The 230686-nt window shown below is 61.7% G+C and carries 215 protein-coding genes, 3 tRNA genes and 2 riboswitches (2 of these 220 running past the window's edge); of the genes, 131 read left to right on the forward strand and 87 right to left on the reverse strand.

Annotation, left to right across the window (positions count from 1 at the left end; all coding sequences use genetic code 11):
• The 6 genes from I6E60_RS11520 to I6E60_RS11545 form a co-directional block, all read left to right on the forward strand.
• Window positions 1-742 carry the 3' portion of a ribonucleotide-diphosphate reductase subunit beta gene (locus I6E60_RS11520; protein WP_197107705.1) on the forward strand. It extends 257 nt beyond the left edge of the window, so only the last 742 of its 999 coding nucleotides appear in the window; its start codon lies off the left edge, out of view; the stop codon is at window positions 740-742.
• Window positions 739-1218, forward strand: a complete 480-nt coding sequence (locus tag I6E60_RS11525; RefSeq protein WP_197180442.1) for a GNAT family N-acetyltransferase — start codon at window positions 739-741, stop codon at window positions 1216-1218. The genes I6E60_RS11520 and I6E60_RS11525 overlap by 4 nt, the downstream gene beginning before the upstream one ends.
• A 75-nt stretch (window positions 1219-1293) precedes the next feature.
• Window positions 1294-1821, forward strand: coding sequence for a hypothetical protein (locus I6E60_RS11530; RefSeq protein WP_307784301.1), 528 nt, complete (start codon window positions 1294-1296; stop codon window positions 1819-1821).
• A 217-nt stretch (window positions 1822-2038) separates the two neighbouring features.
• Window positions 2039-2935, forward strand: a complete 897-nt coding sequence (locus I6E60_RS11535) for an ABC transporter substrate-binding protein (RefSeq protein ID WP_197125754.1) — start codon at window positions 2039-2041, stop codon at window positions 2933-2935.
• Window positions 2936-2944: 9 nt separating this feature from the next.
• Complete coding sequence (locus tag I6E60_RS11540) at window positions 2945-3970, forward strand: amino acid ABC transporter permease (protein ID WP_197180444.1); 1026 nt, start codon at window positions 2945-2947, stop codon at window positions 3968-3970.
• A gap of 26 nt (window positions 3971-3996) precedes the next feature.
• The gene (locus I6E60_RS11545; protein ID WP_197180789.1) at window positions 3997-4749 is read left to right on the forward strand and encodes an amino acid ABC transporter ATP-binding protein; all 753 of its coding nucleotides are present in this window, start codon (window positions 3997-3999) and stop codon (window positions 4747-4749) included.
• A 36-nt stretch (window positions 4750-4785) separates the two neighbouring features.
• On the opposite strand, the gene I6E60_RS11550 is transcribed toward I6E60_RS11545, so the two are convergent.
• The 4 genes from I6E60_RS11550 to hrpA all read right to left on the reverse strand — a co-directional run bounded on the left by I6E60_RS11550 (window position 4786) and on the right by hrpA (window position 11607).
• The gene (locus I6E60_RS11550) at window positions 4786-5541 is read right to left on the reverse strand and encodes a 3-hydroxyacyl-CoA dehydrogenase (protein WP_197180446.1); all 756 of its coding nucleotides are present in this window, start codon (window positions 5539-5541) and stop codon (window positions 4786-4788) included.
• The gene (locus I6E60_RS11555; protein WP_197125748.1) at window positions 5542-6696 is read right to left on the reverse strand and encodes a thiolase family protein; all 1155 of its coding nucleotides are present in this window, start codon (window positions 6694-6696) and stop codon (window positions 5542-5544) included.
• A gap of 38 nt (window positions 6697-6734) precedes the next feature.
• Window positions 6735-7589, reverse strand: coding sequence for a CoA ester lyase (locus tag I6E60_RS11560; RefSeq protein ID WP_197125746.1), 855 nt, complete (start codon window positions 7587-7589; stop codon window positions 6735-6737).
• A 97-nt stretch (window positions 7590-7686) separates the two neighbouring features.
• Window positions 7687-11607 carry an ATP-dependent RNA helicase HrpA gene (gene hrpA, locus I6E60_RS11565; protein WP_197180448.1) on the reverse strand — a complete coding sequence of 1307 codons (3921 nt, stop codon included), beginning with the start codon at window positions 11605-11607 and terminating at the stop codon, window positions 7687-7689.
• Between the two features lie 144 nt (window positions 11608-11751).
• Here hrpA and I6E60_RS11570 point away from each other — a divergent pair, with 144 nt between their 5' ends.
• Window positions 11752-12429, forward strand: coding sequence for a hypothetical protein (locus I6E60_RS11570; protein ID WP_197180450.1), 678 nt, complete (start codon window positions 11752-11754; stop codon window positions 12427-12429).
• Between the two features lie 4 nt (window positions 12430-12433).
• Window positions 12434-12721 carry a transcriptional regulator gene (locus tag I6E60_RS11575; protein WP_197125741.1) on the forward strand — a complete coding sequence of 96 codons (288 nt, stop codon included), beginning with the start codon at window positions 12434-12436 and terminating at the stop codon, window positions 12719-12721.
• Between the two features lie 9 nt (window positions 12722-12730).
• On the opposite strand, the gene I6E60_RS11580 is transcribed toward I6E60_RS11575, so the two are convergent.
• Window positions 12731-13318 carry an antibiotic biosynthesis monooxygenase gene (locus I6E60_RS11580; RefSeq protein ID WP_197180452.1) on the reverse strand — a complete coding sequence of 196 codons (588 nt, stop codon included), beginning with the start codon at window positions 13316-13318 and terminating at the stop codon, window positions 12731-12733.
• A gap of 407 nt (window positions 13319-13725) precedes the next feature.
• Between I6E60_RS11580 and I6E60_RS11585 the strand changes: the two genes are divergently transcribed.
• The 3 genes from I6E60_RS11585 to I6E60_RS11595 all read left to right on the forward strand — a co-directional run bounded on the left by I6E60_RS11585 (window position 13726) and on the right by I6E60_RS11595 (window position 18284).
• On the forward strand, window positions 13726-15495 hold the full coding sequence (locus I6E60_RS11585) for an ABC transporter family substrate-binding protein (RefSeq protein WP_197180454.1): 1770 nt from the start codon (window positions 13726-13728) through the stop codon (window positions 15493-15495).
• 150 nt (window positions 15496-15645) lie between these two features.
• Complete coding sequence (locus tag I6E60_RS11590; RefSeq protein ID WP_374189219.1) at window positions 15646-17163, forward strand: ABC transporter permease; 1518 nt, start codon at window positions 15646-15648, stop codon at window positions 17161-17163.
• 2 nt (window positions 17164-17165) lie between these two features.
• On the forward strand, window positions 17166-18284 hold the full coding sequence (locus I6E60_RS11595; protein WP_197180458.1) for an ABC transporter permease: 1119 nt from the start codon (window positions 17166-17168) through the stop codon (window positions 18282-18284).
• Between the two features lie 11 nt (window positions 18285-18295).
• Here I6E60_RS11595 and I6E60_RS11600 read toward each other — a convergent pair whose 3' ends face one another.
• Entirely contained in the window at window positions 18296-18904 is a 609-nt protein-coding gene (locus I6E60_RS11600; RefSeq protein WP_197125808.1) for a PH domain-containing protein, read from the reverse strand.
• Window positions 18905-18957: 53 nt separating this feature from the next.
• On the opposite strand from I6E60_RS11600, the gene I6E60_RS11605 reads away from it, so the two are divergent.
• On the forward strand, window positions 18958-20631 hold the full coding sequence (locus I6E60_RS11605) for an ABC transporter ATP-binding protein (RefSeq protein WP_197125807.1): 1674 nt from the start codon (window positions 18958-18960) through the stop codon (window positions 20629-20631).
• 81 nt (window positions 20632-20712) lie between these two features.
• On the opposite strand, the gene I6E60_RS11610 is transcribed toward I6E60_RS11605, so the two are convergent.
• Both I6E60_RS11610 and I6E60_RS11615 read right to left on the reverse strand, forming a co-directional pair.
• Entirely contained in the window at window positions 20713-22308 is a 1596-nt protein-coding gene (locus tag I6E60_RS11610; protein ID WP_197180460.1) for a chitinase, read from the reverse strand.
• The gene (locus I6E60_RS11615; protein ID WP_197125805.1) at window positions 22305-24617 is read right to left on the reverse strand and encodes a glycosyltransferase family 2 protein; all 2313 of its coding nucleotides are present in this window, start codon (window positions 24615-24617) and stop codon (window positions 22305-22307) included. The genes I6E60_RS11610 and I6E60_RS11615 overlap by 4 nt, the downstream gene beginning before the upstream one ends.
• 196 nt (window positions 24618-24813) lie before the next feature.
• Between I6E60_RS11615 and I6E60_RS11620 the strand changes: the two genes are divergently transcribed.
• The 9 genes from I6E60_RS11620 (at window position 24814) to I6E60_RS11660 (ending at window position 34086) form a co-directional block, all read left to right on the forward strand.
• Entirely contained in the window at window positions 24814-26118 is a 1305-nt protein-coding gene (locus tag I6E60_RS11620; RefSeq protein ID WP_197125804.1) for an NAD(P)/FAD-dependent oxidoreductase, read from the forward strand.
• On the forward strand, window positions 26115-27074 hold the full coding sequence (locus I6E60_RS11625; protein WP_197125803.1) for a bile acid:sodium symporter family protein: 960 nt from the start codon (window positions 26115-26117) through the stop codon (window positions 27072-27074). The genes I6E60_RS11620 and I6E60_RS11625 overlap by 4 nt, the downstream gene beginning before the upstream one ends.
• Window positions 27071-28087, forward strand: coding sequence for an SDR family oxidoreductase (locus I6E60_RS11630; RefSeq protein ID WP_197180462.1), 1017 nt, complete (start codon window positions 27071-27073; stop codon window positions 28085-28087). The genes I6E60_RS11625 and I6E60_RS11630 overlap by 4 nt, the downstream gene beginning before the upstream one ends.
• Before the next feature lie 207 nt (window positions 28088-28294).
• Window positions 28295-28966 (forward strand): GntR family transcriptional regulator, encoded by a 672-nt coding sequence (locus tag I6E60_RS11635; protein ID WP_197125727.1) that lies wholly within the window; start codon window positions 28295-28297, stop codon window positions 28964-28966.
• An 11-nt stretch (window positions 28967-28977) separates the two neighbouring features.
• Window positions 28978-30471, forward strand: coding sequence for an MmgE/PrpD family protein (locus I6E60_RS11640; protein ID WP_197125725.1), 1494 nt, complete (start codon window positions 28978-28980; stop codon window positions 30469-30471).
• Window positions 30471-31376: a methylisocitrate lyase gene (prpB, locus tag I6E60_RS11645; RefSeq protein ID WP_197125723.1), complete on the forward strand. Its 906-nt coding sequence runs from the start codon at window positions 30471-30473 to the stop codon at window positions 31374-31376. The genes I6E60_RS11640 and prpB overlap by 1 nt, the downstream gene beginning before the upstream one ends.
• 57 nt (window positions 31377-31433) lie before the next feature.
• Window positions 31434-32576 (forward strand): bifunctional 2-methylcitrate synthase/citrate synthase, encoded by a 1143-nt coding sequence (locus I6E60_RS11650; protein WP_197125721.1) that lies wholly within the window; start codon window positions 31434-31436, stop codon window positions 32574-32576.
• Between the two features lie 72 nt (window positions 32577-32648).
• Window positions 32649-33479 carry an aldo/keto reductase gene (locus I6E60_RS11655; protein WP_197180464.1) on the forward strand — a complete coding sequence of 277 codons (831 nt, stop codon included), beginning with the start codon at window positions 32649-32651 and terminating at the stop codon, window positions 33477-33479.
• Between the two features lie 163 nt (window positions 33480-33642).
• On the forward strand, window positions 33643-34086 hold the full coding sequence (locus I6E60_RS11660) for a hypothetical protein (RefSeq protein WP_197125793.1): 444 nt from the start codon (window positions 33643-33645) through the stop codon (window positions 34084-34086).
• On the opposite strand, the gene I6E60_RS11665 is transcribed toward I6E60_RS11660, so the two are convergent.
• On the reverse strand, window positions 34083-34355 hold the full coding sequence (locus I6E60_RS11665; protein ID WP_197180466.1) for a hypothetical protein: 273 nt from the start codon (window positions 34353-34355) through the stop codon (window positions 34083-34085). The two genes, I6E60_RS11660 and I6E60_RS11665, sit on opposite strands and share 4 nt — an antisense overlap.
• A gap of 198 nt (window positions 34356-34553) precedes the next feature.
• Here I6E60_RS11665 and I6E60_RS11670 point away from each other — a divergent pair, with 198 nt between their 5' ends.
• Together I6E60_RS11670 and I6E60_RS11675 are read left to right on the forward strand one after the other, a co-directional pair.
• The gene (locus I6E60_RS11670) at window positions 34554-36020 is read left to right on the forward strand and encodes an RHS repeat-associated core domain-containing protein (RefSeq protein WP_197180468.1); all 1467 of its coding nucleotides are present in this window, start codon (window positions 34554-34556) and stop codon (window positions 36018-36020) included.
• A 73-nt stretch (window positions 36021-36093) separates the two neighbouring features.
• On the forward strand, window positions 36094-36387 hold the full coding sequence (locus I6E60_RS11675; RefSeq protein WP_197125682.1) for a hypothetical protein: 294 nt from the start codon (window positions 36094-36096) through the stop codon (window positions 36385-36387).
• A gap of 59 nt (window positions 36388-36446) precedes the next feature.
• Here the strand turns inward: I6E60_RS11675 and I6E60_RS11680 are convergent, their stop codons facing one another.
• On the reverse strand, window positions 36447-37217 hold the full coding sequence (locus I6E60_RS11680; RefSeq protein ID WP_197180471.1) for an MBL fold metallo-hydrolase: 771 nt from the start codon (window positions 37215-37217) through the stop codon (window positions 36447-36449).
• 11 nt (window positions 37218-37228) lie between these two features.
• On the opposite strand from I6E60_RS11680, the gene I6E60_RS11685 reads away from it, so the two are divergent.
• The gene (locus I6E60_RS11685; RefSeq protein ID WP_197180473.1) at window positions 37229-39100 is read left to right on the forward strand and encodes a thioredoxin domain-containing protein; all 1872 of its coding nucleotides are present in this window, start codon (window positions 37229-37231) and stop codon (window positions 39098-39100) included.
• Here I6E60_RS11685 and I6E60_RS11690 read toward each other — a convergent pair.
• From I6E60_RS11690 to I6E60_RS11700, 3 genes are all read right to left on the reverse strand, one after another.
• Entirely contained in the window at window positions 39097-39354 is a 258-nt protein-coding gene (locus tag I6E60_RS11690) for a type II toxin-antitoxin system RelE/ParE family toxin (RefSeq protein WP_197180475.1), read from the reverse strand. The genes I6E60_RS11685 and I6E60_RS11690 overlap by 4 nt on opposite strands.
• Window positions 39354-39599, reverse strand: coding sequence for a type II toxin-antitoxin system Phd/YefM family antitoxin (locus I6E60_RS11695; protein WP_197125785.1), 246 nt, complete (start codon window positions 39597-39599; stop codon window positions 39354-39356). The genes I6E60_RS11690 and I6E60_RS11695 overlap by 1 nt, the downstream gene beginning before the upstream one ends.
• A 101-nt stretch (window positions 39600-39700) precedes the next feature.
• On the reverse strand, window positions 39701-40045 hold the full coding sequence (locus tag I6E60_RS11700) for an HNH endonuclease (protein WP_197180477.1): 345 nt from the start codon (window positions 40043-40045) through the stop codon (window positions 39701-39703).
• Window positions 40046-40183: 138 nt separating this feature from the next.
• On the opposite strand from I6E60_RS11700, the gene I6E60_RS11705 reads away from it, so the two are divergent.
• Window positions 40184-40666: a DUF1003 domain-containing protein gene (locus I6E60_RS11705; protein ID WP_197180479.1), complete on the forward strand. Its 483-nt coding sequence runs from the start codon at window positions 40184-40186 to the stop codon at window positions 40664-40666.
• Window positions 40667-40702: 36 nt separating this feature from the next.
• On the opposite strand, the gene I6E60_RS11710 is transcribed toward I6E60_RS11705, so the two are convergent.
• The 4 genes from I6E60_RS11710 to I6E60_RS11725 all read right to left on the reverse strand — a co-directional run bounded on the left by I6E60_RS11710 (window position 40703) and on the right by I6E60_RS11725 (window position 44917).
• The gene (locus I6E60_RS11710) at window positions 40703-41290 is read right to left on the reverse strand and encodes a CoA-binding protein (RefSeq protein ID WP_197180481.1); all 588 of its coding nucleotides are present in this window, start codon (window positions 41288-41290) and stop codon (window positions 40703-40705) included.
• A 2-nt stretch (window positions 41291-41292) separates the two neighbouring features.
• Window positions 41293-42597: an O-acetylhomoserine aminocarboxypropyltransferase/cysteine synthase family protein gene (locus I6E60_RS11715; protein WP_197125747.1), complete on the reverse strand. Its 1305-nt coding sequence runs from the start codon at window positions 42595-42597 to the stop codon at window positions 41293-41295.
• A 71-nt stretch (window positions 42598-42668) separates the two neighbouring features.
• A complete protein-coding gene (locus I6E60_RS11720) occupies window positions 42669-44345 on the reverse strand; it encodes a dolichyl-phosphate-mannose--protein mannosyltransferase (RefSeq protein WP_197180483.1) in 1677 nt (558 codons plus the stop codon).
• Entirely contained in the window at window positions 44342-44917 is a 576-nt protein-coding gene (locus tag I6E60_RS11725) for a TetR/AcrR family transcriptional regulator (RefSeq protein WP_197125742.1), read from the reverse strand. The genes I6E60_RS11720 and I6E60_RS11725 overlap by 4 nt, the downstream gene beginning before the upstream one ends.
• 140 nt (window positions 44918-45057) lie before the next feature.
• On the opposite strand from I6E60_RS11725, the gene I6E60_RS11730 reads away from it, so the two are divergent.
• Window positions 45058-47616 carry an MMPL family transporter gene (locus I6E60_RS11730; RefSeq protein WP_197180485.1) on the forward strand — a complete coding sequence of 853 codons (2559 nt, stop codon included), beginning with the start codon at window positions 45058-45060 and terminating at the stop codon, window positions 47614-47616.
• A 38-nt stretch (window positions 47617-47654) separates the two neighbouring features.
• Here I6E60_RS11730 and I6E60_RS11735 read toward each other — a convergent pair whose 3' ends face one another.
• Entirely contained in the window at window positions 47655-48524 is an 870-nt protein-coding gene (locus I6E60_RS11735) for a DMT family transporter (RefSeq protein ID WP_197126382.1), read from the reverse strand.
• 133 nt (window positions 48525-48657) lie between these two features.
• Between I6E60_RS11735 and rsmI the strand changes: the two genes are divergently transcribed.
• Window positions 48658-49470, forward strand: coding sequence for a 16S rRNA (cytidine(1402)-2'-O)-methyltransferase (rsmI, locus tag I6E60_RS11740; protein WP_197125730.1), 813 nt, complete (start codon window positions 48658-48660; stop codon window positions 49468-49470).
• 65 nt (window positions 49471-49535) lie between these two features.
• Here rsmI and I6E60_RS11745 read toward each other — a convergent pair whose 3' ends face one another.
• The 4 genes from I6E60_RS11745 to I6E60_RS11760 all read right to left on the reverse strand — a co-directional run bounded on the left by I6E60_RS11745 (window position 49536) and on the right by I6E60_RS11760 (window position 53908).
• Window positions 49536-49985 (reverse strand): SRPBCC family protein, encoded by a 450-nt coding sequence (locus I6E60_RS11745; protein WP_197125728.1) that lies wholly within the window; start codon window positions 49983-49985, stop codon window positions 49536-49538.
• 79 nt (window positions 49986-50064) lie between these two features.
• On the reverse strand, window positions 50065-52107 hold the full coding sequence (locus tag I6E60_RS11750; protein ID WP_197180487.1) for a fructose-specific PTS transporter subunit EIIC: 2043 nt from the start codon (window positions 52105-52107) through the stop codon (window positions 50065-50067).
• Window positions 52108-52145: 38 nt separating this feature from the next.
• Window positions 52146-53123, reverse strand: coding sequence for a 1-phosphofructokinase family hexose kinase (locus tag I6E60_RS11755; RefSeq protein ID WP_197180489.1), 978 nt, complete (start codon window positions 53121-53123; stop codon window positions 52146-52148).
• Window positions 53120-53908: a DeoR/GlpR family DNA-binding transcription regulator gene (locus I6E60_RS11760; protein WP_197180491.1), complete on the reverse strand. Its 789-nt coding sequence runs from the start codon at window positions 53906-53908 to the stop codon at window positions 53120-53122. The genes I6E60_RS11755 and I6E60_RS11760 overlap by 4 nt, the downstream gene beginning before the upstream one ends.
• Window positions 53909-54120: 212 nt before the next feature.
• On the opposite strand from I6E60_RS11760, the gene metG reads away from it, so the two are divergent.
• From metG to I6E60_RS11790, 6 genes are all read left to right on the forward strand, one after another.
• Complete coding sequence (gene metG, locus I6E60_RS11765; protein ID WP_197125720.1) at window positions 54121-55701, forward strand: methionine--tRNA ligase; 1581 nt, start codon at window positions 54121-54123, stop codon at window positions 55699-55701.
• A complete protein-coding gene (locus I6E60_RS11770; RefSeq protein ID WP_197180493.1) occupies window positions 55698-56621 on the forward strand; it encodes a TatD family hydrolase in 924 nt (307 codons plus the stop codon). The genes metG and I6E60_RS11770 overlap by 4 nt, the downstream gene beginning before the upstream one ends.
• Entirely contained in the window at window positions 56618-57448 is an 831-nt protein-coding gene (gene rsmA, locus I6E60_RS11775) for a 16S rRNA (adenine(1518)-N(6)/adenine(1519)-N(6))-dimethyltransferase RsmA (RefSeq protein WP_197180495.1), read from the forward strand. The genes I6E60_RS11770 and rsmA overlap by 4 nt, the downstream gene beginning before the upstream one ends.
• A 43-nt stretch (window positions 57449-57491) precedes the next feature.
• Window positions 57492-57719, forward strand: coding sequence for a 4-diphosphocytidyl-2C-methyl-D-erythritol kinase (locus I6E60_RS11780; RefSeq protein WP_197125715.1), 228 nt, complete (start codon window positions 57492-57494; stop codon window positions 57717-57719).
• Between the two features lie 97 nt (window positions 57720-57816).
• Window positions 57817-58755: a 4-(cytidine 5'-diphospho)-2-C-methyl-D-erythritol kinase gene (locus I6E60_RS11785; protein WP_197180497.1), complete on the forward strand. Its 939-nt coding sequence runs from the start codon at window positions 57817-57819 to the stop codon at window positions 58753-58755.
• A 19-nt stretch (window positions 58756-58774) separates the two neighbouring features.
• Window positions 58775-60607: an ABC-F family ATP-binding cassette domain-containing protein gene (locus I6E60_RS11790; protein ID WP_197125711.1), complete on the forward strand. Its 1833-nt coding sequence runs from the start codon at window positions 58775-58777 to the stop codon at window positions 60605-60607.
• Here the strand turns inward: I6E60_RS11790 and I6E60_RS11795 are convergent.
• Together I6E60_RS11795 and I6E60_RS11800 are read right to left on the reverse strand one after the other, a co-directional pair.
• The gene (locus I6E60_RS11795) at window positions 60604-61752 is read right to left on the reverse strand and encodes a cell wall metabolism sensor histidine kinase WalK (protein ID WP_197125709.1); all 1149 of its coding nucleotides are present in this window, start codon (window positions 61750-61752) and stop codon (window positions 60604-60606) included. The genes I6E60_RS11790 and I6E60_RS11795 overlap by 4 nt on opposite strands.
• A complete protein-coding gene (locus I6E60_RS11800) occupies window positions 61749-62447 on the reverse strand; it encodes a response regulator transcription factor (protein ID WP_197125707.1) in 699 nt (232 codons plus the stop codon). The genes I6E60_RS11795 and I6E60_RS11800 overlap by 4 nt, the downstream gene beginning before the upstream one ends.
• 162 nt (window positions 62448-62609) lie before the next feature.
• On the opposite strand from I6E60_RS11800, the gene I6E60_RS11805 reads away from it, so the two are divergent.
• Together I6E60_RS11805 and I6E60_RS11810 are read left to right on the forward strand one after the other, a co-directional pair.
• Window positions 62610-63053 carry a DM13 domain-containing protein gene (locus I6E60_RS11805; protein WP_197125705.1) on the forward strand — a complete coding sequence of 148 codons (444 nt, stop codon included), beginning with the start codon at window positions 62610-62612 and terminating at the stop codon, window positions 63051-63053.
• The gene (locus I6E60_RS11810) at window positions 63050-63553 is read left to right on the forward strand and encodes a DoxX family protein (protein WP_197180499.1); all 504 of its coding nucleotides are present in this window, start codon (window positions 63050-63052) and stop codon (window positions 63551-63553) included. Before I6E60_RS11805 ends, I6E60_RS11810 begins: the two co-directional genes overlap by 4 nt.
• 103 nt (window positions 63554-63656) lie before the next feature.
• Here I6E60_RS11810 and I6E60_RS11815 read toward each other — a convergent pair whose 3' ends face one another.
• Entirely contained in the window at window positions 63657-64742 is a 1086-nt protein-coding gene (locus I6E60_RS11815; protein WP_197125609.1) for a YeiH family protein, read from the reverse strand.
• Entirely contained in the window at window positions 64735-65226 is a 492-nt protein-coding gene (locus tag I6E60_RS11820; RefSeq protein WP_197107535.1) for a MarR family winged helix-turn-helix transcriptional regulator, read from the reverse strand. Before I6E60_RS11820 ends, I6E60_RS11815 begins: the two co-directional genes overlap by 8 nt.
• Before the next feature lie 149 nt (window positions 65227-65375).
• Here I6E60_RS11820 and I6E60_RS11825 point away from each other — a divergent pair.
• The 5 genes from I6E60_RS11825 to I6E60_RS11845 all read left to right on the forward strand — a co-directional run bounded on the left by I6E60_RS11825 (window position 65376) and on the right by I6E60_RS11845 (window position 70411).
• Window positions 65376-65447: transfer RNA gene (locus I6E60_RS11825), tRNA-Gln, on the forward strand.
• A 309-nt stretch (window positions 65448-65756) separates the two neighbouring features.
• On the forward strand, window positions 65757-66092 hold the full coding sequence (locus tag I6E60_RS11830) for a hypothetical protein (RefSeq protein WP_197180501.1): 336 nt from the start codon (window positions 65757-65759) through the stop codon (window positions 66090-66092).
• A gap of 95 nt (window positions 66093-66187) precedes the next feature.
• Window positions 66188-67624, forward strand: a complete 1437-nt coding sequence (gene glmU / locus I6E60_RS11835) for a bifunctional UDP-N-acetylglucosamine diphosphorylase/glucosamine-1-phosphate N-acetyltransferase GlmU (protein ID WP_197125697.1) — start codon at window positions 66188-66190, stop codon at window positions 67622-67624.
• Window positions 67625-67664: 40 nt separating this feature from the next.
• Window positions 67665-68642 (forward strand): ribose-phosphate diphosphokinase, encoded by a 978-nt coding sequence (locus tag I6E60_RS11840; RefSeq protein WP_197125695.1) that lies wholly within the window; start codon window positions 67665-67667, stop codon window positions 68640-68642.
• A gap of 65 nt (window positions 68643-68707) precedes the next feature.
• Complete coding sequence (locus I6E60_RS11845; protein WP_197125693.1) at window positions 68708-70411, forward strand: long-chain-fatty-acid--CoA ligase; 1704 nt, start codon at window positions 68708-68710, stop codon at window positions 70409-70411.
• On the opposite strand, the gene I6E60_RS11850 is transcribed toward I6E60_RS11845, so the two are convergent.
• Both I6E60_RS11850 and gndA read right to left on the reverse strand, forming a co-directional pair.
• The gene (locus tag I6E60_RS11850; protein WP_197125691.1) at window positions 70408-70779 is read right to left on the reverse strand and encodes a hypothetical protein; all 372 of its coding nucleotides are present in this window, start codon (window positions 70777-70779) and stop codon (window positions 70408-70410) included. The genes I6E60_RS11845 and I6E60_RS11850 overlap by 4 nt on opposite strands.
• A gap of 95 nt (window positions 70780-70874) precedes the next feature.
• Window positions 70875-72332 carry an NADP-dependent phosphogluconate dehydrogenase gene (gene gndA / locus I6E60_RS11855; protein WP_197180790.1) on the reverse strand — a complete coding sequence of 486 codons (1458 nt, stop codon included), beginning with the start codon at window positions 72330-72332 and terminating at the stop codon, window positions 70875-70877.
• Between the two features lie 197 nt (window positions 72333-72529).
• Between gndA and I6E60_RS11860 the strand changes: the two genes are divergently transcribed.
• Window positions 72530-72847 (forward strand): putative quinol monooxygenase, encoded by a 318-nt coding sequence (locus I6E60_RS11860; RefSeq protein ID WP_197125689.1) that lies wholly within the window; start codon window positions 72530-72532, stop codon window positions 72845-72847.
• Window positions 72848-72863: 16 nt separating this feature from the next.
• Here the strand turns inward: I6E60_RS11860 and I6E60_RS11865 are convergent, their stop codons facing one another.
• Window positions 72864-73289, reverse strand: coding sequence for a pyridoxamine 5'-phosphate oxidase family protein (locus I6E60_RS11865; RefSeq protein ID WP_197125687.1), 426 nt, complete (start codon window positions 73287-73289; stop codon window positions 72864-72866).
• 212 nt (window positions 73290-73501) lie between these two features.
• Here I6E60_RS11865 and I6E60_RS11870 point away from each other — a divergent pair, with 212 nt between their 5' ends.
• The 4 genes from I6E60_RS11870 to I6E60_RS11885 are packed head-to-tail and all read left to right on the forward strand — an operon-like array spanning window position 73502 to window position 77338.
• Window positions 73502-74023, forward strand: coding sequence for a gluconokinase (locus I6E60_RS11870; RefSeq protein ID WP_197180503.1), 522 nt, complete (start codon window positions 73502-73504; stop codon window positions 74021-74023).
• Window positions 74024-74045: 22 nt separating this feature from the next.
• Window positions 74046-75455 carry a GntP family permease gene (locus I6E60_RS11875; protein WP_197125683.1) on the forward strand — a complete coding sequence of 470 codons (1410 nt, stop codon included), beginning with the start codon at window positions 74046-74048 and terminating at the stop codon, window positions 75453-75455.
• 9 nt (window positions 75456-75464) lie between these two features.
• Window positions 75465-76238, forward strand: a complete 774-nt coding sequence (locus I6E60_RS11880) for an SDR family oxidoreductase (RefSeq protein WP_307784465.1) — start codon at window positions 75465-75467, stop codon at window positions 76236-76238.
• 56 nt (window positions 76239-76294) lie between these two features.
• Window positions 76295-77338, forward strand: coding sequence for an L-idonate 5-dehydrogenase (locus I6E60_RS11885; protein WP_197180505.1), 1044 nt, complete (start codon window positions 76295-76297; stop codon window positions 77336-77338).
• Here I6E60_RS11885 and I6E60_RS11890 read toward each other — a convergent pair.
• Complete coding sequence (locus I6E60_RS11890) at window positions 77335-78051, reverse strand: FadR/GntR family transcriptional regulator (RefSeq protein ID WP_197180507.1); 717 nt, start codon at window positions 78049-78051, stop codon at window positions 77335-77337. The genes I6E60_RS11885 and I6E60_RS11890 overlap by 4 nt on opposite strands.
• Before the next feature lie 299 nt (window positions 78052-78350).
• Here I6E60_RS11890 and I6E60_RS11895 point away from each other — a divergent pair, with 299 nt between their 5' ends.
• The 3 genes from I6E60_RS11895 (at window position 78351) to mfd (ending at window position 83406) form a co-directional block, all read left to right on the forward strand.
• A complete protein-coding gene (locus I6E60_RS11895; RefSeq protein ID WP_197125677.1) occupies window positions 78351-78974 on the forward strand; it encodes a 50S ribosomal protein L25/general stress protein Ctc in 624 nt (207 codons plus the stop codon).
• 26 nt (window positions 78975-79000) lie between these two features.
• Window positions 79001-79582, forward strand: coding sequence for an aminoacyl-tRNA hydrolase (gene pth, locus I6E60_RS11900; RefSeq protein WP_197180509.1), 582 nt, complete (start codon window positions 79001-79003; stop codon window positions 79580-79582).
• A 131-nt stretch (window positions 79583-79713) separates the two neighbouring features.
• Window positions 79714-83406 (forward strand): transcription-repair coupling factor, encoded by a 3693-nt coding sequence (gene mfd / locus I6E60_RS11905; RefSeq protein WP_197180511.1) that lies wholly within the window; start codon window positions 79714-79716, stop codon window positions 83404-83406.
• Window positions 83407-83409: 3 nt separating this feature from the next.
• Here the strand turns inward: mfd and I6E60_RS11910 are convergent, their stop codons facing one another.
• The 3 genes from I6E60_RS11910 to I6E60_RS11920 form a co-directional block, all read right to left on the reverse strand.
• Window positions 83410-84369, reverse strand: coding sequence for a CPBP family intramembrane glutamic endopeptidase (locus I6E60_RS11910; RefSeq protein ID WP_197180513.1), 960 nt, complete (start codon window positions 84367-84369; stop codon window positions 83410-83412).
• Between the two features lie 69 nt (window positions 84370-84438).
• Window positions 84439-85089: a thermonuclease family protein gene (locus I6E60_RS14680; protein ID WP_197180515.1), complete on the reverse strand. Its 651-nt coding sequence runs from the start codon at window positions 85087-85089 to the stop codon at window positions 84439-84441.
• Window positions 85090-85155: 66 nt separating this feature from the next.
• Window positions 85156-85971, reverse strand: a complete 816-nt coding sequence (locus tag I6E60_RS11920) for an SGNH/GDSL hydrolase family protein (RefSeq protein WP_307841833.1) — start codon at window positions 85969-85971, stop codon at window positions 85156-85158.
• 99 nt (window positions 85972-86070) lie between these two features.
• On the opposite strand from I6E60_RS11920, the gene I6E60_RS11925 reads away from it, so the two are divergent.
• From I6E60_RS11925 to I6E60_RS11970, 10 genes are all read left to right on the forward strand, one after another.
• Complete coding sequence (locus I6E60_RS11925) at window positions 86071-86748, forward strand: YabN family protein (RefSeq protein ID WP_197180517.1); 678 nt, start codon at window positions 86071-86073, stop codon at window positions 86746-86748.
• A gap of 270 nt (window positions 86749-87018) precedes the next feature.
• Window positions 87019-87618, forward strand: coding sequence for a TetR/AcrR family transcriptional regulator (locus I6E60_RS11930; protein WP_197180520.1), 600 nt, complete (start codon window positions 87019-87021; stop codon window positions 87616-87618).
• A 36-nt stretch (window positions 87619-87654) separates the two neighbouring features.
• On the forward strand, window positions 87655-88944 hold the full coding sequence (gene hisS / locus I6E60_RS11935) for a histidine--tRNA ligase (RefSeq protein ID WP_197180522.1): 1290 nt from the start codon (window positions 87655-87657) through the stop codon (window positions 88942-88944).
• Window positions 88945-88971: 27 nt separating this feature from the next.
• A complete protein-coding gene (locus I6E60_RS14685; protein ID WP_307841834.1) occupies window positions 88972-89928 on the forward strand; it encodes a CPBP family intramembrane glutamic endopeptidase in 957 nt (318 codons plus the stop codon).
• A gap of 60 nt (window positions 89929-89988) precedes the next feature.
• The gene (gene eno, locus I6E60_RS11945) at window positions 89989-91269 is read left to right on the forward strand and encodes a phosphopyruvate hydratase (RefSeq protein ID WP_197125666.1); all 1281 of its coding nucleotides are present in this window, start codon (window positions 89989-89991) and stop codon (window positions 91267-91269) included.
• Between the two features lie 30 nt (window positions 91270-91299).
• A complete protein-coding gene (locus I6E60_RS11950; RefSeq protein ID WP_231601521.1) occupies window positions 91300-91806 on the forward strand; it encodes a septum formation initiator family protein in 507 nt (168 codons plus the stop codon).
• Window positions 91803-92393: a DUF501 domain-containing protein gene (locus tag I6E60_RS11955; protein WP_231601522.1), complete on the forward strand. Its 591-nt coding sequence runs from the start codon at window positions 91803-91805 to the stop codon at window positions 92391-92393. The genes I6E60_RS11950 and I6E60_RS11955 overlap by 4 nt, the downstream gene beginning before the upstream one ends.
• Window positions 92390-93637, forward strand: a complete 1248-nt coding sequence (locus I6E60_RS11960; protein ID WP_197125663.1) for a S8 family serine peptidase — start codon at window positions 92390-92392, stop codon at window positions 93635-93637. The genes I6E60_RS11955 and I6E60_RS11960 overlap by 4 nt, the downstream gene beginning before the upstream one ends.
• A gap of 38 nt (window positions 93638-93675) precedes the next feature.
• Window positions 93676-94992, forward strand: coding sequence for an NAD(P)/FAD-dependent oxidoreductase (locus I6E60_RS11965; RefSeq protein ID WP_197125661.1), 1317 nt, complete (start codon window positions 93676-93678; stop codon window positions 94990-94992).
• Window positions 94993-95027: 35 nt separating this feature from the next.
• Window positions 95028-95101, forward strand: a tRNA-Leu gene (locus tag I6E60_RS11970).
• Window positions 95102-95164: 63 nt separating this feature from the next.
• Here the strand turns inward: I6E60_RS11970 and I6E60_RS11975 are convergent.
• Window positions 95165-95587 (reverse strand): arsenate reductase ArsC, encoded by a 423-nt coding sequence (locus tag I6E60_RS11975; protein ID WP_197180524.1) that lies wholly within the window; start codon window positions 95585-95587, stop codon window positions 95165-95167.
• A gap of 63 nt (window positions 95588-95650) precedes the next feature.
• Window positions 95651-96622 (reverse strand): metalloregulator ArsR/SmtB family transcription factor, encoded by a 972-nt coding sequence (locus I6E60_RS11980; protein WP_197180526.1) that lies wholly within the window; start codon window positions 96620-96622, stop codon window positions 95651-95653.
• A gap of 66 nt (window positions 96623-96688) precedes the next feature.
• Between I6E60_RS11980 and I6E60_RS11985 the strand changes: the two genes are divergently transcribed.
• Both I6E60_RS11985 and I6E60_RS11990 read left to right on the forward strand, forming a co-directional pair.
• The gene (locus I6E60_RS11985; protein WP_231601523.1) at window positions 96689-97375 is read left to right on the forward strand and encodes an MIP/aquaporin family protein; all 687 of its coding nucleotides are present in this window, start codon (window positions 96689-96691) and stop codon (window positions 97373-97375) included.
• A 42-nt stretch (window positions 97376-97417) separates the two neighbouring features.
• Entirely contained in the window at window positions 97418-97645 is a 228-nt protein-coding gene (locus I6E60_RS11990) for a hypothetical protein (protein ID WP_197125653.1), read from the forward strand.
• Here I6E60_RS11990 and I6E60_RS11995 read toward each other — a convergent pair.
• A complete protein-coding gene (locus I6E60_RS11995) occupies window positions 97642-97944 on the reverse strand; it encodes a putative quinol monooxygenase (RefSeq protein ID WP_197180530.1) in 303 nt (100 codons plus the stop codon). The genes I6E60_RS11990 and I6E60_RS11995 overlap by 4 nt on opposite strands.
• Window positions 97945-98156: 212 nt before the next feature.
• Here I6E60_RS11995 and I6E60_RS12000 point away from each other — a divergent pair, with 212 nt between their 5' ends.
• From I6E60_RS12000 to I6E60_RS12020, 5 genes are all read left to right on the forward strand, one after another.
• Complete coding sequence (locus I6E60_RS12000) at window positions 98157-99383, forward strand: amino acid deaminase/aldolase (RefSeq protein ID WP_197180533.1); 1227 nt, start codon at window positions 98157-98159, stop codon at window positions 99381-99383.
• Window positions 99380-100747: a D-arabinono-1,4-lactone oxidase gene (locus I6E60_RS12005; RefSeq protein ID WP_374189220.1), complete on the forward strand. Its 1368-nt coding sequence runs from the start codon at window positions 99380-99382 to the stop codon at window positions 100745-100747. Before I6E60_RS12000 ends, I6E60_RS12005 begins: the two co-directional genes overlap by 4 nt.
• Before the next feature lie 62 nt (window positions 100748-100809).
• Window positions 100810-101952, forward strand: coding sequence for an FAD-dependent monooxygenase (locus I6E60_RS12010; protein ID WP_197180535.1), 1143 nt, complete (start codon window positions 100810-100812; stop codon window positions 101950-101952).
• Between the two features lie 92 nt (window positions 101953-102044).
• On the forward strand, window positions 102045-102611 hold the full coding sequence (locus I6E60_RS12015; protein WP_197107474.1) for a LemA family protein: 567 nt from the start codon (window positions 102045-102047) through the stop codon (window positions 102609-102611).
• A 38-nt stretch (window positions 102612-102649) separates the two neighbouring features.
• A complete protein-coding gene (locus I6E60_RS12020) occupies window positions 102650-103534 on the forward strand; it encodes a M48 family metalloprotease (RefSeq protein ID WP_197180537.1) in 885 nt (294 codons plus the stop codon).
• On the opposite strand, the gene I6E60_RS12025 is transcribed toward I6E60_RS12020, so the two are convergent.
• Window positions 103531-104763: a winged helix-turn-helix domain-containing protein gene (locus I6E60_RS12025; RefSeq protein ID WP_197180539.1), complete on the reverse strand. Its 1233-nt coding sequence runs from the start codon at window positions 104761-104763 to the stop codon at window positions 103531-103533. The genes I6E60_RS12020 and I6E60_RS12025 overlap by 4 nt on opposite strands.
• A gap of 205 nt (window positions 104764-104968) precedes the next feature.
• Here I6E60_RS12025 and I6E60_RS12030 point away from each other — a divergent pair, with 205 nt between their 5' ends.
• From I6E60_RS12030 to ilvA, 6 genes are all read left to right on the forward strand, one after another.
• Entirely contained in the window at window positions 104969-106081 is a 1113-nt protein-coding gene (locus I6E60_RS12030) for an ABC transporter substrate-binding protein (RefSeq protein WP_197180541.1), read from the forward strand.
• Between the two features lie 25 nt (window positions 106082-106106).
• Window positions 106107-107048, forward strand: coding sequence for an ABC transporter permease subunit (locus I6E60_RS12035; protein ID WP_197180543.1), 942 nt, complete (start codon window positions 106107-106109; stop codon window positions 107046-107048).
• Window positions 107045-107866, forward strand: a complete 822-nt coding sequence (locus tag I6E60_RS12040; RefSeq protein WP_307841835.1) for an ABC transporter permease subunit — start codon at window positions 107045-107047, stop codon at window positions 107864-107866. Before I6E60_RS12035 ends, I6E60_RS12040 begins: the two co-directional genes overlap by 4 nt.
• A complete protein-coding gene (locus I6E60_RS12045) occupies window positions 107863-108951 on the forward strand; it encodes an ABC transporter ATP-binding protein (protein WP_197125642.1) in 1089 nt (362 codons plus the stop codon). Before I6E60_RS12040 ends, I6E60_RS12045 begins: the two co-directional genes overlap by 4 nt.
• Window positions 108952-109014: 63 nt before the next feature.
• Complete coding sequence (locus I6E60_RS12050) at window positions 109015-110181, forward strand: AI-2E family transporter (protein ID WP_307784460.1); 1167 nt, start codon at window positions 109015-109017, stop codon at window positions 110179-110181.
• A complete protein-coding gene (gene ilvA, locus I6E60_RS12055) occupies window positions 110171-111409 on the forward strand; it encodes a threonine ammonia-lyase (protein ID WP_374189222.1) in 1239 nt (412 codons plus the stop codon). The genes I6E60_RS12050 and ilvA overlap by 11 nt, the downstream gene beginning before the upstream one ends.
• Window positions 111410-111464: 55 nt before the next feature.
• On the opposite strand, the gene greA is transcribed toward ilvA, so the two are convergent.
• A complete protein-coding gene (greA, locus tag I6E60_RS12060; RefSeq protein WP_197125640.1) occupies window positions 111465-111956 on the reverse strand; it encodes a transcription elongation factor GreA in 492 nt (163 codons plus the stop codon).
• 67 nt (window positions 111957-112023) lie between these two features.
• The gene (locus I6E60_RS12065) at window positions 112024-112479 is read right to left on the reverse strand and encodes a DUF4307 domain-containing protein (protein WP_307784459.1); all 456 of its coding nucleotides are present in this window, start codon (window positions 112477-112479) and stop codon (window positions 112024-112026) included.
• A 96-nt stretch (window positions 112480-112575) separates the two neighbouring features.
• Between I6E60_RS12065 and I6E60_RS12070 the strand changes: the two genes are divergently transcribed.
• On the forward strand, window positions 112576-112920 hold the full coding sequence (locus I6E60_RS12070; RefSeq protein ID WP_197125638.1) for a hypothetical protein: 345 nt from the start codon (window positions 112576-112578) through the stop codon (window positions 112918-112920).
• Here the strand turns inward: I6E60_RS12070 and I6E60_RS12075 are convergent.
• Window positions 112901-113650, reverse strand: a complete 750-nt coding sequence (locus I6E60_RS12075; RefSeq protein ID WP_197125636.1) for a hemolysin III family protein — start codon at window positions 113648-113650, stop codon at window positions 112901-112903. The two genes, I6E60_RS12070 and I6E60_RS12075, sit on opposite strands and share 20 nt — an antisense overlap.
• A 63-nt stretch (window positions 113651-113713) precedes the next feature.
• Here I6E60_RS12075 and I6E60_RS12080 point away from each other — a divergent pair, with 63 nt between their 5' ends.
• From I6E60_RS12080 to I6E60_RS12090, 3 genes are all read left to right on the forward strand, one after another.
• On the forward strand, window positions 113714-114499 hold the full coding sequence (locus I6E60_RS12080) for an isoprenyl transferase (protein ID WP_197125634.1): 786 nt from the start codon (window positions 113714-113716) through the stop codon (window positions 114497-114499).
• A gap of 176 nt (window positions 114500-114675) precedes the next feature.
• Window positions 114676-116049: a PhoH family protein gene (locus I6E60_RS12085; protein ID WP_374189223.1), complete on the forward strand. Its 1374-nt coding sequence runs from the start codon at window positions 114676-114678 to the stop codon at window positions 116047-116049.
• 107 nt (window positions 116050-116156) lie between these two features.
• Window positions 116157-116924 (forward strand): fumarate hydratase, encoded by a 768-nt coding sequence (locus I6E60_RS12090; RefSeq protein ID WP_197180545.1) that lies wholly within the window; start codon window positions 116157-116159, stop codon window positions 116922-116924.
• Here the strand turns inward: I6E60_RS12090 and I6E60_RS12095 are convergent.
• From I6E60_RS12095 to xseA, 5 genes are read right to left on the reverse strand one after another with little or no spacing between them, the layout of a single operon-like run.
• Window positions 116921-118318, reverse strand: a complete 1398-nt coding sequence (locus I6E60_RS12095; protein ID WP_197125629.1) for a class II fumarate hydratase — start codon at window positions 118316-118318, stop codon at window positions 116921-116923. The two genes, I6E60_RS12090 and I6E60_RS12095, sit on opposite strands and share 4 nt — an antisense overlap.
• Window positions 118319-118371: 53 nt before the next feature.
• Window positions 118372-119013 carry a carbonic anhydrase gene (locus tag I6E60_RS12100; RefSeq protein WP_197180547.1) on the reverse strand — a complete coding sequence of 214 codons (642 nt, stop codon included), beginning with the start codon at window positions 119011-119013 and terminating at the stop codon, window positions 118372-118374.
• Entirely contained in the window at window positions 119010-119657 is a 648-nt protein-coding gene (locus I6E60_RS12105) for a DUF4245 domain-containing protein (protein ID WP_197125625.1), read from the reverse strand. The genes I6E60_RS12100 and I6E60_RS12105 overlap by 4 nt, the downstream gene beginning before the upstream one ends.
• Window positions 119657-119905 (reverse strand): exodeoxyribonuclease VII small subunit, encoded by a 249-nt coding sequence (locus I6E60_RS12110; protein ID WP_197180549.1) that lies wholly within the window; start codon window positions 119903-119905, stop codon window positions 119657-119659. Before I6E60_RS12110 ends, I6E60_RS12105 begins: the two co-directional genes overlap by 1 nt.
• Before the next feature lie 19 nt (window positions 119906-119924).
• Window positions 119925-121145 (reverse strand): exodeoxyribonuclease VII large subunit, encoded by a 1221-nt coding sequence (gene xseA, locus I6E60_RS12115; protein ID WP_197180551.1) that lies wholly within the window; start codon window positions 121143-121145, stop codon window positions 119925-119927.
• 135 nt (window positions 121146-121280) lie between these two features.
• Here xseA and I6E60_RS12120 point away from each other — a divergent pair, with 135 nt between their 5' ends.
• Together I6E60_RS12120 and I6E60_RS12125 are read left to right on the forward strand one after the other, a co-directional pair.
• Complete coding sequence (locus tag I6E60_RS12120; protein WP_197158055.1) at window positions 121281-122327, forward strand: 4-hydroxy-3-methylbut-2-enyl diphosphate reductase; 1047 nt, start codon at window positions 121281-121283, stop codon at window positions 122325-122327.
• Window positions 122328-122332: 5 nt separating this feature from the next.
• Entirely contained in the window at window positions 122333-122920 is a 588-nt protein-coding gene (locus I6E60_RS12125; protein WP_197180553.1) for a DUF6264 family protein, read from the forward strand.
• Between the two features lie 67 nt (window positions 122921-122987).
• Here I6E60_RS12125 and fbaA read toward each other — a convergent pair whose 3' ends face one another.
• On the reverse strand, window positions 122988-124013 hold the full coding sequence (fbaA, locus tag I6E60_RS12130; protein ID WP_197157733.1) for a class II fructose-bisphosphate aldolase: 1026 nt from the start codon (window positions 124011-124013) through the stop codon (window positions 122988-122990).
• Window positions 124014-124236: 223 nt separating this feature from the next.
• On the opposite strand from fbaA, the gene glpX reads away from it, so the two are divergent.
• Window positions 124237-125226: a class II fructose-bisphosphatase gene (glpX, locus tag I6E60_RS12135; RefSeq protein ID WP_197125616.1), complete on the forward strand. Its 990-nt coding sequence runs from the start codon at window positions 124237-124239 to the stop codon at window positions 125224-125226.
• A 52-nt stretch (window positions 125227-125278) separates the two neighbouring features.
• On the opposite strand, the gene rmuC is transcribed toward glpX, so the two are convergent.
• A complete protein-coding gene (rmuC, locus tag I6E60_RS12140; protein ID WP_307841837.1) occupies window positions 125279-126673 on the reverse strand; it encodes a DNA recombination protein RmuC in 1395 nt (464 codons plus the stop codon).
• Here rmuC and I6E60_RS12145 point away from each other — a divergent pair.
• From I6E60_RS12145 to ychF, 3 genes are all read left to right on the forward strand, one after another.
• Window positions 126672-127592 carry a LysR family transcriptional regulator gene (locus I6E60_RS12145; protein WP_197180555.1) on the forward strand — a complete coding sequence of 307 codons (921 nt, stop codon included), beginning with the start codon at window positions 126672-126674 and terminating at the stop codon, window positions 127590-127592. The genes rmuC and I6E60_RS12145 overlap by 2 nt on opposite strands.
• Window positions 127593-127701: 109 nt before the next feature.
• Window positions 127702-129198 (forward strand): CoA-acylating methylmalonate-semialdehyde dehydrogenase, encoded by a 1497-nt coding sequence (locus I6E60_RS12150; RefSeq protein ID WP_197180557.1) that lies wholly within the window; start codon window positions 127702-127704, stop codon window positions 129196-129198.
• Window positions 129199-129271: 73 nt separating this feature from the next.
• Window positions 129272-130348, forward strand: coding sequence for a redox-regulated ATPase YchF (ychF, locus tag I6E60_RS12155; RefSeq protein WP_197180559.1), 1077 nt, complete (start codon window positions 129272-129274; stop codon window positions 130346-130348).
• Window positions 130349-130360: 12 nt separating this feature from the next.
• Here ychF and I6E60_RS12160 read toward each other — a convergent pair whose 3' ends face one another.
• Window positions 130361-131200 (reverse strand): hypothetical protein, encoded by an 840-nt coding sequence (locus I6E60_RS12160; protein ID WP_197180561.1) that lies wholly within the window; start codon window positions 131198-131200, stop codon window positions 130361-130363.
• 469 nt (window positions 131201-131669) lie between these two features.
• Between I6E60_RS12160 and I6E60_RS12165 the strand changes: the two genes are divergently transcribed.
• Window positions 131670-132416, forward strand: coding sequence for a hypothetical protein (locus tag I6E60_RS12165; protein ID WP_197180563.1), 747 nt, complete (start codon window positions 131670-131672; stop codon window positions 132414-132416).
• 354 nt (window positions 132417-132770) lie between these two features.
• Window positions 132771-133988 carry a PD-(D/E)XK nuclease family protein gene (locus tag I6E60_RS12170; protein ID WP_197180565.1) on the forward strand — a complete coding sequence of 406 codons (1218 nt, stop codon included), beginning with the start codon at window positions 132771-132773 and terminating at the stop codon, window positions 133986-133988.
• 145 nt (window positions 133989-134133) lie between these two features.
• Here I6E60_RS12170 and I6E60_RS12175 read toward each other — a convergent pair whose 3' ends face one another.
• Window positions 134134-135081 carry a class II glutamine amidotransferase gene (locus I6E60_RS12175; RefSeq protein ID WP_197180567.1) on the reverse strand — a complete coding sequence of 316 codons (948 nt, stop codon included), beginning with the start codon at window positions 135079-135081 and terminating at the stop codon, window positions 134134-134136.
• A 209-nt stretch (window positions 135082-135290) separates the two neighbouring features.
• Here I6E60_RS12175 and I6E60_RS12180 point away from each other — a divergent pair, with 209 nt between their 5' ends.
• The 3 genes from I6E60_RS12180 to I6E60_RS12190 all read left to right on the forward strand — a co-directional run bounded on the left by I6E60_RS12180 (window position 135291) and on the right by I6E60_RS12190 (window position 137796).
• Window positions 135291-135878 (forward strand): GNAT family N-acetyltransferase, encoded by a 588-nt coding sequence (locus tag I6E60_RS12180; protein WP_197180569.1) that lies wholly within the window; start codon window positions 135291-135293, stop codon window positions 135876-135878.
• Window positions 135879-136042: 164 nt separating this feature from the next.
• Entirely contained in the window at window positions 136043-136717 is a 675-nt protein-coding gene (locus I6E60_RS12185; RefSeq protein WP_197180571.1) for an SDR family oxidoreductase, read from the forward strand.
• A gap of 56 nt (window positions 136718-136773) precedes the next feature.
• Window positions 136774-137796, forward strand: a complete 1023-nt coding sequence (locus I6E60_RS12190) for a hypothetical protein (protein ID WP_197180573.1) — start codon at window positions 136774-136776, stop codon at window positions 137794-137796.
• Between the two features lie 98 nt (window positions 137797-137894).
• On the opposite strand, the gene I6E60_RS12195 is transcribed toward I6E60_RS12190, so the two are convergent.
• Complete coding sequence (locus tag I6E60_RS12195; protein WP_197180575.1) at window positions 137895-138479, reverse strand: nitroreductase family protein; 585 nt, start codon at window positions 138477-138479, stop codon at window positions 137895-137897.
• A gap of 182 nt (window positions 138480-138661) precedes the next feature.
• Here I6E60_RS12195 and I6E60_RS12200 point away from each other — a divergent pair, with 182 nt between their 5' ends.
• From I6E60_RS12200 to I6E60_RS12210, 3 genes are all read left to right on the forward strand, one after another.
• Window positions 138662-139021, forward strand: coding sequence for a zinc ribbon domain-containing protein YjdM (locus tag I6E60_RS12200; protein WP_197125598.1), 360 nt, complete (start codon window positions 138662-138664; stop codon window positions 139019-139021).
• Window positions 139022-139141: 120 nt separating this feature from the next.
• Window positions 139142-139630 (forward strand): heme-binding protein, encoded by a 489-nt coding sequence (locus I6E60_RS12205; RefSeq protein WP_197125594.1) that lies wholly within the window; start codon window positions 139142-139144, stop codon window positions 139628-139630.
• A 68-nt stretch (window positions 139631-139698) separates the two neighbouring features.
• The gene (locus I6E60_RS12210) at window positions 139699-140688 is read left to right on the forward strand and encodes a Ppx/GppA phosphatase family protein (RefSeq protein ID WP_197180577.1); all 990 of its coding nucleotides are present in this window, start codon (window positions 139699-139701) and stop codon (window positions 140686-140688) included.
• A gap of 30 nt (window positions 140689-140718) precedes the next feature.
• Here I6E60_RS12210 and I6E60_RS12215 read toward each other — a convergent pair whose 3' ends face one another.
• Entirely contained in the window at window positions 140719-142062 is a 1344-nt protein-coding gene (locus tag I6E60_RS12215) for an MFS transporter (protein WP_231601528.1), read from the reverse strand.
• Window positions 142053-142162, reverse strand: a riboswitch (TPP riboswitch). (Overlaps the previous gene by 10 nt.)
• Window positions 142163-142324: 162 nt before the next feature.
• On the opposite strand from I6E60_RS12215, the gene I6E60_RS12220 reads away from it, so the two are divergent.
• The 4 genes from I6E60_RS12220 (at window position 142325) to I6E60_RS12235 (ending at window position 146161) form a co-directional block, all read left to right on the forward strand.
• Window positions 142325-143461: an iron-containing redox enzyme family protein gene (locus tag I6E60_RS12220; RefSeq protein WP_197180579.1), complete on the forward strand. Its 1137-nt coding sequence runs from the start codon at window positions 142325-142327 to the stop codon at window positions 143459-143461.
• Complete coding sequence (locus I6E60_RS12225) at window positions 143458-143685, forward strand: CDGSH iron-sulfur domain-containing protein (RefSeq protein WP_197180581.1); 228 nt, start codon at window positions 143458-143460, stop codon at window positions 143683-143685. Before I6E60_RS12220 ends, I6E60_RS12225 begins: the two co-directional genes overlap by 4 nt.
• Before the next feature lie 25 nt (window positions 143686-143710).
• Window positions 143711-144100, forward strand: a complete 390-nt coding sequence (locus tag I6E60_RS12230; RefSeq protein WP_197125584.1) for a PPOX class F420-dependent oxidoreductase — start codon at window positions 143711-143713, stop codon at window positions 144098-144100.
• Between the two features lie 315 nt (window positions 144101-144415).
• Window positions 144416-146161, forward strand: coding sequence for a VWA domain-containing protein (locus I6E60_RS12235; protein ID WP_197180583.1), 1746 nt, complete (start codon window positions 144416-144418; stop codon window positions 146159-146161).
• A 90-nt stretch (window positions 146162-146251) separates the two neighbouring features.
• Here the strand turns inward: I6E60_RS12235 and ctlX are convergent, their stop codons facing one another.
• Both ctlX and I6E60_RS12245 read right to left on the reverse strand, forming a co-directional pair.
• The gene (gene ctlX / locus I6E60_RS12240) at window positions 146252-147244 is read right to left on the reverse strand and encodes a citrulline utilization hydrolase CtlX (RefSeq protein WP_197125580.1); all 993 of its coding nucleotides are present in this window, start codon (window positions 147242-147244) and stop codon (window positions 146252-146254) included.
• Between the two features lie 7 nt (window positions 147245-147251).
• The gene (locus I6E60_RS12245; RefSeq protein ID WP_197180585.1) at window positions 147252-148283 is read right to left on the reverse strand and encodes an ornithine cyclodeaminase; all 1032 of its coding nucleotides are present in this window, start codon (window positions 148281-148283) and stop codon (window positions 147252-147254) included.
• Window positions 148284-148414: 131 nt separating this feature from the next.
• On the opposite strand from I6E60_RS12245, the gene I6E60_RS12250 reads away from it, so the two are divergent.
• The 5 genes from I6E60_RS12250 (at window position 148415) to I6E60_RS12270 (ending at window position 155634) form a co-directional block, all read left to right on the forward strand.
• Window positions 148415-148846 (forward strand): Lrp/AsnC family transcriptional regulator, encoded by a 432-nt coding sequence (locus I6E60_RS12250; RefSeq protein WP_197107398.1) that lies wholly within the window; start codon window positions 148415-148417, stop codon window positions 148844-148846.
• Window positions 148847-148900: 54 nt separating this feature from the next.
• A riboswitch (glycine riboswitch) is annotated at window positions 148901-149022 on the forward strand.
• A 138-nt stretch (window positions 149023-149160) separates the two neighbouring features.
• Window positions 149161-150318 carry a glycine cleavage system aminomethyltransferase GcvT gene (gcvT, locus tag I6E60_RS12255; protein WP_197180587.1) on the forward strand — a complete coding sequence of 386 codons (1158 nt, stop codon included), beginning with the start codon at window positions 149161-149163 and terminating at the stop codon, window positions 150316-150318.
• Between the two features lie 2 nt (window positions 150319-150320).
• Window positions 150321-150692: a glycine cleavage system protein GcvH gene (gcvH, locus tag I6E60_RS12260; RefSeq protein WP_197180589.1), complete on the forward strand. Its 372-nt coding sequence runs from the start codon at window positions 150321-150323 to the stop codon at window positions 150690-150692.
• The gene (gene gcvP / locus I6E60_RS12265) at window positions 150692-153619 is read left to right on the forward strand and encodes an aminomethyl-transferring glycine dehydrogenase (RefSeq protein ID WP_197180591.1); all 2928 of its coding nucleotides are present in this window, start codon (window positions 150692-150694) and stop codon (window positions 153617-153619) included. The genes gcvH and gcvP overlap by 1 nt, the downstream gene beginning before the upstream one ends.
• Window positions 153620-153948: 329 nt before the next feature.
• The gene (locus I6E60_RS12270) at window positions 153949-155634 is read left to right on the forward strand and encodes a VWA domain-containing protein (RefSeq protein ID WP_197180593.1); all 1686 of its coding nucleotides are present in this window, start codon (window positions 153949-153951) and stop codon (window positions 155632-155634) included.
• A 101-nt stretch (window positions 155635-155735) separates the two neighbouring features.
• Here the strand turns inward: I6E60_RS12270 and I6E60_RS12275 are convergent, their stop codons facing one another.
• Genes I6E60_RS12275 through I6E60_RS12290 form a run of 4 tightly spaced genes read right to left on the reverse strand, consistent with a single transcriptional unit; the run spans window position 155736 to window position 157885 of the window.
• The gene (locus I6E60_RS12275; protein ID WP_197125569.1) at window positions 155736-156158 is read right to left on the reverse strand and encodes a VOC family protein; all 423 of its coding nucleotides are present in this window, start codon (window positions 156156-156158) and stop codon (window positions 155736-155738) included.
• 19 nt (window positions 156159-156177) lie between these two features.
• Entirely contained in the window at window positions 156178-156654 is a 477-nt protein-coding gene (locus tag I6E60_RS12280) for a GyrI-like domain-containing protein (RefSeq protein WP_197180595.1), read from the reverse strand.
• Window positions 156655-156704: 50 nt separating this feature from the next.
• Window positions 156705-157487 carry a CPBP family intramembrane glutamic endopeptidase gene (locus tag I6E60_RS12285; RefSeq protein WP_197180597.1) on the reverse strand — a complete coding sequence of 261 codons (783 nt, stop codon included), beginning with the start codon at window positions 157485-157487 and terminating at the stop codon, window positions 156705-156707.
• A complete protein-coding gene (locus tag I6E60_RS12290) occupies window positions 157484-157885 on the reverse strand; it encodes a thiol-disulfide oxidoreductase DCC family protein (protein WP_197180599.1) in 402 nt (133 codons plus the stop codon). Before I6E60_RS12290 ends, I6E60_RS12285 begins: the two co-directional genes overlap by 4 nt.
• A 264-nt stretch (window positions 157886-158149) precedes the next feature.
• On the opposite strand from I6E60_RS12290, the gene I6E60_RS12295 reads away from it, so the two are divergent.
• From I6E60_RS12295 to I6E60_RS12325, 7 genes are all read left to right on the forward strand, one after another.
• Window positions 158150-159742 (forward strand): ABC transporter substrate-binding protein, encoded by a 1593-nt coding sequence (locus I6E60_RS12295; RefSeq protein ID WP_231601532.1) that lies wholly within the window; start codon window positions 158150-158152, stop codon window positions 159740-159742.
• Between the two features lie 139 nt (window positions 159743-159881).
• Window positions 159882-160811: an ABC transporter permease gene (locus I6E60_RS12300; RefSeq protein ID WP_197125564.1), complete on the forward strand. Its 930-nt coding sequence runs from the start codon at window positions 159882-159884 to the stop codon at window positions 160809-160811.
• Window positions 160801-161760 (forward strand): ABC transporter permease, encoded by a 960-nt coding sequence (locus I6E60_RS12305; protein ID WP_197125563.1) that lies wholly within the window; start codon window positions 160801-160803, stop codon window positions 161758-161760. Before I6E60_RS12300 ends, I6E60_RS12305 begins: the two co-directional genes overlap by 11 nt.
• Window positions 161757-163508 (forward strand): ABC transporter ATP-binding protein, encoded by a 1752-nt coding sequence (locus tag I6E60_RS12310; RefSeq protein ID WP_197125561.1) that lies wholly within the window; start codon window positions 161757-161759, stop codon window positions 163506-163508. Before I6E60_RS12305 ends, I6E60_RS12310 begins: the two co-directional genes overlap by 4 nt.
• A gap of 108 nt (window positions 163509-163616) precedes the next feature.
• Window positions 163617-165419: an ABC transporter family substrate-binding protein gene (locus I6E60_RS12315; RefSeq protein ID WP_307841839.1), complete on the forward strand. Its 1803-nt coding sequence runs from the start codon at window positions 163617-163619 to the stop codon at window positions 165417-165419.
• Window positions 165420-165622: 203 nt separating this feature from the next.
• Window positions 165623-167530 (forward strand): translational GTPase TypA, encoded by a 1908-nt coding sequence (gene typA, locus I6E60_RS12320; RefSeq protein ID WP_197125559.1) that lies wholly within the window; start codon window positions 165623-165625, stop codon window positions 167528-167530.
• Between the two features lie 137 nt (window positions 167531-167667).
• A complete protein-coding gene (locus tag I6E60_RS12325) occupies window positions 167668-168141 on the forward strand; it encodes a hypothetical protein (RefSeq protein ID WP_197126355.1) in 474 nt (157 codons plus the stop codon).
• Between the two features lie 30 nt (window positions 168142-168171).
• Here I6E60_RS12325 and efeB read toward each other — a convergent pair whose 3' ends face one another.
• The 3 genes from efeB to efeU form a co-directional block, all read right to left on the reverse strand.
• Window positions 168172-169443: an iron uptake transporter deferrochelatase/peroxidase subunit gene (gene efeB, locus I6E60_RS12330; RefSeq protein ID WP_197180601.1), complete on the reverse strand. Its 1272-nt coding sequence runs from the start codon at window positions 169441-169443 to the stop codon at window positions 168172-168174.
• Window positions 169444-169511: 68 nt separating this feature from the next.
• Complete coding sequence (gene efeO, locus I6E60_RS12335) at window positions 169512-170684, reverse strand: iron uptake system protein EfeO (protein ID WP_197180603.1); 1173 nt, start codon at window positions 170682-170684, stop codon at window positions 169512-169514.
• On the reverse strand, window positions 170684-171541 hold the full coding sequence (gene efeU, locus I6E60_RS12340) for an iron uptake transporter permease EfeU (RefSeq protein ID WP_197180605.1): 858 nt from the start codon (window positions 171539-171541) through the stop codon (window positions 170684-170686). Before efeU ends, efeO begins: the two co-directional genes overlap by 1 nt.
• A 115-nt stretch (window positions 171542-171656) precedes the next feature.
• Between efeU and I6E60_RS12345 the strand changes: the two genes are divergently transcribed.
• The 4 genes from I6E60_RS12345 to I6E60_RS12360 all read left to right on the forward strand — a co-directional run bounded on the left by I6E60_RS12345 (window position 171657) and on the right by I6E60_RS12360 (window position 175662).
• Window positions 171657-172829: a PIG-L family deacetylase gene (locus I6E60_RS12345; protein WP_197180607.1), complete on the forward strand. Its 1173-nt coding sequence runs from the start codon at window positions 171657-171659 to the stop codon at window positions 172827-172829.
• Window positions 172826-173161: a ferredoxin gene (gene fdxA, locus I6E60_RS12350; RefSeq protein ID WP_197107380.1), complete on the forward strand. Its 336-nt coding sequence runs from the start codon at window positions 172826-172828 to the stop codon at window positions 173159-173161. Before I6E60_RS12345 ends, fdxA begins: the two co-directional genes overlap by 4 nt.
• Window positions 173161-174267: a succinyldiaminopimelate transaminase gene (dapC, locus tag I6E60_RS12355; protein WP_197180609.1), complete on the forward strand. Its 1107-nt coding sequence runs from the start codon at window positions 173161-173163 to the stop codon at window positions 174265-174267. Before fdxA ends, dapC begins: the two co-directional genes overlap by 1 nt.
• 99 nt (window positions 174268-174366) lie before the next feature.
• A complete protein-coding gene (locus tag I6E60_RS12360; RefSeq protein WP_197125549.1) occupies window positions 174367-175662 on the forward strand; it encodes a citrate synthase in 1296 nt (431 codons plus the stop codon).
• A 145-nt stretch (window positions 175663-175807) separates the two neighbouring features.
• On the opposite strand, the gene I6E60_RS12365 is transcribed toward I6E60_RS12360, so the two are convergent.
• Complete coding sequence (locus I6E60_RS12365; RefSeq protein WP_197125544.1) at window positions 175808-177121, reverse strand: hypothetical protein; 1314 nt, start codon at window positions 177119-177121, stop codon at window positions 175808-175810.
• Window positions 177122-177153: 32 nt separating this feature from the next.
• Window positions 177154-178095, reverse strand: coding sequence for a 2,3,4,5-tetrahydropyridine-2,6-dicarboxylate N-succinyltransferase (gene dapD, locus I6E60_RS12370; protein ID WP_197180611.1), 942 nt, complete (start codon window positions 178093-178095; stop codon window positions 177154-177156).
• 26 nt (window positions 178096-178121) lie between these two features.
• On the opposite strand from dapD, the gene dapE reads away from it, so the two are divergent.
• From dapE to I6E60_RS12385, 3 genes are all read left to right on the forward strand, one after another.
• A complete protein-coding gene (dapE, locus tag I6E60_RS12375) occupies window positions 178122-179219 on the forward strand; it encodes a succinyl-diaminopimelate desuccinylase (RefSeq protein ID WP_197180612.1) in 1098 nt (365 codons plus the stop codon).
• On the forward strand, window positions 179201-180448 hold the full coding sequence (locus I6E60_RS12380) for a hypothetical protein (RefSeq protein ID WP_307841841.1): 1248 nt from the start codon (window positions 179201-179203) through the stop codon (window positions 180446-180448). The genes dapE and I6E60_RS12380 overlap by 19 nt, the downstream gene beginning before the upstream one ends.
• A gap of 94 nt (window positions 180449-180542) precedes the next feature.
• Window positions 180543-180716, forward strand: coding sequence for a DUF3117 domain-containing protein (locus I6E60_RS12385; RefSeq protein ID WP_197107374.1), 174 nt, complete (start codon window positions 180543-180545; stop codon window positions 180714-180716).
• 138 nt (window positions 180717-180854) lie between these two features.
• Here I6E60_RS12385 and uvrA read toward each other — a convergent pair whose 3' ends face one another.
• Window positions 180855-183329: an excinuclease ABC subunit UvrA gene (gene uvrA / locus I6E60_RS12390; protein WP_197180614.1), complete on the reverse strand. Its 2475-nt coding sequence runs from the start codon at window positions 183327-183329 to the stop codon at window positions 180855-180857.
• Window positions 183330-183467: 138 nt separating this feature from the next.
• Window positions 183468-184100, reverse strand: a complete 633-nt coding sequence (locus I6E60_RS12395) for an O-methyltransferase (protein ID WP_197180615.1) — start codon at window positions 184098-184100, stop codon at window positions 183468-183470.
• A 63-nt stretch (window positions 184101-184163) separates the two neighbouring features.
• On the opposite strand from I6E60_RS12395, the gene I6E60_RS12400 reads away from it, so the two are divergent.
• Entirely contained in the window at window positions 184164-184559 is a 396-nt protein-coding gene (locus I6E60_RS12400; protein WP_197107371.1) for a sec-independent translocase, read from the forward strand.
• A 29-nt stretch (window positions 184560-184588) separates the two neighbouring features.
• Here the strand turns inward: I6E60_RS12400 and I6E60_RS12405 are convergent, their stop codons facing one another.
• Window positions 184589-186151 carry a succinic semialdehyde dehydrogenase gene (locus tag I6E60_RS12405; protein WP_197125534.1) on the reverse strand — a complete coding sequence of 521 codons (1563 nt, stop codon included), beginning with the start codon at window positions 186149-186151 and terminating at the stop codon, window positions 184589-184591.
• Window positions 186152-186211: 60 nt separating this feature from the next.
• On the opposite strand from I6E60_RS12405, the gene I6E60_RS12410 reads away from it, so the two are divergent.
• On the forward strand, window positions 186212-187609 hold the full coding sequence (locus tag I6E60_RS12410; RefSeq protein ID WP_197157815.1) for an MFS transporter: 1398 nt from the start codon (window positions 186212-186214) through the stop codon (window positions 187607-187609).
• Window positions 187606-189096: a pyridoxal-dependent decarboxylase gene (locus I6E60_RS12415; protein ID WP_197180617.1), complete on the forward strand. Its 1491-nt coding sequence runs from the start codon at window positions 187606-187608 to the stop codon at window positions 189094-189096. The genes I6E60_RS12410 and I6E60_RS12415 overlap by 4 nt, the downstream gene beginning before the upstream one ends.
• Window positions 189097-189115: 19 nt before the next feature.
• Here the strand turns inward: I6E60_RS12415 and I6E60_RS12420 are convergent, their stop codons facing one another.
• The gene (locus tag I6E60_RS12420; protein WP_197180618.1) at window positions 189116-189553 is read right to left on the reverse strand and encodes a GNAT family N-acetyltransferase; all 438 of its coding nucleotides are present in this window, start codon (window positions 189551-189553) and stop codon (window positions 189116-189118) included.
• Window positions 189554-189587: 34 nt separating this feature from the next.
• Complete coding sequence (locus I6E60_RS12425) at window positions 189588-190502, reverse strand: LysR family transcriptional regulator (protein WP_197180620.1); 915 nt, start codon at window positions 190500-190502, stop codon at window positions 189588-189590.
• A 72-nt stretch (window positions 190503-190574) separates the two neighbouring features.
• Between I6E60_RS12425 and I6E60_RS14570 the strand changes: the two genes are divergently transcribed.
• Window positions 190575-190697: a hypothetical protein gene (locus I6E60_RS14570; RefSeq protein WP_255529165.1), complete on the forward strand. Its 123-nt coding sequence runs from the start codon at window positions 190575-190577 to the stop codon at window positions 190695-190697.
• Between the two features lie 84 nt (window positions 190698-190781).
• Here the strand turns inward: I6E60_RS14570 and I6E60_RS12430 are convergent, their stop codons facing one another.
• From I6E60_RS12430 to I6E60_RS12450, 5 genes are all read right to left on the reverse strand, one after another.
• Window positions 190782-190994, reverse strand: coding sequence for a helix-turn-helix transcriptional regulator (locus tag I6E60_RS12430; RefSeq protein ID WP_197180621.1), 213 nt, complete (start codon window positions 190992-190994; stop codon window positions 190782-190784).
• Window positions 190994-191476 carry a DUF2975 domain-containing protein gene (locus I6E60_RS12435; protein ID WP_197180622.1) on the reverse strand — a complete coding sequence of 161 codons (483 nt, stop codon included), beginning with the start codon at window positions 191474-191476 and terminating at the stop codon, window positions 190994-190996. The genes I6E60_RS12430 and I6E60_RS12435 overlap by 1 nt, the downstream gene beginning before the upstream one ends.
• A 98-nt stretch (window positions 191477-191574) precedes the next feature.
• Window positions 191575-192696 (reverse strand): P-loop NTPase, encoded by a 1122-nt coding sequence (locus I6E60_RS12440; protein WP_197180624.1) that lies wholly within the window; start codon window positions 192694-192696, stop codon window positions 191575-191577.
• Window positions 192686-193177 carry a DUF1003 domain-containing protein gene (locus I6E60_RS12445; RefSeq protein WP_197126352.1) on the reverse strand — a complete coding sequence of 164 codons (492 nt, stop codon included), beginning with the start codon at window positions 193175-193177 and terminating at the stop codon, window positions 192686-192688. Before I6E60_RS12445 ends, I6E60_RS12440 begins: the two co-directional genes overlap by 11 nt.
• A gap of 28 nt (window positions 193178-193205) precedes the next feature.
• On the reverse strand, window positions 193206-194537 hold the full coding sequence (locus I6E60_RS12450; RefSeq protein WP_197125517.1) for a magnesium transporter MgtE N-terminal domain-containing protein: 1332 nt from the start codon (window positions 194535-194537) through the stop codon (window positions 193206-193208).
• A 36-nt stretch (window positions 194538-194573) separates the two neighbouring features.
• On the opposite strand from I6E60_RS12450, the gene I6E60_RS12455 reads away from it, so the two are divergent.
• Window positions 194574-195206: a general stress protein gene (locus tag I6E60_RS12455; RefSeq protein ID WP_197180625.1), complete on the forward strand. Its 633-nt coding sequence runs from the start codon at window positions 194574-194576 to the stop codon at window positions 195204-195206.
• A gap of 70 nt (window positions 195207-195276) precedes the next feature.
• Here I6E60_RS12455 and I6E60_RS12460 read toward each other — a convergent pair whose 3' ends face one another.
• Window positions 195277-196755 carry an aminopeptidase P family protein gene (locus tag I6E60_RS12460; RefSeq protein WP_197180627.1) on the reverse strand — a complete coding sequence of 493 codons (1479 nt, stop codon included), beginning with the start codon at window positions 196753-196755 and terminating at the stop codon, window positions 195277-195279.
• A gap of 96 nt (window positions 196756-196851) precedes the next feature.
• Entirely contained in the window at window positions 196852-197865 is a 1014-nt protein-coding gene (locus I6E60_RS12465) for an endonuclease/exonuclease/phosphatase family protein (RefSeq protein WP_197180628.1), read from the reverse strand.
• A gap of 33 nt (window positions 197866-197898) precedes the next feature.
• Between I6E60_RS12465 and I6E60_RS12470 the strand changes: the two genes are divergently transcribed.
• From I6E60_RS12470 to I6E60_RS12480, 3 genes are read left to right on the forward strand one after another with little or no spacing between them, the layout of a single operon-like run.
• Entirely contained in the window at window positions 197899-198765 is an 867-nt protein-coding gene (locus tag I6E60_RS12470; protein ID WP_197180630.1) for a PHP domain-containing protein, read from the forward strand.
• Window positions 198766-198822: 57 nt separating this feature from the next.
• Entirely contained in the window at window positions 198823-199995 is a 1173-nt protein-coding gene (locus I6E60_RS12475) for a MalY/PatB family protein (RefSeq protein WP_197180632.1), read from the forward strand.
• 59 nt (window positions 199996-200054) lie between these two features.
• Window positions 200055-201008, forward strand: coding sequence for an L-lactate dehydrogenase (locus I6E60_RS12480; protein WP_197125505.1), 954 nt, complete (start codon window positions 200055-200057; stop codon window positions 201006-201008).
• Here the strand turns inward: I6E60_RS12480 and I6E60_RS12485 are convergent.
• Window positions 200997-201650 carry a hypothetical protein gene (locus I6E60_RS12485; protein ID WP_197180633.1) on the reverse strand — a complete coding sequence of 218 codons (654 nt, stop codon included), beginning with the start codon at window positions 201648-201650 and terminating at the stop codon, window positions 200997-200999. The genes I6E60_RS12480 and I6E60_RS12485 overlap by 12 nt on opposite strands.
• A gap of 278 nt (window positions 201651-201928) precedes the next feature.
• Window positions 201929-203440 carry a DEAD/DEAH box helicase gene (locus tag I6E60_RS12490; RefSeq protein WP_197180635.1) on the reverse strand — a complete coding sequence of 504 codons (1512 nt, stop codon included), beginning with the start codon at window positions 203438-203440 and terminating at the stop codon, window positions 201929-201931.
• Between the two features lie 175 nt (window positions 203441-203615).
• Here I6E60_RS12490 and I6E60_RS12495 point away from each other — a divergent pair, with 175 nt between their 5' ends.
• Window positions 203616-204332: a ferritin-like fold-containing protein gene (locus I6E60_RS12495; RefSeq protein ID WP_197125502.1), complete on the forward strand. Its 717-nt coding sequence runs from the start codon at window positions 203616-203618 to the stop codon at window positions 204330-204332.
• Window positions 204333-204346: 14 nt separating this feature from the next.
• Here I6E60_RS12495 and I6E60_RS12500 read toward each other — a convergent pair whose 3' ends face one another.
• Window positions 204347-204637: a hypothetical protein gene (locus I6E60_RS12500; protein ID WP_197125501.1), complete on the reverse strand. Its 291-nt coding sequence runs from the start codon at window positions 204635-204637 to the stop codon at window positions 204347-204349.
• A 2-nt stretch (window positions 204638-204639) separates the two neighbouring features.
• Window positions 204640-204864: a DUF3107 domain-containing protein gene (locus tag I6E60_RS12505; RefSeq protein WP_129073342.1), complete on the reverse strand. Its 225-nt coding sequence runs from the start codon at window positions 204862-204864 to the stop codon at window positions 204640-204642.
• Window positions 204865-204938: 74 nt separating this feature from the next.
• On the opposite strand from I6E60_RS12505, the gene I6E60_RS12510 reads away from it, so the two are divergent.
• Window positions 204939-208040, forward strand: a complete 3102-nt coding sequence (locus tag I6E60_RS12510; RefSeq protein ID WP_197180636.1) for an ATP-dependent DNA helicase — start codon at window positions 204939-204941, stop codon at window positions 208038-208040.
• Window positions 208037-211303, forward strand: a complete 3267-nt coding sequence (locus I6E60_RS12515) for an ATP-dependent DNA helicase (RefSeq protein WP_197180638.1) — start codon at window positions 208037-208039, stop codon at window positions 211301-211303. Before I6E60_RS12510 ends, I6E60_RS12515 begins: the two co-directional genes overlap by 4 nt.
• A 60-nt stretch (window positions 211304-211363) precedes the next feature.
• Here the strand turns inward: I6E60_RS12515 and I6E60_RS12520 are convergent, their stop codons facing one another.
• Window positions 211364-212218 (reverse strand): LysR family transcriptional regulator, encoded by an 855-nt coding sequence (locus I6E60_RS12520; RefSeq protein WP_197125496.1) that lies wholly within the window; start codon window positions 212216-212218, stop codon window positions 211364-211366.
• 87 nt (window positions 212219-212305) lie between these two features.
• Here I6E60_RS12520 and I6E60_RS12525 point away from each other — a divergent pair, with 87 nt between their 5' ends.
• Window positions 212306-213757 carry an MFS transporter gene (locus tag I6E60_RS12525; protein ID WP_197157868.1) on the forward strand — a complete coding sequence of 484 codons (1452 nt, stop codon included), beginning with the start codon at window positions 212306-212308 and terminating at the stop codon, window positions 213755-213757.
• A 26-nt stretch (window positions 213758-213783) separates the two neighbouring features.
• On the opposite strand, the gene I6E60_RS12530 is transcribed toward I6E60_RS12525, so the two are convergent.
• Window positions 213784-214785 carry a phosphotransferase gene (locus I6E60_RS12530; RefSeq protein WP_197125492.1) on the reverse strand — a complete coding sequence of 334 codons (1002 nt, stop codon included), beginning with the start codon at window positions 214783-214785 and terminating at the stop codon, window positions 213784-213786.
• A gap of 67 nt (window positions 214786-214852) precedes the next feature.
• Between I6E60_RS12530 and nudC the strand changes: the two genes are divergently transcribed.
• Window positions 214853-215779, forward strand: a complete 927-nt coding sequence (nudC, locus tag I6E60_RS12535; RefSeq protein ID WP_197125490.1) for an NAD(+) diphosphatase — start codon at window positions 214853-214855, stop codon at window positions 215777-215779.
• Complete coding sequence (locus I6E60_RS14690; protein WP_197180639.1) at window positions 215776-217470, forward strand: ATP-dependent helicase; 1695 nt, start codon at window positions 215776-215778, stop codon at window positions 217468-217470. Before nudC ends, I6E60_RS14690 begins: the two co-directional genes overlap by 4 nt.
• Here I6E60_RS14690 and I6E60_RS12545 read toward each other — a convergent pair.
• Both I6E60_RS12545 and I6E60_RS12550 read right to left on the reverse strand, forming a co-directional pair.
• A complete protein-coding gene (locus tag I6E60_RS12545) occupies window positions 217388-218278 on the reverse strand; it encodes a hypothetical protein (RefSeq protein ID WP_197180641.1) in 891 nt (296 codons plus the stop codon). The two genes, I6E60_RS14690 and I6E60_RS12545, sit on opposite strands and share 83 nt — an antisense overlap.
• A 127-nt stretch (window positions 218279-218405) precedes the next feature.
• A complete protein-coding gene (locus tag I6E60_RS12550) occupies window positions 218406-219749 on the reverse strand; it encodes a zinc-dependent metalloprotease (protein ID WP_197125484.1) in 1344 nt (447 codons plus the stop codon).
• 108 nt (window positions 219750-219857) lie between these two features.
• Between I6E60_RS12550 and I6E60_RS12555 the strand changes: the two genes are divergently transcribed.
• The 4 genes from I6E60_RS12555 to I6E60_RS12570 all read left to right on the forward strand — a co-directional run bounded on the left by I6E60_RS12555 (window position 219858) and on the right by I6E60_RS12570 (window position 225374).
• A complete protein-coding gene (locus I6E60_RS12555; RefSeq protein WP_197180642.1) occupies window positions 219858-220970 on the forward strand; it encodes a S16 family serine protease in 1113 nt (370 codons plus the stop codon).
• Window positions 220971-221181: 211 nt separating this feature from the next.
• The gene (locus tag I6E60_RS12560; RefSeq protein WP_197180644.1) at window positions 221182-224061 is read left to right on the forward strand and encodes a UPF0182 family protein; all 2880 of its coding nucleotides are present in this window, start codon (window positions 221182-221184) and stop codon (window positions 224059-224061) included.
• An 89-nt stretch (window positions 224062-224150) separates the two neighbouring features.
• Window positions 224151-224227, forward strand: a tRNA-Met gene (locus I6E60_RS12565).
• A gap of 196 nt (window positions 224228-224423) precedes the next feature.
• The gene (locus I6E60_RS12570) at window positions 224424-225374 is read left to right on the forward strand and encodes an SDR family NAD(P)-dependent oxidoreductase (protein ID WP_197180645.1); all 951 of its coding nucleotides are present in this window, start codon (window positions 224424-224426) and stop codon (window positions 225372-225374) included.
• Window positions 225375-225393: 19 nt separating this feature from the next.
• On the opposite strand, the gene I6E60_RS12575 is transcribed toward I6E60_RS12570, so the two are convergent.
• The 3 genes from I6E60_RS12575 to I6E60_RS12585 all read right to left on the reverse strand — a co-directional run bounded on the left by I6E60_RS12575 (window position 225394) and on the right by I6E60_RS12585 (window position 229765).
• Entirely contained in the window at window positions 225394-227280 is a 1887-nt protein-coding gene (locus I6E60_RS12575) for a threonine/serine exporter ThrE family protein (RefSeq protein ID WP_197180647.1), read from the reverse strand.
• Between the two features lie 122 nt (window positions 227281-227402).
• Window positions 227403-229028, reverse strand: a complete 1626-nt coding sequence (locus tag I6E60_RS14695; RefSeq protein WP_197180649.1) for an LPXTG cell wall anchor domain-containing protein — start codon at window positions 229026-229028, stop codon at window positions 227403-227405.
• Between the two features lie 113 nt (window positions 229029-229141).
• Window positions 229142-229765 carry a TetR/AcrR family transcriptional regulator gene (locus I6E60_RS12585; protein ID WP_197180650.1) on the reverse strand — a complete coding sequence of 208 codons (624 nt, stop codon included), beginning with the start codon at window positions 229763-229765 and terminating at the stop codon, window positions 229142-229144.
• A 104-nt stretch (window positions 229766-229869) separates the two neighbouring features.
• On the opposite strand from I6E60_RS12585, the gene I6E60_RS12590 reads away from it, so the two are divergent.
• Entirely contained in the window at window positions 229870-230262 is a 393-nt protein-coding gene (locus I6E60_RS12590) for a VOC family protein (RefSeq protein WP_197180652.1), read from the forward strand.
• Between the two features lie 52 nt (window positions 230263-230314).
• On the opposite strand, the gene I6E60_RS12595 is transcribed toward I6E60_RS12590, so the two are convergent.
• Window positions 230315-230650, reverse strand: coding sequence for a hypothetical protein (locus tag I6E60_RS12595; protein WP_197180653.1), 336 nt, complete (start codon window positions 230648-230650; stop codon window positions 230315-230317).
• A 15-nt stretch (window positions 230651-230665) separates the two neighbouring features.
• Window positions 230666-230686, reverse strand: partial view of a hypothetical protein gene (locus tag I6E60_RS12600; RefSeq protein WP_197125465.1) — the final stretch only. Its footprint extends 246 nt past the window's final position; 21 of the gene's 267 nt are visible here — the last part of the coding sequence; the start codon falls outside the window, past its right edge — the gene reads right to left on this strand; the stop codon is at window positions 230666-230668.

A 230686-nucleotide genomic window follows, 5' to 3' on the forward strand; every position in this document is an offset into this window, starting at 1 on the left:
TGCCGCAGAATGCTCGCTGTACCTCGCGAAGCAGATGTGGGAAGAAGCTAACCACTGCATGAGCTTCGAGTACGTTCTCGAAACCTTCCCCATCGACCGTGAAGCGGCCTACAACTCTCACGTTGATGTGCCGTCGATGGCGCGCAAGGAAGAGTTTGAGATGAAGTACATCCGTCGCATGACGGAGCAAACTCTCGACATCAACACCATCGAGGGCAAGCAGGACTTCATCCGTAACCTCGTTGCCTACAACGTGGTACTCGAAGGCATCTGGTTCTACTCGGGCTTCATGGTTGCTTTGTCGTTCCGCCAGCGCAACCTGCTGCGCAACTTCGGTTCGCTCATGGACTGGGTTGTTCGCGACGAGAGCCTGCACCTCAAGTTTGGTATCAACCTGATTCTCACGGTGCTCGAAGAGAACCCCGAGATTCAGACCGAAGAGTTCGCTGACGAAATTCGCCAGATGATCTTGGACGCTGTGGAGATGGAAGAGGCCTACAACCACGACCTGCTCCCCGGCGGCATCCTCGGACTCAACGCCAACTACATCAACCAGTACGTCAAGTACCTGGCTGACCGTCGTTTGGAAGAGCTCGGATTCGAGGCGCACTACAAGGTCTCGAACCCGGCCAAGTGGATGGCGACAGCCAACGACACTCTTGAGCTCGTGAACTTCTTTGAGTCGACCAACACCTCGTACGAGGCCAACGCGTCGGCAACCACCAAAGCTAAAGTCGAGTGAGCCTGACCGTTGCGCGGGTCGGTTGGTTAGACCCGCGAGCGGTCGAGCAGCGAGCGGCGATGGATGAAGAGACGGGCGCGATCTATGCCGGCCGTCAGGCCGATCTTGACGATGCCGGACGCACCGCAGTGAGAGCTGCGTTGACGGTCTCGCCCGATGACATCAGCCACACGCTGTTGGTGCTCGACGGAGACACAGTGATTGGGCATGCGGCCCTTCGTCCCTTTGATCAATCGCTTGAAGTGAAAAAGGTCTTCGTCGACTCTAGTCACCGTGGCAAAGGCGCAGCGCGTCTGCTGATGCTCGAGCTAGAAGCAGTTGCTCGCGAAGCGAATGCACGCTCACTGATTCTGCAGACGGGCAACTTGCAGACGCCCGCAATGGCGCTCTACGAGAGCCTTGGTTATGAACGCATCGATGTGTTCGGCGGCTACGCAGCGATCCCTTTCAGCGTCTGTTATGAGAAGTCTTTATAGTCCGTTCAGCTTCGCCGTCTAAGCTGCACCGGATGGGGGATACCCCTCATCGACCTAACCCGGAACAATTGCACTGTGAGTATTTTTCGGCGGCGCCCGCGCCTTAACTTGGGCAAGTTTAAGGCGCCCGAGCCTGTCGAAGAGGCACCCATCGAACGGGTCGTCGAAGAGGGTGTGCTGATCGCGCGTAATGCCGTGCGCATGGCCGTCAAAAACCGCATTATTGTGGATGCCGCCCGTGACCACCTCGACTACGACGACGGTGCGTTAGCTGGCTTGGTGCACGTCGAATTCGACCACCTCGCCGAGCAGACGGAACCCCTGCTTCGTGGTTCGCACACTGATCGCAACCGCGCCGTGCAGGCGGGGCTCGCTGAGGGGCTGCGCCAAGCATCCATGAATGGCGAACTCATTTCGGCCATCATCGATGAGGCGCGCGAACTAGCGTGGAGCGAGATTGGCACGGCGATCATCGCGAAGCTGCGCGATTCGTATATTCCGACCGCTGATCCGCAGTATCTGAAAGACCGCGATACGCGACTGCGTGAGCTGCGCACCATCAACTTGGCCGAGCTCGAAGCTGCGGCGCAGGGCGAGTACTAAGCCCCGCATTCGTGCTCCGGGGTTGCCGCTGAGCCGTGTATCCGCTGAATATTCGTCACTGCTCTCTTGGCGCCGCAACTACACGGCGCAAGTGAGCGTAATATTGCGCGCACCCGGGGGTAGGCTTCCAGCGTCGATGATTCAGCGGCGCACCCGTCAGGGGCGACGCCTTATCGCCGGCACCAGCTTTCATCGGGATAAAGAAAAAGGTTGCACCATGAAAATCACCTACGCGCTGCCAGCATTGGCCGTCGTCACCGTTCTCGCACTGTCGGGATGTGTTGATAACAGCACCGACACCGACACCGGTACCACCGGCGGCAGCACTGTTGAGGTCGGCATTGACGAAGCAGCTGTTGCCCTCTTGCCCGACGACATCAAAGAGGCCGGCGTTCTCGTAATCGGTATCGACCCGACCTACGCCCCCAACGAGTACAAGGATGACGCGGGTAACCCCATCGGATGGGAAGTTGACCTCGGCGACGCCATGGCTGCCAAGCTCGGTCTCGACACCCAGTACCAGCCCTCCAGCTTCGACAAGATCATCCCCAGCGTCACCGGCGGCAGCTACGACATCGGGCTTTCCTCCTTCACCGACAACGAAGAGCGCGAGAAGGTCGTCGACTTCGTCAACTACTACGAGGCTGGAATCCAGTGGGCCCAGCTCATCGGCGTCGACGTTGACCCCGCCAACGCCTGTGGCCTGACCGTTGCAGTGCAGACCGCAACGTACGAAGAGACTGATGAGCTTCCCGCCAAGTCGCAGGAGTGCACGGATGCTGGCAACGAGCCCATCGACATCCTCAAGTTCGACACTCAAGACGAAGCGACTAACGCTCTCGCTCTGGGCCGTGCGGACGCGATGAGCGCTGACTCGCCCATCACGCAGTACGCGGTGAGCCAGGTTGACGACAAGATCGAACTCGCGGGCGACTCGTTCGACACCGCGCCGTACGGCATCGCCGTGCAGAAGGATTCAGAGCTCTCCGCGGCCCTTCAGGCTGCACTTCAGTCGATGATCGATGACGGAACCTACAAGACGATCCTCGAAGACTGGGGCGTCTTCAGCGGTGCTGTCTCGTCGATCTCCATCAACGCGGCGACCACCAGCTAGGTATTGGCTGTGTCAGACTCTGGCCGTTCGGCGACACCGTTAAGCGTGTCGCCGAACGGCGCTGACCAAGCGGAGGCAATCAAAGCGATTCGCCTTCGCCACCCGTGGCGAAATGTTGTCGCGGTCATCCTTGTCGCGATGCTCATTCTCTTCGTCGTCGATGCGTCGCAGCGCGAGGCCTATGGCTGGGAGAACTTCGGCAAATACATCTTCGATAAGCGCATCTCTCAGGCCGCCGGTTACACCATTCTGTTGACGGTCTACTCGATGATCATCGCGATCATCCTTGGTGTGACTCTCGCAGTGATGCGGCTTTCTGACAACCCTGTCGTCAAGGGCATTGCGTGGTTGTACCTCTGGGTTTTCCGTGGAACTCCTGTCTACGTGCAGCTCGTGTTCTGGGGTCTTTTCGCCACGATCTACTCAACGATCGACGTGGGCATCCCCTTCACGGAGCCGTGGCTCTCCCTGGAAACCAACGACCTCATCAGCGTGTTTTGGCTTGCCGTGATTGGTCTCGCGCTCAACGAGTCCGCCTACATGGCCGAGATCGTGCGCGCCGGAATCCTCTCGGTCGACAAGGGGCAAGACGAGGCGGCAACCGCCCTCGGAATGTCGTGGATGCAAACCATGACGCGGGTCGTCATCCCGCAGGCCATGCGCATCATCATTCCTCCCACCGGCAACGAAGTCATTTCGATGCTCAAAACGACCTCGCTGGTCACCGCCATTCCGTTCAGCCTGGAGCTCTACGGTCGCTCGCGCGACATCTCCGTGGTGATCTTCGACCCGATCCCGCTGCTGCTCGTTGCTTCTGCTTGGTACCTGCTGTTCACCTCGATTCTGATGGTGGGCCAGTACTTCCTCGAGAAGCGCTTCTCGCGCGGTGTTGGTCAAGCGCGCCCCGAAAAGGCGGGCACCGAGACCGGAGCGATCACGCTGAAGACTGGTGTCATTCAGACGCCGGGCGCGGCATCCAACACTGAAATCGCACCCGATGAGAGTACCGATCCGACAGGAAAGGAGCACCAATGACGAACGCAGCTGTAAGCAACGTCCCCATGGTGCACGCCGACCGTGTGTCGAAGAGCTTTGGCTCTAACGAAGTGCTGAAAAGCATCTCGCTGTCGGTGCCGCAGGGCGAAGTGATGTGCCTAGTGGGGCCAAGTGGCTCAGGCAAGTCAACATTTCTGCGCTGCATCAACCACCTTGAACGAGTGGATGCTGGGCGGCTCAGCGTCGACGGCGTCCTGGTCGGGTATGAAGAACGTGGAGACAAGCTGTATGAGCTCAAGCCGCGCGAAGCTGCTCGCCAGCGCCGCGATATCGGCATGGTGTTTCAGCGGTTCAATCTGTTCCCCCACATGACTGCTCTCGAAAACATCATTGAGGCGCCCATCCGCGTCAACAAGGTGAAGAAGGAAGCAGCCATTGCGCACGGAAGGGAACTGCTCGCGCAGGTTGGTCTCGCTGAGAAAGAGGATGCCTACCCGGCACACCTCTCCGGTGGCCAGCAGCAGCGAGTGGCAATCGCCCGCGCGCTCGCCATGGAGCCCAAACTCATGCTGTTCGATGAGCCGACCTCCGCGCTCGACCCCGAATTGGTCGGCGAAGTGCTCGACGTTATGAAGGGTCTCGCCGATTCCGGCATGACCATGATTGTTGTCACGCACGAAATGGGCTTTGCCCGCGAAGTAGCCGATCAGCTTGTGTTCATGGATGGCGGCGTCGTGGTGGAGTCGGGCGATCCCGACGAAGTGCTCGGCAACCCGCAGCACCAACGCACGAAAGCGTTCCTCTCGAAGGTTCTCTAGTTCTGTAACCGCCGGTCAATCCGGGTGCCTCCGCTGCTAACGCGGTTGCATCCGGATTGCACCGTCGAGACGAATAACCTCGCCGTTGAGCATCGGGTTCTCGACAATGTGCTGCACGAGCGCGGCATACTCGTCGGGCCGCCCGAGCCGTGACGGATGAGGCACTTGCGCGCCGAGCGAATCCTGCGCCTCTTGCGGCAGGCCTGCCATCATCGGCGTCTCGAAGATGCCGGGTGCAATGGTCATGACGCGCACGAGCGACACCGCGAATTCGCGGGCCAGCGGCAGGGTCATTCCGGCAACGCCAGCCTTGGAGGCGGCGTAAGCGGGTTGACCAATCTGGCCGTCGAAGGCGGCGACGGATGCCGTATTCACGATCACGCCACGTTCGCCGTCAAGCGGTTCGGTTTCGACCATCGCGGCCGCCGCCAGGCGGATGACGTTGAATGTTCCCGTGAGGTTGATGCCGATCACTGTTTCAAAAGTCTCGAGCGGCAACACTCCCTTGCGGCCGAGCGTCTTGCCCGGAGTGGCGACGCCGGCGCAGTTCACGACGATGCGCAGCGGTCCCGTCGAGGAGGCGAGGCCGACGGCAGCCTGAACATCCACCTCTGAGCGCACATCGGTCGGCGCGAACTGGAAGCCATATTCGGCGGCGATCTCGATTCCACGGGAGCTGGGGAGGTCGGCGATGGTGACCTTCGCCCCCTGCGCGGCGAGAGCGCGGGCGGTAGCAAGACCGAGTCCGCTTGCGCCACCGGTGATGAGTGCTGCGGCATCCTGAATCTTCAATTAGAGCCTTTCGATGAGGGTTGCGTTGGCCATGCCGCCGCCTTCGCACATGACCTGGAGGCCATAGCGACCGCCGGTGCTGTCGAGCTGGTTGACGAGGGTGGTGAGCAGGCGCGTACCCGAGGAACCGAGCGCGTGACCGAGGGCAATGGCACCGCCACGCGGGTTCACAATCGTGGGGTCGACGGGGAACTCTTGCAGCCAGGCGAGCGCGACCGAGGCGAACGCTTCGTTGACTTCGATGCTGTCGAGCTGATCGAGACGGATGCCGCTGCGCTCCAACACGCGGTGGGTTGCGGGGATGATCCCGGTCAGCATTTCAATCGGGTCGGAGCCGACAACCGCAAAGGAGTGGAACCGTGCGAGTGGCCGGAGCCCCAAAGCGGCAGCGCGCTCTTCGCTCATGATGAGCACCGCCGAAGCGCCGTCGGTGAGCGGTGAAGAGTTGCCCGCGGTGACCCGCCACTGAATCTCGGGAAAACGGGCGGCAATCTCGGCATCGTAGAAGGCCGGACCGAGGCCGGAGAGACCTTCTGCCGTAGTGCCGGGTCGAATCGTTTCATCGTGGTTGAACTCGCCAATGGGCAGAATTTCGTTGCTGAAATCGGCGGCGGAAGCACGCGCGTGGGAGAGCGCGGCGAAAACATCGAGGTCGTCGCGGTCAAGCCCCCAGCGTGCCGCAATGAGTTCGGCGGAGATGCCCTGATTCACGAGGCCTGCGGGGTAACGGTCGTTGAGCAACGAACTCGTGGTGCCGTAGCCGAGAGTAGCTTGGCCGATGGGGTGGGAACTCATCAGTTCGATTCCGCACGCGATGACGACGTCATTCACGCCAGCCATAATCGACTGCGCAGCAAAGTGAGCGGCCTGCTGGCTCGAGCCACACTGACGATCGATTGTGGTGCCCGGTACCGTCTCGGGAAGCCCCGCTGCGAGCACTGCATTGCGGGCGATGTTGACCGCCTGCATACCGGATTGGGTGACACACCCCGCCATCACATCATCGATGGTGGTGGGGTCGAGATCATGGCGGTCGACGAGGCTGCGCAACACAACAGCGAGAAGATCCACCGGATGCTCGCCAGAGAGCGCTCCGCCCGGTTTTCCCCGGCCCGAAGGCGTACGAATTGCGTCAACAATGACTGCCGTTGTCATGGTTCAAGACTAACGGCGAGTGCGCTTAAGTACTACGGTTAGGCCGGTTCGACACCGAACGCGCGAGCGAGCTTGTCGATCTTCTGTGCGCGGCCAAGGCGGGGCAGGTCGCTGCCGTCGCGGATGACGCGGCCGCGAGCCTCGAAGTCTTCCAAGAATTCGCGAGCCCACGCGACATCCGAACGAGTAGGGCTGATGACTTCGTTGATGATCGGCAGCTGCTCGATGTCGAGACACAGCTTGCCTGTCATACCGAGGGAGACGGCCATGCTGCCCTGTTCGCGAAGAACGGGGTGGCTCGTGCCGACGGTCGGGCCGTCGATGGGGCCGGGCAGGTTGCCGACGCGGCTGGCGATAACTAGGCGCGAGCGAGGGTAGGCCATGGCGAGGTCGTCGGCGCTGGCACCGGTGTCGCGACGGTAGTCGCCACTGCCAAAGGCAAGACGGTAGGCGCCGCGGGCGCGGGCGATCGAGACAGCTTCTTCGATGCCGAGGGCCGACTCGACGAGGGCGATCACGGGCGTGATTCCCTTGAGGCGGTCGAAGGTTTCAGAGACATGAGCCGCTGCTTCGGCCTTAGCCAGCATGACCCCGCGTAGTCCGGGAAGTCCGGCGAGGGCATCCACATCGTCTGACCAGAAATCAGAAGTGCGGTCGTTGATGCGAACCCAGCCACTGCCACCGTTGCTCAACCATTCGACAACGGAATCGCGAGCGATGGACTTGAGGCGAGGGTCTACGGCATCCTCCACGTCGAGGATGATCTGGTCGGCGCGTGAACGCTCAGCGGCGTCGAAGTCTTCGGGGCGAGTTGCTGCCACCAGAAGCCACGAACGCGCGATCTCGGCGGAAACATCGTGGGTGGTCGGGTGATCGGTGGTGCTTTCGGACACGCGTGAACTGCTTTCTTTCAGAAGAGAGGCCGGTTATCGTGCTTCTCGCAGCCTCCAGAGTAACTTGTGGGGGTGATGGGCCGCTGAATAAAAGGGTTTAGGAAGCGAGCACTTTGGCGATGCGCTGCAGGCTCACCGATTCGGCGGTTCCCAAGTGTTGCGCAAAGAGGCTCAACCGCAGTTCTTCGAGCATCCACCGGGCACGCACGATCTGCGGTTCGGGATGCTTTTCTAACGGCAGAGTGCCGCCCGCGTCCTTGTAGCGACGGGTCGCTAATTCGACTTCGGACATCCACCCGCGGTCGCGGCCGGGGTTCTCGGTGAGTTTCGCCACCCGATGCTCGATGCCCTTGAGGTAGACCGGGAGGCGTCGCAATTGAGTGAGCCCTGTCGCCGAAACAAAGCCGGGGAAGACGAGCGCATCGAGCTGTTCGCGCGCATCCCCGAGCGGTGCAATCAGATGCATACTTGTCGCGGCACGGATCGCCTTATCGGCCAGTCGAACCCCCGACACAATGGATGCCACGAGCGAGACGGTCGTAAACAGCGAGTCGACCAGCCCTGCCGAAATTTCGTTCCGCAGCGCCTCGAATTCGCTCTGCGAGAAGATGTCGCGATCGACCATCACGGAGTCAACGCACGCGCGCAAACAATCGTCGAAGAGCGCATTCGTGGAGCGATACGGGCTCTGGGCGAGCACCAGCTTTTCAGTGCCCGTGAGATGTTCGTTGATGTAGCCGAGGGGCGAGGGAATCGCCAACAGCAGCAGGCGACGCACACCGCCCTGGTGCGCGATGGCCTGATCGTAGGGCGTCGACATGAGGCGGAGGGAGACCGAGTCGCCGTCGTCTACGAGTGCAGGGTAAGCGCGGATGGTGTTGCCGCCGTGCTGGGTGTCGCGCGATCGATCGAGCTCTCCGAAGTCCCAGGTTGTGATTCCGGAGCGTTCGAGGGTGTCTGCCGGGCGCTCCGGAGACCGCTGAGCGGCGCCTTCCACGGCCCGGGCAACACTCTCCCGGGCGACCGGCTTGAGGCTCGCTTGCAGGCTGCGCAGCGACTTGTTGGCACCGACTTTTTTGCCACGCTCGTTGATCACCGCGAAGGTGACCTTCAAATGGGCGGGCACGCGGTCGAGTTCGAAGTCGGATGCCGCGACCTTCACATAGGTCAGTCGCGTGATTTCTTTGGCCAGATATTCGGTCACGCCTGGGCCCTCGTCGAGGGCGGCGGCGGCGGGGTCGTCTGGAGCGTTTTCGAGCAAGCGGCGAGCCCAGTCAGCGGCGGGGACGACGTTGCGGCGAATAGGCTTCGGCAGGGCCTTGATGAGCGCGGTCACGAGTTCGTCGCGCAGGCCGGGCACTTGCCAGTCGAAGCCTTCGGGGCGAAGTCCGGCGAGTAAGGGCAGCGGCACAGCGACGGTAACACCGTCATCGTCCGTGCCGGGCTCGAAGCGGTAGCTCAGGCTCAGCGTTTGATCGCCGCGCACCCAGGTGGTCGGGAAGGCGGTCTCGTCGACTTCGGCGTCATCCGCGTTCTCAAGGAGATCGTCGGTGGAGAGGGTGAGCAGGTCGGGGGAGTCGTGACGAGCTTTCTTCCACCAGCCCTCGAAGTCGCGCACCGAGGCGACGGTCGGTGGAACGCGTTTGTCGTAGAACTCGAAAATGGTTTCGTCGTCGTGCAAGATATCGCGGCGACGGCTGCGCTCTTCGAGTTGCTCAAGGTCGCGGCGGAGCGCTCGGTTCGAGGCGTCGAAGCCCCACACGCGCTTGTCGCGTTTCGTCAGGTCGTCTTCGCCCTCAACAAGGGCATGGCGAATGAAGAGTTCGCGGGCGGCGGGCAAATCTACGCGCGAGAACTGGATGCGACGGCGAGCGGCCAGGGTGACGCCATAGAGCGTCACGCGCTCGAACGCGACGGCCGCGCCCTGCTTCTTCTCCCAGTGCGGTTCTGAATAGCTGCGCTTCACGAGATCGCCGGCAAGCTTCTCAGCCCACACCGGATCGATTGACGCATTCATCCGTGCGAAAAGCCTGCTCGTTTCTACGAGCTCAGCGCTCATGATCGCGTTCGGCTGCTTCTTGGCCAGAGCCGAGCCGGGGAAGATGACAAACCGAGTCTGACGGGCGCCGATGTAGTCGCGTTTCGCGACATCCTTGAGCCCAATGTGGCTAAGCAAGCCAGCCAGCAGCGAGCGATGGATGCCATCGGGGTTCGAGTGTGCGTCACCGATCACGAGACCGAGCGGCTTGGCCATGCGGCTCAACTGGCGGTAGACATCGTGCCATTCGCGCACGCGCAAATAGTTGAGATATTCGTTTTTGCACATACGTCGAAACTGGTTGCCCGAGAGTTCTTTCTGTTTCTCTTCGAGGTAGTTCCAGAGGTTGAGCATGGTGAGGAAGTCACTTGTGGGGTCAATGAAGCGCGCGTGCTGCTGGTCGGCTTGCGGGCGCTTGTCCAGTGGGCGTTCTCGGGGATCTTGGATGCTGAGACCGGCAACGATCGCCATAACCTCGCGCGTGGTGCTGTGCTGCTTCGATTCGAGCACCATGCGCGCGAGGCGAGGGTCGATGGGCAGCTGGGTGAGTTGCTTGCCGATGCGGGTGATGCGCGGGGCGGCATCTTTCGGACCGGCGGCCTTGTGCCCGGCTTTTGTCTGGCCGACCATCGCATTTTCGACAGCACCGAGCTCGGTCAGCAGCTCAAGGCCGTCTTTGATGCCGCGAGAATCTGGCGGCTGCAAGAACGGGAACTCGGCGATATTTCCGAGCCCAAGCGAGATCATCTGCAGGATGACTGCCGCGAGGTTGGTGCGCAGAATCTCGGGTTCCATGAACTCGGGCCGAGCGTTGAAGTCTTCTTCGGAGTAGAGGCGGATCGCAATTCCGTCACTCGTTCGTCCAGAACGGCCCGAGCGCTGGTTGGCGCTGGCCTGGCTGATCGCTTCGATCGGCAGGCGCTGAATTTTGGCGCGCGTGCTGTACCGGCTGATACGCGCGGTTCCGGCATCGATGACGTAGCGGATGCCGGGCACGGTGAGGCTGGTTTCGGCAACGTTGGTGGCGAGCACAATGCGGCGTCGAGTGCCGGGCGTGCGGCGCGACTCGAACACGCGGTGCTGCTCGGCGGAGCTCAGCCGCCCATAGAGGGGGAGCACTTCGGTGCCCTCGGAGAGCTTGCCGGCGCTGATGCGTCCGCGGATGGATTCTTCGGCATCCCGAATCTCAGTCTCGCCGGAGAGGAAGACGAGCACGTCGCCGTCGCTCTCGCGAGAGAGCTCGTCGAGGGCGTCGTTGATGCCTTCGAGGTAATCGCGGTCGGCGCGGTTGGCGGCAGCTTCTTCGGCATCCTCGGATTCGAGGTCGTCGCCAACGTTTTCCTCGGCAACGAGCGGGCGATACCTAATCTCCACGGGGAAGGTGCGTCCCGACACCTCAATGATGGGGGCGCCATCGAAGTGCTTCGAGAAGCTCTCGGGGTCGATCGTGGCACTCGTGATGATGATGCTGAGATCGGGGCGGCGGGCCCGCAGCTGCTTGAGGTAGCCGAGCAAGAAGTCGACGGTGAGGCTGCGTTCGTGGGCCTCGTCGATGATGATCGCGTCGTACTTCTTGAGGTCGCGGTCGCGGTGAATCTCATTCAGCAAGATGCCGTCGGTCATGAGCTTCACGCGCGTGTTTTTTCCCACACGATCGGTGAACCGCACTTGGTAACCCACGAGGTCGCCGAGTTCGCTGCCCAATTCTTCGGCGATGCGCTCCGCAACGGTGCGCGCGGCAATTCGTCGCGGCTGCGTGTGCCCAATGGATGTCTTGCCCAGTTCCAGCAAAATCTTGGGCAGCTGGGTGGTTTTTCCGCTACCCGTCGCTCCCGCGATGATCACGACCTGGTGGTCACGGATGGCGGCCAAAATGTCATTTTTGCGCTGGCTGACGGGCAGCTCGGGCGGGTACGTCACGACGACGTCAGCGGGCAGGGCAGCTGCGGTGCTGGCGGAGTGAACGTCGGAGGCAGACATAGCCCTTCAGCTTACGCGGTGTGCCTTGGGCAGCAGGAATCGGTGCAGACTTATTGCGTTGACAAAGTACTTTGTGTTACAAAGTAGATAGCGAAACGAGACACCGAACCGGGGCTTCTTGGTCGCAACACAAAGGAGTTCACTATGGCGAACAATGACGGCGCTCCGATTTCTGTAGACGTGGCTGGTGTCGACCACGATGAGTCGGCGCTCTCACCGGAGCAGATGCTCAAGCTGGTCGACGACCAACAAAGTGTGATGGTGCGCCAACAGCTTTCGCCTATTCCGTGGATGCTGGGCGTGTGGGGAATCGCGTGGCTCATCGGTTTCGGATTGCTGTGGGCAGCGGCGCAGAGCGGCAGCTCATGGATCTCGGTGCCCTTGGTTCCCGCTAGCGTCGCGTTCGCTGTGCTCATCGGCGGCGCCATCGTGATTTCAACGATTCTCGGCATCCGGATTAGCACAGGAGTGCAGGGCAACTCCACGTTTGCGGGCACCGTTTACGGACTCTCATGGCTGGTGGCAAGCACTGGATTCAGCACCGTTGGCGCTGGGCTCATTCAGAACGGGTTATCCCCAGAGCTTGCTTCCCTCTATTTTCCCGCGGTGTTCGGAATCATGGCGGGAATGATCTATTTCTTGGGCGCCGCCCTCTGGCAAGAAAAAAGCCAACTGGTGTTGGGTAGCATCTTGCTGGTGGCTGGGGCGATCTCTCCCTTCTTCGGCGCACCGACCAACAATGTGGTGATGGCACTCGTCGGGGGCGGAAGCATGCTGATCGCCGCCATCGTGTTCGCGCTCCACCTTCGCAGAATGGCCTAAGACAATGGATGAACTCGATCCCGTCATCCATGCCTCAGCCCGACTGCGCATTACTGCAGCTCTCGCCACCCTCGCCGCGGGCGATCGCCTCGCATTCCCGCGGCTGCAGCAGCTGCTCGAAATGACGCCGGGCAATCTCTCAACGCACCTGCGAAAACTCGAAGATGCGGGTTATGTCGAAGTCACGAAAGCCCACCAGGGTCGTAGCCCCGTCACCTATCTCAACTTGACGGCGCGGGGGCGTTCAGCGTTCGAGGTCTACACCGCGAGTCTCAAAAAACTGCTGGGGTAGGGCGCTCGCTTAGCTAGTCGGCGACAGCCAGCGTCGCAGCATCCGGGTCACGCCGGGCAGCAACACGTAGGTCATGACCGGGGTGAGGCACAGGGTAGTGAGGAGTACCCGCAACACGATCGGCAGCTCGTCCCAGCCAGGAACCAGCAGTGTCACGAGCACCGTGAAAAGGAGGTTGAGGGGAAAGAAGCCCAGCCAAATAGTCACGGCCTGCTTCCAGCGCGGTGGTGCGGCAGGGGCCGCCGCAGCGAGACCCGCATGCTCAACAGTGACCTCGGTTGGTTCATCGAACCAACCTTCGATGCCGGTGCGGCGTTCGCTGCGGTGCTGGCTCATAAACCCGCTGCCGCTCTGCAGCCACCACGCACGTTCGGGGGATTGTTCCCAGTGCAAGAGTGCTGCGTCATCCGCGAATCGGTAGAGCATGTGCCACGTGGTGCTGTCGGTGCCGGCGCGTACCCAGCCGGAGCCGAGAAAGCCGGGGTAGGTCGTGGCGAGGTTGATGCCGGTTTGCATCCAGGCTGTGGCTTGCGCGATGCGGGCGGGGTCAACGGTGCGTTCGATCGAGATCGTGATTGGGGCGTTTTCGGGCGGCATCAGCGCACTCCTTATCTGTTGTCCAGCGGCAACAGTGACGGCCGGTGTGGGCTTCGCTGGGTTCAAGTCTAAGTTGGATGCCGCGAGCCGACACTGCCCTGATGTGTAAATTTCTTGTGTCACAGCTTTCGATCGCCACTGCGGCGATTTCTTGCGTCGAGGTTCTGCTGCAACTTTGCGGGCACCCCCGTGGACGCCACAAATGCTGTGCCCTCTCACCCTCCGCTCATCCGCGCATCACCCCCGCTGTGGGGTAGACACATATATCCACGCAGGATTGTGTCGTTCTTGTTGCGAATTGTGCGAATCGTCAGATTCTATTGCCCTGACGTTCAGCAATACGGTGTAATGGCCGCCATGGGATTGGTCTACACCGTCCCTTCGACCACCTTTCTACTGGAGGAAAGATGAAGAAGAAGCGCGTCTCAGCTGCCATAGCTGTGCTCGCGGCTGGAGCCCTCGCCCTAACAGGGTGTACTCCGCCGTATGAATCAGAAGTTATTGCCGACACCGAAATCACGGTGGCGTGGAATGACCTGATCGACAACTTCAACGGAAGCAGCGCAGCGGGCAACAACACCGCTAACGCCGTTGTCTTGTACATGATGAACTCGTCGTTCCTGTACTACAACAGCGAACCTGCTCTCGTGCGTAACACCGACTTCGGTTCGTTCGAGAAGACGAGCGACGACCCGCTGACGGTCAAGTACACGCTCAACGACAACGTCACCTGGTCCGATGGAACCCCCATCGACTCCGCTGACTTGCTGCTCGCGTGGACCACCATCTTCGCCGGTGTTGAGGATGCTGAGGGCGCTCCGCTCTTCACCCACGCCAACCCGCGTGGTGACCTCGCTTCGGCTCTGCCGGAGATCGATGACAAGAGCATCACGATCGTGTACGACAAGGCCTACGTTGACTGGGAGATCCAGTACGACCTCGGTGTTGCCGCTCACGGTGTCGTGTCGCTTGCTTACCCCGAGATCACTGATCCTGAGGAAGCAAAGGAAATGTTCGTCGAGGCAGTTCAGAACGACGACGTTGACTGGCTCACCCCGGTCGCTAAGGCCTGGAACGACGCCTACCAGGCGCCGAGCACTCCAGACAACCCCCTCGTCGCTCTCTCGAGCGGTGCTTACGTTCTCGACGAACTCGTAGAGAACGAGTACGTTGCGCTCAAGGCCAACGAGCTCTACACCTGGGGCCCGTCACCCAAGTACGAACGCATCATTGTTCGTCAGATCGAGGACTCGACCGCTCAGGTTCAGGCCATCGAGAACGGTGACGTTCAGATCGCAGCCGGCCAGCCGACTCCCGACGTGCTTGAGCTCGTCAAGGGACTCGACAACGCCGACTACGTGACCGCGGATGAGGCTACTTACGAGCACGTTGACCTCACGTTCAACAACGGTGGTCCCTTCGACCCCGCCACCTACGGCGGAGACGAAGACACGGCAAAGGCAGTTCGCCAGGCATTCCTGAAGGTCATTCCTCGTCAGGAGATCCTCGACAAGCTGATCAGCCCGCTCAACCCGAACGCCACTCTGCGTGACTCGGTGCTCCAGATTCCTGGTGCTCCCGGCTATGACGAGATCGCTTCGACCAACGGTTCGGCTGACTACGCCGAGGTCGACATCGAAGGCGCTAAGCAGCTGCTTGCTGACGCCGGAGTAACTACTCCCGTTGAGGTCAAGTTCTGGTACCCCGAGGGCAACGTTCGTCGTGCATCCGAATTCGAATTCATCCAGCAGTCGGCGGCTCTTGCCGGCTTCACGGTCGTTGACGACTCGGAGCCCACTTGGGCCTTCACCGACAAGGAAGCCCTGCCGATCAACCCTCACGACGCGGTCATCTTCGCATGGCAGTCGACGAGCCTCGCGCTCACCGGTTCTGACCAGTACCTCGGTACTGGCCAGCCCAGTAACTTCGGTGGATACTCCAACACCGAGGTAGACGGACTCCTCAAGGACCTCGAGACCGAGCTGGACCCCGCAGTCCAGACCGAGATCCAGGTTGAGGTTGAGAAGCGGGTCTGGGAAGACGCCTACGGCGTCACCATCTTCCAGTTCCCCGGAATCACCGTCTGGAACAACTCAGTAACGAACGTGGACCCGAGTCCGCTGTCGCCGACCTACTTCTGGAACTTCTGGGAGTGGGCACCGACCGACTCCGAGTAATTCCTCGGTAGCGCTCACGAGTGGGTCGGGCTTCACGCCCGGCCCACTTGTGAGTCCGTCGTCATGCCGCTCGTCGGCACTGTTTTTGTTCTGTTCTGCACGCCCCCGAAATGAGGATCTCCGGTGCTGACCTTTGTCGCCAGGCGCCTTGTGGCCACTCTTTTAGTTCTGCTTGTGGCCTCATTCATCGTCTATGTACTAACCGCCAATTCCGGTGATCCGCTTCGAGAACTTCGGGGCAGTCGAGATCCCAGCGCTCAAGACCAAATTGCGTACTTGAGTGGGCTGCTCAATCTCGATCAGCCTCCCGTGCTTCGTTACTTCTCCTGGCTCGGAGGAGTCGGGGCCTGCTTCATCGGTCAGTGCGACCTCGGCATCTCGGTCGCCCGCGGCCAGCAGCCCGTGATCGAAGCCATCGGTGGAGCGCTCGGCTCCACGCTTCAACTGGTGCTCGCCGCCACGATCCTCGCGATCGTCATCGGTGTCGCCATCGGAATGACCACCGCGCTTCGCCAGTACAGCGGTTACGACTACGTCGTCACGTTCCTCACCTTCGTCTTCTACTCGCTGCCCATCTTCTGGGTCGCGGTACTCCTCAAAGAGTTCGGCGCCATTCAGTTCAACTCGTTCCTCGGCGACCCCGTCATACCGTGGTGGTCGATACTCATCATTGGGCTTGTGATGGGTTTCATAGCCTCGTCCGTCGTTGGCGGCGAGCTGCGAACGCGCGTCATCTCCTTCGTCAGCGTCGGCGGCGGTATTGCTGCGTTGCTCATCCTTCTCGATGTCACGCGCTGGTTTGAAAGCCCCTCGATCGGCTTCGTCGGAATCGCGCTGATGTCCATCGCGACAGGCGCGGTGGTGCTCTTCACCTCCACCGGCTTCCACAACCGGCGGGCCCTGCTCGCGGTCGGAATCATCGTGGTGCTGACCGTCATCCTGAGCTGGCCGTTCCAGTTCCTCTTCTACTACGTCAACAGCCCGTGGACTGTGCTGCTCGTCCTCGCCATCATGGTGGGGCTCGGCCTCCTCGTCGGCTTCTTCGTCGGGGGCGATGGCAAGGCCGTCGTAGCTCGCACCACGGCCATCGTCGGTGGCTTGGGAATCATCCCGCTCGTGCTCGACCAGATGTTCATCCGCTGGGATGAGTACGTTGCACGTATCCCGCTCAGCAACGGCGTGATCGCCACGATCGGTGCCTCGACTCCCGCCATCCGCCGCGTGGATGACACCTGGCTGAACATGCTCGACTCGCTGACCCACATGCTGTTGCCCACGATCGCGCTCATGATCATCTCGCTGGCGGCCTACACGCGCTACGCTCGCGCCAGCCTGCTCGACGTCATGAACCAGGACTACGTGCGCACTGCTCGCGCCAAGGGACTCGGCGAACGCACCGTGGTGATGCGTCACGCCTTCCGCAACGCCATGATCCCGATCGCGACCATCATCGCGCTCGACTTCGGGGCGGTGATCGGTGGTGCCGTGATCACGGAAAGAGTCTTCGCCTGGCAGGCGATGGGCTCCCTCTTTAACGAGGGACTTCAGCACATCGACGTGAACCTGGTGATGGGCTTCTTCCTTGTCACGGGCATCCTCGCCGTTATCTTCAACGTTATTGCCGACCTCTTGTACTCGGCCCTTGACCCCAGAATTCGGGTGAGCTGATCATGACCGACAAGAAGCCCGTAGTCGACGAACAGTCGGTGGGCCAAGAACTCAGCATTGAACAGCGCGCCACGGTAGGTCTCAGCCAGGGCGCGATCGTGCGCCGCCGCTTCCTGCAGCACCGCGGTGCTGTTGTCTCCGTGTTCGTGTTGCTCTTCCTTGTGCTGCTCGCGTTCACCTCGGTGGGCACCGTGATCGGCGGCACCGGAAAACTCACACCAGACCCCACCGGTAGTCGCCTCATCGTCGACGGTTTCCGCATCCCCGGATGGTGGGGGTTCACGTGGTGGGAACGCTACGACATCGTGCTCCCCGGCGGTGCGCCGACCTTTACGTGGTGGCCGTTCAGCTTCGGTGAGCACCCCTTCGGGCAAGACAACACCGGTAAGGATGTCTTCGCTCGCGTGATGCGCGGCATGCAGCAATCGCTCAACGTTGTCTTCATCGTGGGAATCATCTCGACCGTTATCGGCGTCGTTCTCGGCGCTCTCGCCGGCTACTACCGTGGCTGGGTCGACCAGCTCATCATGCGTATCACCGACGTGATCATCATCGTGCCGCTGCTGATCCTCGGTGCCGTTCTCGGCCAGACGATTGGTGGCGACGCGTTCCTGTTGGCCGTCATGATCGGGCTCATCGCGTGGACCGGAATGGCGCGACTCGTGCGCGCCGAGTTCCTCAGCCTGCGCGAGCGTGAGTTCGTGGATGCTGCCCGAGTGGCTGGTGCCAGCGACTTCCGCATCATCTTCCGCCACATCCTGCCCAACACTGTTGGAGTAATCGTCGTCAGCGCGACGTTGCTGATGAGCGCCGTCATTCTGCTCGAGACCTCGCTGAGCTTCCTCGGCTTCGGCATCACGGCTCCGGATATCTCCCTCGGCCAAATCATCAGCGAATACAACGAAGCGTTCAAGACGCGTCCGTGGCTGTTCTGGTGGCCGGGACTCTTCATCGTGATTATTGCGCTCTGCATCAACTTCATCGGTGATGGTTTGCGCGATGCGTTCGACCCGCGCCAGAAGCGTGTGCCTCGTCAGCGCGGGCTCGGTTCCGAGATCGGCAACTTCTTCAAGGCCTACATCCCCGGCACACGTCCCGGCGACGGAACCGTAAACAAGTGAGAACGAGTGAGCTAGCCGAGCGTCGAGACGAAGACCAAAGCCGTCAGCGCAACGAGAGCCGCGATAGTGCGCCAGTGCCACGTGACTCGCAGCTTCGTGAACTCGCTCGTGGCGGCATCCAGATGCCCATCGTCGCGCAGTTGCTCCCAATGGGTGCGGATGACATGGGCCGCTTGACCGGAATCAGAGGTGATCAGGTCGCCGGGTCGCACCGTGCCAGCCAGGTAACTCGACTCGGGCAGGTTCGCGCCGTCTTGACGCACGGCCGAGAAGACCGAATGGCGACCAGGTGCGGGCGCAGCCCACGCTGTAACGGTGCCGTGCGGAGTCTCGAGAGTGAGCGCATATTTGGTGTCGATGCGACGGATTTCTGGCCACGCGACCTCGATAGTGCGCAAGACGTTGCGCACGCTGACGCCGGCGGCAGTCACGTAAACGTTGGGGCGCCAGAACATTGCCCACGTGAGCAGCGAGAGGAGCCCAAAGATGGGCGCCACTTGCAGGGCATCCAGCCAGCGACCTTGAATAGCCGTGATGACAAGGCCCGCCGCGAAGGCAGCAATGACGATGATCGAAAGTACGCGCCCGAATCGCGAGTGCAGGGTGAAGTTTGGCGACACGGAACTATGTTCCCACGAGCACACCGCATCCAGGGCGAAAGGCGACACTCCTGATGACTGAGACGGCTATGACTGAGACAACAACGAAGACTCCCGCAATTGAGGTCACGAACCTCGGTGTCGACTTCTGGGTTGAAGGCGAGTGGGTTACCGCTGCAAAGAACGTGAGTTATTCGCTGCAGGGTGGCGAAGTTCTCGCCATCGTGGGCGAATCCGGATCGGGCAAGAGCACGAGCGCCATGGGGCTGCTCGGGCTGCTCCCCGAGAACGGGCGTATTTCGGGCAGCGTGAAGTTGGCTGGCGAAGAGTTGGTCGGCGCATCGCTGCACCGCCTGCGCCAGTTGCGCGGTGCCGGCATCGCGGTGATCTTCCAAGAGCCCATGACAGCGCTCAACCCGGTGTACACGATCGGGTTCCAGATCGTTGAGGCGCTTCAAGTGCACAACGCCGGCATGCTGCGGGTGGATGCTAAGAAGCGCGCGCTCGAACTGCTCGCGATGGTCGAACTGCCCGACCCGCAAAAAGCATTCGATTCTTACCCACACCAGCTGTCTGGCGGCCAACGTCAGCGGGCGATGATCGCCCAGTCCATCTCGTGCGATCCGCGCGTGCTCATAGCCGACGAGCCAACCACGGCGCTCGATGTGACCGTGCAGGCCGAAATTCTGGAACTGTTGCACCACTTGCGCTCCAAGCTCGATAGCGCGATCATCCTCATCACTCACGACATGGGCGTTGTCGCAGACCTCGCCGACCGCGTGATGGTGATGAAAGATGGCGAAGTCGTGGAGACGGGAACAGCAGAAGCGCTGTTCGAGAAGGCGACGCATCCGTACACCCAAGCGTTGCTCGCCGCGGTTCCTCACCTCGGCGAAGCGGGGGAGGCGTCTGCTTCGAAGGATGACCGCGAGGTTGTACTCACCATGTCAGGTGTCGCGATTGAGTATCCGAAGCGTGGGCGAGTGCCTGCCTTCCGTGCCGCCGACGACATCAACCTCACCATTCGTCAGGGCGAAGTTCTCGGTCTCGTGGGCGAATCCGGTTCGGGCAAGACCACGATTGGTCGTGCCGTTGTCGGTCTACTTCCCGCGGTCGAGGGTACCCTCGACATTGTTGGCACGAACATGGTCGGCATCAACAAGAACGACCTGCGCGCGGTTCGCCGCGACATCGGCATTGTGTTTCAAGACCCCGGGTCGTCGCTGAACCCGCGGATGCCGATCGGCGAGAGCATTGGGGAGCCGCTTCGCCTCGGTGGCGGTTTCAGCCGCAAAGACGAAGAAGCTCGCGTGAGTCTGCTTCTCGACCGGGTGCAACTCTCGTCCCACATGCGTAACCGCTACCCGCACGAACTGTCGGGTGGACAACGCCAACGCGTCGGCATCGCTCGCGCTCTGGCGCTGAGCCCCAAGCTGCTCGTGGCCGATGAGCCAACGTCGGCGCTCGACGTGTCGGTGCAGGCGAAAGTGCTCGAGCTCTTCCAGGAACTGCAGAAGGAGCTCGGCTTCGCGTGCTTGTTCGTGACCCACGACCTCGCTGTGATCGACATCCTTGCCGACCGCATCGCGGTCATGCACCGCGGCAAGATTGTGGAGCAGGGCACGCGTGACCAAGTGTTGCGAAGCCCGAAGGATCCCTACACACAGCGACTTATTGCTGCCGTGCCGTTGCCTGATCCTGAAGAACAGCGTCGCCGTCGCGCCGAGCGCGAAGGTCTTACCTTCTAGCTAAACGAATACTCAGCAGACGGCGGGAACCCGATTCCCGCCGCCTGCCTCCCGTGACCAACCGGGCATAGAACGGGAAACCTAACGTTCTGTGCTGGCTGGAGCTAGTGTCGTCGACTCGTCAGTAACGCTGCTGTCGGCGATTGCTTTGACTTCGTCGGAGGTAAGAGGAGTCCAGGGTGAGCCATCTGGATCTGACGAGAACGCGGCAGGGCTGTCGCCCTGGGTCCACCACTTGGCTTCGTAGGGGACTCCGTCGAAGAGAACGCGATCCTTTTCCTCGTACACTGACGTGCCATCCCAGTCCGGGTAGGTGCCGTCGGGCACTGTCGGAACCTCGACAGGGGTTTCTCCCTCAAGAACCGGGCCGACGAGCGTCCATGGCGTCTCCCACGAGTTGAGCACTGGGTTATCGGGAACATCTCCGCGAGTCCACCACTTGGCTTGATACACGTTGCGGTGCAGCACGACTTTGGTGCCCGCGAGGTAGCTGGCGTCTTCTTCCCAAATTGCGTAGGGGCTGGTTGCCGGGTCATCGGCGAGGTCCGCTGGATCAGACGGTTCTTGAGTAGTGATGGTCTTGGCCGAGCTGGCGAGCTGGCCTTCGAACCCGTCGGCGAGGACATCCGCGAAGAACAAGTCGCCCTGATCCACACCACTGCATGCATCGGAAACACGAGTGACATCGGCATAGTTGGGGCCACAGGTTGTGTCGCGGTTGAGCGACCACATCGACATGCGCCCAAGTCCTTGCTCTGTCGCGAAATCGTTGAGGGTCGTGGCGTCGTCCATCGTGAAGACTTCGTCTTCGTTGTCGTTCTGGCCGATCATCGGGGTCGCACCGAGCTTCGTCCAGAGAGTGGCATCCGTCAATTCGATTCCCGCTTGGTCGTAGAGGATGCCGAGCTGGCGGTGGGTTTCCTCGAGGGCGCGAATGGAGGCGTCCCCGCTGGTTTCGTCGTCGGTCAAGCTCTGACCGAAGTTCATCGTCATGATGTTGACGCCAGAGACGTCTACGCCGGCATCCAACATTTGCGTGATCGCTGTGGTGCCATCTTCGGTGAGGCCGAAGGTGGCCGCGGGCAACGTGAGCCACACGGCGAGGTCGTCGCCAGCAGCGCGGCGCGACTGCTGCAAGTCAGCAATGGCAGCGGCGCGACGTTCACCGGCAGCGGTATCGCTAAGGTTCTCGCCCTCGATGTCGAGGTCGATCGTGGTGGAGGCGTAGCGGTCAATCACCGAGCTGTAGGCCTCGACGAGACTGTCATGATCGGTGCAGGATGTCGCGAGCTCGTCGTTCAGCAGTCCACCGAACGATACCCCGACATCCCCACCCTGCTGTTGCAAGCGTGCGATGCGGCGGTCGAGGTCGAGCGAGACTGCTGCCTCATCCATTGTGTAAGCGGTGCCCCAGGTGGGAGTACAGCCGTCGTCGGTTGCGGCGACGATGAACGACAGCATGACCTCTTTGCCACTGTCTGAGGTCGCCGATTCGAACTCGTAGCTTGGCGTTGCCGTGACATCCACGTAGGCGGCGAACCACGGGTCGGGGGCTGGTGCCGCTTGGGTCGATGCCCACGCTTGGTAAGCGAACAGGCCGCCGCTAGCAACGGCAACAGCCACAATCACTGCAATAACGAGCCGCCAGAAGGAAAGACGACGGGTAGCTGAACTCATGATCGAACCTCTCTGGTTTCGTCAACGGGCGGGAGCATTTCGGCGAAGACAATCGAGTCGCGCACCTTGCGGTGCGATCCGCTGTCATCCCCGTAGTAGAGGATCGCGCGCCAGTCGAGCGTGGTCGATTCTGGCTCGGTCTCCGCCTTCTGCTTCGTGGGTTTGCGTTCGACGAACAGAGGACTGGTGACGCCAATCCAGATGTCGACGATCGCATTCCAGATGCCGATGTAGGAGACGAGAGCGAGGCCAGCGAGGATCATGTTGAACGCGGCGAAAGCGGCGTTGCCCCAGTTGCCGGCATTGAGGTCTCGCCAGAAGGTGAAGGCAGAGAACCCAATGATGATCAGCGGTGCAATCACATATAGCAGCGGGGTTGCCGTGCGGTTGCGCACCTTGGGGGTGCGGGCGAACGGAATCTTCTTGCTCGTGATGGCCTGCTCGAGCGACTTCAGCACGCCGGCCAAGTTCACCGGAAGAAGGATCAGGTTGAAGCCGTAGATGCGGAAAATATCGCTGAACTTGTAACCGCTGTAGCGCAGGTCACTTCCCATTGCCAAGAAGTACGGAACCGCCGCAAGCAGAACCACCGGGCTCAGCAGTCGGCTGTCGTAGGGGTAGGCGAGGAGGAAGACGAGGCCGAAGCTGGCCCACGTGATCGACGTCATGTAGTTCACGCGCAGGAAGAACTCGGTCCACGGCACCGTTTCGCCGCGGGCCCGACGCTCACGCATCTGGCGCATGAGCTTCGGCATGATCAACAAGCCACCGTTGGCCCAACGACGACGCTGAACAACCAGCGATCCGAAGTCGGGTGGGGTGGCGCTGTAGCTCAAGCGCTCGGGGTAATTGACGAGCGTCCACCCATGGGTGCCGAGGTCGATGCTCGACTCGGTATCTTCGATAACAGTGCGGTCTTGAACATACCGTTTGACGGTAAAGCCGCCCTCGGTTTCGGTCTCGACAATGTCATCCAGAGCAGCCTTGCGGATGACGGCGTTAGCGCCAACCCAGAAGGTGGCGCCGTAGTACGACTTGCCCTGGTGCAGGATGTGCTGCAGGTCGGTCGTCGCCCCAGCGAGGCGTTCGATGCGCGTGCTCGCACCGCGGAACGAGGAGTAGGGAGTCTGCGTCACCGCAACGCGCGCGTTGTCTTTTTGCTCGAGAAGGTAGACGAGACGCAGGCAATAGTCGCGCAGCAGCAGCGAGTCGGCGTCGAGCGTGAGGAGGTATTCCGAATCAGGAATAGAGAGGTCACCGGCTCCGGCGTGGGTTACGGGCCGCAGCACCGTTCCATCGGGAGTTTCTTCGGGGCGGTAGTTGCCACCCATCAGACCGATGTAGGCGTTGAGGTTCATTGCCTTGTTTGCTTCGTGAGAAACAGACGCGTAGAGCTTGCGCTCGAAGGTAGACAGTTCAGCATCGAAGGTGCGCGCGAGGCGACGGTAGAGCTCATGCAAGCGTGTTGCTGGCGGAACCATGTTCTCGTCGAGAGCGGCGCCCAACGCATCGGCGGTCAGCTGAAGTTCTCCCGCTAAGCCCTGAAGAACCTGTGTGACGAAGAACTCGTCGACGTGGTCAATGCGCTGTTCGTTGTCGGCTTTGTTCTCCAGCCACGCGGCGGCCCACTGGTACTGACCGGCGAGGTCTGCGAGCTCGGTGATGCCCATCGGGCGTTGTTGGCGCAGTCGTGATTCGAAGACCGACAGAGCATCAGTGAAACGTGCGCGAGGCGCTGCGAGCTCGCGCTGGATCTCTTCGGTGAGCTGGCGTGACTTTGACAGCTGGGCTGCGGCATCCGGATCATCGGGAAAGGGTGGGTCATCGAGCAGGAGCACGACGCGAAGGCTCGGGTACTCCTGGAGGCATGCCGACCAGAGGGTGGCACGAACAACGTCGGGCTCTTCGCTGTAGCTCGGCACGAGCACGGTGATGGAACCCTGATTGTCGGCAAAGTGACGGTCGAGTTCAGCCCGCGGCACACGAGCGTGTGCGCGAAAGCGTTGGAAGGCGCCATGACGGGCGATCAAGTACATGAGCGCTGAGAAGGTCAGGAAGGTCACCACAATGACGTAGGAGATGGCCTCCATTGTGAAACGGAAGCTTTCGGTGCCGTTGTTGATGAACTGACGAGCGATTGTGTAGATGACATAGGTCAGCCAAAACACAACCGTGGCGACAATAGCGAGGCGAGCGAGCGCGATTTTTCGGTCGCTCGGCGCGGGATGGACAGTGGGCAGCGGTTCGAGGCGCGACTCAGCGCCCCACTGGCGACGCCGAGAAGGCGCAACCGTGGGATTTTTGGGCATAGTGGTTAGGTCCCTTTGCGCAAGATCGGCGAGTTTCGGGTATTCACCGTCGGGTATCTTGCACACCCAGTATTAGCACTGGGTTTAGTGTGTGCAACAAAAAGCGTACGCCTCGACTAAATGGTCTACTCGCCAAAAGCCGTCTAGTAAGCTGCGGAAACGCTTTGAATATCGTTGTTCATCCCGGGAGGAACGAATGCCTCGCACCATCGCCATCATCGGCGCTGGTCCTTCGGGACTCGCCGCTGCCCGGGCTCTCGATAAGGCAGGCATCCACTACGTCGGTTTCGAGTCGGCAGACGACGTCGGTGGTCTCTGGAATATCGACAATCCGCGAAGCACGATGTACGAGTCTGCGCACCTCATTTCCTCGCGCACGACGACCGAGTTTCACGAACTACCCATGCAGACCACGGCCGATTATCCGAGCCATCGCGAACTCAAAAAGTACTTTCGGGCCTACAGCGATCGCTTCGATCTGGGCAAGAAGTTCCTGTTCAACACCACCGTGGAACGCCTTGAACCGACCGAAGATGGTGGCTGGGACGTCACGAGCACTACCGCGGGGCACGAGCCGCGAACGCAACGCTTCGACGGTGTGGTGCTTGCGAACGGCACGCTAGCGCACCCCAGCATCCCGCAGTTTGAAGGCGAATTTGCTGGTGAGATCATTCATTCGAGCGAGTACAAAAAAGCCACGATGTTCGCAGGCAAACGTGTGCTCGTAGTGGGTGCGGGCAATAGCGGGTGTGACATCGCCGTGGATGCCGTGCATCATGCCGACAGCATCGACCTGAGTGTGCGCCGGGGCTACTACTTTGTTCCGCGCTACCTGTTCGGCAAACCAGCGGACACCCTCAATCAGGGTCGCCCGCTGCCAGCCCGCCTCAAGCAATTCATCGACAAGCGAGTGTTGCGCGCGTTCACGGGCGACCCGGTGAACTTTGGTTTCCCGAAGCCTGACTACCGAATCTACGAATCACATCCGATCGTGAACACTCTCGTGCTCGGTCACCTCGGTCAAGGCGATCTGCGTGTGGTGCCTGCTCCCGAACGTTTCGACGGCAACACCGTGCACTTTAGCGATGGCACCGAGGCAGACTACGACCTCATCGTGTTGGCTACCGGTTACACGCTCGCGTACCCCTTTGTGGGGCGGGAGCACCTTAATTGGTCTTCCGACGCGCCCGAGCTGTATTTGAATATTTTCCCGCCCAGCTTTAACGGTCTCTACGTGATGGGGATGATCGAAGCGAGCGGTATCGGCTGGCAGGGAAGATACGAACAGGCGGAGCTCTTGGCGGCGTATCTGGCAGCTCAAGACACCGCTCCGCGCGCCGCCGCCCACTTTCGAGAGACCGCCGAAGAACCGTGGCCCGACCTCACCGGTGGCTACAAATATTTGGCGCTTGAGCGCATGTCGTACTACGTCAATAAAGATGCCTACCGGCGCACCATTCGACGCTTGCTTGAGACGCTCACCCGGAAGGTCAATTCATGACGATCGATGATGCGCAACTCAACTTCAGCCCGGGTTCACTCATCGCGCTCAGCATTGTGCTCGGCCTCATCATGTTCGGAATCGCACTCGATACGAGCCTCGAAGACTTTCGGGCAGTTCTGAAAGCACCCCGCGCGTTCGCCATCTCGCTCGTTGCTCAACTTGTGCTGCTGCCTGCGGTCACCTTCGGCCTCACCCTGCTGTTGCAGGTCGGCCCGTCGATCGCCCTCGGGATGATTTTGGTTGCGTGTTGTCCGCCGGGAAACATTTCCCAAGTGCTCACCTATCGGGCGCGGGGCAACGTTGCTCTCTCGGTCTCGATGACGGCGGTCACCAACGTGATCTACATCGTCATGCTTCCCGTGAACTTGTCGCTGTGGGGCGGCTGGCACCCCACCGCATCCACGATTCTGGAAAGCGTCAGCATCAATGGCTGGCAGATGCTGCTCGAAATTGTGCTCATCATCGGGCTGCCGTTCGCCGTGGGATTCGCCATCAAACACCGCTGGCCCGCCTTCGCCAAAAAGGTGCAACCCACCGTGAAGTGGATCAGTCTGCTCGCGCTTCTCGGCTTCATCATCGCGGCGCTCGCCGGAAACTTTCAGTTCTTCATCGCCTATGTAGGGGTCGTGCTGTTGGCGGTGTTCCTGCACGATGCGGTCGCGCTCGGTCTCGGCTACGCCAGTGCGCGACTCGGTGGGCTCGCGCTCTACGAAGCCAAAGCAGTCACGTTCGAAGTCGGAATCCGCAACGCCGGTCTCGGCCTTGGTTTAGTCTTCGCCTTCTTTGGGGGACTAGGCGGAATGGCCGTTGTTGCGGGATGGTGGGGCATCTGGGACATCATCGCCGGACTCGCACTCGCGACCTGGTGGGGACGCCGTAAGGCTCGGGGCGTTAATGACGGCTCGGGGCCGATCTCCGGCAGCCCAGCAAACGAAGCGGAGGCACACGCATGAGTCGAGTTCTTGTGACGGGTGGCACCGGATTCTTGGGGACCTCCGTGGTGGCAGGGTTGGCTGCATCCGACGCCATTGAGTGTGTGGTGAGCGCTGATATTCGCGCCCCCAGCCCGGGCGTGCGGTTGCCCGGTGTGCTCTACGAACGCGTCGATGTGACGGATGCTCCTGATCTGCCTGCACTGCTGCGACGCCATGAGATCGACACGGTCGTTCATCTCGCCTCCATCGTTAACCCGGGCAAGAGCACCACGGTCACTCAAGAATTTGCGGTTGACGTCGAGGGGTCGCGCGCCGTGCTTGACGCCTGTATCGAGGCCGGGATCTCGCGCATCGTGGTCTCGTCTAGCGGGGCCGCCTATGGGTACCACCCCGAAAACGCGGAGTGGATTACCGAGGGTGATCCGATGCGAGGCAACGACGACTTTCCGTATAGCCGCCACAAGCGCCTGGTCGAAGAGATGCTGGCCGAAGCGCGCGAATCGGCACCACAACTCACTCAGACGGTGTTCCGCATTGGCACGATTTTGGGGCCTGCAGTGGAGAACCAGATCACCGCGCTCTGGGACGGGAAGCGAGTATTGAAGCTCACGGGCTCCGACAGTCCCTTTGTGTTCATCTGGGTGGATGACGTTGTAGAGGCCATGGTTCGTGCTGCGAGTGGCGGTCCGGCCGGCATCTTCAACGTTGCCGGTGACGGCAAGATGACCGTTGGGGAGATCGCAGCAGCGCTCGGCAAGAAGTTGATTGTGTTGCCGCCGTGGCTCTTCGCTGCGCTGTTGTGGGCGGCTCATGGGTTGCGCCTGACGCCTCACGGGCCTGCTCAGGTGAAGTTTTTGCGCTACCGGCCGGTGCTCGACAACGCGGCGCTCAAGAAAACGTTTGGCTTTACGCCAAGCAAAACCAGCCGTGAAGCTTTCGCCGCTTATCTCGAGACTCGCGCGCTGGCCAATAGCCCCGTCTCTACACCACGGTTTCGCTTTGCCCCACAACACGATCGCGGCGCATCTTGATGGGCGCGTGACGCCGCGGCGGAAAGCTCTTGGTCGCTCGGCGGGACGTCGGCAACCGAGCGATTGGGATCGTTGCGCCGCGAGAACGGCACTAGCGCTCAAGTCTGTATGCAGATAGATGGATATTTACTTTGATTTCTGGAAAATACTGCTTATACTGAAGTTTCTGTATACAGAACTTTGTCTAGTGCGATGGAGAGGATGCGCATGTCAACACCGCTACGAGCTAGCGAGCGCGCATATCAGACCCTGCGCGACGACATCGTAGGCTGGAAGCTCTCACCCGGTGTGGTTTTGGGCGAAGTGGAGCAGTCGACTCGACTTGGGGTGTCTCGTACACCGCTGCGAGAAGCTCTTTCGCGGCTGATGGCTGACGGATTAGTGGCAAGCCAGACCGGGCGGGGACTAGTCGTCACCGATATCTCCGTCGAAAATATTCGCGAACTTTTTGCCGTGCGTGAAGCCCTCGAAGTGAAAGCTGTGAGGCTCGCCGCTGAGCGCCACAGCGGAACGATTTTCGCCGACCTTGAACGTGAGTTCGAGGCAGTGCCAGGACTTCTTTCGCTCGACAGTAACGACCGCAGCGCTTACTTCGATCTCGTGCGTCGTTTCGACGCTGCAGTCGATGAAGCAGGGGAAAACATTTATCTCACTGGCGCACTCAGCTCTCTCCGCACTCATCTTGCACGCGTGCGTCGCCTAGCGCAGTCCAACCCGCAACGCCTAGCGGACGCTGCCCGGGAACACCTCCTTATCGTGCGCGCGATCGTGATGCGCGATGCCGAACTTGCCGCGCACGCCACTCATGTTCACCTCCATCACGCGCTCACGAGCGCGTTAGCTATGGCCGCAAATTCTCCGCTGCGCGCCGCCAATTGAAAGGCTCTACCGTGAAAAACCATGCCCTCCGCGTCTACCGCAGCGATGAAAATTTGGCTCGCGAAGACCAACTCGCGCACAAGATTGCCGAAATCGCGTCGGAACAACTCGAACCCACCGACGCCGTGACCGACATGGTCATCAATCGAGTCATCGACAACGCTGCCGTTGCCACCGCTTCCCTCAACCGTGCGCCGGTAGTGTCCGCTCGCGCGCAGGCTGAACGCCACCCCACGGAGCCGGGTTCCACTGTGTTCGGTTCCAACCTTCGTGTCAGCCCGGAGTGGGCAGCCTGGGCTAACGGCGTTGCCGTGCGCGAGCTCGACTACCACGACACCTTCTTGGCCGCCGAGTACTCGCACCCCGGCGACAACATCCCGCCGATCTTGGCGGTTGCTCAGCACACGGGTCGCACCGGCGCTGACCTGCTTCGCGGCATCGTCACCGGGTACGAGATTCAGATCGACCTCGTGAAGGCGATTTGCCTGCACAAGCACAAGATTGACCACGTGGCCCACCTCGGCCCGAGCGCCGCCGCCGGCATCGGAACCCTCCTCGGGCTCGACACCGAAACAATCTTCCAGGCCGTTGGCCAAGCTCTCCACACGACCACCGCTACGCGCCAGTCGCGCAAGGGCGAGATCTCCACGTGGAAGGCACACGCTCCCGCTTTCGCCGGCAAGATGGCCGTCGAAGCCGTCGACCGTGCCATGCGCGGCCAGACCAGCCCCACCCCGATTTATGAAGGCGAAGATGGCGTAATTGCGTGGATGCTCGACGGTCCAGACGCACACTACGAGGTTCCGCTGCCTGAGCTGGGGGAGGCCCGCACCGCGATCCTCGACTCCTACACAAAGGAGCACTCGGCTGAGTACCAGGCACAGGCGTGGATCGACCTCGCCCGCAAGTTGGGGCGCGAGCATCCTGAACTGGTCGAAGAGAACATCAACCGCATCGTGCTGCACACGAGCCACCACACGCACTATGTGATCGGCTCGGGCGCGAACGACCCGCAAAAGTACGACCCCAACGCGAGCCGCGAAACGCTCGACCACTCCATCCCGTATATCTTCACGGTCGCGCTGCAGGACCAGGCGTGGCACCACGTCAACAGCTACGCCCCCGAGCGTGCCAACCGCGCAGACACGGTCGCATTGTGGAAGCGTGTGACCACCGAAGAGGACGCCGAGTGGACGCGTCGCTACCACTCGATCGACCCCGCCGAGAAGGCATTCGGCGGTCGCGTCGAGATCGAAATGACTGACGGAAGCCGCATCGTTGAAGAGATCGCCGTCGCTGACGCGCATCCGCTCGGTGCTCGACCCTTCGCCCGTGAGCAGTACATCAACAAGTTCCGCACCCTCGCGGATGGTGTGCTCGCGAGCGACGAAATCGAACGCTTCTTGGACGTCGCCCAGCGCCTGCCGCAACTCGCGGCATCCGAACTTGGTGAGTTGACCGTCCGCGGCAACTTCCCCGCTATCACTGCCAAAGGAATCTTCTAATGTTGTACGCCCAAACCGATCCAGCAACCAAGCGTGCCCAGTTTCGCGAGCGCCTCGCAAGCGGCGAGCTGCTGCGGGTACCCGGCGCGTTCAACCCGCTGAGCGCTCGCCTTATCCAAGACAAGGGCTTCGACGGCGTCTACATTTCGGGCGCCGTCATCAGCGCCGACTTGGCCCTGCCCGACATTGGGCTGACGACTCTCACCGAGGTGGCCGGCCGTTCGCAACAGATCGCGCGGATGACCGACCTGCCGTCGCTCGTTGACGCCGACACCGGCTTCGGCGAGCCCATGAACGTCGCGCGCACCGTGCAGACTCTCGAAGATGCGGGCGTCTCCGGGCTCCACATCGAAGATCAGGTAAACCCGAAGCGCTGTGGACACCTCGATGGCAAAGCGGTTGTCGATACTGACACCGCCCTCAAGCGCATCCGCGCCGCAGTCTCGGCCCGTCGTGACCCGAACCTGCTCATCATGGCCCGCACCGACATCCGCGCCGTCGATGGTTTAGACGTTGCGATGGACCGCGCCAAGCAGCTCGTGGATGCCGGGGCTGACGCTATTTTCCCCGAGGCCATGAAGGACCTCAGCGAGTTTGAGGCGATGCGTAACGCCGTGGACGTTCCGATCCTCGCAAACATGACAGAGTTTGGTAAGAGCGAACTTTTCACGACAACCCAATTGGGCAATATTGGCGTAAACATTGTTATTTACCCCGTAACCCTGTTGCGTAGTGCCATGGGTGCTGCGGAGCGCACTCTCGATGCAATCAACGCCGACGGCACTCAGCAGTCTGTTGTCGGCGAAATGCAGACGAGGGCTCGCCTGTATGAACTGCTCGATTACGAAAGCTACAACTCTTTCGATTCATCAGTGTTCAACTTCACCCTCGACAACCACTTCTGACAAACGCGCACATCAACGCACACAATTTCGACTCGACAGACACCTCCGAGGAGCACCATGACTGAAACACCCACAGCCCCCGCAAGCGAGATCCGCAAAGGGCTAGCCGGCGTTATTGCCGATACAACCGCCATTTCGAAGGTTAACCCTGAGACTAACTCCTTGCTCTATCGCGGCTATCCCGTGCAGGAACTGGCCGAGAAGTGCACCTTTGAAGAGGTGGCTTATCTGCTGTGGCACGGTGAACTGCCCACCGGCGAGCAGCTCGAAGAGTTCCAGCGCGTCGAGCGGGCGCAGCGTCACCTCGACGCTCACACCAAGCGTGTGATTGACGAGCTGCCGCTCAGCGCGCATCCGATGGATGTCGTACGCACCGCCGTCAGCGTGATCGGCGCGATGGATGACACCCTCACCGACCCCGCCAGCATGATCGACGCAGATCTCAACTTTGAGCGCTCGCTGACTCTCTTTGCGAAGCTGCCCGCGATCATCGCGTACGACCAGCGCCGTCGCCGTGATCAGGAACTTGTTGAGCCGCGCGATGACCTCAGCTATTCGGCCAACTTCTTGCACATGACCTTCGGCGAGGTTCCTGACCTCGTTGTCGTGAACGCGTTCGACGTCTCGATGATTCTGTATGCCGAGCACTCCTTCAACGCGTCGACCTTCACCGCTCGCGTTGTCACCAGCACGATGAGCGATCTCTACAGCGCGGTCACGGCAGCAATTGGTGCACTCAAGGGTCAGTTGCACGGTGGAGCGAACGAAGCTGTCATGCACGTCTTCGACGAGATCGGCACTGCAGCGAATGCTGAAGCCTGGCTCGAGACGGCGCTCGCCGAGAAGCGCAAGATCATGGGCTTTGGCCACCGGGTCTACAAGAACGGTGACTCGCGGGTTCCCACCATGAAGGCGGCGCTCGAAACTCTGATCGCCGAGTATCGCCGCCCCGACATGATGGAACTCTACGAGGCACTCGAAACGGCCATGACGAGCCGCAAGAACATCAAGCCGAACCTCGACTACCCGAGCGGCCCCGCGTACAACCTCATCGGCTTCGACACAGACATGTTCACGCCGCTGTTCGTTGCTGCGCGAATCACCGGCTGGACCGCTCACATCATGGAGCAGGCTGCTTCGAACGCCCTCATCCGCCCCCTCGCGGCGTACTCGGGTGTTGACGAGCGCCACATCAGCTAGAAGGTTTGCCCGTTCGCTGGGAGCGTGATCTGCGAGGGTGGAATCGTCAGTTGTGAGTGGCAGGATGGGGACATGACTGTTCCCCAGATTGAACTCAACGACGGCAATTCCATCCCGCAGCTCGGGTTCGGAGTCTTCAAAGTTGACCCCGCAGAAACCGAGCGCATCGTCACTGACGCGCTTGAGGTTGGCTACCGCCACCTCGACACCGCCATGATTTACGGCAACGAGCAGGGTGTCGGCAACGCCATCAAAGCCTCGGGCATCCCGCGTGAAGAAATCTTCATCACGACGAAGCTGTGGAACAGCGACCACGGCACCGACTCTGCTCGCGACGCCATGGATCTCAGCCTTGAAAAGCTGGGTCTCGACTACGTCGATCTGTATCTCATCCACTGGCCTCGCCCCGACCTCGACCGTTACCTTGAGACCTGGCTCACCATGGAAGAGCTCAAGGTTGCGGGCAAGACGCGTTCGATTGGTGTCAGCAACTTCCACCGCCCGCACCTCGAGAAGATTCTTGCGGGAAGCGAAACGGTGCCCGCAGTAAACCAGATCGAGCTTCACCCCGCGTTTGCTCAGCGCGAGCTGCGCGCCTATGGTGCCGAGCTTGGCATCCACACTGAGGCCTGGGGCCCGCTTGGGCAGGGCAAGTACGACCTGTTCAGCGAGCCGGCGTTGCAGACCGCTGCCGCAGCCCACGAGGTTTCGCCTGCTCAAGTTGCGATCCGTTGGCACCTGCAGAGCGGCATCATCGTGTTCCCCAAGTCGAACTCGCGCGAGCGTATGGCCGAGAACTTCGATGTCTTTGGTTTCGAGCTTTCTGCGGATGAGATGGCATCGATTGATGCGATCGATCGCGATCAGCGTGTGGGCACGAACCCCGACGAGGCTACTTTCTAGGAAAGCTTCGCGCTTCGTATCGAGGCCGGCATCCGCACTCCTTTCGGTGAGCGGATGCCGGCCTCTGTCGTGGGGCCGCTGGTACGCTTGAGCTTCACAGAGTGTTGCTCGGGTCGATTGACGTGCGCGCAACACCACAAATTGAGCGGCGAGGACCAGAGTCATGACAAACCCCGGTCTCTATCAGAGCCCCACCGAAGGCTGGGCGTTCATTCCGTTTCTGGGTGCCGTTGCCACTTTTGGAATTGCCGTAATCGCTGTCCTGTATTGGCTTGCGGGGCCTGGCCGCAAATTCCGGCTCCGAGCGCTTGCGCTCACCGTGCTGGCGATTGCCGCCGGAACGGCCAGCGCGCTTGGCTTGATCGCAACCGCAGCCAGTTTCGAGGAACGCGATATTGCCGCTTTCGCGGACTACACGACTGCCGTGCAGGAATGGGCGGCGGAAGAATACGGTGTCACTCTCACCGACGATGACGTGCTCGATATGAGCCAGGGACGGCCGGCCGTGGTCGATCGTTACGGCTCCGACTGGCGGGTACTGCTCGAGGTTTCAGCGGTGAATGGCGACGTGGAGTTTCACGAAACTCGTGAGATCCCTAGTCCTTAATTCTCGATTGTGACGGCAACTCCCGGCGGCGTCTCCACGAGCAACCCCGTGCCCGCGAACGCAGCCTCGAGGTCGGCGCGGGTTTCGGTGAAGTGTTCCCACCCTTCGGTGTGAAGGCCGACCACGTGGCTAACGCCCAAGATGCGGGCGGCTTCTGCGGCATCCGCTGATGTCAAAGTGAGAGGACCGTTGACGGCGGAGATGCGGGCAGCACCTGCGAAGAGCACGGCGATGCTGATGTCGGGGAAGCGGTCGGCGATCTGCTGCACGAGCGGCAGGGAGGTGTTGGCGCCACTGACATAGATGGTGGGTTCGCCCTCGGCAGCAGCCTGGGAAGTATTACCCGTGATGAGGCTGGTGCGGGTACTGGTTTCAGTTGGACTTTCCCGGATTCAACGGTGGTGTCGGATTCTGTGGTGCGGTCGCAGTCGGGCCGGATCATTCAGAACAGTTTGTCGGATTCGTGGGTGGCTGATCCGCGTACGGAAACCTCTACCTACACCTTCGATGGTGCCGGTCGTCTAACTGAGGCGGTCATCCCGAGTCATGTGCTGTCGTATGGTTTCGGCGACACCACGTGTGGTGCGGGTGCGAGTGATCTTGCCGGTCGTAACGGTAACCGCACGTCGTTCTCGGATGTGAAGGATGCCGGCACTCCGATCACAACGGACTACTGCTACGACGGGTCTGACCGGCTGTTGTCGACGGCTGTGGCGGGTGCTCCGGCGGGGGCGAACACTCTGCTGTCAACAAATCTGGGTGCGGCAACTTTGACGTATGACGCTCATGGCAACACGACGAGGTTGGCTGATCAGCAACTGTTTTATGACGCCGCTGATCGGCATATGAAGACGGTGTTGGATGACGGGACCGAGATCAAATATCTGCGGGATGCGACGGGGCGGATTGTTCAACGCAGCTCCACAGCACCCGGTGCGGCGGAGGCGGAGGTTATCCGTTACACGTTCACTGCTGGTGGCATGTTCGGTGTGTTGGATGCTGCCGGTGTGCTGGTTGAGGAGACCCTGTCGTTGCCGGGCGGGGTGAGCGTGTCACTGCCGGCGGCCGCGGATGCGAAGTGGTCGTACCCGAACCTGCACGGGGACTCGATCATCCTCACCGACCATGTTGGTATTCGGGTTGGTGTGCGGGCGGCGTTTGATCCGTTCGGGCAACCCATCGACCCGGTCACCGGCGATATCGGAACGGAGGTTGCGGATGACGCGGTCACTGACACTTCACCGGGCGATGCTGATTACGCGTTCGTTGGCCAGCATCGGAAGTTGTATGAGCATCAGGGGTCGATCGCGACGATCGAGATGGGCGCCAGACAGTATGTTGCCGGGCTCGGCAGGTTCCTGGAAGTGGACCCTGTTGAGGGTGGGGTGACGAATGCTTATGACTATCCGGCTGACCCGATCAACAAGCTGGACCTCAGTGGCGAGATGACTGCGGATAGGGCGGAGCGTTACGGAACTAAAGCTCGAGTAATGTTCCAAGCCAATCGACCTCTTCCTCCGTGTACGACTTCGCGATCTTCGGTTTGTGGTCACTTCATTGCCGCACCCCGCCCTGTTCCAGTGTCAGCGGCTCAAAACGATAAGAACTGGGCAAATTTTGGTCTTGGGTTATCCGCGGTAGCAGTAGCCACTGGGGTGGTCTCGCTTGCGCTCGCGGCGACAGGGGTTGGTCTTCCAGTCGCTGCTGTTTTGTACGCAGTGTCTTCGGCCGCAAATTACGCGGCTGTTGCGATTGACTGTGTCCGCGGGAAGACTGGCATGTGTATATTTGGTCTGGCAACAGTGGGTATGGGCTTCGGCCTCGGAGCAGCGGTGCGATCTGCGCCTGTGGGGTTGCGTCAAAGCTTGACAATCGGAGGGATATTCGATGTGCCAATCGGAACGGTCACATCGTTCCAATACCTTCAAGAGTAGGGGGGCAGTTTTGTCTACTAGTGGTCGAGTTGAGTTGTGGCCGGGCTGTTCTGCTCGCCGCTTACATCAGACGATGCGCTCGATCGTGATTTGGAGCGTCGTCTTGATGGCAGTTTCGCTAGCGTTGGTCGTGGCGGGAACTCAAGGCTTTGATTTATTGCTGTACATCGGGCTCGCGAGTTTCGGACTCGGTGCTTTCGCTGCGCTTTGGGTCCAGCTATTGGGATATAACCGAGTGGAAGCAAGAGAAATTGTCGAAACCAGTAAGGGCTATAACACCATCAGTAGCCGTCGATACGAGTTGCCGCTTGTCGACGACCAGACAGGCATTGTGCTGAGAGCGGCTCGTAAATCGCCAGTGGGCTAAGCGTTGCTAGAGCATCGTCAATAGCAACTTCGCATGAAGTATCGCGCCGACGGAGTTCTCTACGCTTCCGAGGCCAAACGCCCAATCCCCACCGCAACCCCCGGCGGCGTCTCCACGAGCAACCCCGTCCCTGCGAATGCAGCCTCGAGGTCGGCACGGGTTTCGGTGAAGTGTTCCCACCCTTCGGTGTGGAGGCCGACCACGTGGTCGACGCCCAAGATGCGGGCGGCTTGCGCGGCATCCGCTGACGTCAAAGTGAGAGGACCGTTGACCGCGGAGATGCGGGCAGCACCCGCGAACAGCACGGCGATACTGATGTCAGGGAAGCGGCCAGCGATTTGCTGCACCAGCGGCAGGGAAGCGTTATCGCCGCTGACGTAGATGGTGGGTTCGCCCTCGGCCTGCAACACGAAACCGGTGACCGGGCCGACGCGCGCTTCCGCACCGGGAGGGCCATGCAGGGCCGGCACTGCGGTGACGGTCACGGCGCCGACTTCGCGGGATTCCCAGGAGTCGAGACCGACAACACCGCCGCCGAAGAGGTCAGAGCCCGCCTTCATGGTGCTGATCGTCAGCACGCCCGTGGCGAGAAGTTCGAGTCCCTCGTAGTCGAGGTTGTCTTGGTGTTCGTGATGCGACAGCAACACCAGATCGACAGCGCCAACATCCGCTCGGCTCAGTGCTGGACCCGCCGTCTTGGTGAGCGGCACACCGCCCTCGTCGGGGTAGAGCTGTGGGGCATCGAAGGTGGGATCAGTCACGATGCGCAATCCCGCATATTCGAGCAACGCGGTGGGGCCGCCAATGTAGGTCACGGTCAACTTCGACATACTCTGAGACTATGCCCAATCGTCTGGAAACTGCTGCGAGCCCGTACCTGAGATCACACGCCACCAATCCGGTGGACTGGTGGGAGTGGTCTGCCGAAGCTTTTGCCGAAGCGGAACGCCGAGATGTGCCCGTGCTCGTCTCCATCGGCTACTCCACCTGTCACTGGTGTCACGTGATGGCGCGCGAATCTTTCAGCGACCCCGTGCTGGCCGCCTACCTCAACGAGAACTTTGTGGCGATCAAAGTCGACCGCGAAGAGCACGCCGAAGTGGACTCAACCTATTTGGCGGCGGCATCCGCCTTCACGCCCAACCTGGGCTGGCCCCTCAACGTGTTCGTCACGCCCGCGGGGCGCGCCTTCTTCGCTGGCACCTACTGGCCGCCGACCGCTGTCGGGCAGCATCCGGCATTTCGACAAGTGCTCGAATCGGTGACGGACGCGTGGACGGCGCGACGTGAGCAAGCGGAGACGAGCGGGGCCGCGATTGCCCAGGCGCTCGCCCAGAGCCGCGGTGTGGAGAGCGAACTCGTCACCGACTTTGCTGACGTGATCGATGCTCTTGCTGCCGCCGAAGATCTCGAGCATGGCGGATTCGGCGACGCCCCCAAATTTCCGGTCACGCCGGTGCTGCGATTCCTTCTCGATCGCGGTGCCCGCTCCGCCGAACACTCGCCCGAGGCAGCCGGTCTCGCCGACCGCACGCTGAAGGCAATGGCGGCATCCGCCCTGCGCGACCCGGTCGATGGCGGCTTCTTCCGCTATTCGACCCAGGCCGACTGGACCGACCCGCACTACGAACGCATGCTCTACGACAACGCCCAACTGCTTGCCGCCTACGCGCTCGCCGACTCCGCCGAGATCGCCACCGGCGTCGCCGAGTTCTTGCGCGACCGGTTGCTGCTGCCCTCGGGCGCCTTCGCATCAGGTCTCGACTCCGAGAGCACCGTCGACGGCAAACGCGTCGAAGGCTTCTACTATTCGCTGGATGCCGCGAGCCGCGCCCGCGTCGAAGCCCCGCCCCGCGACGACAAAATCCTCACCGGCTGGAACGGCCTCGCCATCGAAGCTCTCGCCTTGGCTGGCGCTCGTTTCGGCAACGCCGAGTGGATCGCGCTGGCTCGCGGTGCCGCTGACTTCCTGCTGACTGAGCATGTGCGGGGTGTGGGGGCGGGGGAGCGGCTCGTGCGCACCTCTATTGACGGCATCCTCTCCGACGCGGCTGCAACCCTCGAAGACAGCGGAATGCTCGCCCAGGGCCTGCTCGAACTCTCGATCGCGACCGGCGAGGTTCGCTACGCAATCGCCGCCCGCGACCTCATCGAGGGAGCGCTCGCCGCCGGAGCCGCAGGCTCGGGAAGCTCGCCCTTCGGCCTCCCCGGCGGCAGCGACTCCGTGCTCGCCGCGCAGGGCCTGTCGACCGAAGCCGACATCAGCGACGGAGCCCACCCCAGCGGCCTCAGCGCTATGGCCGCCGCCGCGCACACCCTCTTCGCGCTCAGCGGCGACGCCCAGTACCGGGATGCCGCCGAGGCGTCCATGAAACTGGTCGGCCAACTCGCAGCCCAGCAGCCCATTTCGTTCGGAACCGCCCTCACCCTCATGTCGGAGCTCGGTGCGCCGCTTCGCCAGCTCGTCGTCGTCACCGGGGATGGGGTGACCGGCGAACTCACGAGTCTGGCCCGCACGCTGCACCGCGCTGGCGGCATTGGTGTCGCGGCCTCGCAGGCTCAGGCCGACGCGTTTGCGGCATCCGGTTTCGAGCTGTTTGCTGCCCGCACCGCGACGGACGGCCAGCCGACGGCGTACCTCTGCGAAGAATTCGTGTGCCGGCTGCCACTCACGGATGCGGCTGCGTTGGAGGCACTGCTCGGCGCGAACTAGCGCTCGTAGACGTCGCGCCGATGCCCGAGGGTGACGACAACGACGAGCAGCACCTCATCCTGAATTGTGTAGACGATGCGGTAGTCGCCAATGCGCACGCAAAAGCCGGGGCGCCCCTGAAGCGCCTTGGCGCCGGGAGGTCTCGGGTCGTGGCTGAGAAGCGCTATTGCGCCGCGAATTCTGTCGCGATGCTGATGATCAACTCGTGTGAGGGCGCGCGCCGCGGCGGGCGTCACCTCGATGCGATAGGCCACTACCAGCCCAGATCGGCCTTGACCTGATCCCAGGGAACATTCGGGCCCTCGTCGGCCATCGCCTCGTCGAAAGCGGCAACGTCTTCAGCATCTTCTAGCGCGTCCATCATGCGCTCATACTGCTCGGGGCTCACGACAACGGCCGCGCGCTGTCCGCGTCGCTCGATGAACACAGCTTCGCGCTCAGAGGTAGCGATGACCTCGGAGAAGTTCTTGCGGGCATCCGCGATGCTGGTGGTCGACATGGCTCAATTGTACGTTTTGATGTTTCAAATGTACATCTCTCGTGCGGGGGGCGGCTAGTAATACCGCGCCGGGAGCCCGCTGGGGCAGTAGCGCCGCCGAGCTACAGAATCCCGAGCGCCTGCCGCACGTGCACATATTGCGTGAGGAAGGCGCGCTCGTCGAGGCTTTTACGGCGCATCCACGACGTCACTTCGCTGTTGCTTTTGCTCGCGTTGCAGGAGCCGCACGCGGGAACAACGTTGCCGACGGTATAGCTGCCGCCACGGGAGATGGGTTGAACGCAGTCTTTCTGCAGGGTGGAATCAGCAGCGGTGCAGTACGCGCAGCCGCCCCACTCGCGTTTGAGCGATTCCCACTGCTCAGCGGTGAGATCGTTGTCGGCAGCGTCGACCCGGCGTTTGCGGCGTCGTGCAGCACGCGCCCGTCGAGTCTGAGCCACAGCCATACCGCTAAGTTACTGCACGTCTGCAGGTCTGCACGTCTGCACGTCTGCAGCGCTACACCGCGTCGCCGCTCGCGCGACCGGTCATCACAACCGTCGCGGCGAGTGACGTCAGGACATCACCGATCTAGGCTGTGCTGCATGAAGATCTTGAGCGCGCGAAAAGCACCCCGCAACTGGCACCGAGCCCACAACGATTCGCTCACCACCGGTCAACGAGCCGCTGATCGACTGCGCAACTCGATGGGCAGTTGGGCGTTCGTCATCAGCTTTATGGCATTCATGCTGATTTGGGCGGCGGTCAATTCCCTCACGGCGGCAACGTGGGACCCGTATCCCTACATTCTGCTCAACCTGTTCTTGAGCATGTTGGCGGGCCTTCAAGGCGCGATTCTGCTCATTGCCGCGAAGCGACAGGACAGCATCTCAGCCGCGCTCGCCCAACACGACTACGACGTGGATGCCGCGGCGAAAGCCGACATCGAAGAAGTGTTCGCGCTCAACCAACAGCAGTCGATTGTGATCGCGGAGCTGCACGAAATTCTGAAACGCCTCGATGAGGATCGCGCGGCGTGGATCAGCGTGCGCGAGAAGCTCGGCGGAGATTCGACTCCATCGGCCTAGCGTGCTGCGCCCGGCCGGACCTGCTCCAGCGTCGGACTAGCGCCCCGCGCGACGGGACGAGATAACCCCGGTGTCGAAACCCATGAGGTTGAGGCCGCCGTTGAACCGGGCGTGTTCGACCTTGAGGCAGCGGTCCATGACGATGGTGAGCCCCTGCGATTCGGCGTAGACGGCAGCTTCTTCATTCCAAATTCCGAGCTGCACCCACACGGTCGGATTCTGGCCATGCAGTGCTCCGATCGCGAGTATGTCCTCGATGACGGCGGGGATGTCGCTGGCTTTGCGAAACACGTCGACGATGTCGGGCACTTCGGGCAGCGACGCAAGGTCGGGGTATGCCTTCTGGCCCAGAATCGTGTCGGCGTTGGGGTTCACGAAATACACCCGGTAGTCGGTGGACTGCAGCAGGTAGGTGCCCACGAAAGAACTCGATCGCGAGGGATTGGGGGAGGCCCCCACAATCGCAATTGACTTCGCACCGCGCAGGATCGCGGCACGTTTTTTGGCATCCGGTCCCACCCACGTGCGCTGCGACTTGAGCAGCTTGGCGAGCGGGGAGCTGGCGGGCAGATCACAGGTGAGCCCGTTGCTGAGCTGGGTGGTCTGCACTTCTTCTGACGACATCCTTAGCCCTTCACTGCGGTGGTCAATGCCTGATCGAGATCGGCGATGATGTCTTCGGGGTCTTCGATTCCGACGCTGATGCGCACAACGCCGGGCAATACGCCGCCGTCGATGAGTTGCTGCTCGGTGAGCTGCGCATGCGTCGTTGATGCGGGATGAATCACGAGCGTTTTTGCATCACCAATGTTGGCAAGGTGGCTGGCCAGCTCAACGCTCTCGATGAACTTCTGGCCGACGGCCCGGCTGTTCTGCGTTCCCGCGCCGCGAACCTCGAAAGAGAACACCGAACCGGCACCCTTGGGCAAATATTTCTGCGCACGCTCGAAATGCGGATGCCCCGGCAGGCCAGCCCAGTACACGGTTTCGATGCGCGGGTCGGCCTCGAGCCACTCGGCAACGATGCGCGCGTTGTCGACGTGAGCTTGCATCCGGAAAGGGAGGGTCTCAACGCCGGTCGCGAGTAACCAGGCCGAGTGCGGAGCAAGGGCGGGCCCAATGTCGCGCAACTGCTCAGCGCGCAGTCGGGTGAGGAAGGCGTATTCCCCAAAGTTACCGCTCCAGTTGAGGCCGCCATAGCTGGGAACAGGCTCATCGAAGAGGGGAAAGTGCTCGTTGGCCCAGTCGAAGCGGCCGCTCTCGACGACGACACCGCCGAGAGTGGTGCCCGCGCCGCCAAGAAACTTGGTGGCCGAGTGAGTCACAATATCGGCGCCCCACTCGATCGGGCGGCTCAAATACGGGGTCGCGACCGTCGAATCGATCACGAGAGGAATGTTGTGGGCATGAGCGACCTCGGCAAGGCCCTCAATGTCGGCGATCTCGCCGGAGGGGTTCGCGATGGTCTCCGCAAAGATCAGCTTCGTCTTTGGGGTGATCGCCGCCGCATAGTCGGCAGGGTCGGAAGAGCGCACAAAGGTGGTCTCGACCCCGAAACGGCGCAGCGTGACATCCAATTGCGTAATCGAACCGCCATAGAGATTGGCACTCGAGACAATGTGATCGCCAGCACCTGCAAGAGCCGCAAAGGTGATGAATTGCGCGCTCAGTCCACTGCCGGTGGCCACGGCGCCGAGGCCGCCCTCGAGCGAAGCGACGCGCTCTTCAAAACTTGCGACCGTCGGATTGGCCAGCCGGGAATAGATGTTGCCGTACTTTTGCAGAGCGAAGCGGGCTGCGGCATCCGCGGTGTCGTCAAAGACGTAGGCACTGGTCTGATAGATCGGCAGAGCGCGAGCGCCCGTCGCCGCATCAGGGATGTTGCCCGCGTGAATTGCACGCGTGCGGAAACCATAGTCGCGATCAGCCATGGCTTCAGGCTACAGAAACGGATGCCGCCAGCGGTCTTTCGGCGTAACAGAACGCCACGAAAGTGGTCGGTCTAGATCCACGTCGGCAGCCACCAGCGCAGCCGCAGCAGGTCGTAGTCGATGGTTTGGCCGGTCCAGAGCGGCCAGAAGAACACGCTGACCGCGATGGCGACGACGACAAAGACGGCCACGACGCCGAGCCCGCTCGTGCGTCGATAGCGATCGTCGTCGGGTCTGCCGATGATCACCCCGAGCGCCGCCACAAGCGCCAGTATCAGGTACGGCTCGAACACGATTGTGTAGAACTGGAACACGGTGCGGTTCAGGTAGAGCAGCCACGGCAGGTAGCCGGCGGCGACGCCCATCAGAATGAAGCCGGTCTGCCACTGGCGGTAGCGCACCAGTCGGTACACGAGGTACAGCATGGCCGCGGTCGCAGCCCACCAGATAATGGGGTTGGCGATTCCAGAGATAGAGGCACCACAGGCATCCGCGAGACAGCCGTCGTCGCCGCGGGATAGGTTTTCGTAGAACATGCTCGTGGGCCGGATAAGCAGTAGCCAGGTCAGCGGGTTTGCCTGATACGGATGTGGTCGGCTTTCGCCCACGTGATAGCTGTAGACGCTCGATTGAAAGTGCCACAGGCTTTGCAGGTCGAGAGGCACCCAGCTGAGAGCGCCGGTCCAGGCGTTGCCGTCACTTTCGGCCCAGTTGCGGTCGTAGCCGTTGTCACCGATGAACCAGCCCGTCCACGTGCTGAGGTACACCAGTAGCGCAATCGGCACGGTCAGGAGGAAGCTGACGGGGGCTTGCTTGAAGAGGGTGCCGGAGCCCCAGAAGATGATGCCGGCCTGGCGGCGAGCGAGGGCATCCACCACCAGGCTGTAGACGGCGAAAGCGGCCAAGAAGTAAAGGCCGTTCCATTTAACGGCGGCGGCAAGCCCGAAGGCGACGGCGGCGAGGATGAGCCACGGGCGCCACCACAACGCAGGCCCCCATTCGGTGCTCTTGCCGCGGAGCCCGCGGCGACTAATCCACACTGCCAGCCGCGTGGCCGATTGCTCGCGATCGAGCAGCATGGCGCCGACCCCGAGCAGGGCAAAAATCATCACAAAGTTGTCGAGCAACGCGACCCGGCTCATGACAATCGCGTTGCCATCGATCGCCATCAGAAGCCCGGCGAGAGTCGCCAGCAGGGTGGAGCCAAACAGTTTCTTGGCGATCAGCATGAGCACCATGACCGCGAGAATGCCGACGATGGCGGTCGCAATACGCCACCCGAATGGATCTTCGCCTCCGCCCGGCAGCATGCCCAACCCGATCAGCCACTTGCCGAGCGGCGGATGCACCACAAACGACGGGTCGTTCAGAAAGATGTTGACCTTGCCGCTGTTGAACAGGGCATCCGCTTCGGCTGGCCACTGTGCCTCGTAGCCGAGGTTCACGAGCGTCCACGAATCTTTCACATAAAAGGTCTCGTCAAATACCAACGACGACGGATGCCCGAGGCCCACCAGTCGCGTGAATGCCGCGATCAGCACCACAATCGCCGGCCCAGCCCAGCCGAGCCAGCGCCGGGTCAGTGGACTTCGCGCCGCCCACCAGTGATCGAGCCTCGAGCCCTCGTCGGCGGCATAGTGGCGGCCAGAGGCCTCCGAAACTGAGGCAGCATCGGTATTTTCCAGCGCCCTCGCCGACGACTCGTCCGACAGGATGTCGTCGAAGTCGCGCGGGTTCGTCTGGCTCACTCGGCAATCGTACTCAGCGCGGAGCGATCGTGGGGTGCAGTGAAGGTCTGCCAGATCCAGTCGGCGGCGGTGCTGGCGGAGGGGCGCGGAGTCATGGCGAGCCACACCTCGATGATTCCGAAGGTGGCGCCGGTGACGCTGGCGCTCGCGATGTCGAGGCCGAGTCCTTCAGGGGCTGCGGGGTCGTGGTCGATGATTCCTTGGCGCACAAAGAGGTTGAGGCGGGCGCGCAAGCGGGCGGCAACGAGGGCTGAACCGCGGGGACCGAGGGCGCTTGTGTACACGGCGGCGTTGGCGTCGACGTGAGAGAGATAGCTGAGCAGTGCGGGCGGCGGAGTGGGGCTGAGGGGGTCGAGGTCGGCCAGCTGAACCCCGGCGTCATCGGCGGCAGCTTCGATCGCGAAGGCGAGCAGTGTCTCTTTATCGGAGTAGTGCTGGTAGAAGCTGCTGCGGTTTACGCCCGCACGTTCCACGATCTGGTTGACGGTAACTTCGTCAAAGGGGTGCTCTTGAGTGAGGGCAAAGAGGGCGTGTTGCAGGCTTTGCCGGGTTCGTTCGACGCGAGCATCCATCCGTCGATCATGGCAGAGATACCCCGCAAAGGGGTGAGTTTTCCGACAAGTGTTGGAAAACTCAGGCTAGGAGACTTAGGCTGGTGTCTGGCCCGAAGACGTGCTCGTTTTTGTGTTCCCGACGAGAGGTTTTCTTCAGCATGGCTGAACTCCTGTACCGCCTTGGCCGCCTATCGGCTCGCCGCGCTTGGCTCTTCATCATCAGCTGGCTCGCCGTTCTCGGTCTCGCTGGCGCTGCCTTCGCGGTTTTCGGCGGCACTCTGTCGTCGACCATGACTATTCCCGGCACGGAAACTGAACGTGTTGCCGACGAACTCACCGAGCAACTCGGCGACGTTGGTGGCATTTCCGCCACGGTCGTCTTTGGTTCAGAAGATGGCAGCGCCTTCTCCGCCGAACAACAGGGCGACATCACGGATGCCCTCGCCGAGCTCACTTCGCAGAACAATGTCAGCGACGTTATCGACCCCTTCGAGACCAATGCCCAGCGCGACGATCAAGCGCAAGAAATCATGGACGGTCGCGAGCAGATCGACGCCGGCAAGCAGCAGCTAGTGGATGGCCAGGCTCAGTTGGATGCCGCAGCCACCGAACTCGAAGCCGGTCAAACTCAACTCGATGCTGCGATTGAGCAGGCTCAAGCCGCGGGCTTCTATGAGGCATCCGTCGATCAATTCGATGCCCAGCAAGCACAGATCGATGCCGGGTTGGCTGAGATCGACACCCAGCAGGCCACGATTGACGAGAACACTGCGCTGCTGGCCGAACAAGAGGAGCAACTCGGCTTCGGCGAGCGTCTCATGGATGCCGCATCCGAGATCAGCCTCGTCTCTACCGACGGTGCGACGGCTCTCGGACTCATCACCTTCGACAGCGAACTCCTCGACATTCCCGGAGACACGAAGACAGCGATTGCGGATGAGCTCGACGCGATCGACATTGACGGAGTGACGGTCGATTATTCGTCATCCATCACTACGTCGACCGATGGTCTGTTGGGCGTCGGTGAGCTTATCGGTGTTCTGTTGGCCGGCATCGTCTTGCTCGTGTTGTTCCGTTCGTTCTTGCCCGCAACGCTGCCGATCGTCTCCTCGATCATCGGTGTCGGAGTGGGTGTCGCGGGTTCGCTTGCGTTCTCCGGAGTCGTCGATATGACCTCGGTTACGCCGATCCTGGGCGTCATGCTCGGCCTTGCGGTCGGCATCGACTACACCCTGTTCATTGTGCAGCGCCACCGTCGTCAACTCGCGGCAGGAATGGACCTGCACGAGTCGATCGGGCTCGCCAACGGCACCTCCGGCAACGCGGTGTTGTTTGCCGGGTCGACAGTTCTTGTCGCCCTGCTCGCGCTCAATGTGAGCGGTATCCCATTCCTAGGCGTTATGGGCACCGTGGGCGCGGTCTGCGTTTTCATCTCTGTGCTGATCGCTGTGAGCCTCACACCAGCCCTGCTGGCATTGCTGGGCAAGCGAGTTCTTTCTCGCAAGGCCCGAGCCAATATTGGTCATGAGTCGCATACGCTCCCGCCCGCCCGCGCCATGCGCACGAGTCGCGCTGTGGTCATGCTGATCGTGGCGACGCTCGGTCTGTTGATCGTGGCCATCCCGGCGCTTTCGATGCGCCTAGGGCTCCCAGATGGTTCGTCAGAGCCCGCCGATTCGACGCAGTACCGCACCTACACGACGATCGCCGAAGAATTCGGAGCGGGCCAAAACGGTACCCTCCTGGTGACCGCCACTCTTCCCGCCCCCGTGGCGGAAGAGGATGAGCTTGAGACTCAAGCGGATCTCGCTGACCAGTTGTTGGCGGTTGACGGTGTTGTGGCTGTCGCCCCGATCGGCGTCTCGGATAGTTCGGACTACTTCGCGTTCCAAGTCATCCCTGTCGATGGGCCCTCGAGTGAATCGACGGGTGCTCTCGTTCACGAACTGCGCGACAGCTCGCCACTCGCGGGCAACATCGAGCTCGGTGTGGCTGGCTCGGCCAGCGGAAACATCGACATCTCCGAGAAACTGGCTGATGTGCTGCCGCTCTACCTCGCGGTTGTTATTGGGCTGTCGCTGATCATCCTGATTCTGGTGTTCCGTTCGCTGCTCGTGCCGGTGATCGCGACCGCGGGTTACGTGCTGTCGTTGTTGGCGGCGTTCGGTGCAATGGTCGCCGTGTACCAGTGGGGTTGGCTGGGGGCGCTCTTCGGCGTGACCGACCCTGGCCCGCTGCTGAACTTTGCCCCGATCATCATCATGGGTGTGCTGTTCGGCCTCGCCATGGACTACCAACTGTTCCTCGTCTCGGGAATGCGCGAAGCGTACATCCACGGTGTGCCGGCTAAGGCTGCCGTCATGAGCGGTCTCCGCAGTGGTCGTGCCGTCGTCACCGCCGCGGCGATCATCATGATTGCCGTCTTCGGAGGCTTCGTCTTCTCGCACCTGGCGATCGTTCGCCCGCTTGGCTTCGGTCTCGCCGTCGGTGTGCTCTTTGACGCCTTTGTCGTGCGGATGATGTTGGTTCCGGCCCTGATGCACCTGTTCGGCAAGTCGGTGTGGTGGTTGCCTCGCTGGCTTGACCGCATCCTGCCCAGTGTGGACGTCGAGGGCTCAGCCCTCGAGCGTAGCCATCCGATGCACGCTGCTGATCCGCATGACACCAGCGATGGTGCAGCGCCTGCTGCCGCAGCGCCCGAATCATCGGAGCGCTAAGAACTCACGATCGCTCCCGCTGCCCGGGGAGGCTTCCGCTACAGCGGGGTCTCTTCGGGCAGTAGTGCGTTCGGGCCCGCCCCGGGCGCACCCGGCACGCGGGATGCCGCCCGAACTGCCCCGATGGAGGCCGCGATCACGAGGGCGATTCCCGCTCCCTGCACGAGGGTGATGCTTTGCCCGAGCACGAAGAAGCCAGCCCCGGTCGCGATAGCGGGAGCCAGTGCCATGAGCACCGAGAATGCGGCAGCAGAGATGCGCCGCAACGCGATGAGTTCGAGGGCGTAGGGGATCGCTGACGAACAGATGGCGACCGCGAGGCCGCGCACCAGAATCGATGGTTCCAGCAGAGTGCTTCCGGCCTGCGAGATGCCGAAGGGGAGGCTGATGATCGCGCCGATTGCCATGGCGATCGCGAGGCCATCCAAGCCGGCAAAGACTTGACCGGTTTTGCGGGACGCCAAAATGTAGCCCGCCCATGACACGGCGGCGGCGAGCGCGAAGGCAACGCCGACGGGGTCGAGGGCGCCGACGCTGCCAAGGCTGAGTAGGGCGACCCCGGCGAAGGCGAGTACCGCCCACAGCCAGGCGCTGGCCCGGCGGGCAACGATGACGGAAAGTACGAGGGGGCCGAGAACCTCAATCGTGACGGTCGCGCCGAGGTCAACGCGCGAGAGTGCTTCGTAGAACAGCAGGTTCATGCCGCCAAGCGAAATGCCGAATATCAAGGCCATGAGCCAGGCACGCTTCGAGATGGCGCGCAGGTTGGGGCGGGCAATCGCCAGCAGAATCGCGGCCGAGAAAACGAGGCGCAGCGACACCATTCCGGCGGGGCCGACTTCGGGGAATAGCAGCACCGCTACCGAAGCGCCGACATCCTGAAAGATCAGGCCCAACACCACGAGCATGACAGCACCCAGCGGTGTTCCCCTCAAGGGCGGACGAGTCGACATAGTGCAACCCTACGACCTCAGTAGGGGTGATCTGCGCGCGAAAGAGAGCCGAATTCTGCGCTCGCAGTGCGGGTGGGAGAATGGCCGAGTGATCATTCTTGCGGCGACTCCCATCGGCAACCTTGGCGACGCGTCTCAGCGCCTCATCGAGGCCCTCACGAACGCTGAGGTGATCGCGAGCGAAGACACCCGCACGACCATCCATCTCATGCGCGCTCTCGGCATCGACAACCGGCCGCGGCTCATCCCGCTGCACGAACACAACGAGTCAGAAAAGGCCGCCGAGATCGTTGAGTTGGCTCGCGACGCCGATGTTCTCGTTCTCAGTGATGCGGGGATGCCCGCCATTAGTGATCCCGGATTCCCTCTCGTTTCAGCCGCTGCCGCTGCCGGAGTCACCGTCACTGCTCTGCCCGGACCGAGTGCAGTCCTCACCGCCCTCGCTGTCTCGGGCCTGCCGACCGACCGCTTCAGCTTCGAAGGATTTCTGCCGCGCAAGGGCCGCGTCGCCTACTTTCGCACCCTCGCTCGCGAAGAGCGCACGATGGTGTTTTTCGAGAGCCCCAACCGTTTGCCCGCGGCGCTCGCCGACCTCGCCACCGCCCTCGGCGATGACCGTCGCGCGGTAGTCTGCCGCGAGCTCACGAAAATGTATGAAGAGGTTGCTCGGGGCACCGCCGCCGAGCTCGCGGCCAAGTTCAAAGACGGAGCTCGGGGCGAAATCTGTCTCGTTGTCGAGGGTGCGCCGCCCGCGACCTCCGATCTCCCCACCGCAGTCACTTACGTGCTCGCGCTGGTCGCCGATGGTGCCCGCCTGAAAGACGCGGCAACTGAAGTGGCCGAGCAAACCGGGCTCAGCAAGCGCGAACTCTACGAAGCGGCCTTGCGCTCCAAGCCGTAACCTCGCGGATCGATCCGACGACCAACCCACCGCTGAAGCGAAGGATCGTTGTCACCGTGAGCGGTTTAGGCCGCTGACTCGCACGCAACCATCAATTCGTGGTGGTCTTGAGTGAGCGCCTTCTTTGTTGCTCCGAGGAAGATCAATCCGACCACGCTCATGAGACGTGCCCCGAAGGTGAGCGGTGTCATCGTGAAGCGGTAGTCCATCCGAGTTCCACCGTGACTCGGCGTGAATAGGTACACGCTCTGGTAGTGCATGCCGTGCGACTGCGCATCGACGGTGTACGACACATCCTGCTCACACGCGGTCACCCACATCACTTCGGTGGCTTCTTTTCCCGCAAACACGCGGGTCTCACGCCACTTTGTGCCGACAGCGAGCTGCGCAGGGCCCTCGAGTACTTCGAGGGAAAGGATGCCGCTGACTCGGGAGGGTGTGTTGTCGAGATCAGTGAAAATCTCGAAGACGCGTTCCGTCGGCGCCTCAATATGCACGCTTTCGGTGATCTTCATTGAATCTCCCTCATTCGACGCCTCGACGTGTAGCTCTCGGCGAACGAGCGGCAGCGTTGCGTAGATGAAGCCTACGACGTTATGCCGCGACGGGCACCTGCGCATCCGCGTCAGTGACAGTGCTGCTCTTGCGCACGAAGCGCTTGAGGGCGACGACGATGAGGGCGGTAACGACGGTTCCAGCGGCAATCGCGAGCAGGAACATTGGGAACGGGTTGATGGCGAAGAACACGAAAACACCACCGTGCGGTGCCTGCGAGGTGACTCCGACGGCCATGATGATTCCACCCGTAACAGCGCTACCGATGGCACTTGCGGGGATCACGCGCAGCGGGTCAGCAGCAGCAAACGGGATGGCGCCCTCCGAGATGAACGAAGCGCCGAGCAACCAGGCTGCCTTGCCGTTTTCTTTCTCGACGGGCGAGAACAGACGGCGAGCGAGCACGGTGGAGGCGAGAGCCATCGCGAGAGGTGCAACCATTCCCGATGCCATGACGGCGGCCATGATCATCCACGGTGCTTGGTTGTCGATTGCACCGGCACCGAGGCCAGCGACCGCAAAGGCGTACGCGACCTTGTTCACGGGGCCACCGAGGTCGAAGCCCATCATGGCTCCCAGAATGAGACCAAGGACGACAGCGGATGCACCGGTGAGGCCGTTGAGGAAGTTGTTCAGAGCAACGGTGAGCGACGCAATCGGTCCGCCGAGGATCAGCACCATGAGGCCGGAGGCGAAGATCGACGCCAGCAGCGGGATCACGACGACGGGCATGAGGCCGCGGAACCAGGCCGCGGTCTTGCGCTGAGCGAGCCAGTGAGCGGCAACACCGGCGAGGAGTCCACCGACGATTCCGCCGAGGAAGCCAGCACCCATGAGGCCAGCGACGGCTCCGGCGGTGAAACCGGGGGCGATGCCGGGGCGATCAGCAATCGCATAGGCGATGTAACCGGCAAGGGCGGGTACGAGGAAGCCCATTGAGGCCGCACCGATCTGGAAGGCCGCAGCACCGAGGTAGGCAGCGACTCCGCCGTCGGGCAGGTTCCACAGGCTGTTCTGAGTGACGATGTCGGCCGCGGTGTCGGTGATCAAGTAGCCACCGAGCAAGAAACCGAGGGCGATCAGCAGACCGCCACCGGCCACGAACGGAATCATGTAGCTCACACCGGTGAGCAGAGCGCGTTTCACCGTCTGCCCGAAGTGCTCGTCGGAGGTGTTGCTCGTGCTTTCGCTGGCCGCTTCGCCACCGGCGACGTGAGCAGCGTTGGGGTCGCTGGCAGCGGCAAGGGCTTCCGCGATCATCGCGTCTGGTGCATCAATGCCGCGCTTCACGGGCGACTGCACGAGAGCCTTGCCGGCGAAGCGGGCCTTGTCACGAACATCCACATCGACAGCAAAGATGACAGCGGATGCCGCAGCAATAACCGCAGGATCCAGCGGCGTTGCCCCCGACGAACCCTGAGTCTCGACGTGGAGTTCCACGCCAGCACGTTCTGCGGCGGCGGCGAGTGAATCGGCGGCCATGTAGGTGTGGGCGATGCCAGTGGGGCACGCGGTGACAGCGACGAGCACGGGGCGTGCGGCGCCGTCGGTGCCAGCTGTAGCGGTAGCGGTAGCGTCGCCAGCGCTAGTAGCGCGGCCACCGCCAGCAGCAGCAGGCGCAGCCTTCTCTTCCGGCGCTGTGGCTTGCTCCACGAGCGCAACGATGTCTTCGCGAGTTTTCGCAGCGCGCAAGCTATCAACGAACTCGGGGTTCACGAGCGAGCGGGCGAGAGCGGAGAGCACCGTGAGGTGTTCTTGGTCGGCGCCGGCGGGAGCAGCGATCAAGAAGATGAGGTCGGCGGGAGCATCCGCGGCACCAAAGTCAACGGCAGGCGTGAGGCGTGCCATCACGAGGGTTGCTTCGGTAACGGCTTCGGAACGGCAGTGAGGAATCGCGATACCGCCAGGAACTCCGGTATCGGTCAGTTGCTCACGAGCCCACGCGTCGTCAAAGAGTGACTCCGCGTTCGTGGCGCGGCCCTGCTCGGCGACGAGATTCGTCAGCGCGCGAATGACTCCTTCGCGGTCGGTGCCGAGATCGGCATCCAACAACACGAGGTCGGTGGTGATGAGGTGCGACATTGCTTTCTCCTTGTATCCAGCAGTGGGGATGCTGAGGTTTATGGTGCGGTGGGGCGGCTGAGTAGGTGCACGTCAGCGGCGGTGGGGGTGGTGTCTTCGGGGCTCGGCATGGTGCTGCCGGGCAGGGAGGCGGCGGCTGCTCCGTGCGCGACGGCCTGCGCGAGGCGTCGTTCGGGGGCAGCACCGCGCTGGTCGGCGAGAAGGTAACCGGCGAGGGAGGCGTCTCCGGCGCCGACGGTGCTCTTGGCCGCAACGGGCGGCATGGTCGCGCGCCAGGTCTCGCCGGCGGTCACGAGAAGGGCTCCGCGTGAACCGAGGGTCGCGAGAACGGCACGGCAGCCGCGGTGCACGAGCGTGAGAGCGGCGGCGGCCGCGGCATCCGGATCGTCTTCGAAAGTGTCGGGAAGACCGGTCATTTCGGCGAGCTCTTCGGCGTTGGGCTTGATGAGGTCGACGCCAATTCCAGATTTGATGAGCGCCAGCATGGGGGCGCCGGAGGAATCGACGGCGATGCGCGGGCGCGCGGCAGCAGCCGTATCGTCAGCAGCGGCAGTGCGAATGGCCTTAATGACGCGCACATAAAAGTCGTCGCTCAGGCCGGGAGGAAGCGAGCCAGCAAGAACAACCCATTCAGCGCGGCGAGCGTGCGAGACCACAAGGTCGATGAGCGCGGCATCATCGTCAGCGGTGAGCTGCGGGCCGGGCTCGTTGATCTTGGTGGTCGTGCCATCTGGCTCAGTGATCGTCACGTTGGAGCGCACGCGACCCCTGATCGGCAGTCCAGCGGTCGGCGTGTGTTCGGCGCGCAACGCCACCAACATGGGGTCGGAGTCATCTCCCGGAAGCACGGCAACCGTGTCAAGGCCCGAAGCGATGAGTGCCCGCGAGACGTTGACGCCCTTGCCGCCCGGCTGCTCGCTGCTCGAGACCGAGCGCTGTACTCCGCCGCGATCCAGAGCAGCCGCGAGTTCGATCGTGCGATCGAGGCTGGGGTTGGCCGTAACAGTGACGATCATGCGATCACCATTTCGACATCCGCGCGCTCGAGGGCACCGGTGAGGTCATCGTCGGGCGACTGCTCCGTGATGATCGTGTCGACCTCTGCGAGCGCGGCGAAGCTCATGAGCGTTTCAATGCCGAGCTTCGAACTGTCAACGAGGGCAATAGCGCGGCGCGAACCCCGCGTGAGAGCACTTTTGACGGCAGCCTCGTCGGGGTCAGGGGTGCTGAAGCCGAAGTCGGCGTGCAGGCCATTGGCGCCTACAAAAGCAATATCGGGGCGGATGCTCGCCAGCTGGTTCAGGGTTGTCGCTCCCACCGCAACGCCTGTGATGCCTCGCAGCCGACCTCCGACGACCTGAACGTCGATGTGCGGGTTCTCGCTGACAATGGCGGCAATGAAAATGGAGTGGGTGATAACCGTGAGGGAGCCTGCGGATGTCTCGGGCACCCAGCGTGCGAGCTGCTGGGCAAGACGGCTCGTGGTCGTTCCGCCATCGATACTGATCGCGCCGGTAAAGCTGGACGGAATAAGGGCCATCGCGGCCACCGCAATGCGTTCTTTCGCGTCGGCGTTGCGATCGGTGCGGGCGGCAACGCTTTCTTCTACCCGACTGATCCGTGCCGCCGAGACCGCTCCTCCGTGCACGCGGCGCAATACGCCTCGTGCTTCGAGCTGGTCGAGGTCTCGACGGACCGTTTCACTTGACACCTCGAACGTGCGAGCGAGGTCGATTACGGCGACGCGACCGGCTTCAGCAAGCTTGCCCTCTATGTGCTGTTGCCGCTCTTCTGCGTACATTCCGTGATCCCCTTTGACTATCAACGCACCCGACTGCGTTTCTGCGAGGCTACGCCTGTTAGCGGGGCAATGCAACACAAATACAGAAAAAACCACACGTTCCCACATCGAGGGGAGCGGTCATCCGACTCACGACTCGATCTCGGCCCGTCTCCGCTGCGCTCAGAGCGCGCTCGGCGTAACGGACCGACACAGGCGAATAGAATAGGGGCATGTCTGCCGGCGACTCCTTCTATATTGCGACGCCCATTTTCTATGTGAACGACGTTCCCCACATTGGGCACGCCTACACGGAGGTGGCCGCCGATGTTCTCGCGCGCTGGCACCGTCAGCGGGGTGAAGACGCCTGGTTGCTCACGGGCACCGATGAGCACGGTCAAAAGATTCTGCGCACCGCCGTCGCGAACAACACGACTCCGCAAGAGTGGGCCGACCGTCTCGTCGCCGACTCCTGGCAGCCGCTGCTCGAGACGATCGACATCGCCAACGATGACTTCATTCGCACGACCGATGAGCGCCACGAGAAGGCGGTCTCGACCTTCCTGCAGCGCCTCTATGACGACGGCCACATTTATGCCGGCGAATACGAGGGCTACTACTGCGTTGGCTGCGAAGAGTACAAGCAGCTCGACGACCTCGTCACGGCCGCCGACGGAGAATACAAAGGCCAACTGGTGTGTGCGATCCACTCGCGCCCCGTTGAAATCCTCAAAGAGAAGAACTACTTCTTCCGGATGAGTGACTTCGGGCAGAAGCTGCTCGATCTTTACGAGAGCCAGCCCGACTTCGTGCAGCCCGCGAGCGTGCGCAACGAAATCGTGCAGTTCGTGAAGCAGGGGCTCGACGACCTCTCCATTTCGCGTTCCAGCTTCGACTGGGGTGTCAAGGTTCCGTGGGATGAAACCCACGTCGTGTATGTCTGGTTCGACGCCCTGCTCAACTACGTGAGCGCCATCGGCTATGGCGTCGACGACGAGCAGTTCGCGAAACGCTGGCCTGCCGTGCAACTCGTCGGAAAAGACATCGCTCGCTTCCACGCCGTTATCTGGCCCGCCATGCTCATGGCTGCCGGCCTGCCCGTGCCCCGCGCTGTCTTCGGCCACGGCTGGTTGCTCGTCGGTGGCGAGAAGATGTCCAAGTCGAAGCTCACCGGTATTGCTCCGAGCCAAATCACCGACACGTTCGGTTCGGATGCGTTCCGTTACTACTTCATGAGCGCCATCACCTTCGGCCAAGATGGCTCCTTCAGCTGGGAAGACCTGAGTGCGCGCTACCAGTCAGAGCTGGCCAACGGCTTCGGCAACCTCGCCTCGCGTGTCATTGCGATGGTGAATAAGTACTTCGATGGTGAAATTCCGACGCTCGGTGAGCTCACGGCATCCGACGAAGCGATTATTGCTACGCAGAAGCGTGCGACCGAGCAGTCGAATGCCTTCATCGACAAATTTGCGATCAACGAAGCGCTGGCCTCGGTCTGGGAGCTCGTGGATGAACTCAACGGGTACATCACCGAGCAAGAGCCGTGGGCGCTGTCGAAAGACCCCGCCAACCGCGAGCGTCTCGGCACTGTGCTGGCCACCACCGTTAACGGTCTGGGCACTCTAGCGATTCTGTTGTCGCCGGTGCTGCCGAAGGCAACTGAAAAGCTGTGGCAGGCCATTGGTGGTGTTGGTGAACTGCGCGAGCAGCGCATCGACGATGCCACGAACTGGTCGAACACTGGTCGCGTGACCGCGCTTGAATCGTCGCTGTTCCCGCGCATTGAAGTGGATGCCGAGAGCGGCACGGCGTGACCGAACCGTTCATTAGGCAGCGTCATCGCATCGCCGACGAGAAGGCCTCTGAGAAGACGCAGTATCCGCCGCTTCCCGAGCCTCTCGAGGGCGTTGTCTACGACAATCACACGCACCTTGAGATTGCTGACGGCGGGCCCGACGGAGCGCTCGACTTCACCGAGCACCTCGCGCGCGCAGCCTCGGTCGGTGTGCGTGGCGTCGTGCAGGTTGGTACCGATGTGGCGACGAGTCGATGGTCGGCTGAGCTCGCTGCCACCAACCCTCAGGTTCTCGCCGCGGTAGCGATTCACCCGAACGATGCTCCCGAACTCGACGCAGCAGGGGAGTTGGATGCCGCGCTCGCCGTCATCGATGAACTTGCCGCGCTTCCTCGCGTGCGTGCCATCGGCGAAACGGGTCTCGACTTTTTCCGCACGGATGACGCGGGCCGCCCCGCGCAATTCCGTTCTTTTGAAGAGCACATTGCGATTGCCAAGCGGCACGGCCTGGCGCTGCAGATTCACGATCGCGACGCCCATGACGAGGTCATCGAGACGCTGCTGCGCGTCGGTGCTCCCGAACGCACCGTCTTCCACTGCTTCTCGGGCGATGCGGCGATGGCGCGCATTGCCGCCGATAACGGCTGGTTCTTGTCATTCGCGGGCACAGTCACGTTCAAGAACGCGGCAAACCTTCGCGAAGCGCTCTCGGTGATCGATCTCGACCGCATCATGGTCGAGACCGACGCCCCGTACCTCACGCCGCATCCGCTGCGCGGGCGGCCGAATGCTCCCTACCTGATGCCGTACACGGTGCGCGCAATGGCCGCTCACCTCGAGATCACCGAGCTCGAGCTTTCGGCTCAGCTGGCCGCCACCACGGAGGCCGTTTATGGCTCGTGGGACACCGAACTTCCCGAGAATGCAGGCACGCGATGAATACTTTGCTCGGTCCCGCCGAGATCCGCGATCTCGCTGATCTGCTCGGCATCCAGCCCACCAAGAAGTTGGGCCAAAACTTTGTCATTGATCCCAACACGGTGCGCCGCATTGTGAAGGCCGCGCACGTCGTCTCGGGTGAGACGGTGGTCGAGGTCGGGCCAGGGCTGGGATCACTCACGCTCGGGTTGCTCGAGACCGGGGCATCCGTCGTCGCCGTCGAAATCGATAAGCGCCTCGCCGCCCAGTTGCCGATTACGGTCAGCCAGATGCAACCGGATGCTCAGCTCACGGTCATCACCGACGACGCGTTGCGCGTCACCGAGCTGCCCGACGAACCCCGTGTTTTCGTCGCTAACCTGCCCTACAACGTGTCGGTTCCCGTGCTGCTGCACTTCTTGGAGCACTTCGATTCGCTCGACCGTGGTCTCGTCATGGTGCAGGCCGAAGTGGGCAACCGTGTCGCGGCAGGCCCCGGCAGCAAGGTTTATGGTTCGCCGAGCATCAAGGCTGCCTGGTACGGCGAGTTCTCTACGGCCGGCCTCGTGAGCCGTCAAGTGTTCTGGCCTGTGCCCAATGTCGACTCTGTGCTCGTGCGCTTCGAACGCCGCGAACAGCCCGGCTCAATAGAAGAACGCAAAGCAACGTTCGCTCTCGTGGATGCCGCCTTCCAGCAGCGTCGCAAAATGTTGCGTCAGTCGCTCTCGAGTCTGTTGGGCAGCTCGACTGCTGCCTCCGACCGTCTCATTGCGGCGGGTGTCGCGCCGACGGCTCGGGGCGAGGAGCTCACGGTGCACGATTTCCTTGCTATCGCCCGCGCTGCGTAGCGCAGCCATTCCGTTTGGTGCCGAACGACGGTAGGTTTACCTCATGTCGGAAGCAACGAACAGCGCCCCCAGTGACCGTGACGTTCTGGAAGGAACGGGGCGGCATCCCGATGAGTGGTTCGCCTTTCTCGATATGGCGGGCGCGACCAAATGGCAGCACGCCGAATTTCGCAGCTGGTTCGAAGCCAATGCCGCTCACGTGAGTACCGAGTGGGCAGAGTCGGTTACCGCGCGCTATGCGGCGGTTCGCGGACTCCACATTTCGAAGTAATTTCACCAGGGTAACGAGAGCTTCACAATTTTTGGTGGAGGCCCGTTATCCCCACCCCGCGCACAGACCGGTACGTTCCACAAGGTAAGTTTGAATCATGACTACCGTCCCGGCAGCCTCCACAATGGTTCACGCTCGTGCCCCCGGCAAGATCAATGTCTTCCTCAAGGTCGGCTCCCTGCTCGACGACGGATATCACGACGTCGCCATTGCCTATCAGGCTGTTTCGCTGTGTGAAGATGTGCGCGCTTTTCACGCCGACGACTTTTCGGTGTCGGTTACCGGCACCGTCGATCTTTCTCGTGTGCCCACCGACGGCTCCAACATCGCCATCATGGCAGCGCGGCTTCTTGCCCGTCGCACCGGCTACCGCGGTGGCGTTCGGCTTGAGATCGACAAGCATGTGCCCGTCACGGGTGGCATGGGCGGAGGCTCGGCGGATGCCGCAGCAACCCTCCTGGCGTGTGACGCGCTCTGGGGCACGAACATCTCTCGCGAAGAAATGCTCGGCCTCGCTTCTGAATTGGGCGCCGACGTGCCCTTCGCGCTCACCGGCGGAACCGCCATCGGAACGGGCCGTGGTGACCAGCTCAGCGCTGCCCTCGCCAAGGGCCAATTTCAGTGGGTGCTGGCCCTGTCAGACGAGGGGCTGTCAACGCCCGCCGTTTATACCGCTCTCGACGAGCACCGTCAGCAGTATGCGCAAGACATTTTTCCGGCCGAAGTAGCGCCCTCGGTCGACTCCGATGTTCTGCAGGCGCTGCGTGCCGGCGACCCGCACATGCTTGCCGAATGCCTCCACAATGACTTGCAGGCTCCCGCCCTCAAAATGGCGCCGTCGCTCGCCGGGGTGATCGAACTCGGTGAGAAAAACGGTGCCCTCGCTGGCGTCGTTTCGGGCTCGGGCCCCACGGTCGCGTTCCTCACCGCAGACCTCGATTCAGCCCTCGAACTGCAGATTGCGCTGAGCGCAGCGCAAATGAATGTGGTGCGAGCGACTGGTCCAGTGCACGGGGCGCGAATCATTAACGCCTAACCGCAGTAGGCTTGCCCGAATGGCACACCTTCTTGGCGCTGAGTCCCTTCATCTTGAATTTCCGACCCGCGTAATCTTTGACAATGTCACGATCGGCCTCGACGAGGGCGACCGTATCGGCATCGTCGGTCGCAACGGTGACGGCAAAACCACCCTTATGCGGATGCTCTCGGGCAAGCTCGACCCCGATGAGGGGCGAGTAACCAGGCGCAACGGCGTCACTCTCGGCATGCTCGATCAGGCCGATGAACTCGATGGCACCAAGACCGTGCACGAGACCGTCATCGGTGACATCGATGAGCACGTGTGGGCGGGCGACCCCAAGGTTCGCGACGTTATTGCCGGACTTGCTGCTGACATCCCGTGGGAAGCCAAAGTTGGCGACCTCTCCGGTGGTCAGCGCCGCCGTGTTGCTCTCGCTGCGCTGCTGATTGGCGACTGGGATGTCATCTTCTTGGATGAGCCCACTAACCACCTCGACGTCGAAGGTATCTCGTGGCTTGCGAACCATCTCAAGCGCCGCTGGGGCACTAACGCCGGTGGGTTGCTGGTCGTCACTCACGACCGGTGGTTCCTCGATGAGATTTGTACCGCAACGTGGGAGGTGCACGATCGTCTGATTGAGCCCTTTGAGGGCGGCTATGCGGCCTACATTCTGCAGCGTGTTGAGCGTGACCGCATGGCAGCCGCCTCCGAGTCGAAGCGTCAGAACCTCATGCGCAAAGAGTTGGCGTGGTTGCGCCGCGGTGCTCCCGCGCGCACAACGAAGCCGAAGTTCCGTATTGATGCGGCGAATGACTTGATCGAAAACGAGCCGCCCGCCCGCGATAGCGTTTCGCTGTCGTCGATGGCAATGCAGCGTCTCGGCAAGGATGTTGTTGACCTCGAAGACGTTACGGTCACCTATCAGGTCACGGATCCTGCCTCCGGAGCCTCGGGCGAGAAGACCGTGCTGAAGGATGTCACGTGGCGCATCGCTCCTGGTGAGCGCACCGGCATCCTCGGCGTCAACGGCGCCGGAAAGTCGACGCTGTTGTCGCTCGTCTCGGGAACCCTGTTGCCCACCAAGGGCCGCGTCAAGCGCGGTAAGACCATCAAGGTCGCCACCCTCACCCAGCAGCTTGCCGAGCTCGAAGACATTTGGAACGAGCGTGTCAGCACGGTCATTGGTCGCCACAAGAGCACCTATGTCACGGGCGGCAAAGAAATGACGCCGACCCAGATGCTGGAGCGCGTTGGTTTCACAAGCACGCAGCTCTCCACCCCGGTGAAAGACCTCTCGGGTGGGCAGAAGCGTCGCCTGCAGTTGCTGCTCATTTTGCTTTCGGAGCCGAACGTTCTGATTCTGGATGAGCCCACTAACGACCTCGACACCGACATGCTTGCGGCCATCGAAGACCTCCTCGACACCTACCCGGGAACGCTGCTGGTTGTCAGCCACGACCGGTACTTGCTCGAGCGCGTCACCGACCAGCAGTATGCCGTGATGGAGGGCAGCTTCCGCCACCTGCCGCGCGGTGTTGACCAGTACCTCGAATTGCGCACGCAGCAGCTCAAGGGCTCCACGGGCGCTAGCGGCGCTGCCGCTGGTGCTCCGGATGCCACGGCCGCCAAAGCGAAGCCCAAGTTGGGCGGTGCTGAACTGCGCAACTCGCAAAAGGAGCACGCTGCTGCCGGTCGCAAGATCGCCAAGCTGCAGGGGCAGATCGCTGAACTTCACCAGCGCATGGCCGCTCATGACCAGTCAGACTTTGCTGGTTTGGGTGCCCTCGTCGGCGAGCAACAGGCGCTGCAAGAGGCGCTCGACACTGTCGAGACCCGCTGGCTCGAACTCGACGAACTACTCTCTTAGCGAGCTGCCACACCGATCGGTAGCGCGACGTTGAGGCGGAACCCCTCGGGGCCGTTCTCGGCGTTCACGCCGCCACCGTGTGCTTCCACGATGCCGCGCACAATCGCGAGCCCGAGTCCTGCACCGCCTGATCCGCTCGACTCCTGATCGGGAGTGCGGGCTTCGGTGGCACGCCAGCCGATCTCAAACATGTGGCTGAGGTCTTCGCTGGCCACACCGCTGCCCTGATCGAGCACCGAAAGCACGAGGCTCGTATCGTCGCGCTGGTCGGCACTCACCAGAATTTGCGAATCGGCGGGCGCATAGCGGATGCTGTTGGTGAGCAGATTCACCACGACGCGAGTGAGCTCGTGGGGGTCGGCCCAGAGCATCCGCCCCTCCACACCGGCATGGCTGATCTGGATGCCGCGGGCCGCAGCCAGCTGGCTGACGTCGGCAACGGCATCCGACACAATATCGAGCAGCTCAACGTTCTCGGGGCGGAGCTTGAGGGTGCCGCTCTGGATGAGCGAGAGCTCAAAGAGATCATCCACGAGCCGGTTCATCGTGCCAACTTGGGCGCGAATCTGGCGCAGGTAGTCGCTCGGGTCATCAACCGCGCCCGCATCCAAGGCTTCGGCGAGAGCGCTGATGCCGGTGAGGGGAGTGCGGAGGTCGTGCGAGATCCAGGCGAAGAATTGGCGGCGCGACGCATCGAGGCGAGCGATTTCCTCACGGGCGGCAGCGAGGCGTTCGGACGCTGCCGACAACTGCACCGATACTTCAGCGACCTCTTTCCAGGTGTTGGTATTGGCGGTCACAACAGCGCCAGCACCAACTTGAGCGACGCTGTGGCGCAGTTTTGTGAACTCCCGACGAACGGCCCGTCCGCTCACGAGGGCCGCGATAAGACTCATGAGGGTGGAGATTCCGACGACCCAGAGCACAACCTGCAGATCGTGGGCCGAGAGATACATTTGGGCGGTCACCACCACGGTCGTGAGCGCGATCGACACGATCGCTGCGCTCACCACAATGGTGAACTGGAATGCAATCGAGCGACGGCGGCCGAGGCGCAGCACGAGCGTTGCCATCAGCATCACAAAGGCCGTGCAGGCGGCAGCAATGGCGAGAATGAAGAGCAGCTCGCTGGAGTTGAGGATCATGCGGCATCCTTCACAGTGAAGCGGTACCCCTTGCCCCACTCCGTGAGGAGGTAGCGGGGAAATCGCGGTTCGGGTTCAATCTTTTCGCGCAGGCGGCGAACGTGCACCGTGACGGTGGATGCCTCGCCAAAGCTCCAGCCCCAGACCTCGCGCAAAATATCGTCGCGGCTCAGCACGCGTTCGGGGTTCTGCAACAGAAAGAGAAAGAGCTCGTATTCGCGGGTGGTCAACGTCATTTCGTGGCCGTCGAGCAAGATCTTGCGATGCGCTGGATCAACCCGAAACTGCCCGAGGGCGAACGGTTCGGATGACACGTGCGAGCTGCGCGTACGACGCACCATCGCGTCCACCCGCAGCTGCAATTCGCGCAGCGAGAAGGGTTTTGCGATGTAGTCGTCAGCACCGTGTTCGAGACCATCGATGCGTTCTTCAACGGCATCCAGAGCAGTCAGCATGATGATGGGCAGTTGCGGGGATGCCGCACGCGCTTGGCGGCATAGTTCGTCGCCGCCGACACCGGGCAGCATCCGATCGAGGATGAGCACATCGGGCAATGGCCCGCGCAGGGCATCGCGGGCTTGGAGGCCATCGCTAATGCCGGTAACGGAATATCCACGTGCGCGCAGAAATTCGGTGACGACCGAGAGCACGGTGGCGTCGTCCTCGACGATCGTGACGCTCGGCTGTTTGTCCATAACCCCAGCCTAGATTGAGCGGTTGTGGCATAACGGGTTTCAATTCTTACGCTCTTGAAACATTCGTCAGTTTCAGGGACACCGCGACTTAGGTTCGTAACCGTCAGCAGGGTGTAGACCGGCTGGCTTCCTCCATAAACACACGAACTTAGGAACTCCCTCATGAGAAAAACAGCTATTTCAGCCGCAGCCATTCTCGCTCTCTCCCTCATGCTCAGTGCCTGCAGCGGTGCAGCCACCGACACATCGAGCAGTGAGTCCGCAGCCCCGGAGTCGTCCGAGACTGAGACTGAGATGATGCACGAAGAGGTCACAGGAACCTTCGAGGGCGCTGGCGAACACTCCGTCGAAGGAACCGTCACTGTCAGCGACATTGAGATCGTACTCTCGGGCTATTCCTCTGATGAGGGCCCCGACCTCAACATCTATCTCACGAACGGCAACGACGAGGATGCCGTAGCAGCCGGCATGCAGATCGACTCCGTCGTGTTCGACGAAGCCAGCCAGACCTTCACCTTCGACGCCATGGATATCTCCGGCTACGACACCGTCGTCATCTATTGCGACAAGGTCAAGGCAATCTTCGGATCAGCATCGCTCTCATGATGAATCGTGCGCTTTCCCTCGTCGCTTCCGTGATCACGGGAGCGGCGAGGGTGGGCCTCGGCATCCTGTGGTTGAACGAAGGTCTCTTCAAAATCAAGGCAGGATTCGACGGAGCCGACATCGGCCTTGTCGTTCAAAGCACAGCATCCAACAATCGGGTGGCAGATGGCTTCGAGGCGTTTACCGCTACTTTCCTCGGTGGCGCCCCCGGCTTCTTCGGCTGGGCTATCCCCGCTCTCGAAGTCGGGCTGGGAATCGCGCTGATCTTGGGCGTGCTGACCTTCCCCGCCGTCCTTATGAGCGCAGTGACGCTTCTGTCGTACTGGTCAGCCGATCAGCTGATCGAGGAGTACCCGATCATGCTGGCCCTCTCGGTCGTTGTTGCGGCGTTCGTGGTCAGTGCTTCACGACTGTCGGTGACGACCATCATCGAAAAGCTGGTTCTTCGAAAGAAGCCAGAATCTCGTTGGTTCGCAGCACCCGTTCGTCGCTGGCTCTAGTCGACATCGACGATCCACGAGATATCGCTCACGGCCCGTTGCTCGCATTGTGCGAGTTACGGGCCGTTTCGCGTGCAGTCAGCAGAGCGTGCAGGCAGCAGATCTAGCCGAGGGCCGCGACTCCTGCGGCACGGGCGATCTCGACAGCACCGAGGGAGATAAGCGCGATGAACGCCCACGAGACGAGGGCGACAACGAGCGAACGGCCACCGGTGCGGATGAGGTTGCCAATACTGATAGCGGCACCGAGCCCGAAGAGAGCCATGCCGAGCAGGAGCTCTTGTCCGTAGGACGCAATCTCAAGAAAGCTGTCTGAGAGCGGAACGAAGGTGCGCACCAGCACAGCAGCGAGGAATCCGACCACGAAGAGCGGCAGGATCGCGGGGCGCTTCGCTGGCTTCACATCGACAGACTCTGCTTCCAGAGTGCCCGCCGCATCGGCGGCGGCCGCGGCCTTGCGATCGCCGCGAGCAACAACAATCCCGGCAAGCGCAACCATCGGCGCCAGCATTGCGACGCGAGTGAGCTTCACGACGACAGCAACGGCGAGGGCTGTTGCGCCTGCGATTTGGGCTGTGGCGACAACCTGGCCCACATCGTGCACACTCGCTCCCACCCACATCCCGAACTCGGCGGTATCCAGACCGATCAGCGGGCGTAGCGCGGGCAGCAGCGCGATGGCGAGGGTTCCGCACAGGGTGACAAGGGCTACCGGAGTAGCGGTGTCAGATTCTTTGGCGCGAGTCATACCGGCCATTGCGCCAACGGCGGAGGCGCCACAGATGGAAAACCCGGCCGCAATCATCAACGGCTGCTGACCGGGGAGGCGCAGCATCCTTCCCAAGCCCCAGGTGAAGAAGAAGGTGATGACAACGATCGCCACAATCATGCCGAGCACCAACCAGCCGAGCTCAGCAATGCTCACAAGGCTCAGTTTGAACCCCAACAGCACCACACCGATGCGAAGCAGACGACGGGCCGCAATGGTGAGGCCTGGCTTCATCTCCGCGCGTACGGAGTTGCGCCAGGGCAGTGCGGTGAACACGATGCCGAGCACGACACACGCCGTGAGCGTGGGGATCGCCGGCACAAGAAAACTGATCAGTAGTGCGAGCCCGAATGCCCCTAGTGCCAACCCCAGTCCGGGAATGTTGCGTCGGAATGCGGTTTGCGTAGGGGTGCTATTCACCGTCGAGGCTCAACTTTCTGAGCAGTCCGCTCAATCGTTCTTGTTCCGCGGGAGACATGCGCGCCAGCAAGGCTGTTTCGTCGTGAACCAAGGAAGTAATGGCGCCATCAACACTTTCGCGACCGCTCGCCGTCATTCTCACAATCACACCACGACCATCATTGGGGTCGGTACGACGTTGAACGAGACCGCGCGAGACCATACGATCAATGCGATTTGTCATGGTTCCGCTCGACACCATCGTCTGCTGCACGAGAGCGGTGGGGCTCAATTGGTACGGGGCGCCGGCTTTGCGCAGCGCCGACAACACATCAAACTCCCACGGCTCTACGCCCGCCACAGCGAACGCCGAGCGACGGGCGCGCTCCAAGTGCTTGGCGAGGCGACCAACCCGGCTGAGAACATGCAGCGGCGCAAAGTCGAGATCAGGACGCTCGCGGGACCACGCTTCGACAATTCGGTCGACTTCGTCGCGTTGGGGCATCCGGTCATTATCCCAGTTTCACGACACGGATGTGTGCAGCCAAGCCGTCGGGATGGCCCCCAAAACCGTGTGCGAAACCTCCGAATCGGGCTAGGTGCACGACAGAGGGCCAATGACATGGCAGAATTGGTTAGCGCCTTCGGGTGCGGTCCGCTTTGGTGTAATGGCAGCACGGCAGCCTTTGGAGCTGTCCAGTCTAGGTTCGAATCCTAGAGGCGGAGCTGTAAGAGGTTCTGAAAACCCAAGCGTTCTTATTGTCGAAACCCTTTTAGAGGGATTTCAGGGCAAAGAAAAAGCCGGAACCCGACGTAGCGTCGAGGTTCCGGCTTTTTGCTTTCTCAGACTGGTCCGGCCTTTGGCGCTTGTCCGGTCGAGGACCGTGTATTCGGCTGCTTCAGAGCTTGCGTTTGGGGTGTTGCGCGACCTGCGCTGAACCCTAAGTTGGGGACTAGCTGATGTCTGATTGCCGCTGTAATCTCTGGATGATTCCTGACTCGCTCACCGCTTAAATCCGAGAGGCTTTGCCGCCAATGTATCGCCGCTCTGCAGTTGTCCTAGTCGTGGCTGTGCTCGCGCTCGCGGGATGTTCGTCCTATTTCGACAGCCAAGACGACGATCAATCGTCTCAAGAGCTGCTTCACGCCGAAGCCGAAAACTCCGCAGATCAACAAGCCGCCGAAAGCGAAGCGAGCGGGGGATGGCTCTGTATCTCGGACCCGACTTATAACGACGACTGGCACGACGACTATGTCTGTTCAAACGGCACAAGCATTGATCGTCCTTACCTGATTCCGGATGATCCGTTCGTGGAATCGGAGGAGCTCGCCGCCGCGGCTGCTGCCTACGAGGACAGTTTGAACCGCTAACCATACGAACTACGAGGATCTCCCGCTTTTTCCTTGTTCTTCCTGAGCTCCGGGTGCGCGTTCTGAGCGCCGCTCATTCAGGGCAGAATAGGTCTATGACCGAACACAAACTCGCCGTCATTGTTCTTGCCGCCGGCCAAGGCACCCGCATGAAGTCCGCTAAGCCCAAAGTGTTGCACCGCCTTGCCGGTCGCGAACTCATTGGGCACGTTGTGGCTGTCGCTCGTGAGCTGAACCCTGAGCACGTGATTGCCGTCGTGCGCCACCAGCGCGACGAAGTGGTGGCGAGCCTCACCGAGCTCATGCCCGACATCCTGATCGTTGATCAAGACGATGTCGCCGGCACTGGTCGTGCCGTTGAGGTCGCTGTCGATTCTTTGCCTGCCGACTTCGACGGGGATGTCGTTGTCGTCAGCGGTGACGTACCGCTTCTCGATTCGGCCACCCTCGCGGCGCTGCTCGAGCAGCACCGCGCACAGTCTGCCGCAGCTACCGTGCTGTCCGCGATTCTCGATGACGCCACCGGCTATGGCCGCGTAGTGCGTGATGCTCAGGGCGGCCTCGATCGCATTGTGGAGCAGAAAGATGCGAACGCTGACGAGCTTTCGATCACTGAGATCAACTCGGGCACGTATGCGTTCCGGGTCGGCCCGCTGCGCGAGCAACTCGTGCGTCTCACGACCGACAACGCCCAGGCGGAAAAGTACATCACCGATGTTGTCGGTCTACTGCGGGGCGTCGGCGCCACGGTTGCCGCAATGCCCGTAACCGCCGGCTGGATGGTCGCCGGGGTCAACGACCGCGTGCAACTGGCCGAGGCCGCTCGCCGCATGAACGAGCTCATTGTGCAGAAATGGCAACGTGCGGGCGTGACGATCGAAGACCCCGCCACGACCTGGATCGATGCGGATGTCACGCTCAACCCCGACGTCGAAATTCTGCCCGGCACCCAACTCAAGGGCGCAACGCTCGTTCAATCCGGCGCCATTATTGGCCCAGACACGACGCTCGTTGACTGTGAGGTTGGCGAGAATGCTGTCGTGAAGCGCACGGATGCCACCCTCAGCGTGATCGGAGCAAACGCCTCCGTTGGCCCGTTTGCTTACCTTCGCCCCAACACCAAGCTGGGCGTCGGCGGCAAGATCGGAACCTTCGTAGAGACCAAGAACTCCACGATTGGTGAGGGAAGCAAGGTGCCTCACCTCAGCTACATCGGTGACACCGAAGTGGGCGTTCAGTCCAATGTTGGTGCCGGAACAATCACGGCAAATTACGACGGAGTGAACAAGAGCCGCACGGTAGTTGGCTCCCACGTGAGAACTGGGTCGCACAACGTCTTCGTTGCTCCGGTTAGAATTGCTGATGGAGCGTATACCGGAGCCGGGTCGGTCATCCGAAAAGATGTACCGGCGGGGTCTCTGGCAATCAACGTCGCTCCGCAGCGCAATATCAGTGGCTGGGTTGAAACCAATCGGGCGGGTACTGCAGCGGCTCAGGCAGCTGCCGCAGCACACGACGATAACGACGCCTGACCGAAGTACGCCGTAACCGCGGCAGAGAGCGAGTCCCCACGTGGCCAGCATAAAAATCTCCGGTCAGAAGCGACTCGTACTCGTCTCCGGTCGAGCTCACCCCCAGCTTGCGCTCGACATTGCTGAAGAGCTCGGCAGCGATCTGGTTCCCACCGATGCCCGCACCTTTGCGAACGGCGAAATCTACGCCCGCTACGACGAAAGTGTTCGTGGCTGCGATGCGTTCGTCATCCAGTCGCACACCGAGCCCATCAACGAGTGGCTCATGGAACAGCTGATCATGGTGGATGCCCTCAAGCGCGCTTCTGCCAAGCGCATCACCGTCGTCTCGCCTTTCTATCCCTACGCCCGTCAAGACAAGAAGGGCCGCGGTCGCGAGCCGATCAGCGCTCGACTGATTGCGGACCTCTACAAGGCTGCCGGCGCCGATCGCATCATGAGCGTTGACCTTCACGCCGCTCAGATCCAGGGCTTCTTCGACGGCCCCGTCGACCACCTTTTCGCTATGCCCGTGTTGCTTGAGCACTTCCAGAAGCTGCTCGATCCCTCCACCCTCACCGTGGTGAGCCCCGACATGGGCCGCGTGCGCGTTGCCGATATCTGGAGCGACAAGCTCGGCGCACCGCTGGCGATCATCCACAAGCGCCGCGACCCCCTCGTGCCCAACAAGGTCACCGTTCACGACATCGTCGGTGATGTTGATGGTCGCGTGTGCCTGCTCGTTGACGACATGATCGACACCGGGGGAACCATCGTGAAGGCAGCCGAAGCGCTCAAGCGTGCGGGTGCCCTCAAGGTTGTTGTTGCCGCAACCCACGCCATCTTCTCCGACCCCGCTCCCACCATTCTGCAGAGCGAGTTCATCGACTCCGTGGTTGTCACCGACACGTTGCCGGTGCCGGAACACAAGCGGTTCCCCACGCTCACGATTCTGCCGATCGCCCCGTTGCTGGCCCGCGCCATCCACGAAGTCTTCGATGACGGATCGGTCACCTCGATGTTCGACGGTGCTGCCTAAGCAATCCCAGCATTTGGCCTGTGCACATGTTTTTTGAGTGCGCCTCACAGGCATACAGTTAACGTATGACTGCGTTGTCCGACCGCCCCTGGCTTACGAGCTATGCCGACGGTGTACCCCAAGAAATTCCGCTCCCCGACGGATCACTTTACGATCTGGTCGAGGCCACTATCGCTGAGTACCCACGCAGCGTCGCGCTGGAATTTTTTGGTAAAGAAACGACCTACGAAGAACTTGGCGATCAGATCGACCGCGCTGCGGAAGGCCTTCGCCTCCTCGGCGTGCAGAAGGGCGACCGGGTTGCTCTCGTGCTGCCCAACTGCCCCCAACACGTTGCTGCGTTCTATGCGGTATTGCGTCTCGGCGCGATCGTCGTCGAGCACAACCCGCTCTACACCGCGCGTGAACTTCGTCACCAGTTCGAAGATCACGGTGCCCGCGTCGTTATCGCTTGGAACAATGCGGTAGAAACTCTGCAAGATTTTCCGGATGACCTCGCGCTCGAGACCATCATTTCGGTCGATGTTCCCCGAGCGATGCGCCTCACGACTCGCGCGCTGCTGCGACTGCCGATCGCGAAAGCGCGAGAATCACGCGCTGCGCTCACCACGAACGTGCGTGGAACGATCACGTGGCACGATCTGCTCAAGTCCGACCCGATCGACGCGCACATCGTGCGTCCCGTGTCAGACGACCTCGCGCTCATCCAATACACGAGTGGCACGACTGGCTTCCCTAAGGGCGCCATGCTCACGCACCTCAACCTGCTTACCAATGCTGCGCAGGCCCGTGCTTGGGTGCCGGCAGTGCCGCGGGGAACCTCCGTCGTTTATGCGGTGTTACCGATGTTCCACGCCTACGGACTCACGCTTTGCTTGACGTTTACGACGAGCATCGGTGCGCGGCTCGTTCTGTTCCCTAAATTTGATCCTGACCTTGTGCTTGCGGTCGTGAAAAAGCGTCCCGCGACGTTCTTCCCCGCCGTCCCGCCGATTTACGCGCGACTCACTGCCGCAGCAGACGCTGCCGGTGTCTCGCTCAAAGGTATTGAGGTCGCCATTTCTGGTGCGATGCCGCTGTCAGCCACCGTCGTCGAGCCGTGGGAAGAACGCACCGGCGGCACGCTGGTTGAGGGCTACGGCCTCTCGGAGACCAGCCCGATCCTTATCGCCAACCCCGTCGGTCCCACACGACGCGCTGGCACCGTCGGATTGCCTTTGCCCAACACCGAAATCCGTGTCGTCGATCCAGATAACCCCACCGTTGATCGCGCGCTGGGGGAGGAGGGTGAGCTCATCGTTCGCGGCCCACAGGTGTTCTCCGGTTACTGGGGCAAGCCTGACGAGACCGCTGAAGTCTTCACGCCTGCGATCGACGACGGCAAAGACTGGTTCCGCACCGGCGATATCGTCACGGTGGATGCCGATGGTTTCGTCACCATCGTTGACCGCATCAAAGAGCTCATCATCACGGGTGGATTCAATGTTGCACCGAGCGAGGTCGAAGAAGCGCTGCGCCGTCATCCGTCGATCGCGGATGCTGCCGTAGTGGGGCTCCCGAGCACGCACAGCGGTGAAGATGTTGCTGCGGCCGTCGTTCTCGCTCAGGGCGCAAGCCTTGACCAAGAGGCCGTGCGCAGCTTCCTGCGCGAGCATCTTTCGGCCTACAAGGTTCCCAAAACCATTGTGAGCGTCGACGATCTTCCGCGGTCCCTCATTGGCAAGGTATTGCGTCGTCAGGTTCGCGACGAACTCCTCGCCGACCGTTAGGTGTTATCGGCCGGGTTTGTCGGAATAACGGCAGGCCCGGGGATCAGGCCAAGCGAACGAAGCAAGGTTTCGCCTCCGTTGAACGCGATTGCGTAGCATTTCCAGCCGGGATCGCCATCGCCCGTGAGCTCGAAGCGCACTGAGTACGACACCGCTTGGGGCGCCAGATATTGCACGTAGGTCGCGCACGTGCGATTGGCTGTGTTGTCGGCAGTAGCGGCAGCAGACACGATGCCCGGAACCACGAGCCCGATAAGTCCTAAGACGACAACAACACGCATCACCCACACGAACGTGCGCGAGCGCAACGGTCGTTCGTTGTGCGGCTCGTAACCGTCGAGCTCGGGGTGCTCATCAGAGGTGCTCATCGTTGGCCATTCTGTCACTTGCAGGTGGTGACGACGCTACTGTCGCCGAGTTAAGACACGAATGGCGGCGAACCCAAGGTTCGCCGCCATCTCGATTAGTGCGAGTCGGTCGCTTCGATCTCGCTGCGATCGCCCGACCACAGGGTGTGGAAGGTGCCATCCATGTCGACGCGCTTGTAGGTGTGAGCGCCGAAGAAGTCACGCTGACCCTGAACAAGGGCAGCAGGAAGGCGCGGTGCACGCAGGCTGTCGTAGTAGGCGAGCGACGAGGAGAATGCCGGGGTGGGGATGCCGGCAGCGGCAGCGCCACCCACAACACGACGCCAGGAATCCTGCGTGCCTGCCATCGCGTCGGTGAAGTACGGCGCGGTAACGAGGGCAACGAGGCCCGGGTTTTCGGCGTACGCCTCGGTGATGCGGTTCAGGAAGCGTGCACGGATGATGCAACCACCGCGCCAGATCTTGGCGATCTCGCCCTTCTTGATGTCCCAGTTGTATTCTTCAGCGCCGGCGACGATCGCGTCGAAACCTTGGCTGTACGCAATGATCTTCGAGGCGTAGAGAGCTTGGCGAACATCTTCGATGAACGCGGCCTTGTCTTCGACGGCAGGCACCGAGCTCGGGCCGGGCAGGGCGCTGGCGGCCGCGCGCTGGGCGGGCTTCGAGGAGACAGCGCGAGCGAACACAGCTTCGGCGATCCCCGAGACGGGGACTCCGAGGTTGAGCGCGGTCTGCACTGTCCAGACGCCGGTGCCCTTGGAACCGGCCTGGTCGAGGATGACATCCACGAGTGGCTTGTCGGTCTTGGCATCGACCTGACGCAGAACTTCAGCGGTGATCTCGATGAGGTAGCTCTCGAGCTCGCCCTTGTTCCATTCGGCGAAAATGTCAGCGATCTCGGCGGGGGTGGCTCCGGTGCCGTGGCGGATGAGGTCGTAGGCCTCGGCGATGAGCTGCATGTCGGCGTATTCGATGCCGTTGTGGATCATCTTGACGAAGTGGCCAGCACCATCGGTGCCGACGTGAGTGACGCAGGGCTCGCCTTCGGCAACAGCAGCGATCGACTTGAGGATCGGGCCGAGGGTCTCCCATGCTTCAGCGGAACCGCCAGGCATGATCGACGGGCCGAGCAGCGCACCCTCTTCGCCACCGGAGATACCGGCGCCGACGAAGTTGATGCCGGTCTCGCGCACTGCCTTCTCGCGACGGATGGTGTCGGTGAAGAGCGCGTTGCCGCCGTCGACGATGATGTCGCCGGGCTCGAAAGCTTCGGTCAGAGCGTCAATCACGGCATCCGTGCCCTTGCCGGCCTGAACCATGATGATCGCGGTTCGTGGCTTCGACAGCGACGCCGCAAATTCTTGATAGGTGGATGCCGGAACGAAGTGAGCTTCGGGGTGCTCGGTGAGCAGCGTCTCGGTCTTCGAGTAGGAGCGGTTGTAGATGGCAACGGTGTTGCCTTCGCGGCTCGCGAGGTTGCGGGCGAGGTTCGAGCCCATAACTGCGAGCCCTACTACGCCAATGTTTGCGGATACTTGCTCAGCAGCGGTCATATCGTTCACTCCTTGACTCTGGGACAAAGTGGTGGGCCGATGCAGCGCGACTGGTTGGCCCAATCATCAAGCCTAGGGCACGCCGCGCAGCAGGCTCGCGGCATCCATTCAGGCTTCACGGCCGCGGGGAAGCCACGGGGAGACTCACGCGGTAGGCGTCCAGACTACGTACGAGAACTGAGGAGTAGCGTGGGGGTATGAGCAAGCCAATGATCGTTACCGCCATTTTTCACATTCGTCCCGATAGCCGCGATGCGGTTGTCGAGGCGCTTCGCACGGCACTTCCTCTCGTGCATGAAGAGCCCGGTTGTGAGCTTTACGCTATCCACGAGACGGCAGATGGCACGCTTGTCATGATCGAGAAGTGGGAGTCTGAAGCGCTTCTTGACGCACACGGTCAAAGCCCGGCTGTCGCCGCTCTTGTCGGCGAAATCGGCCAGTACCTCACGGCAGAGGTCGCCGTGACGCGAATGTCACCCATCCCTATCGGAACCACGGGCAAGGGCGCGCTCTAAGCAGCAGCGCCTCGCTCTAGTAGCGCTCGGGCTCTGGGCCCAAGAGAAAACGGCGCCCGCTGATCTCGGTCGGTGTGATCTCGACCCACGTGTATTTAAGGGTCGGGATGAGGGGCCGAAGCGGCAGTTGGTCTGCTTCGTAAATCTCATCCTGAGATTCGATGACGCGCGCGGTGCCTTTGGCGACGACACTCCACGCGGTGTGCGGCCCCACGAAGTCTGTCTCGAAGGCGACACGGTCATTGATCGTGAGTTTGAGCAGTTTGGTTCCCTGCGATGTGCGCAAAAGTAGTCGCTCGCCCACTGCGATGAAATTGACGGGGGTGATCTCAGGTTCCCCCTGAAAGCTGACGGCGATCCTGCCCAGATCGGCAGTGCGCAGCAAATCCCAGCACGTTTCCAGTGTTAGTTCTTCCACTGGGTTATTCAGATTCTCGCTCATGGAGTCATCCTTCCGTAGCCCAATTCTCCCACTCGGGCCCGCGAGTTACCAGCCTGTGTTGCTGGGAAACGCAGGGGTAGCGGGCAGCACTGGAGGCATCCATTTACCGGGCTTCGGAGATATATTCTCAACAACTTTGCATTAAGTCTGCTTTAAGGCACACTGGTCAGATTGATATCTGACGTAACGATGCGTCGAGTGTTAGGAAAACAGTGGCTTCACAATTTCCACCCCTCATCGTGATGGGTGTCTCGGGATCCGGTAAATCGACCGTTGGCGCTGCCCTTAGCGAAGCTCTGGGCATGCAATTCATCGATGGCGACGACCTTCATCCGCGAGCTAACAAAGAGAAGATGGCTGCTGGCCACGCTCTGAACGATGAAGACCGCGCACCGTGGCTTGAGATCATCGCCGACCGCATCGGTGCCGAACTTGCTGACGAAAACCCCATCATCGTCGCGTGCTCCTCCCTCAAGCGCTCCTATCGCCGCATCCTCACCGCGCACGCTCCCTCGACGGTTTTCGTCCACTTGCAGGGAGCCCGCGAAGTCATCGCCGAGCGTCAGTCGCACCGCAACCACGAGTACATGCCCAACAGCTTGCTCGACTCCCAGTTCGACACTCTCGAACCGCTCCAGGCCGATGAGCGCGGAGTGCTCGTCGACCTCACCCAGACTCCGGATGACATCGTCCGGTCCATCAAAAAAGACCTCACCGACAACTACGTCGGCTGAGCTGCACTAGAGAAAAAGGACAATGATGACCGATCTCCAACTGCTGTGGGAGTTGCCCACGTGGGGCCTGCTACTGCTCGCTGCCGGCGCCATTGCGCTCCTGCTTGTACTGATCATCGCGGGGCGCGTTCACGCGTTCCTTTCGCTGATCATCGTCAGCCTCGTGACTGCACTTGCCGCAGGTATCCCCACGAACCAGATAATCCCGACGCTCACGTCGGGTTTCGGCGGCACCCTCGCCAGCGTCGCACTGCTGGTCGGTCTGGGAGCAATGCTCGGTCGGATGCTCGAGATGAGTGGCGGAGCGCAAGTGCTCGCCGATTCGCTCATCAACCGCTTTGGTGAAAAGCGTGCGCCTCTTGCTCTCGCTGTAGCGTCGCTCATGATGGGTTTCCCCATCTTCTTCGACGCCGGTCTTGTCGTCATGTTGCCGATCATCTTCACGGTTGCTCGTCGCCTCGGTGGATCGCTCCTGCTCTACGCGTTCCCCGCTGCCGTCGCGTTCTCGGTCATGCACATCTTCGTGCCGCCGCATCCCGGCCCCGTTGCCGCAACCGGTCTTCTTGGCGCTGACGTCGGACTCGTTCTGATCTTTGGTCTTATCGTTGCCATCCCCACCTGGTACGTCGTGGGTTACAAGTTCGGCACCTGGACCGGTAAGCGCTTCGATATTGCGATTCCCGACATCCTCTTCGGCGTTCACGACGACGAGAAGGCTGCAGAGTTCAAGTCGAACCCCAAGCTCGGCACCATCCTCTTCCTCCTTCTCCTTCCCCTCGTGCTCATCTTCATGAACACCGGCCTCAACGCCCTCGCAACCGCTGGCGTTGTTGACCTTGAAAGCCCGCTCGTTCAGGCGCTTCGTCTCCTCGGGGAAACTCCTATCGCTCTGCTCATCACTGTCGTGTTCGCCATGTGGCTGCTCGGCTGGAAGCGCAACAAGAAGCGCACCCTCATCGAGACCATCGTTGACAGCGCCCTCGGCCCGGTTAGCTCGATCATTCTCATCACCGGTGCCGGTGGCATGTTCGGCGGCGTACTGCGTGCCAGCGGAATCGGCGCCAGCATCGCGAGCTCGCTCGACTCGATCGGTATGCCGCTGATTGTTGCCGGCTTCGTGATCGCTGCGATCATCCGCGTCGCCCAAGGTTCTGCAACCGTCGCGCTCACCACTTCGGCGGCGCTCATTCAGCCCGTCGTACTTGCTGACGCAAGCCTCAACCCCGTCGAACTCGCGGCCATCGTGCTCGCGCTCGCCGCCGGTTCGGTGTTTGCAGGTCACGTGAATGACTCGGGCTTCTGGTTGGTCAGCCGTTTCTTCGGAATGGACACCCAGACCACCCTGCGTACGTGGACGGTTGGCCAGGCACTAATCGGTGTCATGGGCTTCGCGATTGCGTTCGTCATTTTCATCATCGCCGGAATGTTCTAGGAGATAGCTGTGGCATCCACCATGTTTGACCTCACCGGGCGTATCGCCCTCGTGACCGGCTCTAGTCGAGGAATCGGGCGCGTCATTGCTCAGGCCTTGGCCGTTGCCGGTGCAACGATCGTGCTGAACGGTCGCGACGAAGAGCGGCTCGCCGCCACTCACTCCGACTTCAGCTCCGAGTTTGGGGCCGACCGCGTCTACGCTCGCGCGTTTGACGTAGCGGATGCCGCAGCTGTCGCCACCGCAATTGCCGAGATCGAGGCCTCCATCGGTGCGATTGGGGTGCTCGTGAACAACGCGGGCATCCAGCATCGCGAACCGATGCTCGACCTCGACGTGGAGGACTGGAACCGAGTCATTTCCACCAACCTCACCAGCGCGTTCCTCGTCGGACGCGAAGTTGCCCGGCACATGCTCGAGCGTGGCGAGGGCAAGATCATCAACATTGCGTCGGTGCAGACCGACCTCGCGCGCCCGACCATCGGGCCGTACACGGTGTCGAAGGGTGGCATCCGCAACCTCACTCGTGCCATGACGGCAGAGTGGGCCAGCGGCGGATTGCAGATCAATGCCATTGCCCCCGGCTACATCCACACAGAGATGACGCAGGCGCTCGTCGATGACGACACCTTCAACAACTGGATTTTGGGTCGCACACCAGCCGGTCGCTGGGGTACTCCCGCCGACCTGGGGGGACCAGCAGTCTGGCTCGCCTCGAGCGGTTCCGACTACGTCAACGGTCAAGTCATCTTCATCGATGGCGGCATGACGGTCGTCGTCTAACCTCCAGCTCTATCGCCGCGCGTCGCTGCCGGCACCGTTCTACAGAAAAGATTGTCATGACAAGTGCAGCCCCCGCCGAAACTCTCGCGGTCACAATTCACGCTCAAGATGACTTGCGCGTGGAGAGCATTCCGTTGGCCGCTCCGGCCGCCGACGAAGCCGTGATTCAGATTGCGTTCGGCGGGGTCTGCGGGTCTGACCTGCACTACTGGTCGCACGGGGCTGCGGGGGAGTCGATTCTCAAGGCTCCGATGATTCTCGGCCACGAAGTTGTCGGCACGGTCATTCAGCAGGCCGCTGACGGGACCGGCCCCGCTGTCGGAACTGCCGTAGCCGTGCACCCCGCAACTCCCGGCGGAACCGAGCCACGGTGGCCCGAAGACCGCCCGAATCTTTCTCCCGGCTGCACCTACCTCGGCAGTGCGGCACGTTTCCCTCACACCGAGGGTGCCTTCGCCGAGTTCGTCACTCTGCCCAGCCGGATGCTGCGAGCACTCCCTAGCTCATTGACCCTGCGCGATGCCGCCCTCGTCGAGCCCGCGAGCGTGGCGTGGCATGCCGTTTCGCGTGCGGGCGACGTTCGCGGAAAACGGGCTCTCGTTATCGGCGCCGGCCCCATCGGTGCCCTCATCGTCGCCGTTCTCAAGCGCGCCGGAGCCAGCGAGATCGTGGCTGTTGACATGTTCGCCGGCCCGCTCGCCATTGCGCGCCAAGTTGGCGCAACTGAAACTCTTCACGCCACCGACGTGGATGCCATCGCCGCCGTCGACGCCGACATCGTTTTCGAATCCTCGGGCAGCTACCGCGGTCTCGAGTCCGCTGTGCGCGGTGCAACTCGTGGCGGCCGCGTTGTCATGGTCGGGCTCTTGCCCTCTGGCCAGCAGCCCGCGCTCATCTCGCTAGCCATCACCCGTGAGCTCGAACTCGTCGGCTCGTTCCGCTTCAACGACGAGATCGACGAAGTGATTACGGCGCTCGCCGACGGCAGCCTCGTTGTAGGGCCGATCGTGACCCACGAGTTCGCGGCATCCGATGCTCACGAAGCCTTTGCTGTAGCCAAGGATTCGGAGAACAGCGGCAAGGTGCTGCTGCGCTTCTAGTCGAGGAAGATGCGGGGTTCGCCAGCCCAGATGGGCTCGACTTCTTCGATCGTGCGGCTCATGATGCGTTCCATCGCGGCGTAGGCGTCAGCCGGGCGCTTGCCCTGAATGGCATCCGCCACATCCACGTGCAGCTGCAGTGCCTCTTCGTGTGGTGTCGCTGGCATCAGCCCGCGGTGGGTGCGGCCGGTCAGAACCTCGGCGATCACCCGGTCGAGACGCGCGAACATCTCGTTGCCGCTCGCGGCAAGAACGAGCGAGTGAAAGCGGATGTCGAGCTCCAGAAACAATTCAAGGTCGCCTGAGCGACCCACGGCCCGCATACGCGCGGCCAGCGCCAGCAGCTCGCCGGCGGCGTCGTTGGAGGCGTGCAGGGCTGCGAGCTTGGCGGCCTGAGGCTCGATGGCGCTGCGTAATTCGGTGAGCGAGCGCAACTGGCGTCCGTTCTCAACCTGTTCGAGGCGCCACCGAATCACGAGCGGATCATACAGACTCCACTCCGACATAGGAAGAACGCGCATCCCGACCCGCTTGACGGAGGCGACCATCCCGAGCGATTGCAGCACGCGTACCGCTTCGCGCACGACCGAACGGGAGACGCTGTACCGCTCTTCGAGCTGTTCGGCGAGAATCGTGGATTCGGGGGAGATGTCGCCCGAAACGATGCTGAGCCCGAGATCGTTGAGCACACGTGCGTGAAGGCTTCCGGGCATGCTTCAAGAGTAGTGGTTCAGTTGTCGTCACCGAGCGGCGCCAAGCCGCGCAAACTCGGGGCGCTGAACCGCGATTAACCGTGTAAACTCAACAGTTGAACTTCGGCGAGGGAACCATCTGGTTCCGTTATCGACGCGGCGGGCAAGTCACAGGGCTTTTCCTCACGTGGCAGACCTATGGTCTGCCGGCGTTCGAGTTGAACTACAGACAATGATCTGGGCACTGCGCCCGCCACGAGCACTTCGCTTGTTGCAGGCACTGCGCTCACAACAGACTTCGGTCTTACTAGGAGATAACAATGGCTAAGCCAGGCGTTAACCACGTAGTCACGGATGCCCGTGAATCCTTCGGCAAGGGTGCTGCTCGCAAGCTCCGCGCTGCAGGCAAGATTCCCGCCGTCATCTACGGTCACGGCACCGACCCCATCCACGTTGCCCTCCCGGGTCACGAGATCGGGCTCATCCTCCGCAAGTCGAACCAGATTCTGGACCTCGACATCAACGGCAAGAGCCAGCTCGCACTGGTCAAGGATGTTCAGAAGGACCCCGTTCGCCAGATCATCGAGCACATCGACCTCGTTGTCATCCGCAAGGGTGAAAAAGTTATCGTTGACGTGCCGATCCACGTTACTGGTGAGTCGGCTCCTGGCACCCTCGCCAACCTCGACGCTCCGACCATCTCGGTTGAGGCAGAAGCAACTCACATTCCTGAGTACTTCACCGTCGACATCGAGGGCCGCGAAGAAGGCGCTCACATCTACGCCGCCGACGTTGAGCTCATCGAGGGCTCGAACCTGCTCTCCGACCCCGAGCTTCTCGTTGTCGCCGTCAGCATGCCGCGTGCGTCGGTTGAGGCTGAAGCCGCTGAAGAAGAAGCCGCAGCAGTTGCTGCCGATGCTGCTAGCACCGAGGCTGCTGAATAATCAGATTCTTTCGTAAGCGAGAAATCGTGGATGACCAATGGTTAGTAGTCGGGCTCGGTAACCCCGGGCCCGGCTACGCCGGTAATCGCCACAACGTGGGCCACATGGTGTTGGCCCATTTGGCAGACGAACTGTCTGCCACTTTCAAGAACCACAAAGCCAATGCTGCGGTCGCTGAAGGCCGCAGTTTTGGTGATGGCCCCAAGCTGATTCTGGCGAAGCCCAATTCTTTTATGAATCTTTCGGGCGGGCCCACCGCAGCACTGATGCGGTTCTACAAGATTCCGGTCGAGCGCCTCATCGTCGTGCATGATGAACTCGATATCGATTTCGACACGGTGAAGCTCAAAACCGGTGGCGGTCACGGAGGCCACAACGGCATCCGCGATATTGCTGCCGCTGTTGGCTCTCCCGACTTCACCCGCGTGCGCGTGGGCATCGGGCGCCCGCCTGGTCGCCAGCCTGCCGCCGACTTTGTGTTGCGCGACTTTTCGGGCGAAGAACGCAAAGCTCTGCCCAATCTTTTGAGCGATGCCGCGGATGCCGTCACTATGGTGGCGCGCGAAGGTCTCGAAACTGCCCAGCAGCGTTTCCACAGCCCGCGCTAGTTCTTGCGAGTGCGGCAGTCGTAGCGATGCTGTTGGCGCCGTTGACCCTGCGCTGCACTACCTGCCTTAGCGTTGCTGCGCTGTGGGTGAACTCGCACCGGAGCGTCAGTGGCCGCGAGTAGAGTAATCCGGTGACTCTCGACGGAATTATCTCAGCACTTTCGCGCGCCCAAACCGTAAAGAGCGCCCTGCGTTTCTCTGAACGAAGCGCAGACTTCTCGCTCGTCGATGGCATGCGTGCACCCCTGCTCGGCGGGCTACTCACACAGTCGAACGCACCACGGTCACTGTTGGCGGTCACGGCGACCGGTCGCGAGTCCGAATCATTGCGCCGTGCGCTCACGAGCTATCTGCCCGATGCTCAGATTGTCGAATTTCCGGCGTGGGAAACCCTCCCGCACGAACGACTGAGCCCGAGTGCCGAAACAGTCGGCAAGCGGATGCAGGCCTTGCGAGACCTGTCTAAGTGGCAAGCGAACCCGGTTGGCCAGTTTGTGCTGGTGGCATCCGTTCGGGCAGCGCTGCAGCCCATCGCCGATAACCTCACGACGATCGAACCGGTCGAGCTCACCAAGGGCGGCCGCAACTACGACCTCTCGGCGCTGTCGGAGCGACTCGTGGCACTGGCATATTCCCGTGTCGACATGGTGACGCGGCGCGGTGAATTTGCGGTGCGCGGTGGCATCCTTGACGTGTTTGCGCCCAACCACGAGCATCCGCTTCGTCTCGAATTCTTTGGCGATGAGCTTGAGCAGTTGCGCGAGTTCTCGGTCGCCGATCAGCGCTCTATCGAGGGCGATGTTGAGTCAGTCGAGTTGGTGCCGAGTCGTGAACTGTTGCTGAACGATGCGGTACGTCAGCGTGCCCGCGAGATGCAGCACGAGTTTCCGAGTCTCTCCACAATGCTCGCGAAGATTGCCGAAGGCATTCCGGTCGATGGCATGGAGTCGCTAGCGCCGGCGCTGGTCGACAAACTGGTGCCGATCACTCACTACCTTCCGGCGGATGCTGCCATCGCGGTGCTCTCACCCGAGAAGGTGTCGTCGCGCGCGATCAGCCTCGCTGAGACGAACCAAGAGTTCTTGAGTGCGGCCTGGAACGCGGCGACAGCTGGCGCTGAAGCGCCCATTGACTTGGATGCCGGTGACTTTGTCACGCTCAACGCGCTTCGGGCGTCCGCGGGGGATCGCCCCTGGTGGACCCTCAGCACCTTCGACTCGGGGGCAGCGGATGCCGTCGACCTGCTGGATGGTGCGGAAGAGGCATCCGAATATATTCGTATCGCAGCCACGGCAACCCCCTCGTTCGCCGGCACTCTCGATGGCGCCCTCGACCACGTCGGCCACTTGCTCGCCGATGGCTGGACGGTAGCGATCGTCGCGGAGGGAGCCGGTCTCGTAGAGCGCACTGCTAATCTGCTGGGCGAACGCGAATTGGCGGGGCGTGCCGTTGAGGCCTTCCCCGCCGAGACCGAGCCGGGAGTCGCGTATCTGCTGCGCGCTTCTGTCGACCATGGTTTTGCGATGCCCGAGGCGAAGCTTGCGGTGCTGAGCGAAGGCGAGTTCTTTGGTCGGTCGGTCGGCTACGCTTCGCGCCCGGCACGCAAGCTCGCGGCCAGACGCAAGAACGTTGTTGACCCGCTGCAGCTCTCGAGCGGCGACCACGTTGTGCACCAGACGCACGGCATCGGTAAGTTCATCGAGTTGGTGTCACGCGAGGTCAGCACGGGCGGCCGCAATGCGGTCAAGACTCAGCGCGAGTTCTTGGTGCTCGAGTATGCGCCGAATAAGCGTGGTTACCCTGGCGACAAGCTGTATGTGCCCACCGATCAGCTCGACCTGCTGTCGCGCTATGTTGGTGGCGAATCTCCGGCCCTCAACAAAATGGGTGGCAGCGACTGGTCGGCCGCTAAGACCAAAGCTCGTCGTGCCGTTCGCGATATCGCTGTCGAGCTGGTCAAGCTCTACAGCGCGCGCATGGCCAGCAAGGGATACGCCTTTGGGCCCGATACCCCGTGGCAACGTGAGCTCGAAGAAGCTTTTGCCTTTGCGGAAACTCCTGACCAGCTCACCACAATCGATGAGGTCAAAGCCGACATGCAGAGTCCGGTGCCGATGGACCGCCTGCTGAGCGGTGACGTCGGCTACGGCAAGACCGAAGTTGCGGTGCGCGCCGCGTTCAAGGCTGTGCAAGACGGCAAGCAGGTCGCGATGATTGTGCCGACGACGCTGCTCGTGCGCCAGCACGTCGAGACGTTTGCCGATCGTTTTGCTGGCTTCCCCGTGCACTTGCGGGCTCTCAGCCGTTTCCAGACGGAGAAAGAGTCGCGCGAAACGATCGCCGGCCTCGCTGACGGCACCGTGGATGTTGTCATCGGAACCCACCGTTTGCTCTCGAAGAGCATCGCCTTCAAAGACCTCGGCCTCGTCATCATCGATGAAGAGCAGCGCTTCGGTGTTGAACACAAAGACGCGCTCAAAAAGCTCAAGACCAACGTCGACATCTTGGCGATGACGGCAACCCCGATTCCGCGCACGCTCGAGATGGCAGTCACGGGCATCCGCGAAATGTCGACCCTCGCGACACCGCCAGAAGACCGGCATCCGATCCTCAGCTTCGTTGGCCCGTACTCCGAACGTCAGGTTGGCGCCGCTATTCGGCGCGAACTGTTGCGCGAGGGCCAAGTGTTCTACGTGCACAACCGCGTGAGTTCGATCAACCGGGTCGCGGCCAAGATTGCCGAACTGGTTCCGGATGCTCGAATCGCCATTGCCCACGGCCAGATGCCCGAGGCAGCACTTGAGCAAGTGATGGTCGACTTCTGGGATCGCAAGTTTGATGTGCTCGTCTCCACCACGATTGTGGAAACCGGCCTCGATATCCCCAATGCCAACACGCTTATCATCGACCGGGCCGACAAGTATGGCCTCAGCCAGCTGCACCAGTTGCGCGGTCGAGTGGGTCGTGGCCGCGAGCGCGCCTACGCGTACTTCCTGTACGACGAAGAGAAGCCGTTGAGCGAAACTGCCCACGAGCGCCTCGACACCATCGCTGCGAACAACGAGCTGGGTGCCGGTATGCAGATCGCCATGAAGGACCTCGAAATTCGTGGTGCCGGAAACCTGCTCGGTGGCGAACAATCTGGCCACATTGCCGGTGTCGGCTTCGACCTGTACTTGCGGATGATCGGCGAAGCAGTCTCCACCTTCCGCGGTGATGTTGCCGAGGGCCAGACCGAGCTGCGGCTTGAGCTGCCCGTGGATGCCAGCATCCCCGAGGACTACGTCGAAAGCGAGCGCCTGCGTCTTGAGGCCTACCAAAAGCTCTCCACGGCCAGCGCACCATCGGCATCCGCCGACAGCATCGATCGTGTTCTCGACGAACTTACCGACCGTTACGGCGAGCCGCCCGAGGAAGTGAAGCACCTGATTGCGGTGTCTCGACTGCGGCGGATGTCGCAGCGACTGGGGCTCAGCGAGGTTGTCGTCATGGGCGACAAGCTCCGCATCGCGCCCGCCGATCTGCTCGACTCGAAGCAGATCCGTCTGCAGCGGATGTATCCGGGATCGAAGTATCACTCGGCCGCCTCCACGGCGATCATTCCGCTGCCCACAGGCGCAAGCGATGGCGACCTCATCGACTGGGCCAAGGAGTTGCTCGTGTCAGTGTTCGGCGCTCAAGATACTGCGGCAGAGCTCGCGGAGGTTGCACTTGCGGCCGAAGCGGCCGAGAAGCTTGCGGCCGACAAGGCAGCAGCCAAAGCGAAAGAAGCTAAAGAGACGAAGGATGCTGCGGGTGCGTCCGGCACGTCCGGCCCGAGCTAAGAACTAGGGCGCTGTCTCCGGCGCTGGTTCCGGCGTGGGTGCCGCGGCTTCGACTGTTGAGTCGCTCGAAGCAGGCTCGGCCGCACCCGCACCCGCACCCGCACCCGCACCCGCACCCGCACCCTCGGCCCCGGGAAGCGTCGCAGGCGTCGCAGGCTTCGCTGTCGGTTTGAAGGCAAGTGGGTTTCGTCGACCGTCGATTCGGTGCACGCCCCCGATCGCCATCGGGATCAACACGAGCGAGCGCAGGTCGAGAAGCGCGTGCGCGATGATCGTGATGAGAATGCTTCCGGTGAGCACGTAGATGGCCATGAAGACTGCGCCGAGCACCGTCGTGACGATGATGCCCGTGAGTCCCTGGTAAGAGTGCATGAGCCCGAACAGGAGAAGGCTCACCACAACCGCGACGATCGCATTGCCGGTGGTGGCAAAAAGCAGAGCCGGTAGAGCGAGGCGGAAAAGCAGTTCTTCTACGAGCCCGGCATTGAGGGAGAGCAATCCACCCAGTACGAGCTCTTGGCGATTGCGAGGGAGGATCGCTTGAACATCACCAAGACTCACGACTTCGTCACCCTCGTTGCGAACCGAGATGATCGCAACTACTGTGACGGCGATCACGCCGATCGCGAGCCCAACGAGCACTCCGCCGGTGAGGGAGGGGCGGGCAGTGAGTACGCCAAGCAACGAGGACACCCACGGCCACGATTGAACATCGGCGAGTAGGGGAGCGGCGAATGCTCCGCTCACCACGAGAACCACGAGTGCTAGACCGCCAAACAGCGTGAACGAGATCAGCAACCAGCGGCGCAACATCTTTTGGCGACGTTTGGTGGTGCGAAAACGTTTGAAGCGGCGGTACTCGCGCTGATCCCGGCGGAACGTGCGCAGAGCGAGAGCGGTCAGAACCCCGCCGAGCGTAAGCCACAGCAACGCGAGCATGAGGGGGTTAGCGGGGTCGAGCATGCACCAATCGTGCCATGCGGTGGCTGAACGGCCGACGCGATGCGTGACCGAGTGCGCTTCGGCGGCGAGTTAGCAGGCGCCCCACATGCCGAGCTTCGCCGCGTAGGCATCATCTTCGGCGTCGCGCAGCTCGGGCCAGTAGCGATCGTTGAGTCCGACTTTGAGAGCTTCAGCGGCGCCGAGTTCGACCATGGCTAAGTTCACGAACGTGCCGTCTTGCAGATAGACGTAGAGCAGCGAACGGCCGTAGCGGTCCTCGGGTTCGCGATCCTCAGCGGCCCACACGGTGGTGCCTTCGGGGAGGAAGTCGCGCAGCAGCTCGCGCGCTTCGATTCCGTAGCATTCTTCGGCATCCGGATTCTGCTGGCTGGCAAGCTCGGGGGTGTCGAGCCCGATGAGGCGCACCTTCAATTCGGTGCTGCCGTTCTGGAGGTAAAGCGTGTCGCCGTCGTGCACATAGTTGACGGTCGCCGCGAAAGCGTCAGTCGGGATGCCGATGGTGGCGCTCGCTGCGTCGGCGTTGTCGGCGTCAGTGTTTGCGGTTTCGGGCGCGCTTTCGGGAGCGGGATTCGAGCTGTTCGAGGTGCCCGCGACGTCAGAATCGTCGGGGGTGAAGCCTAGCGTGCCGGTGCCGAAGTAGGTCGCGATGGCGATCACCGCGACGAGCACGACAACGATAAGAGTGCCAAGAGTGCGGGGACGTTGAGGGGAGGCTGCCACGGAAAGATTCTTGCATGCTGCGGCGGGGCTGAGACGAAGGGTGCGGCGGAAGGCGACGAATGTTATCTAGTCGTCGTCGTCAATTTCGGTGCTGTCGGGGTGCTGCTGGGCGGCGATCGCCCGCGCCGTGGCGGTGCCGAGCTCTTTGCCCCAGAGAGAGTGCACAGTTTTCCAATTCAGGCTTTGCTCGATGAACGCGGTGCTGGTTTCGAGCGCAGGGAAGGGCGCGTAGGCCACGTCGGGCACCGCCTCGCAGACAGTGAGTGTCGCCTCGTTCAGGCGATTGATCTGCAGGGCGAGGATGCGCTGTACGACGAGCGGCATGGGGCGAAAGCGGTACATAACGGGAACTTCAGACACAATTACGGGGCAATGAGGGTGTGCGCCGTGACGCGCAGCCTCAATCAGCGCCACGAGGCTTTCCCTCCACCTGGTGGCGGTGGTTCCCAGCAGCACATCGGGCGGACCGAGCAAGACGACCACCGCATCCACGTCGACCGAGGTGTCGGCAAGCTGGCGGGCGGCGCGAGCCATCGTGAGTTCAGTGTCGGTCATGGTCGTCCACGAGCATCCGGAACCGTGTTCGCGCGCCACGAAGCGTGCAGTTTGCGAGACCACGGCGAGCCCGTGATTGAGTACGCCGAAGCCGGATGCCGCCGAGTCTCCGATAAACAGCATCCGGGAAGGATCGGGGCCGTCCACTCCTCCCTCGGGGGCATCGTCGGGAAAGAGTGCGTTCGCGGTTTCGACCCGGTAGGCGATCAAGTTCACTCTGAGGAGAGGCTTGAATAACTGGATGAAGCCAGCGATGAAACGGCGAGTAACGGGAGTGGCAGAAGGCACACCGATGGCGCGCTTAGGAGACGTGTTCTTCGGGTCCACACGACACATAGTGGTCGAGAGCGCGGCACTCTCGCCGGAGGACATCCCGCAACACGGAAGGTGACTTTGGCTTAGTTTGAGAAGTGGGAGAATGGCGGCATGACTGAGCCTGCTGCGCCTCATCCCGAACTCGACACCCTTATTGCCACTCTCGAGCGGCTGCGTGCGCCGGGAGGCTGTGCCTGGGACCGCGATCAAACGCATGAGTCGCTTGTGAAGCACCTTGTGGAAGAGACCTACGAGTTGGTGGATGCGATCGAAGGTGGCGATACCGCCGACATGGTCGAAGAGCTTGGCGATGTGCTCTACCAAGTGCTTTTCCATGCCGATATTGCGACTGAAGCTGGGCGCTTCACTCTCGAAGATGTAGCCGCTCACATGAATGCCAAAATGGTGAGCCGGCACCCTCACGTGTTTGCCGACGCCACCGCCGAGACGGCCGACGACGTTGTGGCGGCCTGGGATGAACTGAAGAAAACAGAGAAGCCAGAACGCACCAGCGTCACCGACGGCATCCCGCAGAAGATGCCCGCGCTTGCACTCGCTGACAAGCTTCTCGGTCGGGCGCACAAGGTCGGACTCTTGGATGCCACGACTCCGGGCGCGATCAATGTCACGGAAGAAGATGAACTGGGCCCGCTGCTGCTGGCGATTGTGGCGTCCGCGAAAGCGAACGGTTTGGATTCGGAGCGGGCGTTGCGCACTGCGCTGCGCCAGTTGACCGAAGAGATCAAGGAGCACGAAGTGTCGGTAGCGAAGGCCGATTCAGCAGGCTAGAACCCGGATGGGTGGTGCCCCCCTTAACCCGAATAAGGAGGGCACCGGCGCAACGCCAGCAAACGAGACATGTGATCGCACGTCGATCGTCTACCGAATGGCATCGCGCGCTGAAGGATCGGTGGGATTACCCGGCCTACCGATCCAGCGTTGGAGAAGCCCCTGGTGAGGGGGATTCAAGTAGTTGTGGTGCCGTTAACAGGTTTCCGGCACAAGGAGAAATCATAACCATTGTCGAACCCATAAGCAAACAACCGTTATGTTTATTTGATGGCCCGTAGACCCGACCCGACACGCAAGCCAGCTCTTCTTCAGCAAACTATCGCCTATCTTGCTGATAAACCGCTGTCTAGTCTCACATTTCGTTCGCTTGCGAAAGCGCTCGATGTCAGCACCTTCACGCTGGTTTACCATTTCGGAACGCGCGCAGAGCTCGTCCGTGAAATAGTGCGGATCAACGCGCGGGGAGCGAGCCCTGAAGAAGCTGCGATGCTTCCGTTTGACACTCTTGAAGACTACTTTTCGAGCCTCGCGCAGTCGTGGCGGTGGACGCAACTGCCGGAAAACTTGCACCGCCAACGTCTCGAACTTGAGGCTGGCCTGCTCGAAGCTGTGGAACGCGACGAACTCTCCATCACGCGTGACTACTTTGTGCGGTGGATCGAGATGGGCACAGCAGCGCTCGTGTCCTTAGGAGTAGATCGCGGCGCGGCCGAGGTGGAGGCTCGCTTGCTTGTCAACACCTTCCACGGAGTGCAGTTCGATCTTGTGCTCAACCAGAACCTTGAGGCGTCTACCGCAGTGTTCGAGACCGCCATTGCCCACCATCGCTCGCGGGTCGAACAACTCATTACTGAAGTAGTCCGGTAACCGCACACGCCTCGTGGGTGCGAGAGAATAGGAATCATGGCGTCCACTGTTAATCCTCCCCGCGGCATGCGGGATTTCCTCCCCGCAGAAAAAGCTCAGCGCGAGCGTGTGCTCGGTGTTATCCGGGGAAGCTACCGCGCTCACGGGTTCGACGAGATCGAAACCCCGGTGATGGAAGACAGTTCACGCTTGCATGCCGGTTTGGGCGGCGACAACGAGAAGCTCGCGTTCGCTGTCATGAAACGAGGGCTCACGAGTGAGAAACTGCAGGCGGCATCCGATGCCCTTGAACTCGCCGATCTGGGCATGCGTTTCGACCTCACGGTGCCGCTGGCTCGTTTCTATGCGACGCACCGTGCCGAGTTGCCGAAGGTGTTCCGGGCGATTCAGATGGCACCCGTGTGGCGTGCCGAGCGCCCGCAGAAGGGGCGTTACCGCCAGTTTGTGCAGTGCGACATTGACATCATGGGCGAGGCGGGCCCGAGCGCTGAGATCGAACTCATCACCGCTACGGCTGCCACGCTCGATGCTCTCGGCATTGAAGGCTGCACCATTCGCGTAAACGATCGTCGCTTGCTCACGAGTTCGCTCAGCATTCTCGGGTTCCCGGCCAAGGAGCACGAAGCGGTGCTCATCACGGTCGACAAGCTCGACAAACTCGGTGCCGATGGCGTTGTTGCTGAGTTGCGTGAACGTGCCTTCCCCGATGGTCCCGTGGCGGCGCTCGCCGAATTCCTGACGCGTCCGGCCCCCGAAAGTGCTGCTGCATTCAGTGCGGATGCCATCCGCGCCGCCTTGCCCGCAGGAGTCACCGAGGAGGTCATTCTTGAACTCGCGGCGATCGGCGAGGCCGTTGAAGCGGGCCGTGGCGACTCCGGCTCGCTCATTGAGTTTGACCCGTGGTTGGTGCGGGGGATGGGTTACTACACGGGCGCAATCTTTGAGGTCGCGCATCCGTCGCTCGGGTATTCGCTCGGTGGCGGTGGCCGCTATGACGGAATGATCGGTCGTTTCTTGGGTAGCGATGTGCCCGCTGTGGGATTCTCGCTCGGCTTCGAACGTCTTGTCGATCTCGTTGAGCTCGGCGATGCAGCCATTGATGATCAGCTTGCGTTGATTTATGACACCGATGTCGATGCGGCGACGCTCGTGCGGTTGCAAGCAGCGTTGATTCGTGACGGCAAACGCGTGCGACTTGAGGCTCGACCGAAGAAGATGCCCCAGCTTCTCGATCAGTTGAAGGATGCCGGGTTCACCAGTTTCGCAACGGTTCGTGCCGAAAACATGAGTATTGATAGCCTTGAGTTCAAGCCGCTGGGTGGCTAGCGGAACGCAGCCTTCGAGGGAGAAGTCGTGAACGTCAAAGCAACACCGATTCTTGTTTTTGTGGGCGTCAGTTTTGGGCTCGCGTGGCTCTTCGCCCTTCCTCTCTGGTTCACGGGTGGTCTCGAGAATCCGTTCTTCACAGTGTTTGCGCTCGCGATGATGTTTACGCCGGCGATCGCGGCGCTCGTGGTCGTCTTCTTTGTCGAGAAGCATCCGGATGCTCGCTCGCGACGCGCGGCGCTGGGGCTTGGTTCGGTGCGCCCCGTCGGCCGGTTCCTGCGCTACTTGGCGTTGGCGCTCGTCGTTCCGCCCGTCTTGATTCTGGCTGCGCTCGTTGTCGGTGCCGTAGTGGGGGTCTACCCCGCCGACTTTGTGAACTTCTCCGGCTTCCAGGCGATGGTCGATAGCCAGTTGGCGGCGATTGGTGAAGAGCCGCTGCCTGTCCCGATTGGCCTGCTGGTCGCGCTGCAGTTCGTGAACGTGTTGATCGGTGCGGTCATCAATACGATTCCCGCGTTCGGTGAAGAACTCGGCTGGCGCGGCTGGCTGTTGCCCAAGCTGCTGCCCCTCGGCATCGTTCCGGCCATCCTTATCTCGGGAGTGATCTGGGGCCTGTGGCATGCCCCGCTCATCCTGCTCGGCTACAACTACCCTGGTGCTCCCGGCTGGCTCGCGCTCACGGCCATGGTCGGCATGACGATCGTCGTTGGCGGCGTGTTCGCGTGGCTGCGCATCCGTTCGGCGTCGGTGTGGCCTGCCGCCCTAGCCCACGGTGCCTTCAACGCAGCTGCCGGGTTCTCGATCATTTTCATCATGGTTGGCGAATCTTTCGACCCCCTTCAGGCAAGCATTTTGGGCTGGACCGGATGGCTCGTGCCGCTCGTTCTGGTGATCGTGCTGCTAGCCACTGGCCAGTTTCGTTCGCCAGCCCCGTTACCGACTGTTAGCCGTAACGAGTCAGCGCCGGTCGTTGGCTCGGAGTAGGCTTTCACACGGACATCCACCACTGTCAGTCCAAACAAACTTTCTTTAAGGAGACACCCTGTGGCTTTGATCGAAGCAGTTGGCGCCCGCGAAATTCTTGATTCCCGTGGTAACCCCACGGTCGAGGTTGAGGTTTTGCTCGACGACGGCGTAGTTTCTCGCGCCGCAGTTCCTTCGGGAGCATCCACTGGCGCATTCGAGGCTTACGAGCTTCGCGATGGCGACAAGAACCGCTACCTCGGCAAGGGCGTTCAGAAGGCCGTTGACGCGGTTATTGACGACCTCGGCCCCGCCATCGAAGGCCTTGACGCCTCCGACCAGCGCCTCATTGATGCTGAGCTCATCGCCGTCGATGGTTCCGAGAACAAGAAGAACCTCGGTGCTAATTCGATCCTCGGTGTGTCGCTCGCCGTGGCGAAGGCTGCTGCTGACTCGGCAGACCTGCCCCTCTTCCGCTACCTCGGCGGACCGAACGCTCACGTGCTTCCCGTGCCGATGATGAACGTCATCAACGGTGGATCGCACGCCGACAGCAATGTCGACATTCAAGAGTTCATGATCCTCCCGCACGGCGCCGAGACCTTCAGCGAAGGCCTTCGCTGGGGTGTTGAGACGTACCACGTGCTTAAGGGACTGCTCAAGAGCAAGGGCCTCAGCACTGGCCTCGGCGACGAGGGTGGCTTCGCCCCCGACCTCTCCAGCAACCGCGCTGCACTCGACCTCCTCATGGAGGCAATCGAGAAGGCTGGCTTCACGCCGGGCAAGGACATCGCCGTTGGACTTGATGTTGCCGCTACTGAGTTCTACAAGGACGGTGCCTACACGTTCGAGGGCGCCTCGAAGTCAGCTGGCGACATGAGCGCGTACTACGCCGAGCTTGTTGCCGCGTACCCCCTCGTGTCGATCGAAGACCCGCTGGACGAAGACGACTGGGAAGGCTGGGCTCAGCTCAACGCCGAAATCGGTTCGAAGACTCAGATCGTCGGAGACGACCTGTTCGTCACCAACCCGAAGCGTCTCGCCAAGGGCATCGAGCTCGCCACGGCAAACTCGATCCTCGTCAAGGTCAACCAGATTGGTTCGCTCACCGAGACCCTCGACGCTGTCGCAATGGCTCAGCGTGCCGGCTACACGGCGGTTATCTCGCACCGTTCAGGCGAGACCGAAGACACCACGATCGCTGACCTCGCGGTAGCGCTCAACACCGGTCAGATTAAGACCGGCGCACCGGCTCGCTCCGAGCGCGTAGCAAAGTACAACCAGCTGCTGCGCATCGAAGAAGAGCTCGGCGATGCCGCTGTTTACGCTGGTCGCACCGCCTTCCCGCGGTTCAACGGCTAGCACTCACTAGCGTCGTCTAGCATCGAACGCATGGCTAGGCGAGTACGAGCAAAAAAGGTAGCGGTGTCGCTGCCCGAGGAGAGCGCGCCCGAACACTGGCTGCGCACGATCCGCTTCTCGGGCTTCACCGTGCTCATGCTTAGTTTGCTCATACTCGCCGTCATCGTTCTTGCGCCAAACTTGCGCATTTTTATCGAGCAGCAGCAGACGATTGCGCAACTGCAATCTGAGGTTGAAGAGGCTCAAGAGTCTGTCGATAGCCTCACTGAAAACGTTGCCCGCTGGGATGACCGCGCCTATATCGAGTCCCAGGCGCGCGACCGGCTCTACTACGTGTATCCGGGCGAAGTGAGCTACTTGGTTACCGGCGAAGCCGCCGATGTCACCACCAACGATGGTGTGCCGGTGAGCGCGACCATCCAAACCACCCAGATCGATTGGGTGCAAACTCTCGTGTCGTCCATTTACACTGCTGGTCTCACGGAAGATGCCCCCGACGAGCTCACCGCCCCCGTAATTGAAGGACCTCAGCAATGACCACCCCACCGTTTGACGCTGTCAGCGATGAAGATGTGCGCATTGTGTCGCTTCAACTCGGCCGCCCCGCTCGCGATGTGATCGGCATTGCGGCGCGCTGCGTGTGCGGCGCTCCGACCGTGGTGTCGACCAAACCCCGCCTGAGCGATGGAACGCCGTTCCCCACGATCTATTACCTGTGCCACCCGGCCGCAACGGCATCCGTGTCGACGCTTGAAGCTGAGGGGCAGATGCCGGAGCTCGCGGCAATGCTCGAGGGCGAGATTGGTGCGCAGTACCAGGCCGCCCACGACGCCTACATTGCCGACCGGGATGGCATTGAGGTCGTTCCCGAGCTGGCCGGCGTTTCAGCCGGCGGCATGCCCACTCGCGTGAAGTGCCTGCACGCGCTGGTTGGCCATTCACTCGCAGCCGGCCCCGGAGTTAACCCCATCGGCGATATCGCTCTTGAGCGTGCCTCGTGGAGCCCGGCCGTGTGCCAGTGCCCCGACTACACCGAAGCAACTAGCGACTGCGCCTCGGCAGCCGATGCTGTCTCGGCGCCCACTGCTGCCCCAGCGACGGTGACAGGGGAGACACAACGGTGAAGCGGTGGGCTGCTGGCGCGATACTGATGGCGAGCCTTGCGTCGCTATTGGTGGCGACCCCGGCCCACGCGGATGCGGTGCGTGACCAAGAATATTGGCTTCAGGAGTACGGCATCGAAGCCGCGTGGGAGACCACCAAGGGCGCAGGCGTGACTATTGCGGTGATCGACACCGGTGTTGATGGCTCGGTGGACGAGCTTGTTGGTGTTGTCACGGGCGGAACAGATTTCTCAGGCCAAGGCTCGGCAAACGGCCAGACACCGGTCGGCGACGATAACCCAGCGCACGGCACGCTCGTCGCGTCGCTCGCGGCAGGGCGCGGCACCGATACGGACGCTGGCGTGATCGGTGCGGCTCCAGCGGCGAACATTATGGCGATCTCTATCGGCTTCACCGGTGGGGCGATCAGTTCGGATGATCAGATTGCCTTGGCGGTTCGCTATGCAGTCGATCAGGGGGCCGACGTCATTAATTTGTCGCTCACCCGTGAGACTCTCGACTGGCCGCTGAGCTGGGACAGCGCATTCCTTTACGCGATGGACAACGACGTTGTTGTTGTGGCGGCGGCGGGAAACCGTGGCAGTGGAACTGCCTCCGTGGGTGCGCCCGCGACGATGCCCGGCGTTTTGACTGTTGCGGGTGTCGACGTTAACGGCGTCGCGAGCTTCAACGCGTCCACCCAGGGCATCACGATCGGTGTTGCTGCGCCCAGCGAGGATTTAGTGGGCGTTGCTCCCGGTGGTTCGCATGTGCTGTGGAACGGCACCAGCGGGGCGACCCCGATCGTGGCCGGCATCGTGGCGCTCGTGCGTGCCGCTCATCCTGAGCTGGATGCTAACAACGTGATCAATCGCATTGTCTCCACGGCGCACGACACGGGTGCTCCGGGCGCAGACGCGATTTATGGCTTCGGGCTCATCGATGCTGAAGCAGCGGTGACGGCAAATGTTCCGCTCGTTGACGAGAACCCGATGGGGAGTCTCGCGGAGTGGATCACCGTTTACCGCCGTGCGGAATCCACGCCGATCCCTGTGCCGAGCTTCAGCCCGACACCGACGCCGGTTCCGGAAACAGTGCCGGACGTTGCGGGGCCCGTCAGTCCGCTCGGAACAGTGCTGCCAACCGTGAGCATGCTTCGCAATGTGGGCGTACCTCTTGCCATTTACGCGATTTTTTTGATGATTTTGGCCGGTTCGGGCGTCTTCGCTTGGCGTCGGTTTAGGAGTCTGCGCGAGACAGAGTAAGTTTGGTGGCGAACTTCCCTTTTAGGAGACTCTAACTCGTGCCAAAAATCTTGATTGTCGGCGGCGGTTACGCCGGTTTTTACACTGCCCGTAAGCTCGAAAAGTGGCTGCGTCGCGGCGAAGCTGAGGTCACCATGGTGGACCCTCTTCCCTACATGACGTACCAGCCTTTCTTGCCTGAGGTTGCAGCAGGCTCCATTGAGCCTCGCCACGCGGTTGTTCCGCACCGTCGCCACTTGAAGACCACCAAGGTCGTCACAGCGAAGGTCACCGGAATCAACCACGAGGCGAAGACTGCAACGATTCAGCCTGAAGTGGGTGACTCGTGGGAGATCGACTACGACCTCGTTGTCGTTACCGCTGGCGCCGTTTCGCGCACCTTCCCGATCCCGGGCGTCGCTGATGAAGCGATTGGCATGAAGACGATCGAAGAGGCTGTTGCCGTTCGCGACCGTCTTCTCACTAACTTCGACAAGGCATCCAACCTGCCTGCAGGCCCTGAGCGCGACCGCTTGCTGACATTCGTTGTTGTCGGTGGCGGCTTCGCCGGTATCGAAGCCTTCGGTGAGATGCGCAGCCTGGCTTCATCGCTGCTGCCGCTCTACCCGAGCATTAACTTCGAAGACACTCACTTCCACCTCATTGAAGCCATGGGCCGCATCATGCCCGAGGTTTCGCTCGAGACGAGCAAGTGGGTTATCAAGAACCTCGCCGACCGCGGCGCACAGATTCACCTCGACACCCAGCTGAAGTCAGCGGTGGGTGGCGTGGTTGAGCTGTCGACCGGCGAAAGCTTCGAGTCAGACACCATCGTGTGGACCGCTGGCGTTATGGCCAACCCGGTCGTGCGCAGCACTGACCTTCCCATCGAAGAGCGTGGACGCATCCGTGTGCAGGCAGACCTCCGTGTCATCAACGATGACGGTGTCGTCGAGGGTGCCTGGGGTGCCGGCGACGTGTGTGCTGTTCCCGACCTCACCGGTGGTGGCGTTGGCGGCTTCTGCGTTCCGAACGCTCAGCACGCTGTTCGCCAGGCCAAGCTCATGGCCAAGAACATTGTGGCTTCGCTTCGCGGCGAAGAGACCAAGGACTACTTCCACAAGAACCAGGGTGCCGTTGCCGGTCTCGGTCTCTACCACGGCGTTTTCCAGTCGGGCAAGATCGCGGTCAAGGGTTTCCCGGCGTGGTTCATGCACCGTGGCTACCACGGCATGGCGATGCCAATGTTCGAGCGCAAGGCTCGCGTCTTCAGCAACTGGATCACGAACTTCTTCTGGGGTCGCGACACCATTTCGCTCGAGGCTCGCGTAGAACCGCGCCGCGCATTCGAAGAATTCGCTTCACGCCCCAAATAGCGTGACTGCATGCTCCACGCGAAAGCGTGGGGCGTGCCCCGATAGCCCAATTGGCAGAGGCAGATGACTTAAAATCATCACAGTCAGGGTTCGAGTCCCTGTCGGGGCACTGCATGATTAACGAGTTGAAGGCGGTCGCAGTGCGTCCGCCTTCAGTCGTTTAAGTAGTTGTCTAGGCGGGAAGGATCTCCGCGAGCAGCTTCTGGATGCGCGCCTTGATGTCATCACGGATCGGGCGAACCTCGTCGAGGCCTTTGCCCTTCGGGTCGACGAGCTCCCAGTCTTCGTAGCGCTTGCCGGGGAAGATGGGGCAGACGTCGCCGCAGCCCATCGTGATGACGACATCCGAGGCCTGCACCTGGTCGGTCGTCATGAGCTGGGGGACCGCCTGCGAGATGTCGATGCCCTCCTCGGCCATCGCGGCAATGGCGGTGGGGTTGATTTCGTTGCCGGGCTCCGAGCCGCCCGAGCGCACCTCGACGGCACCGTTCGAGAGCGCCGTCATGTAGCCGGCGGCCATCTGGGAGCGGCCTGCATTGTGGATGCAGACGAACAGAACGACGGGCTTAGTGGCGGGGGCAGTCTCGGTAGTCATAGGCAAAGCATAGATGATTGTCTATGTTTTGCGCGAGCGCTGCGGGTGCAGGAACGCGATAGTTCACGCAGCGTTCACCGGAGGCAGCGAGCGAAGCAATTCTCGGACTCGGCCATCGATGTCGTCGCGCACGGCTCGCACGCCATCCATGGACATAGTGGCGGGGTCAGGGAGTTCCCAATCGAGGTAGCGACGGCCGGGGTAAATGGGGCACGCATCGCCGCAGCCCATCGTGATCACGACATCCGCACCCCGCACGACTTCATCGGTGAGCGGCTTCGGGTACTCGCCCGCAACCGAAACGCCAATCTCGTCGAGGGCCGCCACGATCTTTGGATTGATGGTCTCGGTGGGCTCTGATCCGGCGGTGAGCACGCGCACACGATCGCCAGCAAGAGACCTCAGAATTGCGGATGCCATTTGCGAGCGACCCGCATTCTGCACGCACACAAACAGCACGTCGGTTGGCGCACCGGATGCCGCGGCATCCGTCACTCCTTCGGAGTCGGCAAGCGCAAGCGACCCCAGACGGTCGGCGGCGAACCGGGAGGTGTGCGACGACAAATGGCGATCGCGCGGCGCGCCCTGGCGGAGCAGTTCGTAGCTACTTGCGACGTACTCGGCCACGGTCTCACGGGAGAAGACTCCGGCGAATCGCAGCGCGAGGTCATCGCTGATGCGCGCGAGAATCGCCGGGTCCACTGAGGAGGGGTTGGCGTCGGAGGGGGAGTGCTGCACAAAATCAAACACATCGGCAAGGCGCGACGGTACGAGGGAGTACCAGACTTGGCGCCCTTCCTGAGTGCTCTGCAGGATGCCGTCGGTCGCCATGATGCGCACGTGATGGCTCACGGTGGGCTGGGTGAGGCCGAGACGAGCGGCAAGGTCGGTGACTCCGCGGCGGCCGTCGGGGGCATCCATGAGTAGGCGAAGAATCTGCACTCGGGTGGGGTCAGCGATCGCTCGCATGCTCTGGGCGATGCGTTCGGCTACCGTGCGTTCGCTTTCGGGGGCGGATGACTCGGTCGCGGGCATGGCACTCAGTCTAAACGAGGATGCGCGATTCATAGACAGTTATCAATGTTTCGGTATGATCGCCGAATGACCACGCCTCGCACCTTCGCTCTTGCCCGCCGCCTGACCGCAGAATTTGTCGGAAGCGCCGGGCTTTCCGCGGTCGTCATCGGTTCCGGTATCGCTGCTCAACAGCTCTCGCCGGGAGACACCGGGCTGCAGTTGCTCGAGAATGCCCTCGCGACTGCCCTTGGCCTTGGCGTGCTCATCCTTGTCTTCATGACGGTCAGTGGGGCGCACTTCAACCCCGTCGTCTCCATCGTGGACTCGCTCAGCGGGCTGCGGTCGTGGCGCGATACGGCGTTCTACATTCCCGCTCAGGTTGTCGGATGTATCGTCGGTGCGATCCTCGCCAACCTCATGTTTGCGCAGGCCGCCGTCACGTTCAGCACCACTGTGCGCCTCACGCCAAGCCACTTTCTCAGCGAGGTCGTCGCCACCGCCGGACTCATTGTCGTGATCTTCGCTCTCGTGCGCACGGGGCGCGCAAACCTCGCGCCGATCGCTGTGGGCGCGTATATCGGCGGCGCGTACTTCTTCACGAGCTCCACGAGTTTCGCCAACCCCGCCATCACCATCGGTCGGATGTTCAGCGACACGTTCGCCGGCATCGCCCCGGGCTCGGCTCCCGGTTTCATCGCGGCGCAACTGCTCGGTGCCGCAGTAGGCTTCGGCCTTGTGCGGTGGGTGTTCCCCGAGCGTCGAATCGCGTAACCTCAAGCAGATAGATTCTCAATTTATGGTGATGGGGTCACGATGATCGACAACTTCAATGTGTGGCACCTCGTCATCGTCGCGACGCTGATCCTGCCCTACGCTGCGAGCGTCTGGGCGATTATCGTCACCGCCCGCGAGACGACCCTGTCGATGTTCTTCCTGCTCGTGTGGGCGGTCGTGCTGCTCGCGATTCCCTATTTTGGGCTCATTGCATGGGTGTTCTGGTGGAACGCCGGAAAACGTAGTCGCGCGAACCGTAATTCTTAGTCGCGCAGCGGCGAACCCACGACTTCGAAACGGTGCCCGCCCATCTCGCCGCTCAACAGGGGCATCGCCTCCTTGATCGCTGCCTGCACGCTCGCGAGTTGCAGGGAGAGTCGGTGGGCTTCAGCCGATTCCCAGAGCTCAGAAACGAACACGGTGTCGGGATGCTCGTCGCTCACGCCGACCTCGTAGCTGAGGCATCCGGCGCTATCCAGATCGGTGCTGCGTCGCGTGAGAATGGCGACAACCTCATCGCGGTGGCCGGGCTTCACTCCGAGGGTGCCTACGTTTACGAAAGTCATGGCTCCACTCAACGCCACTGGCGCGCGACGGTCAAGCAGCCATCGACGGGCTGACGCTGAGGTCGGCGGACTTGCGCAGGGTGAGAACGGTAACCCAGCGCGGCCCGTTGTGCTGCGCGCCCGGTTCTGGGAAAGTTGATCCACCACGGCGCCGCTGCCCACCCCCGGTCGCGCTGTGCAGTGATACTCGCCGCCGTGGCCCAAAGGAATCCGTGAAGCTGCTCAGCACCCCCGCAACGCCCTGGCACACGCCCGAGGACTATTGGCAGTCGCTCTCCGATGCGACGCTCTCGCTCGACGCTCCGTATGGGGTGCTGTCGCTCGAGGCGCTGTCGCACAATGCTGCCGATATGGTTCGCCGAGCATCCGGGGTGCCGATTCGGGTGGCGAGCAAGTCCATTCGGGTCCGTGAAGTCATGGATGCTGTGCTCGAACTCGATGAATTCCGGGGCGTTCTGGCGTACACCCTCACCGAGGCGCTCTGGCTGGCCGAGACCATCGATGATGTCGTTGTCGGCTACCCCTCCGTCGATCGCGCGGCCATCGCAGCGCTTGGAACAAGCCCGGCGCTCGCCGAACGCGTCACGCTCATGATCGACTCGGTTGAGCACCTCGATTTCGTTGATTCAGTCGTGTCTCCGCAGCACCGCGAAACGATCCGCGTCTGCATCGATGTGGATGCCTCGTTCCGGTCGCCCCTGCTCGGTCACGTCGGTGCTCACCGCTCTCCCGTGCGCTCGGCGGCGCAAGCGCGCACGCTCGCGAGCACGGTCGTTGATCGTGCCGGATTCACGCTGGTCGGAGTGATGGCGTACGAAGCGCAGATTGCGGGAGTCGGCAATCGCCCACCGCATAAGGCCGCCTATGGTCGCCTGCTCGATGTCATGCAGACGGCATCCGCCAAGGAGCTGCGCGAACGTCGGGGCGAGATTGTCGCCTCGATCAGCGAGATTGCCGAACTCGAATTTGTGAACGGTGGCGGCACAGGCTCGCTTGAGTCCACAGCCGAAGACACCGCGGTCACTGAAATCGCGGCGGGCAGCGGACTCTTCGGCCCGCACCTTTTCGACAACTACAGCCACTTCACCCCGGCGCCGGCCGCAGCGTTCGCGCTCGCGGTCGACCGCAAATACTCCCTCGATATTGCGACAGTGCACGGTGGCGGTTGGATTGCCTCGGGCGAAGCGGGCGTCGACCGGATGCCCCAGCCCACGTGGCCCGAAGGTCTCAAGTATGTGCCGCGCGAGGGGGCCGGCGAAGTGCAGTCACCGCTCACGGGCCCCGCTGCCGAACACCTTCAGATCGGAGACCGCGTGTGGTTCCGCCATACGAAAGCGGGCGAGCTGTCTGAGCATCTCAACGAGTTCGCGGTCGTCGCTGACGGTCGCATCGTGGATACCGTTCCGACCTACCGCGGCGAGGGCAAAGCGTTCCTGTGACAACTCCCGAGTGGATGCCGCCAGCGGAGCGCCGCGCCTCGAGCCCAACCCCGGCATCCCTGAGTCCCGGTTCCGAGTGGCGCAATTGGGGTCGTTCTGAGCGTTCGCGTCCCGAGTTCGCGGCTCGCCCGGAGAGCGTCGACGAGGTCACTGCGGCAGTGAATTTCGCCCGCGAGAACGGGCTAACCATCAAGGCCTGGGGTGCCGGCCATAGCTTCACGTCGATTGCGGCCACCGAGGGTGTTCATCTCGACGTCGGTGCACTCGCCGGCGTGATGGCGGTCGACGGCACCCACGTCACGCTCGGTGCCGGCACATATCTCTTCGAGCTTCCGGCTCTGCTCGAACCGCTCGGGCTCGCCCTCGCCAACATGGGCGACATCGATCGCCAGACGATTGCCGGCGCGATCTCCACCGGCACCCACGGCACCGGAGCGCGCTTTGGCGGCATCGCCACTCAGGTGCGCGGCATCACCCTAGTGACCGCGGCGGGCGACCTACTGCGCGTGAACGCGACCGAAAACCCCGAGCTGCTCCCGGCTGCGGCCCTCGGGCTTGGCGCCCTCGGCATCCTCGTCGATGTCACGATCGAGTGCGTGCCGACCTTTTTGCTGCACGCGGTGGAGCGCCCAGAACCCGCTGCCACCGTCCTGCATGAGTGGCTGCAGCGCAGCGCCGAAACTGACCACTTTGAGTTCTACGTCTGGCCGCACACCACCACAGCTCTCACCAAGAGCAACACGCGCCTACCGGGTGATGCGCCGCGGTATCCACTCACGAAGTTTTCGCACTGGTTCGACGACGAGTTCATGGCCAACGGGGTGTACCGCACAATCTGCGCGGTGGGCAAGGCCGCGCCAGCGATCATTCCGCCGGTCAACCGTCTTGCCGTGAAACTCTCGGGCAATCGCGAGTTCGCCGACGTCTCGAGCAGCGTGTTCGTCACCAATCGCACCGTACGCTTTCGCGAAATGGAATATGCCCTGCCCATCGAGGCGGTGCCGGATGCCGTGCGTGCCATCCAGAAGCTGATCGCTGATCGCCGGTGGAAAGTCTCCTTTCCTATCGAGGTGCGTTCGGCGGCTGCTGACTCATTGCTGCTGTCGACCGCGTCGGGGCGGGCCACCGGCTATGTCGCGGTGCACCGGTATTGGCGTGAAGACCCGGCCGAGTATTTTCGGGAGGTGGAGGCGATCATGATGGCTCACGACGGGCGACCTCACTGGGGAAAATTGCATAACCGGCAAGCCGAATCACTCGCGGCGACGTATCCGGGTTTCAATGAGTTCTTGAGCATTCGCGACCGGCTTGATCCTGGTCGCGTGTTTGCGAACGACTACCTGCGCCAAGTGTTGGGGCGGTAGCGGCTCACGCTTTAAGGCACGAGTCGAGCAGTACGAGAAAGGGCGCGATTATCAAAGCCATTGTGTGTGGAGCAGGAATCGCTGGGCTCACGGTCGCCGGTCAGCTGGCCGAACGCGGGTGGGAGGTTGTGCTCCTGGAGGCTGCTCCCGAGCGCCGCACGCAGGGCTACATGATCGACTTCTTTGGGCCCGGCTATGACGCCGCCGAGAAGATGGGCATTCTGGAGCGCCTGCGCGAACTGCGTTACCCGATTAGTGAGGCCCGCTTTGTGCGCCCCAACGGTCGCAGCCAAGCAATTGATTATGAGCTTGTGGCGGCCAATGAGGGCGGCAAGTTGATGAGCCTGATGCGCCAAGACCTCGAACAAACTCTTTTCGACGTTCTGCCCGAGAGCGTTGAACTGCGGCTCGGCAGTGCCGTGGTGGCGGTCGAAGACCGCACCGATTACGTCACCGCCGTGCTCGCCGATGGGTCGCGCATTTCGGGAGACATTGTGGTGGCGGCGGATGGTATCCATTCGGCTGTTCGGCATGATCTTTTTGGTGACTCGGCGGCGTTCGATCGCCAGCTGGGCATGCACACCTGCGCATACACGTTCGACTCTCCGCGGCTTCACGCCAAGCTCGGCGACGCACTCGTGTCGACAGACGAGTTGGATCGCATGGTCGGCCTCTACGGTTTGCGTGATGGCAAGGTTGCGCTTTTCGCTGCCCACCGCGTGAATGACACGGTGCTTCCGGCCGATACGCGTGCGGCCATTCGCTCTGCCTACGCGGGGATGGGCGATGACGTTGCTGAGGCGCTCGAGAAGTGCCCGGAGCCCGACAAGATTTACTACGACCAGGTTGCCCAAATCGAGCTTCCCGTGTGGAGCCGTGGCCGCGTCGTCTTCGCCGGCGATGCGTGCCAAGCGGTTTCGCTGCTTGCTGGGCAGGGAGCGTCGTTGGCGATCGCTGGTGGATTGCTCTTAGCCGAGAAGATTTCGAGCGATCGAGAACTCAGCGCATCCTTCGCCGAATACGAAGAAGAATGGATGCCGGTAGTCGCCGATAAGCAGGCCGCTGGCCGTCGAGCGGCGAACGGTTTTCTGCCGCACACCGTGTTTCAACTTTGGAAGCGCCGCGCGGGCCTCGCCCTGCTGACAGCGCCGGTGATTGGCAAGTTTGTCACCTCCACGATCACGGGAACGAAGACCTTTAGATAGGCGGAGTAGAGCGGTGTGTCGGCCCTTTATTGGGGGTCGCAAGCAGCTCAGTTTCTCGGTGGAGGCACAGGAGCGCGTTCTATAGTTGAAGCATGGAATTCCTGATCGTAATCGGCGTAATCGTCCTGCTCGCAGTCATCGTCGGCATCTACCTGTGGTCGACGTATAACTCGCTGGTCACGCTCAACGTGCGCGTTGATGAAGCGTGGAGCGACATCACGGTGCAACTCAAGCGTCGTGCTGACCTGCTGCCGAACCTTATCGAGACGGTCAAGGGGTATGCCGCGCACGAGAAGGGCGTCTTTGAGGCCGTCACGAAGGCCCGCGCCGAGTCGTTGAACGCTCAGGGTCCCGTCGATGCGGCTGCTGCCGAGAACCACATGCAGTCTGCCCTCAAGAGCATCTTCGCCGTCGCTGAGGCGTACCCGCAGCTGCAGGCCAGCCAGAACTACCTTCAGCTCCAGGGCGAACTCGTTGACACTGAAGACAAGATTCAGGCCAGCCGTCGCTTCTACAACGGTGGTGTGCGCGAGCTCAACACCAAGATCAAGATCTTCCCGAACACGTTGTTCGCGCGCAACCTTGGTTTCCACGAGCGTGAGTTCTTCGAGGTTGCGGATGCCGCATCCATCGCTGAGCCGCCGCGCGTGCAGTTCTAATTCTTCGTCTTTCTAACCGCGTGACCAGGATGTTCTAGATGTATCGCGCCATAGCGAAAAATAAGCGCAACACCGTTCTGATCATCATCTTGTTCGTCATCATCATTGGTTTTCTTGGCTACGCGCTGAGCTTCCTGATGGGGGGCGACCCGATGACGATCACGATCGGCACCATCATTGGTGCCGGAGCGTTCACGCTGATTCAGTACTTTGCTGCCAGCGGCGAGGCTGTGGCGATGAGCGGCGCGGTGCAGATTCAGAAGGCCGACAACCCTCGCCTTTACCGCATTGTCGAAAACCTCGCGATCACTACCGGCACGCCGATGCCGAAGGTCTACATCGTCAATGATCCAGCACCCAACGCGTTTGCTACCGGGCGCGATCCAGAACACGCCATCGTGGCTGCGACGACGGGTTTGCTCGACATCATGACGGATGCCGAACTCGAGGGGGTTATGGCACACGAGCTTGGCCACGTGCGCAACTACGACATTCGCGTTTCGATGATCGTGTTTGGCCTTGTGGTTGCGGTCGGTTTCATCTCGGACATTGCACTGCGTTTCACCCTCTTTGGCGGTCGCGGCAATAACCAGAACAGCAACCCGATCATGATCATCGTTGGTCTTGCGGCGCTCGTGATTTCGCCGCTTGTCGCGGCGGCCGTGCAGGCGTCGATTTCGCGTCAACGCGAATACTTGGCCGATGCAACGGGTGCGCTCACGACGCGTCATCCGGATGCTCTAGCCAGCGCTCTGCAGAAGTTGGGCGACTACAGCCGGCCGATGGTGAAGCAGAATTCGACGATGGCCCACATGTGGATTTCGGATCCGACGAAGCCGGGCATCATGGACCGCATGTTCAGCACGCACCCGCCGATTGCGGATCGCGTGAAGCGCCTTGGCGAAATCGGTTCGACCTTCTAGCGCTGCAACTCTGCCTCGATAGCGGGGGAGAGGGTGCCGCGGCCAGTGACGGCGATCTCACCCATACCTTGCCAGTGCGCGATCTCGCGCAGGGTAGGCACGATGCGTTCGGCGAGAGCACCCGTGCCGCCGGGCAGGGCGTCGAGCCCGTCTTCGTGCCACGCGGATTGCACGCGTAGCACGCCCGACTGCCGATCAGTTTTGAGGTCGATGCGACCGACGAGGGCATCATCCACGAGCACGGGCAGCGAGTAGTAGCCGAACTGGCGCTGTGGCTCGGGCGTGTAAATCTCGATGCGGTAGTGGAAGCCGAACATGCGCTCGGCACGCTTGCGGTCCCAGACCACGGGGTCGAAGGGCGAGAGCAGCGCGACGTGGTCGATGCGGCGAGGGATGCGGGCATCCCGGTGCAGCCAGGCGGGCTGCTCCCAACCGCGCACAGTCACGGGAACCAGCTCGCCGGCATCCGCTAGCTCAGCGATGGCCGGGAGCACGTCGACACCTTTGAGCCGAAAGTAGTCGGCGAGGTCGGATGCCGTGCCGACTCCCAGCGCCCGTGCTGACTCAGCAACCAGGGCGCGATGCGCGTCGGCGCGGGGCACTTCGCGCTCGCGCACCTCGGCGGGAATAAGGTGCTCGGTCAGCGCGTAGGTGCGCTCGAAGCGGGTGCGGCCGGCGCTGACGACTTCGCCCCAGCGGAACAACATCTCGAGGCCTTGCTTGACGTCGGACCAGCCCCACCACGGCCCGGTGCGACGGTTGGCGTCGTGCTCGATCTCGCGGGCAGTGACGGGGCCGGTGGTGGCGAGTTCTTCGCGGAGCCACTCCAGCATGGCCTGGTTGTCACGCACCCATTCGTAGCGCTGGGCATCGCGTTCGCGCAGCGACTCCATCTTCCAGCGCCACAGCGGCCACGATTCGAGCGGAATGAGCGCGGCTTCGTGCGCCCAGTATTCGACGTACCGGCCGGGCGTGCGCGCAGTTGGCGTGCGGAACGTCAGCGCATCAAGAGCGGCCTTGTCGTAGTGGCCGAGGCGCGCGAACACCGGCTGGTAGTGACTGCGCTCGAACACGTTGACCGAGTCGAGTTGCAGCAGCCGGATGCGGTCAAACAGCAGGTTGAGCTGTCGCGTTCCCGCGGGGCTGGCCGCAGTCGCGGTGCCGCGCCCGAACCCTTGGGCAGCGAGCAGCACTCGGCGCGCTTGCGCTGCAGAGAGGGAATCGACCACGGCTCGACTCTACCGAGCGGCAACGACATCCACTCGCTAGGGCGGTGAACAGCTCCACCGAGTAATTGTGTTTGTGTCGTTCATCGTTCGTTTACCACGATGAAAGGGAACGCCGCATCAGGCTGCGTACCGTCAACTCCGGATCGTTTCGGTACCCTCTGCCCGTTTACAGCGCGGGCGGCTGCGACGGTCGTTGGAGGAAGTCTTGTTCACTAAGCGCACCCTCGCCGCTGTTGCACTCGTTGCAGCTTCGGCGATTTCACTCAGTGGTTGCAGCACCACTGAGGCAGCTGCTGGCGATGTTGATGCATCGACCGCCACCACCGTTGAGGACTTCGGCGGAATGGACGCTCTTATCGCAGCCGCGCAGGCTGAGGGCGAACTCAATGTCATTGCGTTGCCTGACAACTGGGCAAACTACGGCGAGATCAAGGCTCTCTTTGAAGAGAAGTACGACATCATCGTCAACTCGGCTGACCCCGACGTTTCTAGCGCCGAAGAAATCGCCGCTGCTGACAACCTCAAGGGCCAGGACACCGCTCCTGACGTCTTCGACCTCGGAACCGCTGTCACGCTCGACAGCCTCGACTACTTTGCTCCCTACATGGTTGCTAACTGGGATGAAATTCCCGAGGGCAACAAGGAAGCAACCGGCCTCTGGGTCAACGACTACACCGGCAGCATGTCGATCGGCTATGACTCCAACTCGGTTCCCGAGCCCACGAGCCTCGATGACCTGCTCAGCGCTGACTACCGCGGCGCTGTTGCGCTGAACGGTGACCCCACGCAGGCCGGAGCCGCTTTCGCTGCTGTCGGACTCGCCACGGTTCACAGTGGTGGAACCCTCGATGACTTCACCCCCGGAATCGAGTTCTTCGAAGAACTCAACGACGCGGGCAACTTCATCCCGGTCAACGTCACGGGAGCAACCATTGCTGCCGGCGAGACCAAGGTTGCCTTCGACTGGAGCTACAACAACCTCGCTGCGGCAGCAACAGTTGACGGCTGGAAGGTCACGACTCTTCCCGGTGCTGTCTACACGAGCTTCTACAACCAGGCCATCAGCATCGATGCTCCGCACCCCGCGGCTGCTCGTCTCTGGCAAGAATTCCTCTACAGCCCTGAAGCGCAGAACCTCTTCATCGTTGGTGGCGCGTACCCCGTCACGATTCAGGCACTGCAGGATGCCGGAACCGTCGACACCGCAGCACTCGACGCTCTCGGTGCCCTCGAGGGTGAACTGGTCACCCCGACCCCCGAGCAGGCAGAGCTGAACGCTGGCATCCTGGCCGAGAAATGGACCGCGGCAATCGGCTAACGCCCTTTCCGCTTCGTAATACATCGTGTCGCTAGCCACCGCGCCAGCGCCCGAACAGGATGGTGTCGAGCTCACCGCTCGGCACCATCCTCGGGTGGCCCTGGTCAAGCCGTCGAATCGGCGTCGTCGCCTCGCTTATGCGGGGCTAACGCCGTTCGCGGCCTACGTTCTGATCTTCCTCGCCCTGCCGACCATCCTCGCGGTGGTCACGGGCTTCTTCTCCGACGACGGCTCGCTGACGCTCGATAACGTGACCGGGCTGTTCACCCCGACCATCCTCGCCACCTTCGGTAGTTCCTTCTGGCTCTCCGGAGTCTCGGCCGTCATCGGTGCCGTCGTCGGTGCTCTCATTTGCTACGCGATGCTCGGCACCAAGGTCGGCGGTCTGCTGCGCACCATCATCGAATCGGCAGCCAGCGTGCTCGCCCAGTTCGGTGGCGTGATGCTTGCCTTCGCGTTCATCGCCACGATCGGTGTGCAGGGGCTCATCACCGTCGTCCTGCGCGACACCTTCGGCGTCGACATTTATGCGGATGGCGTCTGGCTCTACCAGGTGCCAGGCCTCATCCTTCCCTACGTCTACTTTCAGGTTCCCCTCATGGTGATCACGTTCTTGCCCGCGCTCACGGCGCTTCGCCCGCAATGGGCCGAAGCCAGTGCCACGCTTGGCGGCACCCGCTTCGCCTACTGGCGCTACATCGCGGCTCCCGTGCTTGCGCCGGCGTTCCTCGGCTCGCTGCTGCTGCTCTTCGCCAATGCCTTCTCCTCGTTCGCCACGGCCGCCGCGCTCATCAGCCAGGGTTCGCAAATCGTGCCGCTGCAGATCCGCGCCGCGCTCGTCAGCGAGACCGTTCTCGGCCGCGAAAACATGGCGGGCGCCCTTGCGCTCGGGATGATCGTGGTCATGGTCGTCGTCATGTGGGCCTACTCGGTGCTGCAGTCCCGCACCTCGCGGTGGCAAAAGTGACCGCGAATCAGGCCGTGCGCATTGGGGCCGAACCGAGCGCCCTCACCCGCCGTCTCATCCTGGGTATCATCGGCGCGATCTTCCTCATCCCGGTCATCGCGATGATCGAGTTCACCTTCCGTAACGGTCTTGCGGGCGATTACACGACGAGCCACTGGACGGGTCTCTTCAGCGAAGACAGTGCCCGCACCTATCGCGGTCTCTACGAAGCAATTGAGAACTCACTCGTTCTTGCTGCCGTCACCGTCGGCATCGTGCTTGTGCTGCTGTTGCCCACGATGGTGCTCGTGCACATGCAGTTTCCGCGCCTCAAGCGCACCCTTGAGTTCATCTGTATCATCCCGATCACGGTGCCCGCCATTGTGCTGGTTGTCGGTCTCGCCCCGGTCTATTCGGTGGTCGTGCAAGTGCTCGGCGGCTCCACCTGGACTCTCGCCTTCGCTTACGGCATCACGGTGTTGCCGTATGCCTATCGCGCCATTCAGGGCAACCTCGATGCGATCCCCGTGAAGACCCTCAGCGAAGCGGCCAGCACGCTCGGCGCCGGCTGGCTGAGAGTGCTGTGGACGATCCTGCTGCCGAACCTGCGCCGCGGAGTTCTCGCGGCATCCTTTATCTCGATCGCGGTCGTGCTTGGCGAGTTCACCATTGCGAGCCTGCTCAATCGTCGCAACTTGCAAACCGCGCTGCTTCAGGTCTCGCAGTCCGACCCCTGGGTTGCTGTGATCTTTGCGCTCGCCGCCCTTGCCCTCGCTTTCATCTTGCTGCTGATCATTGGCCGCCTCGGATCAGCAACGCCTTCTAGGAGAAAATCATGACCGCCACGTTTACTATGACGGGCCCCACCGCCACCCACACGCCGACCGCAGGAGCAACAGTTCAGCTCAGTGCCGTCGTCAAAGCGTTCGCCGGGCACACTGCGCTCAACAGCATCGACCTCGAAGTTGCCCCTGGCGAACTCGTTGCGCTGCTCGGGCCTTCGGGTTGCGGCAAGACCACCGCGCTCCGCAGCATCTCCGGGCTTGAGAGCATCGATAGCGGTCGCATCGTGATCGATGGTGTGGATGTCGCCGACACTCCCACGAATAAGCGCGACATCGGGATGGTCTTTCAGGCTTACTCGCTGTTCCCGCACATGACGGTGCTCGAGAACGTGGAGTTCGGCCTCAAGATGCGCAAGGTTGCCGCCGCTCGTCGCCGCGAACGGGCTCTCGAAACGCTCGATATGGTCGGCCTCACGAAGCATCAGGACCGTTTCGCCCACCAGCTCTCGGGCGGCCAACAGCAACGTGTCGCCCTAGCCCGCGCGCTTGTCACCCGCCCCCGCGTTCTTCTGCTTGATGAGCCACTCAGCGCGCTCGATGCCAAGGTGCGGGTGCAGCTGCGCGAAGAGATCCGTCGGCTGCAAACCGAACTCGGCATCACGACCGTGTTCGTGACCCACGACCAAGAAGAGGCGCTCGCTGTCGCCGACCGTGTTGCCGTCATGCGTGACGGTCGTATCGAGCAAATTGGCACGCCAGAAGAGCTCTACGCAACCCCCGCCAATGCCTTCGTCGCCGACTTTGTTGGCCTCAGTAACCGGATGCCCGCCGAACTCGTCGACGGCCAAGTCACGCTCCACGGCTGCAGCCTCAACCTTCTCGGCGACCCCATGCCCGATGGTCCCGTCATCGCGCTCGTTCGCCCGGAGGACATCGCCCTGACCGCCGACGGCATCGCCGGCACGGTCATCTCGTCGAGCTTCTTGGGCTCCTTGCGCCGCACGCGCGTGCGACTCTTCGACGACACGGTCGTCGCTATTCAGCATGAGGTGGAGCGGCATCCTCTGCCCGGTGAGGCCGTTACGGTGCGTCTTAAGGGTGCACCCGTGAGCGCGCTGCCTCCCAAGGTGAAGAAGTAGCGGCCACGCGCGACCACTTCGAGGCGCAGCAAGCGCGCACTCTGGCACAACTAAGATAGGCACGTGATATTCGGTCGACGTAATAACCCAGACAGTCGGATCCCGTCACGCGCCAGTACAACAGACGCGGCTGAGGTTCCCGCCGGGCTTTCGATAGCTGCTGCCTATTCGTGGCGCATGCTCGTTGTGCTCGCCGTGGTTGCAGTTCTCATTTATTTAGTCATCACGCTCAAGTACATCGTGATTCCGTTCCTGATCGCGATTCTTATCGGAGCGCTACTCGTCCCCGTCGTTGGTTTCTTGGTTCGCATCAAGTGGCCGCGCTGGCTTGCCGTCACCGTAGTTCTGATCGGATTCTTTGCCGTCGTCAGTGGTCTGGTTGTGGTCGTTGTAGGCCAAGTCCGTTCCGGGCTTCCCGCTCTTCAAACGCAGTCGGCCACCGCCTACGACAACCTCCGCGAGTTTCTGCGCAACTCCCCGCTGCAGCTCAGCGACCAAGACCTCGACGGCTATCTCACCGAGATAATCGACGTGGTTCAACGCGACTCACAAGCTCTCGTCTCGGGCATCCTCTCGGTCGGGTCCACCGCCGGTCACGTGCTCACCGGGGCGTTATTGAGCCTGTTCGCCACCATCTTCGTGCTCGTCGACGGAAAGAGCATCTGGGCGTGGACGGTTCGGCTCTTCCCGCGCAAAGCCCGCAGCGCGGTTGACGGTGCCGGTGTTGCTGGTTGGCTCACCCTCACCACTTTCGTGAAGGTGCAAATTTTTGTGGCTGCAGTGGATGCGATCGGCATCGGCGTCGGTGCGTGGATCCTCGGTTTGTTCTACGGTGGTTTTCCGCTCGTCATCCCCATCGCTGTCGCCGTGTTCTTAGGTTCGTTTATCCCCGTCGTGGGTGCACTCGTAACGGGGGCGCTCGCGGTGTTCATCGCCCTCGTCTTCTTGGGTCCGCTCCCTGCCGTGATCATGTTGGGAATCGTTTTGCTTGTGCAACAGCTTGAAGGTCATATTCTCCAGCCGCTCGTGATGGGCACGGCCGTGAAGGTCCATCCCCTCGCCGTCGTGTTCGCGGTAGCCGCTGGCTCATTCGTGGCAGGCATCCCCGGCGCACTGTTTGCCGTGCCGCTGGTCGCGGTCGTCAATGTCATGACCAAATACATAGCCAGCGGCGATTGGCGTCTCAATGGTCGGCCCACGATCACGGACGTGCTCGGTAATGGTAAATAACCGGATGCCCGGCCCCACGCTCGCTGACTACGAAGCAGCACGTGAACGGGTCGCAGAAGTTGCCGATGTCACCCCCATGCAGACCTCGCGTTTTCTCGCGGAAATTTTGGGATCACCCGTCTTTCTGAAGTGTGAAAACCTTCAGCGCACTGGCTCCTTCAAGCTGCGTGGCGCCTACAACCGTCTCGCGGGGCTCTCCGAGGAGGAGAAGGCGCGCGGAGTCGTGGCCGCCTCGGCCGGAAACCACGCCCAGGGCGTCGCTTTCGCCGCCCGCGAGCTGGGCATCAAGTCGACCATTTTCATGCCCGTAGGCGTGCCCCTGCCGAAACTGCAGGCCACGCGAGATTACGGTGCCGAGGTCGTGCTGCGCGGTCACACCGTCGAAGAGCCGTTGCGTGCGGCCGCCCGTTTCTCAGAAGAGACCGGTGCCGTGCTCATTCATCCCTTCGATCATGAAGATGTGGTGGCCGGTCAAGGCACTCTCGCTCTCGAAGTGTTCGATCAGGTGCCCCAGGTCGACACGATCATTGTTCCCATCGGTGGCGGCGGACTCGTCTCCGGTGTTGCCGGCGCGATCAAGCAGCGTGCCCGACTCGAAGGCCGCAACGTACGCGTCATCGGGGTTCAGGCAGCCAATGCCTCTGCGTACACTCCATCGCTCGCGAAGGGTGAAATCGTCGAAGTGCGCACCACTCCCACGATCGCTGACGGCATCGCCGTCAGTCGCCCCGGTGTGCTCAACTTCACCATGGTCCGCGATCTGGTGGATGAGGTTGTCACCGTTTCCGACGACCAAATCGCGTATGCGGTGCTCGTTCTTCTCGAGCGTGCCAAACAGGTCGTCGAGCCGGCTGGTGCCGTTGGAGTCGCCGCTATCTTGGCAGGCAAGATCTCACCAAGCGGCAACACCGTGGTGTTGCTGAGCGGTGGCAACATCGACCCCATGATGATGGAACGCATCATCAGTCACGGCCTCTCGGCATCCGAACGCTATTTGCGTTTGCGGATCCCGCTGCCTGACCGTCCCGGTCAATTGGCGCGCATTTCGGCGCTCGTTGCCGAAGCGAACGCCAACGTTGTTGAGGTGCTGCACAGCAGGCACAACAACAAAGTGCAGTTCAGCCAGGTTCAGCTCGAACTGCACATTGAGACCCGTGGCCCTGAGCACGCGGAGTCAGTGCTCGCGCGGCTCAGAGACGAAGGATTTGACCCTCAGGTCGACTTCTAAACCGAAGTTGGCTGGTGCCAGCAGGCCCCAGCCCGAAAGGCCCAGCCAGAAAGGCTTAGCCCGAGTAGGTAGCGATCTTGGTGACCTCTACCGTGATCGACTTGCCGTTGGGTGCCGTGTAGGTGGTCGATTCGCCGACTTTGAGACCGTTGATCGCCATACCGAGCGGGCTTTTCTCGCTGTAGACATCGAGGTCGCTATCGTCGGCGACGATCTCGCGGCTGCCGAGCAGAAATACGCTCTCGTCGCCCATAATGTTGGCGGTAACAAGAATGCCGGGCTCAACAACACCGTCGTCGTCTTGAACATCGCCGACTACGGCATGGCGAAGAAGCTGGGTGAGAACGCGGATGCGGGCCTCAATCTTGCCCTGCTCCTCCTTGGCAGCGTGGTAGCCACCGTTCTCTTTGAGGTCGCCTTCTTCCCGCGCAGCCTCAATCTTCTTGGCAATTTCGTACCGTGCTTCGCCCGTAAGTTGTTCCAGTTCGGCGGTGCGACGATCGAACGCCTCCTGGGTCAACCACGTGACATCGTTTTGTGCAGCCACTGTGCTTCTCCCTATACAAAAGAGAAACCGGCCGAAGACGACCGGTTTCGAGATGATTTGCTACAGCCTAGGTGAGCCAGCACCGGTAGATCAAGCCTGACACTGCTTGTTCGGTGGTGCGAACAGTGGTGCTCAACTCCCGATTGCGCTGATCGCCCCCGGGAACGTCGACGACTTTCCAGCCGATGATGGCAAAAGTGGAGTTGAGGGCCTGCACTGCACAGCGAGCATCTTGGTTCTCGGCAACGTTGAGTTGCCACCGCACTTCGACCGCAGTGTCATCAATGAGCTCGTAGCCGGTGTCTTTCGCCTCGAACTGGGCGGGCGATTCCAGCAGGCCACCCCAGACGAGCCAGGCTGTGAAGACCGCAACGAAGGCTACGGCCACGGCGACCACAATCATCCGATTGTTGCGCTTCGCTTTCGGGCTGCGGCCATAGCGGGCATCCAAATCAGTGGCTGCAACGGTGCCGGATGCGGCGCTGTCAGCGGTGCCAGTGGCGTTACTGGGGGCTTCGGGCACGCGGTGCTCCTTCTCGCGACGGTATTCTTATTACTGCAAGGTTATTCGCAAACTCGCATGATGAAATCATGGAGTGAACATCCCAGAGGACAACAGTTGATTTCTTTCACTTCGCTCGCAACCAGCGCGATTCTCTGGACGGCTACTCCCAGCCCCGAACCGACCCTGTACCCGGCCTACGAGGGCGACCCCAACTTGGTCACTCCCGGCGTGCTCGGCTTTATTGGCATCCTGTTCGTCGCGGTGGCCACGTTGTTGATCGTCATGGACATGAACCGTCGCGTGCGTCGCGTTCGCTACCGCGCGCTCGCCCAAGAAACGATTCAGGCCGAGCAGGCTGCGGCCGCCGGCGAGACCGATGGTCTCACCGATGTTGACGCCGATGGTGCCGCTGATGCTGGCGATGCTGATGATGCTGCGCCTACACAACGGGCGGATTAGTCGCCACGAGGAAGATGCCGACCCAGTGGCAGAGGAACGCCAGTAGCGTCAGCGTGTGAAAGATCTCGTGGAACCCGAACACTCCGGGCACGGGATTCGGTCGCTTGAGACCGTAGATAACAGCGCCAACGGTGTAGAACAATCCGCCAGCCAAAATGAGGGTCATCATGATCCAGTTGGCTTGGAAGAAGTCGACGATGAACATCATCGCGCCCCAGCCAAGCAACACATACAGGGGAACGTAGAGCCAGCGCGGGGCCCCCACCCAGAAGATACGGAAGCCAATGCCGAGAGCGGCACCGCTCCACACGATCCAGAGCAGAATGGTGGCCTTCTCGGGCGGAAGCGCCAGAACCGTGATCGGGGTATACGAACCGGCAATCAGCAAGAAGATGTTGGAGTGATCGAAGCGCTTCAGCATCATCCGCGTCTTCTCGCTCCAGTTGAAGCGGTGGTACAGGGCAGAAATACCGAACAGCATGAGCGACGACGCTACGAAGACCGCTGAGCTGACCTTGGCAGCGGTGCCATCGGCCATGATCAGCAGGATGACGCCGAGCACGATTGCCAGCGGGAACGTGCCGGCGTGGATCCAACCGCGCCACGTCGGTTTCTTGTCGGCCGGGTCGCTCGTCATCACATCATCGACGAACGGAAGCTCGGGAAGGCGCGATGCGTCTTCCTTCTCAACGGCCGCTGCAGCAGCGAGATCGGCGGCATCTTGGTTCATGCTCACAGTTTACGCCTGACGTAGATTCACTTGTTCAGTGCCGCAGTGGTCTAACGTAGTCCCGTGAGTAAGCGACAGTCTGCATTAGGTCGCGGTTTTCTTTACGGTCTTTACCAGAAAAAACTGCGGCGCCAGCTAGAGGGCCAGCAATTGCCGCGCCACGTAGCCATGATTATCGATGGCAACCGGCGTTGGGCCAAATTGAAGGATCTTGAGACGGCAGCCCACGGTCATCGCGCCGGCGCGGCCAAGTATCGAGAGTTTCTGGTCTGGTGCGACGACCTCGATATTTCAGTGGCGACGCTCTACCTGCTCTCGACCGACAATCTCACCAGTCGATCTCCCGAAGAGTTGAACGAGCTGTTCACGATCATTGGCGATCTTGCCGAAGATCTGTCGCACTTTCGTGACTGGCGCGTTCAACATGTGGGATCGGATGCTGGCCTTCCCGAGCAGCTCAAAGCCCAACTCAAGGGCGCTCACGAGCGCACCGCAGACAACACCGGCCTGCACGTGAACCTCGCCATCGGCTACGGCGGACGCCACGAAATCGCTGAAGCCATGCGCCGTATCGTGCGCAACCACAGCGATGAGGGCCACAGCCTTGACGCTCTCGCTGAGCTTCTCACCCCGGAGCTCATTGGTGAGCACCTTTACACCAAGGGCCAGCCAGACCCCGACCTCGTCATCCGTACCTCGGGGGAGCAGCGCATTAGCGACTTCATGCTGTGGCAATCTGCCCACAGCGAGCTGTACTTCATGGAAGCGTTGGGCCCCGATCTTCGCGAGGTCGATTTCTTGCGCGCCCTTCGTGATTTCTCGCGGCGTAACCGCCGCTTCGGCGCCTAGCCACGAACGAAATGTGACGCGATGGTGTCTTGTGGCGTGTCGCTGTGCCCAGATTGCGTGACGGGTTTAGCGTTCAATCCATCAGGTATGGCGCCTGATCGAGACGGCCACGTAAGTTCGTTTTCGTAAAGTACTGGCCGTCTTCGCAGACTGGATCCGAGTGCTCGCACTCGGGGATGGAGTGCACGTTGGCCGACCTAGCAACCCCCAAGACCACGATCACCACGTCGAAGGCGGGAGGGCGGGCCCCACGACAAGCCGAGCGCACGTACGTGCTCGATACTTCTGTTTTGCTCTCCGACCCGAGCTCGATCAAGCGGTTCGCTGAACACAATGTTGTTCTGCCCGTCGTGGTCATCACCGAACTCGAAGCCAAGCGCAACGACCCCGAGATTGGGTACTTCGCCAGGCAAGCGCTGCGCAGTCTTGACGAGATGCGCGTCAAGCATGAGCGCCTCGACTTTCCCATCTCGGTGGGCGATGACGGCGGCACGCTGCGTGTCGAGCTCAACCACTCCAACATGTCGGTGCTTCCTTCCGGGCTGCAGTTGGGCGATAACGATTCGCGAATCCTCGCTGTTGCGCTCAACCTCGCCAACGAGGGGCTGGACGTCACGGTGGTCTCGAAAGATCTTCCCCTGCGGGTGAAGGCGGCATCCATCGGTCTCGCGGCCGAGGAGTACCGCGCCGAGCTCGCGGTGGACTCGGGCTGGACTGGTCAAGCTGAGATTGAACTCAGCGGCGATCAAGTCGCCGAGCTCTACGACAAGGAGCGTTTGCAGACGCGTGCGGTGGGAGATCTGCCCATCAACACCGGGCTTGTGGTCACTTCCGAACGAGGTTCGGCCTTGGCGCGAGTAACAGCCCGCGGCACGATGTCGCTCGTTCGTGGTGATCGCGAAATCTTCGGATTGCATGGCCGCAGCGCCGAGCAGCGACTGGCTATCGAGATGCTTCTCGATCCCGAACTGGGCATCGTCTCGCTCGGGGGAAGTGCCGGTACAGGAAAGTCTGCCCTTGCCCTCTGCGCCGGTCTCGAAGCGGTGCTGGAGAAACAGCAGCACCGCAAGATCATGGTGTTTCGTCCGCTCTACGCCGTCGGTGGCCAGGAGTTGGGCTATCTTCCCGGCGATGCGGCTGAGAAGATGAACCCGTGGGCGCAGGCAGTGTTCGACACTCTCGGCTCCGTTGTCTCGGAAAATGTTCTTGAGGAAGTGCTTGATCGGGGACTGCTCGAGGTGCTTCCGCTCACTCACATCCGTGGTCGTTCGCTTCACGATGCGTTTGTGATCGTGGATGAGGCGCAGTCGCTTGAACGAAATGTCTTGTTGACAGTGCTTAGTCGCATCGGTCAGAACTCGCGTGTCGTGTTAACTCACGATGTGGCGCAGCGCGACAACCTCCGCGTCGGACGCCACGATGGCGTCGCTTCGGTGATTGAAACCCTCAAGGGCCATTCCCTCTTTGGGCACATCACACTCACGCGCTCGGAACGTTCCGCTATCGCCGCTCTTGTCACCGAGCTTTTGGAAGGTAACGACATCGCCTAACGAACAAGGTCGCCTTACGGCTTAGCTCGTCTGACGATTGGCTGACAAAGTCTGAGCACGCCGCGTGAGTGTCAGCGGGGCGTGCTCAGACAACGTAGGGTTTTCTCGTGGGCTCGGTGTGGTGGTTTTTGGCAGTTCCCCTTGGGGTTGCCGCGGTGTGGGCGATACTCGCACCCCGAAACCAATGGCGGAGTCTTTTTTCGTGGTCGGTAGCTAATGCCCACTCCTCAGAACCAGGTGGGGCCGCCTATGCCTCCCGCCAACTCATCGCTGGCATTGCGCTCGGGCTCGCCCTGCTCATGGTGGTATTCGCCGTGATCGCTACTACCTCACGCACCCCGCAAGAAGCCGCGCACGTCAGCGTTCTCGAACAGACGTGGGGGTCGCCAGCACCCTTGTTTGTGTACCGCACGTTCCAACCCGCGAAGTCGCCTGATTCTACCCTCGTTGAAGTGCCGATCGAGAATTATCTCCCGGTGAACGACGATGAGGCGGCGCCGCTGTATTTGCTCGACCTCGAACCATTTTCGCGGCTCGGTACCACGAATATTCCGGGCTACATCGGCAGTGAGCCCGACGATACAGATTCGACGATTGGTCGAGCTGATGTCTTGATTCATGTGCGTGGCCCGCTGCTGTGCGTTCCTCGTCGGGTTGTCGTTGTTGAGGGGCCCGAGAGCGTGCAAATCGCTGTTCAGTACGGCTTGCCCACGCCGAGCGATGGGTCAAAGCCTGACAACGCTGAAGCATGCCCGCTCGGTGAAGACCTCACCGGCTCAGTTCTCATTCCGATCACGTTGAAGGACGTAATAGGAGAGCGTTCCGTCGAAAGTCTCGACGGAACGCCCCTCACGCTGGTGCAAACAGGTAGTTAGCCAGGCGTCGTCATCGACAGAACGTCGAGGGCGGCATCCAACTGTTCGAGCGTGACTTCGCCACGCTCGACAAAGCCGAGGTCAATCACGGATTCACGCACGGTGATTGACTGTGCAACAGCGTGCTTGGCGATTTTGGAAGCTGCTTCGTACCCGATGATCTTGTTCAGCGGCGTCACGATCGACGGCGATGATTCTGCGAGAGCCAGAGCACGCTCGAGGTTCGCTTCGAGACCGTCAACGGTCTTGTCGGCGAGGGCGCGCAACGAGTTCGAGAGCAGGCGGCTCGACTCGAGCAGCGACGTTCCCATGACGGGGATTGCAACGTTGAGTTCGAAGGCTCCGGATGCTCCGCCCCAGGCGATGGTCGCATCGTTGCCGATAACGCGAGCGCACACCATGAGCACGGCTTCAGGGATGACGGGGTTGACTTTGCCGGGCATGATCGAGGAGCCGGGCTGGAGGTCGGGAATCTGCAGTTCGCCGAGGCCGGTGTTGGGGCCGGAGCCCATCCAACGGAGGTCGTTGCAAATCTTAGTGACGGAGACTGCGATAACGCGAAGTGCCCCAGACGCTTCAACAAGCGAATCGCGAGCACCTTGAGCTTCGAAGTGGTCTTCGGCTTCGGTGATCGGCAGGCCGGAGTTCTCGGCGAGGATCTCGATCACGCGCTGCGGGAAGCCGAGCGGAGTGTTGATTCCGGTGCCCACGGCGGTGCCGCCGAGGGGAACCTCTGCGACGCGGGGGATTGCCGACTGGATGCGGGCGATGCCGAGACGAATCTGGCGGGCGTAGCCGGCAAATTCTTGGCCAAGTGTCACGGGAGTGGCATCCATGAGGTGGGTGCGGCCAGCCTTGACAGCACCCTTCCACAGTTCGGCCTTCACATCGAGGGCTGCAGCGAGGTGTTCAAGCGACGGGATGAGGTCACCGATGAGCGCACCGGTCACGGCAAGGTGCACCGAGGTAGGGAACACGTCATTCGACGACTGTGATGCGTTCACGTGGTCATTGGGGTGAACGGCACTGCCGAGCGAGTCGGTGGCGAGTCGAGCAAGAACTTCGTTCATGTTCATGTTCGAGGAGGTGCCGCTGCCGGTCTGGTACGTGTCTACCGGGAACTGGTTGTGGAACTGGCCATCGATGATCTGGTCTGCAGCGCCCACAATGGCATCCGCGATGGCGGGGTCGAGCTTGCCGAGTTCGCTGTTGGCGATTGCGGCGGCACGCTTGACGCGGGCGAGAGCGACGATCTGTGCGGGCTCGAGGCCAGTGCCCGAGATGGGAAAGTTCTCTACTGCGCGCTGTGTCTGAGCGCCGTAGAGGGCATCCTTGGGCACGCGAACCTCGCCCATGGTGTCGTGTTCGATGCGGTATTCGGTGGAACTCGTCACAGCGTTGTAATCCTTTGTTTGCGAGCGAACTGGGTGAGACGTGGTGGAGGGCGCTAAACCGTGCCGATAACGAGGTCGGGGACAGCCCGACCCTCAAGCAAACGGTAGTTCGCGCCTACTACTGCAAGGGTACCTGCGGCGACCGCATCACTGATGAGTTCTGACGCATTCATGAGTTCAAGAATGGTGGCGCGCAAATGAATGCGTCCAACGTCGTAGGCGTTGATCTCATCAATCGTTACCGTGCCTGATTCGCTGCCCGCAACGCGACGAACGGCGGGCACAATTTTTGAAATCAACGATTGGATGTGCGGGGGCAGCGCGGGAGCATCCGCTGTCTGGGATTCGATAGCAGCAGCAACAGCACCGCACTCGTCGTGGCCGAGAACGAGAATCAGCGGCACGTTGAGCACGCTCACCGCATATTCGAGGGAGCCCACGACGGAGCTGGAGATGACCTGACCCGCGTTTCGAACGACGAAGAGATCTCCGAGGCCTTTGTCGAAAATGATTTCAGCCGCGAGGCGGGAGTCGCTGCAGCCGAACAGCGCGGCGTGCGGGGCTTGAGCATTGGCCAGTTCGGTGCGACGTTCGACATCTTGACGGGGATGCGCCGGTGCGCCAGCAACGAATCGTTCATTGCCGCGCGACATTTCGTTCCAGACCTGGGCAGGTGTTTTGGTGGGATTCGTCATGGTGTCTCCACATCGGCGGCGATGGACGCCGCAAGTAGTTCAAACTCGGAATCTGCGGCGGTTCCATGCAAAACAACAGTGCTGCCCGCGAGCTCCGCCGAGAGCGCGTAGGCATAGTTTCCGGTGTCGGAATCAGAGCGGCGATCGTAAACCGTCCATTCGATGCCGTCGATCACGATCGTGCCGGTAGCGAGCGCGCCATCCGTCACGATTCCGACCCAGGTGGGGTTCGCTTCGATGCCCTGTTCAAGCGCGATGAACTGTGCCCCCGAAGTGTCAGTGGATGGCGTAACGAGTCCGATGTACCAGGTCTGCACCGATGATGTGGTTCCCAATCGCGCCGAGTTGGCGTACCAGGACTCCGGCAGGGAGGGAGCAAGAAGTGGTTCGCTCGCATCGGTCTGGGCATCTGCGGCGATCGTCTGGTAATCGGCGACCACAGGGGTTTCTTCGCTAGGGCGAACAACAACAAGCACAAGAAACAACACGACAACGAGGGATGCCACAGTGGCGCCGACCAAATTGAGGAGCGTCTGGTTGGCGCGGTGCTTGCGCGAGTTCTCTGCCTTGCGCGCGAAAGTCTCTTCGGGAGTTTCGGGGCGACCCAGCTCGGCGACGATGCGCGGTTCGGTGCTCTTAGCCATTAGTGGTCGGCGCTCGCGTCAGCAGCGCCATCAGCAGTGCCGCCGCTGCGGGCAGCATCGAGGCGGGCGCGGGCGCCGATAAGCCACTCTTCGCAACGCTGGGCGAGAGCTTCGCCGCGTTCCCAGAACGCCAACGATTGTTCGAGTGTTGCCGAGCCCTGCTCGAGCTCGTTGACTACAGCAATGAGCTCATCCCGAGCCTCTTCATAACTGAGCTCACTGACGGGGGTTTCGTTGGGGGTAGCCACGATGTAATTCTACTGTTCTCTAGTTGTCAGACGGCTGGCCGGTGACGGTGGTGGAAATCTTGCCGTCGGCAACGGTGAGCAGGAGCTCGGTGCCGTCGGGGGCATCAGAAGTGGAACGCACGGCAGTGCCATCTGGCAGCTGCGCGATGGCATAGCCGCGCTGCAGCGTGCGTTGAGGGGAGAGAGCTCGCAATTGGCCCGTCAGCTCGGTGACCCCGGCGTGCGCTTTCTCAATCGCGCGCTCCACCAGCTCGTTGCTGCGCGAGACGTAACGCGAAAGCTCATCGGCGTGCGTGTCGACAAGCGACACCGGGTTCGCTAGCACCGGGCGGGTGCGGAGCGCTTCTAAACGATCGCCCTCATAACTGAGCCGCTGGGTGATGCGCAGCCGCATGCCGGAGCGTGCCTGCTGCACTCGACTCAACTCTTCAGCGACATCCGGAACGACACGCTTTGCCGCATCGGTGGGGGTGGATGCCCGCAAATCAGCAACCTCGTCAAGCAGCGGTCGATCGTTCTCGTGCCCAATCGCCGACACCAGCGGAGTAACGCAGGCCGCTGCGGTTCGCACTAAGGATTCATCGCTGAACACGAGCAGGTTCTGAAAATCGCCACCACCGCGGGCGACGATGATGACATCGACCTCGGGATCGGCGTCCAATTCTCGGATGCCCTGCGAAACCTCAGAGACGGCGCGCTCACCCTGCACTGCGGCGTGGGCCGTACGGAACTTCACGGCGGGCCAGCGCAACTGAGCGTTGCGAATGACATCCTTTTCAGCGTCGCTGTCTTTCGCCGTGACAAGCCCGATGCAGTTCGGCAAGAAGGGGAGGGGCTTTTTGTGCTCGAAGAGACCCTCGGCGCGCAATTTCTGGCGCAGCAGTTCAAGTTTCTCGAGTAAATCGCCGAGCCCGACGTGGCGCATCTCGAGCACCTGCATCGTGAGGGTGCCACCCTTGACCCAGTAGTTGGGTTTGACGAGCGCGACAACGCGATCGCCCTGCTTGAGATCGGTGGGCAGTTTGGTGCGCACCGACGACCAAATGGTGAACGAGATGGTGGCATCCACTTCAAGGTCTTTGAGCTTGCCGTAGATGTTGCCGCCCGAACCACCCCACTGGGTAATTTCGCCTTCGACCCACGCTGTGCCGAGCCGCTCGATCCAACCGCGGATCTTCTGCGACAACACCGACACTGGCCACGGAGTATCGACGGTGGGCGGTGCCTCTGTGATCGTCACCTAGCCTCCTCAAGCTTCTGATTACAGGGTAGAGGATGCCGCTGATACTGCTCTCCGTTCGGCGTTCGTGCAGCGGTGTTCGGTAGAATCATCCAAGTGAGCACCATTTCTAACGGAAGCGCCCAAGCGCTAGCGATGCCCCCGATGCCCGCACGCCGAGAGCAATTGAAAAATTTGCCGGTCGCAGGCGCAAAACGCGTCGTCTTGGCGGCCCCGCGTGGCTATTGCGCGGGAGTCGACCGCGCTGTCATTGCTGTCGAAAAGGCGCTCGCTAACTACGGCGCTCCGGTCTATGTCCGCAAGCAGATCGTTCACAACATTCATGTTGTAACAACACTCGAAGCACAGGGAGCGATCTTTGTGGATGAGGTCGACGAGATCCCCGAGGGATCAACCGTTGTCTTTTCGGCCCACGGTGTCTCGCCGGCTGTCGTTAAGGGAGCCTCCGATCGCGAGCTGCACGCGATCGACGCCACCTGCCCCCTCGTTACCAAAGTTCACCGCGAAGCGACTCGCTTCGCCCGCGACAACTACCAAATCTTGCTCATCGGCCACGATGGCCACGAAGAGGTTGAAGGCACGATGGGACACGCGCCCGAGCGCACCATCCTCGTCAACAGCCCCGCCGATGTGCCCAACATCGTGGTGGAAAACACCGACAACCTCGTCTGGCTTTCGCAGACCACATTGAGCGTCGACGAAACGATGGAGACGGTTCGCCTGCTGCGCGAACGTTTCCCCACTCTGCAAGACCCGCCGAGCGACGACATTTGTTACGCCACGCAGAACCGTCAGGTTGCCATCAAGAAGGTCGCCGAAGACGCTGAACTCGTGATTGTGGTTGGCAGCGCCAACAGCTCCAACACGGTCCGCCTTGTGGATGTCGCTCTTGAGTACGGCGCCAAGGCTGCATACCGGGTCGATTACGCGAGCGAAATCAAGCAAGAGTGGCTCGACGGTGTCGCCACTGTTGGCGTCACGAGCGGAGCATCCGTTCCCGAAGTTTTGGTTCAAGAAGTGCTGGCTGACCTCGCAGAAGCAGGCTACGGCGATGTCTCCACCGTCGTCACCGCCGAGGAAGACCTCATGTTTTCGCTGCCCAAAGAACTGCGCACCGACGCTGCAGGCAACCCCGATGAGCGCGGCCTCGGTGGCCGCAATCGCAAACTTGATTGGCAATAGAGTTCATGACTGACCCGCGCCCACGCCCCCAATACGGCGAGTATGCACCGTTGCCTCCTGCAGCACCCGAAGGCACGAGTGAGGAGCCTTCGGTCGAATCACCGGCTGGTCCGGGCGCGATGTTGCCGCCGATCATGCCCGATTCTTCGCTGAACGCGCAGTATCAGCGCGGTGCAGCGGCCGGTCTTACCGGTCACGGCACATCCACCGCAGCCCCCGAGCGCAAATATCGCCTGTGGGACGTCTTTCTCACCGCAACCCTGTTGCTCTTTGGCGTCGTGGACATCATCAACACGTTCGGCACGGTGGCGAACCTTGGCCCAGTATTGCGGGAGGGCCTCGCCGCTCAGGGCATGGGCGACTTCACGTCAGACGCCCTCGCGAGCGACGCCGGAGGCGTAGCCAACATCGTTCGCGTAGCCGCCCTCGTGCTCACGATTATCTTCGCGTTGCTGCAGATTCAGCGCAAACGAATCGCCTTCTGGATTCCCCTCATCGGGGCGAGCATCGCCGGGATAGCGCTCATGGTCGCGATCTTCGTCGCCGTGCTCAGCGATCCCGGGTTCATTGCTTACGTCGAGAGCCTGCAGTAATCGCATCAGCTGCCGTTAACGACAAATAGGGGCTGCCCCGAAGGCCAGCCCCTATTCGTTGAGAGCGTTACTTGCTGGAGAATCCAGCCGAACCGAGCTGCTTCGTTGCTTCGACAACACGCAGTGCGAGAGCGGATTCTGCGGCCTTGCCCCAAGCACGGGGGTCGTAAACCTTCTTGTTTCCGACTTCGCCGTCAACCTTGAGGAAGCCGTCGTAGTTGCGCAGCACGCTGTCAGCGACGGAGCGGCTGTAGGCGTACTGGGTGTCGGTGTCGATGTTCATCTTGATGACACCGTTGGCGACAGCGGTCGCGATTTCTTCATCTGTCGATCCCGATCCACCGTGGAACACGAGGTCGAGGGGGTTGGCGCCAGTGCCGTACTTCGCGGCGATGCCGGCCTGAATCTCGCCGAGCAGTTCGGGGCGGAGTTTCACATTGCCGGGCTTGTACACACCGTGCACGTTGCCGAACGTGAGGGCTGCGATGTAGCGGCCCTGCTCGCCGAGGCCGAGGGCGTCGACGGTAGCGATGACGTCATCCAGCGTCGTGTAGAGGCTGTCGTTGATGTCGTGGCTGACACCATCTTCTTCTCCGCCGACAACGCCGATCTCAACTTCGAGAATCGAGTTGATGGCCTTCATGCGAGGCAGGATCTCTTTGGCGATCTCAAGGTTCTCGGCAAGAGGAACAGCCGAGCCGTCCCACATGTGCGACTGGAAGATCGGGTTGCGGCCGGCCTTGACCTCAGCTTCGGATGCCGCAATGAGCGGGTAGACGAAGTCATCGAGAGCGTTCTTGGGGCAGTGATCGGTGTGTAGTGCAACGGTGACCGGGTAGTTCTTGGCAACCTCGGTGACAAACGCGGCGAAAGCGAGAGCTCCGGAAGCGCGAGCCTTGACCGACTGGCCAGCGAAGTAATCTGCGCCACCGGTCGTGACCTGAATGATGCCGTCGGAACCAGCGTCGCTGAGTCCCTGAAGCACACCGTTGATGGTGGACGACGACGATACGTTGATGGCGGGGTAGGCGAAGGAGTTCTTCTTCGCCTTGTCGAGCATTTCTGCGTACTGATCTGGGGTTGCGACGGGCATTGTTGTCTCTCCTCGTACGGTACCGATTACCGCTCTGGTCCGGCTCGCCTCGATTCTAGCCACCCCTTCTGGGCGGCGCGAACTGTTGCAGGGCGCGATGTCTCATGAGGTAACCGACAACGTTTGATCAGCGTCGAGTTCGCTCCGCTCCGTTAGACTGACTAAGCGCTGACCACCACCGGCGCGTCCCCAGTCGACCAATTTCAACGAAGGATGCCTCTAGGTGAGTACAGAAACCGGCACGCTATTCCTCCATCCCGATCGCAACCTCGCTCTTGAGCTTGTGCGGGCAACCGAAGCGGCGGCGATTCGCGCCGTTCCCTTCATTGGTAAGGGCGACAAGCTTGGCGCTGATGGTGCCGCGGTTGATGCCATGCGCAAGTTCTTGGGCACCGTCGACTTCGACGGCCTCGTCGTTATCGGTGAGGGCGAAAAAGACAACGCCCCCATGCTCTTCAACGGTGAGCACGTGGGCACCGGTCGTGGGCCCGCCTGCGACATCGCGGTTGACCCGATTGACGGCACCTCGCTGACGGCGGCCGGGCGACAGAACGCTATCTCGATGATTGCGGTGTCTGACCGCGGCACGATGCTCGACGCCTCCTCTGTCTTCTATATGGACAAGATCGTCACGGGTGCTGAAGGTATCGGCATCATCGATATCCACCGTCCCATCGGCGACAACATTCGTGCTCTGGCGAAGGCCAAGGGCAAGCGTCCCGAAGACATTGTGGTTGCAGTGCTCGACCGTCCCCGTCACGCTCAACTCATTGACGACATCCGCGAAGCTGGTGCGGGTACACGTCTCATGCTCGACGGTGACGTTGCTGGCGGAATCAACGCCGCGCTGTACGGCACACGCATTGACATGTGTGTCGGCATCGGCGGCAGCCCTGAAGGTGTTGCCACGGCGTGTGCCATCAAGGCACTCGGCGGCGAAATCCAGACGATCTTGTACCCGCAAACTGACGACGAACGTCAGCGCGGAATGGATGCCGGGCTCAAGTTCGATCACGTTTACACGGCCAACGAGATGGTTTCCAGCGATAACACGTTCTTTGTTGCGACCGGCGTCACGGATGGCGGGCTCGTGAAGGGTGTGCGCCGCTACGGACCCATCATCCGCACCGAGTCGATCGTCTTGCGCTCACACTCGGGAACGATTCGCCGCATTTCGGCTGATCACCTCGCCGAGAAGTGGCTCGACCACTAAAGACAGCCCTCAGCTGGCGCGTTCTCCGTCTCGGAGAGCGCGCCAGTTCTCGTTAACGGCCGTCGCTGTCGGTGGGCAGTTCGAGCTCTAATTCGGCCGCCGTGATGTGTTTCGGCGTGCCCTCGACCAGCTGAGTTTCGCCGATGACTTTCGACTCGTCGAGAGCATTGAGCTTGCGGGCGGTAACGAGCACGCGGCTTTCGAGCGAGTTCGCGAACTGGTTGTAACTGTTCACGGTGGTGTCGATCGAGCGACGCAGTTTGTCGGCGTGCTCGGCAAGTGTGGCGAGGCGCTGGTAGAGCTCCTTGCTGAGATCAAACAGGGTCTTCGCCTGGTCGGTGAGCACGTCTTGCTGCCAGGAGAACGCCACCGTCTTCAACACTGACCACAGGGTCACGGGGGAGGCGAGGGCGACGCGCTTGTTGAAGGCGTAATCCATGATCGACGGGTCAGCCTCCATCGCCGACGAGACGAGCGATTCACTCGGGATGAACGCAATGACGAGCTCGGGGGAGGCATCGAGGCCGGCCCAGTAGGCCTTGCTCGCGAGGGTGTCGATGTGGCCGCGCATGACCTTGACGTGCTGTTTGATGAGCGCTTCGCGACGGGCGCCTTCTTCTCCTGTCGCGGTGACGGAGATTTGGCTCGCCTCCAAGAAAGCGGTGAACGGCACCTTGGCGTCGACCGCGATGTTCTTGCCGCCGGGAAGGTGCACGACCATGTCAGGGCGGCCGGCACCGGCATCCGAGTTGATGCTCGATTGCAGGTCGAAGTCGACCCGTTCGATGAGTCCAGCGGCTTGCACGACGTTGCGCAGCTGGGTCTCGCCCCAGACGCCACGCGTGGAGTTGTTGCGCAGGGCCGATGCCAAAGATTCGGCTGTGCTGCGCAAACGTTCTTCGGATTCGGTGGCCGACTTGAGCTGCTGGCTCAGTTCGCCGTGCTGCAAGCTGCGCTGCGACTCCAACTCGGTGACCTTGTTCTGCATCGTGCGTAGCGTCTCTTGCACCGGGGTGAGCGCCTGCAGAACCTTAGATTCGCGGCGCTCGCGCTCAACGAGCGCTGCCGCCTCATCACGCTGACGATCGAGGGTCTCGCGGTACTGCACTTGCAGTGACGCCACTTGCTCGCTCAGCGCTTCAGACCGTGCTGTGATGGATGCCAGCTCCGCTGCCAGCCGAGACTGCTGTTCGCGCTCGGCGGCAGTCACATTCGCGATCGCCGCCTGATGGCGAGCCTCCAGCACTTCGGGGTCAACGCGGCCCGTTAGCGCGGTCGCGCGAACACGGGCAATGAGCAGGCCAATCACGACGCCGAGGACGGCGCCCACGAGTAGACCAACGATGAGGGCGACGAGGGGATCCATTCCGCCAGTGTGCCAGCCGGCGACGACATTGCGGGATGCCCTGCGGCAGTTGTCCCGAAGCGCCCCTAGGGTTGAGGGCATGGCCAGCGACTCCGTGCATCCGCTCGATGTGAGCACCGACGATCTGCGCTACCTCATTGCCGTAGCGCGGGCGGGCCGAATGGTCTCGGCGGCCACCCTGCTCGGCGTCGATCACACGACAGTGCGTCGCCGCATCGACCGGCTCGAAGCTGCCCTCGGCGTGCGCCTGCTCGACCGCGGCGCCGATGGCTGGGAACTCACCGCCATCGGCCGCGAAGTCGCTACCCGCGCCGCCGGTCTCGAAAACATTGTCGAGAACGTCGTCGGGGCAACCAGCGGGGGAGCCGACGAAGTGCGCGGCACCGTGCGCATCGTCGCGCCCGATGGATTCGGGGCCACCTTTGTGACGGCAGCGCTCGCGGCAGTGCAGGCGGAGCATCCGGCCATCACGGTCGAACTGGTGACCTCTACCCGCCCCCTCAGCCTGCGTGGTGCTGGCTTCGACCTGGCGATCACTATCGGCACCACCGCGACCTCCCGCCTCGCGTCCGAACCACTCGCCGCCTACGCTCTGCGCCTCTACGCCTCGCCCGGCTACGTGGCCTCGCATCCGCCGATTCTTTCCGTTGCCGACCTCGACAGCCATCCGCTGGTCTTTTATGTGGATGCCCTGCTCACGGTTCGCGAGCTCGACCTCGCCCCGGTACTCGGCGGCATGCGCGTCGGATTCGGTTCGACGAGTGTGTTTGCGCAACTCGAGGCCACGCGCCAGGGAGCGGGCGTTGGGCTGCTGCACGCCTTCATGGCGGAGCCCGAGCCGGGCCTAGTTGCGGTGCTGCCCGATGAGGTCAGTTTCCGCTTGGAGTTCGCGCTTTCGGTGCGTAAAGAGGCCGCGGATGTCGAGGCCGTTCAGCTGGTGCGAGCGGCATTGCATCGCGAGGTTGCGCGTCGCGGCTCAGAGCTATTGCCCTTCAACTAGCGCCTCATGCCACCGTGTGCGTTTCTGCAGATTGCTCGTGCACTAATAGGCCTTGATTGCAGATCCAATGGGTTGCAGACTGGGCACACCTCCGAACGAAAGTAGGCCCATGTACTCCACGATTCCGCACTGGATCAACGGCTCCGCTACCGAGGGCGATTCGCCCAACCGTGGCGACGTCTTCAACCCCGCAACGGGCGCTGTCGCTCGCACCGTTCCTCTCGCATCCGTCGCTGACGTCAACGCTGGTGTTGCCGCTGCCAAGGCTGCCTTCCCCGCCTGGGGCACCACGTCGCTCGCTAAGCGCACCGCCGTGATGTTCGCTTTCCGTGAGCTGTTCAACGCTCGCAAGGATGAGCTCGCTGCCATCATCACCGCCGAGCACGGCAAGGTTCTTTCGGATGCTGCTGGCGAGATCGCTCGTGGCCTCGAAGTTCTCGACTTCGCCTGCGGTATCGCTCAACTCAGCAAGGGCGAGTACAGCGAGAACGTCTCGACCGGTGTTGACGTGTACTCGTTGCAGCAGCCGCTCGGTGTTGTCTCGATCATCAGCCCCTTCAACTTCCCGGCCATGGTGCCGATGTGGTTCTTCCCGATGGCGGTCGCCGCCGGTAACACTGTTGTGTTGAAGCCCAGCGAGAAGGACCCGTCTGCATCGCTCTGGATGGCAGAACTCTTCACCGAGGCCGGCCTTCCCGATGGTGTCTTCAACGTGGTTCACGGTGACAAGGTCGCCGTTGACACTCTTCTTGAGCACCCGGATGTTGCCAGCGTCTCGTTCGTTGGTTCCACCCCGATCGCTAAGTACATCTACGAAACCGCTGCTCACCACGGCAAGCGCGTCCAGGCTCTCGGTGGCGCCAAGAACCACATGCTGGTGCTTCCGGATGCCGACCTCGACCTCGTTGCTGACTCTGCCGTCAACGCTGGTTTCGGTTCCGCTGGCGAGCGTTGCATGGCCGTCTCGGTTGTCGTTGCTGTTGAGCCTGTTGCTGACGAACTCATTGCCAAGGTCAGCGAGCGCATGGCGACGCTGCGTACCGGTGACGGCACGCGCGGCTGTGACATGGGCCCGCTCATCACGGCCCAGCACCGCGACAAGGTTGCCAGCTACATCGAGATTGCGAAGACCGACGGCGCGACGGTTGTTGTTGACGGTCGCGGCATCGAGATCGATGGCGACGCTAACGGCTTCTGGCTCGGCCCGACGCTCATCGACAACGTCTCCACCGACTCCGACGTCTACAAGCACGAGATCTTTGGACCGGTGCTGAGCGTCATTCGCGTCGCCACCTACGAAGAGGGTCTCGAACTGATCAACTCCTCGCAGTACGGAAACGGCACCGCGATCTTCACGAACGATGGGGGAGCGGCTCGTCGCTTCCAGCGCGAAGTTGAGGTCGGCATGGTCGGCATCAACGTTCCGATCCCCGTTCCGGTGGCGTACTTCTCCTTCGGCGGGTGGAAAGACTCCGCGTTCGGTGACACGAAGGCCTATGGCCCCGATGCCATCCGCTTCTTCACGCGTCAGAAGGCTGTCACCAGCCGCTGGCTCGACCCCAGCCACGGTGGAATCAACCTCGGCTTCCCGCAAAACGACGCCTAATAGGTAGTTCGCTTTACCCTCGCGATGGCGGTCCCGTTCCTCGGGGCCGCCATCGCCGGTAGGATTGACTCCCGTGGCTCTCACTATTGCAATCGTTGGACTCCCGAATGTCGGCAAGTCCACCCTCTTCAACGCTCTGACCAAGAACTCGGTGCTCGCCGCGAACTATCCGTTCGCGACCATCGAACCTAACGTGGGCATCGTCAACCTGCCCGACCCGCGCCTTAAGGTGCTGGCCGGAATCTTCGGCAGTGAGCGCATCCTGCCCGCTCCGGTCTCCTTCGTTGACATCGCCGGCATTGTGCAGGGCGCCAGCGAGGGCGAAGGCCTGGGCAACAAGTTCTTGGCGAACATCCGCGAGGCTGACGCCATCGCTCAGGTCGTGCGCGGCTTTAGCGACCCGGATGTTATTCACGTCGACGGCAAGGTTGATGCGGCATCCGACATGGAGACCATCAACACCGAGCTGATTCTCGCCGACCTGCAGACGCTCGAAAAGGCTGTTGCTCGGTATGAGAAGGAACTCAAGACCAAGCGCGTTGAGCCCGCCGTTCTCGAGGCCGCGCTCGCTGCGCAGGCGTTCCTCAACGAGGGCAAGCCCCTCTCCGAGGCCACCAAGATTGAACTGGAGCTGATTCAGGAACTCGGTCTGCTCACCTCCAAGCCGTTCATTTACGTTTTCAACGTGGATGAAGCGGTGCTGGGTAACTCAGACAAGCTCGCCGAATTGGCGGCTCTGGTTGCCCCCGCGAAGGCCATCTTCCTCGATGCCAAGTTGGAGGCCGAACTCATCGACCTCGACGAAGAAGACGCCGCAGAGCTTCTCGCGAGCACCGGTCAAGAAGAGAGCGGTCTCGACCAGCTCGCCCGCATCGGCTTCGACACTCTCGGTCTGCAGACGTACCTCACGGCTGGTCCGAAAGAGACTCGCGCTTGGACCATCCCGAAGGGCGCCAAGGCGCCTCAGGCTGCCGGCGTCATCCACACTGACTTCGAAAAGGGCTTCATCAAGGCTGAGGTCATCGGCTTCGACGACCTCGTCGAGACCGGCTCCATCGCGGAGGCTCGCTCCAAGGGCAAGGCTCGCGTTGAGGGCAAGGAATACGTCATGCAGGATGGCGACGTGGTGGAGTTCCGCTTCAACAACTAGTGATGTGTGCCGCTACACAAGTGGCCATGTTCTCCTGTTGCGGAGATATTTGTCAGCAACGCGAAGCGTTGCCAGCCGCTCGTAGTGCCCGAGGAAGAACTCTGAACCGGGAGTGTATCCAGCCTGTCGCGTGAGGTCAGCGAATAGCTCCGCGAGCCACCGAGCGTGCAAGAGCGAATAAAATCGGCTCCACTTCTGGGTGATCTCGCGTTCGTGGGTCATTAGGCTTGCCCGGGATATGTCAGTTACTACTGAACCGTCCTCGTGAAAGTGGAGGGCTGTACCCACCTGCCCGAGGATTTGGCCTACAGCGCTTGAATCCTGAACGGCGCGTTGCTCACGTTTGGTCCCGTGGAAGTGCTCTACCAGGATGGGCTCACAGACGTTTTTCCACCAAGTTCTGGTCGGCTCGTAAGGCGACTGCTGTCCTAGTAGGGACGCGTGGTTTGCATAGCGGCCACGGCTCGCTGCCGAGAAGTCATCGAGGCTGACTACCACTTGCGCCGCGATGGCGTGAGTTGGTCGTATGTAGTGAGGGGTGATGCCCCTGCTGAGCTGAACTGCTTCCGCTTCATCAAGGATCCGCGAGATCGAGTGCCCTTTGGCTCGCAGGTCTTTATCGCTGAGCGGATGACCGTGAGCGAGGAGACTGTCCGACGTCAGAATCAGCTTCCCGAGTCGTTCCAATCCGTTGGCAAAACCAAACTGAGCCGTGGCATACCTGCCGTGACTCGTATAGTCGGCTCGGCCGATTTCGTTTGCACCCGAGCAGATGAGTTGCGTCGCAAGATCCGTTTCGCGGGCAAGCGCCTGCCACATCGGGTTGGCAAAAGGCGTAGCGAGTCCTAGCATGATCCTCATTCTAGGTCAACCAAGTCGGGTGCCTTAAGGAATTTACCTAGGCGCAACTCGGCGCGAGAGCGTTTATGCTTGACGACTTTTTGACCACCCAAAGCCCGGTGGCGATCCCCGGCGAGATCGACCCCACGGCGACCCTAGGAATCTCGCGGCAACGTCCGACTCGATCAACGATCTCTCGGGAGGACAGAACACAGTGACTCCTGCGAATCCGGCCGAGGCGTCGGAAAATGCCTAACAATGACGTAGACGGTTGGAGTCCGCTTCAACGTGTAGCTCCATCAGCGCCACGTCTAGTGCGCGTGAGTCGAATTCCGATAATTTTGGTGCCCCTCCAAGGTGATGAAGTGATTCTCACGGTGGAGTTGATCCCTGCGGTAGGGACCAGCGCCGCGGCTGCCAACTTACGACGTGAGGCGGAACGCCGCGCAGTCACTTGAAGCGTGATTGCTACGATCGAACAATGCTGAGCTTCCCGTGGTTCGTTGTCGACGACGAAGGTTTCCCGACGGGGGAGTTCGACAGGGACCGCCTCGAAATGCTTCGGTGTGCCCCGCTGCCAGATCAACGCGACCTCGATGCGGCGCTTACCCTCCTCGACGCGATCGGCGAATGGGTCGAGGGTTGGGAGGACGGGACATCCGATGAAGGTCGACGACTGACGGAAGATGCGCTCAGGACGCTCCAGATCGTCTGCGCCCGTGTCGGCCTCGATATTGACGTGACTTCGAATCTTGACGTCAGCGGGGGGCGGCGCAGATCGTACGAGGTTTGGGACATGCTTCGGCCTGCCCACGACGCGCTGCTCGCTTACGAGCGTTACGAGCTTGCACGGCAGCTGGAAGATACCGGGTGGCCTGCGATCAGGGTGGAAATCGAGGAGCTACGTCGCGCGTGGCGGCAAGCAAATACCCCGCAGGGGTACAGCAGCGTTGGCAACCATGCTGTGCGAGTCTTGGAGACTCTGAGCGATGCCGTCGGGGCTCAAGGTATCCCCATAAATCAGACAAAGAATCGTCTACTTGGGTTCCTCGATGAGCGTGCGGGAGGCTCGGCAAACGGTGATCTCAAGAAGGTAGTGCAGCACGCATTCGACCTCGCGCACGGCGTGAAGCATGATCGTGATCCTGACAGATTGAAAGCGGGATCTGCGGCTTCGGCAGCAATAATGATCGTCAGCATGCTTTGGAGTGCGCACGAACAAAGGTGAGACGGCCAGCGGGGCGGTTGACGCCGTCGGCGCAGACCGTTCCACACCAATCTCCTTGTCGAGCCGCCCTAATACCTATCGCTGACGCAACGTGGTGGAGTTCCGCTTCAACAACTAGGCGGCGCTAAGCTGCGGACGGAGAGGTTCGCAGGTGCGATCGCTCTCTACGAGTTCGATGCTCGACTCCGTACTACCACTATTGCTGCGCTGACGACCTTGGGGAGTCCGTGTCGTCTCGTACACGGTGCTTGTAGTGTTGGCTGTCATAGACCTCGACACCGTGCTGTTCGCGACGGATTCGCTGTTCCAACCAGCCAGCCTTATTCCGACCTCTTCGAAAGCGAGTTGATGCTGATGTCCGGCGATCTCCTGAACTTACTTCTGCCTGTTCTCGGAAGATCACTAGATCAGCGCTTCAACGTGTTCGACGTCATGCATCACGGAACCCACGAGAAACAACTCTCAAATGTGTTTGGTTGGTTGCTCGATGCTGGCGGCTCTCATAATCTCGGAGATTCATTTCTCGGCATCTTCATCAATGAAATTAACGCTGCGCGACAGAAGAACGAGCCTCCTTTCCCCGGCCAGGGATACTTAGTGCGGCAAGAGATGAACACGTCGCGGATGGATGAAGCTGCCGATATTGCTGACATCGTGATCGATAATGATGCGTTCAGGGTTGTGGTGGAGAACTTTCATTCGTCAGATGGTCACGGCCATGATTTCGGGCAGTACGCCCGCTACAGCGTTAGCGAGGGACGAATTGGGGCGGTTGTGCTTCTCTGTCGCGACGAAGATAGATCGCGGCTTACTGACGGGTGGGAGAAAGCTCTCGTCTTGACGTACAGCGGATTGCTCGCTCAGCTGTACCAATTGGTAGATGCTGATGCTCTGTATCGCCGAGAAAATCCAGATGTGGTTTCATTTGTCGAGCAGATGCACCGCAAGTTTTCTACCGAGGCGGGTGTTGTGGGAGATCGAGAAGTTCTTAAGTTCCTTCAGGTGATGACCGAGGCTGGCGAGGGAGTCCGTTTCAGGAAGACGCCCCACGAGCAGGCCGCTGAGGAGTTCGCGAGCGACTTAGCCACGCAGGCGCGGCAGCGGTACCTCGAAGCACGACAACTGCTTCAACGAATCAAGAATCTTCTGAAGTCATTTGCCGATGGACCAATTCGCTCGCAGCTGCAGGCAACAGTCGGTGACGATGTTGTGCGGGGCGTGCAAACCAATTTCAAAGGTAACTACCAGTGGACTGTCGCGCTTGAGTTGGCGACTATTCCAAGCCCAATTACCGTGCAACTTAAGTTCGGGCCGAGTGCTTGGTTTGCGAATGAACAAGACCCTAACTGGAAACATCGCGTCTCGCCCGAACACACGGACTACTCGCGTGTTTTTGTCACGCGCACGGATACGCAGACAGTGGTTGAGTCCGGCGTTACTTTGTACGAGGTGCTGGACGTCCTGGACTCAAACGACCACAGACTCCACGGTGTCATCCTTGATCTGCTGGGTGAAGCGAGCGACTCTCTCCGATCATTGTCGCCGCTGCGCCCGCGTACCGAAGATCGTTGAGTGATCGATTCGCCGGCTTGATTGGCTACGCAATGTGGTGGAGTTCCGCTTCAACAACTAGGGTTTTCTGATCCGGGTGTAGGCGTGTTGGTCTTCCGCCACACCGGGCTGATCACAACCTTCGTGAGACGAACACCTAGCGCGCTCAGACCTTCAGCGTGTTGATGGTTTTGGTGATGCGCTCACCGCCTTTCTCGAGGAAGACGATCTCGCCGAACTTGAGCTGCGACCAGTCGTCACCCTCCGTTAAGGGCTCGGAGGCGAATATGACACCGGTCGCGTCATCCTCGCCGCACTCCTCAAAGTCGTAGGTCGTTGCGTCGTCCTCGAAGTTGCGCCCCATCAGTAGGTACATCGGTTCGAGGAGCATCGAGAGCGCGAAGTCGTCGCTGTCGGGGGCTGACTTCCGCAGCTCCTTCCAGTCACCAGCGGGGTTGGTCTCACCGTGGTGGCCGAGACCGACGTTGACACCGATGATGCGGCCGTCCGACACGAGCGCCATCTTCAGCTTGGTCAGAGCGCCGAGGTCGAGGTTCTTCATCGCCTGGGCGATCAGCTCGATGAGCTTCTCGATCGCTCGTTGGACGTCCTCATTGCTGTCGCCCTCGAGCAGCGAGAGGAGTAGCACGTAGATGAACTCGGTGTCCGTGTTCCCGCGCATTTGTTTGAGATACCGATCCTCGCAGTTCTGCAGCAGCTCGCGCTGCAGAAGCTGCCAGTTGGGCAGGTAGCCATTTTGGGCGACGATCCACGGGGTCTCCTCGAAGGAGAACGGGTGGCAGTTCTCGTCGACCATCACGACCTTCGAGTCGTACGCCGCGGCTCGCACATGCGCCAACATCGTGCTGGCCTGAAGGCTGGGGATAATCCGGCTGGCGTTGTCGTCGTAAAAGGCCGCCATGGGGCGACGGTAAATGAAGGGTTCTTCGGGCTTCAGCAGGTGCTCGCCCCAGATCCCGAATCCCCATCCGGCCAACTGCAGCTCGGGGTGCCGTTCGGGGTCGAGTGCCTGGTTGATCAGGCTGTTCTCTGGCTTGAGTAGGAGGTTCTCCAGTGGTGTCTCAGGACCGAGGTAGGCGAGGACGCGGCACATAAGTCTCCTTCGTTGGGCTCCCGCCATTCTACTGTCGTTGCATGGAGCCGGTGCTGGTCATCTGGACCGCACACCGAGGTGATTCGGCCACGGTACTTCTAGGCATGCCAGTTCTTGGGCGAGAACTTGGCGCGTGCCGGAATGCGGTGAGGTGCCGCTTCAACTTGCGGCTTCTCCGGCTCGAATGACCCCGCATCTAGACTCCGCTTATGGATGATGTTGTTATCGTTCGGGACGACGACCCGAGGTGTTCTGCGCTTGAGGCGGATGGCTGCCGCATCGTGGGTCGATCATGGGGCGCACGTCTGCACCTTGCGGAGTCGCCCGATCTGTCGAAGCTTGAGCACGTCGTGGCCAAGGTTCTCGCGACCGGGATCGTGATCCAGGAACTCGACGTCAGCTTTGCGAATGCTCTATTCGAGTTGGAACTAGCCAACAATGCTGACTATCCGTTCACGCCGGCGACGCACCAGCCGTTACCGGTGATGAGCGAAGTTGAAGGATTGTGGCTGCACGGCAAGCGGGTTTTCGGTGCGCTGGATGACGGTCGGTTGGTCGGGGCGGTGGTGGGGAAGGTCAACGCCGGAGTCGGTGACAACGACTTCGCGTCAGTGCTCGCTGACTATCGCGGCAGCGGAGTCGGGGCAGCGATAGCGGCTGCCTCAATCATCGCGTTCGTGAGTGACGGAGTGCGAACTTTCACCGCTGGGGGAGCGGGTGCGAACGACGCGAGTTTAGGTTTAGTTCGATCGATGGGATTCACGGTCGATGAGCAGTGGCGCAGCTACCAACGCTAAGTGCCGAGGCCGACTTATCCCACCCAGTGTGGCTAGCCTCGCGATTCGCGACGCAGCCCTCGACGGGTTCGGATCGCTCTCAATAATCGACGCTAGGCTTTTCGCGCAGCACAGCACAGCACAGCACAGCACGGCCCGCCGAACGCTTCGATCGAAGGAATTTCATGCCCGTCATCGCCATCATCGGAGCAGGCCCAGGACTCGGCACAGCAGTTGCCCGCAGGTTCGGACGCGAAGGCTTCACAGTCGCCCTCATCTCGCGGGATCAGTCGAAACTCGACGCTCTCGCCGCTGAGCTCGAAGCGGATGGTGTTTCCGCCCGCGGTTTTGCCGCCGACGTGCGCGAGCCCGCCCAGCTCGAGGCCGCTCTGGCCAATGCCGCGACCGAGCTTGGGCCGATCACGGCCGTGCAGTACAGCCCGCTGCCCTCGCGCGAGTACCTGAAGCCAGTGCTCGATCTGACTCCCGAACTGGCGCAAGAAGCGCTCCAGTTCTCGGCCCTCGGCCTCATCCACACCGTACGCACGGTGCTGCCCGCCATGCGCGAGGCAGGTCACGGCAGCATCATCCTGATCAATGGCGGCACCTCGGTAAAGTCGCGCGCCGGCTTCGCGGGAACGTCGCTCGCCTTCCCCGCCGAGAGTGCGTACGGCGAGATGCTGTACGAAGCGCTCGAGGGCGAGGGAATTCGTGTTCGTCAGCTCGTCATCCCCGGCGGCATCCCCAAGCTTCAGCTGCCCAACGGCATCGACGACGTCGCGTCACGGATCTGGGACATCCACGCCGCAGAAGGCGAATTCCGCACCATGCTCATCCCGCTCGAAGACGGCCGCGAATAGCGCGCTGAACCGCCCGTAGCGACACCACTCGCACGCACTCGACAAGGACCCAATTCGTGACCGCAGTAGACGACTACTTCCGCGACGTCCCCGCTGACCATCGTGCAGCGACCGACACCATTGCGGCCAGACTGTCGCTGTGGACCGCCGACCTTGACGCCGAACTGCAGCAGGTGGTGTTTCGCCATAAGCATGCGAATCATCCCGTGTTCGATGATGCCGCCCAAGTGTTCGAGGATGCCGTCGAGCAGCTGCTGCTGGCGGATGCGCCGCGACCCCACGAGGTGCCGCTGCTGTTCGTCGGCTACCACGCCATGAATCGCTTTACTCGCAAGCGTCAAACGATGGGTTTTCTGGTGACCGACCAGCGGCTTATCGTTCAAGAAAACTTCGGGGGAGTCTTCGGCCGGGAACTGCCGAACTACCGGATGCTGCCTCTTACGTCTGCAGACCCGGGCGCCGCGAGCCACGCGCTGACCTCCTCGGTGGCCAGCGCCTATGACTGGTCAGATCTCGTAAAACTCTTCGGCGGTGAGTCGGCGGAAGGTCACTCGCCAGAGTTTCGGCTCACTCAGCTGTTGGCGGATGCGGTCACGAGCGTCGTGCAACTCTCGCAAGCGCTCGGTCTTGCTGTTGCCGGCGCACTAGGCGCCGACGAGGAAGAGGAGAAGTCGACCGCCGCGGAGTTGGTTCCACGACTGGCCGAGCTCGGCATCCGGAGTGAAGTGATGCTGGCGGATGACCCGCGTCTCGCGAAGATGCTCAAGAAGTTTGGCCCGAAGGTTGGCCTCGGTGATGGCGAGACGATTGCGTTTGCGTCGCTCGATAAGACCTTCGCCGGGGTGTACGGCATCGTGGTTACCGAAATCGCTGTTCGTTCGTGCGACCTCATGGAAGAGCCGATCGTATCGTTGCGGAGCGCGATTGATCCGGCCGCGATCAAGCTCGACGAGCAGGCCAAGGCGATCATCACCGAACCCGGTGTAGCGCACGTTCTCGTCTCGCACCTATCAGCCGACGTGAAGGATGGCATCCTGACCGCTATGCGCGAACTTATCGCGGGCGACATCACGCCGTAGGGAGGGTTCCTGCCATCGGGCAGCTCGCGCGCAAGCCCTGCGAACGCACGATGTGGGGCATGCGTATTGAATGAGCAGGCCCCGCACCGCATCGAACGTTAGGCGTTGATGAGCACCGATTCGGCAGCGGCACGACGTGCGCGCGGTGCGGTCTCGCGCTCGCGGATGACATCCGTCATCTCGGCGGGGTCGCCCAGTGTGCCCACAGCCATGACGGTGGTGGGGGTGAAGCGGGGGTCGATCTCGAGGGCTGCGGCCGCGGCATCCGGGTCGAATCCTGACATCTGGTGGCTGAACAGTCCGTGGCTCTGAGCCTGGATCGTGAAGTAGGCAACGGCCTGGCCCAGGTCGTACGACGCCATGGCCTGCTCGCGGCCCTCTGCATTGTGGTGCTCGGCAACGAACACGACCAGAGCGGATGCCGCCGGAGCCCAAGTCTGGTTGAAGCCGCTGAGAGTGGCGACGATGGCGTCGTGCTGGGCGGTACCACGGCGGGCGATAATGACGCGCCACGGCTGGCTGTTGTACGCCGACGGTGCCCAACGAGCAGCTTCGAGAGCGTTCTGCAGTGCCGCCTCATCCAGGGGTGCGGTGGCGTCGAAGTGGCGAGGGCTCCACCGCGCGGCGAGCACATCGAGGATGGGGGAGTCGGTCGGGGCGAGACGGTCGTGAAGCACGGTCATGAAGAGGGCCTTTCGGAAGCTGAACAGAGTCGATCTGCGATGTCGCTGGGTGCAACAGCGCTGTGGTTGAAGCTATTCCGAGATTGCGAGCCAATCTACGACGGTGGAATCAGGTAAAATTGACGATCAGCGACTAGTTCAGCGCTGCGTCAGCCCGATTGGCGCCTAGCCGAAAGTGCCTTATGTCTGACGCCCTGCCTCTCTGCCCGAACTGCTCCAGCGACCTCGCCTATGAAATGGGCGCACTGTTGGTGTGCCCGATGTGCGGCCACGAGTGGTCGCCGAGCGAAGCGGATGCCGCTGCCGAAGCCGAGCAGAACGCATCCGTCATCAAGGACGCGTTTGGCACGCCGCTCGCCGATGGCGACACGGTGAGCATCATCAAGGACCTCAAGGTCAAGGGCAGCCCCACGTCGATCAAGGTCGGAACGAAGGTGCGCAACATCCGCCTCGTCGATGGTGTTGGCGACCACGACATCGACTGCAAGGTCGATGGTTTCGGCCAGATGCAACTCAAGTCGAGCGTCGTCAAGAAGGCCTAAGGCCGAGATCGCGTGCCCGAGATTGCATCCGGGGTGTCGCGCGCGCAGCACGTGCGTCGCAGGCCCGCGGCACGGCGAACCGTCAGGCGCGCTCAAAGAGCACAGGCGTAGGGTGACGGCATGACCGAAAAGCAGCCGTACACCGTGATTTCTGAGCATGATGGTTACGAAGTGCGGTTGTATCCCGCGCACATTTTGGCGCAGGTTGAGGCTGATGGTTCGTTTTTCGAGGCCGGCAACCAGGGCTTTCGTCCGCTCATCCGCTACATCAGTTCCTCCAATATTTCGATGACCGCGCCGGTTATTCAAGCGCCGGGCGAATCGAAGAAGTACACCGTGAGCTTCGTCATGCCGGCGGGTGCGACGAGTGTTCCCGCGCCTCGCGATGCCACCGTGCGCACCACCGATGTCCCCGAACAGCGGGTGGCCGCTCGCCGATTCAGCGGCGGCTCCAACGAAGAGAAATACCAACAGAATGCGGATGCTCTGCTCGCCGCCCTCAACCGTGACTGTGTTGCACCCCAAGGTGCCGTGTATTTCGCCCGCTATGACCCGCCGTGGAAGCCCGGATTCTTGAAGAGAAACGAAGCTCTCGTCGTCGTTCGCTAGCCCCACCCGCTAGATCGCGCCCGCTAGCCGCACCCGCCGGCCCCGCCCACCGCACTTCAGGAGAACCCATGACTCGCGTCGCTGCCATCGATTGCGGAACCAACTCGATCCGCCTGCTCATTGCCGACCTCGACGGCCACGGTGGACTCGCCGATGTCGTGCGCACGCTCGAAGTCGTGCGCCTGGGGGAGGGCGTCGATCGAACAGGCCAGTTCAGCCAGGGTGCCCTCGATCGCACCCTCGCGGCGGTGCGACGCTATGCCGAACTGTGCAGCGAGCACGGCGCCGAGCGCATACGGTTCGTTGCGACCTCTGCCACACGGGATGCCGCCAACCGTGCCGAGTTCACCGACGCGGTCGTCGCGATTCTTGGTGTGCCGGTCGAAGTGATTCCTGGCACCGAAGAAGCCGCGCTGTCCTTCCGCGGCGCGCGGACGGCGCTTCCGGTATCCGGGTCTGACGCCACAACCGACCCCACAACAAACCCCGCGCCAGCACCCCAACACCTCGTCGTTGACCTCGGCGGCGGCTCCACCGAGCTCGTGATCGGTGGCAACATCCCCGAAGCGGCATATTCGATGGATGTCGGCTGCGTGCGACTGGCGGAACGCAACATCACCACCGACCCGCCCTCCGAACCGGAGCTCGCGGCCATCCGTAGCGACGTCAGCGCGGCTCTCGATATCGCCACGGCGACGGTCGATCTCTCGCAGGCCACCGAAGTCATCGGTGTCGCCGGGACTGTCACCACAATCACCGCGCATGCCCTCGGCCTCACCAGCTACGACCCGGTCGCGATCAGCGGCAGCCGACTGCCCCTCGCCGCGGTGCTTCGTTCCTGCAAAGCGCTCACCCTCATGCCCCGCGCCGAACGCGAAGCGCTGCCCTACATGCACCCCGGCCGCGTCGACGTGATCGCCTCGGGGGCCGTCATCTGGGCTACCGTGCTGCAGCGAGTGGCGGACGCCGCGGCTGCAGCAGGCAACCCGCTCGAGTGGGTAACCACCAGCGAGCACGACATCCTCGACGGCGTCGCCCTCTCCCTCGCGACTGACTAGCTGAGGGGTTGCCAGCTGGACGGGCACGGTCTACGCGAGCGGTGCTGACTCACCAGCGTCGAGATCAACCCGCGCCGTCTCGGGCCCGAGGAACGCCCCCACGGCGATCAGCACCCCGCCGAGCGCGAGCAGCGCAGCCACGGCACCCTGCTGGCCGAGCACGCTCTGCAGCGCGGGCAGGTAGTACGGGTAGAGCGCCGGGATCACGATCGACAGGCTGTAGCCCACTCCGTACCCGCTCGCCCGTACCGCGGTGGGGAAGCGCTCGACGAGGTACGCGCCCACTGGCCCATAGGCCGACACCGTCACTACCTGAAGCACGACGACACCCAGCACAAGCTGCCCCAGGGTCGGTGCGGCAAAAACAGCAAGAAAAGCGAGTGGTCCCGCGACAGCAGTCAGCATCCCAAAGCCGATAAAGAACCGTCGCCGCCCGGTGAGCGTCGAGAGATGCCCGCACGCTGCCATAGTGAGAGCGGATGCCGCGGTGCCGATCATCATCGCGAATGACAGGGTTCGACCATCCAGAGTCCCGGTCGCGCCCAACGCCCCAGCGCCCGAGCCAAGCTGCCCGGCCAGCACTGGAATCGCCATGTTCGTGAGCAACCAGAGCCCGCTCATCATGATGAACACCTGCCAGAGCGCACGACGGTGGCGGCCCACCACAATCTCTTTCAGAGGGTTCGCGCGCTGCACCGGGCGTTGCCACCGCGGCGACTCTTCGACGCGCGCGCGGTAGTAGAACAGCATCGTGAACGCGAGCAGTGATCCAAGCACGAAGAGCGTTCGCCAGCCCCACTGGTTGTAGGCGGCGGCATCGAGCACGCTCTGCAGCACAAACACTAGGCCTGCGATCGAGGCGTTGGCCCACGGCGACATCCACATGATGAGCCCGCTCACGAGCCCTCGTCGTTCGGGCTGCGACCACTCCATAGCGAGCGGGATCGCGGAGGTGTATTCGCCGCCGAGGAAGATGCCGCCGACGAATCGCAGCAGCAGAATCGCCGCCAGGGTGCCGCCGCCGAGCACAGTATGGTCGGGCACAAACGCGATCAGTAGGGTCGTCAGTGCAACGCCCAGCAGTGCAACCTTGGTGGTGGCCGTTCGCCCAATGCGATCAGAGATCGCCCCGAAGATTGCCGCCCCGATCGGTCGCCCCAGCAACGTCGCGACGAAGATCAACCCCGCGTTGCCGACAAGGTTGTCCGACCCGAAGAGCTGAGCGGATGCCGGAGCCAGCGCAATGACCGGCAAAAAGATGTCGAACTGGTCGACATAGTTGCCGAAGATGCCGCCGCGCACCGCGCGGCGTGTGGCTAACGGAGCCGCAGGGGAGGCAGACGGAACAGCGGGGATCGAATGTGTGGGGCGCATGAGCCGTACTTCCTTCGCCGGCATTACCCGGTAGGTTCGACGGTCGAAGCTGCGTCAGCTCCCTCTCAGCCCCTGCATTAGGGCTCCCGTGGGGACGCCACCAACCTAACACTCCGCTGCGGTCGAAAAACCGGCAAAGTCCCAAGAATCGCGCAGCAATCTTCCAGCCCGACCGTCAAAGATTCCATGAGTAAAGCTGAACGATCGGCGGAGATCGTACAACGATTCAATCCCCACTTTCAGATGAAAAGGAGAGGTCATTATGGCCACAAGCGAGAACTCTCTTCCCGGAAATTCGGCAGAGTACGACAAATGGTGCAATGAAGAGATCGAGGCCCGTGGCCCGATTAGCGAGCTGCTGCTTGACGCCTTTTCACAGCAGAGCAAACCGCAAGAGATTGTGGGATTGCCTGAAGCTGTGGCGTCCGCTGTCGAAAGCGGCCGCGATTTCATCCGCGATGAAGACGTGCAATTGTCGCTGTTCCTGCTCTATGGCCTCTACTACGGGGCCGTGGTGGAAAATGGCGATCGCTGGGAGTGGGATCTGGGCACTATCGCGGCGCGCCTCGATCTTGAGCAGGCGTTCGAGGCGCAGCTCCGTGCGGCGGTCACCATTCCGGAGTTGCCGAACGCTGCGGACGAGGATGTCGCTGCCGCCCTTTTTGAGTTCACCAGCGCAGACTCCGGCCCGAGTCTCTCTCGCTATGTGGCAAAGAAACTCACGGCGGATCAAGCCCACGAGTACTTGGTGCAGCGCTCGATCTATACGTTGAAGGAAGCTGACCCGCACTCCTGGGCAATTCCGCGCCTTCGCGGTCGGGCCAAGGCGGCGCTGGTCGAGATTCAGTCCGATGAGTATGGCGCCGGGCGCCGAGATCGGATGCACTCCGAAATTTATGCTCGCACCATGCGCGGTGTGGGGCTCGATTCGCGGTATGGCGCGTACCTCAACTACGCGCCAGCAATCACGCTGGCGTCGTTCAACATGATGTCGATGTTTGGGCTCCATCGCCGACTTCGCGGGGCCATCGTCGGTCACCTGGCGGCATTCGAAATGACGTCATCGATCCCCAACAAGCTGTATGCACGTGGCTTCCGCCGCCTCGGTTACGGAGACGATGTCACCGAGTACTTCGATGAGCATGTGGAAGCCGATGCGGTTCATGAACAGATTGCGGCGCGCGACTTGGCTGGCGGTTTGGCGGAGAGCGAGCCAGCGTTGCTGAGCGAGATTTTCTTTGGCGCGGGTGCGTGCCTCCTCCTTGACGAGTGGGTGGCGAAGCACATGCTGGAGTCGTTCGAGGCCGGGCGTTCGTCGCTTCGAAAGCCTCTCGCGGCGCTGGCGACCGGCGACTTCGCGAATGATTCCAACCCGATCGGAGAGGTGGCGGCACGATGAACAAGCAGTCTCACAATTCCCCTGAGGCGCGCGGCTCTGACGATGCCGAAGTGGTTGCTTGTGCCGACGGACCGCTTCTGGTTCGAGGCACAATTAATTTGCGATCGTCAGACGGCGAGCCCATTCCTCAATCACGGCGCACCGTCGCGCTCTGCCGCTGTGGAGTCTCAGACATCAAGCCGTTTTGTGATGGAACTCACAAACTCGTCAACTTCAAGGCGTAGTGGCGCAGGCGGCGATAATGGGGAGATGACTTCTCCTGAATTCTCCGCTCTGGCCACCGAGCCTTATGTGTCGCTCACTACTTTCCGCAAGTCGGGGGATGCGGTCTCCACCCCGGTGTGGATTGTTGCGGATGGCGATCGCATGTTTGTCACGACGGCGCCCCATTCGGGCAAGGTGAAGCGCATCGCTCATACTGATCGCGTCGAACTGACCGCGTGCGACATGCGTGGCACGATCACCGAGGGTGCAGCCACGGTGCCGGCGACAGCGAGTGTTCATCATGATGCCGAGACTTTGGATGCCATGGATGCGGCTCTCAAGAAAAAGTACGGCGCCAAGTACACGGCAATCCGTCTCGCGCAGAAGCTTCGCGGCACTGCAGGGCAATCCGTTGCGATCGAGTTGCGCGCGTAGGTTCGCATCATTTAAGGAACGAGTGCAGCCTCTGATCAGCAGGTTGTGGCGCGGGCGACGGGAAACTACCGTCGCGGCAATGAACGGCGTAGAGGCCAGTAAGCACTTTATCCCCATGCAAAGATCTTGCGCGAGGAGAGAAAATCAGGCGTCTCACCGGGATATTCGTTGGTTTCACGCAACGATACTGAGAATAACCTGTGTAAGGCCGTTTTATTGAAGCGAAATTGTGTCACTATTGTGTAGGCCCCCGAAAGGGGGTCAACTCTTGGTTCCCCCGAAATCAAGTGCACCCGTGATCGATGGAGTCCCCCTGTGTCCCGACCCCGCCACCGTTCCAGAACAATTAAATCCTGGTTCCTCCGCGCTAGTACACCCGCCCTCGCAACCCTGCTCACCCTGTCCCTCGCCGGTGGTGGCGCTCTCGTAGCGCTTGCTGCCCAGAACAAGCTCGACGATTTTGTGGCCCAGACTTTCGGATGCCCGAATGCCACCGAACTTGTCGTCGTCACCGATCCCACCATTTCGTCGACCGTCCAAACCGTCGCCAATGCTTTCAATGCGGAGCACGTTGGTCAGTGCCTCTCGGCCACAATTGTGACGCAGCGCTCCGCGGATACCGCGGCATTGCTGGCATCCGGCACCTCCACTGGTGCTGACGCCTGGATCCCTGATTCGCCGATTTGGTTGAACCGAGTGGAAAGCACTGCGACCGCTCTCGGACGCGAAATCCCCAAGACGCAGGAGTGGGATTCGATCGCATCGAGCCCGCTTGTTCTGGCAACCCCGGCCGTGAAGGTCGCTGAATTCGAAGCGTCGGAGGTGGGCTGGGGTGCGATCCTCGACGGTCGGTACCGCACGCTTCTGCCCGACCCCGAGTCGTCATCGTCCAGTATGATCGCGCTCGCGACTCTCAATGATCTTGCTGCGGATGGCGATGCTGAAGACTTTGATCGTGTGCTGATGAATCTCGGGCGCTCGATTCCCGATTCGACAAAGGCGGCGTTCGCTGAGCTTCAGATCTCTGACTCACGAACGGTTGCTCTCGCGACGGAACGAGAGATCGTGGAGCACAACGCGTCGAGCCCTGACGAGCCGCTTGTCGCTTTGTACCCGTCCGAAGGAACTGTTGCGTTGACCTATCCGTTCGTGGTCGTGGAGAACTCCACTCTGAGCGAAGTTGAAGCCTCGCGCCTGACCGAAGAAGAGCAAACGGAGCTCGCTGAGATCGAAACGGCGCGCACGAAGCTGCTTGAGGAGTTCGCTGATCTTGTTCGCGGCTCTTCGCAGGTATTGAACGCCGAGGGCTTCCGCGATAACGCTGGTGAAGGTGAGATCCTCGCTTCCGGTGTTATCGCCGCGCCCGTAGCCACCAAGTCGGTGGGAGACACCGACGAACTCGTCAGCATCCTGCGCAACTGGAACTCTCTCAACCTGCGCTCACGCATCCTCACGGTTGTTGATGTGTCAGGTTCCATGCTGGAACGAGCGTGGGATGGTCAGCGCCGCATCGAGATGTTCCAGAACTCGGCTGAGGATGCCTTCAGCACGCTTTCAGAGGATGATGAGCTGGGCATGTGGCTCTTCTCGAAGGAGCGTGTTGGCGAGGAAGACTGGGAAGACGTTGCAGGCATCCGATCGATGAATGACCCGGAGCATGTTGAGAGTCTTCAGGAAATCATCGACACTCTACCGTCGCGCATCAACGGCTACACCGGCCTCAATGACACCGTGCTCGCTGCGGTCACCCATGTGCGAGACGACTTTGATCCCGACAAAGTCAACTCAGTGGTTCTGATCACCGATGGTCGCAACGAAGACGACAACGGCATTTCCTTGGAGACGCTGGTTGACGAGCTGAACGCAATGATCGATGTCAACACAGATGAGCCCGTTCCCGTGGTACTCGTCGGAATTGGGCCAGACACCGACGTCGAAGCGATGCGAAAGATCGCCCAGGTCACCGGTGGAACGGCCTACCAAGCAAACAACCCCACTGAGCTCAGTAACGTGATGCTCGAGGCGTTGTCACAGCGCGACTGCCGCCCGAACTGCAGTTAGCGAACGCCCAGCAACCTGCAACACCACTGGTGGCGCAGGTCGCTGAGGTCTGTGGCGAAGGCGGAGGGACCCGCTTCCACCACAGATTGGCTAGGCGCCTGCTGTCGGGGCTGCTTCGGCAGCGTCGGCAGCAGGAACGCCGGCGGCAACATCCGCGGCCATGCGTGAACGACGATCCAAATGGATGCCGGCCACCATGCAGCGCACTGAGCCACCGGCCAACTCGATCGTCGGAATGTCGAGCGGCACGATCTCGCAGCTGGCTTCGATCACCGAGCGCTGAGCGCGAGTGAGACTCGCGAGTGCGCGGTTTGAGAGGGCCAAGATGCGGCCGTTCGGAGTCCTCAGCTCGAGAGCATTTCCCGCAAAGTTAGCAATCTGCTCAGCCGTGAGGTCGATCAGCGTGCGACCGGGGGCGGTCAGGCGCTCGGCCATTTCCATGCGGCGATCTCCCGACGTAATCAGGTCGAGCCCGATCATGGCGAAGTCGGTCGCAATGCACATCATGACGTTGGTGTGATAAATCGGCACGCCGTGGCTGTCGCGGGCCTCAAACATCATTGGCTCATAGCCGAAGGATGCGCAGAACCGTTCGAGCGCGAGCGGGTTGGCGCGGTGCGATTCTGCCGCATACGCGACCCGGTTGGTGTGGTCGATGACCATCGCGCCGGTGCCCTCAAGGTAGATGCCGTCGTGCTCTAATCCGGAATAGTCCACGACATCCTGCACCCGAAAGTCATGCTTCAACATTTCAATGACATCGGTGCGTCGCTCGGTGCGCCGGTTTGGAGCAAACATCGGATACACCGCAACGCGGCCACCACTGTGCGTCGAGAACCAGTTGTTCGGGAACACACTGTCGGGCCGAGTGCTCTCCTCATCCTCAAACACGTGGATGTTGACGCCCGCGTCACGCAACGTCTCGGCCACTTGGGTGGACTCGTCGTACGCGGCGCGAGCAATCTCATCCGGAGTGCGGCTGGGGTCAGTCGACTGGAAGGCATTGTCGCCCGCAGTTTGGCTATTCGGTGTGAAACGGTGCGGACGGATGAGAACAGCGGCCGAAGGGGCCTGAACGCTCATCGGTGGCCTACGCGGTCAGTACAGGAACGCGCGACACGAGCGAGAACAGATCCTTGGGGTCAGCAGGGTCGGCAATCAGGTCAAGGTTCGTTGCATAGTCGGTGTCGCGAACAGCGTCGAAGACGTAGCGCAGTGCCGAGAAGTCTTCGATCGCGAAGCCAACGGAGTCGAAGAGTGTCACTTCCTCAGCGGAGCTGCGGCCAGTCGCGGTTCCGGCGAGAACTTCCCACAGCTCGGTGATGGGGGAGTCCGCTTCAACCTGCTGAATTTCGCCCTCGATGCGGGTTTGCTCGGGAAACTCGACGAACACGGTCGAGTTGCGCACGATGGCCTCTTCGAGTTCTGTCTTGCCCGGGCAGTCTCCGCCAATGGCGTTGAGGTGCATGCCGGGTTCAATCATGTCGGCGGTGAGAATCGTCGCGTTCTTCTTGTCGGCGGTGCACGTGGTGACGATGTCGGCGCCCGCAACAGCGTCTGCTGCTGAGGTTGCGCGCACGATGTCGAAACCGAGTGGCTCAACGTTGCGGATGAACTTGTCCATCGCGGCGGGGTCGGTGTCCCAGACGCGCAGGCTCGTGATGCCGAGGCCGGCGCGGAAGCCGAGTGCCTGGAACTCAGACTGAGTGCCGGTGCCGATGAGGGCGAGAACACTGGAGTCGGGGCGAGCCAAAGCGCGCGCGGCCATGACGGAGGTCGCAGAGGTGCGCAACGCCGTAAGCAGGGTCATCTCCGAGAAGAAGGTGGGGTAGCCGTTGTCGACGCGGGCAAGCATGCCGAGCGCAGTCACGGTCTGGAAGCCCAGTGCAGGGTTGGATGGGTGGCCATTGACATACTTAAAGCCGTACGTTTCGCCATCGCTCGTCGGCATCAATTCGATGACGCCTTCGGGGGAGTGGGCGGCAACGCGAGGTGACTTGTCGAACTGGGGCCACTTGGCATAATCCTGTTCGAGGTAACCCACGATGCCCATAATGACTGGCTCGATGCCGGTGTCGGCAATCCAGCGGCGCATGTTGTTGACGTCTACGTAGTGAACCATGGTCACTCCTTTCGTTGCGGTAATCGTGCTTCCTACGTTACGAATGTGCACTATGTAGCTACAACTCCCAGTCGACGCTATTTCCGGCCAATAACTAGGCATAATGCAAGGCTAAATTATACACTTTGTGTATGTCTGACTTAGATGACCTCGATCGTCGCCTCCTCGCCGCGCTTCGAGCCGATGCGCGCGAGTCCGTGGCGAGCCTCTCGCGTCGCCTTAACGTCACCCGCGCGACCGTCACGAGCCGTATCGATCGCCTCGTGAGCAACGGCACAGTGCTCGGTTTCTCGATCCGTATTCGGGAAGATCGCGACCCCTCGTTTATTCGGGCGATTGCCTTTGTGGAGGTAGAAGGGCGATCGACGGACTCTGTGATCAGCCAGTTGCGAGGCCTTCCCGAGATCCATGAACTTCACACCACCAACGGCGCCTGGGATCTGGTGGCAGACATCCGCACCGACAGCCTCAGCAACTTCGACCGGGTGCTGGCCCGCATGCGAAATGTGGAAGGTGTCGTGAACAGCGAGACCAGTTTGTTGCTCAGTTCAGCGCTCCTGTAACGCGATTGCCCTCCCCACATTGCTATGCTGAACTCACAACTGAACATCGGGCCGCAACACGATGCGGGAGAGCCGGGCACCCAGCGCTAGTCAACTGAAATTGGCAAGCGCCAGGCCGGCACCGAAGGAGCAAGCCTCCCCGCCAATCTCTCAGGTTCACGTACCGCACCGCACTGGCCACTCTGGAAAGAGAACCTCGCATCACCCTGAGGTTCCGCCGACGGTGAAAGCTCGCTAGCGTTTAGCGTGTGAAGCTCTCAGGCTCATCACAGAGGGGGAGTTCTATTCACTAGCCCATGCGCCAGGAGAACTCCGTGACCGATGTATCAAGTTCTGAAGCTTCATCCGCTGAATCTTCGCCCACCGCGGTGAGGTATTCGCCGTTGCACAGCATCCATGAGCAACTCGGTGCTGCGTTCACCGATTTCGCTGGCTGGATGATGCCGGTGCGGTATAGCTCCGACCTCGCCGAGCACCATGCCGTGCGCACCGCTGCCGGCATTTTCGACATCTCGCACATGGCCGAGATTCACGTGCGCGGCGCTGACGCTGGCGCGTACCTCGACTACGCACTCGCGGGCAAGCTCTCGGGTATTGCCTTGGCACAAGCCAAGTACAGCCTGTTGCTCAATGAGGCGGGCGGCATCATCGATGACCTCGTGACCTATCGCCTTGCCGACGACCATTTCCTCGTCGTGGCGAACGCAGGCAACCGTTTCGCTGCCGCAACTGCTCTCACCGAGCGCGCTGCCGACTTTGACGTAGTGGTCACCGACGAGAGCGACGACTACGCGCTCATCGCCGTGCAGGGTCCGGTCTCGCGCGCCATCCTCGAAGCGACCGCCGGTCTCGGCGACTTCGCTACGCCGCTCGATGAACTGAAGTACTACCGCGAAACCGCGGCCACTTTCAATGGCACCGACCTCATTATCGGTCGCACTGGCTACACGGGCGAAGACGGCTTTGAGTTGTACATTCATGTGGATGCCGCGGCCGACCTCTGGGCAGCGCTCACCGTCGCCGGCGAACCGCTCGGCCTCGTGCCCGCCGGTCTCGCGTGCCGAGACACTCTCCGCCTCGAAGCGGGAATGCCGCTGTACGGTCACGAACTCAACCTCAGCACCTTCCCCGTGCAGGCGGGCCTCGGCCGCGTTGTTGCGCTCAGCAAGGAGGGCGACTTCGTCGGTCGCAGTGCGATCGAAGCCGGGCCGGATGCTGGTGCCCGCGTGCTCGTCGGCCTCGCCGCTGAAGGTCGTCGCGCCGGTCGCGCCGAGTACCTGCTCTTTCACGGTGATAAAGAAGTTGGCGTCATTACCTCGGGTGCGCTCTCGCCGACCTTGGGCCACCCCATCGCGATGGCTTATGTCGACCCCGCCGTGAGCGAAGTCGGCACCGAGCTTCACATTGATGTGCGGGGCAGTCGCATTGCTGCATCCGTTGTTTCCCTACCCTTCTACAAAAGAGAGGCCTGATCATGGCTGAGAAGAGCGAATTGCAGTACACCGCCGAGCACGAGTGGGTGTTGGTTGACGGCAATGTCGCGACGGTCGGAATCACCGACTTCGCTGCAGGCAAGCTGGGCGACATCGTTTTCGTTGATCTGCCCAAGGTCGGCGCCACTGTCGCTGAGGGCAAGATCGTCGGCGAGATTGAGTCGACCAAGTCGGTGGGCGAACTCTTCGCTCCCGTTGCGGGAATCGTCGTCGAATCCAACGATGCTGTCGCCGACAGCCCAGAACTCGTCAACAGTGACCCCTTCGGTGATGGCTGGCTCGTGAAGATCGAATTTACTGAACTCCCGTCGATGCTCAGCCTCGACGAATACACCGCATTGACAGGCGAATAATGCCCAACCCTTTCATCAGCGGCACGTTTGCTGACCGCCACATCGGCACGGATGACGCAGCCCAGGCCAGCATGTTGGCCGCTGTCGGCTACGACAGCCTTGAATCGCTCGTGGATGCCGCGGTTCCGCCCGCGATTCACCAGACTCCGATTGTGAATTCCACGATCCCGGCTCCTGCTTCCGAGCGTGAAGCGCTCGCCGAACTGCGTGCTCTCGCTGGCGCAAACAAGATTCGTCGCAGCATGATCGGTCTCGGTTATTACGACACCATCACACCCGCGGTGATCAAGCGCAACGTGCTCGAAAACCCGAGCTGGTACACGGCCTACACGCCGTACCAGCCGGAGATTTCGCAGGGTCGCCTTGAGGCTCTCCTCAACTTCCAGACGATGGTTGCTGACCTTGCTGGAATGACCACGACGAACGCGTCGATGCTCGATGAGGGCACCGCCGCTGTTGAGGGGATGCTCCTTGCGCGCCGTGCGGCTCGCGTGGAGTCGCCCGTGTTCATCGTGGATGCCGACACTTTTCCGCAGACCAAGGCTCTGCTGGCGAACCGCGCGGAGGCTCTCGGAATTGAGCTTGTTGAGATCGACCTGGCAACGCTCGGTGCGAACCCTGAGTTGCCGGAGTGCTTCGGCGCGCTCATCCAATACCCGGGGGCAACCGGTCGCGTGTGGGATTCCAGCGAGGTTATCGCTGCGGTGAAAGCGCATGGCGGACTCGCCGTTGTTGCCGCTGATCTGCTTGCGTTGACGATTCTCAAGTCGCCAGGTGAACTCGGCGCAGATGTTGCCGTCGGCACCACGCAACGCTTCGGCGTTCCGATGGGCTTCGGCGGACCGCACGCCGGCTACATGTCGGTGCGCAAGGGCCTCGAACGCCAGTTGCCCGGCCGCCTCGTCGGCGTATCTCAGGATGCCGCTGGCGACCCCGCCTACCGTCTTTCGTTGCAGGCGCGGGAGCAGCACATCCGCCGCGAGAAAGCGACCTCCAACATCTGTACCGCGCAGGTTTTGCTCGCTGTTATGGCATCCATGTATGCCGTTTATCACGGACCGCAGGGCCTCAAGCGAATCGCTCAGCGCATCCACCACGACACCGCCAAGTTCGCAGCACGCTTGACCGCTGCCGGCTACACGGTCGAGAACGAGACCTTCTTCGACACCCTGTCGGTGACGAAAAAGGGCCAGGCGCAAGCGATAGCCGCCAAGGCGCTCGAGAGCGACATCCTGCTCTATGTTGTGGATGCTGACACTGTTCGTTTGAGCTTCGACGAAGTCTCGACGCAGCCCTACGGCGGAATGCTCGCAGCGCAAGAGAACGATCTCGCGGAAGCCTTTGGGCTCGAGGGTGGCTTCTTCAGCTACTCGCCCGACGACACCACAATCCCCAAGGATCTCAACCGCACGAGCGAGTACCTCACGCACCCGGTGTTCAACACGCACCGCTCGGAGACGAGCATGATGCGCTACCTCAAGTACCTCGCCGACAAGGACTACGCGCTCGACCGCGGCATGATCCCGCTGGGCTCGTGCACGATGAAGCTCAACGCAGCGACCGAGATGGAAGCGGTGAGCTGGCCGGAATTTGCGGGCATTCATCCCTTCGCTCCGGCCGAAGATGTGTCGGGCTATCTCGTCATGATTTCGCACCTCGAATCGTGGCTCACTGAGGTCACCGGTTACGACACCGCGTCGTTGCAGCCGAACGCCGGAAGCCAGGGCGAGCTCGCGGGGCTCCTCGCGATTCGTGGCTATCACCGCGCGAATGGCAACCCGGAACGCACGATCTGCCTCATTCCGTCGAGTGCGCACGGCACGAACGCCGCCAGCGCCATGCTCGCCGGAATGCGCGTCGTTGTTGTCGCCTGTGATGATCTCGGCAACGTCGACCTCGACGACCTGCGCGCCAAGATCGCCGAGCACGCGAGTGAAATCGCCGCCCTCATGATCACCTACCCCTCCACCCACGGTGTTTACGAGCACGAAGTGCGTGAAATCACGCAGGCCGTGCACGATGCTGGCGGACAGGTGTACGTCGATGGCGCCAACCTCAACGCTCTGCTCGGTTACGCGCGGTTCGGTGACTTTGGCGGAGACGTCAGTCACCTCAACCTGCACAAGACCTTCTGCATCCCTCACGGTGGTGGCGGTCCCGGCGTTGGTCCGGTTGTGGCGAAAGCGCACTTGGCTAAGTTCTTGCCTGGACACCCCATGGCGCAGAGCCAGCATCATCCGGCTTTCGACATGCAGACCGGTGCTGCCGGCCCGTATGTTCACGCCGGGGGAGCGGTCAGTGCTGCACCGTACGGAAGCCCGAGCATTCTGCCGATCACGTGGGCCTACGTGCGCATGATGGGCTCGGCTGGCCTCAAAGCCGCGACCGGTGCCGCTGTGCTTTCGGCCAACTACATTGCGGTGCGCCTACGCGAGCACTTCCCGGTGCTGTACGCGGGAGACAACGGCCTCGTTGCTCACGAGTGCATCCTCGATCTGCGTCCGCTCAAGGAAGCGACCGGCATCGACAACAACGATGTCGCCAAGCGCCTCATTGACTACGGTTTCCACGCTCCGACGATGTCGTTCCCGGTATCGGGCACGCTCATGGTTGAACCTACCGAGAGCGAAGACCTCGCCGAGCTCGATCGCTTCATCGACGCGATGATTGCCATCAAGGAAGAAGCGGATGCCGTGGCGGCCGGAACGTGGCCAGCCGACGACAATCCCCTCATCAATGCTCCGCACACGGCGCATTCGGTGATCGCGGGCGACTGGGATCACTCGTATTCGCGTGAGCAAGCGGTGTATCCGTTGAGCTCTCTCGTTTCAGGCAAGTACTGGCCGCCGGTACGCCGTGTTGACAACGCGTATGGCGACCGCAATTTGGTCTGCTCGTGCCCGCCGATTGAGGCGTTTGCGCACTAGAGAAATGCCCTAAATTTCGTTGCTTGAGTAACGGAAATTGGCGCGTGCGGAACCGATCCAGTTCGGTTCTGCACGCGCCATAATTGTGTCCCCCGAATGTGGGACACCAGCATTCGTCTGGCATCGGCATCTGCCGTGGGTAAAATTCTTCACTTTAGCTGGATTTTCTCTCTTCAGGTGTTGTAATGTGCGTTTGGTGTACAGCGAGTGGTCGACCCGACGACCCCAAATCGCTTTCTCACCGACTGGAGAGCTTCGTGACCACCCGACGGCATCGACACCGTAAAACTTTTTGGCAACGGTGGAAGAAGCGTTGGTGGCTGGCGCCGGTGGCACTGGTTGCCATTGCAGCACTCTCTCTCGCTGGCATCCAACTGGGTGCAATTGGATGGATTTCGGATGCTGTTGCTCCGTTAGCGGGCGGCTGCACAGAGACTCGCCCTGTCGTAATCGCCGCTGACCCGTCGATTGCTCCTGCCCTCACTATCGTCGCGGCGGAGTTCGATGAGGCCGACGGCAACTGCACGGAAACCGAAGTCCGCTCGCTCGTTTCGGCAGACACCGCTGCTCTCTTCGCTTCAGGTGCTGCCGGCGATCTCGACGCGTGGGTTCCTGACTCGGCGGCTTGGCTCGATCGCGTCACATCGATGGCCGACTCGTTGGGGCGCACTGCCCCCGAGCTCGAGATCACCGACTACGTGGCGAGCACCCCGGTAGTGCTGGCTACATCCGCATCGCAAGTCGCTGACCTCGGCGATACGCCGCTGTCGTGGGAATCACTACTCAGCGGCACTGTGGTGACCCTGGTCCCTGACCCCGAGGCGAATACCGCGAGCCTTGCTGGCCTTGCGCAGCTGCAGTCGGTCTCGTCTGCTGAAGATCCGCGCCAGTTCGCGGGTGCCATGATCGCCATGGGAAAAACAATTCCCCAGACTTCCGAAGAGGCTTTCGGGCTCGCGACTGACGCAACTCTGCCCACCGTTGTCGTGACGACGGAGCGCGAAGTTGCCACCTACAACAGCGGGTCTGAGTCCTCGCCCATGATCGCGCTATATCCGACGGACGGAACGGTCGAATTGACCTACCCCTTTGTTGAGGTCGTCGGTGGGGATGAAGAAGCTGAGACGTCCACTTCAGCGACCTCTACGTCCACAGGCGCTTCCGCTGCAGTAGCGAGTGAAATAGTCGCTGCCGATGCTCCGCAACGACTTCTTACGGCGCTGGCGGCGGCAACGCGCTCGTCGGCTGAAGTATTGGCCAAGGAGGGTTTCCGCGATGCTGATGGTGGCGGCGACTTGCGCGTGACGGGAGTTCCCGAGACAGCCACTGAAGCGAAGCCGACGGCAGATGCTGCAGTACAGATCGAGATTCTTCGTTCGTGGAGTGTTCTTACGCTTCGTTCGCGACTCCTCGTTGTCATTGACACTTCAGGTTCCATGCTGGATCCGGCGAATAATGGCCTGCGACGAATCGACGTGTTCCAGCTCGCTGCTAGTGAGGCGCTGTCAAAGTTCTCGGGCGAAGCCGAGCTGGGCGTGTGGGCCTTCTCGCAGAACCGTATCGGCACTCAGGACTGGGAACCGCTGTCGCCGATTGCACCGCTATCTGATCCCGACCATGTTGCTCAAATCAATGACGTCGTCGCATCGTTGCCAGATCGCATTTATGGCTACACGGGGCTCTATGACACCATCTTGGCTGCGGTCAAAGAGGTCAAGGAAGACTACGACCCGTCGAAGATCAACTCGGTTCTGCTCATCACTGATGGCTACAACGAAGACGACAACGGCATCAGCCTGTCGACGCTTCTCAAAAACTTGAAAGCGCTCGACGATCCGAATGAGCCCGTTCCAGTGATCTTGATCGGTTTCGGTCCGGACACTGACCTGGAGTCGATGACGGAAATTGCGCAGTCGACGGGTGGTGCAGCGTATTCCGCTGCCGTGCCAGAAGACCTCGGCAAGGTGCTCGTGGATGCCCTCAGCCAGCGGTCCTGTCGTCCGAATTGCACGTAGTCGCTCAGGCCGCGGCTCGCTGACTCTCGAAGCGGAGCATCCTGAGGATGCCCGCTCGAGGGGGTCAGCGCTGCGGCGACGCAGACCGCTGCAGTGCGGCGCTAACGCGTCTCGTTGTCGTCGCTGATGCTGACGATCCAGTTCACGGAGTAGCGGTCGAGCACCATTCCGAAGATCCCGCCCCATTCGGCGCGCTCGAGCGGCATGTCGATTCGACCACCGTCGCACAGCTTTTCCCAGTAGCCCTCGATGGCGGCTTTTTCGCTCAGGTAGCCCGCAATCGAGATCGACATCGATCCGCCAGGGCTGTAGTCCATGGTTTTGGGGGTGTCGGCCAGCATCAGCGTGATTCCGGCCGGGGATTCCAGCTGGCCGTGCATGACCCACTCTTGTTCTTCGGGATCTTCACTGGCGTTGAAATCGGCGAAGGTATGAATTTCCGTGGTGCCGCCGAACACGGACTGGTAGTAGGCAAGAGCTTCGCGAGCATTGTCTCTAAAGCTCAGGTAGGGGTTCGTTTTCATGGTTGTTTCCTCTCTGGAGCTATTCGGCGGCGGGAACCACGGGAAATTCGAGGCGGGTGAGGAGCTCTGCTTCGGCAACCTCGCCAGGGGTGTTGAGGTATATTTCGCGGGGTGCTCCGGCGTAGGTGTGGCCGTGTTCGCTAAACCAATCAAAAACGTCGTTGTAGGTGGCCTTGAGGCCGCTGTAGGCACCGTGATGTGTGACCGTAGCAACGCGGCCGCCAGCGAGTTCGTGTGTCGCGAGCACTGGATGGTCGATGAGCCCATTCGCGACTGGAACGCAGACTTCGCACTTCCATGGCCCATCGGTGCGCATCTCTTCGGTGTACACGGCCATCACGGGCCCCGCGACGGTGATGGCGGGGTCGGCAGTCTCGGTGAGCAGGGTGCCGATTGCGCCGCTCATGTCGGCAGGCAGAGTTTGCATCGTTGTCGAGAACTCGATGCCGGCAACGACGTGGCTTGGCACTGTTTCAATAGTGATTTCCGACGACATGCGCCACACTCTACGCCTCGGGTGTAGCGAACGGTACTGGTTGTGGAGAACTATTCCGTGGCGCCGAAGAGCGCGGGAAACGCTCCTAGAGCCCAGCCGTAGCCGACAAAGATGGCAGCGTCGATAAGGGTGTGGGCAATGACAAGGGGCAGCACTCGACGGTAGCGCGTGTAGAGCCAGCCGAAAAGCAATCCCATGGCGACGTTGCCGACAAACGCGCCAATGCCCTGGTAGAGGTGATAGCTGCCGCGCAGGATCGCAGTCGAGATAATGATCTGCCACCGGCTCCAGCCAAGGTCGCCGAGTCGGGCGTAAAGGTAGCCGATCACGATGACTTCTTCGGTAATACCGGCACGCAGCGCCGAGAGCAGCAGCACGGGCACGGTCCACCAGTATTGGTCGAGTGCAGCGGGGACAACATTGACGGTGATGCCGAGGGCACGCCCGGCGAGGTAGACCGCGATTCCGGGGATGCCAATCGCAAGGGCGAGAGCGATTCCGGTGAGCCCATCGCGAGTCGGGCGTGTGAAGTCGATTCCCAGTCTCGATAGTCGCGGCGTGGTCGCACTCCACAACAGGAACGCGACGAGCGCGACGGGCGCGAGATCAAAAGTGATACCGAGCAGCTGATAGATCAGGTCGAAGGTTGGCCGTGTGCTGAGTGACGAATTCAGCGTTGCGGTTTGCTGCGACAGCGATTCGGTACGCGTCAGTCTGTTCGTGATCGAGACGATCGAATAGATCGCGGATGCCCCGAGCGAGAGCGCAAGAACGATCGAGATCTCTGTCCAGAGCCGGCCGCGCGACTGAGGAAGCGCTGGTGCTGAGCTCACTCGGAGGGGCGCATGGCGCAGGCTGGAGTTCCGCCGGGCAGACGGTGCCGGAAGCGCGCGACGAAACGGTAGCCGAGGGAGGCGATCATGCTGAAGGGCTCGGTGGCAATGAGATGCCCAAGGAAGCGCCATCCGAAATTTGGCTGAATTCTCAGAAGGGCTGAGAACGCCATGTGGCCGGCGAACTGTCGAGTAGGAGTCACGAACCAGGCCGCTTTCTCAACGTCGTCCCGAGTGAGGGCGTAGTCGTCGAGATCGATCCATTGCCAGGGAGTGCTCTCGGGGAATACCGGAAGAATTGCCTGCAAACGATTGACCCAGAGGGTGCAAAAGGCGCAGTCACCGTCGAAGATCAGTATGGTCTGGGGCGCGCGGGAAGCCGGGCTCGATTGCGACATGGAAAGATGTTAACTCACGTTGCTGGGCGTCGCTCTGGAGAGGTTTGCGCAGTTTTGTAGTGAATGGCAGCGATCGTGCGCGGGAATTCTGCAAAGTATGCACATAATCTTCACGAGCGTTACCGCTGTGTAACGTTTGGCTTTACAGTTTTGATTGGGGCATCCCCCCGTTTTAGGGTGTGAACTATCAAGCGCGGTGCGGCGCCAAAAATTCCGTGCCGTTAGCGCAATTCTGCACAGGAGGAAACATTGAAGAGATCACGCATGGGCATCAGTGCAATCGCACTGCTGTCAGCCTCAGCACTCGCACTTGCGGGTTGCTCGGCCAGCGAGGCGCCCGCCGAAAGCGACACCGCCGCGATCATCACCACGAACGGTAGCGAGCCACAGCAGTCGCTCATTCCGACCAACACCACCGAAACTGGTGGCGGCAAGATCGTCACCTCGATTTTCGCTGGTCTCGTTTCCTACACCGCTGATGGCGATGTAGTCAACGAAGTAGCTCAGTCGATCGAATCCGAAGACGGACAGGTGTGGAACGTCACGCTGAACGACGGCTGGACCTTCACCAACGGTGAAGCTGTAACGTCTGACTCCTTCGTCAAGGCATGGCAGTACGGCGCACTGCTCAGCAACGCGCAAAGCTCCTCGTACTTCTTCGACAACATCGAGGGCTTCAGCTACGACGAGGAATCAGAGCTCACGGGTCTTGACGTTGTCAGCGACACCGAGTTCACCGTCACCCTGATCAACCCTGAGGCAGACTTCCCGCTGCGTCTCGGCTACTCGGCATTCATGCCGCTGCCCGAGTCGGCTTGGGAAGACCTTGACGCATTCGGTGAGAACCCTGTCGGTAACGGTCCGTACATGGTTGCTGAAGACGGATGGCAGCACGATGTCCAGATCGACCTCGTCACCAACCCTGACTACGACGGTGTACGCAAGGCTGTCAACGGCGGCGTGACGATCATCTTCTACACGAGTCAAGATGCGGCATACGCTGACGCTCTCGGTGGCAACCTCGACATCCTCGACGCTGTCCCTGACTCGGCATTCGCAACCTACGAGTCGGACTTCCCGGGTCGTTCGGTGAACCAGCCTGCAGCAATCTTCCAGGCGTTCAACATGCCGTACTACCTCGAGCACTGGTCGGGCGAAGAGGGCAAGCTGCGTCGTGCAGCTATCTCGATGTCGATCGACCGCGCCGAAATCACTGATGTCATCTTCCAGGGCACTCGTACGCCGGCAACCGACTTCACGTCGCCGGTAATCGCTGGTCACTCCGACAACCTTGCTGGCGCTGAAGTCCTCGACTTCAACCCGGATGAGGCTGTAAAGCTGTGGGCTGAAGCTGACGCAATCGCGCCGTACGGAGACACCGTCTTCGACCTCGCGTACAACGCTGATGGTGGACACCAGGCATGGGTTGACGCTGTAGCTAACAGCATCAGCAACACGCTTGGCATTGAAGCTGTGGGCAAGGCGTACCCGACATTCGCAGACGCGCTCAACGACCGTGACGCTAACGCGCTCACCGGTGGAACGCGTGCCGGATGGCAGGCTGACTACCCGTCGCTGTACAACTTCCTCGGACCGCTCTACGTTGATGGAGCCGGCTCGAACAAGGAAGGCTACTCGAGCCCCGAGTTCGAGAAGATCCTTGCTGAGGGTGCTAGCGCATCGTCCGTAGAAGAGGCAACGGCGAAGTACCAGGAAGCTCAGGAAGTTCTCCTGGTCGACCTTCCTTCGATCCCGCTGTGGTACTCGAACGTCACCGGTGTCTACTCTGACACCGTTGACAATGTTGTATTCGGTTGGGACTCTGTCCCGCTGTACAACGAGGTAACCAAGGGCTAATTAGCTCTTAGTTTTACCCAGTTTCCACTCTCAAGGTGTAATGCCCGGGGCTAGCTTTAGGCCCCGGGCATTACACTGAGTACCCTCATTCAGTGATTGTGACTCTTATGCTTATCCGTTCCTTCGAGGGAACCATCTGATGCTTTGGTATGCAGGCAAGCGCTTCCTCCAGATGATCCCCGTGTTTTTCGGCGCGACATTCTTGATCTATTTCATGGTGTTCGCGGTTCCCGGCGATCCAATCGCTGCGCTTTACGGCGACCACCCGCCAGCTCCCGGAGTGATTGAAGCGGTTCGAGCGGAGTACAACCTCGACAAACCCTTCATCGTTCAGTATCTGCTGTACATCGGTGGGCTCTTCCAAGGCGATCTGGGAACGACGTTCTCCGGCCGACCGGTCATCGACGTTATGGCTCAGGCCTTTCCGATCACCGCTCGACTAGCGCTGCTTGCTCTCGCGATTGAGGCCTTCTTCGGCATCATCGTCGGCCTCGTTGCTGGTCTCCGCAAGGGAAAGCTGTTCGACGCTTCCGCCCTCGTGATCAGCCTTCTGCTGATTTCGGTTCCGACGTTCGTTGTCGGTTTTGTGCTTCAATACGTCTTCGGCATCCAACTGGGGTGGGCAAGAACCACCGTCAGCGGTGCGGCGCCGTGGGGCGAACTCATTTTGCCGGCGATCGTTCTCGCCTCGGTTTCGTTCGCCTATATCGTGCGGCTTACCCGTGCGAGCGTGGCAGACAACCTCGGCGCAGACTTCGTCCGCACGGCCACTGCTAAGGGACTCTCGCGGCGTCGAGTTGTCACCGTGCACGTTCTTCGTAACTCGCTTGTTCCTGTCGTCACCTACCTGGGAGTCGATATCGGTTCGCTCATGGTCGGTGCGATTGTGACCGAGGGAATCTTCAACATCAACGGTGTCGGTGGAACCGTCTATCGAGCAATCCGGCTAGGGGAGGGTCCCACTGTGGTTTCCTTCGTCGCAGTGATGGTCATCATCTTTGTGCTAGCCAACCTGCTCGTTGACCTGCTCTACGCCGCGCTTGACCCAAGGATCCGTTATGCCAAGTAGCAACACTGGTCGGCATCGTCCCGGCCAAGAACATTTCATCGCCTCTCTCGCAGAGACTCCGGTCGCTGAGATCGATCAGGTTGATGAAACCGGTAAGGCCCGCAGCACCTGGACAGACGCTTGGGAAGCCATGCGTCGTCGTCCGATGTTCTGGGTCTCAGCCAGCTTGATCTTCGTGATCGTGGTTGTGGCGGTGTTCCCGGGGCTCTTCGCTAGCGCTGACCCCCGCGAGTGCTACCTCAAGTTCAGTAACGGAGACCCACAGGCCGGTCACCCTCTCGGGTTTAACCGCCAGGGCTGTGACGTCTACTCGCGAATCATCTTCGGAACTCAGGCATCGGTGACCATCGGTCTGCTGACCACGGTGATCGTGACCCTTTTCGGTGGCGTGATCGGGGCTCTTGCGGGCTTCTACGGCGGGTTCCTCGACTCCTTCGTTTCGCGCGTCGGTGACGTCTTCTTCGCTATCCCCACCGTTCTCGGAGCAATCGTTCTGTTCTCGGTAATCTCTGTTCGTGACGCACTCACCGTGTCGCTCGTGCTCTCCTTGTTTGCGTGGCCCCAGATTGCGCGCATCATGCGTGGCGCAGTCTTGTCGGCTCGAAACTCGGATTACGTCACGGCTTCGGCCGCTCTCGGTGTCTCGCGATTCAAGACTCTGGTTCGCCACGTGATCCCCAACTCGATTGCTCCCGTAATTGTGGTGGCCACGGTGTCGCTCGGTATCTTCATCGTTGCGGAAGCGACTCTCGGATTCCTCGGAATTGGTTTGCCGCCCACCGTTATGTCGTGGGGTAACGAGATCAACCAGGCTCAAGTAACGGTTCGTACGCACCCGCAGACGCTTTTGCTGCCTTCGGCTGCGCTTTCGATTACCGTGCTTGCCTTCCTGATGTTCGGCGACGTAGTTCGCGATGCCCTTGACCCGGAAGCGAGAGCACGCCGATGACCAATCCAGAAACAGTTTCCGTGTCGTCTGACTCCTCGAACGAAGAAACACCGCTGCTCAAGATTCGCAACCTCGAAGTTGGCTTCGAGACTCAGCGTGGTCTTGTGCCCGCCGTCCGCGGCGTCGACCTGACGCTGTATCAGGGGCAGACGCTCGCGATCGTCGGTGAATCCGGATCGGGCAAGTCCACGACTGCGCAAGCAGTTATTGGGCTCCTCCCGGGTGCAGGCAAGGTGTCGGGCGGCTCGATCGAGTTCGAAGGCCACGACCTCACCCAATTCTCGGATGCTCAGTTTGCTGAGGTGCGCGGTAGCCAGATCGGCTACGTTCCCCAGGACCCGATGTCGAACCTCAACCCCGTCTGGAGCATTGGCTTCCAGGTAGAGGAAGCGATTAAGGCCAACGGAATCGCTCAGGGCAAAGAAGCGCGCCAACGCACCATCGAAGTGCTGCAAGAAGCCGGCCTCAGCGATGCCAGCGAGCGACTCAAACAGTTCCCTCATCAGTTCTCTGGTGGAATGCGCCAGCGTGTTCTCATCGGTATCGGACTCTCGGCTCGCCCGAAGCTCCTGATCGCCGACGAGCCAACGTCTGCGCTCGATGTCACCGTGCAGCGCCAGATCCTCGACCACCTGCAAACACTCACGCGTGATTACGGCACCTCCGTGCTCTTCATCACTCACGACCTCGGCCTGGCTGCTGAGCGTGCTGAACAACTCGTGGTGATGTACAAGGGCAAGGTTGTGGAATCGGGACCGTCGCGTGCGATTCTTGAGAACCCACAGCATCCGTACACTCAGCGTCTCGTCGCTGCGGCACCGAGCCTCGCCTCGCGTCGCATCCAGTCGATCAAATCGGCGAAGTCGACTGACGACAGCGTGCGCATCTTCGGTGAAGGCTCGCTCGATGAAGCTCTCATCGCTCGTGCCGCAACCCGAGAAGCATCAGCGGATGAGGACCTGATCAAGGTGAGCAATATCACCAAGGTCTACGAGATTCGCAAGCAGGGCTTCCGCAAAGACAAGCTTCTTGCCGTCAACGACATTTCCTTTGGCGTCAAGAAGGGCACCACGACCGCGCTGGTCGGGGAGTCCGGTTCTGGCAAGTCGACGGTCGCCAAGCTGATTCTTCAGCTCGAATCGCTCACGAGCGGAAACATCGAGTTCGATGGCAAGAACCTCGCGGGAATCAAGGGACAGGAACTCCTCGAGTTCCGTCGCCGCGTTCAGCCCGTTTTCCAAGACCCGTATGGGTCACTCGACCCGCAGTACAGCGTGGGAAACACCATCGCAGAACCGCTGCTTGCTCACAAGCTCGGCACTGCGAAGGAACGCTACAACCGGGTGAGCGAACTGCTCGATCAGGTCTCGCTGCCGCAGGCAGCACGTCACCGCTACCCCGGCGAACTTTCCGGTGGCCAGCGTCAACGTGTTGCTATCGCTCGTGCCTTGGCACTCAAGCCAGAGGTGCTCGTGCTCGACGAAGCGGTCTCGGCTCTTGACGTGCTGGTTCAGGGGCAAGTGCTGAATCTCCTCACCGAGTTGCAGACCGAGCTTGAGCTCACGTATCTGTTCATCACGCACGACCTCGCTGTCGTGCGACTGGTGGCAGATAACGTGTGCGTCATGCAGGGTGGCCGCATCGTAGAAGCCGCGTCGACAGACGAGGTCTTTGAGAACTCCAGCAATCCCTACACGCAGGAATTGCTTGAAGCGATCCCCGGCGCCAACATCACACTCGGCGCCTAGTTTCTTAGTGCAGAAGGGCCGTTCCCCACTCGGGGAGCGGCCCTTCTGACTTAGACTCGTTTCTAGCGTGCCACCGCGCGCTGTGTGTCCGTGTGCAGGAGGGGTTTCGTGAGCGCCACAAGAATTACGGCGAGCCTTGCTGTTGCCGCCGCCGCAGTATTGGTGTTGGCAGGCTGTGTTCCTCAGCAATCGCCCACCATCGAAGGCTCAGAGCTTACCGTCGCGGTCACTCAGCCCTACACCTCGGGCAACCCGTCGACTTCTTTTGGTGCGAGTGACACGAACGCCACCATTGCCTATGCAACAGGCTCCGGTTTCACCTACTTCGACGACAAGTCTGCGCTCGTGCGCGATGAATCTTTCGGCCACTTCGAGAAGGTGTCCGATGACCCCCTCGCAGTGACCTATACGGTCGCTGACGGCGTGCGCTGGTCAGATGGTTCCGCCGTTGATGCCGTTGATCTGCTCTTGGAGTGGGCTGCGACATCCGGTGCTCTCAATACTCCCGATGCGGATGCCGCCAGCACGGTGGACTCCGAGACGGGCGCTCCGATCGATCGTTCGGATGACCGCGTGTTGTTCGACGCCAGCGCCACAGGAGATACCGGAATCGGTCTCGTCACAGAGATGCCGCAAATGAGTGACGATCGGATGTCGCTCACCCTCGTGTTTGACGAGCCAACCGCTCAGTGGCAATCTGCGTTCTTCGGCGCAGATTCTGCGGCCAAGCCTGCCCACGTCGTCGGCATGATGGCCTTCGCCAGTGACGACTCGATCGAGGCCAAAGAGCGCGTTTTCTCCGCTATTAGCGAGGGTAATGAGAGCGACCTTGCCGCGATCGCGCGCACCTGGAATACGGTCTTCAACTTCGAGGGCATGCCCGCGAATAAGAGCCTTGTCGTCTCGAACGGACCTTACGTAGTTTCTGACTTCGTCGCGAATCAGTACGTGACTCTGAGGGCCAATGAGGACTACAGCGGCATGCGCGAGCCGACTTTTCAAGAGATTCGCGTTCGGTTCATGAGCGATCCGCTAGCGCAAGCACAGGCCTTGCTTGTTGGTGCTGTACAAGTAGCAGAGCCGACAATGAATCAAGATGTGCGCAATGCTCTTGCCACGATGAACGCCACGGTCATCGATGGCACCACCGATAGGTTTGAACACCTTGACCTGCAATTCGCGGAGTCAAAGAGTGGCGTCTTCGATGATCCGCTCGTGCGTCAAGCGTTCCTCAAAACGGTGCCGCGCGCCGCAGTTGTTCAGACTGCGCTAGGCGAGCTGTATCGTCGGGCAACCCCGCGCGACTCATTCCTCTTCGCTCCCGGCGATGAGGGCTATCGCAGTGCGCGTGCCGCTAATGGCTCTGCCGACTTCGCCGAGCCGGACATTGCTGGCGCCAAAGAGCTTCTTGCCGAAGCGGGCGTCTCGAAGCCTGGCGTGTGCATCCTCTATGACGCCTCTGACGACATGCGTGCCGCCGAATACACCTCCATCGCCGAGTCGGCCAAGGCGGCGGGGTTCGTAGTGAGTGATTGTTCGAGTGACGACTGGCGTGACCAACTCGGCACCCCCGGTGCCTACGACGCTGCGTTGTTCAGCTGGCAGAATCCTCGCCCTGGCGTAGGGCTTTCGGCGGCGATCTACGGCACCGGCGGTTATGCCAACCTCAATTACTTCTCTGATTCCACGTTTGATTCGTTGATAGCCGATGCGACTGACCCGAGCGTGGACGCTGAGGGACGAACCAACGCCCTGAAGGCGGCGGATGCTGCGCTCTGGAGTGCATCCTATGGAATGCCGTTATTCCAATACCCCGCCACAGTCGCATACGACCAAGACCGGGTCACTAACGTCTCGTTGTCATCGCTGAATCCGGGCGTATGGTGGAACGTGTGGGAGTGGAAGCCCTAGCATTTTCGTCCCCCTGATGGGGCGGCTGCGATAAATCTTGTCAAACAGGGTAAACTGGTGGAGCAGGATACTCTGAATGATCTTCTGCGACCTCCCAAGATCTTTACCCGGTGGCATCAGGCCGCCGATCTGCTGCCGAGAATTTCTGCGCAGCGTCTGCGGTGAAAGACCGCACAGCCTCCAATGAATTAAGGAATATTGCTATGGCTATGGCCACTCGCAGCGATTTGCGCAACGTAGCGATCGTTGCCCACGTTGACCACGGAAAGACAACCCTCGTTGACGCGATGCTTCGCCAGACGAACTCCTTCGAGGCGCACGCGCATCTCGAAGAACGCGCGATGGACTCGAACGAGCTCGAGCGCGAAAAGGGCATCACGATCCTCGCGAAGAACACCGCGATTTCGTACAACGGCAAGTACGCCACCGATGGCCCCATCACGATCAACGTGATCGACACCCCCGGCCACGCCGACTTCGGTGGCGAGGTTGAGCGTGGACTCAGCATGGTCGACGGCGTTGTACTGCTCGTTGACGCCAGTGAGGGCCCGCTTCCGCAGACTCGCTTCGTTCTCCGTAAGGCTCTTGAAGCCAAGCTTCCCGTGATCCTGCTGGTCAACAAGACCGACCGTCCGGATGCGCGCATTGACGAAGTTGTTGCCGAAAGCCAGGACCTGCTCCTCGGCCTCGCGAGCGACATGGCAGACGACGTTCCCGACCTCGACTTGGACGCCATCCTTGACGTCCCGATCGTTTACGCTTCGGGCCGTGCCGGTGCTGCAAGCTGGAACAAGCCCGAAAACGGCACCCTTCCTGACAACGATGACCTCGAGCCGCTGTTCGACGCCATCCTCAAGCACGTTCCCGCACCGTCATACGACGACGAGCACCCCCTGCAGGCCTGGGTTACCAACCTTGACTCCTCGCCGTTCCTCGGCCGTCTTGCTCTTCTGCGTGTCTTCAACGGCACCATCAAGAAGGGCCAGACTGTTGCCTGGGTCAAGCACGATGGAAGCGTTGCCAACGTGCGCGTCACCGAGCTCATGATCACGAAGGCTCTCGACCGTTACCCGGCCGAAAGCGCCGGCCCCGGTGACATCGTTGCTGTTGCAGGCTTCGAGGACATCTTCATTGGTGAAACTCTCTGTGACCCCAACGATGTTCGTCCGTTGCCGACCATCACGGTCGACGACCCCGCAATTTCGATGACCATCGGAACCAACACCTCGCCGGTCATCGGCAAGGTCAAGGGCCACAAGCTCACCGCTCGCATGGTCAAGGACCGTCTCGACCGCGAACTCGTCGGTAACGTCTCGCTCAAGCTCGTCGACATCGGTCGTCCGGATGCCTGGGAAGTTCAGGGTCGTGGAGAGCTTGCTCTCGCCATTCTCGTTGAGCAGATGCGTCGCGAAGGCTTTGAGCTCACCGTCGGTAAGCCTCAGGTAGTTATCAAGAAGGTCGACGGCAAGGTTCACGAACCGTTCGAGCACCTCACGATCGATGCTCCTGAGGAATACCTCGGTGCGATCACTCAGCTCCTTGCTGCTCGTAAGGGCCGCATGGAGGGAATGAGCAACCACGGCACCGGCTGGGTTCGTATGGAATTCATCGTTCCGTCGCGTGGCCTCATCGGTTTCCGCACCGAATTCATGACCATCACCCGCGGTGCTGGTATCGCGAACGCCGTCTCGCACGGTTACGAGTCTTGGGCTGGCGAAATCGTCACGCGCGTGAACGGTTCGATCGTTGCTGACCGTGCCGGTGCGGCTACTCCGTTCGCGATGGTTGCTCTGCAGGAGCGCATGTCGTTCTTCGTCGAGCCCACGCAGGAGGTCTACGAAGGCATGGTTGTCGGCGAGAACTCGCGCGCCGACGACATGGACGTCAACATCACCAAGGAAAAGCAGCTCACCAACATGCGCCAGTCGACCTCGGACTCGTTCGAGCGTATGACTCCGTCGCGCAAGCTCACGTTGGAAGAGTGCCTCGAATTCGCTCGCGAAGACGAGTGCGTAGAGGTAACTCCGGAGTTCGTGCGAATCCGTAAGGTCGAGCTCGATGCCAACGCTCGCGCACGCAGCACGTCGCGCATGAAGAAGCAAAACGCCTAACCTTTCTTCTCGCAGCGGGCTCACATGAGTCGGCAATTTGCGCGGAGTACGATGCAGCTACGGTCATCCTGATCGTGGCTGCATCGTTGGTTAACGGCGTATTCAGTCGCACCACCGCGTCACTTCTGGAGTTAGTCATGTTGAGCGCCCGCCGCAGTGTTAGCGCATCCGTTGCCCTCGTTCTGGCCTTGGCCATTACGCCAGCGCTTTCGGGCTGTTTCGGCGAAAACCCCATCGGCGGAATTGTGGAACAGGCTACCGGCGGCAAAGTGAGCCTCGGCGGCGATGAGGTTCCGGAGGGCTTCCCCAGTGCAGTGCCACTGGCCGACGGCGAAGTGCAGTTTGGCATCGCTGCCGGCGACGGAGACAATCGCGGCTACAACATCACCATCTTGACGGGCGCTGAATCGCCCCTCGACGCCATCGAAACGCAATTTGCGGATGCCGGTTACGAGTCGCAAGTGCAAGCCAGCGGTGCTGATGGTGCCGGTTCGGTTCTCTTCTCCAACGATTCGTGGAATGTCGTCGTACTTGTCGCGCAGACCGATGATGGCTACACCGCGAACTACACGGTCGCGCCCGCTTCGATGGGCGAGCAGATCGCCAACTGAGCTCTTGGCGTAATGCTGAGGCAAACCCGTTTAGGCGAGGTCGAACATCCCCGCGCCGATAAAGCTCCCTGACTGTGCTCCGGGAGGAACAGCGAAGATTGCTGAGCCGACGTAGCGCACGTATTCGTTCATGAGGTCGTTGCGCGAGAGCGCGAGCTGGATGGGTACGAACTGTTTTTCAGGATCGCGCTGGAAGCTGATGAAGAACAGGCCGGCGTTGAGTCGGCCGAGCTCGTCGTTGCCATCCACGAAGTTGTAGCCGCGTCGCAGAATCTGCGCGCCACCGTGGGTGTCGGGGTGGGCGAGCTTCATGTGCGAATTGTCGTCAATCAGCGGCGCATCATCGCGACCGGCCTGCTCGAAGTCGGGGTCGGTGAATTCGGAGCCGCCGCTGAGCGGTGCGCCTTCACCCTTGGTGCGCCCGAAGATCGTCTCTTGTTCACGCAGTGAGGTGCGGTCCCAGGTTTCGATGGTCATGCGAATCTTGCGGCTCACGAGATAGGAGCCGCCGGCCATCCAGGAAGCTCCGTCTCCGGATGTTGCCCAGACGTACTCATTGACTGCGTCGGTTTCTTCAGCTCGCAGGTTCGCGGTGCCATCTTTGAAACCGAAGAGGTTGCGCGGTGTCTTCTGCGCTTGCGTTGTCGATGAAGTGCGGCCGAAGCCGAGTTGAGACCAGCGAAGCGTTGCGCGGCCAAAGGCGATACGCGAGAGGTTGCGGATGGCGTGAACGGCGACCTGCGGGTCGTCGCTGCACGCTTGGATGCAGAGGTCGCCACCCACGAGTTCGGGCAGCAGAGCGTCGCTGGGGAACTTCGGGAGGTCGATGAGGGCCGATGGTCGCTTGCTGGCGAGGCCGAAGCGATCATCAAACAGCGTAGGGCCGAAGCCGAAGGTGATCGTGAGACCACCCGGTGGCAGATCGAGGGCTTCGCCCGTGTCATCCGGTGGCGCATCGTAGGGTCCGCTCGCGGGACCATAGTCGCCTGCGGCTTCGCCGGTCGTCATGCGCGCGGCGGCGTAGCTCCAGTCCTGGAGCAATTCGATGAGCTCGTCGCGAGGGATGTCATTGACGTCGAAGGCGGCGAAGTGGAGTCGATCTTGAGCCGGCGTGATGATGCCCGATTGGTGATCGCCGAAGAACGGGTAGGTCGCGGCGACATCGTTGCCCGTCGTCGACGAGCCGCCACCGCCGCCGAACGCGAAAGCTCCGCCAACGCCGAGTCCGGCACCCACAACGCCAGCCCCAGCGAGCCCGAGGAGGCCGCGGCGGGAGAGACCCTTGGTGTCATCTGTTGGCATTGCTGTTCTTTCGGTGGGGGGGCGGTAGGCGGCTGCTGTCTGCAACGGCCGGAGACGGGGGAGTGGAGTTAGAGAACTAACACTGCGGTAAGGCGAGAGAGGGGCTCGGCGAGCGCGTTCACCTGATCGGAGAATGCGCGAATCTCGCTCGTGGACAGCTCAGTGTAGAGACGGAAGCCGTCGCCTTCCTTCTGCGCGTCGAGCAATGTTTGCAGCTCATCGAATTCCACGTCGAGGGTCGCAGCAAGATCGGCATCCTTCGTGACCAGGATGTCGCGAACACCGTCATAGAGCACCCGAGCGCCATCGATGTTCGCTTGGAAATCCCACAGGTCGGTGTGCGACCAGAACTCTTCTTCTCCGGTCACCTTGCCGCTGGCAACCTCATCGAGAAGGCCAATGGCGCCGTTGGTCTGCTGATCAAGAGTGAACTCGAGATCTTGCACGTTGTTGTAGAGAGTGGTGGTGTCTTCGACAAGCTGCGAGGCAAGCGCTTCACGCTTCGACTGGTCGTAGGGTTCGAAGCCGGCTTCGGCCTCGGCGGGCCACAGATCTTTCTCCATGGCGTGCCAGCCGGTCCACTCTTGACCGTCTTCGAGGTCGGCTTCCCGCAGATCCATGCGGGGGTCGAGGTCACCGAACGACTCGGCGACAGTCTCAACGCGCTCCCAGAACACGCGTGTGGGGGCGTAGAGAGCGCGGGCAGCGTCATCGTCGCCAGCGATGTACGCGGCAGCGAAGTCTTCCGTGCCAACGACAAGGTTTTCGATCTGGTCCTTGACGTAACTCTTGTAGTTGGCGTTTGCCGCGGCGACTTGCGCGGCAGTGTCGCCGCTGAACGACAAATCTGTACCGGAATCGGTAACCGTAAACGCTGCCGTGCCAACTCCCTCACCGATCATTCCCGGCTTGCAGACCGTGAAGTAGTCACCCGGTTGAGCCAATACGACGAGATCGCGACTGATGCCGGGGCCAATGTTCTCGACCTCACCGACGATGCGCAGTCCGTCATCCGCCAGTAGGTAGAACTCAGTGACCTGGTCACCGGAGTTCGTGACGGAGAATACGAGGGTGCCGCTCGGCGCTTCGCTGGCGCTCACGGCGCAATCTGTGGCGTTGCTGTCGACAGTGATCGTGTTGTCGGCGGTGGCTTCGGTGCTGTTGGCAACGCAGCCGGTAAGAGCGAGCGCAGCGACAGTTGCCGCCGCGGCGAATCCGTAGCGGGTAGGGCGGGTGGTCATCAGGCTCCTTGAGTGCTGAGGCGTGCTTCGGGCACCAGCGGCTTATCAGCACGCGTGTTGCCGCGAACAGTGCGGATAAAAATCGTCATGACAGCCCCGACATAAGCAAGCCACACACCGGCTTCGAGCCACGTGGTCGCGGGGGAGAAGTTGAGAGTGCCCTTAAGCAATGTGCCGTACCAGCTGTCGGGCGGGATAGCCGCGCTGACGTCAAAGGCGAGTGCGTGGAGGCCCGGCAGAACGCCGGCCTCTTGCAGGTCATGCACGCCGTAGGAGAGCACTCCGGCGGCAACGATGATAAGGATTGCGCCGGTCCACGTAAAGAAGCGAGTGAGGTTGATGCTCACGACGCCGCGGTAGATGAGGTAGCCGAGCACAATCGCGGCAGCAATGCCGAGCGCTGCGCCAGTGAGGGGGAGTGCGGTCGATCCGCTCGCCTGCACTGCTGCCCAAATAAAGAGGGCGGTTTCGATGCCTTCGCGGCCGACCGCGAGGAACGCGACGAGAACGAGGCCCCAGCCGGCACCCGTGAGGTGCGAGTCGACTTCGCTGCGCAGTTCGCGACCGAGACCGCGGGCGGCGCGGAGCATCCAGAAAATCATCCACGTGACAAAGGCGGTAGCAACAATCGAGAGGATGCCGCCAATGAGCTCTTGAGCCTGAAACGACAAGCCGTAGGTGCCGAAGGTGAGACTCGCGCCGAGGCCCAGCGACAACACGATGGCGATAGCGACTCCGAGCCAAATGCGGGGGAGTACATCGGTACGATCGATTTTGCGAACGTAGGCAATAAGAATGCCAACCACAAGCGCGGCTTCGAGGCCTTCTCGTAGTCCGATCAGGAAGTTTGCGAGCACTGGACTCTCTTGTCAGTTGAGTTCTGGACAGGTTGGTAAGCCTAACCTAAGCAACCGTAATTCGGCTACCTGTGCTTATTCTGTTTACTGCAGAACAAATGGTGGAGGAACGGCCGTGAAAGATCGAGCACAACGGGTATTGGTTGTTGCCGCACGCCCAGAAGACGAGGCGTACGTCTTCGGCGCCACCATTGCCACTCTGGTTCAGCGCGGCACCGAGCTCATCGTGCTCAGTTGCAGCAACAACGCGACCGCCGCAATAGAGGCATCGCCCTCGACCGGCAGCGCACCCGAGACTGTTTCACACGGCGCCACAGTGCCGAGTGCCGTGGCCGCAAGCGTCACTGCGGGCGGCAGTGCAGAAACGAATACTGCAGTTGCTGACGCTGAAGCGGATGCCGACCCCGGCACCGGCGAACGTGCGGCGGTGTCCGTCGACGAGGTCGTGCGCGAAATCCTCGGCATTACCTCTCACCACATCTTGCGCGAAGACAATGGTCGCCAGTTCAACATGCTTGACGCCCGCGCTCTCGCCTCCGACCTTGCGGCAGCAATCACCTCGTTGAAGCCGGATGTCGTCGTCAGCTACGCCAAGGAGTCCAGCGGAACGGCGCGCGGCGCTGAGGCGCTGCTCGTGCACGAAGCCACGGTATTGGCGACTGAACTTGCTGGGGTGCCTTTCTATACGGCATCCGCTGTTCCTGTTGATCGTGGGGTGGCGGTCTCGTCGGCAACAGCGCTAGCGTTTAAGCGTCGGGCGACAGAGATTTATCGCAATGAAGTTCCGGTGGGAGAGAGTGTTTCGACACCGCCGGAGTATTTGCGTCGCTTGCGTCGCCGCGAACTGGTCATCGGCGAACGCAGTCGTGTGGAGCGCAGCATCTTGGCTCTGGTTTCTCTCGCGTTGGGGGCCTTGGTCGGCCTCGTTCTCACCGCCGTGCACCAGTCAACGTTCACGATCGGTGATGTTCGTGTCCCGTGGGGAATTGTGGTGTCTGTCACGCTCGTAACGGCGCTCATTCTGGGCCTGCGATTGATTTATGACACCCGAGTCGCGGCAGGTTTTGCCTCGCTGGGTGTTCTAGCGATGTCGGCAGTCTTGGCTGCGGCGATGCCCGGCGGAACGATTTTGATCCCGGCGAATGTTGCGGGCTACGTGTGGACTTTTGCGCCCGTGCTTGTGGTGCTCATTGTGGTGGGGTGGCCTCGGGTGAACCGTCAGGTTTCGTCGGCGAGCCGCGCTAACATTGAGTTGAACTCTCCCGTGAAAGGTGCGGATATCTCTTGACCTACGTCATCGCTCAGCCCTGTGTCGATCTTAAAGATCGCGCGTGTGTAGATGAATGCCCAGTCGACTGCATTTATGAAGGCGACCGCATGCTCTACATCCACCCGGATGAGTGTGTTGACTGCGGAGCGTGCGAGCCGGTGTGTCCGGTTGAGGCCATCTATTACGAAGATGACCTGCCCGATAAGTGGGCCGACTACTACAAGGCCAACGTCGAATTCTTTGATCTCCTCGAGGTGAGCTCACCCGGTGGAGCAGCAAAGGTCGGAGTGATTCCCAAGGATCACGCCCTCATCGCGGCCCTGCCTGAGGGTGGCGGGTCCTCAGACTAATGGCGCGCACGCCGTTGGCTCTCCCCGATTTTCCGTGGGATTCGCTTGTGCCGTACGGCACGATTGCGCGCACTCACCCCGATGGCTTCGTTGACCTGTCAGTCGGTTCACCGGTAGACCCCACCCCCACGGTTATCCGCGAAAGTTTGGCGACGGCCACGGATGCTCACGCCTACCCCACCGCCACGGGCACAGTTCAGCTGCGTGAGGCCATCGTCGACTGGTTTGAGCGCCGCCGTGGCGTGCCCGGGCTCACCGTCAACAATATTCTGCCGACCGTCGGTTCCAAAGAGTTGGTGGCACTGCTGCCACTGCTGCTGGGGCTCGGCAGAGACGACGTCGTCGTGCATCCCTCGGTCGCGTACCCGACGTATGCCATTGGGGCGGCCATGGTTGGAGCTACTGCCGTGGCATCTGACGACCCTGCATCGTGGCCCGAGAACACTGCTCTCGTCTGGCTGAACAGCCCAGGTAACCCTGATGGTCGCGTCGCTGACGTTGAGCAGCTGCGCGCTGCTGTTGCCCGCGCTCGCGAATTGGGTGCAGTCATCGCCTCAGACGAGTGCTACGCCGAACTCAACTGGAACGGCCCCGACCCCACGCCTTCCATTCTCGATCCCGAGGTTATTGGCAGCGATCGGTCGTCAGTTCTTGCGGTGTATTCGCTCAGCAAGCAGTCGAATTTGGCCGGTTACCGTGCCGCTTTTGTGGCCGGATGCTCGGGACTCATCTCAGAACTACTCACCGTGCGCAAACACGTCGGACTTCTCGTGCCCGGCCCCGTGCAAGCCGCGATGGTCACCGCCCTTCAGGATGACGCCCACGTTGCGGCCCAGCGCGAGCTTTATCGTGCACGTCGCGCCAAGCTGCTGCCCGCTTTGAAGCGGGCGGGATTCTTCGTGGATGACAGCGTTGCGGGCCTCTACTTGTGGGCAACAAAGAACGAAGACTCGTGGCAGACGGTTGGCGATTTGGCGCAGTCTGGCATCCTCGTGGTTCCGGGCTCGTTCTACGGCGAAACCCCTGCCCGGCACGTGCGTATCGCACTCACCGCGAGTGACGACACCATTGCGGATGCGGTCGCTCGCCTCGATTTGCTCGCTTAAGTGCACTAACCGGCGAAGGCGTTGTCGTTGACCTCTAAAACCGGTCTGGTTTGGTTGGTTGGTGTGACAGTGGCCATTCAACCCTTGTAGGCTGTAGCGGTGAATGAAGCCCCTCAAGACCCAGAGAAGGCCACCCTCCACTTTCCGGGCGGTGCTGCAGAATTTCCCATTATCCGTGGGGTCGATGGTCACAACAGCATCGATATCTCCACCTTCATGAAGCAGACCGGTTACACGGCGCTTGATCAAGGGTTCGTGAACACTGCGTCAACCCGCAGTGAGATCACGTACATCGATGGAGACCGTGGAATCCTGCGTTACCGCGGGTACGCGATCGAAGATGTCGCGGCCAACTCCACCTACCTCGAAGTAGCGTGGCTGCTGATTTACGGTGAACTGCCGTCGAAGTCCCAGCTCGAAGAGTTCGATGAAAAGATCCGTCGACACACGCTGCTGCACGAAGACCTCCGTCGCTTCTTCGACGCCCTTCCGCCGAGCGCGCACCCCATGTCGGTGCTCTCCAGCGCGGTGTCGGCTCTGTCGACGTATTACGAAGACTCGCACGACGTGCGTGACCCCGAGCAGGTCGAGATCTCGACCATCCGTTTGCTGGCAAAGTTGCCCGTCATTGCGGCCTACGCTCACAAGAAGTCACTCGGTCAGGCACTGCTGTACCCCGACAACTCGATGAGTTTTGTCGACAACTTCTTGAAGCTCAACTTCGGCAACATGGCCGAGGAGTACGAGGTCAACCCCGTGCTGAGCAAGGCGCTCGACCGCCTGCTGATTTTGCACGAAGACCACGAGCAGAACGCGTCCACCTCTACGGTGCGCCTGGTCGGCTCGACCGAAGCCAACATTTTCGCTTCGATCTCCGCCGGTATCAATGCTCTCTATGGTCCGCTTCACGGTGGCGCCAACGAAGCCGTCCTCAAGATGCTTGGCGAGATCCAAGAATCGGGCGAAGGCGTTCAGAAGTTTGTTGATCGCGTGAAGCGCAAAGAAGACGGCGTGCGCCTGATGGGCTTCGGCCACCGCGTGTACAAGAGCTTTGACCCGCGTGCACGTCTCGTCAAAGAGAGCGCGGATGAGGTGCTCGCCAATCTGGGCGTCAGCGACCCGCTGCTCGACATCGCTCGCGAACTCGAAGAAGTCGCCCTCGGCGATGACTACTTCATCGAGCGCAAGCTGTATCCCAACGTCGACTTCTATACCGGGGTTATCTACAAGGCGATGGGTTTCCCGCCGCGCATGTTCACGGTGCTCTTCGCTATCGGCCGTTTGCCGGGCTGGATCGCAAATTGGCGCGAGATGAACCAAGACCCCAAGACCAAAATTGGTCGCCCGCAGCAGCTCTACACGGGCCCTGCAGCTCGTGACTGGCCGCAGCGCTAGCGCAGCAGCAGCAGCTTTACGACGAACGGCCGGTTCCCCTCGGGGAATCGGCCGTTTCGCGTTGTGTGCGCGTCGCTCCAGCGCGGCACTAACCGTGCGGACCTCACAGCGCTTGCCACACGGCGCTGGCAGCGGAACGCGGCGGCTAGTCGAAAACCGGGACGTCGAGGCGATACACCTCGGCATCCATGCCGCACGAACCACCGTCGGAATTGAAGTAGACGTGGGTGAATGATCGGTTGACCACGGCGTGGGTCTCGGTCCAGTAGTCCTCACCGCAGTTGTAGGTGTGGGCGAGGTTGAGGATGCGGCCGCCGTCGAGTTCAATGGCCATCACCTTCTCGCAGGTCCAGGCGCCCTCGGCGTTGCAGTTGTAGGTGGACACCACGACCCACCCTGGCTTGTCATACCCTTTTCCAGAGATGTGCATCGAGGTGTTGGCATCGTCGTAAGCGTCGAAGAGCGTGGTGCGCTCTAGCGAGTCCATGTCGACGGAGGTCAGAAAGCCTGCTGTTTCGCTCGCGGAGTCGAAATCGATGTAAACGTACGCATCCCGGCCATCGGCGGAGAGGGCGATGTCGCTGTGCTCGCTCGCCTCGGTTAGCAGGCGTTGGTTGCTGAGGTCGGCGTCGTAGACGTAGGTGCCGGACTCAGCGGAAGCCACCACGTAGGTGCCCGTGGGGGAGGCGCTCACCCAGTCCGTGTCAGCGGGCAGCTCGCTAGTGCCGAGGACTGTATCGGAGGCAAGGTCGTAGCTGACCATTCCCAGAGGCTGTTCGTCGGCGTTGTAGACGATCCAAGCGTAGATGGTGCCGTCGCTGCTCGGAGATCCCTCACTCCGGTCTTTCATGTAGTCAGCGTCCGGGAACGCACTCGAAAGGGGCTCTCGGAGGTCAGCAATGACCGTCGATTGTCCCGATGTCACGTCGAGTTCATGAAGGATGAGGTCGCCTTCGGAGGAGTTAGGCCCCTCCAGATAGCGGATCAGGTGTGGATCGGTGGGGTGCCACTGAGGTTCGGCATCCGGGTGGATGTCAAGGGCGCTCACCAGGGAGGCATCAGCGGTGGAGTACACGTGATATTCGGCATCACCGTGGTAGGTGAAGAACAGCGAGCCGTCGGCGTTCTCTGCCTGGCGGCGACTGTAGCTGTTGCGATCGAAGCGGGTGCCATCGGCCGAGGTGACGCGCTGGATCGTCGTGCCATAGACGGGATCAGTTTCCACGCTGCCCAGCGCCGGCTTCTGCCACGATTCGTCGGGGGCAGTGGCATCCATTCCCCAAGTGAGCGTGGCGCTGTTGCTCGCTATTGCCGGGGCGGGGGAGAGCTCAGGAGTAAGTGCCTGGTCAGCTCCGGTGCACGCCGTGAGGGCAAACGTGGCTGCGGCAACGACTGCGGCGGCGCGATACCGGCGCAGCCGCAGTGTGGTGCCAAACCGGGAAACGGTGAAGGTCTTCATATCAAGCTCCTTAGCCCCCGGCGGTGGTGTGCTTAGGCGTGCAAGGCCGTGTTGAGCTCGACGCCGCTGCCGCTGCGAGGCAGCACCTCGACGGCGCCCGTGACAGAGTTGCGGCGGAACAGCAAGCCGTTGACCCCACTGAGCTCGACGGCCTTGACGCGGCGCGGCGTTGCCGAACCGTCAATGATGGTGACCTTCGTGCCTGCCGTGACATAGAGCCCGGCTTCAACAACCGTGTCGTCGCCGATGGCGATGCCAATTCCGGAATTGGCGCCGAGCAGTGCGCGCTCGCCGATGGAGACACGTTCGGTTCCGCCACCGCTGAGCGTACCCATGATGGATGCTCCACCACCGATGTCGGCACCGTCACCCACGACGACGCCCTGAGAGATGCGGCCCTCGACCATCGAGCTGCCGAGCGTGCCGGCGTTGAAGTTGACAAAGCCCTCGTGCATGACGGTGGTTCCGGGGGAGAGGTGGGCGCCGAGACGAACGCGCGAGGCGTCGGCAATGCGGACGCGTTCGGGCAACACGTAGTCGAGCATCCGCGGGAACTTGTCGATGCCAGTCACGACGATGCCGTGACGCTTGAGCGAGACGCGAACCTCGCGGAAGTCGTCGGGGTGCACCGCTCCGGCGTTGGTCCAGACGACGATCGGCAGAGCGCCAAAGAGGCCGTCGAGGTTGATGCTGTTGGGCTTTACGAGCAAGTGGCTGAGCAAGTGCAGGCGCAGGTAAGCATCGGCGACGTTCTGCGGCGCGGCATCCAAATCGATCTCGACGGTCACGAATTCGGTGCGCACGCGGCGGCGTTCGTCAGCCCCCAAGTGCTCTTCGAGGTCGGCGGGGGTGTAGTGCGGGTCGGTGCCCTCGGGGATTGATCCCAGGTGCGGAGCGGGGAACCACACATCAAGTGTTGTTCCATCGCTGGCGATTGTTGCGAGTCCGTATCCCCATGCTGTGCGCGAAGTCATGCATCAAGGTTACTTACACTGGGTGCATGCCTGCGACCGATCTCACCATTCCCGTGCTCGATTTGGGCGCCTCAAGCCCCGACCTGACCCGCCAGATCTGCGATATCGAGTCGGTCTCCGGTAACGAGAAGCGCATCGCGGATGCCGTAGAAATCGCTCTGAGCGCGTTTAGCCACCTTGAGGTGATTCGGGATGCGGATGCCGTTGTCGCCCGCACGAACGGCGGCAAGGCCCAGCGCGTCGTGATCGCCGGGCACCTCGATACGGTTCCGGTGAACGAGAACCTGCCGACGACACTCGAGATGATCGACGGGGAGGAACACCTCGTCGGCCGAGGAACGGTCGATATGAAGGGCGGCGTTGCGATTGCTCTCAAGCTCGCGGCAGAACTCTCTGATCCCGCCGTCGACGTGACCTGGATTTTCTACGACCACGAAGAAGTCGCCGCTGACCTCAACGGGCTTGGTCGCATCGCTCGCAACCGCCCCGACCTCATGGCGGGCGACTTTGCGATCATTGGCGAACCGTCGAACGCGACCGTTGAGGGCGGCTGCAATGGCACCGCACGCATCGATATCTCGCTCACAGGGCTGCGCGCTCACTCAGCGCGCGCTTGGATGGGCGAGAACGCGATCCATGCTGCCGCGCCCGTGCTCGCGATTCTGGCCGCCTACGAGCCTGAGCAGCACGAGGTCGATGGCCTCGTCTACCGCGAGGGTCTCAATGCCGTCGGCATCACGGGCGGAGTTGCCGGCAACGTGATTCCGGATGCCGCGACCGTAACCGTGAACTTTAGGTTCGCCCCCGACCGCAGTACCGAGCAAGCGATCCAACACTTGCGTGAGATCTTCGCCGGCTTCGAGTTCGAAGTCACTGACCTCGCTGGCGGCGCACGCCCCGGACTGGATGCTCCGCTCGCCCGTAATTTCCTCGCCGCGGTCGGTGGCACGGCAGCCCCCAAATATGGCTGGACCGATGTGGCACGCTTCGCTGAACTCGGCGTTCCCGCCGTGAACTATGGCCCAGGCAACCCGCTGCGCGCGCACGCCGACGACGAGCGCGTCGCTACTAGCGAGATCGTGGCGTGCGAGCAGGGACTGCGGGCGTGGCTGACGGCTCGCTAGCCCCCACCGGCTCGTTTGCCTCCACGGTGCGCCGCGCAACAACGGCGATTCTTGCTCCCGAGCGCTGGTGGATCGTCGTTATCGCGATCTTTGCGGCCTCGCGGGTCGTGACGACGTCTCTGCTGTTGTGGTTCGCATCCGTCCAAGGGCAAAACCCGTGGACGGGCCCCGCGCCCGACTACTTCTCGTTCGCCAAAATCTGGGACGGGCACTGGTATTACATCATCGCGCTGACCGGGTATCCCTCGGAGCTACCGCTGACCGAAGCCGGTCACGTTGCCGAGAATGCGTGGGCGTTCATGCCCGGCTATCCCGCGGTAGTGCGGTTCATCATGACGCTGACAACGCTCGATTTCGCCGTGGCTGGCGTCATCGTCTCCGTCGCGTTCTCTCTGGGGGCCGCGCTGTTGTTCTACCGCGTGATGCACCTCGTGTTGCCCGCCGGCACAGCCCTGTTCTCGGTCGCTATCTTCTGCTTCGCGCCACTGTCGGCCATCCTGCAGGTCTCCTACGCCGAGTCGATGTATCTCTTCTTGCTCACCTTGTCGCTCTACTGGCTGATGAAACGCCAGTACTGGATGCTGTTGCCGGTGATCGCGGTCATGTCCCTGACGCGTCCGAGCGGCTTAGCCTTTGCGCTCGCGCTCGGGTTGCATGTGGTTTATCGCTGGTGGATTCGCCGCCGTGAGGAGTTTCCGCTGCGGGAGCGCATTGCGGCGGTCTCGGCGACTCTGTTCAGCCTTGTTATGGGGTTTGCCTGGCTCTTGATCGCGGCAGTGGCCACGGGGTCTCTTTCCGCCTACACCGACACTGAGCTCGCGTGGCGGGCGCCCTACGTCGGTTACGGCGAATTGGTGCCGTTCGCGGCGTGGATCCAGGGGGCCGAATTTTGGGCTCAGTGGTGGCAGGTGCCGCTGTGGCTCTTGCTGGTGATGCTCGTCGCTAGTGTTCTCGCGTTCTTTGTTTTTCTTTTCACCACGCCCGCGCGACGGCTGGGGGTGGATCTGCGCTTGTGGGTCGCCAGCTATGCGCTGTATTTGCTGGCCGTTTTCTTCCCGCAGTCGAGCACGTTCCGACTGCTCATGCCGATGTTCCCGCTGGCGGGCGCCCTCGCGCTACCGCCGTCGCGTGTGTATCGCGCTTTACTGCTCGCGGCGTGCATTGCCGGACAGTGGGCATGGATCCATCTGGCCTGGTGGGTCGACGCTTACGACTGGACTCCACCCTAAATAGGTGTCCTGAGGGTGAATGAATCGACAGAGTTTCAGTATCGGCGGTCTTTGCTGGATAATAGAGTGCAGTACCGATGAAAGGGGACTATCTATGGCAGCCATGAAGCCGAGGACCGGTGACGGGCCGATGGAGGCTGTCAAAGAGGGCCGACTCATTGTCGTGCGTGTACCTCTCGAAGGCGGCGGTCGTCTCGTTGTTTCTGTAAACGACGACGAAGCAAAAGAATTGCACGACGCTCTCGCGGGCGTTGTCACTCCCGCTTAGCTTTTCTTCTCAGCTTTAATCGGCGGCCCACGCTTAGCGCGTAAGGCTAGTCGAAACACAGCACCGAACACGATCACTTCGTGTTCGGTGTTTTGTGGTTAACGCCCGATGTTTGTGGATAGCCAACGGCATGGGCGGTTAGCCCGCTGCGCGGGTATCGATCCACTCGCTGAGATACTTCGCTGTTGCGCCGGTGCCCGCGGCAACCTCGCGGGGAGTTCCTGTGGCGACGATAGTGCCGCCCTTGTCTCCGCCGCTGGGGCCCAAGTCGATCACCCAGTCGCTCGCAGCAATGGTGGCGAGGTCGTGCTCGACGAGCACGACAGTGTTGCCGGCATCCACGAGTCGTTGAAGCTGCGCCAGCAAGAGCTCAGTATCCGACGGATGCAGCCCCGATGTAGGTTCGTCGAGCAGGTAGAGCGCATGGCCGCGACGCGCGCGCTGCAGCTCGGTCGCGAGCTTGATGCGCTGCGCTTCTCCACCGCTGAGTTCTGTGGCTGGCTGGCCGAGACGCAGGTAGCCGAGGCCAACATCGCGCAGGGTGTCGAGGCTGCGCAGCGCCGAGGTGGATCCGGCGAAGAAGTCTGCGGCGGTGTTGACGGTCATGCCCAGTACTTCGGCGATGTTCTTGCCGAGGTAGGTGACCTCAAGTGTGTCGTCGTTGTAGCGGGCACCGTGGCACGTGTGACAGGGAGCGTACGTTCCGGGCAGGAACAGCAGCTCGACTGAGACGAAGCCTTCGCCCTGGCAGGTTTCGCAGCGTCCGCCGGCGACGTTGAAGGAGAACCTGCTCGCGGTGTAGCCGCGTGCCTGCGCTTCGTCGGTTGCCGCGAAGAGCTTGCGAACGACATCGAACATTCCGGTGTAGGTCGCGAGGTTCGAGCGTGGGGTGCGTCCGATGGGGCGCTGGTCGACAAGCACGAGACGATCGAAAGAGTCGAGCCCGGTGGTGTCTTCGAGCGTCAGGTCATGGGGCTGGTCATCAGCTTCGGCCGTGTCATCCGGAGCAGTACCGAGATGAGAGCGCACCGCCTGCGCGAGTATCTGGGTCACGAGCGTTGACTTGCCCGAACCTGACACGCCCGTGACGGCGGTCATCACGCCAAGCGGGAAGTCGACGGTGAGATCGCGGATGTTGTGCAGCGATGCCTTGTCGAGGCGCACCCACGACTCCGGGGTGCGCACCTCGCGCAGCGGCTGCGCTTGCTGCGGAAAGAGATAGCGGGCGGTGATCGATTCGGGCACATCTTTGAGGCCGTCAACGGGGCCGGAGTAGACGAGCTGCCCGCCGCCTTCGCCAGCGCCGGGGCCGATGTCGACGATCCAGTCGGCTCGTCGAATCACATCGAGATCGTGCTCCACGACAAACAGGGAGTTGCCGGATGCCGTCAAACGGTCGAGCACTTTCAGTAGCGGTGCCGCATCCGCGGGGTGCAATCCCGCGGAGGGCTCGTCGAGCACATAGACGACGCCGAAGAGGCCGGAGCGCAGTTGGGTGGCGATGCGCAGGCGTTGTGCTTCGCCGGGGGAGAGCGTTGTGGAGTTGCGGCCGAGGCTGAGGTAGCCGAGACCGAGGTCGAGGAGCACCTCAACGCGGGCAATAACGTCGTCGCCGATCCGGCGCGCGACCTCGTTGCCGTCGGAGGCATCGGCCGAACCATCGCTTTCGCGGGGGCCCATGCCGTCGCGGAGACGGTCGGCAAGATCAGTCAGCGGCACGGCATTCAGCTCGGCGATGCTGAGCCCAGCGAAGGTGACGGACAGCGCATTTGCCTGCAGGCCGCTACCACCACACTCGGGGCACGCCATGCTCTGCACGAAGCGGAGCGCTCGCTCGCGCATCCGCTCGCTCTGAGACTGCGAGAGCACGTTCATGGTGTGCTTGCGAGCACTCCAGAACTTGCCGTTGTAGCCGTGGTCGACGCGGCCCTCTTCGGGCTGGATGAAGACGGAAGGCTGTTCTTCGGTGTAGAGCAGCCAGTCGCGATCCTTGCGGCTGAGAGCGTTCCACGGTGCTCGAGTGTCGATCCCAAGGCCGTTGACGATGCTCTTGAGGTTGGCGCCCTGCCACGCTCCGGGCCAAGCGGCGATCGCGCCGTCGCGAATCGAGAGCGTGGGGTCGGGAACGAGCAGATCTTCCGTCACATCGTGCACGACACCGAGGCCGTGACAGCGCGGGCAAGCTCCGGTCGCGGTGTTCGGCGAGAAGGCTTCGGCCGACAAATGGCTGACGCCAGCGGGGTATGTGCCGGCGCGGGAATACAACATGCGCAGCAGATTGGAGAGCGTAGTGATCGTGCCGACGCTCGAGCGCGAGCTTGGTGCTCCGCGACGCTGTTGGAGGGCGACAGCGGGTGGGAGGCCGGTGATGTCGGTGACGTCGGGCGCGCCGACCTGGTTGAGCAGGCGCCGAGCGTAGGGGGCGACCGACTCGAAGTAGCGCCGTTGGGCTTCGGCGTAGAGGGTGCCAAAGGCGAGAGAAGACTTTCCGGAACCGGAGATGCCGGTGAAAGCCACCATGCAATCTCGCGGCACATCGAGGTCGATGTTGGCGAGGTTGTTTTCGCGGGCCCCTCGAACGCGAACCCAGCCGTCACGATCATTGCTATTCATGGATGCTCCGTTCTCACGGCGTGCGGAGATTCCAAGTTCCTCGGCAGCGCGCGCTCTGTCGTGTGCGTACAGGGTGGCGGTAGTTGAACCACAGTACGGACACGATGCTGAATGCCGGGTGAGCGTTCGCTGAGCGTGTTAGTCGCTGAGCTTGGTGAGTTGAAGGAGCCCGTCGCCCACGGGAATCAGCGAACTGATCACAGCGGTCGATTGGGAAATCTCTTTGAGCAGCGAACGGAAGTTTGAGACAGTGGCATCGCGCTGCGCGGGATCCGGCACGCGGTCACGCCAGAGAGCGTGCGCGACGGCCACAACACCACCGGGACGAACCAAGCGCAGGCCGTGTTCGACATACTCGATAACAGACTGCGGGTCGGCGTCGATGAAGACGAGGTCGTAGCTCGACTCGTTCATGCGAGGAAGAACCTCGGCTGCTTTTCCGCCGATCTGACGCACGCGATTCGCTTGAATGCCAGCCTCAGCGAACACGGAACGGGCCACCTGCTGGTGGTCAATCTCGGAGTCGATAGTGGTGAGCAAAGCGCCGGGGCTGCCTGCGAGCATCCACAGCCCACTAATGCCAACACCAGTGCCGACTTCGATGATGCTCTTGGCGCCCGTAGCGGCAGCGAGCAGGGCCAGCTGAGCACCGACCGCGGGGCTCACCGCTTCGATTCCTAGCTCGCTGGAATGTACGCGCGCCGCGGCGATCTCTGGGGGTTCGATGACGAACTCCTCGGCGTACTTCCAACTCAACTGCTTGTCTGACACATTGCTCCTATCGCTGTGGTCAACTGTAGACGCAGCGCGCGAAGGCAGCGGTAAGCTAAACGGGTGTCCTTCGGTCTCACATTCGACAAACTGCTGATCATCGGGATCATCGCTGTCTTTTTGCTTGGCCCCGACCGTTTGCCCTACTACGCATCTCAACTCGCACGCCTCGTCCGCTCGCTGCGTGACATGGCCAACGGCGCTAAAGATCGCATGCGTGAAGAGATGGGCCCCGACTTCGACGACATCGACTGGAAGCAGCTTGACCCGCGCCAGTACGACCCTCGCCGCATCATCCGCGATGCTCTTCTTGAAGATGAGACGCCGCCCGTCAAGGTGCGGCCTCCACGCTCAGCCGCGTATGCCGAACGGCAAGCAGCGCTCGCTGAACGCCAATCGCAACTCAAAGCTGAACTGAAGGCCGGCGAAGTCGCGCCCTTCGATAACGAAGCTACTTAGCTCCCCATCTTCCTCACGACCAGCCGCGGTTAGCGGCGGCGCAGCAGCTTCAGCACACCCAACAGCGTCACCATGAGGCCAGCCATCGCCGCGAATTCAGCACCCGAACGTGGCAATTGTAGAATGCCGTTCGACTGCGAGACGGTGCGCGATTGCACGAAACGCAGGATGCCTTCTGGCCCGTTGCGGCGCCCTAAGCCTGAGTGCTTCATGCCGCCCATCGGCGCATCGACGCTCGAGAAGCTGCCACGGTAACCCTCGTTGATGTTGACGCTGCCCGCATCCAGTCGATCGGCCAAGCGACGAGCATGAGCGATCGAACCGCTGAAGATGGAGGCATTGAGGCCGAACTCGGTGTCGTTAGCGCGGTTGATCGCGTCGGTGTCACTCTCGACACTCGTGATCGCGACCACCGGGCCAAACGTCTCGTTGGCAAAGCACTCCATCTCGGCGGTGACATCCGTCAGCACGGTCGGAGCGTAAAAGTAGGGGCCGAGATCGGGGCGGGGGATTCCTCCAGCGAGCACAGTGGCACCCTTGGTGACGGCATCCTCGACATGTGCTTGCACGCGTTCGAGTTGGGCCTTCGACGTGAGAGATCCCACGTCGCCCGAGTAGTCGAGGGCTGAGGTCTGGGAGAGAGCCTTCACGCGTTCGGCGAAGGCGCGAGAGAACTCCGCAGCGATCGACTTGTGCACGTAGATGCGTTCGATCGAAACGCACAACTGACCCATTGAGGCGAAGCAGGCGTAGACGGCATCCTCAGCGGCCTGTACTGGATCTGCATCGCCCAGCACGAGCAGAGGGTTCTTGCCGCCGAGCTCGAGCGAAGCGCCGATCAGACGCCCGGCCGCACGCTTACCGACTTTGGTGCCCGTCGGCGTCGAGCCGGTGAAACAGATGTAGTCGCTGTTATCGACAACGGCATTGCCGACCTGGTCGCCGGGGCCCGCCATAATTGGCCAGACGGCAGCAGGCACGCCCGCATCAATGTAGGCCTCGCGAGTGGCGAGCATCGACAGCGCGCCCTGATTGTCGATCTTCTGGATGACGGCACTGCCGGCAGCGAGGGCGGGAACGATATCCATTGCCCCGAGTGCGATCGGATAGTTCCACGGCGTGACGACTCCGATGAGTTGCTTGGGGGAGTAGCTCACGTGCGTCGACATCAGCAGCGGAATGCCCGCCCGGCGACGCTTGGTGGCCAACACCCGCTCGGCAGAAACGGCGTAGTAGCGCGTGATCGTCGCGGCCTGAAAGATCTCTTCGAACGCTTGACCACGCGTCTTGCCCGACTCGGTTTGCAGCAGGTCGAGCAGCTCATCCTTGCGTTCCAGCAGCAGATCATGGGCGCGCAGCAGCACGCGGCGACGGTAGGCAAAGCCGGCGGACTGCCAGGCGCGCTGCGCTCGCCGGGCGGCTGTCGCGGCATCCCGAACATCGCGGGTCGAACTCTGCGGCAACTCATGCAGGGCCTTGCCCGTGAAGGGAGCAATCACGGTGGCCGTGTCGGAGGTGGTGCACCGCAGCTGGGCGACGAGAGTGTCGCGACGACGCGACCCGATCAGTGAAACGACTGTGTGAGGCGACATAACTCAACACTACGACCGTGCGCCACAATTTCGGCTGAGCAAAGCGCTAGGCTCACGAAGATGACGACCGCAGCGCCGCGAGCTCTTTCCCGAAGCTCCATCGCCACCTATGCCATCGGTTCTCTTGGCACCGGCGGTTTTGGTGCCCTGCCCGGGCTCGTGCTCGTGTACTACCTGACCGACACGCTGGGGATTGCGGCGCTTGCCGCCGGCATCCTCGTGACCGCAGCCAAAGTGTGGGACGTGATCATCGATCCTGTGATTGGTGCGCGTAGCGACCGCAGCCTGGCGCACCATGGCACTCGGCGACCGGCGATGCTTCTTGGTGCCATCCTGTTGCCGATCTTGTTTGTTCTCACGTTTGCGGTGCCGGCCGGCATTGGCCCGCTTGCGTCGGGCATCTGGGTGTTTATCGCCTTCGTTGCCACGGCAACCGCGTTCAGTATGTTCCAAGTGCCGTATATCGCCTTGCCTGCCGAACTCACCCGCAGCTATGACGAACGCACTCGGTTGCTCGCGGTGCGCGTAGTCGTGCTCACGGTAGCGATTCTGCTGTTCGGTGCTGGCGCACCAGAAATTCGTGATGCCTTTGCGGATGAACGGCTCGGCTATCTCGTGATGGCCGTTTCGGCCGCCGCGCTCATGGGCGTCTCGCTCGTAATTTCGTCGTTCTCGGCTCGCACCGGCACCGTCTCGCTGACGCCGACCGTGTCGATCGTTGACACCTATAAGTCGGGAATCGCCGCGCTCAAGCGGAGCCAGCCGTTCCGCGCCCTGCTGCTGACCTTCCTGCTGCAAGGGCTCGCGACGGGCGTCATGCTCGCGGGGGCGCAATACGTCGCGACGTGGGTGCTGGGCACCGGGGTAGCGATCCTGTTCGTGTCGCTCATCGGGCCAGCGCTGCTCTTCGCTCCGGTCTGGGCTGCCATCTCTCGCCGCATCGGCAAAGAGCGCGCCTTCGTGTGGGCCTCCGCCTGCTATGGCCTCGGTGCCCTGCTGATCGTGCCGCAACTGTGGGCCCCCGGCGCGTGGATCTATGCACCCGTCGCGCTCGCCGGAGCTGGCTACGCCGGAATGCAAGCACTGCCCATGTCGATGCTTCCCGACGTGATCTCCCACGACTCCCGCCGGCACCGCATCGCCTCGGCCGGCACCTTCGGGGGAGTCTGGACCGCGGGGGAAACCACCGGCATGGCACTCGGAGCCACCGTGCTCACGACTGTGCTCGCGGCATCCGGTTATCTCGAATCAGTGGCCAACCAGACCGTGACCCAACCCGATTCGGCCATCGCCGGAATCATCATCAGCTTCAGCATCGTGCCCGCCGTGATCATCGGCCTCTCGCTGCTGACCTTTAGGCGCTACCCGTTGCGCCGCAGCGACATTGACCATGCCGATGCTGAACCACACCCCACAAGTGGCCCAACCACCACTTCGAACGATCAGGAGACCCGATGAAGTTCGACCACCAGCCCGCCGACATTCTTGAGCGCCTTAACTCGCTACGCGAAGCGGATGCTCCCACCCACGGTGGCCATGTGCTGTCGTATGTCTACGACTCCGGCCTCGCGGAGCTCGACGAGCTCGCAGCGCAAGCCATTCGTGCCGTGCAGCCCGTCAACGGCCTCGACCCGACCACCTTCACCTCGGTTGCCGTCATGGAACGCGAGGTTCTTGGCTTTGCCCGCGACATGCTCGGTGGCGACGAGGATGTCGTCGGCACCGTCACGACCGGCGGTACCGAAAGTTGTCTACTGGCCGTCAAGACGGCGCGCGACGTGTGGCGGGGAACCGGCGCCTCGGCGCGCACAGGAATGCCCCGGTTGCTGGCTCCCGTGACGGTGCATGCGGCGTTCCAGAAAGCGGCACACTACTTCGGGCTCGAACTGGATCTCGTGCCGGTTGGCCCGGGTGGCGATGTCGCCGCGAGCGATCTCATTGCACGCATGGGCGACGATGTCGCTCTCGTCGTGGTGTCGGCTCCGAGCTATGCGCACGCGGCAATGGACCCCATCGTCGAGGTCGCGGCTGCAGCAGCCGAGCGCGGAATCGCCTGTCACGTTGATGCCTGCATCGGCGGCTGGGTGCTTCCGTTCTGGGAGGGCGTCGCCCCCTGGAACTTTGAAGTGCCGGGCGTCACGAGCATCAGCGCCGACCTGCACAAGTTTGGCTACTCGCCCAAGGGTGCCTCGGTGATCCTGCAGCACGGTCGTGACCGCCAACGCACGCAATACTTCGCGACGACGCGCTGGCCGGGCTACCCGATCGTCAACCCCACCATCTTGGGCTCGAAGTCTGCAGGGCCACTCGCGGCTGCGTGGGCGATTATTCAGGCACTCGGCACGAGTGGGCTCGCCGAGCTCTCTGAGTCGTGTGCGCGGTCCACTCAGGCCCTGCGCGACGTCATCGGCGAGATTGAAGGCCTCCGCGTTGTGGGCAATCCCGTCGGGCCGCTGTTAGCTATCGCATCCGATGACTCGGTTGCTGTTGACCGCCGCGTTGACCCGCACCACTGGGCCGACCAAACACGCGAGCATGGCTTCTTGCTGCAACTGCAGCCCTCGCTCGTGCAGAGTGACGGAACGATGTTGCCCGCCACGACCCACCTCACTGTGACTCCCGTGACCGCGAACGTGCTCGATGACTTGAGCGCGGCGCTGCGGATGGCGGCTGACGAAGTGCGCGGCGTGCCCGCCGTCTCCGCAGAAGCTGTACTGGCCACGTTGCCGGCTGAGGCGCTCGCAGCGTTGGGGAACCCGGATGCCGCCCCCCTCGATTCGGCGACCGCAGCGGGCCTCCTCGGCGCGCTCGGCATCGGTGCTGGCGACCACGGCCTTCCCGAGCGGATGGCGCCACTGTTGGCCCTCATCGCCGCGATGCCCGCACCGCTCACCGAACGCCTGCTTATCGAGTTGCTCGCGCGACTGATCGAGCCGACCGAGTAGGGCGCCGTCGCTTCGAGCGTTACGAGACGGAGGCGGGTCGCGTCAGCCACACGTCGTGGTCGTCTTCGTCGTACGGCGTGAAGCCGTGTCGTTCGTAGAGCCGCAGCGCGGCGCTGCCCTGAAGCACAATGAGGCGAAAGGGGCGGTGGTCTGGCCGGGCGAGCACTTCGGCGAGAACCTGACTTCCGATGCCGTGCCCCTGCAGACGTGCGGGCAGGTAGAAGTGCTCGATCCAGCGCGCATCCGGTTCGTGGCGCACGCTAATCGAGCCGACATCCTCGCCGGCGACCCGAATGATCTGGGTGTTCTCGGGCGCGAAGGCGTCGCTCATCCAGGTGCGCACCCGAACGGGATCGAAGAGGCCGTGCCGTTCAAGATCGGCTCGTAGCTCGATAGCGCGCAGGTCGAGTAACCAGTCGAGGTCGTGCGCGGTGCTGGGGCGTAGCGAGTATTCCACTCCGTGATTCTAAGCGGGCGGATGCGCGGCGGCGCTAGACCGTGTGCTCCCGTTCGAAGCGCGTCGCCTCATCGACGAGGGCTTTCACGACGGCGCGCACGGAGGGACGTTCGGCGCGGTCGGGGCGCAGCAGTGCCGAGATGAGCCTCGACGACGGCACACCTTTGAGGGGGCGTGTGATGAGGCCGTTCTCGCGGTCTCGGGTAGTGAAGCGCGGCAGGATGGCGATGCCGTGGCCGGCTGCCACGACGGCTTCAACGATGCTGTTGTCGGTGAGACGTTGCGCGACTTTGGCTGGCGCGCCATTCGCGGCCTCGATGCGGCGAAGGATGCGGTCGAAGGGCAACCCGGTCGGCACGCCGATCCACGTCTCGTCGATGAGGTCGGCGGGGGTCAGTGCCGCCTTGCGGCCGAGCGGATGATCTTCGGGCAGAGCGACATCCAGAGACTCACGCATGAGCGGAACCACAGCGAGCCCCCGCTCGGTCCAGGCGGGCAGAACGTGCGGCGAGTCGGAGACGACAACGTCGTAGTCAGCGGTGAGGTTAGCGACATCTTCGAGCACAGAGTCTTGGTCGTGGCAGCTCAGAGTGAGCCCCTGCTGGCGATTCACGGCGTGAAAGAGCCCCGGCAACAACATCTCGCCGCCGGTGGGGAAGATGGTCATGGTGACGTCACCGCGGGGGGACTCTCGAAAGTCGTTCCACAGCGCTTCGGCTTTCTCGATTGCGGTAGCCACATCGGCCGCGGTGTGGGCGAGCGCCCGGCCGGCCGACGTCAAGACGATGCCGCGACCTACGCGCTCGGTGAGAGGGATTCCGGCCTCGCGTTCCAGAATTTTGAGCTGCTGAGAGACGGCCGAGGGCGTGCGCATCGTTGCCTTAGCGACTGCCGTAATGCTGCCGCGGTCAGCCAACTCCCGCAGCAGTTCCAGACGCCGTATCTCCACGTAGTTAGCCTACAAGGTTAGCTAAGAAAGATCATCTTGTTCTAAAAGGTTTCCGAACGTCAGAATATAGACATGAACTTCGAACTAATCATCATCGCGGCACTTGCTGCAACCGGTATCGCCGCAACCCTGCGTGCCGTTGCAACCGACGGATACCGTCGCGTGCCCACCCGTCGCTACAACACCATGCCGTAGCCAACCGCCAGCCGGTTTACGCAACACCGCAGCAATTACTGCTGTGGTGTTTTTGCGTTAACGGGGCGAACGAGCTGGCGGCGACTACTGCTCTTCGTCATCCCACACGAGGATGTCGCCGGGCTGGCAATCCAGGACTCGACAGATCGAATCCAGAGTTGAAAACCGCACGGCCCGAGCTCGCCCGTTCTTGAGTACGGCGACGTTGGCGGGGGTTATTCCTACGGCCTCGGCAAACTCTCCCACTGACATCCCGCGCTCGAGGAGAAGACGGTCGATGAGGATGCGTATCGCCATTACACCACCTCATCAAGTTCGGTTCTCATCAGCACCGCTCGCTGCAGCAGAGATCTCAGCACGAGGAGAACGAGGAAGAGTGTCACACCGACCAGAACGCTCGCGATAACCGCGAAGGCCAGCAGCGGTGGGCCTGGGATGAAAGCGAGCGTTGCTCCCGCTAAAACGGTGGCAACCGCAACGCTGGTGGCGAGCAGGTTTACTAAGCGTGCTGCATCAGGATTGAAGATCTCGTCTTGCCGAATAAAGCCGACCAGAACGGCTGTGGATGCGAGAATCACCTCAACGCAGAGCCCAAAAGCGAGCCCTAAGGTGAGCAGCGGGACCCGCAGGTCGTTGAACTCTGGATACTCGGTAGCGGCCAGCTGCGATAGCGGCACTAGGGCGATGCAACTCGCCAACGCAGCGATCGCGAGCAGGCCGAGCGCAATCCACGTCGCTATTGCTGCGCCAAGAGAAGGCCGGGGTAGAGAAACTTCCATGCATCGATAATCGATGCATATCTATCGAAAGTCAATAGCCTGCTTTCGGGATGCCGTGCTGCGTAGGCGTCCAGATGCCGCAGTGCAGAACAGCAGTGCTAGCGCGGGCTGAGGCCGAGCTTGCGGCCGGCAACGCTGCGCTTGAGCGAACGGAGAGTCGTGGCAAGAGCCGTGATGGCCTGAGCTGCCGGATCCGCGGGAGCCGCGATCACCACGGGAACCCCGGAATCGCCACCTTCGCGCAGAGCAATGCTGAGCGGAATGGATGCGAGCACCGTGACGGGCTCGTCTGGCGTGGAGAGCTTGGCTGCGGCATCCGCCCCACCACCAGAACCAAAAAGTTCGAGCACGCTGCCGTCGGGCTGGGGGAGACCGGCCATGTTTTCGATGACGCCGATGACCCGCTGACCGGTTTGGCGAGCGACAAGCCCGCTACGTTCCGCAACATCGGCGGCGGCCGACTGCGGAGTCGTGACAACCACGACATCGGAGTGCGGCAGCAGTTGCCCGAGGGAGATCGCGACATCACCCGTGCCGGGAGGCAGGTCGAGCAGCAGCACATCGAGGTCGCCGAAGAACACGTCGGTCAAGAACTGCTGAATAGTGCGGTGCAACATCGGTCCACGCCACGACACAGCCGTGTTCTCTTCGACGAACATACCGATCGAGATGACCTTCACGTCGTAGGCGACTGGCGGCAGAATCATCTCGCCCACCTGGGTGGGCTTGGCGCCATGCAAACCGAGCAGGCCGGGAATCGAGAAGCCGAATACATCGGCATCGATTACGCCGACGCGCAGACCGCTCTGAGCAAGTGAGACCGCGAGGTTCGCGGTGAGTGTCGACTTACCGACCCCGCCCTTGCCACTTGTCACGGCCACGATCTGGGTCAGCGACTCCGGCCCGAATTGCATCGTCTTGGGCTTGCCCTTGCGCAGCTTTTCGGTGAGAGCAGTGCGCTGCGCCGGCGACATGATCGACACGTCGACGGTCACCGCCGTGATGCCGGCCACACGCTCGGTAGCCTCGCGCACGTCGCGTTCGATCGAGGTTGCGGCCGGGCATCCGACAATCGTCAAAGTTAGGCCCACGGATGCCGCACCCGCGTCATCGACAGATACCCCAGAGATCATGTCGAGCTCTGTCACTGGTCGCCGAATCTCGGGGTCAATCACCGAGGCGAGGGAGGAGAGTACCGCGGCTTCGAGCTCAGCGTTCACGGTTCTCCGTGTCGGCTTCGGCGTCTTTCTCAAGCTCTTCGAGCAGGCCACGAAGCTCCGCGCGGATGAAGTCCTTGCTGGCGAGGTCAGTCATGGCGAGGCGCAGTGCCACGACCTCGCGGGCCAAGTACTCGGTGTCGTTGAGGTTGCGTTCTGCGCGCTGCCGGTCTTGTTCAATCTGCACGCGGTCGCGGTCATCTTGACGGTTCTGGGCGAGCAGAATCATGGGCGCAGCGTAGGAGGCCTGCAACGACAGGATGAGCGTGAGCAGGGTGAAGTTGGTGGAGCGCGGGTCAAACTGTGCATCCAGAGGCGCGCTTGTGTTGTAGATCAACCAGACGCCCACGAAGGCGGAAAGACCGACCAGGAACCACGGGGTTCCCATGCCGCGAGCGAAAGCCTCTGAGTAGCGGCCCATACGGTCGCGACTCTGGAACATGCCGAACCCGCTGCGCAAACCCTTGGGGGTGTCGAGGCGCATGTCATTGCGCTGTGATCGAAGTGACCGCTTAGCTAGTGCCACGGGGTGCCCTCCCTGCGCGAATTTCTTTCTGCTGAACGATGGTTAGAGGTCTCGTAGAGGTGTCGTCGAAGCTCGCCGACTCGTCGGTGGTACTTCGCCAGTCATCGGGAAGCAGATGGTCAAGCACGTCGTCAATGGTCACCACCCCGAGCAAACGATGGTTGTCATCGACCACGGGCACTGACACGAGGTCATAACTCGCAAGAATGCGCGACACTTCTGCGGCAGTCGTGGACGAGCGTACCGGTTCAAGCGATTGGTCGATCAGGGCACCCAGGCGTTCATTGGGTGGGTAGCGCAGCATCCGTTGAAAGTGCACCATGCCGAGCAGGCGGCCGGTCGGCGGCTCATACGGCGGCAGCGTGACGCAAATGGCGGCACCGAGTGCCGGGGCAAGGTCGTGACGACGAATGAGGGCCAGACCCTCAGCAACAGTGGCGTCGGCAGACACAATGATGGGCTCGGTGGTCATGAGTCCACCTGCCGTGTCGGGAGCGTAGCTGAGCAAGAAGCGCACATCTTCGGCTTCTTCGGGCTCCATGAGGTCGAGCAGTATCTCGCCGCGCTCATCGCTGAGGTGGGCGATGAGGTCGGCAGCGTCATCCGGCTGCATCTCATCGAGCACGTCGGCGGCACGATCATCGTCGAGCTTATTGAGCAGCGCGACCTGTTCGTTTTCGGGCATCTCTTCGAGCACATCAGCGAGGCGGTCGTCAGAAAGTTCTTCAGCCACTTCCATCATGCGCTGCTCGGGAAGTTCGAGCATCGCATTGGCGAGGTCGGCAGGCAAAAGATCAGAGAAGCTCGCAACGAGCTGAGTCGCCGATTGGGCCTCGCCCTCGTGCGTGTTGTGCTTCAGTTCATCCCACTCGGCAAAGTCGGTGGGGCCCTTCGCGAAGAGCGGCGAACCGCTAGCCTTCGGGCGACGCAAGAAGAGCTGGCTGATCTCCCACTCGCCAATGTCGACCTCTTCGATCGACACGTCTTCGATTTGAGCTTCGCCAGAGCCATCGCGCATCGACACGCGCCGACCCAAGAGCTCAGCCATGACACGGATTTCGCCACCGCGCTGCTCGAAGCGGCGCAAGTTCAGAAGACCCGTGGTGATGATCTGCCCCGAGCCAATGCTCGTGACGCGACCAATCGACAAGAAAACATGGCGCTTACCGGGAACTTCAGCGATCATTCCGACCACGCGAGGGCTCGCATCGCCGCGCTCAACGACTAGCACGTCGCGGACCTTGCCCACGCGGTCGCCATTGGGGTCGAAAATTGAGCAGCCCACCAATCGGGCGACGAATACTCTTGAGGTGCTCACAAGTAAAACCCTACCCCTGCATGGGAGAATGAACCGATGAGTAACTTCAGTGGATTTTCCCGCCGCGCACCGCTTCAGTCGAGCGTGCCCCGCGGAGACGTACTTGGCCGGTATGCCAGCTACACCGACGCCCAAGCCGTAATCAACCAACTAGCCAAAGCAGAGTTCGATATCAAAGGCGTCGCGATCGTCGGTCGCGAGCTCACGACCGTCGAAGTGATCACTGCCCGCCTCAGTTATGGTCGTGCCGCACTCTCCGGTGCCACGAGCGGTGCGTGGCTTGGACTCTTCTTCGGACTGATCTCGACGATCATTTCGCCCTTCACCACGCAACAGATCGGCATCTTCTTTGCCGCCATCGTGGCCGGTGCCGGAATCGGAATGATCTTCGGCGTCGTCAACTACTCGATCATGCGCAAGCGTCGCGACTACGCGGCAACCTCACAACTGCTGGCTGATCACTACGACATCATCATCGCGCCCGGCCTCACCGCCAAGGCTCACACAATCCTCGGCACGGCTGCCAGCGCGCAGGGCGTGCATTCAGCACCGCACGTACCTACCCCGACTGAAGCTCCCACCTCGACAGAAACTGTCGGGAGCAGCGATACCGTCGGGTCGGATGCCGATAGCGCCGACAGCGCACGCTCAGACGACGCCGCCAAATAGCGGCCAAGTACCGCTTAGTAGCGGTGCTGATATGGCGCGCGCCGCACTGGGCTGACGCGCGCCTCCACAACTAGGAGCGGGCGATCCACGCTTCGACGGCATCCGCTGTTCTCGGGATGTTTACCGACAGGTTCTCAGCGCCGTCTTCGGTGACGACGATGTCGTCTTCGATGCGCACGCCGATGCCACGGTATTCCTCGGGAACGGTGAGGTCATCGGGCTGGAAGTAGAGGCCGGGCTCGATCGTGAAGACCATGCCGGGCTCCAGCACGCCATCAAGGTACATGTCGCGACGGGCTGCAGCGCAGTCGTGCACGTCAATGCCGAGGTGGTGGCTCGTGCCGTGCACCATGTAGCGGCGGTGGAACTGCTTGTCAGCCTGCAGCGACTCTTCGGCCGAGACGGGCAGGAAACCCCACTCAGCGGTCTTCTCAGCGATGACACGCATTGCTTCGGCGTGGATGTCGCGGAACTTGATTCCGGGGCGCACGATAGCGAACGCCGCATCCGCCGCTTCCAACACCGCGTTGTACACGCGACGCTGCACCTCGGTGAACGTGCCGCTGATGGGCAGGGTGCGAGTGATGTCGGCCGTGTAGTAGCTGTCGAGCTCAATGCCGGCGTCAATCAGGATGAGGTCGCCGGCATTGACCGGCCCATCGTTGCGAGTCCAGTGCAAGACGCACGCGTGCGGGCCTGACGCGGCAATGGTGTCGTAACCGACAGTGTTGCCCTCGGCGCGGGCGCGACGGTTGAAGGTGCCCTCCACGAGGCGCTCGCCGCGGGTGTGCTGCACGATGTTGGGCAGATCAGCGATGACGTCGTTGAAGCCCAGCTGCGTGGCGTCAACGGCGGCGCGCATTTCAGTGATCTCGTAGGAATCCTTGACGAGGCGTAGCTCGCTCAGGTCGCGGCTCAGCTCGTCGTCGCCATCGTGCTCAAGAGCCTCAGAGTCGGCAACGAGCAGGCGGCGGCCATCAACCTGGTCAGTGACATCGCGGTCGGCGTCGCGCACGATCAGCGTTGAGGCGTCGACGCTGTCGAGCACGGCCTCAAACTCGACCAGCGGCAGAGTTGCCAGGCCGAGATCGGTAGCAACGTTCTCCAGCGAGGGGCGCGGTCCGGTCCAGAATTCTCCGACATCCGGGTTGGCATAGAACTCGCTCGTATCGCGGCCGGCAGCCGGACGGAAGTACAGGGTGGCCGAGTGGCCAGTAGCGGTGGGCTCCATTACGAGAACACTGCCGGCAACAACATCCGAACCCCACCCGGTGACGTGCGCAAAGGTGGAGTGAGCGCGGAATGGGTAGTCGGTGTCGTTAGAGCGAACCTTGGCGGCGCCTGCCGGAATGATGAGGCGCTGGCCGATATGAAGCTGTGAGAGGCGCTCGCGGCGCGCAGCGGCAAAAGCAGACTGCTCGCGGGGAGTGACCTCGGCGTCAACGCGCTCAGCCCACCCCGAAGAGATGTACTCAGCGAAGCCCGAAGACTGCGGAGTCGTAGAACGGTTAGAGGTCGCGCGGGGGCTGGGTGCCGAAGTATCTGCCATACCTCTAGTGTCTCTCGTTAGGCTGCAAAAAGCACTATCGAGAGGGACCCTCAGGGTTCGCCTGATTGCGCGGTAGTCGGCGCTCAGGCTGGGTGGCTACTGAGTGCGTGACAGCGTCGCAAGAATCGGGCGGTGGTCGCTGCCGAAGCCGTCGTGCGACTCGATCACGCGCATCCCCGTCGTGGTCCACTCGCTTGTGGACATCACATGGTCAATGGGGGCTCCCAAGAGCGAAGGCAACTGGGTCGGCCACGTGCCGATCGCGGCGTTATCGGTCGCGGACGCGGCATCCGTGCAACTGCCGAGAGCAAAATCCGCCCCATCGGTGAGGGAGGCATAGTGGTCGAGGGTCGAATTGAAATCCCCAGCGAGGATGACATTGCTGCCGCGACACTGTTCGGCCAACCACTCGAGGTCGGTGCGCCAGTTCGTCATCTCGCCTCGCACGGGGGCGACGGCGTGCACGGCCACAATCGTGGGATTGGCGGGGTCTTGAGGAATCGCTACGACACTCGGCAGAGTCGAGGTGGTTCGCGCTTGCAGGTCAACGTCATATTCGCCGAGGGCAACGCTGATGAGCACTGTTGTCGATCGTGACTTCGAAATCTGGTCGTAGGCGAGAGTGTGAACCCACATTGGTCGGTCTGCTGCCGCCATCAGCTGGGCAACTTCGAAGCCCAACTCTCGGGTGCTCTCCGGAAGGCTCACAATGTCGGCGTCGTTCTCGAGCGCAAGATCAGCAATCGCTTGAGCGCCGGGAGCGTCGCCGAGCGTGTTCCACGACAGCACCGTTACATCGCCCTCAGCTTTCGTCTCAAAGCCTGGGCTGCCGAAACCACGCGTGGCCAACACCACGAGAGTGAGCGCGCTAAACGCGAGCGCCACCACCGCTAGCGATGCCGCGAAGCGGTGCATCCGCGCCGATAACAGAGCAATGAGTGTCAACGCCAGTACGGCCACGAAAGCGGCAGCAGCGCTGAGCCCGCGCATCGATACCACCTGAGCAGCACCAACCGTCTGTTCCAGAGAGAACAGCTGAGGCCAGGCCGCGACAATAAGGGCGGCAGCGGTGGCGAGTATAAAGATCGCCGCAAGAAAGCGTTGAATCATAGCGACCTGAGCCTAGAGCAATAGGCTTGCATAATGCTCAACACCCCGATCGACCTGCACACTCATAGTGCCGTGTCTGACGGTACCGAAACCCCTACCCAGCTGGTGCGCTCCGCCGCCCGCGCTGGATTGGGAACGGTAGCGCTCACCGACCACGACTCCACCGCTGGCTGGCACGAGGCCATTTCTGCGGCATCCGCGTCAGGGATCAATGTGATTCCGGGCATGGAATTGAGCACCAACTTCGGGCCAGCGAGCGTTCACGTGCTCGCTTACCTCTTCGACCCGCTCAATCGCACCATTGTGACCGAAACGGCGCGCATCCGTGATGGTCGGCTTCGTCGCGCCGAACGAATCGTCGAAAAGATTGCCCTCGACTACGATCTGACCTGGGATGATGTGCTCGCCGAATCGTCCGACGGCACCACGCTGGGGCGCCCCCACATTGCCGACGCGCTCGTGCGCAAAGGTCACGTCGCTAACCGCAGTGCCGCGTTTGAAAGCATCCTGCACTGGCAGGGCGGTTACTACGAGAAGTACTACGCGCCCAGCCCGCTCGAGGGAGTGAAGATGATCGTCGCTGCCGGGGGAGTGCCCGTGCTCGCGCATCCGGCCGCCCATGGAAAGTATCGATCGATGGATGACTCAGTCATTCGTGAACTCGTCGACAACGGCCTGTTCGGGCTTGAGGTTCACCACCGCGACAACACCGAAGAGGGCAAAGCCTGGCTGCTGACGGTCGTCAAGAAATTCGGGCTCGAAATTACCGGGTCAAGTGACTATCACGGCGAAGGCAAACCCAACCGTCTTGCCGAAAACACCACGGACCCTGAAGTGCTTGAGAAAATCATCGCCCGCGCGACCGGATCGCAACCGTTCCTCGCGAACCCCACACCGTAACGACCGCGTGGCCTGAGAGGCCGCGCACCCGCAGCACCCCGCCGAGTAGGAGACAGCATGACCAGCAACGCCGAACAGTGGAACGCCCTCACCCCCGAACTTTTGCGCAGCCGTGGCAGCAACAAATGGACGGCGCCCGAAGGTGAGCTGCTTTGCGCCGGCGTCGCTGAAATGGACTACGGCACCGCCCCCGCCGTGCTTGACGAGTGGGCCGCGATCGCTGAGCGCCTCGAGTTCGGTTACCCCGCAGAATCCGTGGCCCTCGAGATGAACGCGGCGACAGCGAAATGGCACCGCGAGCAGTACGGCTGGAATGTGGATGCCGTCGACGTGCATCCTCTCCCTGACGTTCTCAAGGGGCTCGAGCTCGCCATCCTCGAGTTCAGTAAGCCTGGTGCGCCGGTAATCGTGCCGACCCCCGCTTACATGCCGTTCTTGATGTTGCCGAAGAGCTTTGGCCGCGAGGTCATCGAGTCGCCCATGTTGCGCGGCGACGACGGCAGCTTCTCACTCGACCTTGACGACATCGCTCAGCACTTCGCCGCTGGTGCGAACCTCTTCGTGCTCGCCAACCCCGGCAACCCGACCGGCAAAGTCTTCACCGCCGCTGAGTTGTCGGCGCTCGCCGATGTCGCTGACGCCCACGGTGCTCGCATTTTCAGTGACGAGATCCACTCGCCGCTCACTCTCTTCGGCAACAAGCACGTGCCGTTGGCGAGTGTTTCGGATGCCGGAGCACGCGTTGCGATCACCGCAACCAGCACGTCGAAGGCCTTCAACCTGCCCGGGCTCAAGTGTGCGCAAATTATCCTGAGCAACGACGCCGACCGCACGCTGTGGGAAACAATCGGCTGGATGGCGTCCCACGGTGCCAGCACGCCCGGCATGCGCCTCAACACCGCCGCGTACCTCGGTGGCGAGCCGTGGCTTGGCGAAGTGCGTGAGTACATCGAAGGCAACATCGAGTATGCGCGGGCGGCGCTCGCCGAGCTGCTGCCGGAGGCTCGCATGGCTCCGATGCAGGGCACTTACCTGTCCTGGCTTGACTTGCGCGCCTACTCGGACGAGCCAGAACTCTCCGAGATGTTGGCAGAGAAGGCGGGCATCCGAGTCAATGGCGGTGTCGGCTACGGCGCTGTCGGGGCCGGCCACATTCGTATGAACCTCGCAACGTCGCGCCCCATTCTGGAGCGAATCATTGCGCAGCTCGCTGCGGCGATGACGGCCTAGTCGCCCTAAACGCAGAACGCCTCTGGCCGAGAAAAGCACGGCCGTGGGACACTAATCGCATGAGCCTTGTCGAGAACTCAAAGCTGACCATTGTTGGAGCCGGAAGTGTGGGGGCGAGCGCCGCCTATGCTGCCCTGATCAGAGGGTCGGCCCGCCAAATAGCCCTGTATGACATCGCGACGAAAAAGGTGGATGCCGAAGTTCTCGACCTTTCCCACGGCACTCAGTTCACGGGGTCGAGCCAAATTATGGGCGGTAGCGATATCTCGGTCGTGAAGGGATCGCACGTCGTAGTGATCACGGCTGGCGCGAAGCAGAACCCCGGCCAATCCCGCATCGAACTTGCTGATGTCAACGCCCGCATTATCGGTTCGATGATGCCGCAGCTCATGGAAGTCGCGCCTGACGCGATCTACATCATTGTGACCAACCCCTGTGATGTGCTCACGGTGCTCGCTCACGAGCAGTCGGGGCTTCCGCCCGAGCGTATCTTTGCGTCCGGCACCGTGCTCGATACCTCGCGGCTGCGCTGGAAGCTTGCCGAGCGCGCCGGCGTCTCACCTTCTAGCGTTCACGCGTCGATCATTGGCGAGCACGGCGACTCCGAGTTTCCGCTGTGGTCACGCGCCACCATCGGTGGGGTTCCGATTCTGGAATGGCAACGCGACGGCCACCCCCGCATGACAGAAGCAGAGCTCGATGACATCGCCGACGGCGTCCGCAACGCCGCCTACAAAGTCATCGAGGGCAAGGGCGCGACGAACTATGCGATCGGGTTGTCGACTGCCCACATCGTGGAGGCGATCCTCGGTGACAAGCACTCCGTCATGCCAGTTGCTCCCGTGCTCACTGACTTCCATGGAATCAGCGGTGTCGCGCTGTCGGTACCCTGCATCGTGAGTGCCTCCGGCGCAGTCCCGATCAAAGAAACCACCTTCAGCGAGACAGAGCTGCGCTTGCTCACGGAATCCGCGACCACCCTGCGTGGTGTTGCTGACTCGCTACGACCGTAGAAGTGTTGCTAGCAGCGACTTCGGCCTTGATGTCGCAGCCATTGTCGCGACTTCTGCCGAGATGGAGCGGATGTCGGTGGTGTCGTTTTCGACGAGCATCCGGCAATCGTCGATAGCGCTCTGAAGCAGCGCTTTCAGTCGTTGGTCGGCGCCGGGCGAGCACGCGCAGGCGATACCAATCACTGAGCTGCGGATGATCGACTGGGTCATTCGCGTCACGTCCCGAGGTCGACGACCTCGACCGTTGTCGGGGCAATCCGCACTGAATTTGCGCGCCCAGAATTCGGACGCTGGTGCCTGAGCGAACGCCGCAGTGACAAGATCAGCCAGATCGTCGTCGGTGTGAGGCTCGATAATCGCCAGCTGTGATTGCGTAGCAATGATGCCGACAGCGAGAGCCCGTTGCCGTCCTTCGCTGGCGATCGGTAGGGCGGCGGTTGCCGCGCGCAGTGCGATGCGAAGTTCTAGGCGCGGGTCGTCGCTCGTCAGCCCGATGACGGAGGGGATGAGCTCGACCAGCTCTGAGCGGTGCTGGTCGGGGGTGCAGTCATTGACGAGACGCGCCAGAACGGCGAGTGCCGGATGAGTGCACGAGGGATGGTCGCTCCACTTTTCGCCGGCGAGGTAAGAGGCGAACTCCATGAAGCAGCCGCCTCGGCGGGGAGTGCGATGGCGTCCAGCCGCGAGAACGGGCATGAAATCTGGTGATGAGTTCTTCTGTTGCACCGGCATTGATCTCCTCCTTGGCTACCGCGCGCTGAGGAACATTTTTTCTATTGTGCGCCTGTTCTGGCGATAAAACCAGAGCTGGCGCGCACCGCATTGAGAGCGTTTATGGGCAGCGGCAGGCGGCGCCGCGCACAACGAAGAAAGCCCCACGCGAGGTGGGGCTTTCTAATGAATCGGACGAGCGGCGTGCGCTATGCGGTCGGAGGCGCAGTCGGTGCGCCTTCGTTTCCGCCACGACGACGACGCGTGCGCTTGCGACGGGCGGGTGCTCCTCCGTCGTGGGTGCCGCCACCTTCGGGGCGGTTGCTGTCGTCGGTGGCGCGGGCGCTGGCTACCGAGCTGCCTTCGCTCGATCGTGCACCGGTGGTGGAGCCAGAACCCGATCCCGATCCCGACCGCGTGCGGTTGCGGGGAGGGCGTGAGGAATCGGTTGAACGCTGCGATCCACGACCGCCGCCCGATCCCGATCCCGATCCGGAACCTGAAGCAGCACCGCTGGCGCGCACTGCCGGGGCGTGCGATCCGGGGAGACGGCCCTTGGTGCCCTCAGGGATGTCGAGGTCGGTGAAAAGGTGCGGGCTCGACGAGTAAGTCTCGGTTGGCTCGGGGATGCCCATTTCGAGTGCCTTGTTGATGTGCGTCCACTTGAGCATGTCTGCCCAGTCCACGAATGTGACAGCAACACCGGTCTTGCCGGCGCGGCCCGTGCGGCCTGCGCGGTGCAGGTACGTGTCGTGGTCGTCGGGGATGGTGTGGTTGATCACGTGCGTGACGTCGTTGACGTCGATGCCTCGTGCCGCAACATCCGTCGCAATGAGAATGTCTTTCTTGCCCGCCTTGAACGCTGCCATGGCGCGCTCGCGCTGCTCTTGGTTGAGGTCACCGTGCACGGCGGCAGCGTTGAAGCCACGGTCGTTCAGCTCTTCAACGAGCTTGGCAGCGGCACGCTTGGTGCGCGTGAAGACAACCGTCTTGCCTCGACCCTCAGACTGCAGGATGCGCGCAATAACTTCGTCTTTGTCGAGATTGTGAGCGCGGTAGACGACGTGCTTGATGTTCTTCTGCGTCAGGCCCTCGTCGGGGTCGGTGGCGCGGATGTGGATGGGCTTGTTCATGAAGCGACGAGCGAGAGCCACGATCGGGCCGGGCATCGTTGCCGAGAACAGCATCGTGTGGCGGGTAGGAGGAGTCTGAGCAAACAATTTCTCGATGTCGGCAAGGAAGCCGAGGTCGAGCATCTTGTCTGCCTCATCCAAAACCATCACCTTGATGTCTTTGAGCGACAGCATGCGCTGGCTGGCGAGGTCGAGCAAACGACCGGGCGTGCCGACGATAACTTGGGCGCCGGCCTTGATCTGTTCGACCTGACCCTCGTAGGCCTTGCCACCGTAAATGGCGGCGATCTTGGTGGAGCGGTTGGATGCTGCGAGCACGAGGTCTTCAGCTACCTGAACACACAGTTCGCGAGTCGGCACCACGATGAGTGCCTTTACTCCGGGCTCGGGATCTTTGCCGAGCGACTGCAGTACGGGGAGACCGAAGCCGAGAGTTTTACCGGTACCGGTCTTAGCCTGACCGATGATGTCCTGGCCTGCGAGGCCCATAGGAATGGTTTGGGTTTGGATCGGGAACGGTTCGATGATGCCCTTGGTGGCAAGAGCATCGACCATGTCCTGATCGATATTAAGTTCTGAAAAAGTCACGTATGAAGCCCGTCTAGGTGCGATGCGCCCTTTTTGACCTGGGGCGCCGGACCCCCTCCTGAGTCGGGGGGATGCCCGCAGTTTAGCGGGTTCTGCTGGGTCGAGGCCGTGAATTGAGGCGGCGAGGCGGGTTGTTGCACCTGCGCAGGGCTCTCACACGCTCTAAGCTGGCTCCGTGGTTAAGTGGTTTTCGCGCAAGCCAGGTCGCATCGAAGTGCCTCGCCTTCGGTCACGGTCTGATGTTGCAGCGACCGAAAAAGTAGCCCTCGCGGAGTTCACTCCCGACATTCTCGCCTTCTTGGGGCGCGCAGCGTATGTGCAGCTCAAGATCTTTGAGAACCTTTCGCGCGTCATTGCTAACGCCCCGACGACGGCGGCGAAGACCGCGATCGGTAAGGCCGCAGAGCTGTCGCTGTCGAAGCACCGTCAGCTGGTAGACGAAATCACCAAGGCCGGCGGCTCGCCAGCGGAAGTGATGGACCCCTTTACTGAGTCGGTCGACAACTTCGAGCGCATCTCTCGCGGCGCCGATTGGTATGAAGCACTCATTACGGCCTATCTGAGTGCCGGATTCTTTGACGACTTCTATGCGCTGCTTGCGGCCGGACTGCCGTCAGAATCCCACTCCCGCCTGGTCGCGATTTTCCGCGGAGAATCCGGCGAGAAAGTTCTCGCGGAGTACTTGCAGGCAGCGATCGACGCAAACCCTCGCCTCGATTCACGGCTCGCCATGTGGGGCCGTCGTCTCATGGGCGACATGATGCTGTTGGCGCGATCGGCGCTCGTCTTTCCCGACCACACTCGCACCACCGAGGCGCAGGTTGAGCCGGTATTCACCGAACTTATCGCGGCGCACACGCGCCGCATGGATGCGCTCGGCCTCACCGCCTAGCGAGCTGCGTTCAGTTAGCCGCGTGAGAGCGTTTCGAAAGAACGCACGTCGGCGGCTTCGCGGTGGCGCGGCAGGCGGATGGCGACGACCAGAGCCACGGCAATGCCGGCAAGCAGGCTTGCAACCCAGATCCAGCCGCCGTCAAAGGTCAAACCGACCCACACGAGGGCGACCCACACCGTTGCGGTAACCGCAGCACCGACAGCGGGCAGCAGCGCCGCACCGTACATGCCGCGCGACGGCAGCAGGTAGCGGATGATGGTTGCGAGCGACGCTCCGATGACGGTGACGAACAGCAGTTCCACTGTTAGGCCACGAATCCGATGCGGCGCGACTCTTCTTCGCCGAGTTCGACGTAGGAGACTGACGCGGTAGGAACGATGTAAAGCTTGCCCTTGGCGTCACGCAGGCTGACGTACTTGGCATCCGAGTTCAATGCCTCGGCGATGATGGTCTCGACCTCGCTCGACGACTGTGCCGACTCGAAGTTGATCTCACGGGGGCTGTTGTTGATACCGATGCTAATGTCCACGACCCAAGATTACGACACAACGGGGCGCGATGAATATCACGTTCACTGTCAGCGCATCCCGATAGCGTTGACGCATGGTCACCTTGCCCTCTGAGCGTGCGGATGCCGCGGCTAACGCACCGCATACGCTCGACGATTCTCAGTGCGCTGTTGTCGACCTCGCCGACGGCATGAGCGCGGTTGTTGTTGGAGCGCCAGGCTCGGGCAAAACCGCAACTCTCGTGGAACTCGTGGCTGAGCGTGTGCACGCCCGCGGCTGGTCGCCCGAGCAGATTGTGGTGCTCTCGGCAACCCGTCAGAGTGCGACGGCGCTGCGTGATCGTTTGGCAGCACGCATTGATGCGCCCACGCTGGGGCCGATGGCGCGAACCGCGAACTCTCTTGCGTTCGAAGTGATCCGCGAGGCCGCTGCTGTTGCCGGAGAAGGCCCGCCAACACTGCTCACAGGCGCTGAGCAAGACCAAATCATTTCTGACCTACTGGCGGGCGAAATCGCTGACGGCACGGGCGCGCCGTGGCCGGCCCACCTCGATCCGGAGGTTCGCCGCCTGCGCGGGTTCCGCACGGAGTTGCGAGATCTCATGATGCGCTGTGTCGAGTTTGGGGTCACTCCCGCTGACTTGGCGGCGCTCGGCGAACGCACCGATCGGCCGGAATGGGTGGCGGCATCCGCCTTCATTGCGGTGTATGACCAAGTGAAGGCCAGCTATCGCGATCGGCATTTTGATGCGAGTGAGCTGCTGGCTGAGGCCGCTGGGCTGATTGCGGGTGGGCACTATGCGGCGATCGATCGGCTGCGGTTGGTCGTGGTCGACGACGCCCACGAGCTCACCGAGGCCACGATTTCTCTCGTGCGGGCACTCGCCAGTCGCGGCATTACGATCATCGGTTTTGGCGATCCTGACCTCACCACGGGGTCGTTCCGGGGCGCTCAGCCTGCCGTGCTGTCGCAGTGGGCGACGCGGCTCGGGCTGGAGAACTGCGAATCGTTGTTTTTGTCGTCGGTGCATCGGCACAGTGCCGAGCTGCGTCAGACGGTGACCAACCTCACCCAGCGCATCGGTGTTGCAGGGCTCATCGAACAGCGCAAGTCGCCGGCGGTCGCCACAGCGCCGTCGAGCATCCACAGTTTTCAGCTGTCGACACCGGCCGAAGAGGTTGCGTTCATTGCGCGCCATTTACGCGAGAAGCATGTGCTCGAGTCGGTGCCGTGGTCGCGCATGGCCGTCATTGTGCGCACCGGTTCGCTGATTCCATCGCTGGCCCGGCAGTTGCGCACCCTCGAAGTGGTGACCAGCGTGTCGAGTGCGCGCAGTGCCGTGCGCGACGAGTTCAGTGTCAACGGCTTGATCGTCTTGCTTGAGCTGGCATTGAAACGTCGCCCGCTGGATGCCGCAGCAGCCGTCGAACTGCTGTGTAGTTCCGTTGGCGGTTTCGACACCGTCTCGCTGCGGCGGCTCAAGGCTGCGCTGCGTCACGAAGCGCTCGGTGCCGAAATTTACGACTCGGCCGACGAACTCATTGCGCAAGCGCTGGCCGCCCCGGCAGGGTTCGTCACGATCGATAATCGCGTCGCCCGGCAGGCCGCAGCGGTCGCCAAGAACCTTCACGAAACCGCTGCTGCGGGGGCCGCAGGCGACACCATCGAAGAACTGCTGTGGGGCGCGTGGCAGCGCAGCGGGCTTGCCGATCGCTGGTTCGAGCAAGCTCTCGGAGCCGGCGTTGTCGCCGAGGAAGCCAACCGTCACCTCGATGCCGTGGTTGCCCTGTTCTCCTCGGCCAAGCGTTTTGTGGAACGTCGACCGGATGCCCCCGCCAACGTTTTTCTCAACGAATGGCTCTCGGCCGACGTCGCGGAAGACACCCTCGCCGCGCGCTCGATTGTTGACTCGGTCACGGTCGGAACGCCCGCATCCGTCATCGGCCAAGAGTTCGATGTCGTGGTGGTTGCCGGTATGCAAGAGAACGTGTGGCCGAACCTCCGCGTGCGCGGTTCGCTGCTCGGTGCCCACGACCTGCCCCGTGTGCTGGCGGGGGAGAAGCTCGCGGTTGCCGACCGTCGCCGCGAAGTGCTCCACGACGAATTGCGGATGTTCGCCCAGGCCGTGTCGCGGGCAACGAGCGAAGTAATCGTGACTGCCGTGGCCGGTGATGACAACATGCCGTCCCCATTCTTGACGCTCATTCCTGAGCCGGATGAGCCCGTGCGTTCGCGCCCGCCGCTCAGCCTGCGCGGTCTCGTGGGCGTGCTGCGCCGCGAGCTGACCACGGGCGCTCAGCCGGAGGCCGCTGCCGCGTCGCTGGCACGACTCGCCGGCGAGAGCGTTCCCGGTGCCGATCCGCGCTCCTGGTACGGGCTTCGCACGCCAAGCACCACCGCGCCGCTTGTCGACCTCACCGAACCGGATGCCGAAGTGCGGGTGTCTCCCTCGCGCATGGAATCGTTCGAGACCTGCCCCCTGCACTGGGCGATCGACCAGCTGGGTGGCTCCACGACCAATGTGGCTTCCAACCTTGGTTCGCTCATCCACGGTGTTGCTGAAACGGCCACTGATTTCAGCGCCGATGCGCTCTACAAGGCGGTGGAGGAACGCTGGGGCGAGATGACCTTCGAGGCCTCGTGGCAATCGGAGGCTGAGAAGCTGCGCGCCCGCACACTGACTCAACACTTAGCCGCCTACTTGCGCGACTTCGCCGCTGACGGGGGAGAACTCATCAGCAACGAGATGGGCTTCGTGCTTCCTCTCGAACAGGCCAGACTGAGCGGAAAAATTGACCGCGTCGAAATGTATGGCGGCACCACCGCCGTGATCGTCGACCTCAAGACCGGCAAGAACGAGCCATCCAGCGACAAGGCTGTTGCCGATCATCCGCAGCTCGCCGCCTACCAACTCGCCTTCGCTTCTGGTGCCATTGAGGGTGTGCCCGAAGGCCTCGTCAATGGGGGAGCGAAGCTCGTGGTGCTCTCGCCGTCGGCCAAGACCCGCGACTATGACGCCCCCAAGCAACAACCGATGAACGACGAGGAGCTCGAACTGTTCCGACAGCGCGTAATTGAGGATGCCCGCGGAATGGCCGGCAGCGTATTCGTAGCCAGGGTCAGCAGCCACTGCACCGATCCGTGGAGCTTCGGCAACTGCCGCATCCACGTTGTGCCGGCGGTGAGTGCCCGATGATCTCTTCTGTCGACCTCGCCGGTCTCATGGGCATCCACGCTCCCACCGAACAGCAACGTGTCGTGATTGAGGCACCCTTGAGCCCCGCCCTCGTCGTCGCCGGCGCGGGCAGCGGCAAGACCGACACGATGGCCAGCCGCGTCGTGTGGCTCGTCGCCAACAACTTGGTGAGCCCCGACCAAATTCTCGGGCTCACCTTCACACGAAAAGCCGCGGGTTCGCTCAGCAAGCGCGTGAGCGAACGAATTGCGATCCTGCGCGACGTGCAAAGTGCCCACCCCGAACGCTTTGTGGCGACCCCCGAAACGGCATCAATCGAGTTCGATCAACCCACCATCTCGACCTACAACTCCTTTGCCAGCGCACTCTTCACCGAGAACGCGCTCCTCATCGGTCGCGAACCCGAATCGACTCTCCTCAACGATCCATCATCGTGGCAACTGGCCCGCAAGCTTGTGGTGTCGAGCACGGATGAACGGCTCATCGGCCTCGAAAAGTCGATCAGTGCGCTCACAGAAGCCGTTCTCGACCTCAGCCATGCGCTCAGTGACAACGTGGCTAGCGCCGAAGATGTTGCTGCCTACGCGCAACGCTTCACTCAGATTTCCGAGCTTCCCTACGCTGAGACCGCCCGCAAGAAAACCCCCTACGCCTCGGTTATCGATGCGGTGAAAGAGGTCGGTTCGCTCGCGCCGTTGCTCACTCTGGCCGTTCAGTATGCCCAGCAGAAGCGGGCGCAGGGGCTCCTCGAGTTCAGCGACCAAGTTGCCCTCGCCCTCGAAGTAGCCGAGCGCTCGAGCGATGTTGTCGCGCACTATCAAGACCGCTACCGGGTCGTTCTGCTTGACGAATACCAAGACACCAGTGTCGTTCAAACCCGGCTGCTTGCACGCCTCTTTGGTAACCATTCGGTCATGGCGGTCGGCGACCCACACCAGTCAATTTATGGCTGGCGTGGAGCCAGCGCAGCTAACCTCGCTCGCTTCAGCCGCGACTTCACCGACAAGGCTGATGCGCAATATTTCGCGCTGTCTACGAGTTGGCGCAATGCCACGACTGTGCTCGACGCCGCCAACGTGATCGTCGAACCGCTCAGCGCACGCTCACCCGTGCGCGTCGAATCGCTCGGTGCTCGGCCCGACGCCCCCGCTGGATCGGTCGATACGTTTTATTTCGAACACATTGATGAAGAAGCTCACGGCGTCGCGAAGTGGTTTGCCCGTGCCCTGGCGCCGCAGGCGTGGAACCGCTACAACCCCGATCCTAACGCTGAGGCTCCCACCCCGCCGACCGCCGCCATCCTGTTCCGCCGTCGCAGCGACATGGAGCGTTTCGCCACCGCCCTCGGCGCAGAAGACGTTCCGTACCACGTGCTCGGCATCGGCGGACTGCTCTCGACCCCCGAAATCGTTGACCTCGTGAGCGCGCTCACCGTGATCCACGACCCCACCGCCGGCTCTGAACTCATTCGGCTGCTGTCGGGCGCGCGCTGGTCCATCGGCCCGCGCGATCTTCAAGAGCTCGCATCACTCTCGCGCTGGTTGCTGAGCCGCTCAGTCACGCAGCAGGAGCTGAGCGCCGAAGTGCGCCAGCGGATGCGGGACTCCGTCGCCGTCGATGATTCGGCATCCATTGTGGATGCTCTCGACTTCGTGGGCGAGGCTCCCGCAAGTCATTCGCAGCTCAAGGGTTTCAGCGAAGAAGGCCTGTCTCGGCTCAAGGATGCCGCCAAGCAGTTGGCGTTCTTCCGCTCCCGAGCCGGGCTTGAGCTTGGCGACCTCGTGCGCTTGCTTGAGCAAGAACTGCTCCTCGACATCGAAGTGGTGGCGAGCCGTCCGCAAGCCCACGGGATGGCGAACCTGTATGCCTTCCACGATGAGCTTGCGGGCTTCTTGGCCAGCGATGACCAAGCGAACCTCGGTAGTTTCTTGTCGTGGCTGCGTCGAGCCACGCAGCAAGACATGATGGGCCCGCGCAGCGACGATGCCGAAGCCGGCACAGTGCAATTGCTCACGATTCACGCGTCCAAGGGCCTGGAATGGGATCTGGTAGCGGTGCCCCGCCTCGTAAACGGCGAAGTGCCGGCGACCTCACGCGAGGGCAAAGGGTGGGTTAGTTTTGGCAAGCTGCCCTTCGCGTTCCGCGGTGATGCTGGAGAGCTCCCCGAACTCGAATGGGAGAACGCGCACTATCAATCCGAGTTCGATGGTTCCCTCAAAGAATTCAAAACAGCCCTCGCTGAGCGGCACCAGGCCGAAGAACGACGCCTTGGCTACGTGGCGATCACTCGTGCTCGCGACAATCTTTTGCTGACCGGCTCATTCTGGTCGAGCCGCAGCAAGCCCCAAGCGCCCAGTATTTTCTTGCAAGAACTTGAAGAGCGCGGGCTCATCGAAGAGCTTCCCGCTGACCCGGTCAACGACGAGAACCCCACTCTCAACGACGTCGTCGACCCGCTCTGGCCGTTCGACCCCCTCGGCAACCGCCGCACGAGCGTTGAAACAGCGGCCCACCTCGTTGCCACCGCTGATCCGGGGGCCGATGGTCTCTGGTCACACGAAATCGACCTGCTGCTCGCCGAGCGCAGTCGTGCCGCGAGCGAAGCCCGCCGCACTCCACTGCCGCAGCGCATCCCCGCCTCCCGTTTCAAGGACTACATCGCCGACCCCGAAGCCGTCGCGCTCTCGCTCCGTCGACCGATGCCCGAGAAGCCCTACCGAGCGACGCGCCTCGGCACCCAGTTTCACGAATGGGTCGAATCACGTTTCGGCTCTACGTCATCCACCGAAACACTTGACGCTTTCGCTCTCGAGATCGACGGCACCGACTTTGATGGCTTCGATGGTGAGAATGCGGCGGATGTCGAAAAGCTCGCCGAGCTGCAAGCGACCTTCGAGCGTTCGGCGTGGGCCACGCGCAAACCCGTCGACGTGGAGATCGAGATCCACGTCCCCTTCGGCGACCGCGTCGTTATCTGCAAGATCGACGCCGTATATACCGATGGCGATCGCTTCGAGATTGTCGACTGGAAAACGGGGCGAGCCCCACGCGATGCGGCCGACCTCGAAGCGAAGCAACTGCAGCTCGCCCTGTACCGGCTCGCCTATGCGCAGTGGAAGGGCGTGCCGCCCGAGAACATCGATGCGGCGTTCTACTTCGTCGCTGACGACACCGTGATTCGCCCTGAACACATCTTCGACGAGGCCGAACTGCGTGAAGCCTGGGCCAAGTCTGTCGGTGCCGCCGCGAGCTTCGGTGGCTAGGCCAGCCGCCGGCTGAGCCACCCGGCGGCGCAGTCTTCCGGTGGCTAAGCCAACCGCTGGCTAAGCCCGCCGCTGCACCGGCCGGCTAAGAATGGCTGTGCTGAGCGCCTCGATTGGTTCGCGCGCCGCCATCGGATTGTCGAGCAACACGAAGTCGACATCGCCTAGCTCGGGCAAGTCGAAGGATGCGGGCACTTGGGCCAAATCGGGCGGGATGAGCGACTGCGGAAACACCGCGATACCGATCCCTGCGCGCACCGCGGCAAGAGCTCCATTCACTTCCTTCACGTTGCACGTGATGCGCCAGGTTCGTCCGACAGCCTCAAGCGCACGCATCGCGTACGCGCGGCCCAAACTCGGGGCTTGGTAGGCGATGAGCGGAACCGGCGCCCCCGATTCAACGGTCATGCTTTTATGGCCCAGCCACACCATCCGGTCTCGGCGCACCAAGCGCCCACCTTCGGCACCGGCGTCTTGTTTGACGAAAACCAGATCGAGTTGGCCAGCCTGAAGGCGGCGCACGAGATTGCCGCTCTGGCTCACGGTGAGTTCGAGATTGATGTGCGGGTAGAGCTGCCGAAAGTCACGCAGGATGCGCGGCAACTGGGTAAGGGCAAGGTCATCTGCTGATCCGAACCGAAGCCGCCCGCGCATCGCAGAGCCGGTGAAGTACTTCACTGCTTGGTCTTCTGCCGCAAGAATTGCTCGCGCAAACCCGAGCATCGCTTCGCCGTTGTCGGTGAGCGAGACGGTGCGAGTGTCGCGCAGCACGAGTATGCGGCCTGCCGCAGCTTCGAGCTTGCGGATGTGTTGGCTAATCGTCGGCTGGCTGAGCTCAAGGGTGCGGGCGGCCTCCGTGAAACTGCGGGTGTCTGCGACAGCGACGAAAGATTTCAGGACGACAGGATCAAACACAATGCCTCATTACGAAACGTAATCGAATTTATAGCGTTGATTATGCCGTGAAATGAGTGACGAGACAATACGCTTGAGCGTGTGAGTATGCCATCTGAGACGTCGCCGGCGACAGTGCCTATCTCGGCGGTCATGCAGCGGCCGCTCTGGCGCGATACCTTCAGTTCTCTTCGGCTGCACAACTACCGTCTCTATGTCATCGCGCAGTTCATTGCGTACACAGCGGCGTGGGTGCAGCGCATCGCCGTCGACTGGCTCGTTCTGGAACTCACCGGCAACGTCGCGCTCGTTGGCCTGACGATCGCCATCCAGTTCACGCCGACCATCATCCTCGGCGCCTATGCGGGGGTTATTGCCGACCGCTTCGACAAGCGGGCGACTCTGATGGTCGCGCAGTCCATCATCGGTACGCTCAGTCTTGCGCTGGCCATCGTCACGATCATGGGAGTGGCCCAGCTCTGGCTCGTGTATCTGCTCGTGCTGCTGATGGGCATCATCCAAGTCTTCGACAACCCCGCTCGTGCGGTGTTCGTCAACGAACTCGTCGGACCGCGCCATTTGCGCAATGCCATCAGCCTCAACGCGTCGATTTTCCACTCGGGCGCGTTTCTCGGGCCTGCCCTGAGCGGCGCGCTGATCGTCGCCGCCGGCTCGGGCTGGGCAATCGGTATCAACGCTGTTGCGGTTGTAATCGGCGTGATCATCTTGGCGTCCATGCGCAAGAACGAACTACTGATCGCCCCTCGCGCACCCGAATCGAAGGGCCAGATTCGCGAAGCGATTCGCTACATTCGGGCTAAACCCACGCTGTTCTGGACGATGGTGATGGTCTTCGTTGTTGCCGTGTTCGGGATGCCGATGCCCACGCTCCTCGCTGCCATGGCCAACACCGTCTATGACACCGGCGCCAGCGGTTACGGCCTGTACAACTCATTGGCCGCGATCGGTGCCTTGCTTGGAGCCCTTGCCTCTGCTCGTCGCGCGAGTCTCCGCCTGCGCACGATCATCTTTGGCGCGGTGCTCTACGGTGCCATGATGATGCTCGCCGGCGTCGTGCCCATTTATGGCATGTTCTTGGGGGTGCTGATCGGTATCGGCCTCAGTCGACTCCTGCTCATGACGGCCGCTGAAACGATGGTGCAACTGTCATCCAACCTCGTGATCCGCGGCCGCGTTATGGCCTTCTGGGTCATGGTGATTCTCGGCGGTCAGGCTGTCGGCGGTCCGCTCATGGGAACCATCGCGGAACTCTGGGGCGCCAAGCTTGCCTTCGTTATCGCCGGTGGCGTGCCCGCCGCAGTAGCGATCGGTATTGCCATCGTGCTCGCGCGCTCCGGTCGCCTCACGGTAAAAGTGGCACCGCGCCGAGCCGGTCGGTGGGTGGCCATCGTGCCGAAGCATCAGTCGCGCGCGATCACCGAGCCCATCACCATCGTGGATGCCGCAGCAATGCAACCGGAACCGCGCGGAATGCGATTGCGAAAGCTGCGCTCGTCCTTGCTGCGCTCGTCAGCGAAGAGACGCCGGGAACGCAAGTAGCGAGCAGGCGCGGTCAGCAGAGGAAACTAACCTGCGCGGTTATCTTTGCGCAGCATCGCTTCAACTTCATCGACGGCCATTGTGGGCATCGTGTTGGCGCTGATGGGGTTCATGACGTCGTCACGGATGTCGTCGAGCAACGTGGTGAGCATCTCACCGGCGTCGTCCACAATTTCGGTACTTCGCACTTCGGTACCGTGCAGCAACCATTTCGCGACCGAAAGCTCGGCGTAGAAGGTGGCGCGTTGCTTGAGCTGGCGGTCACCGGCTCCCCGAGCATCCGCGTAGGCGCCGAAGGCTGTGTCGATGATCGCGTCATTGCGCGGACCAAGCAGCCACTGCAGATCGGTGGCCGGGTCGCCGACCTTGATGTCTTGCCACCCGAGTACGCCGGTCACAGCGTTGTCGACGCTCAAGAACGAATCGGAGACGAGGGAACCGTTGACGACGCTGGGCTGGAACTGCCACAGCTTGGAGTCTTCGGCTGCCTTGCGCCAGCGTTCGAGCAGCGCAGCAGGCACCAGCTTGGTGGCGGCGGCACGATCGATGATCGAAATGCAGGAGCGTAGGCACTCGCCGGCGGTCTGCACGGGGAGTCCGGCATCCGCAACGAAGCTGGTGGGAAGGGCGTGAATCGCGGCGATGGCGGAACCAATGGATGCCGCGAGTGACCCAGCACCGGTCGTGTAGGAGCGCATCGGAACTTTGCTGCCGTACACAAATTCGTAGACGATGCCGCGAGTTTGGCCGACAGGAACTTGCCCCGCGTAGCTCGTGACATTGAAGGGGAGACGGGTGCGCACACCGGCACTCAAGGCGCGCAGGGCGACGAGGTCGGCGGACTGTACGTTCTCGGCCGCAGCGTTTCGTGGCACCCGAATAATCCAGTGTTTGCCGGCGCGGTCAGTGATGAGCGCCGAATCGAAGTCGTTTCCGTTGCCGGTGCCGAACGGGGCGGCTGCGGCAACTTCGAGTCCCTCGACAGCAGAGGTCGCCAGCGCGGCTAGAGTGAGATGTGATCTGGCCATAACACTCAGGGTAGGTTGCTCTGACGTGCATTTGCCGCACGCCACGCACTTGGGACGGGGTCGATACATGTCACAGGCTTTTCTTTCGCGACTGCCATTGTCGCGATATGAGATCGATCGTGACCACTTAGCTCGGGAAGATCCGCGTCTTCTCGACCGCTTGTGGCGCGAATCGGCAACTCGTGTGCTGCCGATTTTTGATGGCTCGGCCCTGCTGGCTGCCGATGGTTCTTTGGCGCTCTTGCACCCGGATGCGATCGAGCGCGGTCACACGAGCGTCTATTTGGGGCGCTCGATGTCGACAACGAGTCCCGAACCGGTTGGCACGCCCATCGTGACGGTTGAACTCGAGGATGCCGGTCACTTTGCCGAGGCCGAGTGGGGCAACTTGCGCAGCATTGCACCGCAGTTGAGCGACCGGGATGCGGGGCTTTTCACTGAAGCGCTCGCGATTTTGAACTGGCACTCCTCACACTTGTTCTCGCCGCGCACGGGGGAGCCGACCGTTGTGGAGAAAGCCGGGTGGGTTCGCCGCGATGTCGCGTCCAAGCTTGAAGTGTTTCCTCGCACCGACCCCGCGATCATTGTGGGGGTCACCGACAACGATGATCGTCTGCTTCTGGGGTCGAATGCGCTGTGGGAGTCGAATCGCTATTCCTTGCTCGCCGGGTTCGTGGAACCGGGGGAGTCGCTGGAGTCTGCCGTGCAGCGCGAAATTTTCGAAGAGTCGGGTGTTCCCGTAGTCGATCCCGTCTATTTGGGCAGCCAACCCTGGCCATTTCCGGCGTCGCTCATGCTCGGCTTTATGGCATCCGTTGCTCCTGGCTTCACAGGCCCCGGCACCCCGGATGGCACCGAGATCCTCGATCTGCGCTGGTTTAGCCGCGAGGAACTCGCAAACTCTCTCAATGAAATCCGCCTGCCCGGCCATTCGTCGATCGCTCGCGCCATCATCGAGCACTGGTACGGCCAACCGATTGACGAACAACCGTGACGCTTGAGGCAAACGAATTACTCGACGCGCTAGACGAGGGCCAGCGTCAGGCCGCTGAAACTCTCCTCGGACCGGTGTGCCTTCTCGCGGGTGCCGGCACAGGAAAGACTCGCGCCATTACCCATCGCATCGCCTATGGGGTTGCGACCGGTGTGTACCCTCCCGGTCGAGTCATGGCTCTGACCTTCACGAACCGCGCCGCCGGTGAATTGCGCGGACGGCTTCGTAGCCTTGGCGCAGAAGGTGTTGCCGCACGAACGTTCCACGCCTCGGCTCTCTCGCAGCTGAACGCCTTTTGGCCTCAGACCATCGGCGGCACCATGCCGCGCTTGTTGGAAGGCAAAGCGCGCATGATTGCGCACGCCGCAGACTCGATCAAACTCAAGCTCGATACCGCAACATTGCGGGATGTCGCTGCCGAAATCGAGTGGCGAAAGACGTCGCGGATGTCGGTCGAGCAATACGGAAACGCTGGCCGCACCGTGCCAGCGGCACTCACCATCGACAAGATGGTCGAACTTCAGTCCGCCTACGAGTCGATAAAGGATGCCCGGCGCCAGATCGACTTTGAAGATGTGCTCCTGGCAGCCGCCGGCATGATCGAGGCCGAGCCCCGCATCGCGCAGCAGGTTCGCGAGCAATACCGTTTCTTCGTTGTCGATGAGTATCAGGACGTTTCACCGCTGCAGCACGAACTGCTGCGGCTATGGGTGGGGGATCGTGACGACCTCTGTGTGGTCGGCGACGTCAGCCAGACCATTTACTCGTTCGCGGGAGCAAGCCCTGAGTTTTTGCTTCGCTTCGCCTCGCAGCACGACAACGCTGCGGTGCTTCGTTTGGAACGCAATTACCGATCCACTCCGGAGATCGTGCACGCCGCAAATAAGTTGATGACGAACCAGAAGGGCGCGCTGACTCTGCAGGCGGCAACAACCGATCACTCTCCGACCCCGCAGGTCACCGGCTACGACGACGACAACGCCGAGGCCACGGCGATCGCGGCAACAATTGCCGCCCAAATCGCCGGGGGAGTCAGTCCTGAGGAAATCGCGGTGCTGTACCGCATCAATGCGCAGTCCCAACCCATCGAGGCTGCGCTCACGGCTGCAGGAGTGCCCTTCCTGGTCCGCGGCGCGACGCGTTTCTTCGACCAGCGCGAAGTCAAAGAAGCCATCATGCTGTTGCGCGGTGCCTCCATCACCACGGCGACCGAACCGTTGTTCAAGTCGGTCAGCGACATCCTTCGCTCCATTGGTTGGTCGCAAGAACCACCCGAGACTGCCGGCGCCGTTCGCGAACGGTGGGAGTCGCTCAACGTGATCATGCGTCTCGCCGAGGATGCCGCTGCGGAGATGACCCTGCGCGAATTCGTGGCCGACCTTGTCGACCGCCAAAGCAGCAACAACGAACCGTTGCGTTCCGCTGTGAACCTCGCGACCTTGCACTCGGCCAAGGGCCTGGAATGGGAGTGTGTGCACCTCATCGGCCTCAACGAAGGCCTCCTGCCCATCAGCTACGCCCGCACGCCCGAAGCGATCGACGAAGAACGTCGTCTGCTGTATGTGGGTATTACGCGTGCCCGCCGGTCACTGGGGATGTCGTGGTCGGCTAGCGCACAAACAGGCCGGGGTGCGCGTCGTGCCCCCAGCCGTTTCCTTGACGACGTTCGGGACCGGACGCAGAGCTTGTAATCTGCGTCACTTGTTGGCAGCCGCATTCAGGATGCCGAAATCGCAAGCTTTCATCGCGGCGCCCGGTGGCGTGGTCGATGCGCACCGACGCAGTAGCGTCGGCCGGTGTCTGATCGAAGACGGTGTACCCGCTGCGACCCAGACGATGCAGGGCCATACGGCTGGCCTCGCCGGCGGCTTCAGCGATGAGCGTGGGGGTTTGTGCGAGCGAGGTGCGCCCCATGAGCTGAGTCGCGATGGCAGGCCAGGATGGGTCAGCATCGCGGCGGTGAAGATCAATGCACAGTAGGCATCCGGTGATTCCGGGAGTAACGACCGGGCCAACTTCGGCAGCAGAATCGGTGATGACGACGGGCATATGGGGCACGTCACGGCGAAGCCAGTGCGAGTGTACCGAGGGTGGAATGACGAAATGGCCGACAACGATTGCGAGATCCGGGTCGGGATGGGCAAGTTCATCGGGAGTTTCGGCGACATCAACGCTCACTCCGCTGGCGGCGAGAATGCGTGCGATGGACTCCACAAGCACACCAGAGCCGAGAACCGCGACCCGAGCACTTGGCGGCTGTGGGGGAGTCGCGACTAAGACTCGAGACAGGGCATCGAGCAGGTCGTTGCACTCAGCAGGATGAGACTTCGCCAGCATTCCGAGGCCACTACGACTAATGCCGGCCACGAGAGCAGAGAGGATCTTCTCCTGGTTCTCGGTGACGCGCGGCAATACAACGACGGGTGGGTCAATGCCGAACTGAGCACTCGTAGGGGATCGCCACACGAGCGGTAGTCGGGGGTCTACACGCAGCATCATGTGCCCATTGTGCACAACTGTCCGATTGGTCAGTGTGAAGATTCCACAGCCTGAAGATGAACTATCGGCGACAAAAACCTGTTGCGCGCGCGACTCTCATCGTGCCCAGCACTTTCCTCAGTGCGGGCTAGGACTCCTCGCCCTCGTGAGGGCGGTCTCCTGACTCGTCGTTCAAGAGGTCATTAATGGCCTGATCAACGTCGTCGAGAGTGCTGCCACCGTCGCGCAATCGTGCGACCAGAGCGGCCGGGTCGTCGATATCGGCGGCCGTCGGCATGAGGTCGGGGTGCGACCAGAGCGCGTCGCGTTGGTCGGCACCGAGCTCGTCGGTGACGTGCTGCCACATCGCTGCTGCTTCACGCAGGCGACGCGGGCGCAACTCAAGACCCACGAGAGTGGCAAAAGCCGACTCAGCAGGGCCACCGGACGCGCGACGGCGTCGCACCGTCTCCGCGATGGCGCCGCGCGCAGGAAGTCGTGAGGTGGCCGCGGCCGTAACCACATCCACCCAACCTTCAACAAGCGCCAAAACGGTCTCGAGGCGCTCAAGCGCCTCACGCTGCTCTTCGCTCTTCGGCGGAATGAGCGAACCGTTCGTCATCGCGTCGCGAAGCTCTTCAGGATTACTGGGGTCAAAGTCGCTCGCCAACTCAGCAATGGCATCCGAATCAATGTGGATGTCGTGGGCATAGGCGGTAACAGACGTCATGAACTGCAGACGCAGCCACTTTGCGTGGCGGAAGAGTCGGGCGTGTGCGAGCTCGCGCACCGCCAAGTAGAGGTGAATCTCGCTGTCGGGCAGGTCGAGACCGTTGCCGAACGCGAAGACGCTCTGTGGAACGAGTACAGCTTGTTGTTCATCGAAGAGAGGGATGCCAATGTCGCCACCCGACACCACTTCGCTCGCCAACTGACCAACAACTTGGCCGAGCTGCATGGCGAAGAGGGTGCCGCCGATGTTGCGCATGACTTTGCTTGCGCCGCTGAGCATCTCGTCCATTTCCTCCGGCGCGTTCTGCTTGAGAACGTCCGTAAGGGAATTGGCGATCGAGTTGGCCACTGGTTCAGCAAGCTGAGTCCAGATGGGCATCGTGATGGTGACCCATTCGCTGCGGCTGAGCAGCTTGGGTTCCACGGTGAGTTCGGAGATATCGGTGACCTCATCGAGCCAGAGCGCAGCCACATGGAGAGCCTGCTCGAGTTTGGTGCGTTCGGCGGGTAAAGACACCACGGTGCTTTGCGACGCGAGGTTCTTAGCCTGCTCAAGAGCAATGTCCCAGTTGATGCCATCGCCGCTCTTGCCAAGCGCGTTTTGGAGCTGGCTCAGCAGTTGCTGAATCATCGCCGGATCGTTGGGCAACCCTGCTGCACCAGCCAATTTCGCCGGATCGATTTCGCCCTCGCCCGAGAGAAAGTCGCGCATCATGTCGCGGAACTCGTCTTCGGAATTGTTCTCAGCATCGTCAGCCATGCTTTAACGCTAGCCGCTCGATGCCGTGCGCGGCTGAGTTTTGACCTAGGCTAGTGACTCTTACCGTGCGCCTGTGGCGAACACCGCTCCCACCCCGTAAGGACTTAGGTGGCCCTGTTTACTGATAATCGACCCGAACCTTCATCGAGCCGCGCCCGCAGTGGCTGGCTCGGATGGTTGGTTCTGAGCGTCGCGCTTGTAGGAACCCTGCTGGCAACACTCGTCCCTTCGCCGTACATCATCGAGCAACCTGGCCCGGTGTACGACACTTTGGGTGACGTGGAGATTGAGGGCGCACTCGTGCCGCTCATTCAGATTCCGGTCGAGACGACCTACCCCACCGAGGGTGCGCTCGACATGCTGACGGTTAACGTGTTGGGAAACCCCGATTCACCGCTCAGCTGGTTTGAGGTCGGCGCCGCATATTTCGATCGCAGTAAAGCAATCGTTCCTGTCGAAGCTGTTTATCCCGTTGGCGTGACGGTCGAGGAATCCACCGAGGCGGGTGCAATCCAGATGGAGACGTCGCAGCAGGAAGCGATTGCCGCAGCGCTCTCTGATCTGGGTTACGAATTCGATGCCACGCTGACCGTTGCTGAAACCTCCGCCGGTGGGCCGTCAGAAGGCGTGCTCGAAGCGGGCGACATCATCCGGAGCGTGAACGGTGAGACTTTTGCCGACGTAGCTGGACTGCGCGACGAAATCGCAGCAAACGGAACCACAACTCCTGCCGAGGTTGTCTTCGAGCGCGAAGACGAAGAATTGACCGTCGAGATCACTCCCACAATGAGCGAAGGCGACGACGCTATCCCGATCATCGGCGTTGTGGTCGGTAGTGCCTATAATTTCCCGGTCGACGTCAAGATCCAGCTGGAGAACGTTGGTGGTCCGAGCGCCGGAATGATGTTTGCCCTCGGAATCATCGACAAGCTCACGCCCGGCGCGATCAACGGCGGCACCGAAGTTGCGGGCACGGGAACGATCACCGCCACCGGCGATGTCGGGCCGATCGGCGGCATCCAGCAGAAGATGTATGGCGCGCAGGCAGCTGGTGCTGACTTCTTCCTCGCTCCCGTGGAGAACTGTGATGAGGTTGCAGAGAACACTCCCAAGGGCCTCACGGTCTATGCCGTCGACGATTTGAACGATGCGCTCGTAGCGCTGGCCAGCATCCGCGGAGGGTTGAGCGGCGCCGGACTTCCCACCTGCAAAGCCAGCTAAATGAGTGCCTGTTGAGCGCCAACTAGGCGCCCAATGGATGCCGCTTCACCCCTCAATTTCTGCGATGAACCTTTCCGTGCGCCTACCAAGCGCACGTCCCTGTGAAGAACATTGCGTGGAGCTTGTGTAACGCTGAGAGCGATCACCAACCCCGCGCCCATGAAAGACCTTTAAGATAGCTCTAAGCCCCCAATTTCAGGAGCAAAGTACTGTGTCGAGCCAAACCCAATCAGCCCCGACGAGCAAGACGAGGTCTGCGTTTACGATTACGGCGATAATTCTCGCCGTCATTGTTATCGCCTTCTTCTTGTTCTCGAACCTCTACGCCGATGTGCTCTGGTATAGCCAGACCGGGTATTTGGAGGTTCTCACTACCCAGTGGATTGCTACAGCCGTGATGTTCATGATCGGCTTCGTCGCGATGGCGGTTCCGGTCGGCGTCAGCCTGCTAATCGCTTTCCGTGCACGCCCGATCTACGCCAAGCTCAACGCACAGCTTGAGGGCTACCAGCAGGTAGTCGAACCGCTACGCAAGCTCGCCATGGTTGGCATCCCGGTTCTGCTCGGCATCTTTGGCGGTGTCTCCTCCGCGAGTGCCTGGCCCGTTGCCCTGCAGTGGCTGAACCGCAGCTCGTTCGGCACGACCGACCCGCAGTTCGGCTTGGACATCTCGTTCTACTTCTATGAGCTGCCGATGTACCAGGCTGTGGTCGGCTTTGCTTCGGCAGTACTGATCATCTCGTTCCTCGGTGCGCTCGCCACGAGCTACCTCTACGGCGCTCTGAGCGTCCACGGCCGCGAAGTTCGTATTTCGCGTTCCGCACGTATTCAGCTCGCGATCACTGCGGGGCTCTTCTTCGCTCTGCAGGCTCTGAGCATCTGGCTTGACCAGTACACGACGCTGAACGAGTCCAGCCAGGGCTTCCTGCAGACCGGTGCGAGCTACACCGAAGCCAACGCTACGATTCCTGGCCGCGCCATTCTGGCCGGCATTGCTGCCATCGTTGCCATCCTCTTTATCGTGACGGCAATTATCGGTCGCTGGCGTTTGCCGATGATCGGCACCGCACTGCTGCTCATCAGCGGCCTGGTTGTCGGAAACCTCTACCCGTGGATCGTTCAGCGCTTCCAGGTTGACCCCAACGCGCGTACCTACGAAGCGGAATACATCGATCGAAGTATCGAAGCGACCCGTGATGCCTATGGCGTCGCCGATGTCGAAGAGATTCCCTACAGCGCAACGACCGATGCTGAGTCGGGTGCGTTGCGCGCCGACGCCACGACGACCGCGAACATCCGCATCCTCGACCCCGCCATCGCCCCGGCGGCCTTTTCCCAGCTCGAACAGTTCAAGCAGTACTACCAGTTCAGTAGTTACCTTGATGTCGACCGCTACGAGATCGACGGTGAGATTCAAGACACGGTGATTGCCGTTCGTGAACTCAACCAGTCCGGTCTTGGCGAAGCGCAGTCCTGGTACAACAATGCTGTCGTCTACACCCACGGCTATGGCGTCGTTGCCGCTTTCGGTAACCAGCGTGCCGCCGATGGCCAGCCAGTGTTCCTCGAGTCGGGCATCCCAAGCTCTGGAGATCTCGGCGACTACGAGCCTCGCGTTTACTTCGGTGAGGACTCTCCGGAATACTCGATCGTTGGTGCCCCGGAAGGCTCCGATGACATTGAGCTCGACTACCCGTCGGGTGGAGAAGACAGCGAGCAGAACGCCACGACGACTTTTGAGGGCGACGGCGGGCCTGTGCTTGACAACATCTTCAAGAAGCTTGTCTACGCAGTGAAGTTCCAATCCGAGCAGATCTTCCTCTCCTCAGACGTAACTGACGAGTCGCAAATTCTTTACGATCGCGAGCCTCTCGAGCGTGTAGCGAAGGTTGCTCCGTACCTCACCCTCGACAGTGACGTGTACCCGGCCATTGTGGACGACCGGATTGTGTGGATCGTCGATGGATACACCACGGGCGCTAACTACCCGTACTCGCAGGTCGAGCAGCTCTCCAGCGCGATTGCTGACAGCTACACGCCGGCGCCGCAGTTTGCGCTCGACGACATCAACTACATCCGCAACTCGGTCAAGGCGACCGTTGATGCTTACGACGGTTCGGTGACGCTCTACGCGTGGGATGACGAAGACCCTGTTCTGCAAACGTGGGACAAGATCTTCCCCAACACGCTGTTGCCGCAAAGCGACATGAGCGTTGAGCTGCTGGATCACGTGCGCTACCCCGCTGACCTGTTCAAGGTGCAGCGCGAGATTCTTGGGTCGTACCACGTTACTGATGCTGGCTCGTTCTACTCAAGTGATGACCAGTGGGTTACCCCGGAGGATCCGGTTTCGGGAACCGGATCGCTTCAGCCCCCGTACTACCTCACGATGCAGGTTCCGGGAACAGAAGACCCCGCGTTCACTCTGTACTCGACCTTCATTCCTAAGGGAACAGCGGACGCCAGTCGAAGCGTTCTTACCGGTTATTTGACGGCGAACTCGGATGCGGGACCTGATTACGGAAAGCTCACGCTGTTGACACTGCCGAAGCAGGACACTATTCCTGGTCCCGGACAGGTGCAGAACAGCTTCAATACCGACACGATCGTGGCCAACCAGCTGGCACTTCTCCAGCAGGGCGATACCGAGGTCAAGCTGGGTAACTTGCTGACGCTGCCGGTCGGTGGTGGACTGCTCTATGTTCAGCCGGTCTACGTTCAGTCGACCAGCGGAACCCAGTACCCGCTGCTGCGCAAGGTGCTGGTGTCGTTCGGTGACGAGATTGCCTTCGAGGACACTCTCGACGAAGCACTCGACACGCTGTTTGGTGGAGACTCTGGCGCCGAAGCCGGAGATGGAGAAGTTCCGGTAACGCCGGATGTTCCCGTTGACCCGGATGCGCCAGTAGACCCGGATGCACCGGTTGTCACTCCCGGTGACAATTCGGCACTCGACAGTGCACTGGCGGACTACAAGTCGGCACTGGCGGATCGTAACGCGGCTTACGCAGACAACGACCTCGTCGCTGCTGCGGAAGCTGACCAGCGCATGGTCGACGCAATTGAGCGGGCAATCGCCGCCACCGAATAGTGAAATCTGACTCAGCGGGCCGCAGCACACTGTGAGCCCGCTGAGTTCGGTTTCTGTGCCGTTCACCCTGTGTTACGCTTTATATACGCCGCGGGGTGGAGCAGTTCGGTAGCTCGCTGGGCTCATAACCCAGAGGTCGCAGGTTCAAATCCTGTCCCCGCAACCACGTAAAGAATCCCGGTCTCATTGAGACCGGGATTCTTGCGTTAACGGGCTTGCGTTAACGGGCTTGCTTTAACGGGCTCATGCAGTGCCTTTGGATGCGTGATCCGCCCGCGGGTGTGAGATTCTTAGCTGCACCGGACGCCGGTAGTTAACCCCGCGAAGCTCCTGAGCCGTGTTCCTGCAGAAAGAGACTCCCCATGAATTCTCACGCCACCAAGACCGCTCTCGTCACGGGCGCAAGTTCCGGGGTGGGTTGGGAAGCCGCAGCGCAGCTTGCCGAGGCGGGCTACGGCCGCATCATCATCACGGCGCGCACTGCCGCGAAAGTCGCAGAGGCTGGGGCTTCGCTCAGCGCACGAGTTCCCGGCGCGCAGTTCGTGCCGGTGACTCTCGACCTCGACGACTTTGGATCCATTTCCCGGGCTGCTGACGCCCTCATCGCCGACGGCACTGCTATCGACGCCCTCATTCTCAACGCGGGGGTTGCCTCCACCACTCAGTTGCGCCGCACCTCGGCTGGTATCGAGCAAATCATGGCGGCGACGCTGACAGGGCACCACGCGTTTACCCAGCACCTGCTCCGGGGTGGGCTGTTGAGCGCCCACGCTCACATCATCATCGCCGGGTCGGAAGCCGCGCGCGGAGACGTTCCCTCGTTCACTATTGTTGACGTGGCTGAACTGGCTGCGGCATCCTTCGACGGTGATCTGGAGCGTGCCATTGAGGCGATTCTTCGCGCGGAGCCGCCCGTGAAATACAGCAACAACAGTCAGTACGCGACGGCGAAGACCTTTGCGGTGTGGTGGGCGAAAGAGCTCGCCACCCAACTTCCCTCAGGGATGACGGTGAACGCGGTGTCGCCCGGCAACACTCCGGATACGCAAGCCTCACGGGCGATGCCCGCGATCATGCGCAGGGTTCTATTGCCGCTCATGAAACTCATTCCCGGCGTCTCGCACAGCATTCCGGCGGCCGCTGCTCGGTATCTCAGTGCGGTCGAGATGTCGGATGACGTGACCGGCACCTTCTTCGCGTCACCGCCGAAGAAAATGACGGGACAGCTCACCGCGGCGACCCAGGGCCATTTCACGAACCCGACCGGGCAGCGTGCCCTCTGGAACGTGTTGGAAAGACTGACAGCCGAGTAGAAATGCTCCGAGTCGCCCGCTACTTTTCGGCGGAGGATCCAGCTTCCTCCTGAGCGCCAGAGGTGGGCACCGCTATCGGCTCAGTCGCAGGGGCCGGCTCAAGGAAGTCGAAGAGTTGGGGAATCCGTTGGTCGCGCAGGGAACTTGAGGCGGCGAGCCCGATGAGAACTCCCAGGGCGATCGCGATCATCGAGCCGACCGTGGTGATGAGGCTGCTGAATGCTCCTGTGTTGCCCCCTAAGACCTCGGTGACGCCCACGAGCCCCAGTGCTCCCGGTACGAGCAGCCAGAACGCAGGGAGGAAGCTGACGATCGCGGGAGGGCCGCTGCGGTGTCGGGCGACGAGCACCGCGACGGGAGTCATCGCGATGGCACCGACGAGAGCCGACAGCACGCCGCCGAACAACACATCACCGATCACTTGGGCGCCATAGGCAACGTAGAGCACGAGCATGATCCACGGAATGGATGCCGGCCGTGCGCACTGATAGACGGATATTCCGATTCCAAATACCGCGACCGCGATCCACGGCGCGATGGGGCCGAGGGGTTCGCTCGACACATCAAGGTTGATGGTGGGAATTCCCACAAGGGCGCCGGCGGAGACGATGCCGACCGCGAGCAGCAGCAGTCGCATGGCGCCAGCAGCGGCACGGGCAGAACCAGACATGATGTGGCCGGTCGAGAGTTCGATCACGGCAGTGGTGAGCAGTCCACCTGGCAACAAGATCACCAGCGGTGCTACGAGCGAGGGCAGCACACCGGAGTCAGCAGATATCCGGGTCACGAGCAACACAATCAGTGAGGAGCCGAGAGCGGCTCCCACAATCACCAGTGCGGTGTATCCGGAAGGCAGACGTTCGCCGAGCAACAGCAGCGTTCCGACACCAAGGCCAAGCGCAGCAGCTAACAGCACTCCGAGCCATGATGAGCCCAGAAGCACCGCGATCGCGGCCGACGTGAGTGCATACGCAAACACTCGTTGAACGGTTGAAAAAGGCGCAGAAAGCGCGCGCACTTTTGCGAGCTGACGCGTGACCCACGCACTCGAGCCAGCACGAACTCGTCCCACCTTGACGACGCGGTCAATCACATCAATGGCGTAAAGCAGATATGACCGGCGGCCCGCCGACACTGCTCTCGTTTGCGCGGAACCGTCGGCATCCAGCGACACCAGAATTGCCGTAGGGAACACAATTACTTCGGCAGAAGGGTACCCATTTGCCGTGGCGACATCCTGAACGGCAGAGCGAACCATGCTGACCGGGTAGCCGCTATCGATCATCGCTTCGCCGACATCCGCCATGGAATTGAGCACAACCCCAGCCGAGGTCGCACTATCGCGTAGTGGCGCCGCAGGGGCAGCGGTGTGCGCGGTGAGTGAGCGCCGTCTCAGTGCGAGCCAGAGCACAATCAGGCTCGCGACCAAGACGGCAACAGCGATGAGTAATGATGTGAGCGAAACCGTGGATGTCGCAACACTGGGGGGAGTCGCCGGCAGCGGCACGACTTCGACCTCGTCTGCCGGAGTCTCGACCGGAGTGGGGGTGGCGCTCGGCGTCGGCGTGAGGGTCTCGGAGGGAACCGGAGTTGGAGTCGACGTTGGGGTGGATGTCGACGTTGAGTTGGGAGTCGGGGCGACCGTCGGGGTGGGGCTAGGAGCGGTCGTCGCTGCGAAAGTTTCCGGAGCGCTCGGGCCGATCGCTGCCGGGTCTTCGTCGACAGCGGCCAGTGCACTGCCGCGGGACAACTCGCTAGAGGTGCTGAGTGCGGGCGTTGACGTAGTGTCTGCGCGCGCGGGGGAGTTCGGCCCCACCGCTGCCGAGACAGCCAACAGGAGTGCACCGGCCGAGCAGGCAGCGACGATCAGCACTCGAAGACTTAGTCGGCGCTGCGCGATTCTCATTCTCCCGTGTCCTCCGTGGTAGACAAACCGGTGTGTATGAAACGTACGCGGAATCGTCGGTAACAGCGAATGTGGTTGCGCTTGTCGCCTGGTCTCCTGCTCGCGTGAGCGAGAAAGGCAGCTTAGTGACGAGGTTGCGGTGCGCGCTGGCGTTGGTGAGATTGCAGCGCTGAGCTGCGACGAGCGGTGAGCAAAGCCGATCCGGCAAGGAGCAGGAAGGTGGCAGCTAGAGCCGCGTTTGTCGCATCCGAGCCGGTCGCGGGCAGCAGTGCGCCGGCGAAACGAACGGTGGTGGCGTCGGAGGCGAGCGTGAGTTGGTCGGACGCGACCGTGGCGATGCTCGAGAAGTCGGCTCCGACATCCGTGACAACCAAGATCGCGGTGCAGGTTCCGGTAGCACCGGGGGCGAGGTTTGTGGGCATTGCCGAGCAGTCGAACGCCAGCGTCGGCAGGGTGCTGGTGACAACAACGTTGTCGAGAGTGGTGTTTCCCGTGTTGTGTGCCGAAACAGTGAAAGTCACGGTGTCGCCCACGGCGGTGTAGGTGGTGGCGTCGGTGCTCTGGGCGACGTCGAGCGCAGAGGCTTGGCTGATGGCGGTGCTTGCGGTGGCGGCCACTGAGGTGACGGTTTCGCCCCACGTCTCTCCGGAGGCTGTGGCGGAGTTGGTGTAGCTGCCAGCGTCGATATCGTCTTGCGTCACAGCATGCTCGGCGGTGCAGGTCATGGTGGCGCCTGCGGCGAGGGTGTTTGCGGGGCACGAGAGGTTCTGCGCTCCGGCGTCGTTCACGGTGACGTTGCTGAGCGCGAGTGTGCCGGTGTTGGTGAGGAGAAAGCTGTAGTCGATGAGGTCGCCGACCTGACTCGCCGTGGCGGGCAATGCTGTCGCGGTCTTCGCGATCGTGAGGTTTGCCGTGCCGTCGACAACGGACGGGCCGATGAAGCTCATTCCCTCCGTGACGGCAGTTCCTGTGTCGTGTTCGTCGCCCACGATGACCACCATGCGTGAGACGGGGGTGGCGAGATCGGCGGTGAAACCGATCCAGCGCGTGCTGCGGTTGCCGCAGCCGTCGGGATCTGTGCCGCACAGACTTTGGTCGCCGCTCGGCACAATTTCTTCTTCAGAGATCAGCAGATCGTCGGTGTCGTAGAGGCGCACGAGGGCGGGGACGCCCAACCCATCGGTGCGTGTTTCGAGATCGCCAAACCAGCCGCCAAATGCAAGTACGTCAGCCGAAAACGTGAACTCAAACGCGTCACGGGTGTTGGCTTCTTGGGAATTGCCGCCTGATGCTCCGTAGCTGAAGCCGGCGCCGTTGGTGCAGCCGCTGTTGCCATCGAGGAGCGAGGGCCGAGGTGAGCTGCTTTGAAGGGTGTTGCCGCTGCCGGTGCACTGGGCGATTCCGGGGTTAGGGCTCACGCCGACAAGGGTGGTCGTGGCGCCGGGGGTGTACATGGTGCGTTCAACGGACACGGTGGTGCCGCCCGGTGTAGTTGCAATCACGCCGGAGAGTGGATCGTTCTGGGTGCCGTTAATGACGAGGGGAGCGGGAACTGTGCCGCCACGCGCGGTAACGGCGGTGCCCCACGCGTCGCGAAGGGTGGTGGCGGCGGCACGACCGGCGATGTTGTTTCCCGATGCTTCTGCCGAGACGTGCGAATACGTCGCAGCGGATGCCGGAGTCGCCACGAGCGCGACGAGAGAGGTCGCGAGGGCGGCGACGAAAGCAGTCTTAATCGGGTACTTCACAGTGAATCCTTTAGCGTGAAGTCGCTTCGGGTGCGACCAACACACCACCACCCTACGGGACAAGGGTCGCGCGGTTCATTACCCAGTTGGGGTGGCGTGGGAATCTGGCAGCTTTAGCGGGCGGCGTAACGCCAAGTGTCGATCAGCCCATGGATAGCGGCAAACGCTGAGCGGATGTGCTCGGCGCCAGCCTGCGAGCGGATGGTGACTTGGAGCCCCAGGAACATCAGCGACAGGATCTCGGCTCGTTGTGCGGTGAGGGAATCGTTCTCGGTGTCTGCTGGGAGAGCGTGGGCGGCCAAAGCGGTCATCTGCAGGCGAAGCTCGCGACCGTAGTCGACAGAGAAGTCTTCGTAGCCCGGGGTGCTGCCTCGCAGTTCATTCGCGCTCATCACCATGAGGCATCCAAGGCTGCCTTCGTTGGTTCCTGCGAATTCTTCGAACTTGTCGAAGAAGGTATGGATGCCGTCAACGCCGGGCCCAGATTCGGCCCGCAGTTGGGTGAGCATCGTCATCCGCTCGCCGAGGTAGCGCCGCAGCACGGTGGCGAAGAGTTCCTCTTTGCTGCCGAAGGTGCGGTACAGGCTGGGTTTGTGAACGCCGCTGGCTTCAACGATGTCGCTCATGGAGGTGTGACCGTAGCCCTGCTGCCAGAACAGCGCAGTGAGTTGATTGAGCACAGCTTCTTCGTCGAAGGCTCGCGGGCGGCCAGCGGTGGGTGTTAACGTGGTGCTCATTCACCCACTCTACGTCCATCCGTGGATATTTAGAACCCACCGGTATCAAAACAATCGTGTGCTGTTCAGGACGCTTCGTTGGTGAAAAATGGAGGGAAAGACCGATGACCAGTTCCTTAGACAACGTAGAAGCCATCACCGTGTTCTCGGATAATGTTCCGGCATCCCGAGAGTTTTACACGAGAGTCTTTGCAGCGCCCATCCTGTTTGAAGACGAGGTGTCGGTCGCACTGCGAATCGGTGCCATTGTGATCAACGTCTTAGCGCGAAGCGAAGCCCCAGCGTTGATAGCGCCCGAGCCGATCGCAGAAGCGGGAGCAGCGGCATCCGTGATGCTGACAGTGAATGTCCCCGATGTGGATGCCGCGTGTGCTGCCGTGCGCGAGCATGGCGTCGAGCTCGTCAACGGGCCCGTCGATCGGCCGTGGGGTCGCCGCACTGCGGTGTTTCTCGATCCGTCTGGGTTGCCGTGGGAGGTCGCTCAGGAGCTCGGCTAGCTATTGCTCGCCCAAGGATCACGCTGTTCATTCTGTACGCAGGCTGAAGCTGCTACTTCGTGTTGAACGCGCCAGAGGTGATGTGCAGCAGCGCGGCCTCGGCGAGCTCCGACCACTGCTCGGCGTGAGCAGAAGGCACCGCGACCCAATCTTTGAACGGGCGGCCTTTGCCTGAGGGATCGAATAGCTCGGAACCGTCTAGAACGAGAGCGGCAGTGTGAGCGTCGCTGCCAGCGCCGAGACGAAATGCCAGAAAATCATCCTTAAGGCACGCGAAGCCTTTTCCCTGAATCATGAGGGAACGTTTGCTAAACATGGAGCCAGCGGAGGCGCCCGAACCCTCAAGTTCGTTGGCGAGTTCATCGAAATGGGAGTCGGATGTCGGCATGTGTGGGTGCCCTTCTTAGCGGTTGGGCGTGGACGT

This window comes from Salinibacterium sp. SWN167 (assembly GCF_015864665.1).
In the GTDB taxonomy this organism is placed as follows: Bacteria; Actinomycetota; Actinomycetes; order Actinomycetales; family Microbacteriaceae; genus Rhodoglobus.

Excerpts from the sequence above, each read along its gene's own strand:
- I6E60_RS11535 (WP_197125754.1), top strand. The coding sequence starts at position 2,039 with ATGAAAATCACCTACGCGCTGCCAGCATTGGCCGTCGTCACCGTTCTC.
- I6E60_RS11545 (WP_197180789.1), top strand. The coding sequence starts at position 3,997 with ATGGTGCACGCCGACCGTGTGTCGAAGAGCTTTGGCTCTAACGAAGTG.
- I6E60_RS11555 (WP_197125748.1), bottom strand. The coding sequence starts at position 6,696 with ATGACAACGGCAGTCATTGTTGACGCAATTCGTACGCCTTCGGGCCGG.
- hrpA (WP_197180448.1), bottom strand. The coding sequence starts at position 11,607 with ATGTCTGCCTCCGACGTTCACTCCGCCAGCACCGCAGCTGCCCTGCCC.
- I6E60_RS11570 (WP_197180450.1), top strand. The coding sequence starts at position 11,752 with ATGGCGAACAATGACGGCGCTCCGATTTCTGTAGACGTGGCTGGTGTC.
- I6E60_RS11575 (WP_197125741.1), top strand. The coding sequence starts at position 12,434 with ATGGATGAACTCGATCCCGTCATCCATGCCTCAGCCCGACTGCGCATT.
- I6E60_RS11580 (WP_197180452.1), bottom strand. The coding sequence starts at position 13,318 with ATGCCGCCCGAAAACGCCCCAATCACGATCTCGATCGAACGCACCGTT.
- I6E60_RS11585 (WP_197180454.1), top strand. The coding sequence starts at position 13,726 with ATGAAGAAGAAGCGCGTCTCAGCTGCCATAGCTGTGCTCGCGGCTGGA.
- I6E60_RS11595 (WP_197180458.1), top strand. The coding sequence starts at position 17,166 with ATGACCGACAAGAAGCCCGTAGTCGACGAACAGTCGGTGGGCCAAGAA.
- I6E60_RS11605 (WP_197125807.1), top strand. The coding sequence starts at position 18,958 with ATGACTGAGACGGCTATGACTGAGACAACAACGAAGACTCCCGCAATT.
- I6E60_RS11610 (WP_197180460.1), bottom strand. The coding sequence starts at position 22,308 with ATGAGTTCAGCTACCCGTCGTCTTTCCTTCTGGCGGCTCGTTATTGCA.
- I6E60_RS11615 (WP_197125805.1), bottom strand. The coding sequence starts at position 24,617 with ATGCCCAAAAATCCCACGGTTGCGCCTTCTCGGCGTCGCCAGTGGGGC.
- I6E60_RS11620 (WP_197125804.1), top strand. The coding sequence starts at position 24,814 with ATGCCTCGCACCATCGCCATCATCGGCGCTGGTCCTTCGGGACTCGCC.
- I6E60_RS11625 (WP_197125803.1), top strand. The coding sequence starts at position 26,115 with ATGACGATCGATGATGCGCAACTCAACTTCAGCCCGGGTTCACTCATC.
- I6E60_RS11630 (WP_197180462.1), top strand. The coding sequence starts at position 27,071 with ATGAGTCGAGTTCTTGTGACGGGTGGCACCGGATTCTTGGGGACCTCC.
- I6E60_RS11635 (WP_197125727.1), top strand. The coding sequence starts at position 28,295 with ATGTCAACACCGCTACGAGCTAGCGAGCGCGCATATCAGACCCTGCGC.
- prpB (WP_197125723.1), top strand. The coding sequence starts at position 30,471 with ATGTTGTACGCCCAAACCGATCCAGCAACCAAGCGTGCCCAGTTTCGC.
- I6E60_RS11650 (WP_197125721.1), top strand. The coding sequence starts at position 31,434 with ATGACTGAAACACCCACAGCCCCCGCAAGCGAGATCCGCAAAGGGCTA.
- I6E60_RS11655 (WP_197180464.1), top strand. The coding sequence starts at position 32,649 with ATGACTGTTCCCCAGATTGAACTCAACGACGGCAATTCCATCCCGCAG.
- I6E60_RS11660 (WP_197125793.1), top strand. The coding sequence starts at position 33,643 with ATGACAAACCCCGGTCTCTATCAGAGCCCCACCGAAGGCTGGGCGTTC.
- I6E60_RS11675 (WP_197125682.1), top strand. The coding sequence starts at position 36,094 with ATGCGCTCGATCGTGATTTGGAGCGTCGTCTTGATGGCAGTTTCGCTA.
- I6E60_RS11680 (WP_197180471.1), bottom strand. The coding sequence starts at position 37,217 with ATGTCGAAGTTGACCGTGACCTACATTGGCGGCCCCACCGCGTTGCTC.
- I6E60_RS11685 (WP_197180473.1), top strand. The coding sequence starts at position 37,229 with ATGCCCAATCGTCTGGAAACTGCTGCGAGCCCGTACCTGAGATCACAC.
- I6E60_RS11695 (WP_197125785.1), bottom strand. The coding sequence starts at position 39,599 with ATGTCGACCACCAGCATCGCGGATGCCCGCAAGAACTTCTCCGAGGTC.
- I6E60_RS11700 (WP_197180477.1), bottom strand. The coding sequence starts at position 40,045 with ATGGCTGTGGCTCAGACTCGACGGGCGCGTGCTGCACGACGCCGCAAA.
- I6E60_RS11705 (WP_197180479.1), top strand. The coding sequence starts at position 40,184 with ATGAAGATCTTGAGCGCGCGAAAAGCACCCCGCAACTGGCACCGAGCC.
- I6E60_RS11710 (WP_197180481.1), bottom strand. The coding sequence starts at position 41,290 with ATGTCGTCAGAAGAAGTGCAGACCACCCAGCTCAGCAACGGGCTCACC.
- I6E60_RS11715 (WP_197125747.1), bottom strand. The coding sequence starts at position 42,597 with ATGGCTGATCGCGACTATGGTTTCCGCACGCGTGCAATTCACGCGGGC.
- I6E60_RS11725 (WP_197125742.1), bottom strand. The coding sequence starts at position 44,917 with ATGGATGCTCGCGTCGAACGAACCCGGCAAAGCCTGCAACACGCCCTC.
- I6E60_RS11730 (WP_197180485.1), top strand. The coding sequence starts at position 45,058 with ATGGCTGAACTCCTGTACCGCCTTGGCCGCCTATCGGCTCGCCGCGCT.
- I6E60_RS11735 (WP_197126382.1), bottom strand. The coding sequence starts at position 48,524 with ATGCTCGTGGTGTTGGGCCTGATCTTTCAGGATGTCGGCGCTTCGGTA.
- I6E60_RS11745 (WP_197125728.1), bottom strand. The coding sequence starts at position 49,985 with ATGAAGATCACCGAAAGCGTGCATATTGAGGCGCCGACGGAACGCGTC.
- I6E60_RS11750 (WP_197180487.1), bottom strand. The coding sequence starts at position 52,107 with ATGTCGCACCTCATCACCACCGACCTCGTGTTGTTGGATGCCGATCTC.
- I6E60_RS11755 (WP_197180489.1), bottom strand. The coding sequence starts at position 53,123 with ATGATCGTCACTGTTACGGCCAACCCCAGCCTCGATCGCACGATCGAA.
- I6E60_RS11760 (WP_197180491.1), bottom strand. The coding sequence starts at position 53,908 with ATGTACGCAGAAGAGCGGCAACAGCACATAGAGGGCAAGCTTGCTGAA.
- metG (WP_197125720.1), top strand. The coding sequence starts at position 54,121 with ATGTCTGCCGGCGACTCCTTCTATATTGCGACGCCCATTTTCTATGTG.
- rsmA (WP_197180495.1), top strand. The coding sequence starts at position 56,618 with ATGAATACTTTGCTCGGTCCCGCCGAGATCCGCGATCTCGCTGATCTG.
- I6E60_RS11780 (WP_197125715.1), top strand. The coding sequence starts at position 57,492 with ATGTCGGAAGCAACGAACAGCGCCCCCAGTGACCGTGACGTTCTGGAA.
- I6E60_RS11785 (WP_197180497.1), top strand. The coding sequence starts at position 57,817 with ATGACTACCGTCCCGGCAGCCTCCACAATGGTTCACGCTCGTGCCCCC.
- I6E60_RS11790 (WP_197125711.1), top strand. The coding sequence starts at position 58,775 with ATGGCACACCTTCTTGGCGCTGAGTCCCTTCATCTTGAATTTCCGACC.
- I6E60_RS11795 (WP_197125709.1), bottom strand. The coding sequence starts at position 61,752 with ATGATCCTCAACTCCAGCGAGCTGCTCTTCATTCTCGCCATTGCTGCC.
- I6E60_RS11800 (WP_197125707.1), bottom strand. The coding sequence starts at position 62,447 with ATGGACAAACAGCCGAGCGTCACGATCGTCGAGGACGACGCCACCGTG.
- I6E60_RS11805 (WP_197125705.1), top strand. The coding sequence starts at position 62,610 with ATGAGAAAAACAGCTATTTCAGCCGCAGCCATTCTCGCTCTCTCCCTC.
- I6E60_RS11810 (WP_197180499.1), top strand. The coding sequence starts at position 63,050 with ATGATGAATCGTGCGCTTTCCCTCGTCGCTTCCGTGATCACGGGAGCG.
- I6E60_RS11820 (WP_197107535.1), bottom strand. The coding sequence starts at position 65,226 with ATGCCCCAACGCGACGAAGTCGACCGAATTGTCGAAGCGTGGTCCCGC.
- I6E60_RS11830 (WP_197180501.1), top strand. The coding sequence starts at position 65,757 with ATGTATCGCCGCTCTGCAGTTGTCCTAGTCGTGGCTGTGCTCGCGCTC.
- glmU (WP_197125697.1), top strand. The coding sequence starts at position 66,188 with ATGACCGAACACAAACTCGCCGTCATTGTTCTTGCCGCCGGCCAAGGC.
- I6E60_RS11845 (WP_197125693.1), top strand. The coding sequence starts at position 68,708 with ATGACTGCGTTGTCCGACCGCCCCTGGCTTACGAGCTATGCCGACGGT.
- I6E60_RS11850 (WP_197125691.1), bottom strand. The coding sequence starts at position 70,779 with ATGAGCACCTCTGATGAGCACCCCGAGCTCGACGGTTACGAGCCGCAC.
- gndA (WP_197180790.1), bottom strand. The coding sequence starts at position 72,332 with ATGACCGCTGCTGAGCAAGTATCCGCAAACATTGGCGTAGTAGGGCTC.
- I6E60_RS11860 (WP_197125689.1), top strand. The coding sequence starts at position 72,530 with ATGAGCAAGCCAATGATCGTTACCGCCATTTTTCACATTCGTCCCGAT.
- I6E60_RS11865 (WP_197125687.1), bottom strand. The coding sequence starts at position 73,289 with ATGAGCGAGAATCTGAATAACCCAGTGGAAGAACTAACACTGGAAACG.
- I6E60_RS11875 (WP_197125683.1), top strand. The coding sequence starts at position 74,046 with ATGATGACCGATCTCCAACTGCTGTGGGAGTTGCCCACGTGGGGCCTG.
- I6E60_RS11885 (WP_197180505.1), top strand. The coding sequence starts at position 76,295 with ATGACAAGTGCAGCCCCCGCCGAAACTCTCGCGGTCACAATTCACGCT.
- I6E60_RS11890 (WP_197180507.1), bottom strand. The coding sequence starts at position 78,051 with ATGCCCGGAAGCCTTCACGCACGTGTGCTCAACGATCTCGGGCTCAGC.
- I6E60_RS11895 (WP_197125677.1), top strand. The coding sequence starts at position 78,351 with ATGGCTAAGCCAGGCGTTAACCACGTAGTCACGGATGCCCGTGAATCC.
- I6E60_RS11910 (WP_197180513.1), bottom strand. The coding sequence starts at position 84,369 with ATGCTCGACCCCGCTAACCCCCTCATGCTCGCGTTGCTGTGGCTTACG.
- I6E60_RS11925 (WP_197180517.1), top strand. The coding sequence starts at position 86,071 with ATGACTGAGCCTGCTGCGCCTCATCCCGAACTCGACACCCTTATTGCC.
- I6E60_RS11930 (WP_197180520.1), top strand. The coding sequence starts at position 87,019 with ATGGCCCGTAGACCCGACCCGACACGCAAGCCAGCTCTTCTTCAGCAA.
- hisS (WP_197180522.1), top strand. The coding sequence starts at position 87,655 with ATGGCGTCCACTGTTAATCCTCCCCGCGGCATGCGGGATTTCCTCCCC.
- I6E60_RS11950 (WP_231601521.1), top strand. The coding sequence starts at position 91,300 with ATGGCTAGGCGAGTACGAGCAAAAAAGGTAGCGGTGTCGCTGCCCGAG.
- I6E60_RS11955 (WP_231601522.1), top strand. The coding sequence starts at position 91,803 with ATGACCACCCCACCGTTTGACGCTGTCAGCGATGAAGATGTGCGCATT.
- I6E60_RS11975 (WP_197180524.1), bottom strand. The coding sequence starts at position 95,587 with ATGACTACCGAGACTGCCCCCGCCACTAAGCCCGTCGTTCTGTTCGTC.
- I6E60_RS11980 (WP_197180526.1), bottom strand. The coding sequence starts at position 96,622 with ATGCCCGCGACCGAGTCATCCGCCCCCGAAAGCGAACGCACGGTAGCC.
- I6E60_RS11985 (WP_231601523.1), top strand. The coding sequence starts at position 96,689 with ATGACCACGCCTCGCACCTTCGCTCTTGCCCGCCGCCTGACCGCAGAA.
- I6E60_RS11990 (WP_197125653.1), top strand. The coding sequence starts at position 97,418 with ATGATCGACAACTTCAATGTGTGGCACCTCGTCATCGTCGCGACGCTG.
- I6E60_RS11995 (WP_197180530.1), bottom strand. The coding sequence starts at position 97,944 with ATGACTTTCGTAAACGTAGGCACCCTCGGAGTGAAGCCCGGCCACCGC.
- I6E60_RS12015 (WP_197107474.1), top strand. The coding sequence starts at position 102,045 with ATGGAATTCCTGATCGTAATCGGCGTAATCGTCCTGCTCGCAGTCATC.
- I6E60_RS12020 (WP_197180537.1), top strand. The coding sequence starts at position 102,650 with ATGTATCGCGCCATAGCGAAAAATAAGCGCAACACCGTTCTGATCATC.
- I6E60_RS12045 (WP_197125642.1), top strand. The coding sequence starts at position 107,863 with ATGACCGCCACGTTTACTATGACGGGCCCCACCGCCACCCACACGCCG.
- ilvA (WP_374189222.1), top strand. The coding sequence starts at position 110,171 with ATGGTAAATAACCGGATGCCCGGCCCCACGCTCGCTGACTACGAAGCA.
- I6E60_RS12075 (WP_197125636.1), bottom strand. The coding sequence starts at position 113,650 with ATGAACCAAGATGCCGCCGATCTCGCTGCTGCAGCGGCCGTTGAGAAG.
- I6E60_RS12085 (WP_374189223.1), top strand. The coding sequence starts at position 114,676 with ATGGAGTGCACGTTGGCCGACCTAGCAACCCCCAAGACCACGATCACC.
- I6E60_RS12100 (WP_197180547.1), bottom strand. The coding sequence starts at position 119,013 with ATGACGAATCCCACCAAAACACCTGCCCAGGTCTGGAACGAAATGTCG.
- I6E60_RS12105 (WP_197125625.1), bottom strand. The coding sequence starts at position 119,657 with ATGGCTAAGAGCACCGAACCGCGCATCGTCGCCGAGCTGGGTCGCCCC.
- I6E60_RS12120 (WP_197158055.1), top strand. The coding sequence starts at position 121,281 with ATGCCCCCGATGCCCGCACGCCGAGAGCAATTGAAAAATTTGCCGGTC.
- I6E60_RS12125 (WP_197180553.1), top strand. The coding sequence starts at position 122,333 with ATGACTGACCCGCGCCCACGCCCCCAATACGGCGAGTATGCACCGTTG.
- fbaA (WP_197157733.1), bottom strand. The coding sequence starts at position 124,013 with ATGCCCGTCGCAACCCCAGATCAGTACGCAGAAATGCTCGACAAGGCG.
- I6E60_RS12145 (WP_197180555.1), top strand. The coding sequence starts at position 126,672 with ATGGCCAGCGACTCCGTGCATCCGCTCGATGTGAGCACCGACGATCTG.
- rmuC (WP_307841837.1), bottom strand. The coding sequence starts at position 126,673 with ATGCCCTCAACCCTAGGGGCGCTTCGGGACAACTGCCGCAGGGCATCC.
- I6E60_RS12150 (WP_197180557.1), top strand. The coding sequence starts at position 127,702 with ATGTACTCCACGATTCCGCACTGGATCAACGGCTCCGCTACCGAGGGC.
- I6E60_RS12160 (WP_197180561.1), bottom strand. The coding sequence starts at position 131,200 with ATGCTAGGACTCGCTACGCCTTTTGCCAACCCGATGTGGCAGGCGCTT.
- I6E60_RS12165 (WP_197180563.1), top strand. The coding sequence starts at position 131,670 with ATGCTGAGCTTCCCGTGGTTCGTTGTCGACGACGAAGGTTTCCCGACG.
- I6E60_RS12170 (WP_197180565.1), top strand. The coding sequence starts at position 132,771 with ATGTCCGGCGATCTCCTGAACTTACTTCTGCCTGTTCTCGGAAGATCA.
- I6E60_RS12175 (WP_197180567.1), bottom strand. The coding sequence starts at position 135,081 with ATGTGCCGCGTCCTCGCCTACCTCGGTCCTGAGACACCACTGGAGAAC.
- I6E60_RS12180 (WP_197180569.1), top strand. The coding sequence starts at position 135,291 with ATGGATGATGTTGTTATCGTTCGGGACGACGACCCGAGGTGTTCTGCG.
- I6E60_RS12185 (WP_197180571.1), top strand. The coding sequence starts at position 136,043 with ATGCCCGTCATCGCCATCATCGGAGCAGGCCCAGGACTCGGCACAGCA.
- I6E60_RS12195 (WP_197180575.1), bottom strand. The coding sequence starts at position 138,479 with ATGACCGTGCTTCACGACCGTCTCGCCCCGACCGACTCCCCCATCCTC.
- I6E60_RS12200 (WP_197125598.1), top strand. The coding sequence starts at position 138,662 with ATGTCTGACGCCCTGCCTCTCTGCCCGAACTGCTCCAGCGACCTCGCC.
- I6E60_RS12205 (WP_197125594.1), top strand. The coding sequence starts at position 139,142 with ATGACCGAAAAGCAGCCGTACACCGTGATTTCTGAGCATGATGGTTAC.
- I6E60_RS12210 (WP_197180577.1), top strand. The coding sequence starts at position 139,699 with ATGACTCGCGTCGCTGCCATCGATTGCGGAACCAACTCGATCCGCCTG.
- I6E60_RS12215 (WP_231601528.1), bottom strand. The coding sequence starts at position 142,062 with ATGCGCCCCACACATTCGATCCCCGCTGTTCCGTCTGCCTCCCCTGCG.
- I6E60_RS12220 (WP_197180579.1), top strand. The coding sequence starts at position 142,325 with ATGGCCACAAGCGAGAACTCTCTTCCCGGAAATTCGGCAGAGTACGAC.
- I6E60_RS12225 (WP_197180581.1), top strand. The coding sequence starts at position 143,458 with ATGAACAAGCAGTCTCACAATTCCCCTGAGGCGCGCGGCTCTGACGAT.
- I6E60_RS12230 (WP_197125584.1), top strand. The coding sequence starts at position 143,711 with ATGACTTCTCCTGAATTCTCCGCTCTGGCCACCGAGCCTTATGTGTCG.
- ctlX (WP_197125580.1), bottom strand. The coding sequence starts at position 147,244 with ATGAGCGTTCAGGCCCCTTCGGCCGCTGTTCTCATCCGTCCGCACCGT.
- I6E60_RS12245 (WP_197180585.1), bottom strand. The coding sequence starts at position 148,283 with ATGGTTCACTACGTAGACGTCAACAACATGCGCCGCTGGATTGCCGAC.
- I6E60_RS12250 (WP_197107398.1), top strand. The coding sequence starts at position 148,415 with ATGTCTGACTTAGATGACCTCGATCGTCGCCTCCTCGCCGCGCTTCGA.
- gcvH (WP_197180589.1), top strand. The coding sequence starts at position 150,321 with ATGGCTGAGAAGAGCGAATTGCAGTACACCGCCGAGCACGAGTGGGTG.
- gcvP (WP_197180591.1), top strand. The coding sequence starts at position 150,692 with ATGCCCAACCCTTTCATCAGCGGCACGTTTGCTGACCGCCACATCGGC.
- I6E60_RS12275 (WP_197125569.1), bottom strand. The coding sequence starts at position 156,158 with ATGAAAACGAACCCCTACCTGAGCTTTAGAGACAATGCTCGCGAAGCT.
- I6E60_RS12280 (WP_197180595.1), bottom strand. The coding sequence starts at position 156,654 with ATGTCGTCGGAAATCACTATTGAAACAGTGCCAAGCCACGTCGTTGCC.
- I6E60_RS12290 (WP_197180599.1), bottom strand. The coding sequence starts at position 157,885 with ATGTCGCAATCGAGCCCGGCTTCCCGCGCGCCCCAGACCATACTGATC.
- I6E60_RS12295 (WP_231601532.1), top strand. The coding sequence starts at position 158,150 with ATGGGCATCAGTGCAATCGCACTGCTGTCAGCCTCAGCACTCGCACTT.
- I6E60_RS12300 (WP_197125564.1), top strand. The coding sequence starts at position 159,882 with ATGCTTTGGTATGCAGGCAAGCGCTTCCTCCAGATGATCCCCGTGTTT.
- I6E60_RS12305 (WP_197125563.1), top strand. The coding sequence starts at position 160,801 with ATGCCAAGTAGCAACACTGGTCGGCATCGTCCCGGCCAAGAACATTTC.
- I6E60_RS12310 (WP_197125561.1), top strand. The coding sequence starts at position 161,757 with ATGACCAATCCAGAAACAGTTTCCGTGTCGTCTGACTCCTCGAACGAA.
- typA (WP_197125559.1), top strand. The coding sequence starts at position 165,623 with ATGGCTATGGCCACTCGCAGCGATTTGCGCAACGTAGCGATCGTTGCC.
- I6E60_RS12325 (WP_197126355.1), top strand. The coding sequence starts at position 167,668 with ATGTTGAGCGCCCGCCGCAGTGTTAGCGCATCCGTTGCCCTCGTTCTG.
- efeB (WP_197180601.1), bottom strand. The coding sequence starts at position 169,443 with ATGCCAACAGATGACACCAAGGGTCTCTCCCGCCGCGGCCTCCTCGGG.
- efeO (WP_197180603.1), bottom strand. The coding sequence starts at position 170,684 with ATGACCACCCGCCCTACCCGCTACGGATTCGCCGCGGCGGCAACTGTC.
- dapC (WP_197180609.1), top strand. The coding sequence starts at position 173,161 with ATGGCGCGCACGCCGTTGGCTCTCCCCGATTTTCCGTGGGATTCGCTT.
- I6E60_RS12365 (WP_197125544.1), bottom strand. The coding sequence starts at position 177,121 with ATGAAGACCTTCACCGTTTCCCGGTTTGGCACCACACTGCGGCTGCGC.
- dapD (WP_197180611.1), bottom strand. The coding sequence starts at position 178,095 with ATGACTTCGCGCACAGCATGGGGATACGGACTCGCAACAATCGCCAGC.
- dapE (WP_197180612.1), top strand. The coding sequence starts at position 178,122 with ATGCCTGCGACCGATCTCACCATTCCCGTGCTCGATTTGGGCGCCTCA.
- I6E60_RS12385 (WP_197107374.1), top strand. The coding sequence starts at position 180,543 with ATGGCAGCCATGAAGCCGAGGACCGGTGACGGGCCGATGGAGGCTGTC.
- uvrA (WP_197180614.1), bottom strand. The coding sequence starts at position 183,329 with ATGAATAGCAATGATCGTGACGGCTGGGTTCGCGTTCGAGGGGCCCGC.
- I6E60_RS12405 (WP_197125534.1), bottom strand. The coding sequence starts at position 186,151 with ATGTCGCCTCACACAGTCGTTTCACTGATCGGGTCGCGTCGTCGCGAC.
- I6E60_RS12410 (WP_197157815.1), top strand. The coding sequence starts at position 186,212 with ATGACGACCGCAGCGCCGCGAGCTCTTTCCCGAAGCTCCATCGCCACC.
- I6E60_RS12415 (WP_197180617.1), top strand. The coding sequence starts at position 187,606 with ATGAAGTTCGACCACCAGCCCGCCGACATTCTTGAGCGCCTTAACTCG.
- I6E60_RS14570 (WP_255529165.1), top strand. The coding sequence starts at position 190,575 with ATGAACTTCGAACTAATCATCATCGCGGCACTTGCTGCAACCGGTATC.
- I6E60_RS12430 (WP_197180621.1), bottom strand. The coding sequence starts at position 190,994 with ATGGCGATACGCATCCTCATCGACCGTCTTCTCCTCGAGCGCGGGATG.
- I6E60_RS12435 (WP_197180622.1), bottom strand. The coding sequence starts at position 191,476 with ATGGAAGTTTCTCTACCCCGGCCTTCTCTTGGCGCAGCAATAGCGACG.
- I6E60_RS12445 (WP_197126352.1), bottom strand. The coding sequence starts at position 193,177 with ATGCGCCTCGACACCCCCAAGGGTTTGCGCAGCGGGTTCGGCATGTTC.
- I6E60_RS12455 (WP_197180625.1), top strand. The coding sequence starts at position 194,574 with ATGAGTAACTTCAGTGGATTTTCCCGCCGCGCACCGCTTCAGTCGAGC.
- I6E60_RS12460 (WP_197180627.1), bottom strand. The coding sequence starts at position 196,755 with ATGGCAGATACTTCGGCACCCAGCCCCCGCGCGACCTCTAACCGTTCT.
- I6E60_RS12465 (WP_197180628.1), bottom strand. The coding sequence starts at position 197,865 with ATGATTCAACGCTTTCTTGCGGCGATCTTTATACTCGCCACCGCTGCC.
- I6E60_RS12470 (WP_197180630.1), top strand. The coding sequence starts at position 197,899 with ATGCTCAACACCCCGATCGACCTGCACACTCATAGTGCCGTGTCTGAC.
- I6E60_RS12475 (WP_197180632.1), top strand. The coding sequence starts at position 198,823 with ATGACCAGCAACGCCGAACAGTGGAACGCCCTCACCCCCGAACTTTTG.
- I6E60_RS12480 (WP_197125505.1), top strand. The coding sequence starts at position 200,055 with ATGAGCCTTGTCGAGAACTCAAAGCTGACCATTGTTGGAGCCGGAAGT.
- I6E60_RS12485 (WP_197180633.1), bottom strand. The coding sequence starts at position 201,650 with ATGGAGTTCGCCTCTTACCTCGCCGGCGAAAAGTGGAGCGACCATCCC.
- I6E60_RS12510 (WP_197180636.1), top strand. The coding sequence starts at position 204,939 with ATGGTCACCTTGCCCTCTGAGCGTGCGGATGCCGCGGCTAACGCACCG.
- I6E60_RS12515 (WP_197180638.1), top strand. The coding sequence starts at position 208,037 with ATGATCTCTTCTGTCGACCTCGCCGGTCTCATGGGCATCCACGCTCCC.
- I6E60_RS12525 (WP_197157868.1), top strand. The coding sequence starts at position 212,306 with ATGCCATCTGAGACGTCGCCGGCGACAGTGCCTATCTCGGCGGTCATG.
- I6E60_RS12530 (WP_197125492.1), bottom strand. The coding sequence starts at position 214,785 with ATGGCCAGATCACATCTCACTCTAGCCGCGCTGGCGACCTCTGCTGTC.
- nudC (WP_197125490.1), top strand. The coding sequence starts at position 214,853 with ATGTCACAGGCTTTTCTTTCGCGACTGCCATTGTCGCGATATGAGATC.
- I6E60_RS12545 (WP_197180641.1), bottom strand. The coding sequence starts at position 218,278 with ATGATGCTGCGTGTAGACCCCCGACTACCGCTCGTGTGGCGATCCCCT.
- I6E60_RS12550 (WP_197125484.1), bottom strand. The coding sequence starts at position 219,749 with ATGGCTGACGATGCTGAGAACAATTCCGAAGACGAGTTCCGCGACATG.
- I6E60_RS12570 (WP_197180645.1), top strand. The coding sequence starts at position 224,424 with ATGAATTCTCACGCCACCAAGACCGCTCTCGTCACGGGCGCAAGTTCC.
- I6E60_RS12575 (WP_197180647.1), bottom strand. The coding sequence starts at position 227,280 with ATGAGAATCGCGCAGCGCCGACTAAGTCTTCGAGTGCTGATCGTCGCT.
- I6E60_RS12585 (WP_197180650.1), bottom strand. The coding sequence starts at position 229,765 with ATGAGCACCACGTTAACACCCACCGCTGGCCGCCCGCGAGCCTTCGAC.
- I6E60_RS12590 (WP_197180652.1), top strand. The coding sequence starts at position 229,870 with ATGACCAGTTCCTTAGACAACGTAGAAGCCATCACCGTGTTCTCGGAT.
- I6E60_RS12595 (WP_197180653.1), bottom strand. The coding sequence starts at position 230,650 with ATGCCGACATCCGACTCCCATTTCGATGAACTCGCCAACGAACTTGAG.